Raw genomic sequence first — 230,686 nt, 5'->3', positions numbered from 1 at the left:
CGGCACTGTTACCGCTTTCATTACTCATTCAAATCCCGGCGATTTATATGCAGTGGAAGACCGGCTGGGACTATCGCTGGAGCGGTTTTCTGTTACAGGTGCCGCGTGAAATCGGTTCGCTGATGCAGTCCGTCAGCTATCTGGCGCTGTGTTACGGCTTCTGGTCGGTGATTTCTGGCTGGCGCCTTGTGCGCTGGATCTCGCAGGTTGGCCGCATGGCATTGACCAACTATCTGCTCCAGACGCTCATCTGCACCACGTTCTTCAACGTAATCGGCTTCTTTATGCACTTTGACCGCTTACAATTGCTGGCGCTGGTGCCGCTGGTCTGGGCAGGTAATCTGCTGTTCACGCTGGTCTGGTTACGGTATTTCCGGCAGGGGCCGGTCGAATGGATCTGGCGCAAACTCACACTCAAAGCCTCGGGCGTCGAACTCAAATCTGCCTGAGTTTTGCACCGTCACATCATTCTAAATGATAGATTTGGGATGAACGTTGCATAATTGTATGTAAACGTTTTCTTTCCTGTGACGAGATTCACGCAGGCGTTTCCACAAAATGATTAGGATAGCGGTCGTGCCAGTCTGACGACCACTACTCTAATAAGGAAACGCCATGAGCACTTCACCTCGCTTCTCTTTCTCTGCGTTATTTACCTCCTGGGTGATTAATTTCCGTATTCCTCCTTATCAAAGCCTGGCAGATCACGGAGCGACAAATGGTCACCATTCGTGATGTCGCACGTCTCGCAGGGGTTTCAGTCGCCACGGTTTCCCGGGTTCTGAACAATCCTTCTATTGCCAGTAAAGAGGCGCGCGAGCAGGTGTTACGCGCCGTCGAAACCTTAGGTTACCGGCCTAATGCCAATGCGCAGGCGCTGGCAACGCAAAGCAGCGACACCATCGGCGTGGTGGTGATGGACGTCTCGGATCCTTTTTTTGGTGCACTGGTGAAAGCGGTGGATACCGTCGCCCAGTTGCATCAAAAATATGTGTTGATAGGTAACAGCTATCATATTGCTGAAAAAGAAAGGCATGCCATTGAAGTACTGATTCGTCAGCGCTGTAACGCACTCATCGTGCATTCCAAAGCGCTGGGCGATGACGAGCTTGCGCGCTTTATGGATCAGGTTTCGGGCATGGTGCTGATTAACCGCGTCATTCCGGGCTACGAGCACCGCTGTGTCTGGCTAAACAACGTCAGCGGCGCGGAAATGGCGACCCGATTACTGCTGTCGCAGGGGCATCAGCGCATTGGTTACATCGGTTCGAGCCATGCGATAGAGGATGATGTGCAGCGCTATCAGGGCTATGTGCAGGCGATGACGCAGCCAATGACGCAGTCACATCAGACGCATGACGCGCCGCCAGCCATCTGGCGCGCACAGGGTTCGCCGGATTTACAGGGCGGTGAGGCGGCGATGGTAGAGCTGCTGGGGCGCAATCTGCACCTCAGCGCAGTGTTTACATACAATGATTCGATGGCCGCCGGTGCGATGGCAGTGTTGAAAGAGAACGGAATTAACGTCCCGAACGATTTTTCGTTGGTAGGTTTTGATGACATTCCGATCGCCCGTTACACCAGCCCGAAAATGACGACGGTGCGCTATCCGATCGTTTCCATGGCGACGCTGGCAACCGAACTGGCGCTAAAAGGCGCAGCAGAACAGTTATCTGAAGGTATTTCACACTGTTTTATGCCCACGCTGGTCAGACGACATTCAGTTGCTCCGTGGCAAAATGTGGCACCCGTCACTTATTGATCAAATAACGCGATGTAACCGTTTTCAATCTGTGAGAACTTTCACAGTTTATTAACATCGCGACCATTATGATTCATTCGTTTTCGACATGATTCACTTTGTGTCCGGCTTACCGGACTGGTTTCACAGCGAGACAGGACGTTATAGGTCAAGGATGGCAGGCACCCACACACATGACGTGGAGCTGTACTGCTCCCACATGGATTTCCGGTGCCAAATTCTGTAACACCCTACATAACCGGAGATACAAATGAATAAGAAGGTCTTCACCCTGGCGACTCTGGCTGCAAGCATGATGTTTGGTTTTGCTGCGCACGCTGCTGATACTAAAATCGGCGTTACCATCTACAAATATGACGATAACTTCATGTCCGAAGTGCGCAAAGCCATCGAGAAAGATGCGAAAGCGACGCCGGACGTGCAGCTGCTGATGAATGACTCGCAAAACAGCCAGTCCACCCAGAACGATCAGGTAGACGTCATGCTGGCGAAAGGTGTAAAAGCCCTGGCCATCAACCTGGTTGACCCGGCTGCTGCTCCGGTCATCATTGAGAAAGCCCGCGGTGCTGGCATTCCTGTTGTTTTCTATAACAAAGAACCTTCCCGTAAAGATCTGGACAGCTACGATAAAGCCTATTACGTCGGTACTGACTCTAAAGAGTCCGGCATTATCCAGGGTGAGCTGATTGCTAAACATTGGAAAGCGACTCCGGCCTGGGACCTGAACAAAGACGGCGTGATCCAATATGTGCTTATCAAAGGCGAACCGGGCCACCCGGATGCTGAAGCACGTACCAAATACGTCATCAGCACTCTGAACGGCAAAGAAGGCCTGAAAACTGACCAGCTGCAACTTGATACCGCCATGTGGGATACCGCACAGGCGAAAGACAAGATGGATGCCTGGTTGTCTGGCCCGAACGCCAATAAAATCGAAGTGGTTATTGCCAACAACGACGCAATGGCAATGGGCGCAGTCGAAGCACTGAAATCTCACAACAAATCCAGCATTCCTGTATTCGGTGTGGATGCCCTGTCAGAAGCGCTGGCGCTGGTGAAATCTGGCGCAATGGCCGGTACCGTGCTTAACGATGCCAACAACCAGGCGAAAGCGACATTTGATCTGGCAAGAAATCTGGCCGCCGGCAAACCTGCTGCTGAAGGCACCAACTGGAAACTGGAAAATAAAGTCGTTCGTATTCCTTACGTCGCGGTTGATAAAGACAATCTGTCTTCATTCGTGAAATAAGCGTACGACAAAAGAAGCAAAGACAGACAGCAATACAAAAACAAAGCTAAGCAGTGGCATAAATAATTGCGGTTAAGCCGTAAATAAAGACTAAGTATGACCTAACGTTAATGCTTATCTGACAGGACGTCATGTCGCCCTGCCCGTGGTGAGAGTACTGACCGCTGGCGGGGCTGACATCAGGTATTAATACACCCGTTTATTTTTATCTTTAGCCAGGTACAACTATGGCCGATAATTCGTTATCTGACACAACACAAAAGCCGGACGAATTCCTGCTGGAAATGAGTGGTATCAATAAATCATTTCCTGGAGTCAGGGCGTTGGATAATGTGAATTTAAAAGTACGCCCTGGATCTATTCATGCCCTTATGGGGGAGAATGGCGCCGGTAAATCCACATTATTAAAATGCCTTTTCGGGATATACAGTAAAGACTCCGGTACGATTCTTTTTCAGGGACAGGAAGTTAATTTTAAAAGTTCGAAAGAAGCGCTCGAAAAGGGCGTGTCGATGGTGCATCAGGAATTAAACCTGGTGTTGCAACGTACCGTCATGGACAACATGTGGCTGGGACGTTACCCGACGAAAGGTATTTTTGTCGATCAGGACAAAATGTACAAAGACACCAAAGCGATTTTTGACGAACTGGACATTGATATCGACCCGCGCGATAAGGTCGGTAAGTTGTCGGTTTCGCAGATGCAGATGATCGAAATCGCCAAGGCGTTTTCCTACAATGCAAAAATCGTCATCATGGACGAACCCACTTCCTCGCTGACGGAGAAAGAGGTGAACCACCTGTTCACTATCATCCGTAAGCTGAAAGACCGTGGCTGCGGCATCGTGTATATCTCTCATAAGATGGAAGAAATTTTCCAGCTTTGCGATGAAATCACTATTCTTCGCGACGGCCAGTGGATCATCACGCAGCCGCTGGAAGGCCTCGACATGGATAAAATTATCTCCATGATGGTTGGCCGTTCCCTGAGCCAGCGATTCCCGGATCGTCTGAATGTACCGGGTGAAGTGATCCTCGAAGTGCGTAATCTGACCTCGCTCCGTCAGCCTTCGATCCGTGATATTTCCTTTGATTTACACAAAGGTGAAATCCTTGGGATCGCCGGTCTGGTGGGCGCGAAACGCACCGATATTGTCGAAACGCTGTTTGGTATTCGCGAGAAAGTCGCCGGTACCATTAAACTGCACGGCAAAAAAATTAATAACCACAGCGCGAACGAAGCGATTAATCACGGCTTTGCGCTGGTGACGGAAGAACGACGTTCAACCGGTATTTATGCGTATCTGGATATCGGTTTCAACTCGCTGATTTCAAATATTCGTCAATATAAAAATAAAGTTGGCCTGCTCGATACGGCCAGAATGAAAAGCGACACCCAATGGGTGATCGATTCCATGCGGGTAAAAACGCCGGGGCATAAAACCAGTATTGGTTCATTGTCGGGCGGTAATCAGCAGAAAGTCATTATCGGGCGCTGGTTATTAACCAAGCCGGAAATATTGATGCTGGACGAACCGACGCGCGGGATTGACGTTGGGGCGAAATTTGAAATTTACCAGTTAATCACCGAGTTGGCGAAAAGAGAAAAGGGGATCATTATTATCTCCTCTGAAATGCCAGAGTTGCTGGGTATTACTGACAGAATATTGGTTATGAGTAACGGGCAGGTTGCGGGTATTGTTGACACAAAAAATACATCGCAAAACGAAATTTTACGCCTGGCTTCCTTGCATCTCTAATTTTTAAGGGTTCTTATTATGAAAGCATTAAATAAGAAAAGTTTGCTCACTTATTTAAAAGAGGGCGGGATTTATGTGGTGCTGTTGGTATTACTGGCGATTATTATTATCCAGGATCCCAGCTTCCTCAGTCTGGTCAACTTAAGTAACATTCTGACCCAATCCTCAGTGCGCGTCATTATTGCACTGGGCGTCGCGGGTCTGATTGTGACGCAGGGTACTGACCTGTCAGCCGGGCGTCAGGTTGGTCTGGCAGCAGTTGTGGCGGCTACCATGCTTCAGGCGATGGATAACGTGAACAAGGTATTCCCGAATCTTGAAGTAGTGCCGATCCCGCTGGTCATTCTGACCGTGTGTATCGTTGGCGCACTGATTGGTTTGCTTAACGGTATTATTATTGCCTATCTGAACGTCACCCCGTTTATTACCACGCTGGGTACGATGATTATCGTTTACGGGATTAACTCCCTGTATTACGACTATGTGGGTTCATCGCCGGTCGCCGGTTTTGATCCGGGCTTCTCGCAGTTTGCACAGGGCTTTATTCACCTGGGCGGTCTGAAGCTTTCCTACATCACTTTCTACGCCGTGATTGCTATCGCCTTCGTCTGGGTGTTGTGGAATAAAACCCGCTTCGGTAAAAACATCTTCGCCATCGGCGGTAACCCGGAAGCCGCGAAAGTTTCAGGTGTTAACGTACCGTTAAACCTGATCATGATTTATGCGTTGTCCGGTGTGTTCTACGCGTTTGGTGGATTACTGGAAGCAGGGCGTATCGGCAGTGCGACCAACAACCTCGGCTTTATGTATGAGTTAGATGCTATCGCGGCCTGTGTGGTTGGCGGCGTGTCCTTCGCCGGTGGTGTGGGCTCTGTGGCAGGTGTGGTGACTGGTGTGCTTATCTTTACCGTCATCAACTACGGTCTGACCTACATCGGCGTTAACCCGTACTGGCAGTACATCATCAAGGGCAGCATCATCATCTTCGCGGTGGCGCTGGACTCTTTGAAATACGCTAAGAAGAAGTAATCTTAGCAGCAGTAAAAATAAAAGGGTGCTTCGGCGCCCTTTTTGTTTTCTGAGGATATGCCTGGCGAAAGTGTTTAGCTTTTGCTTCTCCCCTTCGCAGAGAAAAGAGCTTTTCCTGCGATTACTGCCTGAAAGGATTCCTGCCGACCGGCTTCGCCGACTCAGGTTTTGCCGTCGGTTCCACATCTTGCGTTTCATCCTGCGCCGCATCGTTGGCTTCCTGTTCTGCCTTCATTCTGGCCGCTTGGTCAGCTGCAGCTTTATCGGCAGCGGCTTTGTCTGCGGCAGCTTTCTCAGCCGCCGCTTTGGCTTCTGCGACTTTCTTCTCGGCTTCCAGTTGCTGTTGCAACGCCAGAACCTGCTCCGGGGTGACCGCAGGGTAGCCCTGCGCATCATCGGGAACGTTGTGGATGGCCGGGATCGGGATCAGCGGCCCGAGGAAGCGCGGTTCGCGTTTGAGCAAATAGAGATCCGTCAGCGCACCGAGGCGGGCGAAGATTTCACGGCTGCGGACGCTGAGCATATTCTTTGGCGATGGCACGGCGAAACATTGCGCCTGAATACCCATGTGCAGCGCAATAAACAGCGCGCGCTCACAGTGGAAACGCTGGGTAATGATGATGAAATCGTTGGTGTCGAAAACCTTGCGGGTGCGCACGATGGAATCAAGGGTGCGGAAACCGGCGTAATCGAGCACGATGTCGCTGGAAGGAATACCGGCCGCGATAAGGTCGCGTCGCATGGTGCTTGGTTCATTGTAACTTTGCTGCGCGTTGTCGCCACTCAACAGCAAATATTTCACCTTACCGCTGTTGTAGGCGTTGATCGCGCCCTGGATCCGGTAGAGGTAATACTGATTGATGACGCCGGTGCGGTAATATTTTGAGGTGCCCAGCACCACGCCGACCTGACGATGTGGCAACGATTGTACTTCGTCGTAGATATATGGCTGCGTGCGTAAACTGATCCACTGATCAAGCCCAATAGCGACTGCCAGCATCAGAATAATGATGCCGGTAACGCCAGCTATAATTCGCTTAATCATAGGTATCCCTGTTTATGATCGGATGGAAATCGGATCCAAGGCTACTTTACCTGTCAGGGTGACGCAATACGTTGAACTCTGCATCACCGGCCTTCGCGGGTTTTTTCAGCACTTTTCAGGGAATTACTTACCTAAATGCGTAGCGGACCGCAATTTGCGCCAAAAAAAGACCAATGCGCAAGGCATTGGTCCCGATTGCAGCAGTCTTTGTCTACATCAGAATGACGTGCGTTTATACGTCCGGTACTGCGGTGCCCAGAAGTTGCGTTCGATAGCTTTCGACAACGTATCTTCTGATGTCACCATCGCCACACCCTGCAACTGCGCCGCTTTGGCGACTTCCATCGCGATGCATTTTGATACGCCCTGAATATCATCGACGTCCGGCAGCAGTGAGCCAGTGCCTTCGGTTGCCAGCGGCGAACATTCTGCCAGCGTGCGGCTGGCGGCCATCAGCATGCCGTCGGTGACGCGCGTGGCACCGGAGGCAATCACGCCCAGCCCGATCCCTGGGAAGATGAAGGAGTTGTTGCATTGCGCGATAGGGTACAGCTTGCCTTTGAGGCTGACCGGCGCGAACGGGCTGCCGGTGGCGACCAGCGCGGCGCCGTCGGTCCAGTGCAGAATATCCGCAGGCGTGGCTTCAACGCGGGAGGTCGGGTTGCTCAGCGGCATCACCACCGGACGCGCGCAGTGCTTGTGCATCTCGCGGATGATCTCTTCGGTGAACAGACCCGGCTGGCCGGATACGCCGATAAGCACGGTAGGTTTGGCGTGACGGACAACGTCCAGCAGAGAAATGCTGTCGTTTGCCAAATCCCAGTGAGCCAGCGCGCTGCTTTTTTGCGTCAGCTTGCTCTGGAAATCCAGCAAGTTAGGCAGTTTGTCGGTCAGCAGGCCGAAGCGGTCGACCATAAAGACGCGTGCGCGAGCTTCCTCTTCGCTCAGACCTTCAGATTTCATCTGCGCGACGATTTGCTCGGCGATACCGCAACCAGCGGAACCGGCACCGAGGAAGGCAACGGTCTGATCGCTCAGTTTGCCCCCTGCGGCTTTGCTGGCGGCAATCAGGCTGCCCAGCGCCACGGACGCGGTGCCCTGAATGTCGTCGTTGAAGCAGCACAGCTCATCGCGGTAACGGGTGAGGAGCGGCATCGCATTTTTCTGCGCAAAATCTTCGAACTGCAACAGCACGTTCGGCCAGCGAATTTTCACCGCCTGGATGAACTCATCGACGAAGGCGTCGTACTCTTCGCCGGTAATACGCGGATGACGCCAGCCCATGTACAGCGGGTCATTCAGCAGTTGCGGGTTATTGGTACCCGCGTCGAGTACGACCGGCAGGGTATACGCCGGGCTAATGCCGCCACAGGCGGTATACAGCGAAAGCTTACCGATAGGAATACCCATGCCGCCAATGCCCTGATCGCCGAGGCCTAAAATGCGCTCACCGTCGGTCACCACCACCACTTTCACGTGCTGTTTAGTGGCATTTTGCAACATGTCATCAATGTGCGCGCGGTTCGGGTAGGAGATAAACAGGCCACGGGCGCGGCGGTAGATATCAGAGAAATGCTCGCAGGCCTCGCCGACGGTCGGGGTATAAATCACCGGCATCATTTCGCTCAGATGACTGTCCAGCAGACGGTAAAACAGCGTCTCGTTGGTGTCCTGAATGTTGCGCAGATAGATGTGCTTATCGATGTCGGTTTTGAAATTCTGGAACTGGCGATAGGCACGGTCGGCCTGTTCTTCAATGGTTTCAACCGCTTCTGGCAGCAGGCCGTGAAGGTTGAAATTGTTGCGCTCTTCTTCGGTGAACGCGCTGCCTTTATTCAGTAAGGGGAATTCTAACAGGATAGGGCCGGCATGCGGGATATACAGCGGGCGTTTGCTTTCGTATTCAAGTTCCATGATTTTACTCTTCCGGGGGCTCAGAATGGTGTTTTTTATTTTTTAGAGACATGAGGGTAACAGAGAGGAAAAGACGAATTCAAATTACAAATGTAATGACAATGTTATGTAACTAAAAACTCCGCGAACGGAGTCTTTAGTGTTATCTGGATCACGTCACTGCGGTGATTTAGCAGGTCACCGTTTTTACTTCTTCACAGCCAATCGCTTTTAGCGTGGCGCGGGTGGCGTCATCTTGTGTGAGCAGCGCGCCGGTATTCTCGACCAGCACCGCGCGGCGCACTTTCAGGCAGTCTTCCCCGGACATGTTCAGCAGGATCAGTGCCGCCTGAAGCGGTGGCAGGCTCGGGTTGAACGCGGCGTTTTCGGCATAGCGACCGGCGAACTGCTTGCCGCTGTGCGTTTCCAGCGCGACACCACTGTAAGACTTGCTGTATGGCGCGTGGCTTTGATTGCAGGCATCCAGCGCCAGCAACGTCAGGGCATCGGCATTATCGAGCTGATAGCCGTGATCGACCTTGTCCATCAACAGGGTCGTGATGTCCAGATCTTTTGGGCCGAAGGAGTGCGGCAGGTAATCACCCAGCGTGGCGACGTCGCGATCCGGCAGATGGATATCCAGCTCGGTGCCGCTGGTCAGCTCGTTCATGAACTGACGGCAGTGGCCACACGGCGTGTAGTTAACGGTGATAGAAGCCAGGCGGGTTTCGCCACGCAGCCAGGCGTGCGTGACGGCAGACTGTTCAGCGTGGACGGTCTGCTGCATCGGCGCACCGGCGAATTCCATATTGGCACCGAAATACAGGTTGCCGGAGGTGCCGCGCGCAATCGCGCCGACGTGAAAATGAGAAATCGGAGTAACGGAGCAGGCGGCTGCAAGAGGTAACAGCGCAAAGGCCAGCGCATCGTCATCGAGTCCGGTCGCCTGTTTTACTTGCGCAACGTCTGCCGCAGTGAGCATTGCCGGGAAGTCATCATGTCGCAGAAAAGGCTCAAGGGCGGAGGACAGATTTTCAGGGAGTGCCGCAAAGGCGGTGTGAAAACGTGCGTGCATAAACATTCGATCTCGAAGTAGTTACGGTTTAACAGTGTAGAAGTCATTCCATGAACTAAGTGTGACGAATGTCACTTTTTTAATGAAATACGTGTGACGGCGTTACAAATTTGAGAGATGTCACGCATAAAAGCGACTTTTTAAAGCATCAGCAAAATCATTCGAGCTAGCTGCATCAGGACGGCAACTGAGTGACCCCCGGTCACACACTAATGTATGTGACCGGGGTCGGGAGGGCGGCCAGCGCAGAGGCAGCGTGAAGGGTGAAGGGGATCAGTTAACCGGGAACCACTTATCATTAATCTTCTTAAATTCACCGTTGGCTTTGATCCCTTCCAGCGCGGCGTTCAGTTTCGCCAGCAGCTCTTTATTCTCAGGACGCACGGCCATACCAACGCCGGTACCGAAGTATTGCGGATCTTTGATAAGCTCACCGACTTCGCCCAGATTCGGGTTGGATTTCAGCCAGCCATTCAGGACTGCCGTATCGCCCAGCAGGCCATCCAGACGACCGCTTTTCAGATCCAGAATCGCATTCTGATAGCTGTCGTAACCAACGGTGGTGATCTCAGGATGTTTTTCCATCAGGTATTTCTGGTGTGTAGTGCCGTTTTCCAGACCCACACGTTTGCCTTTCAGATCAGCCATTGATGAGAACTTGCCTTTCGGTCCGATGATCATGGCGGTATTGGCATAGTAAGGCTGGGTGAAAGTGACCTGTTTGCTGCGCTCTTCAGTGATGTCCATGCCGGAGATGATCACGTCAAAACGACGAAATTTCAGTGCCGGGATAAGGCCGTCGAAAGGTTGATTGGTGAAGGTACAGTTTTCCTGCATCTGCTTACACACCGCGTTGGCCAGATCGATATCGAACCCGACGATCTGGTTGTTGGCATCCATCGATTCAAACGGAGGATAGGTCGCAGAGGTACCAAAGCGGATGGTGTCCGCAGCGGTTGCGGTAAAAGCAGTGGCAGATAAAACGGCAGCGAGGATCAGCTTTTTCATGCAATACATTCCTGTTCAAAAAATGACATTCCCTTCACGGTTCAGTTTACTGATTTTATTAATGTAATCGGGTCACTGGCAGGAAGCGAAACCTGTCAAACAAAGTGCCATTAAATGAATTTGTATGCAATAAATTTGATTAAAAAATTATAAAATAGAATAAGCCCACAGGCAGCAGACATAAAAAAGGGACGATTTCTCGTCCCTTTATATGCGGAGTCTGCCAATGTGCAATCAGTTGCGGCGTTCGAACGCCAGCGCGCGGCGCTCTATCAAACGCATCATCAAAGTCAGCAATCCGTTGACGCACAGATACACCAGACCGGCGGCACCAAACACCATCACGTCATAGGTCCGGCCATACATCAGCTGGCTATGACCCATCACGTCCATCAGTGTAATGGTGTAGGCCAGCGAGGTACTTTTGAAGACCAGCACCACTTCGTTGGAATAGGAGGACAGCGCACGTTTAAACGCATACGGCAGCAGAATACGCAGCGTCTGCGCTTTTGACATGCCCAGCGCTTCGCACGATTGCCACTGGCCGGACGGGATCGCCCGCACCGCGCCGGTAAACAGCTGCGTGGTGTACGCCGCACTGTTCAGCGCCAGCGCAAACATCGCGCACAGCCACGGTTGCGACAGGACTTCCCATAACCACGGGATTTCCCGGATCGACGGAAACTGCCCCGGACCGTAGTAAATCAGAAAGATTTGCACCAGCAGCGGTGTACCGGTGAACAGCGTGATATAGCCTTTCACGATCTGGCTGATGACCGGCAGTTTGAGCGTCAGGATCACGGTAAAAAGCATCGCCAGCACCAGTGCAACCACCAGTGCGACCACGGTCAGCGTCAGGCTGGTGTGCAATCCTTTCAGGACTTCAGGTAAATATTCCCACATCAGGAAGCACTCCGTTCAAAGCGGGTGGTACGCAGTTCGATTCGTTTGATCACGAACTGGCTGAACAGGGTGACAAGCAGATAAATGCAGGCGGCAATCACGTACCAGGTAAACGGCTCCTGAGTACGGGTCGCGATACTTTTGGTTTGCAGCATCAGGTCGTTCACGCTGATAAGCGAGACCAGTGCGGTGTCTTTAAGCAACACCAGCCACTGATTACTCAGGCCCGGCAGCGCGTGACGCCACATTTGCGGCATGATCAGGCGAAAGAAAATGGCCGCCTTCTTCATCCCTAACACCTGACCGGATTCCCACTGGCCCTGTGGCACGGCTTTCAGGGCGCCGCGCAGCGTCTGCGAGGCATATGCTGAATAGAGCAGGGACAGGGCAATCACGCCACAGACGAACGGGCTGACTTCGAAGTTTTCGATAGGCAACTTGATCGGAATGGCAAACAGCCCGAGGTTGATGCTAAAGCCATCGGCCAGCACCATCAGCAGTTGTGAGGAACCGAAATAGATGAACAGGACCACCAGAATTTCCGGCAGACCGCGCAGCACGGTAACCCACGCGGTGCCCGGCCAACTAAGCGGCTTCCACGGCGCGGATTCCCAGACAGCGAAAATCATCGCCAGAACGAGGCCGAGGATCAGCGCACAAACGGCAAGGCCGACGGTCATCCCGGCGGCGCTTGCTAAAGGTTGGAATTCATTCATTGATAGGCAAACTTATTGCTGGAACCATTTTGAATACAGCGTCTTGTAAGTGCCGTCAGCTTTTACTTTCGCCAGTGCATCATTCAGTTTCGTCAGCAATTCAGTATTGTTCTGACGAACGGCGACGCCCAGACCGGTACCGAAGTAGGTCGGATCGGTGATTTTGTCACCCACGGCGGCAAGGTTTTTATTCTGCTTCAGCCATTCGTTGACCACGGCGGTGTCACCAAATACGGCATCCAGACGACCATTTTTCAGATCCAGGACGGCATTCTGATAGCTGTCATAAGGCACAGCGGTGATTTCCGGATGCTTATCCATCAGGTATTTCTGATGGGTGGTGCCGTTTTGCATCCCAACACGTTTACCTTTCAGCGACGCGACGTCGGTGAATGTGCCGGAGTGCGCGATGAACAGCGCGGAGTTGTCATAATACGCATTGGTGAACGCGACTTGTTTTTCGCGCTCAGGGGTGATGTCCATACCGGAAATCACGGCGTCAAAACGACGGAATTTCAGGCTTGGGATCAGACTGTCGAATGCCTGGTTAGTGAAGGTACAGGTGGCCTGCATCTCTTTACACATGGCGTTGGCCAGGTCGACGTCAAAACCCTGGATCTGATTCTTGGAATCTACAAACTCAAACGGAGGATAAGACGCTTCCATCGCGAAACGGATGGTGTCAGCAGCGCTGGCTGACAAACTGACGGTAGCCAGAACCGCGGCAATTACTAATTTTTTCATCGCTAACTCCGTAGAAAACATCAATTGATGATTTTATAGACAAACAGATTAATGGGACAGGTAGCTGGCAAACTCTTTAGTTTGCGGCTGCTTGAACACAGAGGCGTCGCCTTGCTCCACGATGCGTCCATTTTCCATGTACACCACCCGGCTGGCGGTTTTACGCGCCACTTCCACTTCGTGGGTCACGATAACTTGTGTGATCCCGGTACCGGCCAGTTCTTTGATGATGCTGACGATCTGGGCAGTAATTTCCGGATCCAGTGCGGCAGTCGGTTCATCAAACAGCAAGACCTGAGGTTCCATCATCAGGGCACGGGCAATCGCCACACGCTGTTGCTGGCCACCGGAAAGGTGCAAAGGGAAACGATCGGCGTAGTCGGTCAGTCGCAGACGGGTCAGCAATTTTTTGGCACGCTCCATCGCGACATCTTTTGTCAGACCCAATACACGCATCGGGGCTTCCAGTAAGTTGTCGAGCACGGTGCGGTGTGGCCACAGATTGTATTGCTGGAAGACCATTCCGACGTTCTGACGCAGTTCGCGAACCGCTTTCTCATCCGGCTTGCGGGTGAAATCGAAGGTGTTACCGGCGATTTGCAATGTGCCTGAACGCGGCATTTCCAGCAGGTTCAGAACACGTAACAGGGAGCTTTTGCCTGCACCACTTGGCCCGAGTAAAACCAGAGTTTCACCGGCGGGGCAGTTGAGCTGGATGTCAAAAAGCGCCTGATGCACGCCGTAGAAGCAGTTGATGCTATTAAGTTGAATACTCATGCGCAAATAGTGAATAGCCATTGATGCCGCAGATGGTAACTTCCACAGCATAGTTATGCAACGATCGCGGCTTAAAAATTATCTGTCGCCGCAGGAATGCCAAAGTGTAGCACAAGATATTGTTGCATCACTGTGACGCAGATGTTGGTCAATGACGCTATTCATCATCAACCAACATTATGCATACGCTTTTTTAAGGTTTTTTCAGGAAACTAACCGGTTACTGATTTTCCAAAACCTGGCGCAACGTGCCGCTGGAGGCGAAATCCAGATCTGCCATATAACGGACGTCATCGACGGTCCAGCATTTGCCTTCACGCACCATCAGCACCTCATCTTTCCACGTTGTGGATGCGCCTTTCTCTTTGTCATGGGTAAAGGTTACGCGCAGCGGGATGTTGCGGGCATCGGTGTTGGGAATGGTCGAGGCGCTGTCGACAGACGCAGACGTTGGGCCGTCAAACAGGCTGGAGAATACGTCGCCATCGCCGGAGCCGACGCCAGCTTTCTCGTTAGGAGACGCGGCGATATCGACTTTCGGCTGGGATTGCGCTTTCAACAACGCGTCATACAAACCGGTGCTCAGATAAGGGCGATACGCGGCGAGCTGGCTTGAGTTCGGTAAACCGCTGCCGCCTTGCTTGATGCGGAAGTCAAAAAACTGCTGGGCAACGCTGTCCGGGCCGCCATCGATGCACGGTGCCGTGCGGCTGCCGATATCCTTATACGCAGGTTCGACCGTGGTACAGGCACTGAGCATCAATGCCAAAGGGAGGGCGGCGGCAAGAATTTTCTTTTTCATTGTATTCCTTACTGAAAGATTGAACGTTTTCACCATGACTTTCTTTACCATACAGTATAAAAGCGATTTGGCTTAATGCATGGCGAAGAGAAAATGATACGTTTTTTGCCTGCGCATACTTTATGCTGTTCAGGCGCTTTTCTATGAACCCGGACGAGAACTGATAAGGAATACTCATGCAAATTACAACAACCCCAACGCTCGAAGGTTTTGTTATCGCTGAATACTGCGGCGTAGTGACCGGCGAGGCCATTTTAGGTGCCAATATTTTCCGCGATTTCTTCGCCGGTGTGCGCGATATCGTGGGTGGACGCTCGGGCGCTTATGAGAAAGAGTTACGAAAAGCCCGTGAAATTGCGTTCAGCGAGCTGGAAGAACAGGCCAAAGAGCGCGGTGCCAATGCGGTTGTGGGCGTGGATATCGATTACGAAACCGTTGGCAAAAACGCCAGTATGCTGATGGTCAGCATCTCCGGTACCGCAGTGATTGTGCATCGCAAATGAGATGCTCTGGTCTGAAAGCCGGTTTCTGTGCGGCGTTGTTGCTGATGCTGGCGGGATGTCAGAGCGTCAGCCAGCCCGCGGAAAACGCGCCATTCCAGCTGGAAACCACCCGGCAGGCACAGGGTGCGGATCAGCGGATCCGCTTTCTGGTGATCCACTACACTGCCGAAGATTTCCACAATGCATTAAATACCCTGACTGATGAGCACGTCAGTGCGCATTACCTGATCCCGGCCAAACCGCCGCTCGAACAGGGCAAACCGGTGGCCTGGCAACTGGTGCCTGAGGAAATGCGCGCATGGCACGCGGGGGCCAGCGGCTGGCGCGGACGGACCAATCTGAACGACACGTCCGTCGGTATCGAGCTGGAAAATCAGGGCTACAGCGTGCATCTGCTGGGCAAGAAATTCTATCCGTTCCCGCCGGCCCAGATTGATTTGCTGGCCGATCTCAGCAAAGAGATTGTGGCGCGATATCAGATAGAGCCGCGTAACGTGATTGGCCACAGCGATGTTGCGCCGCAGCGCAAAGACGATCCGGGGCCGTTGTTCCCGTGGCAGCAACTGGCAGAACGCGGCGTCGGCGCATGGCCGGACGCGGCACGAGTTCAGGCGAATCTGGCAGGGCGCAGCCCGCAACAGCCGGTGAGTCAGGCGTCGCTTCTGACTCTGCTGAATCAGTACGGTTATACGGTAACGGAAGGGATGACGTCGGAGCAGCAACGCCGGGTGATCGCGGCGTTCCAGATGCATTTCAGGCAGAGTGATTACCGCGGGAATGCCGATGCACAAACCGAAGCGATTGTGCAGGCGTTGTTGCAGCAGTTTCCGGACAGAGAGAGTTAAACCGGCTGGCCGTCGCGGTCAGTCGCGTTTCGGGCCGATGCCGTGTAAACCCTGAAGTTTACCGTGATCGCGCAGCCAGTCGGCGGTGCGGATAATCCCCTGATCGAGCGAAATCACCGGCAGATAGCCCAGTTCTTTCTGCGCGCGCTGTGTATCGAGCGTGAGGTCGAAATTCAGCTTCGCCACGCTGTAGTGGGTCAGCACCGGCTCTTTGTGCGAGCTTTTACTCATCCGCTCCATCCCGCGCGCCATCACATCCAGCACCGGATAAGGCACCGAGCGGATGCGGTATTTGATATCCAGTTGTTCCATCAACTGCTGCACCATGGTACGCAGCGGTCGTGGTTGCTGATTGGTGATATTGAAGGCGCGGCCTGACTCGGTGGTGTCAGTCTGCGTCGCCAGCCACATGGCGTGGACGGCGTTCTCGACGTAGGTCATGTCCACCAGCGCTTCACCGTCGCGCGGCAGCATCAGCGTGCCGCCGTATTTCAGCATTTGCAGCAGGCGCGGCAGCAGCACATTGTCGTGCGGGCCGAAAATTCCCTGCGGGCGCAAAATGGTGAAGTGGGTTTGCGGATTGGACATCGCCAGCGTGTGGATCACCTGTTCACCGGCAGCCTTACTGCGGGCAAAGGAGTTCGCAAAGCGGTGAGGGCGGAAGTCTTCCTGAATATCGCGGTGATGATGGAAATCGAAGTAGATCGCCGGTGACGAAATATGGACGAAGTTTTCGACGCCGTAGGCCGCCGACCATTCCCCCAGACGCCGCGTAGCGCGCACGTTAGCCAGTTCAAATTCCTTTTCACTGCCCCACGGCGACATCAGCCCCGAACAATGCCAGACGGTGTCGATATCCGCGAGCAGGGCTTTGGCCTGCGATGAGACCAGCGTGGTGAGATCGGCGTGAATAAACTCCGCACCGATTTTCTGCAAAAGTGAGCCCATCGCGGCATTGCGACCTGTCGCCCTGACGCTGATGCCTTTATTTCGCAGAAACTCAACCGCGTTACGCCCAAGACCGCTGCTGGCGCCGGTAACCAAAACTCTCATAAACAGGCCAATGCCTTCATAAACAGAGAAAAATTGTTGTTCGCTTCGGGGAGAATGCACCCGTGAGCAATAAGGGTGCCATTCTTTCGTGAATTTGTGCGGCTTGCAATGGGAAAGGGCGTGAGCAATGTCTGAAAGCGCGTTAAATAACCCTTTAACGCCCGCAGCGATCTTTCTGTCGCGCGAGGCTGGCGATGCGCTTGGCCATGCCACGAAAAATAAACTGATGAGCGGGCATCATACTAAACCAGTAGAGCAGGCCGCGGAAACCTGCCGGATGCCACCAGGCGCGGACATCAAGACTGCGACTTTCGCCATTGTCAGTGATGGTGAAGGTTAACCGCCCGAGCCCCGGCGCTTTCATCCCGAAGAGCAGCACCAGTTCACGCTGGGGTTTCAGGCCGATGACTTTCCAGCCATCAATTTTATCCCCTAATTTGAGGAATTCACGGTCAGGGCGGCCATACTTTACGCCGCCGCCGAGTAAATCATCCATACGCGCCCGCGTTTTCCATAATCCGTTGGCATAGAAATAGCCTTCGCGCCCGCCCAGCTGTTGCACCACCTGCCACAATGCCGCTTTGGAGGCCGAGGTTTCCAGCGTAAATCCGGCCTGCTTGGGGTAAAAGCCGTAGCCCGGACGCCAGCGTTCCCGTGCGTCGGCATCGTATCCCCAGTCCGGCGAGTCCATCACCTGATGCTCTTCTTTTTCCAGCGTGCTGCGGATGGCTTCATCAACGGAGATAAGTTCCTGCGGGATCAACGTTTGTAACTCTGCGCTGTCTGCGGGGAGATCGTGGTTGAGCCCCTGAATCAGCGCTTTGGCGAGCGGCGTCGGTACAGAGGTGATCAGGCTGAGAAAATAGACGGACACAAATGACGTCGGCATCGGAATGGGGATCAGCCAGCGACGTTTTCCACTCATGGCGATAAAGCGTTCAAACAGCGTCTGATAGCTGATGTACTCCGGTCCGGCCGCTTCCAGAATGCGGTTCTCCGTCGCGGGCAAGGTCACCAGACCGCGCAGATAGACCAGCAGATTCTCCAGCGCCAGCGGTGAGGATTTGGATCGCACCCAGCGCGGCGGCGTAAGCACCGGCAGGTTATAGACCATGTCGCGCATCACTTCGAACGCAGCCGACCCTGCGCCGATGACAATACCCGCGCGCAACTCGGTAACCGGGATATTGCTCATGCGCAGTAAATCGCCGGTCAGTTTGCGCGCCTGCAAATGCGGCGAATCGCTGTCTTGCGGCTGCATCGAGCCAAGATAGACAATGTGTTTGATCGAAGAATCTTTCAGTGCCAGCAAGGTATGCTGCGCAGCCTGCCGCTCTTTTTCCAGCAGATCGTCGTCTTCGGTCATGGCGTGAACCAGATACACCAGCACTTCTGCGTCTTCGAACGCGGCGGCGAGCGTTTTACTCTGGTAGACATCGGCAAAACAGCAGCGGACGTTTTGCCATTTCTGTTGTTGCAGCCATTCAAGGCGGCGCGCGGCGGCAGTGACCTTAAAACCGTGCTGGCTCAGGTGTGCAGTCAGGTGTTGGCCGATATATCCGCTGGCACCGAGTATGACGATCCGTGGCATGTGCATAATCCGTTTTGCTAAAGGTCAAATGAATCATAAAATTGCGGCGATAACTTTCTTATTAGCGCCGCAGGCAGGGCGATGTCAGGCGTGTTCGTGCAGGAACTCCTGCCACAGGGCGACGACTTTTTGCAAATCTTCACGGCTGATGTTGATGTGTGTCAGCACACGGGTCAGCGGGCCGGCACTGATAATCACACCGCGCTCACGCATCCACGGGCCCATTTTTTCGGCCAGCTCTGCGCTCTGTCTGATGTACAGCACGTTAGTCTGCGCACCGGGCCCGGCGATTTCCACGCCCAGTTTGGTCAGCTCTTCAGCCAGCCATTGTGCGTTGTCGTGATCGTCTTTCAAACGCTCAACGTTATTTTCCAGCGCATAAATGGCCGCAGCGGCCAGAATGCCGGACTGACGCATACCGCCGCCGGTCATTTTGCGCCAGCGGTTAGCGCGGTGAATAAACGCTTTACTGCCGATCAGCAGTGAGCCTATCGGTGCGCCCAGACCTTTGGAAAGACAGATGGTCAGGGTATCGCAATATTGAGTGATTTCGCGCAGCTCAACGCCCTGGGCTACGGCGGCATTCATGATACGCGCACCGTCGATATGCAGCGCCAGCCCTTTTTCGCGGGTGAACGCGTAGGCTTTTTGCAGATAGTCGAGCGGAAGCACTTTGCCGCTGTGCGTATTTTCGAGGCTCAGCAGGCGGGTGCGGGCGAAATGAATGTCATCGGGTTTGATGGCGGCAGCGACTTTATCCAGCGGAATGGAACCGTCGTCGGCCATATCCAGCGGCTGCGGTTGAATGCTGCCGAGCACCGCAGCACCACCGGCTTCATACATGTAGTTGTGGGCTTTCTGGCCGACGATATATTCTTCGCCGCGCTGACAGTGGGTCAGCAATGCCACAAGATTGGCCTGGGTGCCGGTGGGTAGAAACAGTGCGGCTTCTTTACCACACAGTGTGGCCGCCATGTCCTGTAAAGCATTTACCGTCGGGTCATCGCCGTAGACATCATCGCCGACTTCAGCGCGGGCCATCGCCTGACGCATAGCTTCACTGGGGCGGGTTACGGTATCACTGCGTAAATCGATCAACGTCGGCTTCCTTCTGCTGGATGAATGTTAAGTGCAGGAAAAGGCGAGCGACAAACGCCCGCCTGATTCTCCACTATAGCCCCGTCAGGGTTATCGCAGCCAGTTGGTTTTTGCCAGTTCGACGACTTCGTCGCCGCGACCGCTTATCACCGCGCGCAGCATGTAAAGGCTGAAGCCTTTAGCCTGTTCGAATTTGATTTGCGGCGGCATCGCCAGTTCTTCGGTGGCAGTGACGACATCCACCAGTACCGGTCCTTCGTAGGCGAAGGCGTCCTGCAAGGCAGCATCAACGTCAGAGGCTTTCTCTACGCGTATGCCTTTGATGCCAGCAGCTTCGGCCATGGCGGCGAAATTAGGATTTTTCAGCTCGGTACCGTCGGTCAGGTAGCCACCGGCTTTCATTTCCATCGCCACAAAACCCAGTACGCTGTTGTTGAAAATGACAATTTTCACCGGCAGCTTTTGCTGCGCCAGCGTCAGGAAATCCCCCATCAGCATGGAGAAACCGCCGTCACCGCACAGCGCCACCACCTGACGCGCGCGGTCGATCGCCTGCGCCCCAATGGCCTGCGGCATGGCGTTGGCCATCGAACCGTGGTTGAACGATCCGAGCAGACGGCGCTGACCGTTCATTTGCAGATAACGGCATGCCCAGACGGTAGGGGTGCCGACGTCGCAGGTAAATATTGCATCGGATGCGGCAAACCGGCTGATTTGCTGTGCCAGATATTGCGGGTGGATCGCCTGCTTATCGTTCGGCGTCGCCAGCGAATCAAGATCCTTTCGCGCTTCCTCGTAATGCTTCAGCGCTTTGTCGAGGAACTTGCGTTCGGTTTTCGGTTGCAGCTGCGGCAGGAGCGCGGTCAGAGTGGATTTAATATCGCCCACCAGCGCCATATCAACGTGACAATGCGAGCCGATGCTGCCCGGATTAATGTCGATCTGGATGATTTTGGCGTCGGTCGGATAAAACGCGCGATACGGGAACTGCGTGCCGAGCAGGATCAACGTGTCGGCATTCATCATCGCATGGAAACCGGAGGAGAAACCAATAAGCCCGGTCATGCCGACGCTGTACGGGTTATCCCATTCGATATGTTCTTTGCCGCGCAGGGCGTGCACCACCGGCGCTTTCAATGTTTCCGCCAGACGGATCACTTCATCGTGTGCGCCCGCGCAGCCACTGCCGCACATCATGGTGATATTGGTGGCGCCGTTCAGCAGTTCCGCCAGTTTTTCAAGCTCGGTGGGCTGCGGGATAACACGCGGCAGTACCGGCGGATACCAGCCGATTTTGGCATCTTCTGGCGCCGGTTTCAGCGCCACGTCGCCCGGTAATACAATCACCGACACCCCACGGTTAAGAATCGCTTTACGCATGGCGATGGCCAGTACCTGCGGCAGTTGTTCGGGGTTGGTCACCATTTCACAATAGTGGCTGCATTCGCGGAAAAGTTCGGTCGGATGGGTTTCCTGAAAATACCCGCTGCCAATTTCGCTGGAAGGAATGTGCGCGGCAATGGCCACCACCGGCACATGATTGCGATGGCAGTCAAACAGGCCGTTGATCAGATGCAGGTTGCCTGGCCCACAGGATCCGGCGCACACCGCCAGCTCACCGGTGATTTGTGCTTCGGCACCGGCGGCAAACGCGGCGACTTCTTCATGGCGCGTGCCGAGCCATTCGATAGTGCCCATGCGGTTCAGGCTATCGCTCAGCCCGTTGAGTGAATCGCCGGTGACACCCCAGATACGTTTTACGCCTGCGGCTTCCAGAGTTTTAGCTAAATAAGACGCTACGCTCTCTTTCATTCTGTGTTCCCTCAGTTAATCATCAAAAATGAATGCGTTAATCATAGTCCATGAATTCGCAGTGACATTTTCGTGGTGAATGACAGAGGTTAAACCATACAAAAATAGGCAAAGGAGAGGGGTGAAGATTTGTAAATATGCCCGCGCGGACTGTAAGAAGTCATGAGCGGGCAGGGGATTGCGGGGATCAGGCGAGGGTGACGTCACCCTTAAGCTGACAGCTACACGCCAGCACGTAACCCTGCGCGACGTCATCATCAGTCAGTGTCATGCGGCTGGTCGTCTGGTAATCGCCGCTGAGCACGCGAGTTTTGCAGCTGCCGCAGACACCGGCACGGCATGCTGCGGTGACCGGCAGCTGGTGTTGCTCCATGGCTGCCAGCAACGTAGTGCCGACGGCAACACGATAGTTGGCCAGCGGCGTCAGGCGGGTCAGCGTCAGAGTCCTTTCATCTGATACTTCCATTTCTGTTGCCTGAAACTGCTCTTTGACGATATGTTCCGCCGGAACGCCCAGCTCTGCTGTCCAGTTTCCGGCCAGCGTCATATACGGCGCGGGGCCGCAAATCATCACACGGCGTGAACGGATGTCCGGCACCTGACTTTGCAGGAGGTCCTGGCTCAGACGTCCGGCGATCTGCCCCGGCAGCGCATCCTGCTCGGCCAGAATGATCAGTGTCAGCTGCGGGTACTGCGCGGCCAGCCGTCGCCATTCGGCGGCGAAAATGACATCTTGCGGGCTGCGGACACTGTAAAAGACGTGGACGTTTTGCGCCGGGCAGTTCGCCAGCACGTCGCGCGCAATGGACATCACCGGCGTCACGCCGCAGCCTGCGGCGAGCAGCAAAAGCGGCTGGGCAGTGTCGCAGGTGAATTCTCCCTGCGCGTCTGATAGCCAGACATAGTCGCCCGTTTTCAATTGCTGCGTCAGCCAGCCGGAACCGCTGCCACCGCTGATGCGTCGCACTGTCAGCTGAATAAACGGGCTGAGGCCGGACGTGGAGGAAAGGGTATACGCCCGCTGCACGTCGCCGCGCGGGCCGATATTCACCAGCGCAAACTGGCCGGGGCGATAGTCATAAACGTCATGAGTGAGGAGCGAAATCGTCCACACGTCAGGCGTTTCCTGTGTGACGGAATGCACCTGCATACGGTTCTGACACAGCGCAGTCGGCTGATCGGGAAATAACGGAAAGTTCATCGTGGTTTACTCCGCCAGCATGGTGTGCAGATCCTGCTCCACCGAGGTGATCGCCCGCAGACCGAATTTCTCATTCAGCACTGCCAGCAGATTATCGGTGAGAAAAGCAGGCGCGGTCGGGCCGGTGGCGATATTTTTCACGCCGAGCGACAGCAGGGTCAGCAGGATCACAATGGCTTTTTGCTCGAACCACGACAGCACCAGACTCAGCGGCAGTTCATTGACGCCACAACCCAGCTTCTCAGCCAGATTCACCGCCAGAATAATGGCGGAATAGGCATCGTTACACTGACCGACGTCCAGCAGGCGCGGCAGCCCTTCAATGGTGCCGAAGTCCAGTTTGTTGAAACGATATTTGCCGCAGGCCAGCGTCATGATCAGGCAGTCTTTCGGCACGCTGACTGCCAGATCGGTGAAATAACTGCGCTCGCTGCGGCTGCCGTCGCATCCGCCAATCAGGAAGATGTGACGCAGTTTTTTGGCGGCGACGAGATCAATGACCGTATCCGCCGCGCCAAGCAAGGTCTGGCGGCCAAAGCCGACGGTGATTTCCTGCTCAATTTCGCTGTAACGAAAGCCCGGCAGCTGCAACGCCTGGGCGATCACCGACGCGAAATCCTCTCCTTCCAGATGCTGTACGCCCGGCCAGCCGACGATACTGCGTGTCCAGATGCGGTCGCCATAATTGCCGACGTTGGGGTCGATAATGCAGTTGGACGTCATCACCACCGGACCGGGGAATTTCGCAAATTCCACCTGCTGATTTTGCCAGCCGCTGCCGTAATTTCCGGCCAGATGCGGGTACTTTTTCAGCTCAGGATAGCCGTGTGCAGGCAGCATTTCGCCGTGGGTGTAGATGTTAATACCGGTGCCGGCGGTTTGTTCCAGCAGCATCTGCAGATCTTTCAGGTCGTGGCCGGAAATCAGAATGGCCTTGCCCGCCAAGGGACGGACATTGACGGAGGTCGGCTGCGGATGTCCGTAGGCGTCAGTTTCGCCTTTATCCAGGATCGCCATCACGCTGAAATTCATCTTGCCGATAGCCATGGCGTTGTCCAGCAGCTCGCCCATGTCCGCCGGTTGGGTGCCTGACCACGCCATCAGGCGGTGATACTCAGCGTAAATCGCCACATCTGCCTGACCGAGCACGTGCGCGTGTTCCATATAGGCCGCCGCGCCCTTCAGGCCGTAAAGACACAGCATCCGCAGGCCGTGAATGTCGTCACCGACGCGCGCTTTGTCGTCGTTCAGCGCAAATTGCTGCGCCTGCTGTTGCAGCTCGCTCAGATTGTCGCTGACCAGTTCCAGCGCGGCCAGCGGATGATCCACCGTGATTTGCGGATCCATCAGGCGGCAACGCACCCGCAGAGATTCGCGGTGGATAACCGCGTCACGGGCGTAACCGACGATGCGGTCGGAGTCGAAATTAACGTTGGTCAGAGTGGAGAAAAAGGCGCGCGGGGCGAAGCTGTCGATCTCTTCATCGACGATGCCGTAACCGCGGGCGACCAGCGCCCAGGCCGATAAGCCCTGAAGTACAGCCACCAGTAAGTCTTGTAAATCAGAGGTTTCTGCGGTTTTTCCGCACATTCCCTGCGCATACGCGCAGCCATTGCCCGCCGGGGTACGGACTGTTTGTTCACATTGCACACAAAACATTATGAGGTCCTTTTTTAAAGTTGCATTTGAAATGCTTGTTTTAAAATAAGACTAAGACGGGCAGGCTCAGAAATGAAGCGTTTTTAAGACAAAGTGAGGCGGAGTTGATTTACCGCAAGTTTTGGCAGGGGCTGAAAAGGGAAGTTCCCGCCGCAAAGTGCCGCGGGAAAACAGGGCGTCAGGCGGAGAAAAAGGCCATCAGCACTGGCGACAGCAGGCTGAGCACGAAGCCGTGAACGACCGCAGGCGGTACCATGTCCAGCCCGCCGCTGCGCTGTAATACCGGCAGCGTGAAGTCCATGGACGTCGCGCCGCACAGGCCGAGCGCGGTGGAGCGGCTGCTGCGTACTAAGGTCGGGATCAGCATGATGGCGCAAAGTTCGCGCGCCAGATCGTTAAAGAACGCGGCGCTGCCGATGACCGGCCCGAACGAGTCGGTCAGCACGATACCGGAAAGCGAATACCAGCCGTAACCTGAGGCCAGCGCCAGACCGGTTTTCAGCGGCAGGCCGAGAAGCAGTGCGGCAACCGCCCCGCCGATCAGTGCGCTTATCGCCACGACCACAGCGACGATGATGCCGCGACGATTCAGGATGATCTGGCGCAGCGTCATACTGCTGTTGCGTAGCTGAATGCCCACCAGCGCCAGCAGGAACAGCAGCGCGATTTCGCTGGCCTGTGAGGCGAAGGTCAGCCAGTGCCATTCGGTCAGGCCGAGTGCGAAGCCGCCAATCACTACGCCGCACAATTTCAGTGACTCAAGCGCCATGTGTAAACGCGACGGTAATTTTTCCTGCTTAAACTGGGTTTTCCAGGGACGGCGGCGTTCGAGCAGCCACAGCGCGGCGTAGTTCATCACGAAGATACACAGGAAACAGACGGCGGCGTATTTGAAAATCAGCAGTAAATTGGTACTGAGATTATCGAGAAAGGCCAGGCTGATGCCCATAATGAACAGGATGACGTACACCATCCAGCTCAGCATCTGGTTAACGATGTGCAGCAGCGAGCGGTTTTTGACCGGAATAAGGTAACCGACGATCAGCGGCAAAAGAATAATCAACAGGCCGGAATACATGAGGCAAAAATCCCTGAAAAGTGAGGTTCCATGAGAGGAGCGCGGCACAGAAAATACCGCCCGACACGCTAACCAAAAGTTATCTGACTGTAAAGCAGCTTCGGTACACAGAGATCCGCGGGCAGCCTTGACGGCAACCGATTTTTCACGCCATGCTCAGGAATGTAATGAGCGCACAGGAGGCGTCTGATGTATCTGGAACACATTGATATTGTCGGTTTTCGTGGCATTAACCGACTTTCTCTGACACTGACTCAGCCCGCGCAGCGCGGCGCATCGATTACCGGCTCAGCGCATCAGGGGCAAACCGAATCCTTTCTGACCAATACCGTGTTAATCGGAGAAAACGCCTGGGGTAAATCCAGTCTGCTGGATGCCCTGACGCTGCTGCTCGCCCCTGACCCGAAACTGTACTGCTTCAAAGAAGAGGATTTCTATTTTCCGGCAGGGGAGAAGGAATCTAAATCACAGTATCTGCACATCGTGTTTACCTTTTGTGAAAATCAGGCCGGACACCACATGTCGCCACGCTTTAATGCGCTGTCGCCGCTGTGGGTAAAATGCCCCGATCGCCTGAACCGCATTTATTATCGTCTGGAAGGTGAACTGGACGATGACGGCAGCGTGATGACGCTGCGCAGTTTCCTCTCCTCCAACGGGCAGCCGCTCAATCTGACCACCATCGATCCGCTGGCGCAGGCGCTTGTGCGCCTCAATCCGGTTTTACGCCTGCGCGATGCCCGCTTTATCCGCCGTCTGCGCAGCGAAACGCTGGCACCACGGCTTTCTGCCAATAACGAACAACTGGCGCACCAGCTGGATGAGCTGACGCGCGGACTGGTGCATAACCCGCAATCGCTGACCAACAGCGAATTGCGCAGCGGGCTTTCGGCGATGCAGCAGTTGCTGGAGCACTATTTCGCTGAGCAGGGGACATCCAACAGTGCGCCGTGGCAGCAGAAGCGTCATGGCCGCGCTGAAAGCCGACGGGCATGGCGCTCGCTGGATAATATCAACCGGATGATTGCCGAGCCGAACAGCCGCAGCATGCGCGTAATGCTGCTCGGGATGTTTTCCACGCTGTTGCAGGCAAAAGGTTCGGTGGTGCTGCATCCGGATGCGCGACCGCTGCTGCTGATCGAAGACCCCGAAACCCGTCTGCATCCGATTATGCTATCGGTCGCGTGGGGATTGCTCGATCAACTGCCTTTACAGCGTATTACCACCACCAACTCCGGCGACTTGCTGTCGCTGGTACCGGTTGAGCAAATTTGCCGTCTGGTGCGCGAATCGTCGCGTGTCGCAGCGTATGCCATCGGCCCGGAAGGGTTGAGTATGGAAGACAGCCGTCGGATCGCGTTTCATATCCGCTTTAATCGCCCGTCATCGCTTTTCGCCCGCTGCTGGCTGCTTGTGGAAGGCGAAACCGAAGTCTGGCTGCTCAATCAGCTGGCGCGCCAGTGTGGATATCATTTTGAGTCGGAAGGGATCAAGGTCATCGAATTTGCCCAGTGCGGGCTGAAGCCTTTACTGCGCTTTGCCCGGCAGATGGGCATTGAATGGCACGTGCTGGTGGACGGTGACGAAGCGGGGCGCAAATACGCGGCGACGGTGACGGCCAACGTGGAGAATCACGATGACAATCTGCGCTACCGGCTGACCTCGCTGCCTACTCAGGACATTGAATATTTTCTGTATCGGGAAGGGTTCGAAGATGTGTATCGCAAACACTCGGCGATACCGGAAAACGTGCAGATGTCGCCGAGAAGGATTATCGATAAGGCCATTCACCGCAGTTCGAAGCCGGATCTGGCGATTGACGTCGCGCAGTCAGCGTCGCTGCGAGGGACCTCCTCCATCCCTCCGCTACTGAGGCAAATGTTTTCCCGCGTTGCCTGGCTGGCGCGGGGCAGGGCGGATTAGGCTGCGCGGTTCTCTTCAACGATGATCTGGTGACCATGTCCGCTGGAAAACGTCTGGCGGATCTGGCTTTCCAAATCATCTAACAGCTGGTAACGGCGGCGGTATTCTGCGCGACGTTTACTGGCGATCTCTTCCAGCGGCCGGTGGGCTATCTGACGCGGCAGATGGAAATAACCGTCTTCGCCCTGTTTCGCCTCCATGGTTTCCCAGAAGCTGTCGTAATCGGCATATACCATACCTTTACGCTTTTTGTAGCGCGGGTTTTCGTAGATGTGCGTGTGATTTCCCACCGCGACAATCTGCGTCATGCCCGCCAGCTCTGCCAGCGTGGTCAGCGCTTCAATCACCAGACGTTTCGGAAATAAACCGTGGCAGGCTTTGGTCGCTTTCTGGATTTCCTGATGATCAACCTGTGCTTTCGGGCCCTGAAGTGCGCCGATGAACAACGTTGGCTGGCCCTGATAATAGATGAAAGAGAAGGTCACGATAGCGATCGGTTCGCCCTGCGGATTGTTGAAGGTCAGTGTGGCTTCACCTTCTTTATCCAGACGGCTGACAGAGTTAAAGGTGATCGCGTAACGCTGCTCTTCCTTGCCGGTCAGGGTGGCGATCGCCATCGGTTTTTTATTCAGATAGCCGTGGTTAATCGCCTCCGGCAGGCAGTGGCCGATCATGTCGTAGTGATCGGTGATGCGCTTCATCGCCTCTTCTGGCGTGATATTGGACGCCTGATAAACACGATGCAATTTGCACGGCAGGCTCGGCTGCGCAGTCAGGATCTCATCGCGTTGCGGGTGATGAGCCAGATAATCTAGCAGGCCAAACGTGCGACGTGGCTGGGTCAGCGCGCGGAATAAAAATTTAAAACGGTAGCGCGGCAATTTCCACGACGGTCCAGGCACCAGACGCTGGGAAAGCAACGCTGTCATCAACTGAAGGCCGGAAAGAGGAGCCTTTTCTTCGCAAGGGTAACTGAATGTCGTCATGGTATTTACCTGTTATATCGGGCCGGATTTCAATAACGGCTATTTCAACAGGGCAACAATAAACCGGTGTGCAACGGGGAAAATTATGAAGGGAATGAACGCGATTTGTTGAGATTGTGTTTAGATTTAATTTGTTTTGTGTCGTGTCTTAGCAATCGGTGTCTAAAAAATGTACTTTAATTTGCACCGAGGACTTGAAGCCTGAGGCATTCTCCCCCATAAATAAAAAATGCCAGTCAGTGAGTGACCGGCATTGGCTTTTAATCGTTCGGACAAAAGAGAACCGGTCAGGCGACCACTTCACTTTCCACTGGAATAATGAGGCTGGCATGATTCCCCTTTGGGCCTTCATGAACATCAAAGTTGACCTGCTGGCCTGCCTTTAACGTCCGGTAGCCCTCCATCTGAATCGTGGAGTAGTGGGCAAAAATGTCTTCACCGCCATTTTGCGGGCAGATGAAGCCAAAGCCTTTAGCATTATTGAACCATTTAACAGTACCCGTCAGCATGCTTCTTCATCCCTCTTATGACTCGGCTGGTAGTGTAGTAAAGAGTTTTAAAGCCAGTTGAATGAGCGGGAGGGCGAGAACGCGGCGGATAAAAACCTGCTCAAAAGACGTCCAACTCACGAATTTACACTCTAGTGGAATCGGGTTAGAGATCAAGGGAACGGCATTTGTCATCAGGGATCAGATAACCAAACTTTGAAGCAGGTAACGCTATTGGCATATTTTGTTAAATTTATGCCCGCGGGGCTGATGGCAAAGAGGACATTTTGTGCAGCGGCGGTGTGATGCAAGAGATGGTAAAATGGGGAAATAACCTGGTGAAGCCCCGCAGAACGCTTTCACGTCAGGTATTTAGCATCCAATACGATCTTTACAGGTGATGAGCAGGCAATGGGCGACAAACAAGACTGGCTAAATTTTGAACATTTGACGGCGAATAAGCAAAAGGATGAGGTAAAACCGCCATCTATGTATAAAGTTATATTAAACAACGACGATTACACTCCAATGGAATTTGTGATTGACGTTCTGCAAAAGTTCTTTTCTTATGATATTGAACGTGCAACGCAACTGATGCTCCAGGTGCACTATAGAGGCAAAGCGATATGCGGCGTTTATACCGCCGAAGTCGCCGAAACCAAGGTCGCACACGTAAATGAGTACGCCAAGGAGAATGAGCATCCGTTGCTGTGTACGCTGGAAAAAGCCTGATTAAGGCAATCTATTTGGGAGGTGCCTATGCTCAATCAAGAACTTGAACTCAGTCTCAACATGGCTTTCGCAAGAGCCCGTGAGCACCGGCATGAGTTTATGACCGTGGAGCACCTGTTGCTGGCGTTGCTCAGCAACCCTGCTGCCCGTGAAGCGCTTGAAGCTTGTACAGTTGATCTGGTGGCATTACGCCAGGAACTGGAAGCCTTCATCGAGCAAACCACACCCACCTTACCTGCCAGTGAAGAGGAACGTGACACCCAGCCTACGCTGAGTTTCCAGCGCGTTCTGCAACGTGCGGTATTCCATGTGCAATCTTCTGGCCGCAGCGAAGTGTCCGGCGCTAACGTACTGGTCGCGATTTTCAGCGAACAGGAATCTCAGGCCGCCTATCTCCTGCGCAAACATGATGTCAGCCGCCTTGATGTGGTGAACTTTATTTCGCACGGCACCCGTAAAGATGAATCGGGCAGCCAGGCGCCAAACAATGCGGAAAACCCAGTTAACGAAGAGCAGTCGGCGGGGGAAGATCGTATGGAGAACTTCACCACTAATCTTAACCAGTTAGCGCGTGTTGGTGGCATTGATCCGCTGATTGGCCGTGACAAAGAACTGGAGCGCGCCATTCAGGTGCTCTGCCGTCGCCGCAAAAACAACCCGCTTCTGGTGGGCGAATCCGGCGTCGGGAAAACCGCGATTGCTGAAGGTCTTGCATGGCGAATCGAGCAGGGCGACGTGCCGGAAGTGATGGCCGATTGCACTCTGTATTCTCTGGATATCGGCTCTTTGCTGGCGGGCACCAAGTACCGCGGTGATTTCGAAAAACGTTTCAAATCACTGCTGAAACAACTGGAGCAGGATAAGAACAGCATCCTGTTTATTGATGAAATCCATACGATTATCGGTGCCGGTGCGGCGTCCGGCGGTCAGGTGGATGCGGCAAACCTCATCAAACCGTTGCTGTCGAGCGGCAAGATCCGGGTGATTGGTTCCACGACGTATCAGGAATTTAGCAATATCTTCGAGAAAGACCGTGCTCTGGCGCGTCGCTTCCAGAAAATCGATATTGTTGAGCCAACCGTCGAAGAAACCGTGCAGATCATCAATGGCCTGAAAACCAAATATGAAGCGCACCATGATGTCCGCTATACCGCGAAAGCGGTGCGTGCGGCGGTGGAGTTGTCGGTCAAGTACATCAATGACCGTCATCTGCCGGACAAAGCTATCGACGTCATTGATGAAGCGGGCGCGCGCAGCCGGTTAATGCCGGTCAGCAAACGCAAGAAAACCGTTAACGTCAGCGATATCGAAAGTGTGGTGGCGCGTATCGCCCGCATTCCGGAAAAAACCGTGTCTGCGACCGATCGCGATGTGCTGAAAAATCTGGGCGACCGCCTGAAAATGCTGGTCTTCGGGCAGGATCCTGCCATCGAAGCTCTGACAGAAGCGATCAAAATGAGCCGCGCAGGTCTGGGTCAGGATCGCAAGCCGGTCGGTTCGTTCCTGTTCGCCGGTCCTACCGGTGTGGGTAAAACCGAAGTCACGGTACAGCTCGCCAAAGCGCTGGATATCGAACTGTTGCGTTTTGATATGTCCGAATACATGGAGCGTCACACGGTCAGCCGTTTGATCGGTGCGCCTCCTGGCTATGTCGGTTTTGATCAGGGCGGCTTGCTGACGGATGCGGTATTGAAACATCCTCACTCCGTTGTGCTGCTCGATGAAATCGAGAAAGCGCACCCGGATGTCTTCAACCTGCTGTTGCAGGTCATGGACAACGGTACGCTGACCGATAACAACGGGCGCAAAGCCGATTTCCGTAACGTGATTCTGGTCATGACCACCAACGCCGGTGTGCGTGAAACCGAACGTAAATCTATTGGCCTCATTCATCAGGACAACAGTCCTGACGCTATGGAAGAGATCAAGAAAGTGTTTACGCCAGAATTCCGTAATCGTCTGGACAACGTGATCTGGTTCAACCATCTGTCTACGGAAGTTATCCAGCTGGTAGTCGACAAATTCATTGTCGAACTGCAGGCGCAACTGGATGCCAAAGGCGTTTCGCTGGAAGTCAGCGATGAAGCCCGCGACTGGCTGACAGTGAAAGGTTACGATCGTGCGATGGGTGCACGTCCGATGACACGTATCGTGCAGGAAAACCTGAAAAAACCTCTCGCCAACGAGCTGCTGTTTGGTTCACTGGTGGATGGCGGTTCGGTCTCGGTAGCGCTGGATAAGGAGGCCGATAAGCTGACTTACCACTTCATGAGTGCGCAGAAGAAAAAGCCGGAAGGCGCGGTGCATTGATCCGCTGCTGAGATAAGCTGAAAAGCTTCAGGCAAACAAAAGGCGATGTGAAAACATCGCCTTTTTTCTTTCTGAAAATTCTTTATGAAACGTGAGTTAGTGAGGAATAAGCAGAAAGAATAATGAAACAAAATGCCGAATTGCGGATACCACAAAACGCCCTTGCAACTGCAGGAAGGGCGAAGAGGGTATCCTCAGGTATCGCCGGAAAATCAGCGATGAGTGAGCCGTTTATTAGCGGCTACGGAAGACAATGCGGCCTTTGCTCAGGTCGTACGGGGTCAGCTCTACAGTGACTTTGTCGCCCGTCAGGATGCGGATATAGTTCTTACGCATTTTACCGGAGATGTGTGCGGTAACTACGTGTCCGTTTTCTAATTCTACGCGGAACATAGTGTTTGGCAGCGTATCAAGTACGGTGCCCTGCATTTCAATGTTGTCTTCTTTGGCCATCGAATCCTCTAGGTCTAACTACCATAGTTTTTAACCGGCAAGATAATGCCGAAAAACCCACATTATGTAAAGAAGTATGGTTCATGACCGCACCTATTCCCTATCCTTCGGGAACACCGGCAGGTCTTCATCATGTGGGGATAAGTCTTGTGGCAACCAGCAATCCGGTGCTAACGCGCGTTGCGAAAGTTCGGATAACTGCTGCAAAAATTGGCGGCGGGGGATCTCTCTCGCACCCAGCGACGCAGTGTGAGGGTTGAGCACCTGACAGTCAATCAGTTCTCCACCATTGCGGGAAAAATGTTGGCAAAACATCATCAGCGCGCACTTTGAGGCATTTTCACGGCGGCTAAACATGGACTCGCCGCAAAATAGCCTGCCGACGGAAACGCCGTACAAACCGCCAACCAACTCATCGCCTTCCCAGACTTCAAGTGAATGGGCGTGTCCGGCTTCGTGCAATTCCTGATAACCACGCTGAACCAGGGGTCCGATCCAGGTGCCATCTTCCCGTTCAATTGCACACGCGTGTATCACCTTTTCAAAGCAGCGATTGAGCGTAAAACGGAAAGGCATTTTACGCATAAATTTCTGTAAGCTGCGGCTGATATGGCGTTCTTCGGGCACTAAAATAGCCCGCGGGTCGGGTGACCACCAGAGGATCATTTCACCGGGTTCAAACCAGGGGAAAATCCCGTGCTGATAAGCGGAAAGCAGACGCGGCGACGTGAGGTCGCCGCCGATAGCCAGCAGGCCGTTGGGATCCTGTAATGCAGAATCAGGATCCGGAAAATGAACAGAACTGGCCTCGAGCTTAACTAACCGCATAGATCTCCTTATCCGGCGACTCACGGGTCGCCACATAATTCAGGGACAGACTCTCAGGTGCGCGCAAGAAAACGCGCGTACCGGCCTTGTGCGGCGGCTAACGTCTGATGATCGCCTTGTTCGACAATCTCGCCTTCCTCCATCACGCAAATCCTGTCGAGGTTATCAAGACCGTGTAAACGGTGCGTCACTAAGAGTAGCGTTTTATTATCACAATGCTTGTGCAACAGCGCCAAAATATGGTGTTCCGTTTCTGCATCCAGCCCTTCGGTCGGTTCATCGAGCAACCACAGCGGAGCATCATGCAGCAACGCACGGGCCAGACCCAGGCGACGCTGTTCGCCGCCGGACAGCTGACGTCCGCCTTCGCCCAGCCAGGCGTTCAGGCCTTCGCCTTCGAGTAGCACGTGCAGATCCACCTGTTTCAGCGCGTCGGCAATCTGCTCATCAGAGCTTTGCGGCGAGGCCATGCGCAGGTTTTCACGCAGTGTGGTGTTGAAGATGTGAACGCGCTGGCTGACCACGGTGATCATCTGGCGCAGCGTAGCCTCATCATAATCTGCGATTGCATGGCCGTTAATGCTCATTGCGCCACTGTTGATATCCCAGCCGCGCGTCAGCAATTGCAGCAAAGTAGATTTCCCACAGCCAGTCTGGCCGAGCAGGGCAACGTGCTCACCCGCAGCAATCTCCAGCGTAATGTTTTTCAGTACCGGCAGCGGCTGCCCCGGATAAGTGAAATTCACGTGAGTGAGCGACAGGCTCACCTGTTGAGCGGCAGCCGGGCCTTGTGACGGGAAAGTCACATCGGCAGGCTGACTGATGATTTGGCTGACGCGCTGCGCAGAGGCGATAACTTGCCCGAGATGCTGGAATGCTGCCGCAACCGGCCCCAGTGCTTCGAAAGCGGCCAGCGGCGTAAACACGAACAGCGCAATCAGCGCGCCGGGTTGGGCGATTGTTCCGATCCCGCCTGCGGCCAGCCACAACATCAGCGTCACGGTCAGACCGGCTGCGGCAATCACCATCGCCTGCGACAGACCGGTCAGCTTCGCCTGCTGCTGCTGACGCAACATCCAGCGGCGTTCAATATCATTAAGTTGCTGACGAAAACGCGGCTGCGCGCCAAATACCACCAGCTCGGATTGCCCCTGTAACCATGAGGTCAGCTGCGTGCGATAATCGCTGCGCAAGGCCGTCAGCTCCCGTCCGGCAGGTTTCCCCGCACGGTAGAAAATCACCGGCAGAAGCAACATCAGAACCAGCATAATCGCCCCGAGTGTCAGTGCGAGTTTGACGTCCAGAAAGCTCAGGCCAAAGGTCACCAGAACAATCACCACCAGCGCGCTGACCAGCGGCGAGATGACGCGCAGATACAGGTGATCCAGCGTATCCACGTCGGCGACCAGCCGGTTCAGGAGATCGGCCTGACGGAATCGCGCAATACCGCCCGGCGACAGCGGCATAATTTTGGTGAAAGTGAACACCCGCAAATGCGCCAGCACGCGGAAGGTCGCGTCGTGGCTGACCAGACGTTCAGCGTAACGACCTGCGGTGCGGAAAATCGCCGCACCGCGCACACCCGCGGCGGGCAGCATGTAGTTGAACGTGTACAAACCGGCGATACCGGCGACCGCAGAGGCCGCGAGGAACCAGCCAGAGAGTGTCAGCAGGCCAATGCTGGCCAGCAGCGTAACGATGGCCAGAATCACACCCAAAGACAGCCGGAACCAGTGACGGCGATACAAAGCGAGATAGGGCAGAAGAATTTTCATGATTACAGCTCCTTACTGCGCTGGGATAACAGGCTGGCGAAGAGTCCGCCCTGAGCAACCAGCTGCGCATAGGTGCCGCGTTCAGCAATCTGGCCGTGGTCCATCACCCAGATTTCGTCGTAGTCTCGCGTGTCCTCCAGCTGATGCGTGACCAGTATCGACGTCTGCGCTTTTGATGCTTCATTCAGTGCGCTCATCACGCGCTTTTCGCTGTGGGCATCGAGGCTGGCGGTCGGTTCATCCAGCAACAGTAATTCGCATGGCGAGAGCAGGGCGCGGGCCACGGCCACCCGCTGGGCCTGACCGACTGACAAACGCGCGGCACTGTCGCCGAGCTCCGTTTCCAACCCCAGCGGCAGCAGAGGTAAAAATTCGCTCACGTAGGCGCGGTCAATGGCTGACTGAAGTTGCTGCCCGGTGACGTCCGGCTGATTGAGCAGAATATTGGCCCGCAGCGTTTGTTCCGGCAGATGCGGATTCTGGCCCACCCAGCTCAGCTGTTGGCGCCACGCGTCATTGCGTAAGGTTTTCAGTTCAATGCCGCCTGCGGTCATTGATCCCTGATACGGCAGGAAGCCGAGCAGGACATTTAACAGGGAACTTTTCCCTGCACCGCTCAGCCCGACAATCGCAATACGCTGCCCCGCCTGAAGGTTAAAGGTCAGCGGCCCGGCCAGTGTTTTACCCTGCGGTGACTGAATGATGAGGTTGCGGGCTTCCAGCGATACTTTTTGTCCCTGTGGCCAGCTCTGGTCGCCATCGCCCATTTCAGCACTTTCAGCGGTCAGGAAGGTCACCAGACTTTCCGCAGCACCCACCGCCTGCGCTTTGGCGTGATAAAACGCGCCCAAATCACGCAGCGGCTGGAAAAACTCTGGCGCGAGGATCAGCACCAGAAAACCGGCAAACAGGGTAACCGGCGTGCCGTAGCTGCCGAAATTCAGTTCGCCGAGATAAGAGAAACCGAAGTACACCGCTACCACGGCGATAGAAATAGAAGCGAAAAATTCCAGTACGGCTGAAGAGAGAAAGGCCAGACGCAGGACATCCATCGTACGTGCGCGAAAACTTTCAGTGGAGCGTTGGATCTGATCGATTTCCGCCGTGCCGCGATGGAACAAACGCAGGGTATCGAGACCGCGCAGGCTGTCGAGAAAGTTGCCGCTCAGACGTGCAAGCGCGACAAAATTACGGCGGTTGGCATCCGCAGCGCCCATTCCGACCAGCGCCATAAACACCGGAATAAGTGGCGCAGTGACCAGCAGGATCATGCCCGCCGCCCAGTTAATCGGGAAAATACTGACCAGAATCAGCAGCGGGATAATCCCCGCAAGGGCAATTTGCGGCAGATAGCGGGCATAGTAATCCTGCATATCTTCGATTTGTTCCAGAATGATGCTCGCCCAGCTGCCCGCTGGTTTGCCCTGGATCCATGCAGGCCCCAGTTTTTCCAGACGGTCGAGGACTAACTTTCGCATCTCCTGACGAATCACGCGTCCGCAGATAAAGCCCACCTGCTCACGCAGCCAGGTCACCACGGCGCGCAGCACAAAGGTCAGCGCCATCAGCAGGAAACTTTGCAGCAACGCCTCACGGGGGGTGTGCTGGATGATCAGGCTGTGCAGCAGACCGGCCATCAGCCACGCCTGCGCCAGAATCAGTAAACCCGAGAGTAAACCCAGCATCATAGACAGACGGATCCAGCCTTTGGCGCGTGAGCTTTGTTGTTTTAACCAGCGGATAAGTTCTTGTTGTCGTGTTTTATTCATCAGGCATCAGTCTGCGCAGCTATCCGGTTCGGAGGCTGAACATGTTACATGCTGAGTTCAAAAACTGAAAATATAAAGGCGGCACTGTGGCCGCCTTCCTGCAACTCGAATTATTCAGGATAATCGGAGAGGAGAGTTAGAAAAGGAGATTACAAATCCGGGGCTTGCGATAAGCCATCCAGATAACGCTCTGCGTCGAGCGCAGCCATACAGCCGGTGCCCGCAGAGGTGATTGCCTGGCGGTAAATATGGTCCATTACGTCGCCCGCAGCAAAGACGCCGGGAATGCTGGTTTGCGTGGCATTACCGTGCGAACCGGACTGCACTTTGATATAGCCGTCTTTTAGCTCCAGCTGGCCTTCAAAAATGCCGGTGTTCGGACTGTGGCCGATGGCGATGAACACGCCTGCAACGTCTACCTGAGATTTCTCGTCGGTACGCACGTCCATCAGGCTCGCGCCGGTGACACCCATCTGATCGCCAACCACTTCGTTCAGCGTTTTGTGGGTATGCAGCACAATGTTGCCACTGGCGACTTTATCATTGAGGCGGTCAACCAGAATTTTTTCAGCACGGAAGCTGTCGCGACGGTGGATCAGATGCACTTCTGACGCGATGTTTGCCAGATACAGCGCTTCTTCGACGGCGGTATTGCCGCCGCCGACCACGGCCACTTTCTGATTGCGGTAGAAGAAGCCGTCGCAGGTCGCACAGGCAGAGACGCCACGGCCTTTGAACGCTTCTTCAGACGGAAGACCGATGTAACGGGCAGAAGCGCCAGTGGCGATAATCAGGGCGTCACAGGTGTACTCGCCGCTGTCGCCTGTGAGGCGGAACGGACGGTTTTGCAAATCCACTTTGTTGATATGGTCGAAAATGATTTCAGTGTTGAACTTAGTCGCGTGCTCATGCATGCGATCCATCAGCGCCGGGCCGGTCAGGCCTTCCGGATCACCCGGCCAGTTTTCCACTTCTGTGGTGGTGGTCAGCTGACCGCCTTTTTCCACGCCGGTAATCAATACAGGATTCAGGTTGGCGCGCGCCGCGTAAACCGCGGCGGTGTAACCTGCCGGACCGGAACCTAAAATTAATAATTTACTGTGTTTAACCGTACTCATGGGCAATCTATCTCCGCGATGGGGACTAGCGATAAAGGGATTGTAGGGAAAAGTGCGTGTTAAAAAAAGTAAACTCAGATGTTGTTAGCGATTTGTCTGATAGTTTTTACTGCATAACCCGCGTAAAAAGGTTTTCGCGCATGACCATGCCTCAGGTAACTGATTGATGGTAAGCATAAAAAACCAGCATGTCTTCGCTATACGACATGTTGAATGTTGTCTACAACGCGTCAAGTTAGCCACATATCAAGGTAAGTTGTAAGGATTTGGCAGAAATAACGCGTGAACTGAATTGTTATTGTTCAAAGAGAAAACATAGCTAAAAAGGGGGCGCTGGCTTTTCAATCTGGCACGTTCTTCTGATTTTGCTTCTTTTACTTTGACAATCCGCTGTGCATTTGCGAAAACATCAGGGTAAGAAGAAATTAACTGCCTGTCAGTGACTTGAATTTATCCAAATGGCTGCTACCCGACCCGTTCTGGTGACGCTGTTTGATTTTTTTGTTGCAGCAGGGTTTGGTGAATCAGATTGGCAATTCGCAATCTATTAATTCCACAGGGTTATTTCTTTTGAGTGTCCGGTTTTGGTCGTGTTCCTTATGACAGGGGATCAACGCGGCTTTTGGATGCGTAAACCTTAATAATCGGGTCTTCGCTTGGGACAACCCTTAGACATTGAAGTTGGCTGGGGTAGGCAGGTGCAGGGAAGGACAGCAGAGAGACAATAATAATGGTAGACAACAAAAAACGTCCGGGAAAAGATCTCGACCGTATTGACCGTAACATCCTCAACGAACTTCAAAAGGATGGCCGGATTTCAAACGTCGAGCTTTCCAAACGTGTGGGATTATCGCCAACACCATGTCTGGAGCGCGTTCGTCGTCTGGAACGACAGGGCTTCATTAATGGTTATACCGCACTGCTTAACCCGCATTATCTTGATGCATCGCTTCTGGTATTTGTTGAGATAACCCTCAACCGCGGTGCGCCAGATGTGTTTGAGCAGTTCAATGCGGCAGTACAAAAACTCGAAGATATTCAGGAGTGTCATTTGGTTTCAGGGGATTTCGACTACCTGTTGAAAACCCGCGTACCGGATATGTCTGCTTACCGTAAGCTGTTAGGTGAGACATTACTTCGTCTTCCAGGTGTGAACGACACCCGTACCTATGTGGTAATGGAAGAAGTGAAACAGACAAATCGCCTGGTCATTAAGACCCGGTAATTGTCAGGTGCAAAACCTTGTTTTTTTAGCTACACTCCTGTGTATCTATACAGCTATGGCGCCGGGGTCAACTCTCGGCGCTGTTGCTTTTTCTCAGTTCACAGGAACCTGGAGAGCCTTTCTTGAGCCAGGAATATACAGAAGATAAAGACGTTACCCTGAAAAGACTGAGCAACGGCCGCCGTATTCTGGAGGCTTTGCTGGTTGTGGTAGCGATTTTTGCTGCGTACTTGATGGCAGCATTGGTGAGTTTTAACCCCTCGGATCCCAGCTGGTCTCAAACCGCCTGGCATGGTCCTATTCATAACTGGGGTGGTGGCGTTGGGGCCTGGATGGCCGATACGTTGTTCTTCATATTTGGCGTATTTGGTTACGCAATTCCTCCAATTATCCTGTGTCTGTGCTGGGCGGCTTTCCGTCAGCGCGATAATCAGGATTTTATCGACTATTTCGCTTGGTCGCTGCGTCTTATCGGGACGCTGGCGCTCATTGTCACGTCTTGTGGGCTGGCGTCGGTCAACATCGATGACCTCTATTACTTCGCCTCCGGCGGGGTGATCGGCAGCTTGCTAAGCACGGCGATGACACCTTACTTTAATAACGTCGGCGCCACGCTGGTCCTGCTCTGTGTCTGGGCTGCGGGTCTGACGCTGTTTACCGGCTGGTCGTGGCTGACCATCGCAGAAAAGATTGGTGGGGCAGTGCTTGGCGTGACCAACATTGTGACCAACCGTTCCCGACGTGATGATGATTACGACGACTACGATGAGCATGATGATCCGTTGCTGGAAGATGATGCTGAGAAACCGGTTGCGAAAGTTGCACCGGTTGCCGCCGCTGCAACGACAGCCGCATTGGCGTCAACGGCCGACGCTGCGCCATCTGACGTTGATGAAGATGATGTGCTGCTCTCTGCGCCGTCAGTTCATCAGCCCGCGGCTCAACCTGCGGCAGCGGTTGTTGCTGAATCTGCACCGGTAGCGCATGCGGGCGTCGTCGATCCTTACGCGGCAGAGCCGCCGGTAGCGAACATTGCGCCACCGCCTTCGGCACCTGAACCGGCAGCACCACCGTTATACAGTTTCGAAATTCCTGAAGAAACGCCGGTACCGCGCCATCCTCAGCCTGTTCAGCAGTCGCCTTCACCGGTGCGGGCTGAGCATAATGATGAAGACGGCCCGCGTATGGGTAACTGGCAGACAGCGGCAGAACACACTTCGCGTTCACCGTTTGATTTCAGTTCTCCGACGCCTGACAGCGCGCACGCGGCAAGTGTGGCAGCGACCGCTGCGCTGGCAACGGGTCTGGCGCAGGCGGGGCAGTCCGCCGCGTCTTCTGCGGGTAACACTTTCATGCCTGCGTTCAGCGCAGTCAGTGATGAAAATCCGCAGATCAAAAAAGGTTTTGGCCCGGAATTACCAAGGCCGAATCCGGTGCGTATTCCGACCCGTCGTGAGCTGGCCTCATACGGGATTAAATTACCTTCTCAGCGACTGGCTGAACAGCATGAACAGGAACAAAGCGCGTCCCAGCAGAACGACTCTGTGCAACCTGTTTATCTGGATGAACAGGCTCAGGCGGATGAAGAAGCGATGCAGGAAGCCGCATTGCGTCAGGCGTTCTCCGATCAGCAGCACCAGCGTTATGGTGAGTCTGTCACCCAGAAAGAGCCTGACGACGAAGCCGCCTTGCAGGAAGCTGAATTGCGTAATGCCTTTGCGGCGCGCGAGCAGTCACGCTATCAGCAGGACGTTGAGCCGCACAGTGGTGTGGTTCAGCATCATCATTCGCAAAGTCCGCAGGTGGACGCGCAGACTTCAGCGGCCGATGATTTCGCTGCTGCGGCCATGAAACTCACTCAGCACGATGCGTTTAGCTTCTCACCGATGGCCGATCTGGTGGACGACACGCCAAGCGAACCGCTGTTTACGTTACCTGCTCAGGCAGAGGAAGAACCGCAGCCTGCAGAATTTGCGCAACAAACGTATCAGCGTCCGAAGTCTCCTCAGCCTGTGCAACACGCGCAGGAATATGAAGCGCCACGTCAGGCGCCTTCACCGGCTAAACCGGATATGGACAGTCTGATCCATCCGTTCCTGATGCGTCATGAACAACCGTTGGTGAAACCAACCACGCCATTACCTTCGCTGGACTTACTGACTTCACCACCGGCTGAAGCTGAGCCTGTGGATGAGTTCGCGCTTGAGCAAATGGGCAATCTGATTGAAGCGCGTCTGAACGATTACCGCATCAAAGCCGACGTGGTCGGTAAACTGCCGGGGCCGGTCATCACGCGTTTCGAGTTGGATCTGGCGCCGGGTGTCAAAGCGGCGCGTATTTCAAACCTGTCGCGCGACCTTGCCCGTTCGTTGTCCGCCGTTGCGGTTCGCGTTGTGGAAGTTATTCCGGGCAAACCTTATGTGGGCCTCGAGTTACCGAACAAGAAGCGTCAGACCGTGTATCTGCGAGAAGTGCTGGACTGCGCGAAGTTTAAAGACAGTCCTTCACCGCTGACTATCGTGCTGGGTAAAGATATTTCCGGCGAGCCTGTGGTGGCCGATCTGGCGAAAATGCCGCACCTGCTGGTGGCCGGTACAACCGGTTCCGGTAAGTCGGTGGGTGTGAACGCCATGATCCTCAGCATGCTCTATAAAGCGACGCCTGAAGAAGTGCGCTTCATCATGATCGACCCGAAAATGCTCGAGTTGTCGGTATACGAAGGCATTCCACATCTGCTGACCGAAGTGGTTACCGACATGAAAGATGCCGCCAATGCGCTGCGCTGGTGTGTGGGTGAAATGGAACGTCGCTATAAGCTGATGTCGGCGCTGGGAGTACGTAATCTGGCTGGGTACAACGAACGTATTCAGGAAGCGGAAGCCATGGGCCGTCCGATTCCCGATCCGTTCTGGAAGCCGGGCGATGGCATGGCGGCAGAACCGCCATTCCTCGGTAAAGAACCGTTTATCGTCGTGCTGGTGGATGAGTTTGCTGACCTGATGATGACCGTTGGTAAAAAGGTGGAAGAGCTGATTGCACGACTGGCGCAGAAAGCCCGTGCAGCAGGGATCCACCTGGTACTGGCGACGCAGCGTCCGTCTGTTGACGTTATCACCGGCCTGATTAAAGCCAACATTCCGACGCGAATTGCATTTACCGTGTCGAGCAAAATTGACTCCCGTACGATCCTCGATCAGGGCGGTGCCGAATCTCTGCTGGGTATGGGTGATATGCTGTATATGGCGCCTAACTCCTCGATTCCTGTGCGTGTTCACGGGGCGTTTGTGCGCGATCAGGAAGTGCATGCTGTTGTGCAAGACTGGAAAGCGCGTGGTCGTCCGAAGTACATCGAAAGTATCCTTTCTGGTGGCGAAGATGGTGAAGGCGGCGGGATGGGACTGGGGGATGATGAAGAGCTGGATGCGTTGTTCGATCAGGCGGTGGCGTTCGTCGTTGATAAACGTCGTGCGTCAATCTCCGGCGTACAGCGACAGTTCCGCATCGGTTACAACCGCGCAGCGCGTATCGTTGAACAGATGGAAGCGCAGGGGATTGTCAGCACGCCGGGCCATAATGGCAACCGGGAAGTACTGGCACCTCCTTCTCACGAGTAAGTGACGACTGATTTGCACATTTGTTATTAAGAAGGGTCGCGAATGCGGCCCTTGTGCAAAGATGCGTAAAACAGTGTTTTTTCAGATGATTGAGCTACCGCTGGCGTCCAGCCTCGGATAGAGTTCGCACCATACGTCTTTTGCCTGTGTGAAAGGCATCGTCTGAAGTTTATGGATTTCTGAGGTAATTATAAAAATGAAAAAACTGTTAATGGTAGGGTGTTTACTGACTGCATTTACCTCCGCTTCCGTTTTAGCGGACGCCAGCAGCGATCTCAAATCCCGCCTGGGTAAACTGAATACTTTCCATGCGAGCTTTACTCAGACCGTCACCAGTGATGACGGTGCTGCTGTTCAGCAGGGCGAAGGCCAGCTGTGGGTGAAACGTCCAAATCTGTTCAACTGGCACATGACCACGCCGGATGAAAGCATTCTGGTTTCCGACGGCAAAACTCTGTGGTTCTACAACCCGTTTGTTGAGCAAGTCACGGCGACCTGGCTGAAAAATGCCACCGGTAACACGCCGTTCATGCTGATCACGCGTAACGACAGCAGTGACTGGGCAAAATATAACGTGAAGCAGAAAGGCGATGACTTCGAATTAACGCCGAAAGCCGCTACCGGTAATCTGAAACAGTTCACCATCAACGTTACGCCAGCCGGCACTATCAAGAGCTTCTCTGCGATTGAGCAGGATGGCCAAAAAAGTGCTTATGCACTTAAAGGCGAGCAAAACGCGTCCGTTGACGATGCTAAATTTAAATTTACGCCACCACAGGGTGTGACGGTGGACGACCAGCGTCAGTGAGGTCCCTTTGAGTAATATGTCACTCGATTTTTCCCATAATGAATTTCAGCCACTGGCCGCCAGAATGCGGCCAGTCACTCTTGCAGAATATATCGGTCAGCAGCATCTTTTAGCGCCGGGCAAGCCTTTGCCACGTGCGATTGAAGCAGGGCAGCTGCATTCGATGATTTTGTGGGGGCCGCCGGGCACCGGGAAAACGACGCTGGCAGAACTGATTGGCCGCTATGCCAATGCCGATGTTGAGCGTATTTCGGCGGTCACCTCAGGTATCAAAGAGATCCGTGAAGCAATTGAACGCGCCCGGCAAAACCGCGATGCCGGGCGTCGTACCATTCTTTTTGTGGACGAAGTCCATCGCTTCAACAAAAGTCAGCAGGACGCATTTCTGCCGCACATCGAAGATGGCACGATTACGTTTATTGGTGCGACCACCGAAAATCCTTCATTCGAACTCAACTCCGCATTGTTGTCCCGCGCCCGCGTTTATCTGCTCAAATCGCTGACGGCTGAAGATATCGAAAAAGTCATCGATCAGGCGCTGACCAATGCAGAGCGTGGCTACGCCAATGAAAAAATCCGTGTCCCGCCAGAAACGCGTCGCATGCTGTCCGAGCTGGTCAATGGCGATGCCCGCCGTGCGCTGAACAGTATTGAAATGATGGCGGATATGGCTGAAATCGACGCCAAGGGATTTCGCACATTAACGCCGGAACTGCTGACTGAAATTGCCGGTGAACGCAGCGCGCGTTTCGATAATAAAGGCGACCGCTTCTACGATTTAATCTCTGCGCTGCACAAGTCGGTACGTGGTTCATCCCCTGACGCAGCGCTGTACTGGTACGCTCGTATTATTACCGCCGGTGGCGATCCGCTGTATGTCGCACGCCGATTACTGGCGATTGCTTCAGAAGATGTCGGCAATGCCGATCCGCGCGGTATGCAGGTGGCGATTGCTGCGTGGGACTGTTTCACCCGCGTCGGACCGGCGGAAGGTGAGCGGGCGATTGCTCAGGCTATCGTGTATCTGGCCTGCGCGCCGAAAAGTAATGCGGTCTACAGCGCATTTAAAGCGGCGATGCGCGATGCTCGCGAGAAATCCGATTTCGACGTGCCGGAGCATTTACGCAATGCGCCGACCAAACTCATGAAAGAAATGGGGTTGGGTGCCGAGTATCGCTATGCACACGATGAACCGAATGCTTACGCTGCCGGAGAAGATTATTTTCCGCCGGAAATGGCCCGTACCCAGTATTATTATCCCACCGCGCGTGGCCTTGAAGGGAAGATCGGCGAAAAGCTGGCATGGCTTGCTGAACAAGATCAAAATAGCCCGACAAAACGCTACCGCTAACTTTATCGTTGCGGTAAGGTTACCTTGATAACTCTTTGACACGCTGCCTTTTAAAGCCGCGTGCATCATCAAATTAACATTCAATAACGACACGTACAGGATTAGCATGCTCGATCCCAATCTGCTGCGTAATGAGCTAGACGCAGTTGCAGAAAAACTCGCTCGCAGAGGTTTTAAACTCGATGTGGAAAAGCTGCGTTCTCAGGAAGAGCGCCGCAAAGTCTTGCAGGTAGAAACGGAAACTCTCCAGGCTGAACGTAACGCACGATCGAAAACTATCGGTCAGGCTAAAGCCCGTGGCGAAGACATCGAACCCCTGCGTCAGGAAGTGACTACGCTGGGTGAGAAATTGGATGCAGCGAAAGCTGAACTGGACGCATTGCAAAATGAAATCCGGGATATTGCTTCCGCCATTCCTAACCTGCCAGATGATTCCGTACCTGCCGGTAAAGACGAAAACGACAACCTTGAAGTGAGCCGTTGGGGAACCCCACGTCAGTACGATTTTGACGTACGCGATCATGTTTCGTTGGGCGAAATGGCTGGCGGTCTGGATTTCGCGGCTGCGGTAAAACTGACGGGTTCACGCTTTGTGGTGATGAAAGGGCAAATCGCCCGCATGCACCGCGCGCTTTCCCAGTTCATGTTGGATCTGCATACCGAACAGCACGGTTATCTGGAAGCGTACGTTCCTTACCTGGTCAACCATGAGACGCTGTACGGCACTGGCCAGTTACCGAAGTTTGGTGAAGATTTGTTCCACACCAAGCCTCTGGACGAAGAAGCGGGCAGCAGTAACTATGCGCTGATCCCAACGGCTGAAGTACCGCTGACCAATCTGGTGCGTGACGAAATTCTTGAAGAAGAATCGCTGCCACTGAAGATGACTGCACATACGCCATGCTTCCGTTCCGAAGCCGGTTCTTATGGTCGTGATACCCGTGGCCTGATCCGTATGCACCAGTTCGATAAAGTCGAGATGGTACAGATTGTTCGCCCGGAAGATTCCATGCAGGCGCTGGAAGAACTGACCGGCCATGCAGAGAAAGTGCTTCAGTTGCTGAATCTTCCGTATCGCAAAATGCTGCTTTGTACGGGCGATATGGGCTTTGGTTCAAGTAAAACCTACGATCTGGAAGTATGGTTGCCAGCGCAGGATACGTACCGTGAAATCTCTTCATGCTCAAACATGTGGGATTTCCAGGCACGTCGTATGCAGGCGCGTTGTCGCAGCAAAACCGAGAAAAAACCGCGTCTGGTTCATACCCTGAACGGTTCCGGTCTGGCTGTTGGCCGTACTCTGGTTGCTGTGCTGGAAAACTACCAGCTCGCAGACGGTCGTATCGAAGTGCCTGAAGTACTGCGTCCTTACATGGGCGGTTTAGAATATATCGGCTAATCCCGTTATGTATTCTATAACATAGCGAAAAAGCGCCTCAGGGCGCTTTTTTTATGGCTTAAACCGTGCGCTGCACGATGATTCCACTGTTACCTCCCAGCCAATCCCTCCTTTTTTGATAGCAAACAAAGTTTCCTACCCCATCGTGAGTAATATCCATGCATTCTGAGTGGGTAAGTGAATACTCCCAGTCCTGCGCAAATCTGCCCGCTCAACTCTTCGTCAATGTCTGATGACGCCGGTGAACGCTGGTACGGATGACGGAGTCACTTACCGGAGCGGAAATATGTCGGAAATCAAACCAGAAATCGCTGCTAAACAACGCGGACTTAGCCGCCGGACGTTGATGAAAACCTCGACGCTGGCCGGTCTGGCAATCGCAGCGGGCGGCGTCTCGCTGCCCTTTGGCCGTACGGCACTGGCCGCTGCCCTTTGGCCGTACGGCACTGGCCGCTGCCGTAGGTGACGCAAAGCAATCAGTGCCTGAAGATAAAGTGGTCTGGGGCGCATGTTCGGTAAACTGTGGCAGCCGCTGCGCATTACGTATGCACGTGCGTGATGATGAAGTGTATTGGGTCGAAACCGACAACACTGGCGACGATGTTTATGGTAATCACCAGGTCCGCGCCTGTCTGCGTGGGCGTTCAATGCGACGCCGCATGAATCACCCGGAACGGCTGAACTATCCGATGAAACGCGTAGGCAAGCGCGGTGAAGGAAAATTCAAAACCATCAGCTGGGATGAGGCCTTCGATGCTATCGCGGATAATCTGAAGCGGATCGTGGCCAAATATGGCAACGAAGCGGTGTACATCAATTACACCTCCGGCGTGGTCGGTGGCAATATCACCCGCTCTTCGCCTTACGCCTCGCTGGTCGCCCGTCTGATGAACTGCTACGGCGGTTTCCTCAGCCATTACGGCACCTACAGCACCGCGCAAATTGCCTGCGCCATGCCATATACCTATGGAAGCAACGACGGCAACAGCACGTCTGATATCGAAAACAGCAAGCTGGTGGTGCTCTTTGGTAACAATCCGGCCGAAACGCGGATGAGCGGCGGCGGCATTACTTACTATCTCGAACAGGCCCGCGAGCGCTCGAATGCAAGAATGATCGTCATCGATCCCCGCTATACCGATACCGCAGCGGGTCGCGAAGATGAGTGGATCCCGATTCGTCCCGGTACTGATGCCGCGCTGGTCGCAGGCCTCGCGCACGTGTTGATTTGCGAAAACATGGTCGATCAGGCTTTTCTGGATACGTACTGTGTGGGCTACGACGAAAAAACGTTGCCAGCGGGTGCGCCAGCCAACGGTCATTACAAAGCCTATATCCTCGGGCAGGGCGCGGATGCAACAGCGAAGACACCGGAGTGGGCTTCACGCATCACCGGTATTCCGGCAGATCGCATCGTCAAACTGGCACGGGAAATCGGGCAGGCCAAACCAGCGTACATTTCTCAAGGCTGGGGGCCGCAGCGTCAGGCCAACGGCGAGCTGACCTCGCGCGCCATCGCCATGTTGCCGATTTTAACCGGTAACGTAGGAATTAACGGCGGTAACAGCGGCGCACGTGAATCAACGTACACAATTACCATCGAACGTATGCCGGTGCTGGAAAATCCGGTGGAAACGCAGATCTCCTGTTTCAGCTGGACTGATGCTATCGCACGCGGCGCGGAAATGACGGCCAAAGCCGACGGCGTGCGTGGTAAAGACAAGCTGGACGTACCTATTAAGTTCATCTGGAATTACGCCGGTAACACCATTACCAACCAGCATTCTGACATCAATAAAACCCACGATATTTTGCAGGACGATACACAGTGCGAAATGATCGTCGTGCTCGAAAACTTCATGACCTCGTCTGCTAAATATGCCGACATTCTGTTGCCTGACCTGATGACGGTTGAACAGGAAGACATCATCCCGAATGATTACGCTGGGAACATGGGCTACCTCATTTTCATCCAGCCTGCGACATCCGCGAAGTTTGCGCGCAAAGGCATCTACGAGGTGATGAGCGAAGTGGCGCGACGTCTCGGGCCTGAGGTTTACGACAAGTTCACCGAATGTCGAACTCAGCGCGAGTGGCTGCAATACCTCTACGCCAAAATGCGGGTCAAAGATCCGGCTCTGCCTGCCTACGAAGAACTGCGCGAGATGGGGATTTATAAGCGTAAAGATCCTGCCGGGCATTTCGTGGCATACAAAAAGTTCAGACAGGATCCGCTGGCCAATCCGCTGAAAACGCCGTCAGGAAAAATCGAAATTTACTCTTCCGCACTGGCTCAGATTGCCGGCGAATGGGAACTGCAAAAAGACGAAACTATCAGTCCGTTGCCGGTCTATGCCTCCACCTTTGAAGGCTGGGATGACCCCAAACGCAGTCAGTTTCCTTTACAGATGTTTGGCTTTCACTATAAAGCGCGTACCCACTCCACCTACGGCAATATCGACGTGTTGCAGGCGGCCTGTCGTCAGGAAGTCTGGATTAACCCGCTGGACGCCAAAACCCGTGGCATTCAAAACGGCGACAAAGTGAAAGTCTTTAACGATCGCGGAGAAGTCCGCGTAGCGGCGAAAGTCACACCGCGCATTATCCCCGGCGTGGTGGCCATGGGGCAGGGTGCATGGCATCAGGCCAATATGAGCGGCGATCGTGTTGACCACGGCGCCTGTATGAACACGCTGACGACCCAACGTCCGTCGCCGCTGGCGAAAGGGAATCCTCAGCACACGAATCTGATTCAGATAGAAAAAGTCTAAAGAAGCCACGGACTAAGAGCCTGGCTCGATGAAACGATTGTTAATTTTCGCCTCCCTAACCGGAGGCGTAGCGGAGTAAGTCATGTCGGATTCAAAAAGCAGTCAACCAGATCAGAGCGGGATCTCCCGCCGCAGTCTGGTAAAAGGAACCACGCTCGCCGGAATGGCAGCGGCGATCGGCGGAATATCACTGCCGTTCAAATCATTGCGTGCAGAAAATATCCCTGCGTCAGCCAAAGTGGCAGACGAGAAAATCGTCTGGAGCGCTTGTACGGTTAACTGTGGCAGCCGTTGCCCGCTGCGCATGCACGTGGTGGATGGCGAAATTCGTTACGTCGAAACGGACAATACCGGTGACGATAATTATGACGCGCTGCATCAGGTTCGTGCCTGTCTGCGCGGGCGGTCCATGCGCCGCCGCGTGTACAACCCGGATCGTCTGAAATACCCGATGAAGCGCGTCGGTAAGCGCGGAGAGGGAAAATTCAAACAAATCAGCTGGGATGAAGCCTTTGATACGCTGGCGGGCAGCCTGAAAGATATCATTCATCGCTACGGTAACGAGGCGATTTACCTCAATTACGGCACCGGCACATTGGGCGGCACCATGACCCGTTCGTGGCCGCCGGGCAAAACGCTGATCGCTCGTCTGATGAACTGTTGTGGCGGTTATCTGAATCATTACGGTGATTACAGCTCAGCTCAGATTGCGGCCGGTCTGAATTACACCTACGGTGGCTGGGCCGACGGCAACAGTCCGTCTGATATTGAAAACAGCAAACTGGTGGTGTTGTTCGGTAATAATCCAGGCGAAACACGCATGAGTGGCGGTGGCGTTACCTACTATCTGGAGCAGGCGCGTCAGCGTTCAAACGCGCGCATGATCATTGTCGATCCGCGTTATACCGATACCGGTGCAGGCCGTGAAGACGAGTGGGTACCGATTCGTCCGGGTACTGATGGCGCACTGGCTGCGGCACTTGCCCACGTCATGATCACCGAAAATCTGGTCGATCAGCCGTTCCTCGATAAATATTGCGTCGGTTACGACCAGAAAACCTTACCCGCTGGTGTGCCGGAGAATGCCCATTATAAAGCTTACATTCTGGGGGATGGCCCGGATGGCATAGCCAAAACGCCGGCGTGGGCGGCAAAAATCACCGGTATTTCGGCGGATAAAATCGTCAGGCTGGGGCGTGAAATTGGTCAGGCAAAACCGGCGTTCATCACTCAGGGCTGGGGACCGCAGCGTCACTCAAACGGCGAAGTAGCGACCCGCGCTATCGCGATGCTGGCGATCCTGACCGGTAATGTCGGTGTGAACGGCGGTAACTCCGGCGCACGTGAAGGTTCGTACGAAATCCCGTTTGTCCGTATGCCGGCCTTTGATAATCCGGTGCAGACCAGTATTTCCATGTTCATGTGGACCGATGCTATCGCGCGTGGGCCTGAAATGACCGCGACCAAAGACGGTGTGCGCGGGAAGGAGAAACTGGATGTGCCGATCAAGTTTATCTGGAACTACGCCGGTAACTGCCTGATTAATCAGCATTCTGATATCAACCGTACAAATGACATTTTGCAGGATGATAAACAGTGCGAAATGATTGTGGTGATTGATAACCACATGACGTCCTCGGCGAAATATGCGGACATTATTCTGCCGGATTGTACGGCGTCTGAGCAGATGGATTTCTGTCTCGATGCGTCCTGCGGCAACATGGATTACATCATTTTTGCCGATCAGGTCATCAAGCCGCGCTTCGAATGTAAAAATATTTACGAGATGACCTCCGAGTTATCACGCCGAATGGGCGTTGAAGAGAAATTTACCGAAGGCCGTACGCAGGAAGAATGGCTGCGTCACCTGTATCAGCAATCCCGCGAAGCCCTGCCAGAATTGCCCGATTTCGACACCTTCCGCCAACAGGGCATGTTCAAGAAACGTGACCCCGAGCAGCATCATGTGGCTTACAAAGCCTTCCGTGAAGATCCGATAGCCAACCCGCTGACCACGCCGTCCGGCAAAATCGAAATCTATTCCGCTGAACTGGCAAAGATTGCCTCGGAGTGGGAACTCGCGAAAGAGGACGTAATCCATCCACTGCCGGTGTACGCCGCGGGCTTTGAGAACTACGACGATCCGCTTGCCAGCAAATATCCGCTGCAACTGACCGGTTTCCACTATAAAGCACGCGTTCACTCAACTTACGGCAACGTAGATGTACTTAAGGCGTCCTGCCGGCAGGAAATGTGGATCAACCCGCTAGATGCCGGTCAGCGTGGTATCAAAAACGGCGACATGATCCGTATTTTTAACGATCGCGGGGAAGTGCATATTGCGGCGAAAGTCACGCCGCGCATGATGCCTGGCGTTGTCGCGCTGGGCGAGGGTGCCTGGTATTCACCGGACAGCAAGAAAATCGACCGTGCGGGTAGCATCAACGTACTGACGTCTCAAAGACCTTCACCGCTGGCGAAAGGTAACCCCTCTCACACCAACCTTGTGCAAGTGGCTAAGGTTTAAAGGAGTAAAACATGACTACTCAATATGGTTTTTATATTGATTCAAGCCGCTGCACTGGATGCAAAACGTGTGAGCTGGCCTGTAAAGATTTCAAGAATTTAACCCCGGACGTCAGTTTCCGCCGCATTTATGAATATGCCGGTGGCGACTGGCAAAAAGACGGTGACGGCTGGAATCAGAACGTGTTTGCCTATTATCTGTCGATTTCATGCAACCACTGCGCCGATCCGGCCTGTACAAAAGTCTGCCCGAGCGGTGCTATGCATAAACGCGAAGACGGATTTGTAGTCGTGAACGAAGACGTATGTATCGGCTGTCGTTACTGCCATATGGCCTGTCCTTACGGCGCACCACAGTACAACGAAGCTAAAGGCCACATGACCAAGTGCGACGGCTGCTATGAACGCGTTGCCGACGGTAAAAAACCTATTTGTGTCGATTCCTGCCCGCTGCGCGCGCTGGATATGGCTCCTATTGAAGAGTTGCGTGCGAAATACGGTGAACTGGCGGAGGTAGCACCGCTGCCAGCTGCTCATTTCACTCACCCAAATATCGTCATCAAACCCAATGCGAATTGCCGTCCTGTAGGTGATACCACGGGTTATCTGGCTAACCCTAAGGAGGTTTGAGATGGGAAACGGATGGCATGAATGGCCTTTAATGGTCTTTACTGTATTGGGGCAGTGCGTTGTAGGGGCCTTTATCGTGCTGGCCATTGCGCTGCTGACTCACCGCTCCGTGGAAGAACATCGTCGTATTCATCTCTCGATGTTCTTTCTGTGGGTGCTGATGGCGGTGGCGTTTATCGCCTCTGTTCTGCACCTCGGCTCGCCGCTGCGTGCTTTCAATTCGCTTAATCGTCTCGGTGCTTCACCGCTGAGTAATGAAATCGGCAGCGGTTCACTGTTCTTCGCGCTGGGTGGCATTTACTGGCTGCTGGCAATGATCAACAAAATGCCGCGTGCGCTGGGCAAAATCTGGCTGGTGATCACCATGCTGGCGGGTGTCGGTTTTGTTTACGCGATGTGCCGTGTTTATGAAATCAGTACGGTGCCTACATGGGATAACGTCTATACCGCGTTCCACTTCGGCCTGACGGTGCTTATTGGCGGACCGGTGCTCGGCTATTTGCTACTGCGCGGTGCCAACATTAGTGGCTGCGGTTTGCGTTTGCTACCGGCGATCAGCCTTATTGCACTGGTGGTGAGCATGGCGGTGGTCGTGATGCAAAGCGCCGGTCTGGCGGACATCAACAGCTCCGTTCAGGCGGCTTCCACACTCATCCCGCAATACGGCACATTATCTGCGTGGCGGCTGGTGCTGATTGTTCTGGGCCTGGGTTGTTGGTACTGCCCGCTTATCCTGCGCAAGCGCCCGGCATTAGCCTCAATGATACTGGCCTTTGTGCTGGTCTTCGTCGGTGAGCTGATCGGGCGTGCGATTTTCTACGGGCTTCATATGACTGTGGGTATGGCCGTCAGCGGTTAATGACCGGCCAGTAATGAGTGTCAGGGAACGCGTTGCCGCAGGTGGCGCGTTCTCACAACAATGAGTGAATTATGTCAGCAGAATCTATCAGTTTAACCGGAAAGATTTTAGGCGCGACGCTGTTCTATCCGCCAGGATCGCAAGAAGTTCAGCCCCTCGTCGCCTTACTGAAAAGCAGTGACTGGGCACCGCTGTGGCCCTGTGCTACAGAAGATGCGAAAGCACAGGCCACGGAAATGTTAAGTCAGACTGAAAGTGCAGAAGAAAGTATCGACGATGCCTATCAGCGCCTGTTTATAGGGCCGTATGCCTTACCGGCCCCACCGTGGGGTTCAGTGTATCTGGATAAAGAATCGGTGGTGTTTGGTGATTCCACGCTGGCATTACGTCAGTGGATGCGCGAAAACCATATCGGGCCGCAGCTTACGCAGGCAGAACCTGAAGACCATATCGGACTGATGCTGATGATGTGTGCATGGCTGGCGGAGAATTCACCGTCATTGCTGAACGCGTTTCTGACGGTGCATTTACTGCCGTGGGCAGGTCGCTATCTCGAATTATTGCGTCAGAAAGCAGATCATCCGTTTTATGTCGGTGTGGCAATTCTCGCTGAATCGACGTTGGCTGGCTGGCAACAGGCGCTGGCGATTGAAACACCTGTAGCTAAGCTCTATTTCTGATGAGCGATTCACAAGGCCGGATGGGCAACCGTAACGTCAGTCGTCGCGGATTGTTTCGCGGCCTGCTGGCGTCAGGAAAGCAGACAATTGAACAGGCTGCGGTGCCTGCGACGCCACCGTTGCAGCGCCCGTTACCCCGTCCGCCGCAGGCGCTGGCAGAGCCTCAGTTCCTGCTGCTTTGTAATGGCTGCGGAAAATGCACTGAAGCCTGCCCTGTGGGGATGCTACGAATTGAGCAAGATAAAGTCGCCCTGAGTATCGAACACGCGGAGTGCGATTTTTGTGGTGCCTGTACGCAAGCTTGCGAGAGTGGGGCGCTAGATATTTCCTTACCAGGGGATACAGGATTGAGACCTGTTATCCTGCCGCAATGTCTGGGACGCATAGATGACCTGTGCCGGATGTGCGAAATTGGGTGTCCGCGCACGGCAATATTTTTTAATCAACAGAATCAGCCCTCTGTCGATACGGAAAAATGCGATGGTTGCGGAAAATGTAAACTCGTTTGTTATCATGGCGATATCCGCGTGTCATTAAAGCTTCATGATTCCTAATCGCAGCGCTTGATTAACGATTTCAATCATCGTCATCCAGATTGTGCTCAGGCCTCCTTTCGCCAGATTGACTTTTATTGCGCCGGTGGCATGATGCGCGCAATTTCTTCGTCTTTGTGGTCGTCAACGCCCTATGTCCGCCTATTCCCGTCCCGTTTTTCTGCTGCTGTGCGGACTCCTTCTGCTGACGATTTCTATCGCCGTCTTAAACACGCTGGTCCCATTATGGCTCAGCCATGAGCAGCTGCCGACATGGCAGGTGGGCCTTGTCAGTTCATCGTATTTCACCGGTAATTTACTGGGGACGCTGATTGCTGGCGGCCTGATAAAACGGTTCGGTTTTAATCGCAGCTACTATTTCTCGTGCTTCCTGTTTGCGGTTGCGACAGCGGGTCTGGCGCTTTCCATGAGTTTCTGGAGCTGGATCGGGGCGCGTTTTGTAGCCGGTGTAGGCTGTGCGCTCATTTGGGTGGTCGTGGAAAGTGCGCTGATGCGCAGCGGAACGGTGAAGAACCGTGGGCAACTGCTGGCGGCATATATGATCATGTATTACATCGGTACCGTCGTCGGGCAGTTATTGGTCGGAACAGTACCAACGTCGTTATTCAGTGTATTGCCGTGGGTTACCTCGCTTATCGTGATCGCCATGCTGCCATTGCTGTTTGCACATCTCGAAAATCAGGACAGCGAAGAGCCGCGTCATTCGGTTCTGCCGATGTTCCGCCGCCGTAATGCGCGCCTTGGGATCAATGGCTGCATTATTTCCGGCATCGTGCTCGGCTCGTTGTATGGCCTGATGCCGTTGTTTTTGGCGCATCAGGGTATGAGCGATGCGGATGTGGGTTACTGGATGGCGTTGCTGGTCAGCGCCGGGATCATCGGGCAATGGCCGGTCGGCCGTCTGGCAGACCGCTATGGTCGCCTGATGGTGTTGCGCATTCAGATTTTTTGCGTGATCCTCGGCAGCATTGCTATGCTCAGTGGTTATGCGATGGCACCGACGTTATTCATTCTTGGGTGCGCTGGTTTCACGCTGTATCCGGTCGCGATGTCATGGGCCTGTGAAAAGGTCAGTTCAGAAGAGCTGGTTGCCATGAATCAGGCGCTGCTGATGAGCTACACACTCGGCAGCCTTGCCGGGCCAACCATGACGGCAATGCTCATGCAGAGCTATTCTGACCGCCTGCTGTTTGTGATGATTGCCGTCGTTTCACTGGTGTATCTGGTGATGCTGATGCGTAAAGCCGACAAGAGTCACAATCCGGTGGCAGCCGCGTAATCTTAAGGTTCTCCGCCGCTCCCAATAAAAAAGACGCCGTAAATGGCGTCTTTTTTTGCATTGCATTGGGCATCAGTAAATAACTTTATGCCCGTAACTGGCAAGGATGTTTTTCACTCTGTCCATGATTTCTGTGGTGGGCGGGTTTACACCGTCCAGACCATACTTCTCACCCATCGCGGTCCATTTGTGCTTACCCAGTTCGTGATAAGGCAGCAGTTCAATTTTCTCGATGTTGGTCATGTCTTTGGTGAATTCACCGAGTTTATGTGCCGACTCATCATCATCAGACCATCCCGGCACCACGACGTAACGGATCCACGTGCGCTGATTACGTTTCGCCAGATAACGGGCAAAATCCAGCGTGCGGTGGTTCGAGACGCCGACCAGATTCTGGTGAATGTCATCGTTCATCTGTTTCAGGTCGAGCATGACCAGATCGGACGCATCAAGCAATTCATCGATTACCGGGTCGTAACGGCGGACAAAACCGTTGGTATCCAAGCAAGTATTGATTCCTTCTTTCTGGCAGGCACGGAACCAGTCACGCACGAACTCAGCCTGAAGGATGGCTTCCCCGCCAGAGGCAGTAACACCGCCGCCGGATGCATTCATAAAGTGGCGATAGGTCACCACTTCTTTCATTAAATCTTCGACATTGATTTCTTTGCCGCCGTGGGTGTCCCAGGTATCGCGGTTATGGCAATACATGCAACGCATCAGGCAACCCTGGAAGAAAACAATGAATCGGATACCTGGGCCGTCTACGGTGCCACAGGACTCATATGAGTGGATTCGACCTTGAACTGACATTGCGGGTTATTCTCCATATTGACCAATGAATAGCAGTCTAAAAGTGCGGATGCTGGCCTGGCAGAGATAAACTGGGTTCTATCTGTTTATGATACCAGACAATCAATAAGGTTGATTGCCAGCGATGGCCGGAACTGCTTTGCCAGAGGTCCACAATTATAGCGCTCTGGCAAAACAGACTGTCGGGCAGACAGTAAAGGATAGGGCGGATGAAACAAAGGCTCCACAGTGTGGAGCCTTTTTTATCAACTAAACCAGAGTTTTAGCTATTACAGGGACTTGGTGAAAGTACGGGTAATAACGTCTTGCTGCTGTTCTTTAGTCAGTGAGTTGAAACGTACAGCGTAACCAGAAACGCGGATGGTCAGCTGAGGATAGTTCTCAGGGTGTTCCATCGCATCTAACAGCATTTCACGGTTCATTACGTTCACGTTCAGATGTTGGCCACCTTCGATGGACGCTTCGTGGTGGAAGTAACCATCCATCAAACCCGCGAGGTTCGCTTTACGAACATCATCATCTTTACCCAGCGCATTTGGAACGATGGAGAAGGTATAAGAAATACCATCTTTAGCGTAAGCAAACGGCAGTTTAGCAACGGAGGTCAGGGAGGCAACGGCACCTTTCTGATCACGACCGTGCATTGGGTTAGCACCTGGACCGAATGGAGCACCAGCACGACGACCGTCTGGAGTGTTACCGGTTTTCTTACCATAAACCACGTTAGAGGTGATGGTCAGAACAGACTGAGTTGCTACAGCGCCACGGTAGGTACGCAGTTTCTGAATTTTCTTCATGAAACGTTCTACCAGGTCACAAGCGATATCATCTACGCGAGAATCGTTGTTACCGAACTGTGGATATTCGCCTTCAATTTTGAAGTCGATAGCCAGGCCGTCTTCGTCACGGATGGTGCTAACTTTGGCGTATTTGATTGCAGACAGGGAGTCAGCAGCAACGGACAGACCTGCGATACCACACGCCATAGTGCGATAAACATCACGGTCATGCAGTGCCATCAATGCAGCTTCGTAGCTGTATTTGTCATGCATAAAGTGAATGATGTTCAGGGCAGTCACGTACTGTTTAGCCAACCAGTCCATGAAGTGATCCATGCGATCCATGACTTTGTCATAGTCCAGCACGGTATCCATCATTGGCTCTTCTTTCGGGCCAACCTGGATTTTCATTTTTTCATCAACGCCGCCGTTGATTGCGTACAACATGGTTTTCGCCAGGTTTGCACGTGCGCCGAAGAACTGCATTTGTTTACCCACAACCATCGGGCTCACGCAACAAGCGATAGCATAGTCATCGTTGTTGAAGTCAGGACGCATCAGGTCATCGTTCTCATACTGTACAGATGAGGTATCGATAGACACTTTCGCTGCGTACTTTTTGAAGTTCATTGGCAGCTTTTCAGACCACAGGATGGTCATGTTCGGCTCTGGTGAAGGCCCCATGGTGTACAGAGTATTCAGGAAGCGGTAGCTGTTTTTAGTGACCAGAGTACGACCATCAACACCCATACCTGCCAGGGATTCAGTCGCCCAGATTGGGTCACCAGAGAACAATTCATCATACTCAGGCGTACGCAGGAAACGTACCATACGCAGTTTCATGACCAGGTGGTCAATCAGTTCCTGAGCTTGTTCTTCGTTCAGTTTACCTGCTTTGATATCACGATCGATGAACACGTCAAGGAAGGTAGATACACGACCGAAGGACATTGCAGCGCCGTTCTGAGATTTCACCGCAGCCAGATAGCCAAAGTAAGTCCACTGAACTGCTTCCTGTGCGTTAGTCGCAGGACCAGAGATGTCGTAGCCGTATTTCGCAGCCATTTCTTTAATCTGACCCAGAGCACGGTGTTGTTCTGAGATTTCTTCACGCAGCTGGATGGTCATTTCCAGATTCACGCCGTTTTCCAGATCGTTTTGCAGAGACTGGAACTGTGCGAATTTGTCAGCCATCAGGAAGTCGATACCGTACAGCGCAACGCGACGGTAGTCACCGATGATACGGCCACGGCCATACGCATCTGGCAGACCAGTCAGAACACCGGATTTACGGCAGTTCAGAATGTCTTTGGTGTAAACGTCGAACACACCCTGGTTGTGCGTTTTGCGGTAATCGGTGAAGATTTTTTTCAGTGCTGGATCCAGTTCACGGCCATAAACTTTACATGAACCTTCTACCATTTTGATGCCGCCGAATGGGATCAGGGCACGTTTCAATGGCGCGTCAGTTTGCAGACCAACGATGGTTTCCAGAGATTTGTTGATGTAGCCAGCGTCATGAGAAGTGATGGTAGCCGCAACGTCAGTATCGAAGTCAACAGGAGCTTTGGTGCTGTTCTCCAGTTTGATACCTTCCATTACTTTATCCCACAGGGTGGTTGTCGCTTGTGTCGCGCCAGCCAGGAAGGACTCATCACCTTCATACGGGGTGTAGTTCTTCTGAATGAAGTCACGGACGTTTACGCCATCCTGCCATTCACCAGCACTAAAGCCTTGCCATGCGTTGGTCAATTTTTCATTGAGCTTGGACATCTTGCACCTACCTTCTAATTTGGATTTCTTTAAAAATCGCGTGTAAAACTGTCGTAACGAGAATTCACGTTGAATCAGTGATTTTTCTCATCGCGAAGATATATGACCCAGTACGTTAACCCTACCAGCAAACCGCCACCAATGATGTTACCTATGGTCACAGGGATGAGGTTATCGATGATAAAGTTAGTGACGTTCAGTTCTGCAAATTGTGCCGGCGTAGTACCGACTGCTTGCCAAAATTCGGGTGTTGCAAAGTTCTTAATGACGATACCTAACGGGATCATGAACATGTTGGCAATACTGTGTTCGAAGCCGCTGGCGACAAACATGGCCACCGGCAGAATCATCGCAAACATTTTATCCATCAGGCTGCGGCCGGAGTAACTCATCCAGACAGCCAGGCAAACCATCAGGTTAGCCAAAATCCCAAGACATACCGCTTCCACAAAGGTGTGATGCATCTTATGGTCGGCTGTTTGCAGAACGTTGAGCCCCCACAAACCGTTATCGACCATGTACTCACCGGAGAACCAAATCAGGGCGACAAAGAACAGTGCGCCGATCAGGTTGCCAATATAGACATTGGCCCAGTTGCGTGCCAGTTGTCCCCAGGTGATACGCCCGCTGGCTTTAGCAATAACAATCAGCACAGTGGAAGTGAACAGGTCTGCACCACACACGACGACCAGCATCAAACCCAGTGAGAAGCAGATGCCCCCGACCAATTTTGCCAGACCAAAAGGAACGGTCCCGGTGCCGGTGGTTGAAGTGATATAAAAAGCAAAGGCAATAGAAATAAAGACGCCAGCAGTAATGGCTAAAAAGAACGTTTTTAACGGCTGTTTGGTGGCTTTATAAACGCCGGCATCTTCAGCAACTTTAGCTGTAGCGGCGGGTAATATAAGATCGAAGGGGTTGTCAGCTTTCACATTAACTCTCTTATTCAGGGCTATGCACTGCGCAACGAGATACTAGCAAAGCAGTATAACGTAAAAATTGACGTGGATCATAAGGGGAGGATTTTGGTGGTTTGAAGTCTACTACTGAATGGGTGCTTTTTATGCTAACTGACTGAAAGTAAAGGTGTAAAAACATTTTAATTTTTACAAATAAAGTTGATGGATGCAAAAAATATTCTTATCCATTAGTGAAACTTAATGATTAGCTGTTAATTATTGTCACTAAATGGGCTTTTGTTCTTTCACAAATACTTAACTTTAATTCCTTCGGAATTTATTTATTCTTCAAAAAACGAATCAGCCGTTATTTCGCGCGAAATTACACGCCATTTCCCCCGCGGAGTCAAACCTTAGATGGCAAATAAGAGCGCCGGGCGTGAAACGGAGACAAAAAAACGGCAGATCTCTCTGCCGTTTCAGGTTCAGTCAGCGCGCTGAGACAATCAGGCTTTAGACCAGTGGCGACGCTTAGCCACCTGCAGCTTTTCGTACGCACCCAGAAGCGCCTGATGAGCAGGCAGCGCTTTAAGATCCGGGTCAATGGCAAACAGGCTGTGGAAACGCACTTCGCCGCTTATCGCCGCAGAAGCATCTTCCACTGCTTTCTGACCGTACATTTTCACGAAGGCATTGTAGTACTGAGCCGGTTCGCGATCTTCTTCCAACGAAAGCTGAAGCAGGGTTTGCAGACAACGATAGTAGTTGTTGCGTTCGTCGCTGTAGACCGATGAGTTGAACTCATGCGCCCATTCCGCCCAGGTCAGTGCCTGATCGAAATCGCCGCCCGCCAGTGCCAGCATTGATTTCAGCTCGCCCACGCGCAAGGTGTACCAGCCGTTATCCTTGCCGCTGGCGATACCCAACAGCTCGCGAACGCGGGTGAAGTCATCCAAACCTTCATCGTCTAGCTGAGTTATCATCTCGAGATAGGCTTCTTTCGGCAAATCGCTGTCAGGCAGTGCCAGCAACTGTTCGCGCAGATGTGCGCCCATGCTGTTATTGGCCAGCAATAAATCTTCCGCCGGATAAATATCAGACATGCCAGGAACGATGATGCGGCAAGCGTAAACGTCCAGATGCTCGTAATCGGCGATGTATACTTCAGCATCTTCTTTATCAAAGATGGCCATCAGCGTAGCGAACTCTTCTTCGGTCGATCCGCTGAAACTCCAGTCAGCAAACGGATAGTCTGCGTCTTGTTTAAACATATCCCACGAAATCAAACCGCTTGAATCGATGAAGTGCGTTTCGAGGTTAGCGTGTTCAGCAACTTCTTCGTCATCGAAAGTCGGCGGGGTGAACACATCCAGATCTTTCAGGCTACGGCCCTGCAGTAATTCGGTCACGGTACGTTCAAGTGCCACGCCGAAATCAGGGTGCGCGCCAAATGAGGCGAAACAGGTGCCGTTAGCCGGGTTGAACAAAACCACGCAAATGACCGGATAGTTGCCGCCCAGTGAGGCGTCATAAGAGAGGATCGGGAAACCTTCTTCTTCCAGTTTCGCAATAGCTTCCACCACACCCGGATAACGCGCCAGCACGTCGGCAGGAATTTCAGGCAGGCTGATGGATTCAGCAATGATGCGGTTTTTAACGTAACGCTCGAAGACTTCTGAAAGACCCTGCACACGTGCCTCGTTGGCAGTGTTACCGGCCGACATCCCGTTGGACACATACAGGTTGCCGATGATGTTCATCGGAATGTACACAGTTTGCAGATCAGACTGGCGGGTGAACGGCAGGGCGCAGATCCCGCGATCGGGATTGCCCGATTGCAGATCGATAAGATCGCTCGCCACCAGCTCTTTGTCCGCATCGTAAAACTCATGCAGGCGCTCATCCAGAATGCCTTCCGGCAGCGTGTTATCTTCGGCAATCGGGAACCATTTTTCGTTCGGATAATGAACGAAATCACCATTGGCAATTTCTTTACCCAGATAGAAATCAGCGAAGAAATAGTTTGTCGACAGACGCTCAAAATATTCACCCAGCGCAGACGCCAGAGCGGCTTTCTTGCTCGCACCTTTACCGTTGGTGAAACACAGCGGACAGTCGCGATCGCGGATATGCACGGACCAGACGTGCGGAACCGGGTTCAGCCAGGAAGCTTCTTCGATGTTAAAACCGAGATCGGTGAGTTTTTGTTGGAAGCGGGAAATGGAGTCTTCCAGCGCCGCGTCTTTACCAGGAATAAAAGTTTGCGTCATTGAGTTCACTTTTGAGCGTGCTAAAAACGCGCAATGATACGGGGTTTTGCGACGCACCTCCATGTATTCGTGTTAAGAATGTAATCGCGTTGTAACGCGCTAAGCTTGTCTGTAAGAAGGCATTCGATAAGCGGCTGTTTTTCCACTCATGAGGTCTCTATGCAGGCGTTTGATGTTAAGCGTATGGCGCTGGATAAGTTCCCGCTCGAATATCTTGGCGAAGTCACCTTTCGGTGTTTCTTCATCTTTGTTGTGGTTTTCCTATTTCTGAAACTGACCGGGAGACGCGGGGTTAATCAGCTTTCTTTGTTTGAAGTCGTGATTATCCTGACGCTCGGATCGGCGGCGGGTGATGTGACTTTTTATGATGACGTCCCGCTTTTGCCGGTTTTTGCCGTATTCTTCTCGATTCTGCTGTTCTACCGTTTCTCCACCTGGCTGATGGGGCGCAGTCACCATTTCCAGAACTGGATGGAGGGAAAGCCGCTGATCATCATTCGCGACGGCATGTTCGAATGGGAAACGATGGATCGGGAAAACATCACTAAAGGTGAATTTTACATGGAGTTGCGACAAAAAGGCGTGGAGCATCTGGGACAGGTGCGTCTGGCGATACTGGAAACCAACGGCGGCCTGAGCGTGTACTTCCGTCTGGATGAGGATATCCAGCCCGGTCTGCCGGTGTTGCCTGAGGATTATATTGATATTGAAACACTGATGATGACCAGCGGGTGGTACGCCTGCCATCAGTGCAGCCTGGTGAAAGAGCTCAAGGTGGGTGAAAAGGCGGTCTGTCCGCGTTGTCAGAATCTTACGTGGGTCAGGGCGCTGAACACGGTGCGCGCGTGAACAGATAATCCTGTTAAATCAGCTTTCCAGGGAGGAAAGAACCTTGTGACCCAGATCTCATCGTTGATTATCAGGTCGTCATCAATAACCGTTGCAGACTGCTTGTCTCGGATGATAAAACCGGTAAATTAATGGTTACTATGTGGCTGTCTCAGAGAAGTGGTGAGGGGAAATGACTCAGGTTTATAATTTTAGTGCAGGCCCGGCAATGATCCCGGCAGAAGTATTGCGTCGTGCGGAACAGGAACTTTGTAACTGGCACGGACTGGGTACCTCGGTGATGGAAATCAGTCACCGCAGTAAGGAATTTATCCAGGTGGCCGAGGAATCCGAAAAGGATATTCGTGACCTGCTGAACATTCCCTCCAACTATAAAGTTCTCTTCTGCCATGGCGGCGCGCGTGCGCAGTTCGCCGCAGTGCCGATGAATCTGCTGGGTGAGAAATCGACCGCGGACTACATCGATGGCGGTTACTGGGCGCACAGCGCAGTGAAAGAAGCCCTAAAATACTGTACGCCAAACGTGATTGACGTCACCACCACGATTGACGGCAAGCGCGGCATTCTACCCATGAGCGAATGGAAGCTGAGCGCAGATTCTGCCTATGTCCATTACTGCCCGAATGAGACTATCGATGGCGTGGCTATCGATGAAATGCCTGATTTCGGTGACAAAATTGTGGTTGCTGATTACTCCTCCTGCATCCTGTCCCGCCCGATCGATGTCAGCCGCTTTGGTGTGATTTACGCCGGCGCGCAGAAAAATATTGGTCCTGCCGGCCTGACGCTGGTGATCGTCCGTGAAGATCTGCTGGGTAAAGCACGCACTGAATTGCCTTCCATCCTTGATTACACCGTGCTGGCCGAGAACGATTCCATGTTCAACACCCCGCCGACGTTTGCATGGTATCTGTCAGGTATGGTCTTCAAATGGCTGAAAGAGCAGGGCGGCCTGCGTGAAATGGAAAAACGTAATCAGGCGAAGGCGGAATTACTGTACGGCGCCATCGACCGCACCGGTTTCTACCGTAACCCGGTCGCTGCGACTAACCGTTCCTGGATGAACGTGCCATTCCAGATGGCGGATGCTTCTCTGGATAATTTATTCCTGGAGCAGGCGCAGGCAGCCGGCCTGCATGCACTGAAAGGCCACCGTGTGGCTGGCGGTATGCGCGCATCTATTTATAATGCTATGCCTCTCGAAGGCGTGAAGGCTCTGACCGACTTTATGGCGGAGTTCGAAAAACGCCACGGCTAAGCGGTCTGGCTTTCGGGCTGGCACAATGCTTTTGTAGGAAGCCTTAAAAATGACCCCGGTTTACACTCCGGGGTCATTTTATGAAATGAAGAATTGGAGAAAGAGTGGAATCCCTGACATTACAACCCGTTGCATTGGTTAACGGCAGCATCAACTTACCCGGCTCAAAGAGTGTTTCTAACCGTGCGCTTTTACTGGCTGCTTTTGCACAGGGCACTACCCGCCTGACTAACCTGCTCGACAGCGACGATGTGCGCCATATGCTGAATGCGCTGACGCAACTCGGTGTTACGCACCGCCTGTCTGCCTCCCGCACTGAGTGTGAAATCGACGGTCTGGGCACGGCTTTTTCCAATGCTAAAGGGCTGGAATTGTTCCTCGGAAATGCGGGCACTGCGATGCGCCCTCTGGCTGCAGCATTATGTCTGGGGGAGCAGAACGTCGTACTTACCGGCGAACCGCGTATGAAAGAGCGTCCGATTGGCCATCTGGTTGATGCCCTCCGTCAGGGCGGCGCGCAAATCGATTATCTCGAGCAGGAAGATTATCCGCCGCTGCGCCTGCGCGGTGGTTTTACCGGCGGCGATGTCAGCGTGGATGGCAGCGTGTCCAGCCAGTTCCTGACCGCTTTGCTGATGACAGCTCCTCTGGCTGAAAATGACACCACAATTCAGATTAAGGGCGATCTGGTTTCCAAACCTTACATCGACATTACGCTGAATCTGATGAAGACCTTTGGTATTGACGTTGAAAATCACCAGTACCAGCAGTTCCGCATCACCGGTAAACAGCAGTACGTTTCGCCGGGCGCTTATCTGGTGGAAGGCGATGCTTCCTCCGCGTCCTACTTCCTGGCCGCTGCCGCTATCAAGGGCGGAACGGTTCGTGTAACCGGTATTGGTAAAAACAGCATGCAGGGTGATATCCGTTTTGCGGACGTGCTGGAAAAAATGGGCGCAAAAATTCACTGGGCGGATGATTACATCGAATGCACCCGTGGTGAGCTTAAAGGCATTGATATGGACATGAACCATATCCCGGATGCTGCCATGACCATCGCCACGGCGGCGCTGTTCGCACAAGGTCCGACTACGCTTCGCAATATTTATAACTGGCGTGTGAAAGAAACTGATCGTCTGGCGGCGATGGCGACGGAACTGCGTAAAGTTGGGGCGACGGTGGAAGAGGGCGAAGATTACATTCGCGTAGAACCGCCGCAATCCCTTAAATTTGCAGAGATTGGCACGTATAACGATCATCGCATGGCGATGTGTTTCTCGCTGGTTGCGCTATCCGATACGCCGGTTACCATCCTTGATCCGAAATGTACGGCGAAGACGTTCCCTGATTATTTCGAACGTCTCGCAGCAATAAGTACGCTGGCATAGTCTATAACTATGTGGGTCATGCAGCGGACATCCTTGATGTCCGTTTTTTTTGCTTATTTTCTTTGAGAACCGTCCGCTTTTTAGACAACTGGTCAATGTGGGGTAACAGTTGCCGCAAAGGCAGCGTATAATGCTGCTCCTGAATTAGTCCTCTGAGACTAATGAAGCGGGTATCACCCACCGAAAGGAGACAAAAATGACGGCTTTAGCCCCGGTAATCACCGTTGATGGGCCAAGTGGTGCAGGTAAAGGTACGTTATGTAAAGCGTTGGCCGAAGCCTTTAACTGGCATTTGCTGGATTCCGGTGCCATTTACCGCGTTTTAGCGCTGGCGGCACTGCATCATCAGGTTGATATTGTCTCAGAAGAGGCGTTAGTTCCGCTAGCCGCACATCTCGACGTGCGTTTTGTCGCTCAGGATGGGCAGTTACAAGTAATTTTAGAAGGTGAGGATGTCAGCAATGAAATCCGCACCGAAACGGTAGGTAATACCGCGTCGCAGGCGGCCGCTTTCCCCCGTGTTCGCGAAGCGTTACTGCGTCGTCAGCGCGCATTTCGTGAAGCGCCGGGCCTGATTGCAGACGGACGAGATATGGGCACGGTGGTATTCCCCGATGCGCCGGTGAAAATATTTCTCGACGCCAGCTCAGAAGAGCGTGCAAACAGAAGAATGCTACAGTTGCAGGAAAAGGGCTTTAGTGTTAACTTTGAACGGCTTTTAGCCGAGATCAAAGAACGTGATGATCGGGATCGTAATCGATCCATTGCGCCTTTAGTGGCTGCTTCCGATGCGTTATTACTGGATTCAACCAGTATGTCCATCGATGAAGTCATCGAAAAAGCGTTGGCTTATGCCACAGAAATTCTAGGGTTACCGCAAAAACAAACCCGGTAATCGAGCCTTAATCTGGTGCTGGAGTCCATTCAGTGCCAGTTTTGGCTATAGTTTTTTTTAACCTCGCCGCAAGGACCTGTAGCGGGGCATTTGAAACAACCCCATCCAGCAGGACGCCAGATGGACGTTAAACTTAAGAACCTAAAGATTAACAACATGACTGAATCTTTTGCTCAACTCTTTGAAGAATCCTTAAAAACAATCGAAACCCGTCCTGGTTCCATCGTTCGTGGTGTTGTTGTGTCAATCGACAAAGATATCGTACTGGTTGACGCCGGTCTGAAATCTGAGTCTGCAATCCCGGCAGAACAATTCAAAAACGCACAGGGCGAACTGGAAATCCAGGTTGGCGACGAAGTTGATGTTGCGCTGGACGCTGTCGAAGACGGCTTCGGTGAAACTCTGCTGTCCCGTGAAAAAGCTAAACGTCATGAAGCTTGGATCACGCTGGAAAAAGCTTACGAAGAATCTGCAACTGTTACCGGTGTTATCAACGGTAAAGTTAAAGGCGGTTTCACTGTTGAGCTGAACGGTATCCGTGCGTTCCTGCCAGGTTCACTGGTAGACGTTCGTCCTGTTCGCGACACGCTGCATCTCGAAGGCAAAGATCTTGAGTTCAAAGTCATCAAACTGGACCAGAAACGCAACAACGTTGTTGTTTCCCGTCGTGCAGTAATTGAGTCTGAGAACAGCGCAGAGCGCGATCAACTGCTGGAAAACCTGCAGGAAGGCATGGAAGTTAAAGGTATCGTTAAGAACCTCACTGACTACGGTGCATTCGTTGATCTGGGCGGCGTTGATGGCCTGTTGCACATCACTGACATGGCTTGGAAACGTGTTAAACACCCAAGCGAAATCGTCAACGTGGGCGACGAAATCACTGTTAAAGTTCTGAAGTTTGACCGTGAACGTACTCGTGTATCCCTTGGCTTGAAACAGCTAGGCGAAGATCCATGGGTTGCTATCGCTAAGCGTTACCCAGAAGGTACTAAACTGACTGGTCGCGTTACTAACCTGACTGATTACGGCTGCTTCGTAGAAATCGAAGAAGGCGTTGAAGGTCTGGTTCACGTTTCTGAAATGGATTGGACTAACAAAAACATCCACCCATCTAAAGTTGTTAACGTGGGCGATGTTGTTGAAGTTATGGTTCTGGACATCGACGAAGAACGTCGTCGTATCTCCCTGGGCCTGAAACAATGCAAATCTAACCCATGGCAGCTGTTTGCAGAAACCCACAACAAGAACGACCGTGTTGAAGGTAAAATCAAGTCAATCACTGACTTCGGTATCTTCATCGGTCTGGACGGCGGCATCGACGGCCTGGTTCACCTGTCTGACATCTCCTGGAACGTTGCAGGCGAAGAAGCAGTACGTGAATACAAAAAAGGCGACGAAATCGCAGCTGTGGTCCTGCAGGTTGACGCAGAACGTGAACGTATCTCCCTGGGCGTGAAGCAACTGGCTGAAGATCCATTCAATAACTACCTGTCTGTTAACAAGAAAGGTACTATTGTTACTGGTAAAGTCACTGCAGTTGACGCCAAAGGTGCTACAGTTGAATTAGCTGGCGGCGTAGAAGGTTACCTGCGCGCTTCAGAAGCTTCTCGCGACCGTATTGAAGACGCAACTCTGGTTCTGAGCGTTGGTGATGAAGTTGAAGCTAAATTCACCGGTGTTGATCGTAAGAACCGCGTAGTAAGCCTGTCCGTCCGTGCTAAGGACGAAGCAGACGAGAAAGATGCAATCGCTGTGGTTAACAACAAACCAGCAGAAGAAAGCAACTTCTCTAACGCTATGGCTGAAGCGTTCAAAGCGGCAAAAGGCGAGTAATGACGGGGGGCGGTTCTGCCGCCCCAATACGGTAGTTTAGCTGCAAAGCTTGGAGGTAATATGACCAAGTCTGAACTTATTGAAAGACTTGCTGGCCAGCACTCTCATATCCCGGCGAAAGCCGTTGAGGATGCAGTGAAAGAGATGCTTGAACATATGGCTGCAACCTTGGCTGATGGTGAACGCATCGAGATCCGTGGGTTTGGCAGTTTTTCTCTTCACTACCGTGCTCCGCGTGTTGGGCGCAACCCTAAAACTGGTGACAAAGTTGAGCTGGACGGTAAGTATGTCCCTCACTTCAAGCCGGGCAAAGAGCTGCGTGATCGCGCGAACATTTATGGTTAAGGTTTCGGCCTGAATCGTGAATGACTGCCTATAGCGAATGCTAAAACGGTGCCTTTTAAGGCGCCGTTTTTTTTGGTTTAAATTCTCCAAATTTCTTCCTCAATCTCTCTCCCTATTTGCGTAACGTCTCGCATTCCGTCGTTCTTCTGCTTGTCCCCTATTAATCTCAATACCATACTCCAGCCAGAATCTGACCAGGGTGGTCGTATGATGAACGTAGAGGGAACGCCATCAAAATCTCATTGGAAGAGGTCGCTGTCGCGGTCATTGCAGGTATGGCGCCGCTGGTATTTATTGCTCAATTGCCTTCAATGCAGTGGCTTGCGGCGATGTGCTTTTTCGCATGGATTCTGTGGGGCTCACGCCGAAAGATAATCAGACTGATGATGATCGCATTGCTGAGTTTCGTTTGGGCGAGCATGCAGGGCAGCAGCCTGATTGAGCAGACGCTTACGCTTATGGGTGCCAATCGTGAGGTTGTCGCCAGCGTGCAAACTATTAATCTGGGGCAGGGCGGTGTGACATCTCAGTTTTTCAAAATTGAAAAGGTAGGCGGGAAGCAGATTTTCCCGGCGATACTATTTCGTGCTAAATGGGAAGGAGCAGAAACAGTCCTATCAGCAGGACAAAAGTGGAAATTGATCGCCAGTTTTCGTCCTGTCCACAGCCTGTTAAATGAAGGGGGATTTGATGCCCAACGATGGGCGCTGGCGCAGCATGCACCGCTGACTGCGACAATCCGGCAAGGCGAAATGCTGGAGGGCGGGAGCTCGTTCCGCCAGCAATTCATCCACCGCGTACAAGCTGCAATGCCAGAACTGGCGAATACGCCAGTGCTAATCGCCTTAGCTTTTGGTGAAAAGGGATTAATTAATGGCGATGAGAAGATTTTGCTGCAAAGAACCGGCATCGCTCATCTCGTGGCGATTTCCGGCCTGCACATTGGTATTGCTGCCTTATTTGGCTGGTGGCTGGCGCGGGGAATGCAGTTTTTCCTCCCGATAAGGTTGATTGATTACCGCTTCACTCTACTGGTCAGCGAGATATTTCTGCTGACGTATACATGGCTTTCAGGTTGTAATGCCCCCGCATTACGCGCGGCATTGGCAGTCTCGCTATGGATTGTGCTGAGGTTTTTTCGTATAAGTTGCCATCCCTGGCAGGTCTGGTTGTGGGGCGTCGCGTTATTGTTACTGGCTGACCCGATGAATATTCTGTCGGACAGTTTCTGGCTGTCTTGTTTTGCCGTAGCATCGCTGGTTTTTTGGTTTCAATGGATGCCGTTATCTGCGCGTTTTCAGCATGCCTGGTATTGGTCTTTCTTGCGCTGGGGACATCTCCAAGCGTGTATGACGTTGCTTTTGCTACCGTTGCAGGTCGCAATTTTTCATGGCCTGAATCCATCGTCTTTTCTGGCAAACATGTGGGCGGTACCGATTGTTTCGATGGTGACTGTGCCGTTAGTCCTGATAGTGCTAATCCTTAATTTATTTCCTTCTGGCTGGGTGTCAGAGGCGCAAATCATCATCTGGAAAATGGCGGATCAAACCCTTAGCCTGGCGATGTGGGGCGTTGAACCTTTTTCCGGGAGCTGGTTTACCCTGGGGGAAACCTTCTTGCTCATCAGTTTCTCAGGCTGGCTGTTCGTTCTCTTTTGGCGACTAAGCGATATCAGGCATCGATTGTCGTTGCTGATTTCATTATGCGTAGTCTCTCTGTGTTGGCTCACTCGCATGGCACCTGAGCGCTGGCGGGTGGATATGCTGGATGTCGGACACGGGTTATCGGTGCTTATCAGCAAAAATGGCAGAGGAATTCTTTACGATACCGGCAATCGCTGGGAAGGGGGCTCGGCGGCAGAGCAAAATATCGCGCCACTGCTGCGCTGGAGAAATATCCAGTTAGAGCAAATAATTATCAGTCACGATGATAAGGATCACCGTGGAGGGCTCGAAATTTTACAGGCGATGTATCCGAAGGCGAGCCTGCGTGACAGTTCTCCCTCTGTGGGGCATTTCTCTTGTATTGCCGGGGAACACTGGCGATGGCAAGGGCTGAACTTCGACATTTTGTGGCCGTTGACGTCGACGACGGATGCACGTAACGATGACAGTTGTGTCATTCGCGTTGATGACGGCACATTCAGTCTGCTGTTGACGGGCGATATTGAGGCCGGTAGCGAAAAAGCGTTAATCAAAAAGGAGCGAAAGGGGTTACAGTCCACATGGCTTCAGGTGCCACATCACGGCAGCAATACATCCTCTTCACCCCCTTTCCTGCGGGCCGTAAAGCCGGTAGTGGCGATGGCATCGGCAGCGAGATTTAATAAATGGCATCTTCCGGCGCATAAAGTTGTTAGCAGATACAACAAAGCCCGCTATGACTGGCACTCGACCTCTGTATCAGGCCAGCTGAGTATCTTCATTTATGATGAATATTGGGCAATTAAGGGCTTACGTGAGCAATTAATCCCCCGTTGGTACCACCACCGGTTTGGAGTATCAGAAGATAATGAGTAGAATAGACCGCTATTTCTTTCGATGCTGGTTGATATTGCATGATGAACGATAAAGATCTCTCGACGTGGCAGACATTCCGTCGCCTATGGCCGATGATCACACCTTTTAAGGCCGGGCTGATTGCTGCGGCTATTGCACTGGTCGCCAACGCCGCCAGTGATACATTCATGCTGTCTTTGCTGAAGCCGCTGCTTGATGATGGGTTTGGTAAAGCCGACCGCTCAATTTTACTTTGGATGCCGCTGGTCGTTATCGGCCTGATGATTGTGCGTGGGGTCAGCGGATATATTTCAAGTTACTGTATCTCGTGGGTTTCAGGGAAAGTGGTCATGCATATGCGCCGCCGTCTGTTCGGCCATATGATGAGAATGCCTGTCGCTTTCTTTGATCAACAGTCTACCGGTACCTTGCTCTCGCGTATTACTTACGACTCCGAGCAGGTTGCTTCGTCTTCCTCCAGCGCACTGGTGACTGTGGTGCGTGAAGGGGCGTCGATTATCGGCCTGTTCATCATGATGTTCTACTACAGCTGGCAGCTGTCAGTTATCCTGCTGGTGATTGCGCCGATCGTCTCTGTTGTTATCCGCGTGGTGTCAAAACGTTTCCGTAACATCAGTAAATCCATGCAGAACACCATGGGGCAAGTTACGACCAGCGCCGAGCAGATGCTGAAAGGCCACAAAGAAGTGCTTATCTTCGGTGGTCAGAAAGTCGAAACTCAGCGCTTTGATAAAGTCAGTAACCGTATGCGTCAGCAAGGCATGCGTATGGTCTCTGCTTCTTCGATTTCAGATCCTATCATTCAGCTGATTGCTTCTCTGGCTCTGGCGTTCGTGCTCTATGCCGCAAGCTTCCCGTCCGTGATGGAAACGCTGAGTGCCGGTACAATCACCGTGGTGTTCTCATCGATGATCGCCCTGATGCGCCCGCTGAAATCCCTGACTAACGTGAATTCCCAGTTCCAGCGCGGTATGGCTGCCTGTCAGACACTTTTCTCTATTCTGGATATGGAGCAGGAGAAAGACGAAGGTAAACTTGAAGTCAAACGAGCTAAAGGTGACGTTGAATTCAAAAATGTGACCTTTACATACCCTGGACGTGACATTCCTGCACTGCGTGAGATTTCTTTCAGCCTGCCGGAAGGAAAAACCGTGGCACTGGTGGGGCGCTCTGGTTCAGGTAAATCGACCATCGCAAACCTGCTGACACGTTTCTACGATATCCAGGAAGGGCAGATCCTGATGGATGGCCATGATTTACGTGAATACACGTTGTCTTCACTGCGTGATCAGGTGGCGCTGGTCTCCCAGAATGTCCACCTGTTCAACGATACCATCGCCAATAACATCGCCTATGCCCGTACTGACATCTATTCCCGTGAAGAAATCGAAAAAGCGGCGACTATGGCGTATGCCATGGACTTCATCAGCAAGATGGATCAGGGGCTGGATACGGTGATCGGCGAAAATGGTGTGCTGCTTTCCGGCGGTCAACGTCAGCGTATTGCTATTGCCCGCGCCTTGCTGCGTGATTCGCCAATCCTCATCCTCGATGAGGCTACCTCGGCACTGGATACAGAGTCCGAGCGTGCAATTCAGGCCGCTCTTGATGAGTTACAGAAAAACCGTACCTCACTGGTGATTGCGCATCGCTTATCGACCATTGAAAAAGCTGATGAAATTCTGGTGATCGAAGACGGGCGCATTGTTGAACGCGGTTCTCATGCGGTTCTGCTGGAAGAGCGTGGCGTTTACTCACAGCTTTACCGGATGCAGTTTGGCCAATGATTGAGCGCATCTGGTCAGGTCAGTCACCGCTTTACTGGTTACTTCTGCCACTGTCATGGTTGTATGGACTGATAGCCACGATCCTCCGTTACAGCTATAAATCAGGGCTAAAAAAAAGCTGGCGGGCACCTGTGCCCGTTGTGGTGGTCGGTAATTTGACCGCCGGAGGTAACGGTAAAACGCCGGTGGTGATCTGGCTGGTGGAAACGCTGCAACTGCATGGATTTCGCGTTGGTGTTGTGTCACGCGGCTACGGTGGGAAATCACCTCACTATCCGCTGGTGCTGTCTGAAAGCACGACGACAGCGCAGGCGGGTGATGAACCCGTGTTGATTTATCAGCGGACGGGGGCGCCGGTTGCGGTGTCACCGCTGCGTTCTGACGCGGTTAAAGCGTTACTTGCTGAACATGAACTGGATGTGATCATTACCGACGATGGTTTACAGCATTACGCACTTAAGCGGGATGTCGAAATTGTCGTCGTGGATGGTGTGAGACGTTTTGGCAATGGTCACTGGTTGCCGGCAGGCCCAATGCGGGAACGTACATCCCGTCTGCGCTCCGTTGACGCCATCATTACTAACGGTGGCACTGCGGAAACAGGTGAGCTGGCGATGATTTTACAGCCTGGCAAAGCGGTCAATCTGGTGACGGGTGAACAGCGAGATGCATCAGCACTGCGAAATGTGGTGGCAATGGCCGGAATAGGCCATCCGCCACGTTTTTTTGCCACGTTGAAACAATTGGGGCTGACGTTGCAAAAAGAGGTCGCTTTTGCGGACCATAAAGCCTATCAGATTGAGCAACTTTCTGGATTGGCTCAATCGGGTCAAATACTTTTGATGACCGAAAAAGATGCCGTGAAATGTCGTGGTTTTGCGCAGGCTAACTGGTGGTATTTACCCGTTGAAGCAAAAATTCAGGGCAGACTTGCTGAGAAATTACTGCAAAGAATCACCGATCTCATTCTTAAAAAATCGCACTGATTTGCCTTAAACTCGTCTGGAACACCGTTCTTCGGTAAATTTTACATATTTTGTTTAAATTTAAAGAGCATGATTTATAAAGACTATTTATCCATATCTTGAAAAACATAACATTTGTTTCAGCACATCACTTGCTATTGTTTCAGAGGTGTGAGTTAATGCGTGCAGCCTGTGTTGCAGCGCTATTTATGTATGAGTGTAGAGTAAAGCAGTTCCTCCCAGACGTTATCTCTTTCCCGATGATTCCGCTTCCAAGACGAACCTTCTAAGTCCTCCCCATAAGTAATTGTCTGAACTATTGGCCAACATTGCCGAATGGCAGGATTTTATATTTCGTAAAAGGTTTTAAGCATGTCTAAGAAAATGGGTCAGGTTAAGTGGTTCAATGAAAGCAAAGGTTTTGGTTTTATTGAGCAGGCTGATGGCGGTAAAGATGTCTTCGTACATTTCTCTGCAATTGCCACCGATGGTTTCAAAACTCTGGCCGAAGGTCAGCGTGTAGAATATACCATTCAGGATAGCCCGCGCGGTCCTGCTGCTGCTAATGTTATTGCTCTCTGATAAGAGGCTAACATGATGATATGAAACAACGTTATCCGTTATTCATATCAGCAGAGTAAAGCCCGCCGGACGGCGGGTTTTTAATGTCTGCAAAGATACATACGGCGTGATGATAAGTCGTAAAAGTAGTAAAAATAATCGTTAAAACAAATTCGCTCATTAGAGGTTTTTTATAAAAAAATTAACTTAGAAATGGGCAAACGCATCCGAACAATAATAAAAAAGTGTGTTCATGGATGCCCAAAAGAAAGGATAGAAATTATGATGTTAAAAATGGGTTTAGTTAAATGGTACAACCAGGCTAAAGGCTATGGTTTTATTTGCCCGCTCGACGGTTCTTCTGAGATTTATGTTCAGCGTACTTCCATCGCGAATACCAAAAATAAATCCCTGAATGCTGGTCAGCGTGTCGAATTCACTACGTACCGCAGCGTAGCGCACGGCCCTTCAGCGGCTGATGTTATCGCGTTCTGATTCTGAATTTTGTTATTCCCCGTTGAGCTGAATTTTACGCTCCGGTAAAAATATGCTATCGGTATCCACAGTTTATTTGCTGCCATGGATACCGATATGTCTCACCCGGTTATATCTCTCGTTTCAGCCCGCACCCTGCATTTGTCTGCTCAAAACCTTTATAAACCCCGGATCAAAAAACCGTCTGCCGACGATGTTGTGCAGGCAATCCGCACTATGGGATTGTTGCAGATCGACACAATAAGCGTGGTTGCCCGCAGTCCGTATCTGGTGCTGTTCAGCAGGCTTGGCAATTATTCACCGCATTGGCTGGAGGACGCGCTGTCAGCGGGTAAGGTTTTTGAATACTGGGCGCATGAGGCCTGCTTTATCCCCAGCGAAGATTACGGTCTGCTGCGCCATCGCATGTTAAATCCGCAGAAAATGGGATGGAAATTTTCGCAGGCATGGTTCGATGAACACCAGAACGATATTCAGGCGTTACTTGCCCATATTGCTGAGAAGGGTCCTGTTCGATCAGCCGATTTCAGCGCCGAGAAGAAACCGAACAGTGGCTGGTGGGACTGGAAACCGCATAAAAAGCATCTGGAAACCCTGTTCACGTCGGGCCAGCTGATGGTCGCTGAACGGCGTAATTTTCACCGGGTCTATGATCTGGCTGAACGTGTTATGCCCGGCTGGGATGATGCGACCCAGGCGCTGACGCAAGAAGCGGCAGAGTTTCAAATGCTCAGGCGGTCCGCGCAATGTCTCGGTTTATTCAAGGCGGAGTGGCTGGCGGATTATTACCGGCTTAAACGTGTTGATACCCAAAAAGTGATTGCGAATTTGCTGGCAGATGAGGAAATTACGCCCGTTGAAGTTGACGGACTGGAGGGCGTTTTTTATGTGCATCAGCAACAATGGCCTCTGTTACAGCAGGCGCTTGATTCAGGTATTACGTCTACAGTAACGACGCTTTTATCGCCCTTTGACCCTGTGGTATGGGACCGCAAGCGTGCATCGACGTTGTTCAATTTTGAATATCGGATCGAGTGTTACACGCCAGAAGCGAAACGCCAGTATGGCTATTTCAGCTTACCCATTCTGCAACGTGGCGAACTCATTGGCCGCGTAGATGCCAAAATGCATCGCAAGGAAAAAATCCTTGAGGTCAAAAGTTTGCATCTGGAGCCAGGTACAAGAATCACATCCCGACGGGTGCAGGATATCACCGGTGCTGTTAATCGGTTTGCGTTATGGCAGGGGGCTGAACAGGTGAGTGTCCTAAAAATTCCTGATGTGTTAGAGGGTTACTGGAATTCCGGCTGGCAGCTAAGCTAAAAAAAGTAAAACGGCTGCCTCAGGCAGCCGTTGATTCACGATGATAGCAGGTGCCACGCAATGTTAGTTGCTGAAGTTTGCGAACATAGCGATGATTTTGTTAATGGTTTTCATTTTAAAACTCGTATTGAAGGTTATTTATGTGATGTAGCTCACAAAAAATTCTACTCCGGCTCCGCGAGTAACGCAATCATCACAAAGTGAAAATTTTCTCGTTACATTTCGTTCTCTCTCTACCTCTTCCTGGGGATGTGGGTATTAACGCTGATCGGGCGGTTATGCTATTCTCTGGCACCGTCGTATTGTGTTTTCCAATGCATTTTCGCGCTGCGCCACATAGATTATGGGCGTACTCGCCTCCGGGAGAATTTTATGGATCACCGTTTGCTTGAAATCGTTGCCTGCCCTGTGTGCAACGGAAAGTTGTACTTCAATAAAGAGTCACAGGAACTGGTCTGCAAAGCGGACAGCCTTGCGTACCCCGTCCGGGATGGCATTCCTGTATTATTAGAAAATGAGGCCCGCCCACTTTCTGTTGATGAGACGCATCCATGAGTTTTATTGCCATCATTCCTGCCCGATATGGTTCGAGCCGTTTGCCGGGTAAACCTCTGGCAGATATCAACGGTAAACCAATGGTTGTCCATGTCATGGAGCGTGCGTTAGAGTCGGGCGCGAAGAGAGTCATTGTTGCGACCGATCACCCGGAAGTCGTGAAGGCTGTTGAAGATGCCGGGGGTGAAGTGTGTCTGACGCGTGCGGATCATCAGTCCGGGACTGAGCGTCTGGCAGAAGTAATCGAATTGTGTCAGTTCGCCGATGACGAAATTATCGTTAATGTGCAAGGCGATGAACCGTTAATCCCGCCAGTTATTATCCGTCAGGTGGCTGAAAATCTGGCCAACAGCGAAGCGGGAATGTCCACGCTGGCTGTGCCGATTGAAACCGCCGAAGAAGCGTTCAACCCGAATGCGGTGAAGGTTGTGCGCAATGTTCAGGGTTACGCGATGTATTTTTCCAGGGCGGCAATCCCCTGGGAACGTGAGCGCTTTGCGATATCAAAAGAAACTATTGGCGATGTATTCCTTCGCCATATTGGTATCTATGCCTATCGCGCCGGGTTTATCCGCCAGTACGTTAAGTGGGAGCCGAGCGAGTTAGAACACATTGAACTCCTCGAACAACTGCGTGTGCTGTGGTACGGTGAAAAAATCCACGTTGGCGTGGCGAAGGCCATTCCTTCGGTCGGGGTTGATACGCCGGAAGATTTAGAACGCGTGCGCGAAATCTTGAGTCGCTGATGATTCCCAAACGGGATGCCATCGCATTCCGTTTACTCTTTCCTGATTTACATGAAATTCATTTCCTTTTGCGTGATGTCTTCCTCTTTCTCTCCCGACTATCCGGTTTTTGTTTGATCTGAAACGGGGTATTCCTGCATTGAAGCTTCCATCATAACAACCACTCATTTCGTCACTGCGAAAACGTTATGGAACAGCTAAAAGCCGAATTAAGTATTGTGCTGGGCGAGCGTTTATCCCGCCTGGAATGCGTAAGTGAACAGCCTTATGCCCATCTTTTTTCACTTTACGATGAGCAGGGCTACGCCATGCCGCTGATGGCGAAAAGCTTTACCTGTCTGGGCATTGCCGGACAGGAGGCTTACAAGCTCTCGATGCTGGCGCGTGAAGGCGTGGTGCGCGTGCCGACGGTTTACGGCATGGTGACCACACACCAGAAACCTTATCAAGAAATTCTGCTGCTCGAACGCCTCCGGGGCGTTTCGGCAGAAGCGCCTACGCGAACCCCCGAGCGCTGGCAGGTATTGCAGGATCAAATCGTGGAAGCGATGCTGGCCTGGCACCGCATCGACAGCCATGGTTGCGTGGGCTCGGTCGACAGTACGCAGGAGAATCGCTGGGAAAACTGGTATCCGCAACGTGTAGAAGTGTTATGGGCCACGTTGTCGAACTTACAGGCGCCCGAACTCACGCCTGAGGATCGCACGCTGCTGTTCCGCTCGCGCCAGTGTCTGGATGCCATGTTTGAGGATTTTGACGATACGCCGGTGCTGGTTCACGGTAATCTTTCGCTACGCAGCATGCTTAAAGATCCGCGCAGCGACCAGCTATTAGCGATGATCAATCCAGGCACCGTGCTGTGGGCACCGCGTGAGTTTGATATGTTCCGTTTGTGGGAAAAGGGCATGAGTGAACAATTGCTGTTCAGCTATTTGAAGAAAGCGCCCGTTTCGGACACCTTCCTTTCCCGGCGCTGGCTGTATCTGGTCTGGGAATCGGTAGCACACCTGATCCATACCGGTAAGCTCGACCGACGCCAGTTTGATTATGCACGGCAACAACTGCTGCCGTGGCTAAATTAAGTCAGTCTGCCGCAGCCTTGTCTCTGGATAACCATTGCCATGCGCGACCTAACGTTTCATACCAAGCGCGCTCGCTGTGGGAAAAATATAAGGCCTGCGGCAGGGTTCTTTCCCATGGATTAAGCGGAGAGTCGATCGCCAGCTGGTTCGCCGGCGCAGGTATCGGCGACAAACCCTGCTGATGGAAGAAAATCATAGCGCGCGGCAAGTGATTGGCCGAGGTAACCAGCACGAATGGCTGTTGCCCGATCAGCATTTTGACTTGCTGCGATTCCTCATGGGTATCCTTCGGCTTATCCAGTAATAAGATATCGCTTTCAGGCACGCCTAAACTTTCTGCCACTTTTCCGGCAACCGCCGCGCTGCTGACTGGATTTGTCATCGCGGCGCCGCCGGTAAAGATCAATTTTGCCCCCGGATTGGCGCGGTAAATTCGGATCCCTTCTGCTACGCGTGGCAGGCTGTTGCTGATTAAATTCGAACTTGGTGCCCAGTCAGGATTGAAGGTATAGCCGCCGCCCAGCACCACGACATATTTCACCGGCGGATGCGCCTGTGGCTGATACGTCGGATATTCTGATTCTATCGGGCGCAGAAGACTGTCAGCGACAGGTTGCAGGCTCAGCAGCAGTAACAGCAGCCAACTCAGCGAAAAACATACTTTTCCTGTTTTCTGCCAGCGAGTCATCCACAGCAACACCAGCGCAAAGGCCATGATCAGCAAAATAAACGGCAAGGGAAGCAGCAGGCCGCCCACGGTCTTTTTAAGGATAAACAACATCAGAAACCGGTCCTTTTGAGTGAAAAAACGACATCCGGGCGTGATTCCGCTTCAGGATGATTTATTCTACGTCCGCCTGTGCCAAAATAGCAGCCACATAGCTGTACTATGAATTATTCAGCAGGTATGTTTCCAGCAAAATGCTCAACCGTGAACAGGTAACACTTCATGCAGGATCGTAATTTTGACGATATGGCCGAAAAATTTTCGCGCAATATCTACGGCACAACGAAAGGACGTATCCGTCAGGCTGTGCTGGGTCAGGATCTGCAGGAGTTGATGAAAAGTTTGCCTCAGCGGCCGCTGCGCATTTTAGATGCGGGTGGCGGTGAAGGACAAATGGCCTGTGAACTGGCCGCTTTAGGACATCAGGTCTTGTTGTGCGATCTTTCAGGTGAGATGATCCGTCGCGCTCAGGCAGCAGCGATTGAAAAAGGTGTGAGCGGTAACATGCAATTTGTACAATGCCCCGCTCAGCACATCGCAGAGCATTTGGAACAGCCGGTTGATCTGATATTGTTCCATGCGGTCATCGAGTGGTTAGCCGAACCGCAGGAGGCGCTGGCTGCGCTGGTCGATTGTCTTGCACCGGGTGGCGCATTATCCCTGATGTTTTACAATATCCACGGTCTGGTCATGCGGCATATGATCCTCGGCAACTTCGGTCATGTTGAAGCCGGCGTGCCAAAAATCAAAAAGAGCTCATTGTTACCCGATCATCCGCTTGAGCCTGCGCAGGTCTATCTGTGGCTTGAACAGCTTGAGATGCAGATAAGCGGTAAGACCGGTGTTAGAGTGTTCCACGATTATTTGCGAAACAGACAACAACATAAACAGGATTTTGACGAGCTTCTGGCGCTGGAACAGCGTTATTGCCGCCAGGAACCTTTTGTTAGTTTGGGACGTTACATCCACGTGATGGCGCACAAACCCATTCTGAAGGACGAATTATGAGTGAATTTTCCCAGACTGTACCCGAACTGGTCGCCTGGGCACGGAAAAATGATTTCTCAATTTCGCTGCCAACGGAGCGGCTGGCTTTTCTTCTGGCGATTGCCACATTAAACAGCGAGCGCCTTGATGGGGAAATGAGTGAGGGTGAACTGGTCGATGCATTTCGTCACGTCAGCAAAGGTTTTGAGCAGACCAACGAGACCGTCACCGTACGTGCCAATAACGCCATCAATGACATGGTGCGTCAGCGTTTGCTCAACCGTTTTGTCAGTGAGCTGGCAGACGGCAACGCCATTTATCGCCTGACTCCTTTGGCGATCGGCATTTCAGATTATTATATCCGTCAGCGCGAATTCTCCACGCTGCGTCTCTCTATGCAGCTTTCGATTGTTGCGCAGGAACTCAAGCGTGCGGCGGACGCTGCTGACGAAGGCGGCGATGATTTCCACTGGCATCGCAATGTTTACGCACCGCTCAAATACTCTGTCGCGGAAATCTTCGACAGCATCGATATGACCCAGCGCATCATGGATGAACAGCAGCAGGGCGTGAAAGACGATATCGCCGGTCTGCTCAACAAAGACTGGCGCGCGGCGATCTCCAGCTGTGAACTTCTTCTGTCAGAAACATCCGGTACGCTGCGTGAGTTGCAGGATACGCTGGAAGCGGCGGGTGATCTGTTGCAGGCGCATCTGATGCGCATTCAGGATGCCACGATGATCGACATGGATCTGAGTTTTGTCGACAAGCTGGTCTTCGATTTGCAGAACAAACTTGACCGTATCACCAGCTGGGGCCAGCAGGCGATTGACCTTTGGATCGGTTATGACCGTCACGTGCATAAATTTATCCGTACTGCGATCGACATGGATAAAAATCGCGTGTTCGCTCAGCGCCTGCGCCAGTCGGTGCAGAATTATTTCGATCAGCCATGGACGCTGACCTTTGCCAATGCGGATCGTCTGCTGGATATGCGTGACGAAGAACTGGCGCTGCGCAGCGAAGAAGTGACCGGCGAACTTCCGCCTGATCTCGAATTTGAAGAATTTAATGAAATCCGCGAACAACTTGCGGCATTGATTGAACAGGCATTACAAGTTTACCAACAACAGAAAACGCCGCTCAATCTGGGCATGGTGATGCGCGAATACCTCATACAGTATCCGCGTGCCCGACACTTTGATGTCGCGCGAATTGTGGTCGACCAGGCTGTGCGCCTTGGTGTGGCTGAAGCAGATTTTTCAGGGTTGCACGCCGAATGGCAGGCAATCAATGATTACGGAGCCAAGGTGCAGGCCCATGTCATCGACAAATATTGAACACATAATGCCAGCTAAGCTGGCGCAGGCACTGGCGAACTCAGTGTTTCCTGCTCTCGACAGCCAGTTACGTTCTGGCCGCCACATCGGCATTGATGAACTGGATAACCATGCCTTCCTGATGGACTATCAGGAAGAAATGGAACTCTTTTACAGCCGCTATCACGTGGAATTGATCCGGGCACCGGAAGGTTTCTTCTATTTGCGTCCGCGCTCCACGACGCTTATTTCACGTTCGGTCTTATCTGAGCTGGACATGATGGTCGGGAAAATTCTCTGCTATCTGTATCTCAGTCCCGAGCGTCTGGCGCACGAAGGTATTTTCACCCAGCAGGAGCTCTATGACGAATTGCTGAGCCTGGCCGATGAAAACAAGCTGCTGAAATACGTTAACCAGCGCTCAACCGGCTCGGATTTAGACCGTCAGAAGTTGCAGGATAAAGTCAGGACTTCCCTAAACCGTCTGCGCCGCCTGGGCATGGTGTTTTTCATGGGGGCCGACAGTACCAAATTCCGCATTACCGAAGCGGTATTCCGATTCGGTGCCGATGTCCGCAGCGGAGATGACGCCCGCGAAGCCCAGTTGCGGATGATCCGTGACGGTGAAGCAATGCCCGTCGACAGTGCGTTGTCATTAAATGACGAACCCGAAGAAGGTGAAGCGCTGACCGGACAGCAAGCACGCGAGAGCGCAGAGGATGAACAGGAATGATTGAACGCGGTAAATTTCGCTCACTGACGCTGGTTAACTGGAACGGCTTTTTTGCCCGCACCTTTGACCTCGATTCACTGGTCACCACGCTTTCAGGGGGCAATGGTGCGGGTAAGTCCACCACCATGGCCGCCTTCGTCACGGCGCTGATCCCGGATTTAACGTTGCTGCATTTCCGTAACACCACGGAAGCGGGGGCGACCTCGGGTTCGCGCGATAAAGGTCTGCACGGTAAATTGCGTGCGGGCGTCTGTTACTCGGTGCTGGACGTCGTGAACTCACGCCATCAGCGCGTCGTGGTCGGCGTTCGTCTGCAACAAATCGCCGGGCGCGATCGCAAAGTGGACATTAAACCTTTTACGATTCAGGGCCTGCCGGTCGCGGTGAATCCGACCGAAATGCTGACCGAAACCGTCGGTGAACGTCAGGCGCGCGTACTGTCTTTGCAGGAATTGAAAGACCGCGTCGAAGCGATGGAAGGTGTGCAGTTTAAGCAGTTCAACTCCATCACGGATTACCACGCGCTGATGTTCGATCTGGGCGTCATTCCGCGTCGCTTACGTTCGGCGTCTGACCGCAGCAAGTTCTATCGTCTGATCGAAGCCTCGCTGTACGGCGGGATTTCCAGCGCCATCACCCGTTCCCTGCGCGACTATCTGTTGCCGGAAAACAGTGGTGTGCGTAAAGCTTTCCAGGATATGGAAGCTGCGCTGCGTGAAAACCGCATGACGCTCGAAGCGATCCGCGTTACGCAATCCGACCGTGATTTGTTTAAGCATCTGATTTCTGAAGCTACCTCCTACGTGGCTGCCGACTACATGCGTCATGCCAACGAGCGCCGTAAACATTTAGATGGCGCATTGGTGTTGCGTAACGAGTTGCTGTCGAGCCGTAAACAGCTGTCCAGTGAACAATATCGCCACGTTGAAATGGCGCGTGAACTGGCTGAGCAAAGCGGTTCACAAAGCGATCTGGAAACCGATTATCAGGCCGCCAGCGACCATCTGAGTCTGGTTCAGACCGCCATGCGTCAGCAGGAAAAAATCGAGCGTTACGAAAGTGACCTCGAAGAGCTGACTTATCGTCTGGAAGAGCAGAACGAAGTGGTTGCAGAGGCCAGTGAGCTGCACGCCGAGCACGAGGCTCGTGCCGAAGCGGCTGAGCTGGAAGTGGATGAACTGAAAAGCCAGCTGGCGGATTACCAGCAGGCGCTGGATGTTCAACAAACCCGTGCGATTCAGTATCAGCAGGCGTTACAGGCAATTGAACGCGCCCGTGAGCTGTGCCAGATCCCCGATCTGACCACGCAGAACAGCGAAGAGTGGCTGGAAACCTTCCAGAGCAAGGAACAGGAAGCGACAGATATCCTGCTGATGCTCGAGCAAAAAATGAGTGTGGCATCAGCCGCGCACAGTCAGTTCGAAACGGCTTATCAGCTGGTGGTGAAAATCGCCGGTGAAGTCAGTCGCAGCGATGCCTGGAAAACCGCGCGTGAGTTACTGCGTGAGTGGCCTTCGCAAGTGCATCAGGCAGAACGCGTTGAACCGCTGCGGATGCGACTGGCCGAACTGGAAGGGCGTCTGCGTGAGCAACAGGACGCTGAGCGTCAGTTGCAGGAATTTTGTAAACGAACCGGACAGGACGTCCAGCCGGAAGATCTGGACGAAATGCAGCGCGAGCTGGAAGTACAGATCGAAGAATTGCAGATCGTGGTATCGCAGGCCAGCGAGCGTCGCATGGAAATGCGTCAGGAATTAGAGCAGGCTCAGGCGCGTATCCGCGAACTGACTGCCCGCGCGCCGGTCTGGCTGGCAGCTCAGGAAGCCCTGAGCCAGTTAAGCGAGCAGAGTAAAGAGCCGCTGGAAAACAGCCAGCAGGTGACCGAGTACATGCAGCAGTTGCTGGAAAGCGAACGCGATACCACCGTTGAACGTGACGAAGTGGCTGCGCGTAAACGTCGCATTGAAGGGCAGATTACCCGCCTCAGCCAGCCGAGTGGTGCAGAAGATTCCCGCATGATCGCGCTGGCAGAGCGTTTTGGTGGCGTGCTGCTGTCAGAGATTTATGATGACGTGACCATTGACGATGCGCCTTACTTCTCCGCGCTCTACGGTCCGTCGCGCCACGCGATTGTGGTACCCGATTTATCGCTGATCCGCGACCAGTTAGACGGTCTGGACGATTGTCCGGAAGATTTGTATCTGATTGAAGGGGATCCACAATCCTTCGATGATAATGTTTTCGAAGTCGATGAAATGCAGGGCGCGGTACTGGTAAAAACCGGCGATCGTCAGTGGCGTTATTCCCATTTTCCGCAGGTGCCGCTGTTTGGCCGTGCGGCACGTGAGAACCGTCTGGAAACGTTGCATAAAGAGCGCGAAAGCCTGTCCGAGCGTTATGCCACGTTGTCGTTTGACGTGCAGAAAATTCAGCGTGCGCATCAGGCTTTCAGCCGCTTTATCGGCAGCCATCTGGCCGTTGCTTTTGATGCCGATCCGGAAGCGGACATTCGTACTTTGAGCGGCCGTCGCGGTGAGCTTGAACGTGCACTGAACGCGCATGAAGGCCAGAATCAGCAGCAGCGTCAGCAGTTTGAGCAGGCGAAAGAGGCCGTCGGCATGCTCAACAAATTGCAGCCGCGGGTTGGCCTGCTGTGTGATGAAACGCTGATTGACCGTGTGGAAGAAATCCGCGATGAAATGGAAGAGGCGCAGGACGCCGCCCGTTTCATTCAGCAACACGGCATTTCTCTGAACAAGCTGGAACCGCTGGTATCGGTGCTGCAAAGCGATCCGGAACAGCACGAACAGCTGAAGGAAGATTACGCGCAGGCACAGCATGCGCAGCGTCTGGCGAAACAACAGGCCTTTGCATTGACCGAAGTGGTTCAGCGCCGCACGCATTTCAGCTACACCGACTCTGCCGGCATGTTAAATGAAAACGCTGACCTCAACGACAAACTGCGTCAGCGTCTTGAACATGCGGAAGCGGAACGTACCCGCGCGCGTGAGCAAATGCGTCAGCATCAGGCACAGTTCACGCAATACAGTCAGGTTCTGGCCTCGCTGAAGAGCTCGTTCGATGCCAAGCGCGACATGCTTAAAGAGCTGGGTCAGGAATTGCAGGATATCGGCGTTCAGGCCGATCCGAATGCCGAAGCGCGCGCCAAAACCCGTCGCGATGAACTGCATGTTGCACTGAGCACCAACCGTGCGCGCTGCAATCAACTCGAAAAACAGATCACCTTCTGCGAAGCCGAAATGGATAACCTGCAGAAGAAACTCCGTAAGCTGGAACGTGATTATCATCAGAGCCGCGAGCAGGTCGTGACATCGAAAGCAGGCTGGTGTGCGGTGATGCGTCTGGTGAAGGACAACGGCGTTGAGCGCCGCCTGCACCGTCGTGAGCTGGCGTACATGGATGGCGACGAACTGCGCTCTATGTCGGATAAATCACTGGGTGCGCTGCGTCTGGCGGTATCGGATAACGAGCACCTGCGCGACGTGCTGCGCCTGTCCGAAGATCCGAAACGTCCGGAACGCAAAATTCAGTTTTATATTGCCGTGTATCAGCATCTGCGTGAGCGCATCCGTCAGGACATTATCCGTACCGATGATCCGGTGGAAGCCATCGAACAGATGGAAATTGAACTGGGGCGCCTGACGGAAGAACTTACCGCCCGTGAGCAACAACTGGCGATAAGCTCTAAGAGCGTGGCGAACATCATCCGTAAAACGATTCAGCGCGAGCAAAATCGTATTCGCCAGCTGAACCAGGGCCTGCAGGCCGTGGCATTCGGCCAGGTGAAAAGCGTTCGTCTGAACGTTAACGTGCGCGAAGCTCATGCTGGTTTGCTGGATGTGCTTTCCGAACAGCAGGAACAGCATCAGGATCTGTTCAGCAGCAACCGTCTGACCTTCTCCGAAGCGCTGGCGAAGTTGTATCAGCGCCTCAATCCGCAAATCGACATGGGTCAGCGTACGCCGCAAACCATTGGTGAAGAGCTGCTGGACTATCGCAACTATCTTGAGATGGAAGTGGAAGTTAACAGAGGATCCGACGGCTGGCTGCGTGCAGAGAGTGGCGCACTGTCGACGGGCGAGGCTATCGGTACCGGTATGTCGATTCTGGTTATGGTTGTTCAAAGCTGGGAAGACGAATCGAGCCGCATGCGCGGCAAAGACATTTCACCGTGTCGCCTGTTGTTCCTGGATGAAGCGGCGCGTCTGGATGCCAAATCCATCGCCACGCTGTTCGAACTATGCGACCGTCTGGAAATGCAGCTGATCATCGCCGCACCTGAAAACATTAGCCCGGAAAAAGGCACGACCTACAAACTGGTACGTAAGATGTTTGGTAACAATGAACATGTACACGTCGTAGGCCTGCGTGGTTTTGCGCCACCTGAATTACCGGTGCTGGCCAATACGGAAGCTGATATTTCCTGATCCCTTTTACAGACAACATTTTCTGTGGAACTTCAAAAGCCCTGGCAAAAATGCCGGGGCTTTTTTACACGTATTTATTCACTTAACTTATGTTTTATTGCGATTATCCGTTAGTTACTTATATCTGCTGAGACATTTCCAACGCACCGGTTGAAATGTAATCGACTGGCTGAAAACAGTGCGGAAACTGTTTAATGAAAGCTTTATTTCCCCTGGTCGCTGGCTTAGAGTCTTTAGGTCAGACGAGGGCTCTATTTCATTGAGTTTCTACGCAAAAAATGAATTTTCTTTATATACTTAATCACAGAGTCGCTGGAATATTTCGGGGATGAAATTGAGCAATTTACCGGGAGGCAAGGGAAGATGTTGATGAATCAAAGGTCTCTCAAGTTTTTAGTGGCCAGCTGCCTGCTGGCAAGCGGCCTGTCGCCGTGGTTTGCTGCCTGGGCGACTGTACCGACTATGCCGGTGCGCACCGCCACGCTCTCCAGCGTTCAGAGCATGAGCCAGCTACAAGCTGAACTCTTACCGCGAGGCATTCGTCCGCTGTATTTGTCTTCCCTCTCATCACTGTATGCATCGAACCACATGCAGCCCATGTGGAAGGACAGGGAAACCGTCCAGATATTTCAGCAGCAGCTCGCAGAACTGGCTATTTCCGGTATTCAGCCGCAGTTTACACAATGGGTTAGATGGCTGACAGATCCCGAAGTCACTGGCATGGCACGCGACGTCGTGCTGTCTGATGCGATGCTGGGCTATTTGCAGTTCACCAGCAGCGTAGAGGCCAAAGGCGATACCTGGCTTTACAGCAATGTTCCGTACAAAATGACCACACCACCGCTGACCGTCATTAACCAGTGGCAGCTCGCTGTGCGTCAGGGCACGACGGCACAGTATTTGTCGACGCTGACACCGCAACATCCTTATTATGCAAAAATGCACGATGCGCTGAAAACCATGCTGGAGGATAACCGCCCGTGGCCGGTGATAACGGGCGCAACCAGCCTGCGTCCGGATCAGATTAGTGACGACATTCCTGCACTGCGTGAAATTCTCAGCCGCACCGGCATGATGGTCGCACCGCCAGACGAGGCCAAAGCGCCGAAGCCGACGGATGAAACCATCGCACCCAACGTGCCTGGCAGCGCGGCAAATGACGATCTTTCCGTTGATGAAAGCGCTGACAAAGCGCAAGCATCCACGCCAGCGGTGAGCCCGTCGGCAACTTCCGTGCAAGATGTTCTGCCAACGGTGCAGTCAGTTGAAAGCCCGGCTCCCGCAGCACCTGTTGTGGTATCTAACAATCAGTACACGCCGGATCTGGTCGAGGCGGTTAAGCGTTTTCAGAAATGGCAGGGACTTGAAGCGGATGGCATTATCGGTGCCCGTACGCGTCAGTGGCTAAATTCATCTCCGCAGCTGCGTGCCACTTTGCTGGCGCTGAACATTCAACGGTTGCGTATTCTGCCGGGCAATGTAAACACGGGTATCATGGTAAACATTCCGAATTACCAGCTGACATATTATCTCAACGGTAATGAAGTGTTGTCATCGCGGGTGATTGTTGGCCGTCCAAGCCGTAAAACGCCGCTGATGAGCAGTGCATTAAACAACGTGGTGGTGAACCCGCCGTGGAACGTGCCGACGACCTTAGTGCGTGAAGATATCGTGCCGAAAGCCCGCAACAACCCGACGTACTTCCAGCAGCACGGTTATCAGGTGTTATCCGGCTGGAGTAATGATGCAGAAGTGATCGATCCGACGATGATTGACTGGGCGATGGTGTCACCGAGCCATTTCCCATATCGCATCCGACAGGCACCGGGCGCGAGCAATTCCCTTGGTCGATACAAATTCAACATGCCAAGTTCTGATGCTATCTACCTGCACGACACGCCGAATCACAATCTTTTCAGTAAAGATATTCGTGCGTTAAGTTCAGGATGTGTGCGAGTCAATAAAGCCTCTGAACTGGCCAATATGTTGTTGCAGGACGCGGGCTGGAATGACACGCGTATTTCCTCTGCATTGCAGGGCGGTAATACAACTTACGTCTCAATTCGTCATCGCATACCGGTAAAACTGTTTTATCTGACAGCGTGGGTAGCGGAAGATGGTAAGCCGCAATTCCGTACAGATATTTACAATTATGATTCTACTGTGAGATCCGGCGCACAAATCTTGCCTCAGGCAGAAAAATTACTGCAATAAATGCAGTAAAACTAGTCTGATAAAGGTCAGAGTATTTGGCCATTGAACGAGCGTGAGCCACTGGCACGCTCGTTTTGCATATTTGGGTCCCTTGACTCGCCCAATTTAGGAAGTTAAGGTTCGAGGCGGTGCTGGCATTGCACCTTTTTGACACTCTTACCGGATAGTAAACTGTTCATGAATGAAATCGACAAACATCGCCGTAAATGGCTGGCATTAGGCAGTGCCGCTATGGGGATTGCATTGCTTCCGAGTCGTGCGTTCGCCACTCTTTCCACTCCTCGTCCACGTATTCTGGTCGTTAATAATCTAAATACTGGCGAAACCCTCAAAACTGAGTTTTTTGATGGAAAGCGTTACAACAAGGATGAATTGGCCCGGTTGAATCATTTGTTCAGGGACTATCGGGCAGAAAAGGTGAAGTCCATCGACCCGGCTTTGTTCGATCATCTCTATCGCTTACAGGTCATGCTCGGAGGAACGAATAAACCCGTGCAGTTGATTTCTGGCTACCGCTCGCTGGCGACGAATAACAGCATGCGTGAACCAGGAAGTGGTGTGGCGAAGCACAGCTACCACACGCTGGGTCAGGCGATGGATTTCCACATTCAGGGCATCGAACTGAGCAATATCCGCAAAGCAGCATTAAAAATGCGGATGGGTGGTGTAGGATATTATCCACGAAGTAACTTTGTGCACATCGATACCGGCCCTGCACGGACCTGGTGATGTGTGTCATTAGTGGCCTGCCCAAATGGACAGGCCATTTTGTGGAGCCTTATGAAAACCCATCTCATTACCGTCACGGCGTTCAGCCAAAATTGCTCACTGATTTGGTGTACTAAAACCAATCAGGCCGCGCTTGTCGATCCGGGCGGCGAAGCAGCCAAAATCATCCGCGAAGTCTCTGCTCAGGGCGTACTGGTCACGCAAATTCTGCTGACACATGGTCATCTTGATCACGTTGGTGCTGCCGCGGAACTGGCTGCACATTATCAGGTGCCGGTGATTGGGCCTCATCCAGAAGATCAATTCCTGCTGGATGCACTGCCAACGCAAAGCCAGATGTTCGGATTAGACCACTGTGACCCGCTGACGCCTGATACCTGGCTGGAAGAGGGCGATCATGTCAGCGTGGGCGAAGAGAAACTTTCCGTGCTGCATTGTCCCGGACACACGCCGGGCCATATCGTTTTCATCAATGATAAAGCGCGTTTAGCCGTTTCCGGTGACGTGATATTTAAAGGTGGCGTTGGCCGTAGTGATTTCCCGCGCGGTGATCATCAGGCGCTGATCCATTCGATCAAAACCAAATTGTTGCCGCTTGGCGATGACATCGTGTTTATCCCAGGTCACGGGCCGATGTCAGATTTTGGTTATGAACGTAAAACCAACCCTTTCCTGCAGGATGAATTACCGGTCTGGTGATTTATTTTGCGCCTCAGGAACAGCAAAAAGCCCGTCAGTTTCCTGACGGGCTTTTTTAATGGAGCAGCGTTGCTTATGTTTTACAGCACAGCGACGATGGCTTCACACAGCGGTGCCATGTTATCTAGCGTAATACCGGCCACGTTAATGCGTCCTGAGTTCACCGCGTAAACCCCGAATTCATCACGCAGACGCAGAACTTGATCTTTGGTCAGGCCGCTAAATGAGAACATACCATTCTGATTGATGATAAAGCTGAAATCCTGTTTAGCGCCTTTTTCCTGCAAGGTTGTGACGAACAACTGGCGCATGCGGTGAATTCGTTGACGCATGTCGCTCAGTTCCTGCTCCCACAGCGCGCGCAGTGACGGGTTACCCAGTATGGTCGCGACGACGGCTGCGCCGTGTGCCGGTGGGTTAGAGTAGTTTGCACGGATAACGGATTTCACCTGGCTAAACGCGCGGTCAGCGGTTTCGGCATCAGACGCCACAATCGTACAGGCACCCACTCGCTCGTTATACAGACCGAAGTTTTTCGAGTAGGAGCTCGCGACCAGCAATTCTTTGTGTTTTGCCACGAAAAGACGCAGGCCACCGGCATCTTCTTCCAGACCTTTCGCAAAGCCCTGATAGGCGAAGTCAAACAGCGGCAACCAGCCTTTCGAGACGGACAGCTCCGCCAGCTGTGACCACTGTTCCTGTGTAGGATCGATACCGGTTGGGTTATGGCAGCAACCGTGGAACAGCACTACATCGCCCGCTTGTGCTTCACTCAGGCTCTTAAGCATACCGTCGAAATCAAGGGAGTGATTCTGCGCGTCATAATAGTTGTATTCAGCCACTTCCAAACCTGCAGCATTAAATACGCTTTTATGGTTCGGCCAGCTTGGGTTGCTGACCCACACCCGTTTGGCGCTGGTTTGGGTGGCGATAAAATCTGCTGCGATACGCAGTGCGCCGGTGCCGCCGGGAGTTTGAGCAGTGCGGGCTCGTTTTTCAGCGATCACTGCGCTGTCTTTGCCAAACAGCAATTCCTGTGTGCAGTGTGCAAAATCAGGCAATCCGTCGATGCTCAGATAGGTTTTGGTCGTTTCATTTTCCAACAGGAATTGTTCGGCTTTCTTCACGCTGGCCAGAACCGGCGTTTTACCTGTCTCATCTTTATAAACACCAATCCCAAGATTGATTTTATCAGAGCGGTCGTCAGCGCGGAAAAGATCGGAAAGGCCCAGAATCGGGTCGGCAGGTGCTGCAGTGATTTTTTCAAACATGTTGGAAACTTCCATTAGCCTGATAGTACGAAAGAGGCCTTAAGGGTAACGCCAGAGCGCGCGTTTTGCCAACCGTTTGCGGGAAAAAGTAAGCAGAGTTGTGAGGGCGGATCCGAGATTAAAATATTTTATGAAAAGGGCATGGAAAAGGGTGTTTTTAAGAAATCAGAAATGCAAAAGGCAGAGCCGAAGCTCTGCCTTGATATCCACTTTGATGCGCCCGTAAGCGCATCGTTAAGCGATATTAGAACTGGTATTGCAAGCCAACACCCACAGTGTCGTCGGTGCTGCGACCGGCGGCTTTGGTGTAGCTGTTGTCGTCCAGCAGGTTGATTTTGTAATCAACGTAGGTAGACATGTTTTTGTTGAAGTAGTAGTAAGTACCAACTTCTACGTATTTAACCAGGTCAGCATCGCCGCCAGCGTAGGTTGCGCCGTTGTCGCTGAAGCCGTTCAGCTGCTTGCCTTTAGACTGCAGGTAAGCGATGGATGGACGCAGACCGAAGTCGAACTGGTACTGTGCAACCACTTCGAAGTTCTGAGTTTTGTTAGCAATCGCATCTGGGTTGCCGTAATCGGTGGTGTTACGTGATTCACCGTAGAAGGTTGCCAGGTACAGGTTGTTAGCGTCGTATTTCGCGCCGAATGCGTATGCGTCAGCTTTGTCGCCGTTACCGTCAGCTTTCTGAGTAGAGGTACGGTTAGAAGAGAAGTAAGCACCAGTCAGGCTAACACCAGAGTTGCCCAGTGCGTATGCAGCAGAAGTACCCCAGCCGTCGCCGTTGGAGTCAACTGCGCCACGACCGTCACGACCTTCGTCGTTTTTGCCCTGGTACTGTACAGCGAAGCTCAGGCCGTCAACCAGACCGAAGAAGTTGCTGTTACGGTAAGTTGCCATGCCATTACCACGACCAACCATGAAGTTGTCGTTGTTCTGGTACATGGTGTCATCGCCAAAGATTGGCAATTGGTCGGTGTAGGACATTACGTCGTAGATTACGCCGTAGTTACGACCGTAGTCGAATGAACCTGCATCACCGAATTTCAGACCTGCGAAGCCCAGACGAGTTTTGTTGCCTTCGTCGCCAGCGCTTTCTGCATGGTTAGCCTGAACGTTGTATTCCCACTGGCCGTAACCGGTCAGTTGGTCAGTAATTTGAGTTTCGCCTTTGAAGCCGAAACGAACATAGGTCTGGTCGCCATCATCACCAGCGTTGTCAGAGAAGTTATGGCGTGCGTCAACTTTACCGTACAAATCCAGTTTGTTGCCGTCTTTGTTATAGATCTCTGCTGCATTAGCTGCACCAGCGACTAACAGAGCTGGGATTACTACTGCAAGAATGTTGCGCTTCATCATTATTATTACCCTCATTGGTTTTATTCGGACACCTGCCACTGCCGTCAATAATTCTTTGGGGAACTATTCATGAAAGTTTGGTGTCTCCTGTGTCTGAACGCACTATTCCATCCGAGGTTCGCTTAATCTACAGCGAAAATGCTACTAAATTACTAAATATGTTTCAGCGAGAAAGAATGTATTACAAAATGTGTATTTTAGGGAGCTTTGTGACGGGGATCTATTTTTAAAAATGACTAAGGCCAGCAATGCTGGCCTTAGTTTTGTAAAGTTTTTGTTAATTAAAAATAGTTTAATTAATTAGAAGGTTGCATTACGTGGTGTGCGCGGGAACGGAATTACGTCGCGGACGTTCTGTACGCCGGTGACATAGGCGACTAAACGTTCAAAGCCCAAACCGAAGCCGGAGTGTGGCACAGTGCCGTAACGACGAAGATCGCGATACCACCAATAATCTTCAGTTTTAAGTCCCATTTCAACCATTCGCGCGTCCAATACATCCAGACGTTCTTCACGCTGAGAACCCCCGATAATCTCACCGATGCCAGGCGCTAATACGTCCATCGCCGCGACGGTTTTACCATCATCGTTCAAACGCATGTAGAAGGATTTGATATCCTTCGGATAGTTTTTCACTACCACCGGCGCTTTGAAGTGTTGCTCAGCAAGATAACGTTCGTGTTCTGAAGAAAGATCCACACCCCACGAAACAGCGTTCTCAAACTTCTGACCGCAATTCATTAGGATTTCTACTGCTTCAGTGTAATCCACCTGCGCGAAATCAGAGGTTACAAAACGCTCAAGGCGGGCAACCGCATCTTTGTCTACGCGTTCAGCAAAGAAAGCCATATCGTCTGAACGTTCGTTCAACACGGCCTGGAAAACATATTTCAGCATGTTTTCAGCCAATGATGCGATATCGTCCAGTGTGGCAAAGGCCACTTCCGGTTCTACCATCCAAAATTCAGCGAGGTGACGGCTGGTGTTGGAGTTTTCTGCACGGAAGGTCGGGCCGAAGGTGTACACCTTGGACAATGCACAGGCGTACGCTTCACCGTTCAGCTGACCAGAAACGGTCAGGAAGGATTCTTTACCGAAGAAGTCTTCGCTGAAATCGATCTCGCCTTTGTCAGTACGCGGCAGGTTTTGCAGATCCAGCGTGGACACGCGGAACATCTCACCAGCACCTTCGGTATCGGAAGCTGTAATCAGCGGCGTCGACACCCAGAAGTAGCCGTTTTCATGATAGAAACGGTGAATTGCCTGAGACAGGGTGTTACGCACGCGTGCCACCGCGCCAATCAGGTTGGTACGCGGACGCAGGTGTGCCACTTCACGCAGATATTCAATACTGTGACGTTTAGCCGCCATCGGATATGTATCAGGATCATCCACCCAGCCGACGACTTTAATCGCAGTCGCCTGCAGCTCAAAGCTCTGGCCTTCGCCAGGGGAGGCGACAACAGTACCTGTCACTTCAACAGAACAGCCGGTCGTCAGATGCAGAACCTCATCCTGATAATTGGGCAGAGAATTATTGACGACGGCCTGTAATGGATTAAAGCAGGAGCCGTCATAAACGGCGAGGAATGAGATACCAGCTTTAGAATCTCTCCGGGTACGTACCCAACCGCGTACGGTGACTTCACTGTCAACCGCAGCACGGCCTTGCAGTACGTCGACTACAGGCACAACGCTCATAGATTTCTCTCTTTCTTTATATACAGATGTTGACTAAGAAATAATGGACACCCTGTAAAAAGGGATTTTGCTATGTTACTTAGCCTTTCTCAGGACACAAGCAGAAATCAACGTCGTGGTGTAAGAATTGTCAGGCAGGGGCGGGTATACGCGAAAATTATTGAGTGAATGAATGAAAGCCGAGCAAATTGAATATCATCTATATAAGGAAGGAAATACGCGGGATAAAAAATCAGCAAAGCGCCGGAGGTCATTTCCCGGCACTTTGCGGCAGATCAGGAGGCTTTTTTGACCAGTGGCAGATCAAATGCTTTGCGCAGCGCTTTCACAAACGCTTTATCCTGACAGATGGTTTTTCCCGGACTGTCGGAAAGTTTCGCCACTGGCTTACCATTACACTGAACCAGTTTGATGACGATATTCAGCGGTTTCACACCGGGAATATTACAGGTCAGGCGCGTACCGATGCCGAATACTAAATTCACCCGCTTGTGGAAATGGCGATATAAATGCAGTGCCTTATCCAGGTCGAGATTATCGGAGAACACCAGCGTCTTAGTCATCGGATCAATATCCAGTGCGTGATAATGCGCGATGGCTTTTTCACCCCACTCAAACGGATCCCCTGAATCATGGCGCAGACCCTGATACGCGTTCGCGAATTTCGGTCCGAAATCACGCAGGAAAGCATCCATGGTTATGCAGTCAGTCAGGGCGATACCGAGCTGATCAGGGTACTCATCCAGCCAGGCCTGTAGCGCCGCGCGCTGACTGTTGGCCAGCACCGGGCTGATTTGCTGATGCGCCTGAAACCATTCATGTGCCTGCGTTCCGACCGGTGCCAGTTGCAACTTATGGGCGACATCGTAGTTGCTGGTACCGACCAGATAAGGGAATTCACTTTTCAGTGTGCTGACAATCGCTTCCTGCACCTCGCCCGAGAAACGGCGGCGTGTGCCAAAATCCATCAGCCGGAAAGCGGAAAGATCGATATCAGAGGCCTGCTCATTAAAGCTGACCAGATTTTTACGCAGCTGTTCGACCGCCATTTGCGCCGTGATTAGCGGTGAACGATGGCGATGTACCACTTCACTGATAACCGCCAGCAGCGGCACTTCCCACATGATGACTTCACGCCACGGCCCTTCGATGCGCACATGCAAATGGCCGTCGCGGTTGGAAACGGTGACGTGTTCCGGGTTATAGCGGAACGTTTTCAGCCAGCTGAGATAGTCCTGTGTAAAGAAAGGCAGCCCGGAGAGGTAGGTGAACTCATCGTCGGTCAGCGCCAGTTCGCTCATCAACTGGATTTGCTGACGGATTTCACCGGCGTATTCGCCCAGCAGTTCATCACCGCGGCAACGGAACTCGGCCACCACGCTGATACTGTGATAACGATGGAAAACCGCTTGCTGCATATGAAGCTTGTAGGCATCGGTATCTAACAGCGAAGTCAAAATCGGGGAGGCGTATGGAGTCATAGCGCTTTACAGCATCCTCGTCAGAAACTGAGTGTTTGAACACAAACAACCGTTCCGTAATAAAAACGTTCTGAATAAAACAGCAAAAGTCTGTGAAGTATACCGTAATATCCCGCCAAAGAACCCTCATCACATCATAATTGTCCGTGACGGGTCGAGGCCAAAATGTGCTCACAGGCGGGGTGTACGGTGATTTGCGCTAATTTACGCAATAAATAAGGCACAAATTGATTACATTTGGTGAGGCGGATCAGTCCTCCTGGTGGACAGCGCGAACAAAATTCTGTGTTTTGGTTGAAAGGTGCGCATACGAACTCACAACCTTGCAACAATCTGGGATTTCCTGATGCCTGTGTTAGAGTTTAGAGAGAAAGTATGAAGGTCGCGTCAGGTTCTGTGCAGCCCTGTGCTGATGACAGGAACACCCTTCAACGCCATAAATCGTCATCACCATAAACTATGAAAACGCCAAAAGGTTTTTTATGACTCAACTGCCGCAAGCCAAGTTCCGCCACGATTACCGTGCGCCGGACTACACCATCACGGATATCGACCTTAATTTCGAGCTTGATGCACAAAAGACGGTCGTGACGGCCATCAGCCAGATCAAACGTCTGGGCGCAGAAGGGGCTTCCCTGACGCTCAACGGTGAAGACCTCCAGCTGGTCAGTCTGAAAATCAACGGTCAGGACTGGCCGAAGTATCAGTTACAGGAAGGCACTTTGGTGATCGACGGCCTCCCGGAAGCATTTGAGCTGGCGATTGTTAACGAAATTCATCCGGCGAAAAACACCGCGCTGGAAGGCCTATACCTGTCCGGCGACGCGCTGTGTACCCAGTGTGAAGCCGAAGGTTTCCGCCACATTACCTATTATCTCGACCGCCCTGATGTGCTGGCGCGTTTCTCCACCCGCATCGTGGCCGATAAAGCCCGCTATCCTTACCTGCTGTCTAACGGTAACCGTATCGACCAGGGCGAACTGGAAGACGGCAAGCACTGGATCAAATGGCAGGATCCGTTCCCGAAACCTTGCTACCTGTTTGCGCTGGTGGCGGGTGATTTCGACGTGCTGCGCGATACCTTTAAAACCCGTTCAGGCCGCGATGTGGCGCTGGAGTTGTTTGTTGACCGCGGCAATCTTGATCGCGCCGGCTGGGCGATGGAATCCCTGAAACAATCCATGAAATGGGACGAAACCCGTTTCAATCTGGAATACGATCTCGACATCTTCATGATTGTCGCGGTTGATTTCTTCAATATGGGCGCGATGGAAAACAAAGGCCTTAACGTCTTTAACTCCAAATACGTGCTGGCAAAAGCCGAAACCGCCACCGACAAAGATTACCTCGGTATTGAAGCGGTGATCGGCCATGAATACTTCCACAACTGGACCGGTAACCGCGTGACCTGCCGCGACTGGTTCCAGCTGAGCCTGAAAGAAGGTTTGACCGTTTTCCGCGATCAGGAATTCAGCTCCGATCTCGGATCGCGCTCGGTTAACCGTATCGATAACGTCCGCGTCATGCGTGGCGCACAGTTTTCTGAAGATGCCAGTCCGATGGCGCACCCGATCCGTCCGGATAAAGTCATTGAAATGAACAACTTCTACACCCTGACGGTGTATGAGAAAGGTTCTGAAGTTATCCGCATGCTGCACACCCTGCTGGGCGAAGAGAAATTCCAGGCCGGTATTCAGCTGTATTTCGAACGTCATGACGGCAGCGCAGCGACCTGTGATGATTTCGTGCAGGCAATGGAAGATGCGTCCAATGTCGATTTGTCGCTGTTCCGCCGCTGGTACAGCCAGTCCGGTACGCCAGTCCTGACCGTGCGCGACGACTATGATGTTGAAAAACAGCAGTACACGCTGACCGTCAGCCAGAAAACGCCGCCGACGCCAGATCAGACCGAAAAGCTGCCGCTGCACATCCCGCTGGATATCGAGCTGTATGACCCACAGGGCAACGTCATTGCATTGAAGCAGGATGGTCAGATTGTCAGCAACGTGCTCAACGTGACCGAAGCTGAGCAGACTTTCATCTTCGAAGACGTGGAAGCGCCGCCGGTGCCTTCTTTATTACGTGAATTCTCCGCGCCGGTGAAACTCGATTACAAGTGGGGCGATCATCAGCTGACCTTCCTGATGAAGTACGCGCGTAACGATTTCGCCCGCTGGGATGCGGCTCAAAGCCTGCTGGCAATTTACATCAAGCTGAACGTCGCGCGTCACCAGCAAAAACAGCCATTGTCCCTGCCGCTGCACGTGGCAGATGCGTTCCGCGCGGTATTGCTGGATGAGAACATCGATCCGGGCCTGGCGGCGCAGATCCTCACGTTGCCGTCGGATAACGAGATTGCCGAGCTGTTCGACATTATCGATCCCGAAGCGATAAGCGCCGTGCATGAAGCGATTACCCGCTGTCTGGCCACCGAAATGGCCGATGAGTTCCTTGCCGTTTACAACGCTAACCGTCTGCCGGGCTACCGCGTGGTCCATGAAGATATCGGTAAACGTACCCTGCGTAACACCTGCCTGCGCTATCTGGCCTTTGCCGATGTGACGCTGGCCGATCAGCTGGTGAAAACTCAGTTTGAGCAGGCAGACAACATGACCGATTCTCTGGCCGCGATGTCTGCGGCGGTTTCTGCGCAACTGCCTTGCCGCGAGGCGCTGATGGCGGCTTACGATGAGCGCTGGCATCACGACGGTCTGGTGATGGATAAATGGTTTATCCTGCAAGCCACCAGCCCGGCTGCCGACGTCCTGCAGAAAGTACGTTCATTACTGAATCACCGCTCGTTTAGCATGGGCAACCCGAACCGCGTACGTTCTTTGATTGGCGCATTCGCTTCTGCCAATCCTTCTGCGTTCCACGCAGCGGACGGCAGCGGTTATCAGTTCCTGACCGAAATGCTGACGGATCTGAACACCCGTAACCCGCAGGTGGCGGCACGTATGATCGAGCCGTTGATTCGTCTTAAACGTTACGATGCAGGCCGTCAGGCGCAGATGCGCAAAGCGCTGGAACAGCTGAAAGGGCTGGAAAATCTGTCCGGTGATTTGTTCGAGAAAATCACCAAAGCGTTAGACGCATAATCAAAAAACAGAAATGACAAAGGGCGATGGAAACATCGCCCTTTTTACATCCAAAGATCTCAAAAATACGTTATCGCTGCGCCCGTTTCGCCTCCAGTGAAACCGTCGGCGCAGGCTGTGGCGTCAGAACGCGCTCCAGCACTTCGGCTTCCAGCTCTGCCAGTCTTACCGACCCCTTACGGCGTGGGCGCGGCAAATCTACCGTCAAATCCATCCCAATCTGCCCCTGATCAATAAGGATCACCCGGTCGGCGACCGTTACGGCTTCACTGACATCATGCGTCACCAGCAGCACGGTAAAATCATGCTGCTGCCACAGGCGTTCGATCAAACTTTGCATTTCGATACGCGTCAGGGCATCCAGTGCGCCGAGCGGTTCATCCAGTAACAACAGGCGTGGACGATGGATTAACGCACGCGCCAGCGCCACACGCTGTTTTTGTCCACCTGACAGTGCCGAAGGCCATTCATCGGCGCGATCCGCCAGTCCGACCTCTTCCAAAGCCGCCAGCGCGGCTTCACGCCATTTGCCTTTTAAGCCCAGCCCGACGTTATCGATCACTTTCTTCCACGGCAGGAGACGGTCATCCTGAAACATCAGCCGCGTATCGTCACGCACCTGACTGAGCGGGGCGCTGGCGCTGAGCAGTTCACCCTGCGTGGTTTTTTCCAGACCGGCGAGCAGGCGTAATAACGTACTTTTTCCGCAGCCGCTGCGGCCAACCACCGCCACGAACTGGCCGGGCGGAATGCGCAGATTGATGTCATTGAGCACGGCGCGGTTGCCGTACTTTTTAGTGATGCCGGAAAGCGTAACCGGCGTGCCTTGCGGGATACGTGCAGGGGCGCTCATGCGGCGTCTCCTTGTTTTTTCTGATAAGCGGGGTGCCAGCGCAGCCAGACACTTTCCAGCTGGCGGGCTAAAATATCGGCCAGTTTGCCAAGGATTGCGTACAGCACGATGGCGACCACGACGACGTCAGTTTGTAAAAATTCGCGCGCATTCATGGCCAGATAACCGATCCCTGAATTGGCAGAAATGGTTTCAGCGACGATAAGCGTCAGCCACATGAACCCGAGCGCAAAGCGGACGCCGACCATAATCGACGGCAGCGCGCCCGGTAACACCACCTGAATGAACAACGGGAAACCGGATAAACCATAGCTGCGCGACATCTCCAGCAGGCCGCGGTCAATATTGCGGATGCCGTGATAGGTATTGAGGTAAATCGGAAACAGCGTTCCCAGGGCGACCAGGAAAATTTTGGCGGTTTCATCAATGCCGAACCACAAAATCACCAGCGGGATCAGCGCCAGATGGGGAATATTGCGCAACATTTGCAGGGAACTGTCGAGCAGGCGCTCGCCCCAGCGGGAAAGCCCGGTGATAAAGCCGAGCAGCAAACCCAGGCTGCCGCCGATAGCAAAACCGGTCAGTGCGCGGAAGGTGCTGATTTTCAGGTTTTGCCACAGATCGCCACTCTTCGCCAGTGTCCAGAACGCCTCGACCACCGCGCTGGGCGCGGGAAGAATGCGGTTGGATAACCAGCCCGCTTCGACGGCAAGCTGCCAGCCGCCGATCAGCGCCACCGGTACAATCCATGGCAAAATACGGTCTAACCAGCGTTGTGATGAGGTCATGTCTGTTCTCCTTAATGCTGGCTGGCGACTTTTTTGTTGGCAAAGTCGTGAGCAACCAGTTCACCGCGCGGCAAAATAGCTTTCTTCACCACCTGCTCATCTTCTGGTTTCGCCAGGTCCAGATGCGGGAACAGCAACTCGCTGACGCGGTAGGCTTCTTCCAGATGCGGATAACCGGAGAAAATAAAGGTGTCGATGCCCAGATCGGCGTATTCCTGCATACGTGCCGCCACGGTTGGACCGTCGCCTACCAACGCAGTGCCTGCGCCGGTGCGTACCAGGCCGATGCCAGCCCAAAGATTCGGGTAGATTTCCAGTTTGTTGCGATCGCCGCCGTGCAAAGCCGCCATACGGTGCTGTCCAACGGAATCAGTTTTGGCAAATGCCGCCTGTGCGCGTTGAATGGTTTCATCATCAATGTTGGCGATAAGGCGGTCGGCGGCCTGCCAGGCTTCTTCATTCGTTTCGCGCACAATCACGTGCAGACGGATCCCGAAGCGCACCGTACGACCATGGGCAGCGGCTTTCGCACGAACCTGATCAATTTTTTCTTTCACCGAAGCCGGTGGCTCGCCCCATGTCAGATACAACTCGACCTGTTCTGCCGCCAGATCCTGCGCTTCCTCAGACGAACCGCCGAAATACAGCGGCGGGCGAGGGTACTGAACCGGCGGATGCATCAGGCTCGCGCCTTTAACCTGAATGTGTTTGCCTTCGTAATCCACCGTTTCGCCTTCCAGCACGCGACGCCAGATGCGGGTGAATTCGGCAGAGGCTTCGTAACGCTCTTTGTGATTAAGATGAAGACCTTCAGCGGCCAGCTCAGCCGGATCGCCGCCGGTCACCAGATTAAACAGCGCGCGGCCACCCGACAGCCGGTCGAGCGTTGCCGCCTGACGCGCCGCCAGCGTCGGGGAGATAATCCCCGGACGCAGCGCCACCAGGAATTTCAGCCTCTGGGTAACGGAAATCAGTGAGGCGGCTACCAACCATGAGTCTTCGCATGAACGGCCAGTAGGCAACAGCACGCCGCCGAATCCTAAGCGGTCGGCCGCTTGTGCGATCTGTTGCAGATAACCGTGGTCAACGACGCGCGCACCTTCTTCAGTGCCTAAATAGCGACCGTCGCCGTGGGTAGGTAAAAACCAGAATACGTTAAGACTCATAGGGTTACTCCTCTCTCGTTCGTTTCCGCTCGTGGGTGGCGGTTAAATAGTCGGATATTCAGTTCGCTTGTACTGTCGGTTTCCAGATGCGGTCTTTGATTTCGACCTGCTTTGGCAAAATATGGTTTTCGTAGAACAGATCGGCGGTTTGCTGCTGGCGCTTTTCCGTTTCAGCACTGACGGGCGTGATGGGCAAATCCGGCAGATGATCCAGATACGACGCCACCACTTTTTCCGGCAGGCCCATCGACTGGGAAAGCAGCTTGATGCTCTGGTCGCGATCGGTTTTGGTCAGCGCATTCGCCTGCGTTAACACCGTCAGAACCTGCTGGATAAACTGCGGATTGGCTTCGGTATATTTTTTCGGCGCAAGATAGAAGGAACCGGTCTGATGCAACGATGAACCGTCCGCCAGCACCCGGACATTTCCCTGAACCTGTGCGGCGGAGTAGTACGGATCCCAGATGGCCCAGGCATCGACGTCATGCTGCTGGAAGGCCGCGCGCGCATCGGCGGGCGTCAGATACACCGGCTGGATATCGCTGAGCTTAAGCCCCGCCTGTTGCAGGGCGCGGATCAGTAAATTGTGCGAGCTGGAACCTTTCTGGAAGGCAACTTTATGACCTTTCAGATCGGCGACGCTTTTGATCGGGCTGTCGTTATCGACCAGAATGACTTCTGCTTTTGGCTTTGGCGGTTCCGAGCCGATATACAGCAAATCTGCGCCCGCTGCCTGCGCGAACAGCGGTGGCAAATCACCGGTGCCGCCTAAATCAATACTCCCGACGTTGAGTGCTTCGAGAATCTGCGGTCCCGCAGGGAATTCGATCCAGGTGATTTTGGTATCGGGAAAACGCGTTTCCAGCAGTTTGTGCGATTTCGCCAGCACCAGTCCGACAGATCCTTTTTGGTAAGCGATGCGCAGCTGCTCCGGCGCTTTTTCTTCTGCTCCGGCGTACGCGCTGAGCAGAAGGCTGGTCAGCAAACCGGCAACTACCGGCAGGCGGCGTAGTGATGACAAGGAGAATGACGCAGTCATGGTGAATTCCTTTTTAGTCAGACGCGCAAAACTTGCGCTGAAAGAGAGGCTGCGGAGTTCGCAATAGGCCGGCGGCGGCTGAGTGCCAGATAAAAGTTTTCCAGGGATTCGTTCAGGCGCCCGGCAAGGGCCGGGTCCAGCGTCGCAGGGAAGGTGTGATAATCGGTAATCAGGCTGTCATCGGCGAACACACCCTGCAAAACCTCCTGCGCTTTCAGCGAGGCGAGGACCGGCTTGAGGGCATAATCCACTGCCAGCATGTGGCCGATAGAACCGGCAGTCGCCAGCGGCAGTACAACTTTGTGGTCGAGTGCGCGTTCAGGCAGTAAATCCAGCAGCGTTTTCAGTGCGCCGGAAAACGACGCTTTGTACACCGGCGTGGCGACGATCAATCCGTCTGCGCTCGCCAGTTCGGCAATCAGTTGCTTGAGCTGCGGGCTGGAGAAATTTGCGAATAGCAGATCATCAGCGGAGAAATCCTGAAGATTGTAGGTAAAAACTTCCACACCACGGCTTGCCAGCCACTGGTGGCTGAGCGCCAGCAGGGAAGAAGAGCGGGACGGCTGTCGGGGGCTGCCTGCCAGGGAAATAACGCGCATGTTTATTCTTCCTTATAACAATATGTTATAGAACCATCATTTTTCTTAACAAAGTGAATTAAAACTAGCAGGCAACGCAGTGGGAGCGGAAATCTCAATTTTGGCTATTCATAGTCACAAAACGGATAAAGAAGGCAGCCAGGCAGGCGCAGGGGGAAACACAGAAGGACGTAAAACGTGAATCGAAAGTAAATAGAAAGTAATCGTTTGCGCATAAACGCATTTATTGCCACAAATGGCCGGTTATCGTTTCCAATTGGCCGACGGTTAGTCGATAATACCGCCCCGTCTAGCCACCGGGAATCCAGGAGTCTCCATGTATTATCCTCTTGTCAGGAAAGCACTGTTTCAGCTCGATCCAGAGCGCGCCCACGAGTTAACCTTTCGTCAGCTGAGCCGCATTTCCGGCACTCCCCTTGAATTTTTGATCCGCCAGTCTGTCCCAACCAAGCCTGTCAGCTGCATGGGATTATCTTTTAAAAACCCATTAGGTCTGGCCGCGGGTCTGGATAAAGACGGCACCTGTATTGATGCGTTTGGCGCAATGGGCTTTGGATTTGTGGAAGTGGGCACCGTTACGCCGCGTGCGCAGGACGGAAATGATAAGCCCCGTATATTCCGTATTGTTGAAGCAGAAGGCCTGATTAACCGCATGGGCTTTAATAACCACGGCGTCGATAATCTGGTCAATAACGTCAAGAGATCCCGTTTTGGCGGTATCATCGGCATTAATATTGGTAAGAATAAAGATACCCCGGTTGAGCAAGGTAAAGATGATTATCTGACCTGTATGGAGAAGGTATATCCGCATGCGGGCTATATTGCGGTGAATATTTCATCGCCAAACACGCCGGGATTACGTTCGCTGCAATACGGTGAAGCGCTGGATGATTTACTGGCGTCGATCAAGAATAAGCAGCTTGAACTTCAGCAGCGTCACCAGAAATATGTCCCGGTTGCCGTGAAGATCGCACCGGATCTTTCACAAGAAGAACTGATCCAAATAGCCGACAGTCTGGTGCGTCATAATATGGATGGCGTTATTGCGACCAACACAACGCTCGATCGCAAACTTGTTCAGGGACTTAATTATTGCGAACAAGTGGGTGGCCTCAGCGGACGTCCGGTGCAGCTGCGCAGTACAGAAATCATCCGCATGTTGTCGAATGAATTACAAGGTCGTCTCCCTATTATTGGCGTCGGCGGGATTGATTCTTTAACCGCAGCGCGCGAAAAAATGGCGGCGGGTGCGTCTTTAATTCAAATATATTCCGGATTTATCTTCAAAGGCCCGCGTCTTATCAAAGATATTGTTACCCATATCTAATCTTTTTCATCCTCAGGACGAGTCAGGGGTTTATTTATCAACCCGGCTCGTCTATATTTTGTCCACTGACCTTAATTAAGACTCAGGATTTGTCTGATTTCTTTTCATTATAAAAAATTCTATTCTTAACGGAGTAGCAGGTAATGAAGTCAGATTGGCGGGCATTGAGGGTGAACAGGATGACGAAATGAAAATCAAACCAGATGATAATTGGCGTTGGTATTTTGATGCTGAACATGACCGGCTGATGCTGGATCTGGCCAATGGCATGATTTTTCGTTCCCGTTTCCCGGCTAAAATGTTAACGCCTGACGCGTTCGGCGATATGACATTTTGCGTTGATGACGCCGCGTTATATTTTGATTTCGAAGAGCAATGTAAACAGATTAAACTCGGGGCCGAGCAACGCGCCGAATTAGTATTAAACGCCTTGGTCGCTTATCGCTTCTTAAAACCCCTGATGCCTAAGAGCTGGCATTTCAGTCAGCAGGTTCATCCTTTCCAGCCAGGTAACGGACAGCTTGCCCAGGTGCAGGTGATGGAAAGCGGTGAGCAGGCCACATTACTGATTGTGGAATCCGGTGACAATGCCAGCCTGTGCCTGCTGGCGCAGGAAAGGCTGACTGTGGCCGGGCGCGGAATGGTTCTGGGTGATGCGATTAAGATTATGCACGATCGTCTGATGCCAGCCGTTGTCCGCACCAGCCATCGCGACCTGTACGATCAGGCGGTTTAATCCTTTATCTTTTGGGTTGAATCAAATATTGATAAAGCCGCCTGACCTTCCTGCCAGTTTCAAATATTCTAGCCGAGCACGATGTCTGATGCCGGAATACAGCTGCATGCCAAAATCGTCCCGTCTTTTCCCACTGCGCTTTCTTTGAGCGGCGAAACCTGCCCGTTTTGTAGCGTCATTTTACAGGCTCCACAAATTCCCGCCCGGCAGGAATAAGGGATGCGTAACCCCTGTAACTCAAGCTGTTCAAGTAAAATCTGCTGATTGTTGCCGGTAAATTCGGTGCCCTGATAATTAATTGTCAGAGCCTGTGCGCTGCCTTTAGGTGCTTCAATGCTTTCTACCACGTCACCGGCGCCATAAGGGCGGGGTGGTCTGGTGGCCAGCACCTCAACGTTATCGCCTGCGCGTATCACGCTGGTATTACGGGCAATCATGTTCTGACCGAAATCAACATCGCCATCGCTGGCCGTACGGTAACTTTGCAGCGTTTTCAGCGGTTCACCGCCGGGATGCTTGCGCCCCTTCTCAATGCTGACCGTCGTGAAAATACAGCGACTACAGGGTTTGACCAGATCGAAAATAACCTCGCCGATCCGGATCGTCTGCCAGGTATCTTCGGCATAAGCCTCAGCGCCGCTGACCACAATGTTCGGGCGAAATTGCTCCGTTCTGACGCCGACCGGACAGCGACCTTGTAAATCCAGCATGGAGGCTTCATTAATCAACAGATACGGGAATCCGTCGGCAAACGACAGTGGCACGTCAGGGTGTTTTTTTACCCGACGGGTCGGTTCTTCGCCAACCCAGCGCAGTTGCACCTCACGCTTTAAATAACCACTTAACCAGCGATTTACCGGTTCTGGCGCGATGAGTGAGGTAAACTGATTGCCCCAGACTTCTGTCGGCGCGTTCTGACCATTGAATTCAGCGAATTTGACACTGATGCTGTCGCCTTCTGGTGCGGCAATCATCAGGCCATCGGGTAACAGAACCGGGGTGAACAACACCAGATTCGGATACTGCCGGGCAGTAATAAACATGCCCTGAGGATCCGTCAGCATAAACTGGCGGTCAAACGCCAGACCCGTCGCCGTGACCAGCGCATGTGAAACTTGCAGGCCGCGCATGGATTTTATCGGGTGAACAAATAAACGTGAAAGAATGGGCACTTAATATCGCCTCTCTGATTTTTGATCCTAAAAGAGAACCAGAGACTTTATGACAAGCGCTCGGGATTAGCTATAATGCGCAACTATTTTATTTTTGGTGATATGTCGATATGAACTCTTTGTTTGCCAGCACGGCGCGTGGACTGGAAGAACTGTTAAAAAGCGAACTGGAAACGCTGGGTGCGCAAGCCTGCAAAGTTGTGCAGGGAGGGGTGCATTTTGAAGGTGACGATCGCCTGATGTATAAAAGCTTGCTGTGGAGCCGTCTGGCTTCGCGCATCCTTCTGCCTCTGAACGAATTCAAAGTCCACAGTGACTTAGACCTGTATATGGGCGTGATGGCGATCGACTGGCCGGAAATTTTCAGCGTCGATAAAACCTTCGCGGTCCATTTCAGCGGCCTGAACGACGAAATTCGCAACAGTCAGTACGGTGCACTGAAAGTCAAAGATGCCATCGTTGACAGCTTTACCCGCAAAATGGACGAACGTCCTAACGTCGCGAAGCAGTTGCCTGACATCCGCGTTAACGTCTTCCTGCAACGTGACACCGCCAGCGTGGCGCTGGATCTGAGCGGCGAAGGCCTGCATCAGCGCGGCTACCGTGATCTGGCCGGACAGGCACCGCTGAAAGAAAACCTCGCAGCCGCGATCGTGATGCGTTCCGGATGGCAGTCGGGCACACCGATGCTGGATCCGATGTGTGGTTCCGGTACTTTGCTTATCGAAGCGGCCATGATCGCCGCCGATCGCGCGCCGGGCTTGCATCGCCCGCACTGGGGTTTCACGGGCTGGAATAAATTTGATACCGAACTGTGGCGTGAACTGACAACGGAAGCGCAGGTACGCACCCGCCGCGCCGTGCAGGAAACCACCTCGCGTTTCTTTGGCTCTGATATCGACCGTCGTGTGATCGAGATGGCGCGCTCCAACGCCCGTCGTGCGGGTGTTTCAGAGTTGATCAGTTTCGAAGCCGCTGAAGTCGGTAAACTGGTGAATCCGTTACCTGAAGGCCCGACCGGCACCGTCATCAGCAACCCGCCATACGGCGAGCGTCTGGAAAGTGAACCGGCGCTGATTGCGCTGCATAACCAGCTGGGCCGCATCATGAAGATGCAGTTCGGCGGCTGGCAGCTGTCTCTATTCAGCGCATCGCCTGAATTGCTGAGCTGCGTGCAATTGCGCGCCGACCGCCAGTTCAAAGCGAAAAATGGCCCGCTGGAATGCGTGCAGAAAAACTATCAGCTGTCGGAAAATCCGACCGGCGCTGCGGGCGTGCAAATGGCTGAAGATTACGCCAACCGTCTGCGCAAGAACGTCAAAAAGCTGGAAAAATGGGCCAAACAGCAGGGGATCGAATGTTATCGCCTGTATGACGCCGATTTGCCGGATTACAACGTGGCCGTCGATCGCTATGGCAGCAAAGTCGTGGTTCAGGAATACGCACCGCCAAAAACGGTTGATGCGCAAAAAGCCCGTCAGCGTCTGTTCGACGTGATAAATGCTACGCTCTCCGTGCTGGATGTTTCATCCAGCCAGCTGGTGTTGAAAACTCGCGAACGTCAGAAGGGCACCAACCAGTACGAAAAATTGGCGCAGAAAGGTGAATTCCAGCTGGTTGAAGAGTTTAATGCCAAGCTTTGGGTGAACCTGACCGATTATCTCGATACCGGTTTATTCCTCGATCACCGCATCGCGCGTAAAATGCTGGGCGAGATGAGTAACGGTAAAGACTTCCTTAACCTGTTTGCTTACACCGGCACCGCCAGTGTCCATGCGGGTCTGGGCGGCGCACGCAGCACTACCACCGTAGATATGTCCCGTACTTATCTGGAGTGGGCGGAGAAAAACTTGCGCGTTAACGGCCTGACCGGTCGTCAGCATCGCCTGATTCAGGCGGATTGCCTGTCTTACCTCGGCATGTGCGACGAACAGTTTGACGTGATCTTTATCGATCCACCGACGTTCTCTAACTCCAAACGCATGGCCGAAAGTTTCGACGTTCAGCGCGATCATCTTTCATTAATGAAAGATCTGAAGCGTATCCTGCGTCGCAACGGTACCATCATGTTCTCCAACAATAAGCGCGGTTTCCAGATGGATCTCGACGGACTGAGCAAGCTGGGTCTGAGCGCGAAAGAAATCACCAGCCAAACCCTGTCACAGGATTTCGCCCGTAATCGTCAAATTCATAACTGCTGGCTGCTGTCCCATGCTGGCGAGGAAAAATAAAGTTTATGTCGTTAATTAGTATGTCAGGTGCCTGGCTGTCATTCAGTGACTCGCCGCTGTTGGATAACACCGAATTGCACATTGAGCCAAACGAGCGCGTTTGCCTTGTTGGCCGTAACGGCGCCGGTAAATCGACGCTGATGAAAATTCTGAACCGCGAAGTGCCGCTTGATGACGGGCGCATCGTGTACGAACAGGATCTGATTGTGGCGCGTCTGCAACAGGATCCGCCACGTAACGTTGCCGGTACCGTGTTTGATTTCGTCTCTGAAGGCGTATTTGAGCAGGCTGAGCATCTGAAGGCCTATCACGCCATTTCGCATCTGGTCGAAACTGACCCGAGCGAAAAGAACATGAACAAACTGGCGCAGGTGATGGAGATCCTCGATCATCAGGGCCTTTGGCAGCTCGACAGCCGGATCAACGAAGTGCTGTTGAAACTGGGGCTGGATGCGGATACCGAATTGAAATCTCTGTCCGGCGGCTGGCTGCGTAAAGCTGCGCTGGGCCGTGCACTGGTCAGCGCGCCGCAAATCTTGTTGCTCGACGAACCGACCAACCACCTGGACATCGAGAGTATCGCGTGGCTGGAAGACTTCCTGAAAGAGTTTCAGGGCAGCATCATCTTCATTTCCCATGACCGTTCTTTCATCCGCAATATGGCGACCCGGATTGTCGATCTCGATCGCGGCAAACTGGTGTCCTATCCCGGCAACTACGAAGCTTACCTGCTGGCAAAAGAAGAAGCGTTGCGTGTTGAAGAACTGCAAAATGCTGAATTCGACAAGAAACTGGCGCAGGAAGAAGTCTGGATCCGTCAGGGCATTAAAGCGCGTCGTACCCGTAATGAAGGCCGCGTTCGTGCTCTGAAAGCGTTGCGTAAAGAGCGTTCAGACCGTCGTGAAGTGATGGGCACCGCCAAAATGCAGGTTGTTGAAGCCTCAACGTCCGGCAAGATTGTCTTCGAAATGGAAGATGTCAGCTACGCGATTGCCGGTAAGCAGCTGGTAAGCCACTTCTCTGCACAAGTCATGCGCGGTGATAAAATTGCGCTGGTAGGTCCGAACGGCTGTGGTAAAACCACGTTGCTCAAACTGATGTTAAGTCAGATTCAGGCCGACAGCGGCCGCGTTCACTGCGGTACCAAGCTGGAAGTGGCTTACTTCGATCAGCATCGTGCCGAACTTGATCCTGAACGTACCGTGATGGATAACCTTGCCGAAGGTAAACAGGAAGTCATGGTCAATGGTCGTTCCCGCCATGTGCTGGGTTACCTGCAGGACTTCCTGTTCCACCCGAAACGCGCAATGACGCCGGTGAAAGCGCTGTCAGGCGGCGAACGTAACCGCCTGCTGCTGGCTAAATTGTTCCTGCGTCCAAGCAACCTGTTGATTCTCGATGAACCGACCAATGACCTGGATGTGGAAACGCTGGAGCTGCTGGAAGAGATGATCGACAGCTATCAGGGCACCGTGATGCTGGTGAGCCATGACCGTGAGTTCGTCGATAACTCGGCGACAGAATGCTGGATTTACGAAGGCAACGGTGTGATCAATAGCTATGTGGGCGGCTATTTTGATGCGCAGCAGCAGCGCCGTAACCAGAAGCCAATCCGTCAGGTTGCGCCGACCGAAAGTAAGCCGTCTGCACAACCTAAAGCAGAACCGGCCAAACGCACGGCGAACAAGCTCAGCTATAATCAACAACGTGAGCTGGAACAATTGCCTCTGCAAATCAGCACACTGGAAGAGAAAATTGAAGCACTGCAACAGCAGATGAGCGATGCGAACTTCTTCACACTTCCTCATGAAGAAACTCAGCAAGTGCTTGCCGCTTTCGCTGCGGCAGAGCAGGAATTAGAGCAGGCGTTCGAACGTTGGGAAGCGCTGGAAGCGCAGAAAAACGGCTAACACTGTACGCTTATCGGTAACCGGTCTAATGGATAACCGGTTGCCGATATCTTTGGCCTTTCCGCTATTGAGGAGTCGATTGTGTGTTCTGATGCCCATGGCCCGCACATTTTATGCCCCCAATGCGACATGCTGGTGGCAATACCTGGTCTGCATATCGGGCAAAAAGCCGTGTGTCCCCGTTGTCATACAACGCTGACAACCCGCTGGAATGAACCACGCAGACGTCCTGTCGGTTACGCAATCAGCGCCTTATTTATGCTGGTGCTGGCCAACCTTTTCCCCTTTGTTAACATGAATGTTGCCGGACTGAGCAGCGAAGTCACGCTGGTGCAGATCCCGCAGGTATTGGTGTCAGAAGATTACGCCAGTATGGCATCACTGTTTATGATCGTGGTGCAGCTGCTTCCGGCAATCTGCATGATGTCGATCATCATCCTTTATCAGGGGATGAATATTCCCGTCCACTGGAAAGTCAGTATCGCCCGCACCCTGTTCAGGCTGAAAAGCTGGTGCATGGTGGAGATTTTTCTCGCCGGCGTTCTGGTCAGCTTCGTGAAACTGATGGCCTACGGTGACGTGGGAGTCGGTACCAGTTTCATCCCTTATGTCCTGTTTTGTTTACTGCAACTGCGCGCCTTCCAGTGCACCGATCGTTTCTGGCTATGGCAGCACATCGAGCCAGCGCCGGCGGTGGAGCAAGCGGTTCGCGTGGGTGAAAGCGGTCTGCGTCAGGGACTTCGCTCCTGTCACTGCTGCATGGCGATTTTGCCGGTCGATCAGAGCGAGTGCGGGCGTTGTAAAAGTAAAGGACACGCACGGCGTAAGAACAGCCTGCAATGGACGATGGCGCTGCTGGTCACTTCAATTTTGTTATATCTCCCGGCGAATTTGCTGCCAATTATGATCACGCAGGTATTGGGAACCCCGATGCCTTCGACGATCATGGCAGGTGTCGTACTGCTGTGGAGTGACGGTTCGTACCCGGTTGCCATGGTGATTTTTATCGCCAGTATCATGGTGCCGACTTTAAAAATGATTGCTATTGCGTGGCTATGCTGGGACGCAAACAGCAATAAAGAAATCGACCGTGAAAGGTTGCATGTGATTTATGAACTGGTTGAATTTGTTGGCCGCTGGTCGATGATCGACGTGTTTGTAATTGCGGTACTTTCTGCGCTGGTAAGAATGGGGCAGCTCATGAGTATTTATCCGGACATCGGCGCGCTGCTGTTTGCTGGCGTCGTCATCCTCACTATGTTCGCTGCAATGACGTTTGACCCAAGGCTCATTTGGGATCGTGCCGGAATGAAGTCTACAAAGGAGCCACAAGATGGCAGGAAATAATATGGCAGAGCATGACGGAACTGCCAAAGTAGAAAAGATTAAACGCTGGTCACCAGTGTGGATTGTCCCGATTGTCACTGCGCTGATCGGGGCATGGATCCTGTTTTACCACTACAGCCATCAGGGACCGGAAGTCACTCTGATCACCACGACGGCGGAAGGGATTGAGGGCGGGAAAACCACCATCAAAAGCCGAAACGTCGATGTTGGTAAAGTAGAGTCCGTGACGCTGAGCGAGAACCTGCAGCAGGTGATCATCAAGGCGCGTCTGAACACCGGTATGGAAAAAATGCTGCGTGATGATTCGGTGTTCTGGGTGGTGAAACCGCAAATCGGCCGCGAAGGTATTTCCGGTCTGGGCACATTGTTGTCCGGGGCGTATATCCAGCTACAACCGGGCAATAAAGGCGGCGAAAAATCAGAATATAAACTTGATGACTCTCCGCCGCTGGCCTCGCCGGATGCTAAAGGTATCCGCGTGGTTCTCGAGAGTGAACGCTCTGGTCAGCTTAGCCCCGGTGACCCTGTGCTGTTCCGTGGTTTCCAGGTAGGTACGGTTGAAACCAGCCACTTTGATCCGAAAGCCCGTAATATCAAATATCAGCTGTTCATCCGCGCGCCGTACGACACGCTGGTATCTGACAATGTTCGCTTCTGGAAAGACAGCGGCGTGAACTTTGACATGTCAGCCGCCGGTATGCGTGTAGAAATGGGTTCGCTGACCACGTTGTTTAGCGGTGGCGTCAGCTTTGATATTCCTAATGGCTGGACGCAGGGCCAGGAAGCGAAAAACGGCGATAACTACCAGCTGTTTGACGATCAGAAAAGTATTCAGGAATCGCTGTATACCCGCCACATGGATTACGTGATGTTCTTCTCTGATTCTATTCGCGGCCTGCAACCGGGTGCACCGGTCGAATTCCGTGGCATCAGGCTCGGTACGGTTTCAGAAGTACCTTTCCCGATCAATGCGCTGAAACAGCAAATCGCGAACGACTATCGTATTCCTGTTCTGATCCGCATTGAACCGGATCGTTTTGCACAGTTGCTCGGCAGCGATTTCAACATTGCCGATCATATTCGTGATGGTATCTCGCAGGGACTGCGTGCCTCGATGAAATCAGCCAACTTGCTGACAGGTTCGATGTATGTCGATCTGGATTTCTATCCGAATGAAAAACCGTGGAAAGGGCCGCTGGAAGTTGCCGGACATAAACTGCTGCCGACCGTGAGTGGTGGATTCGCGCAGATCCAGCAAAAACTGATGACCACGCTGGATAAAATCAACAATCTGCCGATCGAACCTATGCTGCGTGAAGCCACCAGTACGCTGGCCGAAAGTCAGAGAACGATGAAATCCACGCAGAAAACCATCGAGTCTCTGAATGCGATTGTCAGCAGCAAAGAGATTAAGGCGCTACCTCAGGATATGCAGCAGACGCTGATCCAGCTTAACCGCAGCCTGAAAGGCTTCCAGCCGGGTTCACCTGCGTACGGCAATCTGGTGGGCGATATGCAAAGTCTTGATAAGACCTTGCGCGAGCTTCAGCCGGTGCTTAAAACGCTGAACCAGAAAAGTAACGCTCTGATTTTCGCCGCCCCAGGGCAAGATGATCCTCAGCCGAAGAAGGCCAAATAATGAAAAAATGGATACCCGTCGTCTTAGCATTATTCCTGACTGCCTGTAGCAGCAGTGACCAGAAAACCTACTATCAGTTGCCTGTGCTGAGCAGCGCACCGGCAGCGGGCAGCGTGTTGTCATCCGGCATGGTGGAGCAGCGTAAGCTGTGGGTTGAGCACGTGAGCGTGGCTGATTATCTGGCAGGGTCGGGGCTGGTGTATCAGACCAATGATGTGCAATACACGCTAACGCAAAATAACCTGTGGGCCAGCCCGCTGGATCAGCAGCTTCAGCAATCACTGGTGACTTATCTGCGCCGGGATTTGCCCGGCTATCTGGTTTCAGGTCAGCCAGCCAGTTCTGACGATCAGGATGTGCTGAATGTGAACGTCACCGGTTTCCACGGCCGATATGATGGCATCGTCGTGGTAAGTGGTAGCTGGACGCTGACTCGACAGGGGCAGACCGTTCAGCGTGATTTTGCACTGAATCTGAAACAGGGTGAAGACGGGTATGACGCTCTGGTCAGAACCCTGGCGACCGGATGGCAGCAAGAAGCAAGCCAGATAGCCGCACAGGTCAGATAAAAAACTTTTAAGCTTAATTTTATTTAAGCTAAATAATAAAAATCCCGGTTTCTGAATTTCAGACGCCGGGATTTTTTATTTGTGATCAGCCAGATGTGAATCCTGAGACGCGATTTATTTGCGCGCAATCCGATAAAATATCTCAAATTTATGACATTGGCGTGAATTTTGAGCATTGACCTCGTTTGCGATAACGGCTATTTGTTAGAGGTGGACGCAGAAGCGTACCACTGTTTTCTTTCCACCTAGACCTGAATAAATGAGGGATATAAGGCATGAAGAGACAAAAACGCGATCGCCTGGAACGGGCACAATCACGTGGTTACCAAGCAGGTATCGGCGGGCGCTCAAAAGAGATTTGCCCCTACCAATCATTAGATGCCCGATCACATTGGCTCGGGGGTTGGCGACAAGCCATGGAGGTCAGGGCTGTAAACGCTTAAGCGACAGCTCTGTCAGAATAAGGAACGACCTCCGCTGCGCGCGGAGGTTTTCGTTTGCAGGGCCCGGTTGACGCAGTCACGATTCCCGTCAAAGTGTTCTCAATAAAAATAATAAAAACAAAATCATCAGGCATAAAAAAACGGCGAACCTTACAGGCTCGCCGTTCTGTCAAACGCGGTATTAAACGTTTAGAACGCAGCAGCGTCCTTGAACAGACCGACTTTCAGATCGGTTGCGGTGTAGATCACCACACCGTCAACCAGTACTTCACCATCGGCGACGCCCATGATCAGTTTACGGTTGATGACGCGTTTGAAATTCAGGCGATAAGTCACCACTTTAGCCGTTGGCAGAACCTGACCGGTGAATTTCACCTCGCCGACACCGAGTGCGCGGCCTTTGCCTTCGCCACCGAGCCAGCCCAGGTAGAAGCCCACTAACTGCCACATGGCGTCCAGACCCAAACAACCAGGCATCACCGGGTCACCGATGAAGTGGCAGCCGAAGAACCACAGGTCCGGATTGATATCCAGCTCAGCTTCTACATAGCCTTTGCCATGGGTGCCACCATCTTCTTGCATCTTGACGATGCGATCCATCATCAGCATGTTGCCTGACGGTAACGGAGGACCGCCAGCGCCGAAGAGTTCACTGCGGCCGGAAGCTATGAGGTCTTCTTTCGTATAGGAATCGCGTTTATCTACCATGTTCTATGTAAGCCTTATTTTAATGAAGGGCGAAGATTAGCTTACAGCTGTAAGCTGAACAACTCCGATCAGCTGTGATTAAACCAGTTCAACCAACGAAGAGGCCAGGGATAACGCGGGCCACCTTGCGATGTTGCCAGCGCAATGCGCTGCTGAATCAACCCCAACAAACTCGGGCGCTCTTCTTCACCTTCCCCTTCGTTTGAGTAAATCAGTCCGGTCAGGATTGGCAGCGCTTCGGCTGCGTTGTCTACTGCCCATAAATGAAACTGGCCTTCGCGAACGGCGTCAAGAACCTGCGGATGCAGACACAAGTTACGCACGTTGCTGGTTGGCAGAATGACCCCTTGCTTACCGGTCAAACCGCGACGTTGACAAACTTCGAAGAAACCTTCGATTTTCTCATTAACGCCACCAATAGGTTGCACGTTCCCAAACTGATCGACAGAGCCAGTCACCGCAATTTGCTGGTTAATAGGCTGCATCGAGAGCGCACTGATCAATGCGCAAAGTTCAGCAAGGGAGGCGCTGTCGCCATCCACTTCTCCGTAAGACTGCTCAAACACAATCGAGGCGGAGAAGGGCAGTGGCTGGTCGAGCTCTAACTCGGATATCAAAAAGGCCTGCATGATCATCATACCCTTGGCATGAAGATTACCGCCCAGTTCCGCTTTACGTTCGACATCAGTAAATTCGCCGTCGCCGGTGTGTACGACACAACTAATGCGTGAAGGTTCACCTAACGCCCTCGGGTGCCCTGGATATTCCAGAACGGAGAGGCCGTTGATCTGACCGACGACTTCACCTTCGGTTTCAATGCGGATCTGCCCCAGCTCAATTTCATCCTGCATGCGTTCCTGCAAATAGCTCTCACGCCATGCGCGGGCATTGGACGCCGCTTCTAACGCCTTAGCGCTCAGAAGCTCGTCTTCATTGTAGAGAGCCGCTTCGCTAAGTTGCATATTCAGCCATACCGGGTCTAATGTCAGGCTGCCCTGATCGGTACTCTGTCGGATTGCTATTTTCAGAAACTCTGGCCACGCATCCGCAGCAAGTCGTGGGACTTCCAGCTCATCCGCCAGCGTATTGACATATCCACACCAGGTTTCCATGTCGCTCAGTTCGGTCAGTGGCAGGTCAGCTTCGAATTCACCGTAGATGGAAGAATCCATCAGCTCCGGTTCCATATCGCTGAGATCTCCCAGAGACAGGCGATCACCGACCAGAATCACGCGGATATCCAACGGCATCGGCGGAATGGTCGCGGGCAAAGGGCGTGTTTCATCAGGTGATACCCAATGATATTGCCCTTCAGTAATCATCTGCTTCAGACGTAACCACATCAGTGGCTGAGCGAGCAGGCTGCGAATCGACAATACCAGCACGCCACCGTTGATGTTATGCACCAGACCTGGTTCAAGCTGGATCTGGTCTTTATACACACGGACGCAACCAAACAGCTGTTCAGGTTCAATCCATTCGCGGTACTGGCAGGTAAACTTGGCTGCAAAGGCATCTTCTGCCGATTTAGCCGCCAGCAATGTCACCTTGTTACCTTCAATATGATAGCGGTTCCCGACGATGTCATCTGGCTCAGGCACCAGATCGCTGACCACATTGGAGATACGGGAAAGATACTCGCGATTTTCTTGCGCTTTAAGGATCATAAAGCGGGGGCGCGAGCGGGGATGACAAAACAGCGTTAAACCATTTTCCAGCCGAGGCTGAGTTCCAGCGAAATCGACAGGGGCTAACTGGGCAGCCGTTGCAAAGATTGCCTCGTAAGGCGCGGAGTCGGGCAGTAAAAGCTGCCAGTCAAGTCGGTTATTGGTCAATGTGTTAGCTGTTTTCTATAAAAAGGGAAAGTGCGATTATACAAGAATAAACACTGCTGCATACAATGAGAGTCACGACCGAATTCGAGTTACTGCACATTGCTGAACGGGTGCGCAAAAAACAAACAAAATATGCGGGTTTATTTGCAGTGAAAAATGAAATAAAGCTGTTATGCTTAGTAAAGTTACGTGGTCACATAAGAGTTCACGATGAAATATCAGCAACTGGAAAATCTGGAAAGTGGTTGGAAATGGAAGTACCTGGTCAAAAAACACCGGGAAGGTGAGCGGATCACCCGCCATTTAGAGAACAGCGCTGCCCAGGAATCGGTGAATCAACTTCTCAGTCTGGAAAGTGAGCCGGTGAAGGTCATGGACTGGATTGCTAACAATATGAATCCGGCACTGGAAAATCGTCTCAAACAAACTATTCGTGCGCGCCGCAAACGTCATTTCAACGCCGAACATCAGCACACCCGTAAGAAGTCCATCGATCTTGAGTTTCTGGTCTGGCAGCGTTTGGCTGGGCTTGCGCAACGACGTGGTGCGACGTTATCCGATACAATTATTCAACTGCTCGAAGACGCTGAACGTAAAGAGAAATACGCTAATCAGATGTCTTCACTGAAAGAAGATTTGCAGCAGATTCTGGGCAAACAAGACAGCTAATCTGCTCATCATTAGTGTGTCATGAATAATACTGACGTTGCTGAACCAAAATCCACCTTCAGTCATAAAAATAAGACATAAAAAAACCCCGCCTTGGCGGGGTTTTTGATATCTGTAGTAAAAGCTAAAGAGTGTTATTAAGCCTGTGGCTGAGTAACAGTATCTTTGTAGCCTTTAACTTCGATTTCTACACGACGGTCTGGTGCCAGGCAGTCGATCAGAGCAGCACGGCCTTTAACGGAGTCACAGGTAGAACCAGTAACTGGGTTAGATTTACCCTGGCCTTGTGCAGAGATCTTGTTAGCAGGGATACCTTTAGATACCAGGTAATCTACTACGCTCTGAGCACGTTGCTCAGACAGTTTCTGGTTGTATTGTTCTGAACCGATACGGTCGGTGTAACCCAGAACGATAACAGAACCGTCTTTAGGATCGATTGAGCTCAACTGGCTGTACAGCTGATCCAGAGCCTGTTGGCCTTCTGGTTTCAGAGTCGCTTTGTTGAAGTTGAAGAGAACGTCAGATTTCAGAGTGAATTTCTTAGTCTCTACAACTGGAGCTGGAGCTGGTGCTGGAGCAACAACTGGAGCAGCGGCTTCATCTTGACCGAAACGGTAAGAAACACCCACAGCCAGCATGCCGTTATCAGGACGTGCGCCAACAGTAGCTGCGTCACCAATGTTGTTAACCCACTGGTAATCCAGACGGGTAGCCCAGTTTTTGGTAACTGCGTATTCAAGACCAACGGCTGCCAGTGGAGAAACACCGGTGTCGTGGTCGCTGATGCGGCCAGCTGCGCCATTGTTGAAGTTACCTTTAGAGTCTGCACGCCAAACCATACCACCCAGACGGGTGTAGATGTCCAGATCGTCAGTCAGTGGGTAGCTCAGTTTAGCAGCCAGCTGAACGCCTTGTGCTTTGAACGCGCCGTTGTTTACGCTGCCTTTAGAAGGCATGCGACCAAGCCAGTCATATCCCATTTCAAAGCCCAGGTATTGGTTCGCTTGGTAACCCAAGAACGCACCTGCACCCAGTTGGCTTTCGTGGGTAGGGCCGTTGCCGATACCTTCGTAAGCATTTGCGAAACCAGTGTCATGGTATTGGGACCAGCCCAATTTACCACCGGTATACCAGGTGTTATCTTTAGGGGCGGCTTGCGCTACGGTAGCGAAACCTGCCAGTGCCACTGCTAATGCGATAGCTGTCTTTTTCATTTTTGCGCCTCGTTATCATCCAAATAGGCAATTGAGCTTTAAGCTGTAAGCCCTTGGTTAAAATCCTTACGCCAAGGTTATTGCGTCAATTAGGAACTTGCCACTTTACGTTGGCATTATAGAGCAACCTTGGCGTTGTAAAGTCTACAACGTGGCGCGAAACTTACAAGCTTGAAGTGTTAACACCGTGGAAAAAAAGGGAAAAATGTACACATTTCTTAACGTGTTTGACCTTTTGTTGACAAAACTTGGAGGATATCTGCGTCAGGAATGCCCGTTTTTACTGGCTTTGGCGCTTGTTCCAGCACAAATCACTAAGTTCCGTATTATTTTCATCAGAACATTCCTAATTTGAACTAATGATATACAGAAGAGTGAATTTTTACTGTTGAGTGATGTCCATTGGCTGAACTTTGCTCATTTGTTGGCTTCATAATGAACCCGTAAGCCCCTCCCTGACGTGCTGCAATTTGCAGTCTTTCTCTCTCCACATCGTTCAATTCGGGTAGCCATCCCAACACCACGCTGTAATTTCCTGTTTGCAGCGCTTTTTCCATCGCATCTACTGTCGACATTGCCGTAATTTGATTCACCTGAACCATTTTATCGACAGGTAAGCCCGATTGAGACAACCAAACACGACTCAGTTTTTGTTGTGGCGTAAGCCATAACAACCAGCGGGACTGTGTGCCGAGATGTTGAAGCAGGGGCAGCAATAACTGGGCAAAAGCAGGTTGGCTCGCACTATAGACGAACTCAGTGATCAGACCATTATTCAGGGATGCAGACGTATTTACCTGTGGATGACTTACCGGCAAAGCAAGCTGACTAAAATGATGATTTGCATGTTGTTGAGTTCGCATAGTGATGTACCCCAGTGAGTTACTGTATGAATGTACAGTACTCTGGCAATGAACAAAGATCAACCCAATTTTTTCCAAGATATCTCGCAAATTTCGAAGGTAACAGGCTGCAAATGCATTTTGTATTTGGCGGGATGCGTCGCATTGCGTATTTTGATTTTAGCTGTTTAGCTAACCCATAAATGGGGTGTATGGAATTAATATGAAAAGGATAACGCAATGATAACTCAGTCAAAAAAACGTATTCTTCAGTGTATGGAACTCTTCGCTTCATTAGGTAATATTCGCGCCCGCTCCCAGTTTGGAGGGTACAGTTTATCGGCCAATCGCGTGATGTTTGCCCTGGTCTCAGACGGTGAACTGTATCTGCGTGCGAGCCATGAAACCGAAGAGTATTTTTGTGAGCAGGGCATGGAAAGGCTGATTTATCGTAAACGCGGGATGGCCGTCCTGCTCCGTTATTTTAAGGTGAGTAAAGCCCAGTGGGAGAAGCCCAGAGCATTGCGTCGGATGGCAATGCTTTCTCTGCGAGGAATGCAGCGTGATATCGACAGACGAAAAAACAACGAGGCCGGGCGGCTCAAAGACTTACCCAATCTGACGCTGGCATTAGAAAGAATGCTGTGGGAAGTGGGTATCGAAAACTCAGATGATCTTCGCCTGCAAGGGGCGTGCGTGACGTATGAAAAGCTCTGCGCAGTCAAAAAGGATCTGAGTATCAACATATTGATGGCCCTTGAAGGCGCAATTCTGGGCTTTCATGAAGCGGCTCTGCCAATGGCATCCCGTGAGTTGTTAACTCAGTGGTACAACCATCAGCAAGAGCAGCTGGAGCAGCAACGACAAAATACACATAACGTCGCAGCTAGTTGACTCGCACGGGGCATGCTTATCAGAGATGACTTTGTCCGGGCAGAATTTTGTTGTTCAGGCTGGTGAGCTCAGGTAAATGAGCCACCAGCAAACCAATCTGCTGCAGTACGAGCTGTTCTTTACTGTCGGATTCTGTCGTTCGTAATTGGATCCGCGCAGTCAGATGATTAAGCGCACGCTGAATCCGGTCTGTTTCTGTCGGCATATGATTGAGAGCACCATCCACACAACATGCCGCATCATCGAGCAGGCGAAGTGTTTCCGTATCTTCAAGTTTTTCCCGGTGCGCACCGAGTGCTGAAATGTAGCTAAGCATGGTGTGATTGAGGCATAACAGTCTGAACGCGGCTTCGAGCGTAGCAGGATCGTTATTTTTCTCCGAACTCATGTTGGAGACCACGGAAGCCAACTCGGCATCGCAGTTGTGCGCATCGCGACGTGCCAGACGGTAATCCAGGCTGTTATCTTTGCCCTGATGATATTGCACCAAAATAGCATCCAGATAGCGGCAGTTAGCTTCAAAGGTTTTGCTGACCACCTTGTCAATCTGACGGAATTTCCAGTCAGGCCAGATATAGGTCACTGCCGCCCACGCAATCCCACAGCCAATCACCGTATCGATAATACGCGGTATGGCCACTTCGAAACCCTCGCCCAGCAAATTGAAACACAACAACACCAATAGGGTGATAAACATGGTGGCCTGCGCATATTGCACGGTACGAAATGCGAAGAATAACAGTCCACTGATGACAATCAGGATCATCTGACCGTCAACGGAAGGGACGAAATACAGGATCGGAATACCGATCGCGATACCGGCCAGTGTGCCGATAATCCTCAGCGCTAAACGACGACGCGTCGCGCTATAGTTGGGCTGACAAACAAACAGGCTGGTCAGCAAAATCCAGTATCCGTGATTCATTCCGCTTACCTGAATAAACACATATCCGACAAAGAGTACAACGGACATGCGAATGGCGTGGCGAAACAGCACCGACTGCGGCGTAAAATGCCGCGAAATGCGCAGCCAGATATCATCCAGTCCGGTTAACCGATCTTCGGCAAAAGGACTCTTGCCGGAATGATTCTCAGGTTCTGACTGCTCTGACTCAATGTTTGCCAGCTGCGCATCGATCGCATGCAGGTTGCGTAAAAGATGACGCAGTGCCTGTAACATTTCTCGATGATCCCCCTGCGCTTCCAGGCGTTTTAGCGCTTCTTCGAGCCGCGCAAAGGCACGCTCGAACTGGCTGTTGTGCGAGTAGGGCTGACGATAAAGAATGCACTGTGAAAGTTGAGAACAGGCGCGCGCTTGCATACTCATCAGGCGTTGGAAGCGAAACAGGATGTCGCTGTGGTGGAACTGTTCACTGAGTTTCAGGTATTTCACATGGGAAGAACTGGCGCGCTCGTGAATATCCTGCACCACAAAATAGTAATGCAGCGTGCGGCGCGTGCCTTTCTGCCCACGGTCACCTTTCAGGCGGGTTTGCAGCGTATTTTTGGTCTGGTTTAGCGTGGCAACCAGCTGCCCGTTGGCCATCGCGAGTTCCACCAGCTGCTGATTATTATCTTCCTGATCGGGGTCGAACAAGGTCGCCTTGGCTTCCAGATAGGCGGCCAGCTGAGTGAAACAGCGTGAAATCTGATCCTGAAGGGGGCGGATAGGGTAGATCAAATGCCCGGCAAGAGTCAGCAAGTTATACCAGATGGCACCTGCCAGCAGGAGCAGCGGTTGCTGATACCAGATATGGTACATACTGGTGCCAAGCATGGTGTAAATCGCAATCAGTAACGCGCCAAACGCGATAGTGGCGTAGCGCTGCCCGAGTGCGCCCAGCAAGATGAATCCGCAGGTTGAGAGCATCAGGCCGGGCGCAAACAGCCACGGATGGGGGAAGAGCAGCTCTATTGAAGCCGATGCAATAAAAAAACACACCAGCGTAATCAGCAAATTGCGCAGACGGCCAGCCAGCCGGTCGTCGAGGTCGGCAAGCGCTGCGGCAACCACGCCCAGCGTCAGGGGTATGGTCAGCGTAGTCTGACCTAACCACCATGGCACCGCTGCGGCACCCGCCAGAGCAATGAAAATCCTGATGTGATAAAGAACATTGCTGTTATAGGCGTAACGCCTTAAACCTGGTGCAATAGAGAGCACGAAAACCCCACGTTAAACAAAAAAAGTCACGGTCATTAAAAAGCAGTTTTATTCAGCGAATACGGCCATTTTCACGAAGGCGGGCGGCATTGGCCTCACGCATCTGTTTGGCCAGCTCGACAGAGACCACGCGGCGGCCGACAGGCCAGAGAGCGATCGCGGCGATTTTAAAATTCGCGATGCCAACAGGAATCCCGATAATGCTGATACATTGGGTGATACCCGCAACGATGTGAGAAATACATAACCACCAGCCAAAGAAAATCAACCAGAAGATATTCAGCAGGGTGCCACCGCCGGAGAGCACGGCATTACGTCTCTCAGGATATAAATCATCGACATGGACGGCTTCATTACCAAACGGCAGCAGTGACAGGCGGGTGATTTCCCAGCAGGAGCGGGTCAGCGGCAGGGTAAAAATCAGCACAATACTGACCAGCGTGGCGAACAGCCAGGCGAGCGTGGTGAAAAAACCACCTAAAACAAAGTTAAGAATATTGAGTACAGTGCGCATGTTGGGATCTTCCCGAAGTTATTAAAAATGTTAAAAGATTTCATGTTCACTAAATGGAAACACCTGCTTTATTCTACCTTGTTTTGTGGAGCGGATCGCCTCTGCTGTTCAAAGGGGAACTCCTAAATACGCTTTACCACTCTGAAGATGTAAAATAACGCATACTATTTTTCCGTCAGGAATAAAAAGAAAACACGGTGTGATGATATGGAATTGAAATCGACTTCTTTCGGGAAACATCTGGCACAGCACCCTTACAACCGGGTACGCATGCTGAACGCGGGCGTTGAAGTCAGCGGCGACAAACATCACTACCTGATCCCTTTCAATCAGTTGATCCAGATCCGCTGCAAACGCGGCATTGTCTGGGGTGAGCTGGAATTCGAACTGCCGGATGAAAAAGTCGTGCGCCTGCACGGCACGGAATGGCAGGAAACGCAGCGTTTTTATCAGCATTTGCTCAAGGTCTGGCAGAGCTGGAGCGTTGAAATGAGCGACGTCAGTGCCGGGGTATTGCACGGGCAGGTTCAAAAAATAGAACACATTGAGCAGCAGGATAAATGGTTCAAACGTGTCGATCTTGCTGATGTGCAAAAAGACATCGCTGGGGCTTTTAACGCCATACCGGTACCGGTTGAGCGTTTGAATGATTTTGATAACTGCCGCGATGATTATCAGACCTGCCTGCGCTGGCTCGAACAGGGTAAGCGCAGCGTAGAACGGCGCAATCTGGCCTGGACTGAACGGGTGATTGCTGAGAATCGTGACTTCTTCGACACCGTTGAAGCTTCCGGGCTCAACGACAGTCAGTGCCGCGCAGTCGTCAATGGCGAAGATGCGGTTCTGGTACTGGCTGGCGCGGGCAGCGGCAAAACATCGGTGCTGGTGGCGCGCGCTGGCTGGTTGCTGCGCCGTCAGGAAGCACACCCGGAGCAAATTCTGCTGCTGGCGTTTGGCCGTCAGGCCGCTGATGAAATGAACACCCGCATTAAAGATCGTCTGCACACCGACGGCATCAAAGCCAAGACGTTCCATGCGCTGGCCTTACAGATTATTCAGGAAGGTAGCAAGAAAGCGCCGAAGGTAAGCAAACTGGAAACCGATGCCAAAGCGCGCCGCAGCCTGCTCATCAAAACCTGGCAACAACAGTGTGCCGAGAAAAAAGTGCAGGCCAGCGGCTGGCGTCAGTGGATGACTGAAGAGCTGGAATGGACGGTGCCGGAAGGCGATTACTGGAAGAATAAAGCGCTGGCCGAACGTCTGGGCAGCCGTCTTGAACGCTGGCTAAGCCTGATGCGCATGCACGGCGGCAGTCAGGCGGAGATGATTGAGGCCGCGCCGGAAGAAGTGAAAGAGCTTTTCCAGAAACGTATCCGCCTGATGGCCCCGTTCCTGAAAGCGTGGAAAACTGCTCTCAAAGAAGAGGGCGCCGTCGATTTTTCCGGGCTTATCCATCAGGCCGTTAATATTCTGGAGAAAGGCCGTTTCGTCAGTCCGTGGAAACACATTTTGGTGGATGAATTTCAGGATATTTCGCCACAGCGCGCGCAGCTACTTTCTGCGCTGCGAAAACTCAACAAACACACCAGTCTGTTTGCCGTCGGCGATGACTGGCAGGCGATTTACCGTTTTAGTGGCGCTGAGCTTTCACTGACAACGGCGTTTGCAGAAAACTTTGGTGAAGGCGCGCAATGCGCGCTCGATACCACATATCGCTTTAACGATCGCATTGGTGACATCGCCAATAAATTCGTCCAGCAGAATCCGTATCAGCTGAAAAAACCACTTAACAGCCTGACGAAGGGCAACAAGAAAAACGTTGTGATCCTTCCTGAGGATCAGATGGAAAAACTGCTCGATAAGCTCAGCGGTTATGTCACGGCAGAAGAGCGAATTATGGTGCTGGCGCGCTATCATCATCTGCGCCCGCAAATTCTGGAGAAAGCGGCCACGCGCTGGCCGAAACTGAACCTGGAATTTATGACCATTCACGCCAGTAAAGGTCAGGAGGCGGAATACGTGATTATTGTCGGGCTGCATGAAGGCAATGACGGATTCCCCGCACCGGCGCGTGAATCGGTGCTGGAACAGGCGTTACTGCCGGAGCCGGAGAATTTCATGGATGCGGAAGAGCGGCGCTTGCTGTACGTGGCGATGACCCGTGCAAAGCATCAGGTCTGGCTGATGCAGGATAAAGCGCGCCCGTCGGTGTTTATCGGGCAACTGGAAGATATCGGCGTACCGGTGCAGCGAAAACCATAACGTAAAGGCCCGGATTGCCGGGCCCTTCGAGAAATTATTCTTTTAAGCGTGCCCACAAATAGCGCTGATAATCAGGGATGGTAATTTCAACCTCTGACTGGAATAGCGGTGACTGGATCAGAAAGTCAGCGGTAGACAGGTTAGTGGCGACGGGGATATTCCACACCGTTGCCAGACGCAGCAGCGCCTTGACATCCGGATCGTGCGGAACAGCATTGAGCGGGTCCCACAGAAAAATCAGCATATCAATTTTCCCTTCCGCAATCAGCGCACCGACCTGTTGATCGCCGCCCATCGGGCCACTTAGCATACTTTTGACATTAATCCCGGTGTTGCGCTGAACCAGATTCCCCGTCGTGCCGGTGGCATAAAGGACATGCTTAGAAAGTTCAGCGACGTTTTTATCCACCCATTTCATCAGAGTATTTTTGCAATGATCGTGCGCGACAAGAGCAATATGTTTTTTTTTGGCGATCGTGCGGGTTGTGAAGTCCATCTAATTCCCTTCAACGCGAAAGTAAGAGTGGATCACAGAATACTGAAACTGGGTTTTACTGCATAGGGCGGGGGCAATAATTTGGCGTTAAGAAAGAGAATGCGTGATGCAGATTAAGTTACGACGCTTGTTCTTGTTTCACCGGCAGTTTAAACCAGAGCAAAAACTGTTCGATGCCGGCATTGGCGGCGAGACGCGTCCACAGCGGATGCAGATAAGTTATCTCAATCTGTGAAGGCATTTTGCGAGCCATTACCGTTTTTCTTTCAGCGTTATTTTTGGCAAACGACGGCACGGCTGCGCGTGCACCGGACAGGTTGTAAGTCATCATGAGTTTTTCAGCGTCAGCGACCTGTTCGGGATTAAACATATTCAGCACATCTCGCTGAGTTTTAATCTGACGTCCCTGTTCATTGACCAGCTGATAATTCATCACGTGGGTGAACTGAACGGTTTCTTTTTCGCTGTCTAATGAAGGCAGAACGAAGGAAACAGAGCGGTGGCCTTGCGCGTTAAAGGTGACGATAAACGCCGGAGAATGGTAAAGCAGGGGCGTTTGCGGTGCGGCAGAATGGACACTTTTGCTGACCTGGAACAGGATCTGATGCTGACCGCCATCGAGTTCGAGGCTTTCAGCACCTTTGAGAATAGCACCAGACATCAGTTTGCCGTCGATCACCAGGACATCCACGTCTGGCGAAAGTTTGAGGGAGGTCGCCGAAGCTGACGCCATCAGGCTGAGACTCGCTAATGCGACCAGCGCATGACAGACTTTCATTCTTCTCTCCTCAAACACAACGTTCTTCATCGTCTATTATTCAGCAACGCTGATAGTGTGTCAAAGTTTTACAAAATGTTTTAAATTCACACGTTTCAGATTGAGGTCTGGCTATCCTTTTATGAGCGCCGCACTGTCGGAATCCGGATGCTGAGTTACACTTAGCTCAGACAGGTCAAAGGAGATAATCCCGTGCAAGACAATGAGATCCGCGACATTCTGCAGAATGTGAAAACCATCGCACTGGTCGGTGCCAGTGACAATCCGGGGCGTCCGAGTTACGGCGTCATGGCTTACTTACTTTCTCAGGGCTATGAGGTCACCCCGGTCAGCCCTAAACTTGCCGGGCAGGAGCTGTTTGGGCAAAAAGTCGTCGCTTCGCTGGCGGAAATCCCGCATCCGGTGGATATGGTCGATGTGTTCCGCAATGCCGACGCCGCTTACGGCGTAGCGCAGGAAGCGATTGCAATTAAAGCTAAAGTCCTGTGGCTGCAAATTGGCGTGATCAACGAACAGGCCGCAGTGCTGGCGAAAGAGGCCGGGCTGAGAGTGGTGATGGATCGCTGCCCGAAAATCGAAATCCCACGCCTGGGTATCGAACAATAGTTTCTATCGAACAATCTTTTTACCGGCGTTTACGGCAAAAATCGAAATAAAAAAACCGGCTGCAATGGCCGGTTTTTAATGTGCTTTGCTGATGATCAGTTACGCAGGCGTGGCGCCTGAAGCTGGCTGCGAACCGATGCGGCCAGATCATCCAGAGACGTTTGCTCCGGGTGCGCCCGTGCTGCCTCGTGATCAATCTGAATTTCAGCCAGATAGGTATGCACCGGCTGGCCCTCATCATCTTCCATCACCACGTGATACCAGGGTGCGGCTCGCAGAGAGTCGTCGGTCGCGAGTTCAGCGACATCAGGCTTTTCCAGCGAATACTCCGCGTCGACATCGATTACCACGCCTAAATAGCCCAACATTCTGTGGCGGACCTGCTGGCCGATACCAAATTTACTGGCAATCATAGTCATCTCCTGAAATTAGTGTCTTATCTTCTATATGGAGATAAAACGCGCTGTTTCAAGTTTCGACCACTTAATCCGCTAAACATTCGCCGGTGTGCTGCCAAAACAGCACACCGTGATCAATCAGTTTGTCACCAGACAGGCGAAACCTTTCAGATACAAGCCTTCCGGATAAGCGCCGGTGACCGGATGGTCGGCGGCCTGACGGAACTGTTCGACGAACTGAATTTCGCGGTGGGCGTCCAGTGCGGCGTCGGCCAAAATCTTCTGGAAAAGATCTGTAGGCAGCAGACCGGAACAGGAGAAGCTCAGCAGGATGCCGCCGGGGCGCATCAGTTGCAGCGCCAGCATATTGATATCTTTGTAACCACGACAGGCACTCGCCAGCTGGTTCTTGTTCTCCACGAACTTCGGCGGATCCATGACAATCATGTCGAACTGTCTGCCTTCGGTGCGATATTTACGCAGCAACTGGAAAACGTCTTCGCGCACAAATTCTGCTTTGGACAGATCCAGCTTATTCAACTCGACGTTCTGACGCGCCACATCCAGCGCCGCCTGAGAGGTATCGACGTTGGTGACTTTAGTACAACCGCCCATCAGCGCCGAAACGGCAAATGCGCCGGTATATGAGAAGCAGTTCAACACGTCACGGCCCGCGGCATAGTTGCGTGCGGCTAGACGGCTGTCGCGCTGGTCGAGGTAAAAACCGGTTTTATGGCCTTCTTTAATATCCACCAGCAGGCTCATGCCGTGTTCCTGAATCGGCAGCAGGGCAGGAGGCTCATCGCCCAGCACATGTCCCTGCACCATTTCCAGACCTTCTTTCTTACGCACGGCCACGTCGGAGCGATCCCAAATCGCGCATTCCGGGTAGCAGTGTTGCAGGGCGGCAATCAGCGGCGCGCGCTGATATTCCGCACCGGCAGACAGCAACTGAAGGACCAGAAAATTCTGGAAGCGGTCGATGGTGATACCCGGCAGACCGTCAGATTCACCGGCAATCAGGCGGTAACCATCCAGACCGTCGCGTTTGGCGATATAATTACGCCAGTTCTGCGCCTGCTGTAAACGGCGGATAAAGAAGTCGATGTCGATCTCTTCGTCCTGGCTGAAGGTCCAGACGCGGGCACGAATTTGAGATGATGGCGAATAGGCACCGCGCGCGAGCCATTTGCCCTGACTGTCTACAATATCAATAGTGTCGCCGGAATTGGCTTTGCCATCGACGCGCTGAACAGCGCCGGAAAACACCCACGGATGGCGGCGCAGAAGGGATTTTTCGCGGCCTTTGGCCAGAATTAAACGTGCAGTCATAGAATTAGGTTCTGTCGGTTCGGAGACAAAAAAGAGCGACATTGTCCGGTCATGCAGGTGAAATTGCAACGAACCATACCGCTAACGGAGAGATTATTATGGCAACAGTCAGTATAGCCGCCTGGGTGCACGGCATGGTGCAGGGCGTTGGTTTTCGTTTTTCCACGCAACATCAGGCCACCGCATTAGGGCTCACCGGTTACGCCAAAAACCTGGAAGACGGCAGCGTAGAAGTGGTGATGTGCGGCGAGCAGGAAAAAGTGGATCAGTTGTTAGCCTGGCTGAAACAGGGCGGACCGAAACATGCGCGGGTGGATCGCGTGCTCAGTGAGCCAACCGCACCCGGCAATTACAGTGATTTCAAAATCAAATACTGATTCAACGTGTTAAAGGCATTTTACCGGTTTTGGCAGGCCTGCAATTTTCGTGGCCTGTTTGGCCGGGCCTTTCGGGAACAGCCGGAACAAATAGCGGCTGTTGCCTTTCTCTTCGCCATATTTTTGTGCCATGGCTTTCACCAGCATGCGCACGGCGGGTGACGTGTTAAATTCAAGGTAAAACTCACGCACGAACCGCACAACTTCCCAGTGCGCTTCGGTCAGCTCGATACCTTCTTCTTCTGCCAGCAGCGGCGCCATGCCTTCCTGCCAGTCTTTACTGTTTTTCAGGTAACCCTGTGCGTCGGTTTCAATAACCTGACCGTCAAACTCCAGCATACAACCTCAAACCTGTAAAAATGCAGCGGCCAGTTTAGCAAAAAGCCGTGCCTGACAAAATAAAAAGCCCCGCGGGAAGCGGGGCTGCAATTTACTTCGGACAAATCAGCGGTGGACTACACCTGATAAAGCGTCATCAGTTACGCGATGACAGACCGAGAATGCTCAGCAGACTGACGAACACGTTGTACAGCGAAACATACAGGCTGACGGTTGCGCGAATGTAATTGGTTTCGCCGCCGTGAATGATATTACTGGTTTCCCACAAAATCGCGCCCGCCGAGAACAGAATGAACAGACAGCTGATGGCCAGAGACAGCGCCGGAATTTGCAGGAACAGGTTCGCTATCACCGCAACCAGCAGGACAACAAAGCCAGCCATCATCATGCCTGACAGGAACGACATGTCTTTACGGGTGGTCAACACGTAGGCTGAACAGCAGAAGAACACCAGCGCAGTACCGCCGAGCGCCAGCATAATAATGTCACCCGCACCGGCGGCCAGCAGAGAGCTCAGCAACGGCCCCAGCGTGTAACCCATAAAACCGGTCAGCGCGAAGGCGGAAAGAATACCGGCCGGGCTGTTTGCCGTGCGATAGGTCAGGAACATCAGGCCATAGAAACCGGCAATCGTCAGCAGAAAGCCAGGCGAGGGCAGACGCAGAACGGTACTCGCCGTAGCAGTAATGGCCGAAACGCCTAAGGTCAGGGCCAGCAGGAAATACGTATTACGCAATACCCGGTGTGTGCTTAACAACGAGCCTGCGCGCGATGACGAAGAGGCAACGTAACGATCCATAATAAAATTCTCACTCTTATAAGATGATGGAAGTCGGTGAAAATACAATCAGACTGGAGTGTAAGTAGTTGCGCAGCGTCATTAAAGTCGTTTTACCCTTCTTTACCTCGCCGAACGGGGCAGGGCGCGGATTCCTGACGGCAAAATCGCCGTAACGATGCTTAAATCGTCATTTGCGATTTGAATGCCTGTTTTTCAGGCAATTGAACGGGATCAGGCTTTACAAGAGGATCGGCACTGTTTATAGTTCGCTTCGTTGCGGAGGGGTGGCCGAGCGGCTGAAGGCACCGGTCTTGAAAACCGGCGATGGGAAACCATTCGAGAGTTCGAATCTCTCCTCCTCCGCCATAAACAACACAAGAAAGCTGCTAAGTCATTAGCGGCTTTTTTTGTGCCTGTGATTTGGGGGGATTTAAACGAGCGTGGTTTAAATGCTCATAAAATCAACAAACTAGACTGAAAATAATGTTTGCATCTTTTTATCGGTCTTGTATACTACGCCCCGTACTGAACGACTGACGTCGTGAAGTGCTTGTTGTTTACGGAGGGGTGGCCGAGCGGCTGAAGGCACCGGTCTTGAAAACCGGCGATGGGAAACCATTCGAGAGTTCGAATCTCTCCTCCTCCGCCATAAACAACACATCAAAGCTGCTAAGCAATTAGCGGCTTTTTTTGTGCCTGAAATTCCCGCATTCTCTGGATCTGAAATCCATCCCTGACTAAAAAGTCCCTTCTTTCTGTCCGTACTGCCGCGGAGAACAGCCTAACGTGCGCTTAAATGCCGTGCTGAACGCGCTTTCTGATTCATAGCCGAGCGCCAGCGCCACGGCAGAAACCGGCTCTTTACCCTGAGTCAGCCGGTCTGCGGCCAGCAACATGCGCCAGCGGGTGAGATATTCCAGCGGGGCGCTGCCGACGGTCTGTTTAAATCTCAGTGAGAATACCGAGCGCGACATCCCCGCGCATTCTGCCAGCGCCTGAACGGTCCAGCGGTGGGCCGGTTTTTCATGCATCGCATTCAGCGCCCTGGATAACTGTTTATCCGCCAGCGCCGTAAACCATCCGCTTTCCACTCCCGGCAGCTGGCTGCCAACGTACATCCGCAACGCCTGCACCAGTATCACGTGTGCCATATGCTGAGCGATAAGCAACCCGCCCGGCTGCGGGTCGTGCTGTTCCTGAATCATCCGGTCAACTGCCCAGCGCAAAATGTCTTTATCGGATTCCTTCGAGATGTGCACCACCGGCGGCAACATCGCCAGAAGTGCCGGGGCATTGCTGCCGCTGACGTAAAAACGGCTGCCGGTGAGATAGAAATCCTCGCCGCCGTTGTAAGTCACGGTGCCGTTTTCGCGCGTCTGGGTAAGAATTGGCGTGGCATCCGCAGAGGGAAGCCTGAGATCGCTGGCGAGGCGAAAAGGTCTGCCGCTGGGTAAAACAAAACAGTCGCCTGCCTGTAAATGTACCGCGCCCGGAACTGAATCCACCGACAGCCAGCACTCGCCGCGGATAACCGCATTACATTTTATCGACTGATAATGATCGGGAAATTTTATCGACCAGTCGCCGCCCGCTTTAAAACCCGCTGACATCGTACTGCGGGGTTTGAGCAGCGATAACACATCGGAAAGAGGATCCATCATTAACTCCGGACGATTGCAAAGATAATACGGACTTTAGCGCATAGATCGTCTTTCCACCAGCGCATATAGTCGTTCCCAAAGGGTAGCCTTTCCGGTAAATAACAGAGGATTTCACAATGCGTGTATTCGTGACAGGTGCGACAGGTTTTATCGGCTCTGCGGTGGTGGAGGATTTACTCAAGGCAGGGCATCAGGTGCTTGGCCTGGCGCGTTCAGACGCGGGGGCAGATGCGCTGGTGGCTGCGGGTGCAGAAGTGCAACGTGGCAGCATTGAAGATCTCGAGAGTCTTAAACGTGGTGCAGCGCAGGCCGACGGCGTGATTCATACCGCGTTTATTCATGATTTTTCGAAGTTTCTGGAGAACTGCGAAAAAGACCGGCTGGCAATCGGCGCCCTGGGCTCGGCGCTGGCGGGCACGGAAAAACCGCTGATTATCACCTCCGCGACCGCGCTGGTGAGTAACCAGCGTCCGGCGACGGAACAGGATCTGCCAGACCCGCAGGGAATGAACCCGCGTATCGCCTCCGAACTGGCGGCTGCGGCGCTGGCAAAACAGGGCGTTCACGTGTCATTGGTGCGTTTACCCCCTTCGGTACATGGTGCAGGCGATTACGGATTTGTGCCGATGCTCATCGCGATGGCGCGTGATAAGGGTGTTTCTGCCTACACCGGCAAGGGTGAAAATGTCTGGCCCGCGGTGCATCGTCTGGATGCGGCGCGAGTGTTCCGGTTGGCGCTGGAAAAGGGTGCACGCAATGCTGTTTATCATGCCACTGCCGAGCAGGGGGTGGCATTTAAAGAGATTGCCGGGCTGATTGGCAAACATCTGAATCTGCCAGTGGAAAGTAAAACGGCGGAAAGTGCCGCTGCGCATTTCGGTTGGTTCACGCACTTTGCCGCGCTGGATAACCCGACGTCCAGCGCGTTTACCCGTGAGACGCTGGGCTGGAAGCCGGAACATCAGGGATTGCTGACGGATATCGACACCGCCGGATATTTTAATTAACCGGCCCTGCGTTCTCTCCCTTCATCAGGCCATTCCGGCGGCCTGATGAACACTTTTCTCCGTGGTTTTAATGGTGTTAATTGCCTAAAAAACGCCCCGAATCACACTTCGGGAAGATAAAAAATTTACCCCATTGCCTGTCAGATGTTATGCGCTATGTTGATTTTTAGTTTCTCAAATGTAACTAGAGGTTAACAATAATGTCGAATAAATTACGTATCTCTCTGATTGCTTCCGCTGTACTGATGTCTTCCTCTGCAATGTCAGCATTACCTCAAGGGTATCCGGCCGATTATCAAAAAATCGTCGATGCCGCGACCAAAGAAGGCAAAGTGGTGGTGTACTCCACGACGGACACGAAAGCTGCAGGCCCGCTGATTCAGGGGTTTGAAGCAACGTATCCGGGTATCAAAGTCGAATATAACGACATGAACAGTACCGAACTGTACAACCGTTATATCAGTGAGCAGGCCGCGGGCGGCACCAGCGGCGATGTGGTCTGGAGTTCCTCGATGGACACCGCGCTGAAGCTGGCGACCGATTACGCTCAGGAATACAAATCGCCGGAGCAGAGCCAGTTGCCGAAATGGGCTGTGTGGAAAGACAAAGCCTACGGCACCACCTACGAGCCAGTGGTCTTCATCTATAACAAAAGGCTGATCCCCGCGGGCGACGTCCCTGATTCCCATGCGGCGCTGGCAAAACTGATCGCCAGCCAGACCGACAAATTCAGCAAAAAAGTCACCACCTATGACATCGAGAAATCGGGTCTCGGTTTCATGCTGTCGGTACAGGATTTCAAAGCCGATCCCAATTATTTCAAAACGCTGGCTGACGTCGCCAAAGGTGGCTTAGCGGTACAGTCCTCCACCGGTACCATGATGGAGAGGGTCTCGTCTGGCGAAAACCTGATCGGCTTTAACATCCTCGGCTCCTATGCCGAAGCCCGCGCCAAAACCGATCCGTCGCTCGGCATTTCCTATCCTAAGGATTATACCCTGGTGCTTTCCCGCGTCTCCTTCATCAGTCAGGAATCGAAAAACAGCAATGCCGCCAGACTGTGGCTGGATTACGTGCTGTCTGAAAAAGGCCAAAGCATTTTGGCGAATCAGGCCGATATCCCGTCAATCCGTAACGATATCGAAGGTAAAAATGACATCGACGGCCTGACCAAAATGTTAGGAAACGCCCTCAAGCCGATTCCGGTCGACGAAACCCTGCTGGAATATCTGCAACAGAAAAAACGTCTGGATTACATTAAACAGTGGCGTACCGCCGCATCAAAATAATTTACCCGTCATTCTTCACGCTGCAGATGCGTTGGCTGCACTCGCTCACCCGAATCACTTACCTGAGTAAGTTCATCGGGATCCGTTCGATTGCCGCCATCCTGCAACTCGAATGATTTTGGGTAAACGGAGGCGTAAGCCTCCCTTGTTTACCTGATTCCGTCGTTCAGGGTTCCTGACCTAAGGGAAGTAACATGAATGCATTGCGCAGAAAGTGGCAAAGTTTGCCGCGTGGCATGGTGGTGCTGATAACCGCACTGGTTATCTACATTCCGTTGTCGTTCATCGTGATACAAAGTTTTCTCTCCGCACCTTTCTTCTCCCCCTCGAAGGAGTGGAGCCTGGAGTCGTTTGAATTTATTTTCACCGATCCGGATTTCTACAAGGCGCTGAAAAGTGGCTTTATTCTGGCGTTCGGGTTGGTAGTGATCGCCATCCCGCTGGGCGGAATTCTGGCGTTCCTGATGGTACGCACCGATTTGCCCGGCAGGCGTCTCATCGAGCCGCTGATTCTGGTGCCGATTTTCGTCTCGCCGATGGTGCTGGGGTTTGGTTATGTGGTCGCTGCCGGGCCGGTGGGCTTCTTCTCGCTGTGGGCGCAGGCCATCTTCGGGTTTGTACCCTGGAATATCTACGACATGTCGAGCATCGTGGTAATCGCCGGTCTGACCCACGTTCCCCACGCCTATCTCTATATTTCTTCGGCGCTGCGCAGCGTAGGTTCTGACGTCGAAGAGGCCGCGCGTACCGCCGGTGCTTCGCCGTTACAGGTGATGACCGCCGTCAGTCTGCCAATGGTTCGCCCGTCCATTTTGTACGCGACGGTGTTGCTGTTCTTCCTCGGGCTGGAAGTGTTCGGCCTGATGCTGGTGCTCGGCGACCCCGAAGGCAACATGGTACTGGCGACCTATCTCTATCAGCTGACCAACAAACTGGGTACACCGTCTTATCACCTGATGGCCGCCGTCGCCGTGGTGCTGATTTGTATCACCATCCCGCTGGTGATGTTGCAGCGCCGCCTGATGCGCACCGCTAACCGCTTTGTCACCGTAAAGGGCAAAGCATCGCAGGCGCGGGCGTTACCGCTGGGTAAATGGCGCTGGGTGGCGGGCGCGGTGGTGGCTTTCTGGCTGACCGTGACCATCGGCGTACCACTGCTGGGCGTGGTGCTGCGAGCGTTCATTTCCAACTGGGGCGTCGGTGTATCTTTGTGGGATGAACTGTCACTTAATACCTTCCGCACCATCTGGGAGCAGCCTAATCTGCTTCGCGCCATCGTCAACTCTATGGCGATTGGCGTGATCGGCGGTGCGCTGGCCGTCGCCTGTTATCTGTTTATCGGCATTGCCATGCACCGTAAACCAGACGGCGTGACGCGTTTTCTCGATTACAGTGTGCTGGTGCCACGTGCCGTTCCCGGGTTGCTGGCCGGTCTGGCTTTCCTGTGGGTATTCCTCTTTCTGCCGATGTGGCTGGACAATGCGCTCAAATCCGGCTGGCTTTCGGGGATGCCCTGGTCGCAGTGGCTGCGCGATAACCTGGTGGTCTGGCTGCGATCGCTGCGCAGTACGATTTTCAGCGTCTGGCTGGCGTATACCGTGGTGTGGATGGCGTACGGTCTGCGGCTGATCTCCTCGACGTTGTTGCAGGTCGGGCCGGAGCTGGAAGAGGCGGCGCGCAGTGCCGGTGCGACACGCGGGCAAATCACCCGTCACGTCACCATTCCGCTGTCACGCTACGGCCTGATTGGCTCCTGGCTGCTGATGTTCCTGATTTTCGAACGCGAATATTCCACCGGTGTGTATCTGCTTTCACCCGGCACGGAAACCATTGGTTCGATGCTGGTTTCCCTGTGGGCGGCAGGAGCGATAGATATCGTCGCCGCGCTCTCTTTTATTAACATCCTGCTGGTGGTGTTAGGTCTGGGTATTGCCCTTCGTTTTGGAGTCAAATTACATGATTGAATTATCGGTCGAGAATCTGCACTTAACCTACGGCGACAATCCGGTGCTGAAAGGCGTGTCAATGGATCTGAAGCGTGGCGAAGTGGTGTCCTTACTCGGGCCTTCCGGCAGTGGCAAAACCACCTTGCTGCGCGCCGTCGCCGGGCTGGAAAAGCCGACGCAGGGCACGATCATTATCGGCAAAAACAAAGTCTACGACGGCACACCGCGCAGCGAAATCCCCGCCGAGGAACGTAATCTCGGGCTGGTGTTTCAGTCCTATGCGCTGTGGCCACATAAAACCGTTTTCGAAAACGTCGCGTACCCGCTAAAACTGCGCAAGGTGGCGTCGGGTGAAATCACGCAAAGAGTGCAGGCGGTGCTGGATCAGCTCGGGCTGGGGCATCTGGGCAAACGCCATCCGCATCAGCTTTCCGGTGGTCAGCAACAGCGCGTGGCGATTGGCCGTGCGCTGGTGTATAACCCGCCGGTGATATTACTTGATGAGCCGCTGTCTAACCTCGATGCCAAGCTGCGTGAAGAAGCGCGTGTGTTCCTGCGCGAACTGATCATTAAACTCGGCCTGTCGGCGCTGATGGTGACGCACGATCAGAACGAAGCGATGGCGATTTCTGACCGTATCCTGTTACTCAATAACGGCAAAATCGAACAGCAGGGTACGCCGCAGGAAATGTACGGTTCGCCGAAAACGCTGTTTACCGCCGAATTTATGGGCAGTAACAACCGGCTGCACGGGAAAGTCACCGACGTGCGCGACGGCAAAGCGCGCATTGAAGGCAAAGACTGGGCGCTGTGGGGACAGGCGGGTGAGGGCGTACAGAGCGGGCAGGAGGGCACGGCGGTGATCCGCGTCGAGCGCGTGGTGCTGGCCGACGGACCGGGCGACAATCAGCTGGAATTACCGCTGCTGACCAGCATGTACCTCGGTGACCGCTGGGAATACCTGTTCCGCACCGCCGGTGATGATTTTGTCATCCGCGCCTATGGTACGGATGTACGGGATCCTCAGCACTGCCATCTGGCATTGCCGGAACAGCACGTGTGGATTTTCCCGAAAGGATAAATGCGGTTAAATAACCCATATGAATACAATGTTTATATGGGTTATATTTTATTATTCACTGTGTTTATTTAATCTATTTTAGTATGCTTTTTTTTGATTTTTTTTATTGTCCTTTCGGATTTTAAAATTTATTCTTCTCAGCCGTTTATGGGTGGGTTTCAAAGGATAATAAAACATGGAGTTAGTGGTTAATTTTAAAGAGCAATATGCGGCGTTTATACGCAGATATAAAAGTAATGGTATATGCATGGGTTTGTGTCTGGTCTGGTTGGGCGATATATTGAAAAACAGGCCGGACCCGGCACAAGCTGGATTTGCGGCAAGGTGGGCACCTTCCTGGCTTTCTGCACCCAGTTCAATTGCACATATCCCTTTCGACCAGGTGGCGTTAGAAGCGCTGTTTCAGCGCGCTTTGAAACGACAGAAAAGCTATCTGCTTAAAAGTGAAAACCACGATCCCTATCATTATCAGGCACGCACAGCGATACTGGTCAATAAAAAGAATCAGCGTCAACTTTTTTTGGAAGAGAAAAGTGGAAATCCGGGGCTGAAATATACTTATCGGGAGTTTGATAATTTATTCGCGACGCAGGGGTTGGATTTTACAGGGCGTGCGCAAGGCACGATTATTACAATGTGGTTTCCTAAAAGAAATACTGCCCATGCTATTGCTGTAATTAGTCTGTCACCCAGAGAGACCTATTTTCTTGATCCCAATCTTGGGCTGTTTAAAGTCGATAGTGCAAATATTGCGCTGGAGATAGCCGAGAATGTACTGGCGACCTATGAAAATCCGCGTATAGCAGATCAGATCATTATCAGCCGCAAGTAGCCCACCATTTTGACTATCGATGCCTGATAGCGAGTGAATGTGAGTCTGCGGCTTGACACTCGCAGGGGGAATCCGCAAATTGGTTCCCCCTGATTGTTTAAAACGGTTTTTCCATGACTCAAAACACCTCTCCCACTGATACCGTAAAAATCGCCAGTCTGGCTGATGTCCCGCAATACCTTGAGACGGTCACCGAATATCTGCACGGTGAATGGTCTGATTTCGCCCACTGGGCACAAAAAGATTTTATTCGTCAACGGCTTGAACAACGCCTCCTCAGCCGTGGCCGCCAGTGTGTGTTAATCGCGCTGGATGAAAACGAGCAGGTGGTGGGAACCGCTGGCGTGATGCGCTATGAGCTTAGTGATGTCGCCGAGCGCAAATACTGGCTGGGTGAAGTGTTCACCTGCCATCATCTGCGCGGAAAGGGGATCGGTTCGGCGCTGGTCAAAGCCTGTATCGAGCGTTCACGTGCGGCCGGTATTGATACGCTGTGGCTGTATACGCCCGATCAGCAAGGATTATATGGCCGTCTTGGCTGGCTGGAAGCCGAGCGCCGCGAAGTCAACGGCGAGTGGGTCAGTATTATGCAGCGTCCATTGATTTAACGTAACAAGCCTTCTAAAAAAATCCATGTATTAACGGACGGCTGTCAGGCCGTCCCGTCATATTTCTTTCATTTACTGGTAGCGGGGAACCGCTCAGGAGAGATGAGGAGATAATTTCGTGATCTACGAGTGCTGGATTTTCATCTGGTGTTGCCGGTTCTGAGTAGCACGTGTGGATTTTGAGAAGGCATGAGTGATGATTAATAAATCATATAAATGAAGTATTATGTATATATTAAGGTCTGTTCATTTAACTAATGTATTAAATGAGTTTTATTATTACTACTTTCAGTTTATTCATTGTTTTTTTGATAAGAAAAATTATTCTGCAACCCCGTTCATCTGTGAGCTTACAAGGATAGGCAATATGCAGTGGGTGGTTGATTAAAAAAAATTGAATTTCACCAGGTAAAGGAACGATAAAATGGAGTTAATCATTTCATTTGAAACGCAATATCAGAAGTTTATTGAGACGCATAATTCCAGAGGTTTCTGTATGGGTTTTTGTCTGACCTGGCTTGGCGATGTTTTAAAAGACCGTCCGGTAACAATACAAAAAAATTTCCTACAGACCTGGCTCCCAGCATGGTTCACTTCAACGCCTCCACAAATGCATGCGCGAATTCCTGTTGAAAAACAGGAGTTTCAAAATTTCCTGGAAAGAGTCAGGCGGCGGCATGTAAATAATGAGATGCGCGCTATTGGGTATAGGAAGAGCCATTGTGATAGTAAAACTTCATTCGATGAGATTACTGTTAATTTTAAAAATAACAGACAGAGAGAGTTAGAAATCAAAACTGGCGTTCCAGGGCTGATTTATTCTTGTCATGAATTGAATAGTTTACTGGCTGCTAAAGGTGTGAAATATTCAGGAAAACCCCATGGCACTATTTTGACTGTCGATATAGCTGGCCACAATGGCGACTTGCATGCTGTAGCCACAATAAGCCTGGCACCCGAAGAGATATATTATCTTGATCCAAATATTGGTCTTTTCAAAGTCAATAAACAATTTTCACTGATGGATATTAATTCTAAAATACAAAACACTTATCGCGGGGCTCAAGTCTTAGCACAGATAATCATTACTCGAAAATAGTCATTTCATGCGATGCCCCCCTCACTGATATGGTTCAGTCAGGACGTATCAAGGGGAGGAGGTAATGCAATTGCCGTGGTAATACCCTCGTTTTTTACTTCTTATGCCACGCCAGCATGCTGCCTTCACTGTGTCCGGTTACCGGATCAGTGTCAGGCAGCGGCACGGCGGCGACCGCTTTGGTTCGCACCGCCAGTTGCGCGGGTTCGTCATGACAAAGATCGGCTTTCATTTCGGGCGGATATGCACCCACCAGCATAAATTCCTCGTCGGCGGAAATTTGTTTATGCCCGATGCCCGCCGGTAAGAGCAGAACATCTCCCACCTTTACTTCAATGATTTTCCCGTTCTCGCCACCGAGCTGTAATCTCGCCGTTCCGGCAAACACGCCCAGGGCTTCATGAGTATTCGAATGGAAATGGGTAAAGGTGTACACCGGATAGCGCCACTGCGGTGGCCAGCCATTAGAACGGAAAAGATGCTCGAGATAGTCGGCATTATCGACGACGTTAGGTGGGATAACGCGGTGATAAATCATGACCGGGAGTTTGTTATTAGGCACGCCACCCGAAGGTTTATCAATCAGCAGGGTTTCCATCGCGACCTCTCTGGGGGTAGCAAAACCAGCGCGGGGCAGTGGCATCAGCGCGATGACCCCCAGTAACGTAACAAACTGACGTCGATCCACAGGCATCAGGCCGTGCTCCTTATTTCAATGACTTACCTCATTCATGTATAGAACAAAAATGCCTGAAAATCATCTTTCTACAGACTGTTTTAAACGGGTTAAACAATCGACAGGCTTCTCAGATAAAACTTAAAAAATGTAGCATTCAACAAATAGAAGGCCTGTTCACTGGATAAATGCCTTATGTCTTCTATGCTTAAGTGGCTTATACAAAAATAGAAAATGGCCTCAGGAGGAGATGTTATGAATAAGAAAATGTTACTTGTGGTTGCTACAGCAGTTTCTGTACTGGCAGGTTGTCAGACTTATGACCGCGCAGCGAGCTACGTAAAAGAGCCAGTGGTCAGCGATGTTAAAGTCGGTATGACAAAATCTCAGGTTCGCGCTATTGCAGGCCCACCGTCTACAGAAGCGACGCTTATCCATGCGAAAGGCACTTGCCAGACGTATGCTGTGGCTCCGCGTGATGGTAAAGCACAGACTTACTTTGTCAGCTATAACGACACCGGTCATGTCATGAACAAAGGCTATCAGTCCTGTTCAGACTACGACAAAGACCCGCAAGCTGCTCAGTAACAGCAACCGCGTCTGAAGGTTAAGTCAGCATAAAAAAAATGCCTGTCGTGTTAAACGAACAGGCATTTTTTATTGCGATTTACGCCGGGCAGAATCAGGCCTTCTCCGTCACAATCCTCACACCGACTTTACTGACCCGGTTGCCATCCATCTCAGCAATCGTCCACGTCAGGCCGTCCCATTCGATATGGTCACCGATAACCGGTTCACCGCCCAGCAACCGGATAACGAAATGCCCCAGTGACTGCGACTGATCGACGGTATCTTCCAGATTCAGGCCGTAAAGCTGTGAAATAGCATCCAGCGGCGCATCGGCCTGCAAGATGAAATCACCGAAGAAGCGGTCGTCGAGCACCACTTTATTGCTGTCGCTGAACAGCTTGCCCAGCTCCGGCAGGTGTTTTTCCTGACCGATTACACACAGAATGTCGCCTTCCTTCAGCCGCGTACTGCCGGTCGGGTGCAGCATCTCTTTGCCACGGAACAGGGCGGCAATGCGCGTTTCCTGCGGCATCTGTAAGTCACGCAGCGCTGCGCCGACGCACCATTTCTCCGAACCCAGCTGGTAGATAAACTGCTCCCAGTCGTTATACACATCGATATCCAATCCGACGCGGGAGATGGGGGTCGGCTGCGGTGGTACCAGCACCCTGGCTTTTTTGGCCGCGAAACCCAGCGACGTGCCCTGAACCAGCAGCGACACCAGCACGATAAAGAACGCAACGTTGAAGAACAGGGTGGCGTTAGGCAGCCCGGCCATCATTGGGAAGACTGCCAGAATGATCGGTACCGCGCCGCGCAGGCCCACCCACGAGATAAAGAACCGCTCGCGCAGGGTGAAGTTTTTGAACGGGATAAGGCTCACGAACACCGACAGCGGGCGCGCCAGCAGGATCATCCACAGGGACAGCGCCAGCGCTGCAACGGCAATCGGCAGCAGATCGCTGGGCGTCAGCAGCAGGCCGAGCACCAGGAACATGCCAATCTGGCTCAGCCACGCCAGCCCGTCGAAGGTTTGCATAATCCCGTGGCGGTTGCGGATCGGCATGTTGCCGAGCATCAGCCCGCACAAGTAAACGGCCAGAATGCCACTGCCTTCGAGCGACATGGTGGCGGCGTACACCAGCAGGCCGCCGCTAAAGGCCAGCAGCGGATATAAACCGGCCGCCAGCGTAATTTTGTTGATGAGTTTGTGCAGCAGCCAGCCACCACCGACGCCAAACACAATACCGAGGCCAAACTGGCGCACCACGTCGACCACAAACATCAGGCTCAGCCCGTGTTCGCCTTTGGAGATCATGTCGATGAGCGTAATGGTCAGAAACACTGCCATCGGGTCGTTGCTACCAGATTCAATTTCCAGCGTCGCGCTCACGCGTTCGTTCAGCCCTTTGCCGCCAATCAGCGAGAACACCGCCGCCGCATCGGTCGAGCCGATAATTGCGCCAATCAGCAGGCCCTGCATCAGGTCGATATGGAACAGCCACGCCGCCGCCATGCCGGTCAGTCCGGCAGTTATAAGCACGCCAACCGTCGCCAGCGACAGTGCAGGCCACAGCGCCACGCGGAAAGAGGACGCCCGGGTGCGCATCCCGCCGTCGAGCAGAATTACGGCCAGTGCGAGGTTGCTGACCAGATAGGCCGCTGGGTAATTATCGAACGCAATACCGCCGATGCCGTCGACGCCCGCCAGCATGCCGATGGCGAGGAAAATGACCAAAATAGGGATGCCGAGCTTAGAAGAGAACGAACTGAGCAAAATGCTCGCTGCGACTAACAGGGCGCCAATAAAGAAAAGTGTGTTGATCGTGCTGGCGTCCAAGAGCGTTCTCCTTGTAGAGCGTGAGTATGGCGGGGGAAAAGCGGTTTCATCATCAATGACGAGGTGTCTAATTTATCAGGAAAATGAGCCCCTTGCTGAGGTCATTTCGGATTTTTATTAGTTGCACTTAAGAATATAAAACTATGCTTAACGATGAGTAATGTCTCTTGGCAATGATAAAAAAGGATCAGCAAATGAGTGAATTTACCGGCGTACACCGTGAAGTGCTTGAAGATGGCAGCATCAAACATGTGGTTATCCGCGATGCAGCGGGCAAGGAGCAGGCAATCGCTGCGAAAGATTACATTTCGCAAGGGATCCAGCCGGAACTCGATGAGTTGCCCGAAGTGGGCACTGATCATGAATTTCCGGTGTCGGGCAAAGGCTAAACCCCGCAGAGAACCTGCGGGGATCGGGTTACACGCCCAGACGGTCACGCAGGGAATAATAGGCCGCGCCGAGCATGGTGAAAGGCACCTGGAAGTTGCGGCCACCGAAGAATGGCATGTGCGGCAGGCGGGCGAATGCGTCAAAACGCTCGGCGTCGCCACGCAGCACTTCGGTGATCAGTTTCCCCGCCAAATGCGTCAGCGTCACGCCATGTCCGCTGTCGCCCTGCATATAGTAGATGTTGTTCTCCAGCCGCCCGAACTGCGGCAGGCGTGAAAGTGTCAGCAGGAAATTGCCGCCCCAGCGATAATCGATTTTCACGCCTTTTAGCTGCGGGAAGGTGCGGTTAAGCTTAGGCAGGATCACCGAATCGATATTCGGCGGATTTTTCCCGCCATAGGTGACGCCGCCGCCGTACAACATCCGGTTATCCGCGGTAAGACGGAAGTAGTCGAGCAGATAGTTGCAGTCTTCCACGCAGTAATTATTCGGCAATAACGACAGCGCCATGTCTTCCGACAGTGGTTCAGTGGCGATGATTTGCGAACCGCACGGCATACTCAGACGCGTGAGGCGCGGCGCGAGTTGCTGGCTGAGATAAGCGTTGCCTGCCAGAATCACATACTTCGCTTTCACTTGACCCTTCGCGGTATGTACACGAGCCGGATCGCCATGTTCAATGCGCGTGACCGCCGAGCCTTCAAAAATGCGTCCGCCGTGACGGCGTATAGCTTCGGCCTCGCCCAGCACCAGATTCAGCGGGTGAATATGCCCGCCATGCTTATCAAGGAGCCCGCCGACGTAGCGGTCAGTGGCTATCTCGCGGCGAATAGCACTTTCGTCCAGCAGGGTGAGATCGGTATGCCCGTAACGGTTCCACAGCTTTTGCTGGTCACGCAGCTTCGTAAGCTGGCGCGCACTCAGCGCGGCAAACACGCAGCCAGGCCGATAGTCACAGTCGATGGCATATTGGTCGATACGCTGGCGGATAATGTTCGCGCCTTCAAACATCATACTGCCGAGCATATCGGCGGTCTGACGACCGTAGCGGTCTTCAATGACATCAATATCACGGCTGTAGGAATTGACCACCTGACCGCCGTTGCGCCCGCTGGCGCCCCAGCCGACGCGGGCGGATTCCAGCACCACGACGTCGTAACCGGCTTCACAGAGATATAAAGCAGAAGAGATGCCGGTGTAACCGGCGCCGACAATACAGACATCGCACTCAATATTATCCGTCAGCTCCGGCCATGGCGCGTGCGCATTGACGGAGCTGGCATAGTAGCTGTCGGTGTGGGGCACGCCGGCAGCGTCGGGACTTCGCGTGTGAGTACTCATAGTGACATCCTTCTTTTGGTTCCCGTTGTCAGGCCCAGATCCTGCGACAACTAGAAGGTATTAGGGGTATGTGCGCTAACTATCCTGCAAATTCGCGTGGAAATATTACTGAAGCTGTGTGGGTTGGCGGTATTAATGGCATAACTCTGCCCGGCACGCAGCGGATAACTCTGACCGTTGACGGTTAAAATAATCTCCCCTTCTAACAGGGTGCCGACTTCCTCTCCCTGATGTTTGATTTTGTCGCCGGTGGTGCTGCCCGGCTGATACGTTTCCAGCAGCATGGCGACCGCGTGGTTTGGCGTGCCGTTGTGCACCATTTTCATGGATACGCCGCGGCTGCCGATTTCAATCAAGTCTGCCGAATTGATAACAATTTTCGGTTTATCACTTTCGTGCGCTTCGGCAAAAAATTCGGATAACGACAGCCCGTACACTCGCAACAGTTTTTGCAACGTACTGACGGCGGGGCTGACTTTATCCTGTTCGATGGTGCTGATGGCGCTGTGGGTCAGGCCAGACAATTCGGCGGCTTTGCGTTGTGACATGCCGAGTTGCTGACGAATTTCAGAAAGCCGGCGACCAGGCGCCAGACTGACTTCGCTCATCCGTCTATTCCTCGCGAGCGCTCCGGGCCTGATGGCCTTTGCGGCAGGCATTGATAAATGCGTTGAACAACTGACGAGACACCGGGTCCGTCAGGCTGTGCCATTCAGGGTGCCATTGCACCCCCAGAGCAAACGGATGGTCGCGAACGCTCACGGCCTCCACCAGATTATCCGGCGCGCGAGCTTCCACATTCAGTTCCGCGCCGAGCGTTTTTGCCCCCTGACCGTGCAGGGAGTTCACCTGAAACTGCTGATAATCGGGTAACAATTCTGAAAGTAATCCGCCCGGTTCGATATGTACCGGATGCACGACGTTATATTGATCGTCATGGGGCAGACTGGTGTCTTCGCGGTGATCCATATAGCCCGGCACCTCCTGCACCTTGCGGTACAAACTGCCACCAGTCGCCACCACCAGCTCCTGCAAACCGCGGCAGGCGGCAAATAAAGGGATTTTTTTATCCAGCGTCGCACGGATAAGTTGCAGACTCAGGCGGTCGCGCCCCGGATCGGCGAGTTCTTCAATACCCTCTTCACCGTACTGATGTGGCTCAATATTGCTGGGGCTGCCGGTGAGGAAGATGCCGTCAAGACCGCGCAGGATCTGATCTATTGCACCTTCGCGCGCCGCCAGTTCATGCGGCAGACAGACGGGCAGGGCGTCTGCATTAAAGATGGCGTCCAGATATTTTTCGTGGACGGTGAGAGCAGGGTTTTCATCAACGGTGTTTTCACACATTACTACCCCAATGATCGGTCTGTAGCTGGTCTGTTTTCCAGCGGATGCCGTGGAAAATATATTGCCCATAATACCGCCTCGTTGAGTGGATGAATGTATTGACAGCGGGCGTCTCTCCCCACGCGGCTGTTGGGAATTATTTCAATGATACTGGCCTGCTTCTGACCAATTTAGCAGCGCATTGATGGCATTTCAAACTGAGTTGTTATCAAATTGTAGGTGTTGCAAAAAATTAATGTTAAGGCTAGGGTTAATCATATGGCCTATATTTTGAGCATGGTCGGGCGGATAAACGAATCACCCTGATAACCGAGAATGAAGACACATGAGAAGACTGCGTTGAACAGAGCAATCAAACGGTAAGGCTTAACCGGCAGGCATCATGGTGGTGCCGTTGACGCCGGAAACCAGCAAATGGCGGAAAACCTATGCAAGCGACTCAACTGATGAATGAAATTAAGAAAGAGATTAGCGAGAACGAACCTCTTGCTAAGCACATTGAAGAGCGAAGTAGCGCGTTCCAGGATGAAGTAACTCAATACCTGGAGCGTCACCCACTTACCCTTCACGTCGACGTCCTGCTCACCGATCTCAATGGTTCCTTCCGCGGCAAACGCGTTCCCGTCTCTTCATTACGTAAACTCGAAAAAGGCTGTTACTTCCCGGCGTCGGTTTTCGCCATGGACATTCTCGGTAATGTCGTGGAAGAAGCGGGTCTTGGCCAGGAACTTGGCGAACCCGATCGCAACTGTATTCCCGTTCCCGGCACCTTAACGCCTTCAGCCTCTGACCCTGAGCACACCGGGCAACTGCTGCTGACCATGCTTGACGAAGATGGCACTCCCTTTAACGTTGAACCCCGCAATGTGCTCAATCATATCTGGCAAACATTGCGCCAGCGGGGCCTGTTCCCGGTGGTAGCGGTAGAGCTGGAGTTCTATCTGCTCGACAGGCAGCGCGACGCCGAAGGCTATATCCAGCCGCCGTGTACCCCCGGCACGCAAGAGCGCAGTATGCATACGCAGGTCTATTCTGTAGATAATCTCGATCATTTTGCTGATGTGCTGAGTGACATCGACCGTCTGGCGCATATTCAGGGCTTACCGGCTTCTGGCGCGGTTGCGGAGTCCTCTCCGGGTCAGTTTGAAATCAATTTGCAGCACAGCGAAAATATTCTGCGCGCCTGCGACTACGCTCTGATGCTCAAACGTCTGGTGCGACTGGTGGCGGAAAATCACGAAATGGACGCCACTTTTATGGCGAAACCTTATGACGAGTATGCGGGCAGCGGGATGCACATCCACCTGAGCGTGCTCGACGACAATGGCAAAAACCTGTTTGCCAACGCCAATGGCGATGACTCCGAATTAATGAAACGGTCACTGGCCGGCATGATTGCCCTGATGCCCGCGTCGATGGCCGTGTTAGCGCCGAACGTGAATGCGTTCCGTCGCTTCCAGCCAGGCATGTATGTGCCGACGCAGGCATCGTGGGGGCATAACAATCGCACCGTTGCGCTGCGCGTGCCCTGCGGCGGCGTGGCCGACCATCGCGTGGAGTATCGCGTGGCCGGTGCTGATGCCAACCCGTATCTGGTGGTCGCCACCGTGCTGGCGGGGATGCTGTACGGACTTGATAACGATTTACCGCTGCCGGAACCGGTGACGGGGAACGGTCTGGAACAGGAGGGCATTCCGCTGCCTATTCGTCAGAGCGATGCTTTGTACGACTTTGATGAACAACCGGCGCTGAAAAAATACCTCGGCGAGCGTTTTTCACAGGTTTATCACGCCTGTAAGTCAGATGAGTTATTGCAGTTTGAACGTCGTGTGACGGAAACAGAAATCGACTGGATGCTGCGTAACGCTTAGTTAATGGTTAACAGACATGCACATGATGTTCAAAACTGGAAAAGAAATTGTAACCGGACGCCACTGATTGTTGTCATTCATGCGTGATTTGTGCAAAATACGCCGCACTGCAGATAACCGACGCTTAAAGGCGCCGGTTATTTTTTTTGCATGTGCAGTACCCAAACTAATTTAACAGAGGCCGGACCCAGATCCGGATAGATAACAAGGTTCGTGTGCGATCCCAAATTCAAAACGGTCGCCACTATGAGGAAATGTAAAATGGGGCAATACTTCAAACCTGTACCGGTGCCCGCCGGTGCTTCTTTCAGCTGCGGCCACCTTCGCTCAGCCTTCACTTCCATGTTCAGCGATGTGAAGATCAATCCCCCGTTTACTGGTAATAACTCACGAAGTTTTCCCTGTACGTTGCGTTCAGAGGCGTTTAAGCGCCCGGTGTCTGCAATCCAGGGAGGGCTGAGCCATGTCTGCTAATGTTTCCGCCTCTCCGGCACCTCAGCGCGCACAGCTGCGTAAAACCCTGACGCTGGTTCAGGTTGTCATGATGGGTCTGGCCTATCTGCAACCGATGACCATTTTCGATACGTTCGGTATCGTTTCTGGCCTGACCGATGGTCACGTCGCGACTGCGTACATCTTTGCGCTGATTGCCGTTCTGTTTACCGCCGTGAGTTACGGCAAACTGGTGCGTCGTTTCCCGTCCGCCGGTTCTGCCTACACTTACGCACAGAAGGCGATCAGCCCTCACGTCGGCTTTATGGTGGGCTGGTCATCCCTGCTGGACTATCTGTTCATGCCGATGATCAACATCCTGCTGGCAAAAATTTACCTGGAAGCCATCTTCCCCGGTGTGCCGTCGTGGATCTTTGTCACCGCGCTGGTCGCGCTGATGACCGCGTTCAACCTGCGCGGCATTAAAGTTGTCGCGAACCTCAACAGCATTATCGTGGTCGTTCAGGTTGCGATCATGGTGGTGTTCCTCGGGCTGCTGGTGCATGGCGTGTATATGGGCGAAGGTATGGGAACGCTGGCGACCACTAAGCCGTTCTTCAGCGAAAATGCGCATGTGGTGCCAATGATTACCGGTGCGACTATCCTGTGCTTCTCATTCCTCGGCTTCGACGGTATCAGTTCGTTGTCTGAAGAAACGCCTAACGCGGGTAAAGTCATTCCGAAAGCGATTTTCCTGACGGCGCTGATTGGCGGCATCATCTTTGTGGTGGTGTCTTACTTCCTGCAGCTGTACTTCCCGGATATTTCGCGCTTCAAAGATCCGGACGCTTCTCAGCCTGAAATCATGTTGTACGTGGCCGGTAAGTTCTTCCAGTCCGTCATTCTGTGCTTTAGCTGTGTGACCGTTCTGGCCTCCGGTATGGCCGCTCATGCGGGCGTGTCACGTTTGTTGTACGTGATGGGCCGCGACGGCGTCTTCCCGGAAAAAGTCTTCGGTTATGTGCATCCTAAATGGCGCACCCCGACGTTCAACGTCGTGCTGGTGGGGGTTGTGGCGATGTCTGCAATAACGTTTGATCTGGTGACCGCGACGGCGCTAATCAACTTCGGTGCGCTGGTGGCTTTCACCTTCGTGAACCTGTCGGTGATTTCGCAGTTCTACATCCGTGAGAAGCGCAACCGCACCTTCAAGGATCACTTCCATTATCTGATCCTGCCGGTAATTGGCGCGCTGACCGTCGGTGCCCTGTGGCTGAATCTGGAATCGAGCTCAATGACGCTGGGTCTGGTCTGGGGCGCAATCGGATTAGGATATCTGGCGTTTATTACCAATGCTTTCAGGAAGCAGCCACCGCAGATGAGCGGGGAAATCGCCCCCGAGGCGTGATGGATGGCCCTTTGGAAAGGGTCGAAAACCCGTTTTGCTCCCCCCCTGCGAAGGGGGAGGAGCTTTCCGAGGCTGCCTCGGCTTGCAAAATGAGCCTGGCAGATTTAAAAAGCCGCCATTGCAGCGGCTTCTGCACTCTACGACGCTAACCGTTTCCCATATTCAAACAGCGCTTTGAGAAGCGCTATCTTCTCAGCATCCCCCTCATGCAAGTTATAGAGCGCCTCCAGCTCTAAGGCATAATTCTGGAAACGCTCATCGGTCAGCTTGGTCTGTCGGTGCGCCATCCATCGTTTCTGTTCGGCATCCGTCAGGGTCTCAGGATAATTTCTCGCTCTGAAGCGAAACAGCAGGGGTTCGATGCGCGAATCGTTAAACGTCAGATCCAGTGCCGGAAGGTTCTCGGGGCGAGTTTCCAGGAGAATGCGCATCGCGGCGCGATCGGCGTCACTGAAGAAACCGTCGTACAGGCGGGCATCAACGTCCTCGGAAGCGACAAAGGGCTCGGCTTCGGCGAACATGGTTACCACCTTATCGCGCACCTGCGGATTCTGACGCAGCAGTTGCAGGTTCTCCAGACAACGCTGACGATCAATGCCTAAGCGCTCGGCGTTTTCCGGCAACAGCGTTTTGGCCGGGGCAAGCACCGGACATTTATTGATGTGCACCAGTTTGACAGGCAGAGGAGACTGACCGGGTTCCAGCGAATCACGGCGGCTGTACAGGCGTTCACGCATCTGATCCGGATCGAGATCCAGCAGCGTCGACATATCACCGGCCAGGTCGCACATGATCACGGCATTTTTATTCTCAGGATGCCACGCCAGCGGCGCGACCCACGCGGTATTGCCGCGCGCGGCACCGAACATACCGGAGACGTGCACCAGCGGTGCCATAGAAGGGATGTCGATAAGCTGGTTGAGTTTGTGCTTACTGCGATGCTCCAGCAGAAAGCTGAACAGACGCGGCTGCGCCTGTTTGACCAGTTTCGCCATGGCAATGGTGGCGTAAACATCGGCCATCGCGTCATGAGCATTTTCGTGTTCGATGCCGTTGGCTTTGGTCAGGTGCTCAAGGCGGAAACTCGGGAAACCCTCGTCATTTTCCGGCCAGTTGATGCCTTCCGGGCGCAGCGCGTAGCAGGCGCGCATCACGTCGAGTAAATCCCAACGGGAATTGCCGTTCTGCCAGCTGTAGGCGTACGGGTCGTAAAAGTTGCGATACAGAATGTTGCGGCTGACTTCATCGTCGAAACGGATGTTGTTATACCCGACGATACAGGTGCCAGGCACGCTGAAAGCCTGATGGATTTGCGCGGTAAACTCCGCTTCGTTCAGGCCGCGTTCGAGCGCGATTTGTGGCGTAATGCCGGTGATCATCACGGCTTCCGGCTCGGGCAGATAATCGTCAGACGGGCGGCAATAGATCACTAACGGTTCTTCGATGATATTGAAATCTTCGTCAGTTCTTACCCCGGCAAACTGTGCCGGACGATCCAGCGCCGGATTTTTACCGAATGTCTCGTAATCGTGGAAATAAAAGGTTTTTTGCGGCTTGTCTGACATTACGAAGATAACCTTATCACTGCGGGAATGGGGACGAAACTCCGGATAGGATACCATCCGTCGCCGTGATGTCATGACAAAATCCTCTGCTCTGGAAGACAGCGCTAAAAACGTCGGGTTTTTCCGTAACCATCCCTCAAAACCCTGACCAAACCGGGGTGATCCGCTTTATTAACTCAGCTAAACTAGCGCCATCATTTAACTTTCGCCTACGGCTGGCTAAACGTGCGTCTCGATAAGAAAATTTCTCCGCTGGATAACGTTATCTACCGCAACTATCGGATTACCCATGCGCTGCGTATCGCGCTGGCGTTTATCCTGACGTTCCTTATCGTGCGCCTGACCCATATTCCTGAAGGCACCTGGCCGCTGATCACGCTGGTAGTGGTGATGGGGCCGATTTCATTCTGGGGAAACGTGGTTCAGCGGGTGATGGAGCGCGTGACCGGCACGGTGCTGGGGGCGGCGTCCGGGTTGATTGCCCTGTGGCTCGAGCTTTATTCGCTGCCGGTGATGCTGGTCTGGTGCGCAGTCGTGATGTTTGTCAGCGGGTATCTGACCCTTGGCAAACGGCCTTATATGGCGCTACTGATCGGCATTACGCTGGCGGTGGTATGCGGTGCGGGGCCGGGAGATATGGAAATGGCGCTGTGGCGTTCCGGTGATGTCATTTTCGGATCCCTGCTGGCGCTGTTGTTTGCCAGTATTTATCCGCAACGCGCCTTTATTCACTGGCGCATGCAGATGGCAGATTATCTGATGTCGCTGAATAAAATCTACAGCGCGTGGCTGTCGCCGAACCTGCTGGATCGCCCGCATCTGGATCGTAAGCTGAAAGGTGCCATGAGCCAGATGGTCAAGATGCGCTCACTGTTTGCGCCATCGAGTAAAGAAACCCGTGTTCCTCGCGAGGCGTTTGACGCCATCCAGACACTGAGCCGTAATCTGTTATGCACGCTGGAGCTGCTGGCCGATGCCTACTGGAGTTCACGCGAAAGCCATTTTCTGATGCTCAATGCCCGCACGTTGCGCAGCGCACAGCTGCTGATGCTCGATACGCTGGAAAAGCTGAGCCTGATGCTGCTTAACGGTACGCGCGGCGATGAACTGAACATTTCCAATGAGCTCAATGAATCGGCGGAGGAGCTGAAAGCGCTGATGACCGAAATGAATGCGGCCAACCACCTGGAAGCGCAGGTGTATGGCTATGTCTGGCTGAGCGCCCAGGTGGCGGAGCAACTGAAATCCATGGGCGACCTGATCACCATGGTGATGCAGAAAGAAGAAGCTCAAATAAGCAGCGTTAAAACGTCGAAAGCGTGAAGGGATTTTTGTCTGCGGCCTAAAACGGGTAAGATGGCGTTATTGGACGATTATCTGAGCGCGCAGCACGAATTTTGCTACGCTTTTTGCTAAGTTGTTATTCTTTGTAGGCAAAGCGGTTGCGACAAATCAGTCACTGAATCTGTGTAACTTAATCGAAGGTGTTAAAATGGACAATATCAATAAGCCTAGCTTCCAGAACGTTCTGGAGTTCGTGCGTATTTTCCGTCGTAAAAACAAATTACAACGTGAAATTGCTGACAACGAAAAGAAAATCCGCGACAACCAGAAGCGTGTTCTGCTGCTCGACAACCTGAGCGATTACATCAAGCCAGGCATGAGCATCGACGAAATTCAGGCGATCATTGCCAGCATGCGCGGCGACTATGAAGATCGTGTTGATGACTACATCATCCGCAATGCAGACCTGTCGAAAGAGCGTCGTGAGATGTCCAAAAAGCTGAAAGCGATGGGCGAAATTAAAGCCAACGAAACCAAATAATTTCGTTGCCGCCAAAAAGTAAAAACCGGGTTTATGCCCGGTTTTTTTATGCCCAAATTTTGCAGGAGCGGATGTGGCGGTCAGTGCAGATGAGACAAACTCGCTGCGCTGATCCGCAGACCGGCGTCGTCGAACACCATGCAGCGCTCGGCGTCAAACCACGTGGTCAGGCTCTGGTACGGATTGAACGCCATGTCGCCCGGCAGCAGCATTTTGAAACCGTCGGTGCCGTAGCATTGGCCAAACAGGTACGTGCTGTTGCCCAGTCGCTCGACCACTTCGCAGTTAAACTCCAGCTGATTTTCCGTCTCTTTCGACAATAAGTGCTCCGGGCGGATGCCGAGCGTAATGGCATCACCGGTGGCCAGTTCGCGAGTGCTCAGAGCCAGCGTCAGGGTTTTCTCCGGCGTCAGACGCACTTCCAGCCGATCAGGCTGCCAGCTTATCACCTCGGCGGGCAGGAAATTCATCTTCGGCGACCCAATGAAACCGGCGACGAATTTATTCACCGGATTGTAGTAGAGATCCATCGGCGCGCCCATCTGTTCCACTTTTCCGTAATTCATCACCACAATTTTATTCGCCAGCGTCATTGCCTCGGTCTGATCGTGGGTGACATACACCATGGTGGTTTTCAATTCCTGATGCAGTTTCGAAATGTGCAGACGCATGTCCACGCGCAGTTCGGCATCCAGGTTGGAAAGGGGTTCATCAAACATAAAAACCTGCGGATTGCGCACAATCGCGCGGCCAATGGCGGTGCGCTGGCGCTGTCCGCCGGAAAGTTGTTTCGGTTTTCGGTCCAGCAGATGGGAAAGCTGTAAGGTTTTGGCGACCATCTCCACCTGATGACGAATTTCCTCTTTCGGCACGCCGTTCACTTTCAGCCCGTAACCCATGTTCTCGGCAATCGTCATGTGCGGATAAAGTGCATACGACTGAAACACCATCGCCACGCCGCGGCGGGAAGGATCGACGTCGTTCACCCGCTGCTCACCGATATACACATCACCTTCCGTAATCTCTTCCAGCCCGGCAATCATGCGCAGCAATGTGGATTTCCCGCAGCCGGACGGTCCGACGAACACCGTGAATTCACCGTCTTCAATATCAATATTGATGTTATGCAGCGTCACGGTTTTATCGAAACGCTTCACCACATTTTTGAGTCTGATGCTGGACATTTTTGACCTCTTAAAGATTCATACCGCTGATATTTCGGACTATAACCACCTTGTGTAAACGTTTGCACAGGGCGGTTCGAATTTTGGAGAGGAGATCACACAATACACATCTTTTGGTAGTGATTTTGTTATTCAAAGTTTAACGTATAACACGAATTGAGAAACGACATTAATCACCGTGCATTCAGGTTGTAAAGGGTTTAATAGCATGGGTTGTTGATTGGATGTCGTCAGGTTCCACACAAAAATGTTATACCTTCACATCCAGGAGCAACAATGAAAATTACACACCTTACTGCCTTGGTACTGATGTCATTAAGCCTCAGCAGCCAGGCCGTCCGGGCAGCCGAGGGTCAGTTACTTGTCTGGGAAGATATTAAGAAATCTTCAGGTATTGCCGACGCTGTTAAAGACTTTGAAAAAGAGAACAACGTCAAAGTTGTGGTGCAGGAAACGCCTTACGCGCAGCAAACCGAAAAATTGCGTCTGGATGGCCCGGCGGGAATTGGTCCTGATGTGGTGGTAATCCCCAATGACCAGCTGGGCACCGCCGTGGTTCAGGGATTACTGGCTCCGCTTACGCTCGACAAAGCGTTCACTGACAGCTTTACGCCGTCGGCCATCAACGCGTTCCAGCAGAAAGGGCAAACCTACGGTGTGCCTAAAGCGGTCGAAACGCTGGTACTCATCTACAACAAAGACCTGCTGCCAAAAGCGCCGGATACCCTCGATGAGTATTACGCCTTCTCCAAAGAGGAAAGGGCGAAAGGCAAATACGGTCTGCTCGCCAAGTTCGATGAGGTGTATTACGCCTACGGCGCGATCTCGTCTATGGGTGGCTATATCTTTGGCAAAGACGCCAAAGGTGAGCTAAACGTCGAAGACATCGGCCTGAATAAACCGGGTAGCGTCGAAGCCGTGACTTACCTGAAAAAATTCTATGCCGACGGTTTATTCCCGGCGGGAATTACCGGCGATAACGGCCTGAACGCCATCGATTCCCTGTTTACCGAGAAGAAAGCGGCGGCGGTGATCACCGGCCCGTGGGCGTTCCAGCCGTATGAAGCGGCGGGCATCAATTACGGCGTGAAACCGTTACCGCTGTTGCCCAATGGCAAACCGATGAGTTCTTTCCTCGGCGTGAAAGGGTATGCGGTATCGACCTACAGTAAACAGAAACCGCTGGCGGAGAAATTCATCACTTTCATCAACCAGCCTAAGTACGCCAAGGTGCGTTACGAAGTGACCAAGGAAATCCCGGCACTGACTGTGCTGGTCAATGATCCGATGATCAAGAACGATGAAAAAGCCAACGCGGTGGCGTTGCAGTCCACCCACGCGACCGCCATGCCGGGCGTACCGGAAATGCAGGAAGTCTGGGGACCGGCTAACAACGGTATCCAGCTCGGCGTGACCGGCAAGCAGCCGGTGCAGGCCGCGCTTAATGACGCCGTGAAAAACATCCAGATGCAAATCGAAGCGGCAAAAGCCAGCAACGAGTAATTCGCTGAATTATTCACCAACACCTGTACGTCTGAAAGGAGGGAGTGATTTCACTCCCTCACCAGTGAAAGGAATATCTTTGTGTCTATGCGTCTTGACGAGGAAAACCACGTGCCACACTCCGCCAGCCACCACGCGCCGGTGGCACTGGCTGCGGCGCTGATCCCCGGTTTTGGTCAGTTCTATAACCGACAATGGGCCAAGGGAATCATCTTTTTTATCATTCTGTTTTGCTTCGCCGGTGTATTTTATGATTTCCTGCAACAGGGCTTGTGGGGGTTATATACGCTGGGCGAAGAAGTTCCGCGCGATAATTCCATCTTCCTGCTGGCTAAAGGGATTATCAGCGTCCTGATCGCCGCCTTTGGCGTTGGCTTTTATTACTGGAGCCTGCGCGATGCGTGGCTGAACGGCAAAAGACGTGATTTGGGGATGGAATTACCCGGCGTCAGAAAGCAGTATCATTTACTGCTGCGCGAAGGCTTTCCTTATTTGATGATAACGCCGGGCTTTATTTTGCTGGTATTTGTGGTGGTATTTCCGATTATTTTTGGCTTCTCCATCGCTTTTACGAATTACAATCTGTACCACACGCCACCGGCGAAATTAGTCGACTGGGTCGGGTTCAAAAACTTTATTAATATCTTCACGCTGAACATCTGGCGTTCAACGCTGCTGGACGTTTTACAGTGGACGGTAGTCTGGACCGTGCTGGCGACCACGCTGCAATGTACCGTCGGCGTGATGCTGGCGATTCTGGTGAATCAGAAAGATTTACGTTTCAAGGCGCTGATCCGCACCGTCCTGATTTTGCCGTGGGCGGTGCCTGGCTTCGTGACTATTCTGGTGTTCGCCGGGATGTTTAATGATTCCTTTGGCGTCATCAACAACGGCATTCTGGCGGCGTTAGGAATTGAGCCGAAAGCGTGGATGACCGATCCGTTCTGGACCAAAACGGCGCTGATCATGATGCAGACCTGGCTGGGCTTCCCGTTTGTCTTCGCGATGACGACCGGCGTATTGCAGGCGATCCCGAATGATTTATATGAAGCGGCGACGATGGACGGTGCGAGCACCTGGAAGAAATTAAAAACCATTACGCTGCCGCTGGTGCTGTATTCCATTGCGCCGATCATTATTACGCAATACACCTTCAACTTTAATAACTTCAATATTATCTACCTGTTTAATAACGGTGGCCCGGCAGTGGCCGGATCGAATGCAGGCGGAACGGATATTCTGGTGTCATGGATATATAAACTCACCATGTCGTCATCGCAATATGCCATTGCCGCGACCATTACGATTTTGCTGTCAATATTTGTTGTCGGTATTGCACTGTGGCAATTCCGTTCAACCAATTCATTTAAACAAGATGATATGGCGTAAGCGGGAGCCGGGTAATGAGTAAAAACAGCAGTATTAAAAGAAGTAAGTTTATCCGCCTGTCGCTGAGTTATTTTCTGTTGCTGATCGTGGCGGTTATTATTATTTATCCGCTGATCTGGACCGTCGGCGCCTCGCTGAACGCCGGTAACAGCCTGCTCAGTACGTCGATTATTCCGGAGAACGTCTCTTTCCAACATTACAAAGACCTGTTTAACGGTGACGTGAATTACGTCGGCTGGTACTGGAATTCGATGAAAATTAGTTTCCTGACCATGGTGCTGACGCTGATTTGCGTCAGTTTCACCGCCTATTCCTTCTCGCGCTTTCGCTTTAAGGGCCGCAAAGACGGGCTGATGCTGTTTCTTTTATTGCAGATGATCCCGCAGTTTTCGGCGCTGATCGCCATCTTCGTGCTGGCGCAGCTTCTGGGGCTGATTAACAGCCATCTGGCACTGGTGCTGATTTACGTCGGCGGCATGATTCCGATGAATACCTATCTGATGAAAGGTTATCTGGACGCTATTCCGAAAGATCTGGATGAATCAGCGCGGATGGACGGTGCGGGTAATTTCCGCATCTTTATTGAAATCATCATGCCGTTGTCGAAGCCTATTCTGGCGGTAATTGCGCTGTTTTCCTTCACCGGGCCGCTGGGGGATTTCATTCTCTCCAGCACCATTTTGCGCACGCCGGATAAATACACGCTGCCGATCGGCCTCTATAACCTGGTCGCCCAGAAAATGGGGGCGAACTACACCATGTACGCCGCCGGGGCGGTGCTGATCGCGGTACCGGTCGCCATTTTCTATCTCGCCTTACAAAAATACTTCGTCTCCGGCCTGACCGCCGGCAGCACTAAAGGATGATCATCATGACTTTCCTGAATACAAAGAGTTTCACTAAAAGTACGGTTGCCTGCCTGTTTCTGGCGATGTCATTTTCCTGTGCAGCAGAAAACGTCAGTATCAAAAAGGTCGCCAACGTTCCGGCAGATTTCATTAAAGGCGCGGACATTTCCACGCTGATTGATGTTGAAAAGCACGGTGGCAAGTTTTTTGATCAGAACCACAAGCAGCAGGACGCGATGGTGATCCTTAAACAAAACGGTTTTAACTACGTGCGCCTGCGTTTGTGGGTTGATCCGAAAGACGCGGCGGGCAAACCTTACGGCGGCGGCAATAACGACCTGGCGACCACGCTGGAACTGGCGAAGCGCGCCAAAGCGCAGGGCTTCAAAATTCTGCTCGACTTCCATTACAGCGATTTCTGGACCGACCCGGGAAAACAGTTCAAGCCGAAGAGCTGGGCGAAGATGGATTATCCGCAGCTGAAAACTGCCATTCATGATTACAGCCGTGAGGTGATCGCGCAGTTCCGCCAGCAGGGCGTGGTGCCGGACATGGTGCAGGTCGGCAATGAAATGAACGGCGGGATTTTGTGGCCGGAAGGCAAAAGCTGGGGCGAGGGCGGCGGTGAGTTTGACCGTCTGGCCGGACTGCTGAATGCGGCGATTTCCGGCGTGCGGGCGGATGAGAAAGACCCGTCGAAAATCAAAATCATGCTGCATCTGGCCGAAGGCACGAAGAATGACACCTTCCGCTGGTGGTTCGATGAAATCAATCAGCGCAACGTCCCTTACGACGTGATTGGCCTGTCGTTTTATACCTACTGGAACGGGCCGATCTCCGCGCTGCAAACGAACATGGACGACATCAGTAAACGCTACAACAAAGACGTGATCGTCGTTGAAGTGGCGTATGGCTACAGCACCCAAAACTGCGATGCCGCCGAGAACAGCTTCAACGAGAAAGAAGCCAAAGATGGCGGCTATCCGGGCACCGTGCAGGGTCAGGCCGATTTCCTCAGCGATATGATCAAAAGTCTGGTGGCTGTGCCCGAAAACCGCGGCAAAGGCTTGTTCTACTGGGAGCCGACCTGGATCCCGGTTAATGGCGCGGGCTGGGCGACACCGGCTGGAATGACCTACATCAATGACCACTGGAAAGAGGGCAACGCCCGCGAAAATCAGGCGCTGTTCAGCTGTGACGGTCAGGTTTTACCTTCCATCAAAGTCTTCAACTGATTCCCTTTTCCCCGGCCGCCTTGGCCGGGGAGCACTGTCTATTTCTTACGGATTTAAAGGATTAAGCATGACGAAATTCCCTCTTCTGAGCAGTAAGATTTCCGGTCTGTTACACGGCGCGGATTACAACCCCGAGCAATGGCTGGATCACCCCGACGTGCTGGTGCGCGATGTCGAAATGATGAAAGAAGCACGCTGCAACGTGATGTCAGTGGGGATTTTCAGCTGGTCAGCGCTGGAACCTGAAGAAGGCCGCTACACCTTTGACTGGATGGATCAGGTGCTAAACCGCCTGCATGAAAACGGTATTTCGGTGTTTCTCGCGACACCCAGCGGCGCGCGTCCGGCATGGATGTCGCAAAAATATCCGCAGGTACTGCGCGTCGGGCGCGACCGCGTTCCCGCGCTGCACGGCGGGCGTCATAATCATTGCATGAGCTCGCCGGTTTACCGCGAAAAAGTGCAGCTGATGAACGGCCAGCTGGCGAAGCGTTACGCGAACCATCCGGCGGTGATTGGCTGGCACATCTCCAATGAATACGGCGGCGAATGCCATTGCGACGCCTGTCAGGGGCAGTTTCGCGACTGGCTGAAAGCCCGTTATGTCACGCTTGATGCGCTGAACAAAGCCTGGTGGAGCACCTTCTGGAGCCACACTTACACCGACTGGTCGCAGCTCGAATCGCCATCACCGCAGGGCGAAAATGGGGTTCACGGCCTGAATCTTGACTGGCGGCGTTTTAATACCGATCAGGTTACGCGTTTTTGCAGCGAAGAAATCCGGCCGCTGAAAGCCGAAAATCCGGCGTTACCGGCGACCACTAACTTCATGGAATATTTCTACGATTACGATTACTGGAAACTTGCCGGCGTGCTGGATTTCATTTCCTGGGACAGCTACCCGATGTGGCACACCCGTAAGGATGACATCGGTCTCGCGGCGTATACCGCGATGTATCATGACCTTATGCGTACCCTCAAGCAGGGCAAGCCTTTTGTGCTGATGGAATCGACGCCGAGTTTCACCAACTGGCAGCCGACCAGCAAACTGAAAAAGCCGGGAATGCACATTCTCTCTTCCTTGCAGGCGGTCGCCCACGGAGCGGATTCCGTGCAGTATTTCCAGTGGCGTAAAAGCCGTGGTTCTTGCGAGAAATTCCACGGTGCAGTGGTCGATCACGTCGGGCACATCGACACCCGCGTCGGGCGCGAAGTCGCAGAGCTTGGCTCGATTTTATCGGCATTATCGCCGGTGGCGGGCAGCCGTGTAGAAGCCAAAGTTGCCATCATCTTCGACTGGGAAAGCCGCTGGGCGATGGATGATGCGATGGGGCCGCGTAACGCCGGGCTGCATTACGAAAATACCGTCGCCGATCATTACCGCGCGCTCTGGGCGCAGGGAATTGCGGTGGACGTGATTAACGCAGACTGCGATTTGCAGGGCTACGATCTGGTGATTGCCCCGATGCTGTACATGGTGCGCGAGGGCGTCGGAGAGCGCATCAGCGCCTTTGTTCAGGCTGGCGGACGCTTTGTCGCGACCTACTGGAGCGGGATCGTCAACGAAACCGATTTGTGCTTCCTCAACGGATTCCCCGGACCGCTGCGACCGGTGTTGGGCATCTGGGCGGAAGAGATAGACAGCCTGACCGATGAACAGCACAACAGCGTCGCCGGTGTGGAGGGCAACGCGCTGGGGCTCAGCGGCCCGTATCGCGCCTCGCAGCTGTGCGAAGTGATCCATCTGGAAGGGGCGGCAGCGCTGGCCACCTACGGCGACGATTTCTATGCCGGTAATCCGGCCGTGACCGTGAATCTGTACGGCAAAGGGCAGGCGTACTACGTGGCGTCGCGTAACGATCAGCAGTTCCATGCCGATTTCTTTACCGCGCTGGCGAAGGAGATGAAGTTGCCGCGCGCCATCAATACGCCGCTGCCGGAAGGTGTGACTGCCGCGCGCCGTACCGATGGTGAAAGCGAGTTTATCTTCCTGCAAAACTACAATGCTGACAGCCAGACCGTTGCCTTGCCGCAGGATTATCAGGATATCGTTCACGGCGGGAACCTGCCGCGCAAACTGACGTTACCGGCATTTGGCTGCCAGATCCTGACGCGTAAAATCACACAATAAGTTTTACTCCTGACGTGCCGTGGGGAATATTCCCTGCTGCACGTTTTTTCATTTCTGCAAGAGAGGATTAATCATGGTCAATATTAAAGACTTTATGCATGTGTTCTCGGCGAAGAATAAAAATCTGAAAGATGAAGTACCGCCGTCCACCGACGTCGCGTTATTAATTGAGGCGCTTGGCGGGCACGATAACATTATCAATGTCGATGCTTGTATTACCCGTCTGCGCGTGAAGGTCAAAGAGTTAAAGCGCGTTAACTCAGGCGCTATCCAGCAGACCGGCGCGATTGGTGTGGTCATTATCGGCCAGGAAGTGCATGCGATATTCGGCAAGCAGTCCGACAGCCTGAAGAAACTGATGACTGAAAAGTTTGGCTTACAGAGTAATTAAGCTTATTTAAATTTTAAGTTAAATTAAAAGCACACTGAAATAATAAAAAGGCAGCCAGATAATTTGGCTGCCTTTTTTATTTACTTTGACACTTTAGTAATAATAACGATGCTGCTGTGCGGGTACAAAAAACGTCACGATCCCCTACAAGAGAAAATGCGTTAAACCCTGAGCATTTATAACAATGAGGTTATTTCGTAATATCATCAGACACAGATTTATTTTAATACGGTATTTCAGGCATAACGTTTACTTCATGAACAAACAACTTACCACCAGGCTTCAACCTGAACCCCAAAGTTCCAGGTGTCGGATTTGGTGTGATCTTCAAACGTATCGCCATGCTCTGAGTCATTCAGATACGACGCAAATACGCGCAGTTCAGGACGGGACATAAACTCAGGACCTGCTGCCAGACCCATCGCCAGGGTGTATTTCTGGCCGCCCTGTTTGTAGTTAGAGCCGTTCTTGTAATCATCTTTCTGATAGAAAGTACCGACTTCACCGATGGTACGCACGTAATCTGTCCACTGATACTGCGCGCGGCCAACCAGCGAGACCAGTTCGGTAGTGTCGGTGTAAGCCGTGATGTTATCCGCGTGGCCGTAGGTCAGCACGTGGTTGAGGCTGAATTTGCTGGTGATCGGAATCAGACCGGTGATGATGCCGCGATAACCGGTGGCGTCATTGGTGTAGTTCCACATGTCATACCAGCCGCCGCCCTGGGAGATCATGTTCTGGGCCAGACCTTTGTCCGCGTACTGTAAAACCAGTTTGTTATAGCCGCCCCACATGTCCTGACTGATTTCGCCGGTCAGCATCACGCCATTATCCGCGTCATACAGGCCGCCGTACTCTTTCTGATCGTGCGTCAGGTTCGGCATGGCGTAGTCCGCACCGATTTCCATCCACGCGCCGTTCCACGGTTTGATTCCGGCATAACGTACGTCGATGTAGTTGATGTTAACGTCATTATCGCCGTCGACGCGGTAATCCACGTCATTGGCATCGCCACGGATCCACGCCACGGACAGCGCACCTTCGCCAAGCTTCAGGTTTTCCACCCCGGCCCCGGCACCGGAGATGTTCCAGTATTTGGTGTCGATGATGTGCAAGTCGTGGCGCTGGTAGTAGCGTTTCCCGCCCCAGATCACCGCATCTTTATCCCACGGCACCAGCCCTTTGATTTGCAGATTCAGCTGACGCAGGCCGAACTGCGCGTCGTCGTTAACGGTGCTTTCATCATCATTTGAGCCGTCGGAAACCATGCTGACCATGGAGTCGACATAAAAACTCACATCGTCCTTTTTGTAGACTTCACTGCCCAGTTCGACTTCACCGTAGGTGTCGTCTTCGTTGCCCAGACGACCGACTTTATTTTTTTGGAACTGTTCTAAGCTGCCACTGCCGGAAACACCCAGCCCTGAACGCAGATAGCCATGAAAATCAATATCATTTGCCACTGCAGGGCCTGCCGTGATGGCGAGGGAAACCGCCACAGCCAGAGTGCGTAAGTTGTGTTTCATTCTTTTTCCTTATGATTGTATGACGTTCACATTTACGGAATCTATAAGATACCCAGAAACAATAATGATCAATTTTACACATCCTGAATTGTGATTTAGATCCATAACTTGTGGTGTATAAATAAACGGGTAGTGATTTAAATCACAAGATTATGCAATGTTAACGTATAACTTATGCAGTGCCTGGCTCGCCAGATTGAACTTTTAGATGAGATCCCGTAGTTTGAGTCGATTGATGTGGGGGTAAGCTACGTTCACAGGTTCCAGGCAGGGAAAGAGAATGAAATCGAAAAGTTCGACATTAGAAGATGTTGCCCGCTACGCCGGCGTGTCTTATCAGACCGTTTCGCGGGTTTTGAACAAGTCCGCCAACGTCTCTGACGCCACCCGTCTGAAAGTCGAGCAGGCAATTGAAGTCCTGCGTTATGTACCTAACCGTCTGGCACAGCAACTGGTCGGCAAACAGAGTTTCACGTTGGGGCTGGTGACCACGTCGCTGGCACTGCACGCGCCTTCGCAGATAGCCGCCTCCGTCAAAAAATACGCGCATCAGGCCGGTTATCAGGTGCTGATTTCGATGATTGACGAAGACGTCAATCAAAGCATTCAGGACTCCATCAACGAGCTGAAATCCCAGCGGGTAGATCGCGTGATTATCAACATCCCGCTGGAAAGCGCCGAAGCGGAGCTTATCTACGAGAACAATCGCGATATTTTGTGCCTGTTCCTTGATGTCGACCCGACAAGCACGGTGTTTAACGTCTGCTTTAACCCGGCGGACGGTTCGCGCGCCAGCGTCGAATATCTGCTGGAGTTAGGTCACCGGGAGTTCGCACTGCTGGCCGGGCCGGAGGATTCGGTATCATCGCGCCTGCGCCTCAGGAGCTGGCAGGAGACGCTGACGGAGAAGGGGTTACAGCCGGTGACGGTTATCCATGGCGACTGGAGCGCGAAAAGTGGCTATTACAATGCGCTGCACATGCTGCGTGAGACGCCACAGTTTACCGCGATGCTGGTGGGGAATGACCAGATGGCGCTGGGCGTTATCAGTGCGCTGCATCAGCACAACGTCGCTATCCCGCAGCAGGTGTCGATCGTTGGCTACGATGACACCTATGACAGCGCGTTCTTCCATCCGGCGCTCACCACGGTGTCGCTGGATCTGGATTTGCAAAGCAAAGAGGCGGTTGAACGGCTGCTGGCCACGAAGAATGACGTTACGGTCTCCAAAGTCTTACCGGCAAAGCTGGTTGTGCGTAATTCCACCCGCGCGCCGGGTGGGCAGGACAAAGATCTGAACCAGATCGCCGATCAGCTGGATAAACTCGCTTCGCAGTTGCGCGGCCAGTAGGAAACGGTTTAAATCCCTCAGACTTTTAAAAAGACAAAAGGAAATGAAGGAATGACCTTATGGCAGTGTTATTTGCAGGGCTGGAAAGGCTATGTGAAATTTGCGGGCAGGGCGACCAGAAAGGAATTTTGGGTCTTCACGCTGGGTAATATCGTGTTGATGATTTTGCTGGTGATGGGCACCATCTCTTTCTTCTCCATGGCGGGCGATCCTTACATTGGCGTGCTCTACGCCGGAATGGCGTACAGCCTTTTCGCGCTGGTACTGGCGCTGCCTCTTCTCGCCGTCGGTATCCGCCGTATGCATGATATTGGCCGGTCCGGGTGGTGGTTTGGCGGCGTCTATCTGGCGGGCGTCATCTCGCGGATGCTGAATATGATCCTTGTCCAGTATGCCTCGCCCGAAACTTACGCCGTGATGAACGTGGTGCTGGGCATTATCCTTGGCTGGATCCCGCTGCTGGGGATTATTTACCTCTGCTGCCAGAAATCTAAAACGTCGGTGGATTTGCAAAAGCCGGTTATTGCTGAATAAGCCTTCCTGAAACGGGAGTTTGCGGCGGTGTTCGCGGCAAACTTCTCATCTTTACTATTGCGTCCTCTTCGACTTTGGATACTTCCACAGCCAGCGGCCGCTGGCCATGCGCCAGTAGAAGAACACTCCGCGCACGATCCAGTCGAGGAACATCCCAAGCCAGATACCTACGACGCCAAAGCCAAGTACGATCCCGAGGAAATAGCCGACCACAATACGACATCCCCACATGCCCACCATCGACACGTACATGGTGAAACGGGCGTCGCGCGCGCCTTTCAAACCGGCGGGCAGAACCCAGGATGCTGCCCAGAACGGCATAAATGCGGCATTCAGCCAGATAAGGATTTTGACCACGTCAATCACGTCTTCTTCATTGGTGTAAAAGCGCGCCAGCAGGCCAGCGAAGGGCACAGACAGAAACGCCAGTACGCACAGTCCAAAGGTCGACAGCCAGAAGATGTGGCGCAGCTGGCGTTCGGACTGGGCGATTTGTCCTTTGCCCAGCCGCGTACCGACGATAATGGTCGACGCCGAGCCCAGGGCGTTTCCCGGCAGGTTGATTAAGGCCGCGATGGAGAAGGCGATAAAGTTACCAGCAATGACGTTGGTGCCCATTCCGGCGACGAAAACTTGCGTCAGTAATTTTCCGCCGTTGAACAGCACGGATTCAATACTGGCGGGAATGCCGATACCGAGTACTTCGCGCAGAATATTGGTATTGAGCGGCAGGAAGTAACTTTTCAGCGAGATTTTGAGTGAGGGATTAAAGCCGACCATCAGCACCGCGATAACCGCTATCGCACCGATGTATCGGGCAATGGTCAGGCCGAGACCTGCGCCGATAAAGCCCAGACCGTTCCAGCCGAAACAACCGTAAATCAGCACGCTGCTGATAACCAGATTGAGGATGTTCATGCCGCCGTTCAGCAGCATCGGAATTTTGGTATTACCGGCACCGCGCAGCGCACCTGAGCCAATCAGCGCAATGGCCGCCGCCGGATAACTCCAGCTACTCATTTGCAGATAAGATAGCGCCATCTCTTTGACTTGCGGTTCGGCGTTACCGGCGATCATGTCGATAATCACATGGCCGGAAAACTGGAGTACGATCGCCAGCAGCACCGCAAAGACGGTCATGATCGCCAGCGACTGACGCGCCGCAGCGCGGGCACGTTCGTGATCGAGTTTACCCAGGCTGAAGGCGACCACCACTGTCGTGCCGAGATCGACAGCGGCGAAGAACGAAATGATCACCATGTTAAAACTGTCTGCCAGCCCAACGCCCGCCATCGCTTCTTTGCCCAGCCAGCTGACCAGAAACGTACTCAGGACGCCCATCAGCAGAACGCAGGCATTCTCGAAGAAAATAGGCACAGCGAGGGGCGTGATTTCACGCCAGAACAGGGTGCGGTAAGAACGCCGTTTCGGATACCAGGGCGTGCGCTCGATGGCTTTGCGCAAAGAGACGATGACGTTTTGCAAGAGAATTCCAGATGGCAGAAAGTAGAACAGCGTTTTAATTTATGATGGTAAAAGACTCTGCATTATGCAAAGTCTTTTTTAAGAAGCGGGGTAATTAAAGTGTTAAAAAACAATTATCGGAAAGGGGGTTCGTTAAAGGTACGTAATTTGCGTGAATGCAGATGATCGCCCTCGGCGCGCAGCAGATCGATGGCACAGATACCGATTTGCAAATGCTCCGAGATTGCCCCTTCATAGAACTTGTTGGCCTGACCCGGCAGTTTGATTTCGCCGTGCAGAGGTTTATCAGAGACGCAGAGTAAAGTGCCGTACGGCACGCGAAAGCGATAACCCTGTGCGGCGATGGTCGCACTCTCCATATCCACGGCCACGGCGCGGCTGAGATTAAAACGCAGCGCAGAGGCGGCGTAGCGCAGCTCCCAGTTACGGTCATCGGTCGTCACCACCGTCCCGGTGCGCAGGCGTTGTTTCACTTCTTCACCCGGCATGCCGCTCATCTTTTTGGTGGCGTCATAGAGCGCGCGCTGCACTTCGGCAATGCTTGGGATAGGGATATCCGGCGGCAGGACGGCATCAAGAACGTGATCGTCACGCAGATAAGCGTGGGCCAGAACGTAATCGCCGATGGATTGAGTTTCGCGTAATCCGCCGCAGTGACCAATCATCAGCCAGACGTGCGGACGTAATACGGCCAGATGATCGCAAATAGTTTTGGCATTCGCCGGGCCGACACCGATGTTCACGAGTGTTATCCCGGCCCCGTCGCGTGCAATCAGATGATAGGCTGGCATCTGATGTTTTTTCCACGCCAGGTCTGAAACGGCCTGTTCCGGATAGAGCGTGTCGGCGGTAATAAATACGCTGCCCGCACAGGCCAGCGCTTCGTACGGGCTGTCGGGATCGGCAATCTGTGCGCACGCCCAGCTGACAAACTCATCCACATAGCGGGTGTAGTTGGTGAACAGCACGTATGGCTGGAAATGCTCGATTAGCGTGCCGGTGTAGTGGCGCAGACGTGCGAGGGAGAAATCAGCGCGCAGCGCGTTAAAATGTGAAAGCGGAAAGGTATCGCCGGGATAATACAACCCGTCGGCGGTTTCATCGCCAATTTGCGAAAGCTCTGTGGTGGGGAAATGTTTTGCCAGCCCAGCACTCATTGAGCGGTCGAGCATCAAATCCGAACCGTCGATGACGTAGGAATAAGGGATCTCCTGCTGCGACGGCACGACCTCAATCACCGCATTGTATTCTTCCTCGAGCAAAGAAAGCTGCTCGATGAGATAACGGTGGAACAGCTCGGGGTGGGTGATGGTGGTGGCATAACGTCCGGGGTGAGAAAAGCGGCCATAGGCGCGGGTCGGATTTTTAGCGGGCGTCACGCCGTCCCAGCTCACACGCAGTTCCGGGTAAACGAACAATCCCGCTGCGCGCGCAGCCATGTCCGGCAGTGTGCCCTGAACGATGAAATCCTTAATCGCATCCCGCAGTGCCGCGACCGAGTTATTGTACATCTCTTCGAGTTTATCAATCGCCTCTACAGCGGTAAGTGACTTGTTATCCATACGCTTTTCCTTTTTTCTTCGTTCATCATCAGGTCACTCTAAATATGGCGGGTCTGGCCGGTGACGCCAATGTTTAATTGATGCTGAAGCGGTGAAAATTACGCTGCGCGGTATTCAGCCCCTGCAATCTGGCATAGCATCAAAAATTACAGGTATAATCCTGCACATTATTCAACGGATTTAGAAACGAACATGACAAAACTGACTTTACAAGAGCAACTGCTAAAAGCGGGATTAGTGTCCAGCAAGAAAATGGACAAAGTTCAGCGAACGGCGAAGAAATCACGCGTTCAGGCCCGTGAGGCCAGAGAGGCGGTGGAAGAAAATAAGAAGGCGCAGCTTGAGCGTGATAAGCAGCTGAGCGAACAACAAAAACAAGCGGCCTTATCGAAAGAATATAAAGCGCAGGTGAAGCAGCTGATTGAAATGAACAGAGTCGATATTTCAAAAGGCGATATTGGCTTTAACTTCACAGACGGCAATTTAATCAAAAAAATCTTTGTGGATAAGACAACTCAGGCGCAGCTGATCAGTGGCCGTCTGGCTATCGCCCGTCTGGTGGTTGAAAGCAGCGGCGAGAGTCAGTACGCGATTATCCCCGCCAGCGTCGCGGATAAAATTGCCCAGCGCGATGCAAACAGCATTGTATTAAACAGTGCGCTGAGTCAGGAAGAGCAGGATGAAGAAGATCCGTATGCTGACTTTAAAGTGCCTGATGATTTGATGTGGTAATCAACGTTTTCAGAACGGGCTATCATTACGGGCAACGACCGGCTCATCGCTGACCGGATGCACAAAATGCAGCTCACTGGCATGCAGCATCAGCCGCGGTGTCCGCTCCGTCCCCGGCAGCAGGAGACCGCCGTAAAGGTCACAGCCTAAAATAGGGTGGCCGAGTTGCTGGCAATGGATGCGCAGCTGGTGCGTGCGTCCGGTTTCCGGGGTGAGTTCTACCCGCGTCAATGGCAGTAACGTCCCCTCTTCCCGCTCATGATAAATCCGCTCAGCGACCCGATACCGGGAGCGGGCGGGTTTGCCGTGGATTGCGCAAATCGACATCAGCGGAAACAGCGCCGGGTCTTTGGCAATCGGCGCGTCTATTATTCCTTCGTCGTCATCCAGATGTCCGCACAGCAGGGCGCTGTACATTTTGGTCACCGTGCGGTTGCTGAACTGCTGGCAGAGTGCGGCATTTATCGCTTTGTTGCGGGCAATCACCATTAATCCGGACGTGCCGAAATCAAGACGGTGGACAAGCGTACAGCCGGGGAACAGCTTTACCAGCCGGTGATGCACCGAATCGAGGTTTTGCGGATTCTTCCCTGAAAGGCTGAGCAGCCCGGAGGGCTTGTTGATAAGCAACAGGTGTTCGTCCTGATAAAGAATGTCTATCTGGTCATGGCACGGCGGGGCAATAAAAGTATCGATAATTGCTGACATCAGACTGGCCGGAAGGAAAGTGGGTGGCGGATGATAACGAATTTTACGCCGGGTGACGAATCCGGCCTGGCACAGCCCGCCATCAGACAATCCACAAAAGCAAAAAGCCCGCTTAGTTTCCTAAGCGGGCTTTTCTAATATGGCTCCTCTGACTGGACTCGAACCAGTGACATACGGATTAACAGTCCGCCGTTCTACCGACTGAACTACAGAGGAATCGTTGGAACGGGGCGAATAATAGCGACTGCCCCTGAGCATGTCAAAGGGGAAACTGCATAAATGTGTGCGTTTGCTGATACTTTGGTCAAGTTGTTGAGAATAGAGTCAAAAAGGCGGTTTTTTCCCATTGGCGGCGCAAGCCAGGCCACTCTTCAGCGGGTGTTATTAACCCTGCTAATTGATAAGGCTGACCCATAAGAATGCATTATGTTGGTGCAGCAGGCGCGAAAATACGGGGGCATGTCTGTTTGATTTCTGCCGAAGCGGGCTTTTCTCTCGTCATCCTGCGATAGTTTTCTCTTATGTTCTGCGGCATTGGCGCGGTCAGGCAGGGTTTTTCCTCTGCGCACCCGAGATTGGCGCAGATCTTGCTTTTATCAGACCTGCTAATAAATACGCTGTACGTACATAAATTTAGTTCAGGGTACCCCTTACCGCGCAAGATGGAGGCAGAGATGAATCTCAGACGTTTAAAGTACTTTGTGAAAATCGTCGATATTGGCAGCCTGACGCAGGCCGCTGAGGTTCTGCATATCGCCCAACCGGCACTGAGCCAGCAACTGGCGACGCTGGAAGGTGAGTTGCAGCAACAATTGCTGATTCGCACCAAGCGCGGCGTGACGCCTACCGAAGCCGGTAATATTCTTTATTCGCACGCCCAGGCGATTTTGCGCCAGTGCGAGCAGGCCCATTGTGCGGTAAGCAGTGCAGGGCAGTCGCTGAGCGGGCAGGTATCCGTCGGCCTTGCGCCGGGAACGGCCGCCTCGCAGCTGGCATTGCCATTGTTGCAAGCCGTGCGCGAGCAGCATCCGGGGATTTTGTTGTACCTCAATGAAAACTTCGGCACGGCGCTCGGCGAACTGGTACTGGATGGCCGCATGGACATGGCGGTGCTGTACGGTGCACGTCCTGAAATCGGGCTGTGCAGTCAGCCGCTGATGAAAGAAGATCTTTATCTGGTCGGCACGCACGCCGTACCGAATCCGGGAAAATACGTTGATTTGAGCGATGTGGCTAAGCTGAATCTGTTCATGCCGCGATCTTATAATGTGATGCGCCGTCTGGTGGATGATGCGATGGCGATACGCCGGCTGAGCGCCAACGTCATTGGTGAAATCGAATCCTCTGCGACACTCACCGCCGCAGTGGCCAGTGGTCTGGGTGCGACTATCTTGCCGGAATCCGCCGCGCGGGCGATGACAGGCCCGGCGAAAGCCTGGATGTCGTGTATCAGCAGCCCGGCGATTCAGGTGCCGTTATCCTTATGCGTATCAGAAACGCTGGCGCTGTCTCAGGAGGCGATGGCGGTGAAGAAAATCCTGCTGGGGCTGGTCGAGGAGCAAACGGTACCGGTACTGGAACCGATGCTGGCGGCGAGCTGACACGGAAAAAATGGGCGATCATTGATCGCCCATTTGATTTTCCCCGGTCAGGAGTGACCATAATAACAAAGACTACTTACAGGCTTTAATTTCCTTCCATTGTGACCACTCACCAGTGAACTCCGGGTTACCAGGTTCATTGTTTTGTGTCCAATAGTTAGCCAGATACTCCTTGCCTTTCCACACAACGCTTTCACCACCGTAATAGATTTTCTGTGCATCCCAGTTATTCGCACACGTTTTGCCCGAGCCAGTATCCGGCAGCGGCTGAACCTGCGGTGTGACGGTCAGCGTATACGAAGCCACGTTGCTTTTTTTGCCGTCAGATACCGTCAGGTTGAAGGTGTAACTTTTCTTCACGGTCACTGTCGGGGCAACAAAACTGATGCTGTCGCGATCGGTGCCTTCCAGCGCGGTGCCGTTGGGCAGGAGCCAGGTGTAAGACAGTTTGTCACCGTTCGCATCACTCGACGCCGAGGCGTTAAGGGTTACGTTCGCCTGACTTTCGACTTCACCAATCGGCCCGGTCAGTACCGCGACGGGCGCGGCATTGGTGTCGGTCGGGGCTGGTGTCGGTGTTGGCGTTGGTGTCGGATCCGGCGTTGGTGTCACCGGCTCGGCCTTACCTGAATCATCGACAATCGTCACGTTGAAGAAGTGCTGGACGCAGCGTTTATAGTCGCCCTCTTTGAATGAGGAGAACGGCGTCTGATAACCGACTAACTGACAGGAATACGTCGAGCCTGTCGGCGTGGTCGGATCCCATCCCCAGTCCTGTTCCCAGTACTGCGGCAGGGCGCCGGAGCCGCCTTCGTCGAACTGTTTCATGTTCTTACAGCCCAGCACTTCATCAGCAGCGACCGGCACCTTCAGATAATCCGCTTCACTTTTGTAGTAGGAGATACGGTTTTCGCCCTGAGCAATCTCAGTCGGGCCGCCGCATTCCACACCGCCGTTGATGATCTGAATGGTGACGCCGAAGCCCGGCACCAGACCGTTGGCTTTATCGTGATCGTTCGGCACCCAGGTACCATCGATCACGTGCAGCATGCTTGGCTTAGGTGCCTGCGGGGTGACGAAGAAGAACACCGCGCTGGCGAGGTTTAGCCAGGTGTCCGCTACCAGCTCCGGTTTATCGAGCAGAGTTCTGACGGTGCCAAACATCGCATCTGAGAACGGGCCGTAATTGTAGTTGTAGGAAAGTTGTTTCGCGCCACGGCCAAAGTAGCTGACAAAATCACCCTGCGCATCTTTGCCACAAGGCCATGTTTGCCCCTGCCAGACGTCCGGATTACATTCGCCGTTATACCCGCCTTTCTGGCCTTCAACCCAGCCCATTTCCCGCAGCCACACCAGCCCCTGCCGCCATTCTGCTTCAGGACGCCAGCTTTCATGCCCGCCGGTTTCCTGCGCGAAGTGCGCAAACATGGTCGCCAGCGCTTTGCGGCAAATAGCGTCGGAATCACGCCCGTCGGTGTAAGTGCCGCACACTGCCGGGAATTTACCTATCGCCTTCAGGAATTTTTCGTAGCTGTATTCCGGCGCGCGCAGTGGGAAGATATATTCCCATTGATCTTTGCTGAGGTTTTTTTCAACGCGTTTCACGTTGTCGGGGTTAGCAGCGCGCCCCGGCGCAATTTTTTCAACCGAGTCGTTATCGAGCGTGCGGATGGATGCCTTCACTGCCTGCATAAGCGGATTTTGCGTCAGTGAGGCTTCTTTTTTTTACCAGGTCACTCTCTTTAATGACATAGGGTTCAGTGGTGGCGGCAGTATCGTCTGCAATAGCCATTGAAGAGCCTGCCAGAAGGCAAGACAGCGTAATGAAATTGAGGCAAAGCTGGGCCTTTAATCTGTGCATAGTTAATACCCTTTATGCGTTGCAAAAAACTGAAACACGACTCTTTAAGAGTGGGTGAGTTATATGTCAGTCGGAAGCTGACTTATAAAGACTAGTGTTCACCTGATTGTATCACTATTAAAATCAGAACTTATTTCATCACAAATATTGTGTGATGTTGCCTATGCAGCTAATTACATATTTCATTATTATTGGCAGTTTTCTACGGCTTTAAATGAAGAAATAATATGATTAATACCGCGAATCTTGGTGGTGCGGGTGACAAAATTTGCGTATGTTTTCAATGTCTCGTGATGGATGTCATCAGGTAAGGAGAAGGTCGCTAATTTGCTGTGACGTTTATCAATAAAATACTCGGCGACTTTGGTGGGAAATATTGCGATCATATCACTTCGTTCAATGGCGGCAATGATGCCATTGAGGGAGGAGGAGTTATAAACCACTTTCCTCATATTCGATTTATTATTTGGCATATGCTGGTTATTGACTGAAATCAGTTTCTTTACCTGACCTTCGCTGTGGCAATAGACGGCATGAGGTAAGGTATAATAATGTGAAAGTGTAAAGGCTTTTTGTGACGCGAGTAAACTGGTATCGCTGCACACCACGACGAAATTATCGACGGAGTCAATTTCGACCGAAGTAATACTGCTGTGATTCAGTGGGAAATTGCTCAGAACAATATCATTACCTGACTGCAAAAGGTTTCTTACGCACTCATCATGATTAAACAGGGTCGCGTTGGTGAAAACGAACAGTGTTTCCTGTAAATCATCACGCTGATGCAAACGTTGAAAATAAAAACTTTCGACCAAATCGGAACACATTACTCTGACGGTAGAGACTGATTTTTCGTGATTTTTAGCCTTGTGCACTACATCATCAATAATGCACATGGCATGTGAAAAAGAGTCATGAATATCCAATGCAGTTTGTGTGGGTTTCATCCCCTGAGCCGTCCGGATAAACAGTTCCACGCCTATGTAACGCTGCAGCTTATTAATGGAAAGACTCACCGCAGAAACCGACAGTTCCAGTTTGTCCGCAGCGCGGGAAAGGCTGCCTGAAACAATCACCTCATTCATTATTTTGATAAGATTATAATCAAATTCATTTATCTTTCGTTCATTCATTACTTTTCTCCAGAACACAGACAGGGAGCCAGCATCATTCACATTGTGACGCTACAAATAAAGTAAAAAATATCTTAATTTTAGGTGTTTCTGTAAATCGACGGCTATTTTGAATGATTAATTAGCAGATGAAAATATTTCAACATCACAAGTGAATGTCTGCGATTGCGTTTATTAATATAAGAAATTCTTATGTTTATGTGTTGCTCAGACGAACCCGACCCTTCATCCAGCCATAGATAAAAGATTCATTACTGGCTTTACTCTCGGCTAAATCCAGATAGCGTTGTCCCTGGCTGCAATTAAGTGAGGTAACAAGCACGGCATCACCTTCCTGGCCTCGTTCTTTCAGGAAGGCAGATAAGGCATCCAGTGTCATCGGCCCTATTTTGCCGTCAACGTTAACGTCAGGATAATATCGACCTTGTTGATTGTAGGCGTTGAGCCAGCGCTGTAACCACTTAACACCAACGGATGGCCCCATATTGGTGCCTGTGTCACATAGCTCGAGTGCCAGTGCCGGAGATATGGCATAGACTTTGTCAAATCCGGGTTGATACCAGTAATTTTTCTCAAGAATGGCGTAAGCCTGATCGCGGGTAAATTCTTTCATATCGCCGGTGTAGCCATATTCCCTCGCGGTTTTTTCAGTTATCCCCCAGTGGGTTGGGCCGCCGGGATCGTCGGGATGATTAACATAAGCACCTTCATTTTCAAGTACAGCAACGATCACGGGATTAAGAGACATGGTGAGGCCCTCTGTGGCGTCAGATTGTCAGAGCCAGATACGTACCCACGCCAATTAAAAGCAGTGACACGATCAGGCTTAACAACAGGGGTTTATAAGATAGTTTACGTTTGGGGATCTTTTCCTGAATAACATCGATACTTACTGAAGTATTTACCCGAATTCCCGATTTAGGCACGGTAATAAATAATTCATCCAATCCTAAGGTTTTAAGGTCACGACGAATTAAATAGAGCGTTTGGGTCAGGCTGGCATCGCTGGTAAACGTACTTCTCGCTCCCCATAACGCATAAGATATCGCCGACTTCTCAATGACTTCATCTTTAGCATGTTCAATGATAAAACTGAGGCAGCGGGATCTCATGGTTGTCAGTTTAATATTCATGTCGTTATTTAGAGTCTTGAGTTCTTTTGTTCCTTCATTGAATACGTACTGACCATTAATAAGATAAACACTCATCTTTCGACTCTCTCCGGAACGGTGATTGGAATATCAGAAATTCACTTTTCGATAGGAATTATCGTATCTGGTTTTTTAAAATTCACCATACTCAATCAAATTATTATGAGTAATTTTAGATAAGTTGTGATCTGTTATAAAAACTGATGCCCATTTTGAAGGAGAGTAAAAAAACTTTTGAGTTTTTCTCAACATGGAAATAATAAAAAATGGAATAATTCACGTTAAGTTGTGTGTTTTATCGGCATCATTTGTGTCATCAAAGCGTAATTATAGTCTTAGTCTGTATGATTCTCTATATTGATGATTTAACAGGCAGCTTCGGTGTTCGTTCCACTCGTTCTCTCTTTTCAGGGATCTCAGAATCAGAATTGATGCTCATATACCGCGCATCATTACCGTCATAAATATTTTTGCTGAATGATGATTTGAGAGAAATAACAACCTCTTCAATTATAGACCCAACAGCACGACGCTGTTAGGCCCTTAACTTTTTATTCAGGAAACTAATATGACTACCAATAAATTGATCCAAACTGATTCTCTGACTGATAAATCTTATGCAGCAGACGGTTTTGACGCGTCTAAAGATACAGTGAAATACAGTTATACCTCTGCACGCGTCGCTAAACCGGTATACAACAAGTATGACACCACCAACAAACCGAAAGTCTTCGGTTACTACACCGACTGGTCCCAGTATGACAGCCGCCAGAGCGACGGTGATGATACGCCAGAGAACCGTGGCCGTGGATATGATTTAGCCAACGTCAGCCCGACGGCGTACGACAAAATCATTCTCGGTTTCCTGGGCATCGTCGGTGACACTACCGGTGAAAAAGCCGAGGTAATTGCCCGCGCTGCAAGGAACCTGAATAAAGTCACTAACGAACCGACCTTCCTTGATCCGTGGGGCGACTTCCAGACCAGCAACAACGTTGGTCTGAAAAATGCCGACTGGGTGGAAATGGATGTGAATTCTGCCACCCAGGCGACGGTAAAAGGTATCGTTGGCGGCTTGCGTGATTTGCAGGCAAAAGCCAAAACGTTGGGCCATACGCTGGCGCTCTCAATGAGTATCGGTGGCTGGACCATGAGCAGTGGTTTCCACAACATGTCTCAAACCCCCGCTGGTCGCAGCACCTTTGCGAAGGGCGTAGCGAAACTGTTCACCCGCTTCCCGATGTTCTCTGAAGTAGATATCGACTGGGAATATCCGGGCAACGCCGGTAACAACAACGCCTACAGCGATACGGATGGCGCAAACTACGCGCTGTTGCTGGCTGAAATCACCAAAGAGCTGAAAGCAATTAAGCGTACCGATGTCAAAATCAGTATCGCCAGCTCCGCCGTGGTGGCCATTCTGGAAAAATCCGATGTCTCAGCCCTGCTCAATAACGGTCTGTACAGCATCAATGTCATGACTTATGACTTCTACGGTACGCCATGGGCAGAGAAACTCGATCACCACACTAACCTGCATGCGCTGGTAGAAGGCGGCTGGGGTGTGGACACTATCGTCGATTATCTGCTGTCGAAAGGTTTCCCGGCCGATCGCATCAACGTGGGTTATGCCGGTTATTCACGCAACGGTCAGAATGCGGTACTGGAAAGTTTCTCTCCACTGAAAGGCACCTACACCCCGACCGCGAATGCAAATACGACCGGGACATTCGAAAGTGGTTGCAGCGAATGGTATGACCTGATCAATAACTACCTTGATCTGGAAAATCAGAAAGGCCGTAACGGCTTCAGCGTTTACACCGACCAGGTGGCAGATGCCGATTACCTTTACAACAAAGACACCAAGCTGTTCATGTCTCTTGATACGCCACGCAGTGTGCGTGCGAAAGGGCAATATGTGGCGAAAAAAGGCCTCGGCGCACTGTTTACCTGGACTATCGATCAGGACAACGGCGTGCTGGTCAATGCCGCGCGTGAAGGTCTGGGCTGCACCGTCACCAATCAGGTTATCGATATGGCACCGTTCTATTTCGACGGCGTGAACATCGGTGGCGAAGTACCGGATGACGATAAGCCTGCGACGAATACCACGCCGGTTGCCGATATCCAGTTGCAGGTTATCAGTGGTTCGAAAGTGCGTCTGAGCGGTGCCGCCTCCAGCGATGCTGACAACGATGCGCTGACGTACAAATGGAGCGTTCCGGCAGGAATTTCTCCGAGCAGCACTACCACATCAACCATTACTTTCATCGCGCCGACCGTGGTCAGCCGTGCAGAGTTCCTGTTCTCTCTGACGGTCACGGATTCCAAGGCTGCGTCTTCTGTTGCCAAGCAGTACACGCTGGTGGTGTTTGGTGAAGAAGTGGTGGAACCGGTTGTCGATCCTGTCGTCGACCCGGTTGTGGACCCTGTAGTTGATCCGGTCGTGGATCCGGTTGTCGATCCTGTTGTTGACCCGGTCGTTGATCCTGTCGGCAAATACGCCCAGTGGGATACCAATAAGGTGTACAACACCGGCGACAAAGTAAGTAATAAAGGGAAGGACTATGTCGCGAACTACTGGACTCAGGGTAACGAGCCAGGCGATCCACAGTTCACCGGCGAATGGTCGCAGTGGAAATTACTCTGACAGTTCGGGGCAATATCCCTGAGGCTCCGGCTTCATGATATTGAAACGGCAAAGCGGGACACTCTCTGGTGTCCCGTTTTTTTTTGCGTTGATGAAAGGATAAGAGTGCGCAGATTGTGGCAGTCTGGCCTTCACAGACTGGCTCAGCGCGGGGGATGTACTCGGGTTAAGGGGAATATTTCGGGTGTGACATCAGGCAAAAAAATCCCCCGTTGAGATGTCTCTCGCAGGGGGTATGGTTATTCAGATGTCTTTAAAGTTTGAGCGGTTTCAGCTTCCTTCCCGCCGGGAGAGAAATTCTCAATAATCGCTGCGAATTTCCTGCCGAGCAACGTGATGATCGGTCCGGCAAATACGCCTCCCAGACCGGCGATGACCAGTAACCTGTCATCGTTGGCATCATGTGCAAGAACAAAAATGCTTAACAACATACCGCTGAAACAGGAAACGATGACCTGTAAGACACAGGCCCGGATCTCTTCCATAATAGGTTTTTTCTGCCTGAGCATAATGTAGCGGACGATACCTCCCCACGCTGACATACCGATAATAGCCATGACGATATCTCTGTCCATTAACACGATATCTCTGGCATGTGTTGCACCAATCATAGTGTTGTCCTCATAAGTAAGAATGAAACGGTAATAAAGGGTGCGGTTAAAATATCAGCATAAAAAGTGGGGCGAAAATCACAACACAACACATTTTGACGTGACCATTTTTAGCCGGTCAGCAGGCTGAAAGTGAGAAATTGACGAGTGAGTGGCAGGGCGGCAGGGAGTTTGTCCTTTAACTGAGGGGCTTAGGGCGCGCCGGACATCGTTAAAAAAACACAGCCGAAAGAATTTAAAAAAATAATAGGTAATGGATTTCAGTCAGATAGCGATGGTGACATTTTTGTTCGCAGGAGAAGACGCTCTGCCCGTCGCAGGAGACGGGCAGAGCGGGGGGACCGATCACTCAGGCGTTAACACGGGCATTTCCCCATCTTGCCGCCTTCGCTCGGGAATCTCGCCTCCAGACACCGGCGGTGAAATTCCCGCTCGGTCATGGGCTCGGCACCCGGATGTCGCACTTTCATATGTTGCACGTAATTCTGGTAATCCTGAACCCCCACCATCAGCCGGAAGCTTTGGGCAGTGCGCCTGATCGCCAGTTTCAGCCAGTCGGCCACGTTATGCGGCTTAGGTTCGACGATAAACAGCGGCTGGCAACGGATGATGTGCAGTGCTGCGAACCGGGGCGTTTTGAACAGAGCGCGCGAATCAGACATGGCGCACCTCACGTGCCGGACGGCCTTCGCGGCGATTTACCACGGCGGTTTCATGCACCGTCGGTGTGGCGGATTTCAACGCGCGGCGGATGACGAAGAACGACGACACCAGCATCGTCACTGCCACCAGCATGAAGAATCCGCACAGCACGGCGTTGATCTGATTGTTCAGTACGATGGTGTGCATATCCGCCAGCGTTTTCGCCGGTTTGATGATTTCTCCGCTGTCGATCCCCGCAGAGAATTTCTTCGCCTGCGCCAGGAAACCAATCGACGGTTTCTCGTGGAAAATCTTCTGCCAGCCGGCGGTCATAGAGGTGATGAACAGCCAGACGGTCGGCAAAATCGTCACCCACGCATAACGCTGTTTCTTCATTTTGAACAGCACCACGGTGCCCAGAATCAGCGCCATCGAGGCCAGCATCTGGTTACCGATGCCGAACAGTGGCCACAGAGTGTTGATACCGCCCAGCGGGTCGACGACCCCCTGATAAACGAAGAAGCCCCAGCCCGCGACCGCCACGGTTGTGCCGGCAAAAGTGCCGAGCCACGAGCGGTTGTTCGCCAGAGAGGGCACCGCAACGCCCACCAAATCCTGCACCATAAAGCGGCAGGCGCGGGTCCCGGCATCGACGGCGGTCAGGATGAACAGCGCTTCGAACAAGATGGCGAAGTGGTACCAGAACGCCATCATCGCGCGGCTGTTAAACACCTCGGTGATGATGTGCGCCATGCCGACGGCGAAGGTCGGGGCACCACCGGCGCGGGAGAGAATCGACTGCTCGCCGACGTCTTTGGCGATTTGCGTCAAGATGTCCGGCGTGATGACAAAGCCCCAGCCATTAATTACCTGCGACGCACTTTCCACCGTGGTGCCAATCAGCGCCGCCGGTGAGTTCATCGCAAAGTACACGCCGGGATCGATAACCGATGCGCAAATCAGCGCCATGATGGCGACGAAAGATTCCATCAGCATTGCGCCGTAACCGATAAAGCGGATGTGACTTTCACGTTCAATCAGCTTCGGCGTGGTGCCGCTGGAAACCAGCGCATGGAAACCCGAGATGGATCCGCAGGCGATAGTGATAAATAGGAACGGGAACAGACTGCCGGAGAAGACCGGACCGCTGCCGTCAATAAAGCGCGACACCGCTGGCATTTTCATTTCCGGCATGGCAAAGACGATCCCCACCGCCAGCCCGGCGATGACGCCAATTTTCAGGAAGGTTGAGAGATAATCGCGCGGTGCCAGCAACAGCCAGACGGGCAGAACCGATGCGATAAAGCCGTAAATCACTAGCACCCAGGTCAGCGTCGTACCGTGCAAGGTAAAGAACGGTCCCCAGTAAGGATCCGCCGCGACGTTGCCGCCGTAGATAATCGCCAGCATCATCAGCACGAAGCCAATCACCGAGACTTCGGCGATTTTCCCCGGACGCAGAAAACGCATGTAAACACCCATAAACAGGGCGATCGGAATGGTCGCGGCAATGGTGAACAGACCCCACGGGCTGTCGGCCAGCGCTTTCACCACCACCAGCGCCAGTGCCGACAGAATGATGATCATCACGCCCAGCGCGCCGAGCATGGTGACCACGCCGGCAAAGTTGCCCAGTTCCTGTTTGGCCATTTCACCCAGCGAGCGCCCGTCGCGGCGGGTGGAAATGAACAGAATCAGGAAATCCTGCACCGCACCGGCCAGCATCACGCCGACCAAAATCCAGATGGTGCCCGGCAGGAACCCCATCTGCGCGGCGAGGATCGGACCGACCAGCGGCCCGGCACCGGCAATCGCCGCAAAGTGGTGGCCGAACAACACCCATTTATTGGTCGGCACGTAATCGAGCCCGTCGTTGTGTCGTTCGGCGGGGGTCATGCGTTTATCATCGAGTTCAAAGACTTTTTCAGCGATAAACAGGCTGTAAAAACGGTAAGCAATGCTGTAACAGGCGATGGCGGCAACCACCAGCCAGAGGGCGTTGACGTGTTCACCACGGCTTAAAGCCAGCATGCAAAAAGCAAAGGCTCCGATTAACGCCACCACCAGCCAGGTTATCCCGGACTTGACGCTTTTCATGATAACAACTCCTTGTGAGTGGTCCGGCGCAGGGCTGGCCACTTTTTTTTGCGAGAGTGTAATGTAGGTAGGTAAGGGTCGTCGGCAGATTTGCACGTTACGACTTTGTTAAATTACTGGATGAAAATAATGTTTTTGAACAGAAAAGTTTGAAGTTAAAGATGAAAATGTGATGCGGTTGACGGTTTGCACCGAGACGGCTGGTCGGATGACATCAAAGTTGTGGCGGAGCGGGGATAAAAGCACAAAAAAAACCGGCCTGGAGAAGGCCGGTCTGTGGGTAAAACCTGTGAGTTACGGTATCAGAACTTATTCAGCAGTCGCTGGTTTTGGCTGACCTGGTTTGTGGTCACGCATCTGTTCCATTTTCTCAGCACGCTTCTGATAGTTCTCGTTGAACTGTTTTTTCTGCTCTGGCGTCAGCAGGTTGTACATCTTGTTTTCAGCACGGGCGCGGTCGAGCATACGGTCGGACTGCGCTTTGGTGATGGTATCAATCTGTGATTTCACTTTCGCTTCGTCAAAACTGTCGGAAGCCACCAGGTTGTGCATCTGATCCATCTGCGCTTTCATTGCTGCGCGATCCGGACGTGCGCCGCTGTCTTTCATAATGTCTTTCATCTGAGTTTTTTGCTGCTCAGTCAGATTCAGGCCTGCGAACGGATTCATATGTTGCGGACCTTTATGGTGCAGCATTTTGCCGTGTGTCGCGGCCGGTGCGTCAGACGCTGGTGTTGCAGTCGTCTCAGCAGCAAACGCGAAAGAAGCAGAGCTCAGAGCCAGAGTTGAAGCCACAATCATTGCGGTAAGTTTACGCATAATTAAATTCCTCATTGGAGATTCAGGCACGTCGCCCGTTTTGTTTCGACGAAAGCAAGTCTACTGAATCCAATGAATAGTAATGCGATGATGATGTAAAAGAGTGAAAGGCGAAGTGTCATTTTTCCGGCAATCATGGAGAAAATGTTTAGAAAGCGTAAGGTTAGGCGAACAGACGTGAATGGATGTTCAGATAAATCCGAGTAATGCAGTGAGTTCACACATTAACATGCTGAATGTTTCGCCGCTATAGCCCGCGTGTAAAGAATGCCAGAAGTTTACTCAGGGTTTACTTAGCGGTGATCGCCCTAAAACAGGCATAATAGTTTTCATTCCATTAACACTCCCTGTAACAGTGACCCGGACGATGACTGAATCCCGCTACGCTACACTGGCGCGCACGCTGCGCAAACAAATCGAGATGCAGGTCTGGCTGCCCGGCGATCGCCTGCCTTCGCTGCGCGATACCTGTAAACAGTCCGGTCTGAGCCTGATGACGGTTTTGCAGGCTTATCAGCTACTGGAAAGTCAGGGCGTGATCGTCGCCAGACCGCAATCCGGCTATTACGTCGCGGCAGGATTGCAGCGTCCGGTGCGTCATCAGCCGGATGAGCGGTTGCACGCCGCCGAACAGATAGACGTCAACGACGCGATTTTCGATATCCTCAAAGCCGGACAGGATCCGGCTGTCGTGCCACTCGGCTCGGCGTTTCCCGACCCGACCTTATTCCCGCAGCCACGTCTGGCACGCTCCCTTGCCAGCGCCGTTCGCCGGATGTCACCGCACAGCGCCACCGCCAATTTACCGCCGGGCAACGAAGAACTTCGCCGCAGTATCGCGCAGCGCTACGCGCAAAACGGCATTCAAGTCGCGCCGGATGAAATCGTCATTACCTCTGGCGCAATGGAGTCGCTGGGGCTGAGTTTGCAGATGGTGACCGAACCGGGTGACTGGGTGGCGATTGAGTCTCCGGCCTTTTACGGGGTTTTGCAGGCTATTGAACGGCGCAAACTAAAAGCCGTGGCGATACCGACGGATGTGCGTTTTGGCATGGATCCGGATGCGCTGGAAAAAGCGCTGGACACTTACCCGATCAAAGCCTGCTGGCTGATGTCCAGTTTTCAGAACCCACTGGGCTGCACGTTGCCGCCTGAGAACAAAGTGCGGCTGGTGGAAATTTTACAGGCGCATCAGGTCGCTATTATAGAAGACGACGTTTACAGCGAACTTTATTTTGGCAGTGAACGCGCCGTGCCGCTGAAAGCCACCTCCTACCGCAGCGAAATTCTGCACTGTTCGTCATTTTCAAAATGTCTGGCACCGGGTTTTCGCGTCGGCTGGGTGGCGGCGGGGGCTTATGCCGAGCGTATTCAGCGGTTACAGCTGATGAGCACATTATCGGCCAGCGTTCCGGTACAACTGGCGCTGGCGGATTATTTACAGCAGGGCGGTTACGATACCCATCTGCGTCGGCTGCGCCGCGTCCTCGAACAGCGACAGATGGCGATGCACCACGCCATCATCAAAGAATTTCCTGCACAGGTCTCGGTCAGCCAGCCCAAAGGTGGTTATTTCTTGTGGCTGGATCTTGGCGAAAACGTTGATGCGGCGCGTATCTACCAGCTCGCGCTGGCGAAAGGCGTCAGCATTGCGCCGGGCACCATGTTTTCCGCCGACGAACGTTTCCGCCACTGCATCCGCATCAACACCTCGTTCGAATGGGGGCCGCACACTGCCCGCGCTATTTCAGTGCTGGCGGCGCTGGTCGGGGAGGAAATCAGGGGGTGATCACACGTCCTGTTCCCGCAATGTTTTCCCGACGTTTCCCCCCGGATGGACTTTCAGCAGCCGCTGCTGATCGAACCCGTTGCGGCGCATGATGTTGCCGCACAGCGCGTCGAACACTGCCAGCACCAGCACGATGGAGGTCGTGGCCAGCATATTTAAGGGATCGATTTCCCGCTGAATATGCGTCTTCACCACCAGCGTCGCCGCACGGGCGATGGCGGAATCCAGATTCTCGGTGACGCTTATAACAGCCACGCCTTTGGCTTTCAGCGTCGGTAACAGGCGTGTCAGCTCTTCGGAATTGCCGCCGCGCGAAATCAGTATCATCAGGTCATCGCTGCGCAGAAAACCCAGATCGCCGTGAGCGGCATCGGTGGCGCTGAGATACACCGCAGGCTGCTCAACACACGCCAGCATATGCGCGATCTTCCGCGCCGCAATGCCCGAGGTGCCGACGCCAGTGACGGCGATTTTGCCCGTGCAGCCGGTCACGAGTATCAGCAGCTGTTGCCACGTATCGGCGTTGAGATTGTTTTGCAACGCCAGCAGCTCCTGGCTGTAGGTCTGCCAGCCCTGACACGCTTGCAAAAACTCCTGTTCGGCCGTCAATTTTTGTTCTGTATTCACTCGGTTTCCCCCTGCATCAGGCGGCGGTACTTCATGCTGTCGTGGTACATCTCATGGAATACGCGGTATTTACGGTCGTAATATTCTTTGATTTTGTTGGTCTGCGGAGTGACGGTTTTGCCGATACGGCTCATGGCGGCCATCGCCTCCGGCAGAGAATCGTACGCGCCCGCCGCGACCGTGCCCATCATGGCGCTGCCGAGCAGCATCGCTTCGCTCTCTTCCGGCAGTAACATTGCACAACCGGTGGCGTTGGAGTGCTCCTGCACAAATACCGGATTTTTGGTGCCGCCGCCGCTGGCCATCATGGTATCAATGCGGTAACCGCTCTGATTCATGGTTTCAATAATATGACGGGTGCCGAGCGCCAGCGCCTGAATGGTGGCCAGATAATGCAGCGCCATATCTTCCGGGGTGCGCGAGAGCTTCAGTCCGGTCAGCGTTCCGGTCAGGGTCGGATTTGCGCGCGGCGAACGGTTACCGTGGAAATAGGGCAGCATATGAATGTCTTTGGTCAGGAAGGCAATATCCTCCGGCTCACCGGCCATTTTGCGCAAAATGCCGTTCAGCACTTCGTAGATGGTTTTGCCGCTGTCTTTGCCCTGTTTAAGCAAGTCCTGATAACACGGATGTGACTGAATGACGTGGTCGATCAGCGCGCCGGTAGTGGACTGGCCGCCTTCGTTCAGCCAGTAGTCCGGCAGGATGGCGGAAAAGTACGGCCCCCAGATCCCGCCGATATAGCGGGCGCTGCGCGACATCGCCATGTGCGCCGTCGAGGTGCCGCCGATCAGCGCGATACGGTTGTCGAAATCTGCCGATTCGCCGGAGGCTCCGCTGGCGCCGAGAATGCCAAGGCTGCCCGCGTGGGCATCGATAATCGACACGCTGACCGCCGTGCCCGCCATCAGACCCATTTCGGCGGCGGCGCGCTGCGTCAGGCCATGCCCCAGCGGTTCGCCCATGGTTTTGACCTCGCTGCCGATTTTCGCCGCGTTGTTTTCCAGCAAATCTTCCAGCCCGATCTGGCGGAAATAGCTCGGATCCCAGCGGTCTTCGTGGCCGATGTAGGTCCATTTACACACCGTAGAACACAGCGAACGGGTGGTGCTCTGCGTGGCGCGCCAGGTCAGGAAATCCGGCAGATCAAACAGATGCCCGACGTTGTTCCATGTCGTTGGCATATGCTGTTTCAGCCACAAAAGTTTCGGTGTTTGCATCTCCGGTGAAATAATTCCGCCGACAAATTCCAGCACGCGATGGCCGGTGGCGTTGATGCGTTCGGCCTGCGTGATGGCACGGTGATCCATCCACACAATGATGTTTTGCTCGCTGCGCCCTGACGGGCTGACGGTCAGCGGTTTGCCTTCTTTATCCAGCACCACCAGCGAACAGGTGGCATCGAAGCCGATGCCTTTGACCTGAATCGGGTTGATATCGGCCTGATTCACCGCATCTTTGACGGCGTTGCAGACGGATTGCCAGATCTCGTCGGAAGACTGCTCGACGAAATCGGCTTTCGGGCGGTATAGCGTGATCTCACGGCTGGCCTGGCCGACCATGCGGCCGGTCATGTCGAAGACGCCCGCGCGGGCGCTGCCGGTTCCTACGTCTACTCCAATAAAATAACTCGCCATGTTCGTTCCCTTCGGTAAAAAGCGTGAGCTTAAGATTGTCGATTTTGTAAGGCGATAAACAGGATCAGGACGCCGCCCCAGAGTGCCATCGTCAGGTAACTGCTGACGCCCATCAGGTTCAGGCCGCTTTCCAGCATTTGCAGAACGATCAGCGCCAGCACCAGCCCGATGACCCGTCCGAACCCGCCGTCGGGATTGATCCCGCCGAGCACGGACGCAAGAATGGTGACCAACAGATAAGAGTCGCCATAGCCCGCTTTCGCCGAGTTAAATTTGGACATCATCAGCAACGCCGCGCCCCAGCCGAGCAGGGCGGAAAGGACGTACACCGCGATGGTGACTTTGTGGGTGTTGACGCCGCTAAAGCGCGTGGCCTGTTCGTTGGAGCCCATCAGATACAGGCTGCGGCCCAGCGTGGTGTGTTCGAGTAACACCCACAACAGCAGCGCGACCAGCAGAAACAGCAGCAGGGCGACCGGGATACCGAGCACGCTGCCGTTGCTGAGATACTGAATCGCCGGTGGGAAACCGGAAATCACCGCGCCGTTGGTGAGCAGAATATTCAGCCCGGCGATCAGCGTCATGGTGCCGAGCGTCGCCAGAATCGGCGATACACCGATGTAAGCGATCAGCGCACCGTTTAGCACGCCAATCACCACGGCAACCGCCAGTCCGGCCAGCAAGGCCAGCGCGAAATATTCCGGCTGGCCGGGGTGCGCGACCATAATTGCCGCCATTGCCAGAGAACAGGCGTTGGCCCCGGCAATCACCGACAGGTTAATCCCGCCGGTAAGCATGGTGATACCCATCCCCAGCGCCAGCATGCCCAGAATCGGCAGCTGCGAGGAGATCGACTGGAAATTACCGACGCTGTAAAAACTGCCACCCAGCGTGAACGAGAACAACACGGCCACGGCGACGATGATCAGCAACTGCAAACGGATGATGCGGTCGCCGGGGAAAAATCGGTTTAAGGTGCTCATGTCACATCCCCTTCGCCAGTTTGCGTTTTTCGTTCCACGCGGTGCTGCTGATGCTGATCAAAATGATCACGCCGCTGAAAACCTGATGCCAGTAAGAGGAAATACTCAGCAGCGTCAGTCCGTTTTGCAAAAATGCCAGCAGCATGACGCCGAGAATGGTGCCGGTCAGCGAACCGCGTCCGCCGGTCATGCTGGTGCCGCCAAGAACCACCGCGGCCAGCACCGTCAGCTCGTAGCCGAGCAGGGAATTCGGTGCGACCGACTGGGTGATTTGCGCCTGAACCACGGCGGCGATCCCCGCCAGTAATCCCATAAAGCCGTAGACGTAAAAATGCAGGCGCAGAATGTTCAGGCCGAGGCGCGAGGCGGCGTCGCGGTTGCTGCCCATCGCGTAAATCTGGCGGCCAACGCGGGTACGGTTCATCAGCACGCCGGTGGCGATAATCACGCCCAGCAGGCTGAGCAGCGGCAGCGTAAGTCCATAGTCGTAGCCATCGGCGGCGGTAAATTTGAACCAGCTGATGCCGTTCATAAACCAGTCGGGGAATCCGTACAGCCAGGTGCCATTGGTGAGATATACCAGCAAACCGTAGAACAGGTTCAGCGTGGCGATAGTAATGATGATGGCCGGAACGCGCAGCCAGTAGACCAGAAAACCGTTGACCAGCCCGAGCAATAAACCGGTGCCCATCGACATCGCAAACGCCAGCGGGAAACTGCCGCCGTGGTGAATGATGTAACTCGCCATCACGTACTGCCCGATGGAGGTGACGGCAGGGAAGGAGATATCAATCCCGCCTGCAATCAGCACCACAAACAGGCCACAGGCCAGAATGCCGAGAATGGCGTAACTGGTGGCGACGTCGGTCAGGTTGCCGAGCGTCATGAATTCCTGAGTGCTTATGCTCAGGCCAATCACCAACGCCAGCACCAGTAGTCCCAGCCAGAATTCGTGTTGTGAAATCAACTTCGAGAGGTTTTTGTTATCCATTGATCGCCTCCGCAATCTGCGCTTCGCTGCTCTGATGCGGGGCGAACTCGGCCACCAGTTCACCTTTGCGCATCACCAGCACGCGGTGACTGTTGTAATAGGCTTCAGGAATTTCATCGCAAATCATCAGTACCGCCATGCCGGATTCCGCCAGATCCCGCGCAATGCGGTAGATGCCTTCTTTATTGGCGATATCCACGCCGACGGTCGGCGAATCAAGGATCAGAATATGTGGCTGCGTCGCCACCCATTTGGCGATGGCGATACGTTGTGCGTTACCGCCGGAGAGCGTTTTCACCGGCAGACCACTGTCGGAGACTTTAATGTTGAGGTCGCGGATCAGGTCTTTGACCACCGATGCCGCTTTGCGATGATCCATCAGGCCGGTGCGGGTTTGCAGCTTGCCGAAAATCGACACCAGCGTGTTGTCATAAATGGATTGTTCCATGATCAGCCCCTGCGTCAGACGGTCTTCGGACACATAAGCGATCCCCTGACGGATAGCGTCACGGTTGCTGTGAAATTTCACCACTTTGCCATTGACGCGGATTTCCCCACTGTCCGGCTTACTCATGCCGAACAGGCTCAGGCACAGTTCGGTACGCCCGGAACCGAGCAGGCCGATAATCGAGGTGATTTCCCCCTGACGAAGTGACAGAGAGATATCCTGATACTGGCCCTGGCGGCTGAGATGGCTGACTTCCAGCAGCGGGGTGGCTTCTGCGGGTGCGCGGTGCGGCAGATGGCTGTAGCTGAAACGCTGTCCGGTCATCAGGAACGCCAGTTCGTTGCTGTCGAGACTGCTGGCCGGATAGGTGCCGACCAGTTTGCCATCGCGCATCACGCTGATGCGGTCGGCGACTTCCATCACCTCATCCAATCGGTGGCTGACGAAAACGACGCAAATGCCCGCGGCCTTCAGCTCATTCACCACCCGCAGCAGGCCGTTGACTTCGGTACGGGTCAGCGACGCGGTCGGTTCATCCATAATAACCAGACTGGCGTCGGCGGCGATGGCGCGGCAAATGGCCACCAGCTGGCGGTCGGCGATGGATAATTTTTCGACTTTACGATCCGGGTCGAGAGAGACGCCGACCCGTTGCATGGCGGCAATCGCTTTTTTGCGCATCGCCTCGCGGTGTACCCAAAAATCGCCGCCCGGCAAATAGCGGTGAATGGCAATATTTTCGGCGACCGATAAATTAGGGAATAAAGACAAATCCTGATAAATAACCTGAATGCCGTAATAAGAAGAAAGTTGCGGCGTTAATGTGTGAAATAATTTTCCGTCGAGCGTAATATTTGCGCCTTTTTCCGGCTGGTAGACGCCGGAAATAACTTTAATAATGGTGCTTTTACCGCAGCCATTCTGACCGGCCAGACAGTGCACTTCGCCTTTATTCAACGTCAGGCTGACATTATCCAGCGCTAAAACGCCGGGGAATTTTTTACTGATTTTCTCGAGGCTGATAAACGCCTCAGCAGGAACGGCGGGCGTGAGAACATTCATCACATTATCCTTTCTGCGTTCATTGTTTTATATTTTTGATATGTCTTATAGAAAAGCAGATACGGCACCACAAACTACGCCGTACCTGTTCCTATTTGCCTGGTGATGGCGTTGGGAATAAAAATATTCCCGGTAAAAATTAAACGTGTATCGTTATTTTAGAAACCAAGTGATTTTGCATTTTCAGACGTCACTTCGAGAATTTTATTAAAGCGGATAACGTGCTTATCCATATCGACATCGGCTTTACCCAGCCCTTCAATGCTCAGATCTTTAGTCACTTCTTTACCCTGTAACAGCTGATCGGCGACGCTCACCAGCGCAAAGCCAGCATCTTTCGGATCCCACAACAGGACTTTCTTGATATCACCACGCATCAGGTATGGCGCAGCCTGTGCAGGCATGGCGATACCGACGACGGCGAGTTTATTTTTCGCACGTTTCTGCTGAACTGCCTGACCCGCACCGATCGGGCCGAGTGAACCGAATCCGATGATCCCTTTCAGGTCAGGATAGGTTTTCATCAAATCGAGCGTAGTGGAGTAAGACTTGTCGATATTTTCTGCCACCGGCAAACGTGACGTGACTTCATGCATATCCGGATATTTTTGTTTCTGATATTTGATAGCCGCATCCGCCCACGCATTGTGCAATGGCACGGTCAGTGAACCGACGTAAATTGCATATCCGCCTTTACTGCCCATGTCTTTGGCCAGCTCATCCATATTGGCTTCAGCATATTTCTGACTATCAATGGTTTCGATATCCCACTGACCGATTTGTTGGTCCGGAGATTCATGGGTCAGCACGACGATGCCTTGTTCACGGGCTTTTTTCAGTACTGGTTCTAATACTTTGGCGTCGTTTGGCACCACGATAATGGCGTCCACTTTTTTAGCGATCAGGTCTTCAATCACTTTTACCTGCTGAGCCGGATCCGGCGTTGAACCACCGACCTGATAGGCATTGACATTGAGTTTCTGCGCGGCTTCTTTTACGCCGACTTCCATGCGGGTGAACCAGGGAATACCGGTCACTTTCGCGACCACGGCGATATCGTAAGGCTTGGCGGCGAACGTTGGAGTGGTGAATAACATGCATGCTGAAACCACACATGCATTGACTAATGCGAGGTTAAATTTCATGTCTGTACCTTTCTTATGATGTTCTGTTCTGGTGTAGGGGACGGGCGGTGGTTATTTATTCCACACTCAGAGATTAACTTAACGGGAAAGCCGTTTTCGCGCAGTCGTGAATGAAATGTGATCAGCACCCGAAAATGTTAATTTTTGTGATTTTATTTGTTAATTTTAGGTTATTTAAAACCATAAAAAGTGCAGGGAAGACCAGGGTCGGCTGAAGTTACCGATAACATTCACACAATAAACAAACAATTTATTAACATTTATGCATCGTGTTTGCTAAGTGAAGGCCGACGGGCGCGGGAAAACCAGAGTGGCTGGTTTTTATTTACGCAGAGTGTGAAGGCGGTCACGGAGCGTGATTGCGCCAAAAAAGTGCGGAGGCGCACCGTTATCGGGCGTTGCACCACGAAGCGGGAGTGCGGACACGCGCCGGATCACAATCCTGCACAATATCTGTCAGCTGAAATGAAAATAATTCGCTGCATACTCATTCTCTACCCCTCGTTGCTACGAAAGGGGATTTTTTTGCTTATTCATTTTTTATGCAATTTAAATGAATAATGGCCGCTTTTAAGTGATTGTTTTTTCTATCCCTCGCCCGTTTTATTCACTTTTATCCTTTGCTGGCACGAAGACTGCACTCTATGATGAGACTGAGTGAGATTATTCATTAACTTTTAGATAACAAAACAATAACCAGAATTCCCGCCAGTTTGGGGGGCGGAAACCTGCACCCTGAATTCAGCCAGTCACTGGCATTCAATAAAGAGGTTTATATGGAACACCAACAGCAACCGCAAAACGTCAGCCGCCAGAACTTTGATGACTGGATGGTGCCGGTATATGCCCCTGCCGCGTTTATTCCGGTGCGCGGCGAAGGCTCCTGGTTATGGGATCAGGCGGGAAAAGACTACGTGGATTTTGCGGGGGGGATTGCGGTGAACGCGCTGGGACATGCGCATCCTGAAATTCGTAAAACGCTGCATGAGCAGGCCGATAAGGTCTGGCATCTGGGCAACGGTTATACCAACGAGCCGGTATTGCGCCTGGCGAAGCAACTGATTGACGCGACGTTCGCCGACAAAGTCTTTTTCTGTAACTCCGGTGCAGAAGCCAACGAAGCGGCGCTGAAGCTGGCGCGACTCTATGGCCATAAAGCTGGCGGCGAAAAGAATGAAATCATCGCCTTCAAAAACGCCTTCCATGGCCGCACGCTGTTTACCGTTACCGCGGGCGGTCAGCCGAAATATTCGGAAGATTTCGCGCCGTTGCCACCGGCCATTACTCATCTGCCGTTTAACGATCTGGCCGCCGTGGCCAGCCAGATTTCCTCCCGCACCTGCGCGGTGATCGTCGAGCCCATTCAGGGCGAGGGCGGCGTGGTGCCTGCAGACGCCGAATTCCTGCAAGGCTTGCGCGAACTGTGCGACAAGCATCAGGCCGTGCTGATTTTTGATGAAGTGCAGACCGGCGTGGGCCGCACTGGCGAGCTGTATGCCTATCAGCACTATGGCGTGGTGCCGGATATTTTGACCAGTGCCAAGGCGCTCGGCGGCGGTTTCCCGATAGGCGCGATGCTGACCACCGACCGTTACGCCGTGCTGTTCCAGCCGGGTACTCACGGCACGACCTATGGCGGCAACCCGCTGGCGACCGCGGTGGCGGGCAAAGTGTTCGAGATGATCAACACGGCAGAGGTGTTATCTGGTGTCAGCAAACGTCATGAGTGGTTTATCGCCGGACTTAAGCGCATCAACGACCGTTATCACGTCTTTAGTCAGGTACGCGGTCAGGGCCTGTTACTCGGCGCAGTGATGAGCGAACGCTATAAAGATCAGGCGAAACAGCTCAATACGCTGGCGGCAGAAGAGGGGCTGATCGCCCTGATTGCCGGGCCAAACGTTCTGCGTTTCGCGCCATCGCTGATTATTCCGGGCGCAGATATCGAAGAAGGGCTGAACCGGCTGGAACGCGCTGTTGCACGCCTGTGCGTGTGATTTCTCTGTATGAATGAGGTAAAGCATTATGATGTTGATTAGACCTGTGCGGCCCGGCGATCTCGCCGATATCCTGCAGTTGTCAGGCAAAACCGGCATCGGTTTAACGTCTTTGCCCAAGGATGAAGTGCATCTGCGTGCGCGCATTGAACGTTCTGTGGCGACCTGGGAAGGCAGTCTGGAGAAAGCCGATCAGGGCTATCTGTTTGTGCTCGAAGACACGGAGCAGCAGAAAGTCGTGGGCGTCAGCGCCATCGAAGTGGCGGTCGGCCTGAGTGAACCCTGGTACAACTTCCGCCTCGGCACGCTGGTGCACGCGTCCAAAAGTCTAAACATTTACAAGCCGGTGCCGACGCTGTTTCTCAGCAACGATCACACCGGTTACACCGAGCTTTGCACGCTCTTTCTCGACAATGATTATCGCAACGGCAAAAACGGTCAGTTGCTGGCGAAAGTCCGTTTTCTGTTTCTGGCGGCGTTCCGCCAATACTTCTCCCGCAAGGTGATCGCCGAAATGCGCGGCGTGTCTGATGACACCGGTCACTCACCGTTCTGGGACAGCGTCGGACGGCATTTCTTTGGGATGGAATTCGCCGAAGCCGACCGGCTGACCGGGATGGGACAGAAATCCTTTATTGCCGAACTGATGCCCAAACATCCGCTGTACACCGAACTGCTTAGTCACGACGCCAGGGCGGTGATTGGCGAAGTGCATCCGCAAACCGCACCAGCGCGCGCGGTGCTGGAGGGCGAAGGTCTGAGTTATCAAGGATATGTAGATATTTTCGACGCGGGTCCGACGCTGGAGGGCGAAATTGATCAGCTGCGCGCCGTCAAAGAGAGCCGCCTGATGCCGGTCCGGCTCGCAGAGCACAGTGAAGGGGCCGACGAGCCGTTGTATCTGGTGGCGAACGAACAGTACCAGAATTTCCGCGCGTTACTGATTACCGGCGGAGAAACGCCAGAATCTCTGACGCTCAGCGCCGCCGAGGCTGAAATTCTTGGCCTGCGCGAAGGCGATAACCTGCGTGCCGTGGCGCTCTTTCCCGGCAAGGATCCCAATCCCGCTCCGCAATCTCTTAAAAAGGAAACACTCGCATGATGCAACCCGCACTCTTTATTCAGGGCCAGTGGCGTAGCGGACAGGGCGCGCAGCTGAACAAAACCAATCCGGCGGATAACACAATGCTGTGGTCCGCGCTCAGCGCCAATGCGGAAGATGTCGATATGGCCTGCCTCGCCGCCCGTACAGCATTTCCTGTCTGGGCGCGCAAAACCGTGGCCGAACGCGCGGAAGTCATTACCCGTTTCGCCGAATTACTCACCGAACATAAGGCCCGGCTGGCAGAGGTCATCAGCCAGGAAACCAGCAAACCACGCTGGGAAACACTGACAGAAATTCAGGCGATGATTGGCAAAGTGGCGATTTCACTGGAAGCCAATCAGCACCGTACCGGTGAAAAACACACCGCAATGCCCGATGGTGAAGCGGTGCTGCGCCATCGTCCGCACGGCGTGCTGGCGGTATTCGGCCCGTATAACTTCCCCGGCCATCTGCCGAACGGCCACATTGTTCCGGCATTACTGGCAGGCAATACGATCGTTTTCAAACCGAGCGAACTGACGCCGAAAACGGCTGAAGAAACCGTGAAACTGTGGGAGCAGGCCGGTTTGCCGGAAGGCGTGCTGAATCTGGTGCAGGGCGGACGCGCGACCGGCGAAGCGCTGGCGGCCTGTGCGGCTATTGATGGCCTGCTGTTTACCGGCAGCGCAGGCACTGGCTACCAGCTGCATCGCCAGCTGGCCGGTCAGCCGGAAAAAATTCTGGCGCTGGAGATGGGCGGGAACAATGCACTGATCGTCGAGCCGGTGGAAGACATTGATGCTGCGGTGAACCTGACCATTCAGTCGGCATTTATTTCTGCGGGACAGCGCTGCACCTGTGCGCGTCGTTTGCTGGTCAGAGAGGGCGCGGCGGGCGATGCATTTATCGCACGTTTGCTGGATGTCACGATGCAGATCCGCACCGGCGGCTGGAATGACGAACCGCAGCCTTTTATCGGCGGCGTGATTTCTGACGCGGCGGCTCGCAACATGTTGAAAGCACAGGACAGCCTGATGGCGCTGGGCGGTAAACCGCTGCTGTTAATGACCCGCCCGGATCCCCTTAACACCGTGCTGACGCCGGGGATTATCGATCTTACCGGCGTGGCAGGCGTTCCTGATGAAGAGTATTTCGGACCGCTGCTGAGTATTTATCGCTACAGCGACTTTGACAGCGCCATCGCTCTGGCCAATCAGACCCGCTTCGGGTTGGCGACCGGCCTGATTTCCGCTGAGCGGGTTCAGTTTGAGCAGCTATTATTGGAAGCACGGGCGGGCATTGTGAACTGGAACAAACCGCTGACCGGCGCCTCGAGCAATGCGCCATTTGGTGGCATCGGTGCGTCGGGCAATCATCGTCCGAGCGCGTATTACGCGGCGGATTACTGTGCGTGGCCGATGGCCTCGCTGGAAACAGACAAGCTGGAACTCCCCGCGACGCTGTCGCCGGGTATTGATTTCCGCACAACCTGAGGAGACAGGCATGTCTGGATGTGAAGCAAATTTCGACGGACTGGTCGGGCCGACGCACCATTATGCGGGGCTGTCGTTTGGCAACGAAGCCTCGACTAAAAACCAGAATGCGGTGGCGAACCCGCGTCTGGCAGCGAAGCAGGGCCTGCTGAAAATGAAAGCGCTGGCGGATTTGGGGTTTGCGCAGGGCATTTTGCCACCGCACGAACGCCCACATCTCAGCACCTTAAGGCAGATGGGTTTTGGCGGCAGCGACCGCGAAGTGCTGACAAAAGCGCAGGCTTATTCCCCGCGTTTGCTGTCGTCGCTGAGTTCAGCGTCATCCATGTGGGTGGCGAATGCTGCCACGGTGTCGCCTTCCGCCGACAGTGCGGACGGGCGCGTGCATTTCACCGTCGCTAACCTGAATAATAAATTTCATCGCGCCATTGAAGCCGATACAACTTCAGCGATTTTGCGCGCGACGTTTCATGCGGATCGCTATTTTGCCCACCACGCGGCGTTGCCGCAGGTGGGAGCGCTGGGTGATGAAGGCGCTGCTAACCATAACCGGCTGTGCGGGGAATACGATAAGCCCGGCGTGCAGGTGTTTGTCTATGGCCGCGACGGGCTGGTGACCGGTGATAATGAACCGGTGCGGTATCCGGCGCGTCAGACCCGTTTAGCCAGCGATGCCGTTGCGCGTCTGCACCAGCTCGACGAAAAGCGTACGGTGTTTATTCAGCAAAACCCGCAGGCCATCGACAGCGGCGTATTCCACAATGACGTCATTTCGGTCAGCAACGGCAATGTGTTGTTCCATCATCAGCAGGCGTTTGTGAATTCCGCCACTGCACTTGATGAAATCCGCCGCAAAATGGCGGCGCTTGAACTGGATTTCCAGCCAATAGAAGTGCCGCAGGCCAGCGTCTCTCTCGATGATGCCGTGGCGACTTATCTGTTTAACAGCCAGTTGCTGACCAAATCCGACGGTAAAATGTTGCTGGTGGTACCGGAAGAATCCCGTCAGCACTTCGGCGTCTGGGCGTATTTGTCGGCGCTGGTGGAAAGCGGTGGCCCAGTCAATCAGATTGAAGTGTTTGATCTGCGCGAAAGTATGCGCAACGGCGGCGGCCCGGCGTGTTTGCGCCTGCGCGTGGCGTTAAACCGTAACGAACTGAATGCGGTCAACGTCGGTTCGCTGATGAGCGATACGCAGTTTATCAGTCTCAACAACTGGGTGGATAAACACTACCGCGACCGCATGCAGGCGAAAGATCTGGCCGATCCGCAATTGCTCACCGAAGTGCGTACCGCGCTCGACGAGCTGACCAATATTCTCGGTCTCGGTCCGATTTATCCGTTCCAGCGCTGAGCTTCAAAGGAGTGAACCATGTTTGATTTACTGGCGATGACACTTTCCGGCGATCCGGTTGCCGAGCCTTGCGGGCAAACGGAAACGCTGGACTGGCAGTGGCGCGGTGAAGGCATTCTTGAGCTGTCGCCGCGTCAGCCCTGTGAAACGGCAGTGGTTATTTCCGCCGGTGTTCACGGCAATGAAACGGCGCCGATAGAGCTGCTAAACCAGCTGGTTGACGATCTGTTGTCTGGCGCGCGTCCGCTGACTGTCCGGCTGCTGGTGCTGCTGGGGAATCCGCCGTCGATGCGCATCAACCAACGGTATGTTGAGGCCGACATGAACCGCATGTTCGGTGGCCGCCATGCCCGTTACAAGCCGAATGATGAAACCCGCCGTGCGCAGGAACTGGAGCAGGTGATGGCGCTGTTTTACCGCAGCGCTTCGGCTGCCGGCGCGACGCAGCGCTTCCACTATGATTTGCACACCGCTATCCGTGGATCTCAACACGTGCGTTTCGGTCTGCTGCCGTTTCAGCCACGCCAGCAGGGCAAAGTGATGCTCGAATGGCTGGACGCCGCCGGGCTGGACGCGCTGGTGCATCACCGTTCGCCCGGCGGAACCTTTACTCATTTCAGCAGTGAGGTATTTCAGGCCGACAGTTGCACGCTCGAACTCGGTAAAGCCTCACCGTTTGGCAGCAACGATCACGCGCAGTTTAGCGGCGTGCGGCGTGCGCTGGAAACACTGGTCAGCGGCGAAACGTTGCCTGAGCGTGAAGCCGATTCTCCCCTGTTACATTACCGCGTAGTGCAGGACGTGATCCGCTCCAAAGAGGATTTTCAGCTGTTCGTTCCCGGCGATGCCCTGAATTTCACCGCTTTCAAGAAAGGGTTTGTGATTGCGCAGGAAAGGGGCAAAACCTATCGGGTGGAGGCGGAGGAAGAAGTGGTGCTGTTCCCGAACCAGAACGTGGCGATGGGACTCAGGGCCGGACTGATGCTGACGAAAATGTAATTTCTGAGCAGTTACATCTGGCTCATCGGGTTTTTGAACGGAAAAAGAAAAAGGGTCCTGATTTTCATCAGGACCCTTTTTCTATAATTTGGCGGTGAGAGAGGGGTTCGAACCCTCGATACGATTTCTCGTATACACACTTTCCAGGCGTGCTCCTTCAGCCACTCAGACACCTCACCGTTTTCGTTACATCGCGAACGTTGCAACGGGGCGCTACTATAGGGAGACTGCCGAAAAGGGTCAAGCAGAATTTCGACGTTTTGCGCCGGTTGCTCACAGACTGCTCAGAGGTGGGCGGCCTCAATTATACTTTGGTTGTATAAATCTCGGTATGTTCATATTTAAAAGCGATGATTTGACGGCGGGCTGAATATTTCACAGAGAGTAGGCGTGATGCCTGAATTTAAATAGCAGCTTAAAGGTGAAACTGGAAATGGCTCACAGAAAAAAACTAAACAATAAACCAAGTCTTTATTCCTCAATATTTAATTTTATGCTGGCGCTGTTCAAAAATGGAATTGATAAAAATAACCGGCAGTCATTGCCATAAAAGGACCGCGCGATGCATCACGATAAAAAATTTCTTAAATTCCCTGAAGGATTCTGGTGGGGAAGTGCCTGGTCAGCAGAGCAGGCAGAGGGCAAAGGAAATACCGGTAAAGGACGTACGCAATGGGATATGTCATGGGATAAAGAACCCAATCGTTTTTACCGGGGAGTGAACACCGAAACCGCTACGGATTTCTTCCACCGCTATCCGCAAGATATTCAGCTCATGAAAGAGACCGGGCATAATTCTTTCCGGCTTTCCATTTCATGGGCACGGCTCTTCCCCGAGGGGGATGGCGACGTCAGCCAGGAGGGGATCGCGTTTTACCGCGATATGCTTAACCAGATGAATGCCAGCGGCATTAAGCCTTTCGCCAATCTCTTCCACTTCGATATGCCTGAACGCATGATGCAAAAGGGCGGATGGGAAAGCCGCGAGGTTGTCGATGCCTACGTGCGTTTCGCTGACACCTGCTTTGCTGCTTTTGGCGATCTGGTCTTCCACTGGTTTACCTTCAATGAACCGCTGGGGCCGGTGCTCGGCGGGTATATGGAAGATTTCCATTATCCGAATGTGGTGGATTTTAAACGCGGCGTGCAGGTGGCTTTTAATACCGTCCTCGCGAGTGCCAGAGCCATTGAAGTGTTTAAACGCCACGGTCTTGGCAGCAAAATCGGCATCATCCTTAATCTGAGCCCGACTTATCCGCGCAGTGAAAATGGCTTTGATAAACAGGCTGCTGAATATGCCGATCTGTTTTATAACCGCAGTTTCCTCGATCCGTCAGTGAAAGGGACATTCCCTCAAAAACTGACAGACATCCTGAAGCAGTACGGACATTTACCGGTTTATACGCCGGAGGATTTGGCGGTTATTCGCGACAACACCGTCCAGATCCTTGGCCTGAATTATTACGAACCCCGGCGGGTGAAAGCACGCACCGCTGCCGAGGATCCACAATCGCCGTTTATGCCTGAATGGTTTTTCGAAAGTTATGTCATGCCGGGACGCCGATTTAATCCCCATCGTGGCTGGGAGATTTACGAGAAAGGGATTTATGACCTGTGTATCGATATTCGTGATAACTACGGCAACATCGACGCTTTTATTTCCGAGAACGGCATGGGCGTGGCGGATGAAGAACGTTTTATGCAAAACGGGCAGGTTCAGGACATATATCGCATCGGCTATATTAAAAATCATCTGGCGTATGTGCATCAGGCCATTGGCGAAGGGTGTAATATCAACGGTTATCATTTGTGGACGTTTATTGATTGCTGGTCGTGGATCAATGCCTATAAAAACCGCTACGGATTAGTGGCATTAGACCTGAATTCCCAAGAGCGTACGGTTAAATTAAGCGGTGAGTTCTACAAAAAACTCAGTGATGAAAATGGATTTGAATTCGACGGATTTTACACCGAATTTTGACAGGGAAATAAACATGAAACTGATGGATAAAGCCGTTATGGTCGCTCAGCATATTGGCGGTCAGGTACATTTGCGTTCGTTGCGCGACGCCTTTGCCTCGCTGATGCCTTTTTTTGTGCTGGCGGGATTAATGGTGTTGCTCAATAACACATTATTAAAACCGGACGGAATATTGTCCGGTCTGATAACTCCGCTGCATCTGAGCGATATACAGGCCATCGGGGATTCTGTCGTTAATGGCTCACTGAATTTTATTTCGATTCTGATTGCGGCCGCCGGGGCGTATCACCTTTGTCAAAATAAAAACTATCAAAATGCGATTGCGCCAGTGCTGTTATCGGTGGCTGTCGTGGTGATTTTTATGCCGCAAACCCTTCATCTCACCGCGCTCGATTCGCAGCTGCCGGTGGAAGTTACCGGCGGCATCAGCTTCGCCTCAACCGGATCTGCCGGAATGTTCGTCGGCATTCTGACCGGGCTGATGGTTACCTCACTGTTTATTCGTCTGGCGGGCAACCAGCGTTTGCAGGTGAATATCAGCGGCGGGGCGATCCCCCCTGCAGTCATTAATTCGTTCAACACGCTGATCCCGGTGATGCTGACGATGATGTGCTTTGCCGTCGGGTCATTTGCCATCAAATCGCTGAGCGGTATGGACGTCAACACGCTGATCGCAACGATGATTCAGCAGCCGCTGAAATCCGTTACGACCAGCCTGCCGGGCTTTCTGTTTATCACTACCGTCGCCAATCTTTTCTTCTCGGTGGGCATCCATCAGGGCGTGATATCAGGGGCAGTACTGGATCCCTTCCTGCTGAACACTATGCAGGAAAACACGCTGGCATTCGCGCAGCATCAGGACATTCCTAACATCATCTGTATGGCGTTTAAAGACACCTTTGGCGTGATGGGCGGTTCGGGGAACACTGTCGGTTTGCTGATCGCCATTTTCATTTTCAGCCGTAAGAAGGATTACCGCGATATCGCCAAAATGGCCACTGCGCCGTGCCTGTTCAATATCAGCGAACCGATTATCTTTGGACTGCCGATTGTGTTCAATCCGGCGCTGATCGTTCCTTTTGTCTTAGCGCCCGTCTTCAGCCTGACCATTGCGTATTACGCCACCGCGTGGGGCTGGATCAATCATGTCACCGTGCAAATCCCGTGGACCACGCCGCCGCTGATTTCCGGCTTTCTTGCCACCGGCGGCGACTGGCGTGCCGCCGTTTTGCAGGCAGTACTGATCGCGCTGACCGTGATGTTTTATCTGCCATTTCTCAAATTTGCCGAACGCGTCGCGCAGACGGCTCACTCTTAAAAGGACGTAACTATGATCAAAATTTTACTGGTGTGTAATGCCGGTATGTCGACCAGCATGCTGATGGGAAAAATGACGGCGGCGGCTAAAGAGCAAAATATTGAAGCGGAAATTTGGGCGATCCCGGATGTCAGGCTAAATGAAGAGTGGCCGAAGGCGGATGTGATTTTGCTTGGGCCGCAGGTGGCGTATCTCAAAGCGCGTGTGGAGACGGTAACGCAGGGCACCAGACCGGTCGCGGCGATTGATATGCTGAGTTACGGGCGAATGAACGGGACGGCGGTATTGGCGCAGGCCATCGCGCTTAAGGGATAGGCGGGTAAAAAACACAAAAGAAAAAGGCCCGGATTTTCATCCGGGCCTTTCACTTATAATGTGGTGGAGAGAGAGGGGTTCGAACCCTCGATACGATTGCTCATATACACACTTTCCAGGCGTGCTCCTTCAGCCACTCAGACACCTCTCCAGCTATCAGCTGCACCGCAGTACTGCTGACCGGCGCTAATGTAGGGAAAAGCGGGCCCATCGTCAACACTCTTTTGCAGGATCCGTGCCGATTAGCCAAACTTAGAGCAATCTGATGATTTACAGAACAAATAATGCTTTAAGCCTGAGCAAACGGAAACTGTTCCACAAGGTCATTAGCTGCGCTAATTAAAGTGAATAAATAATTAGCCAGGCTGCATAAAAGCGCAATTTACCCGCAAACACTTTTTGTTACTCACAAATAGCAACATATGTTGTGAAAAACAGCATTGGCGGAGGTATAACAGTGCCCTTTGAAAAATTGCTTCCTAATAGAACCGTAAAAGTCACCAGACGAAGCAGCGTTAATTTCACATATCACGACAGGGGTCATTCTTGAGTCAGCCAAATAACGCGACCACGTCGCATCACCGTACGGCGATCCCCGCCGGTGCGGGCACGTTATTCTTCGTTCAGACATTCGCGACGCTTGGCTTCGCGGTGCTGTATTCCACGCTGGTGCTGTATGCCACCAAAAAACTCGGTTTTAGCGAAGACAACGCCAACGCTATTATGGGCGTCTTCGGGGCATTCAACTACGGCCTGCACATGTTCGGCGGCTACCTCGGCGGACGTTATCTGAGCAATCGGAATCTGTTCGTGCTGGGAATGGTGTTACAGGTCTTCGGTTGCGCACTGATTGCGCTGGAAGGCGTCACCGGCCTGTACTGGGGGCTGGCGATGTTCCTCACCGGCAGCGGGCTGAACGTCACCTGTCTGAACATGATGCTGACGCAGCGCTTTGCGCCGGACGATGACCGCCGCGAATCGGCCTTCCTGTGGAACTATGCCGGGATGAATCTCGGCTTCTTTATCGGGTTTGCTGTCGCCGGATATTTCCAGCTCAGCGAAAACTATCGCGCGCTGTTCCTGTTTGCCACGCTGGGTAACGTGGCGGCGATTGTCGTGACGCTTTCTCGCTGGTCGATTCTGGCCGATATCAGCACGCCCCTTAAAGAGGCCAGCCGCAGCCAGATGCTGCGCCGCATGGCCATCGGCATCGCTATTCTGGTGGTGCTGGTGCCGGTTATCCGCATTCTGCTGACCCACGCCGAGTTCAGCAGCTACTTCGTCGTGGTGCTGGGCGTGATTATCTTCGCGCTGATGGCGATGGTAACGTTCCGTCATCGCGATGGTGACGAACGCCGCCGCATGAAAGCCTATCTGCTGCTGGCACTGGGTTCACTGGTGTTCTGGACGCTGTATCAGCTGGCACCGATGGGCCTGATGCTCTTTTCCGAACACAATATTAATCTGAACGTTTACGGCATCCGCGTTGCGCCGCAGTGGATTCAAAATATTAATACCGTGGTGATTGTCATCGGCGGCCCGCTGATGGCGTTGTGGTTTAAAAACCTGCGTCAGCGCGGCTGGAACATTGATATTCCGACACAATTCTCCGCCTCCCTGTTTTGCATGGGGCTGGGAATGCTGGTGCTGCCGCTGGGTATCCATCTGGCGGGCGGCGACGGGCTGGTGGCGTTCAAATGGATTGCCATCAGCTATCTGCTGCAAAGTATCGGCGAGCTGCTGATTTCACCGATCGGCTACGCGATGATAGGCAAACTCGCTCCGGCCCGCTATCAGGGCGTGATGATGGGCTGCTGGATGATGGTCACCGGCGTAGCCTCGGTGCTGGCGAGTTACATCTCCGGGCTGATGCCACAGAACGCTGGCAGCACACCGGTACTGACCAATCCGGGCTACAGCCAGGTGTTCAACGCGCTGGGCTGGGGCTCTGTCGCCACCGGCGTCGTTCTGCTGGTGTTGATCCCGCTGTTACGCAAAATGATCAGCCGCGAACCCGCTGCTGCCTGAGTTATTTCTCACCTCAATTTCTCATCTCACAGGCTCCGAATTTCGGGGCCTGTTCTTTTTTCAGCCTCAGGGTTGCATCCTGATGATATTCAGGGAAATCTATCAGGACAACGGAGGTCACAAAGATGAACATAATTTTCTACCACCCTACATTTGATGCAAAACTCTGGATTGATGGAATAACAAAAAGACTGCCGCAGGCCAATGTCCGTGCCTGGAACGCCGCCGACCATCAGCCCGCCGACTACGCACTGGTCTGGCGTCCGCCGCATGCGATGCTGGCGTCGCGTAAAGAACTTAAGGGCATTTTTGCGCTGGGGGCAGGCGTCGATGCCATTCTCACGCAGGAACAGCGTCAGCCCGGCACACTGCCCGCAGGAGTGCCGCTGATCCGCCTTGAAGACACTGGCATGGCGCTGCAAATGCAGGAATATGCGGTGGCCAGCGTGTTGCGCTATTTCCGCCGCATGGATGAATACCAGCTGTTCCAGCAGCAAAAGCAGTGGCGTCCGCTTACGCCGCATTCCCGCAGTGATTTCACCATCGGTATTCTCGGCGCGGGCGTACTCGGCAGCAGGGTGGCCGAGGCGCTGGTGGGAATGCAATTTTCCGTGCGCAGCTGGAGCCGTAGCCCGAAATCCATCGAGGGTGTGCACAGTTTTTACGGTGACGATCAGTTAGCCGCATTCGCAACCGACTGCAAAGTATTGATTAACCTTTTGCCCAATACGCCGCACACCGCCGGGACGCTCAATCATCAACTGTTCACATTCCTGTCGCATAATGCGTACCTGATTAACCTCGGTCGGGGCAGTCATCTGGTGGAAGGCGATTTACTGCGCGCGCTGGACAGCGGGCAAATTGCCGCCGCCCAGCTTGATGTTTTCGTCGAAGAACCGTTACCGGCCATGCATCCGTTCTGGTCGCATCCGCGCGTAAGCATTACGCCGCACGTGGCGGCAGATACACTGCCGGAAGAAGCGATGGACAGCATTGTCAGGAATATTCTGGCGATGGAGGCGGGGCGTGAACCGGCAGGGCGTGTCGATCTTGAACGAGGTTACTGACTCATCTGCTAACATTATTAAAGCTGAGGCCATTGCGCTGCAGCGTAACATTCTCAAGGAGAGCACATGCCGTACCCGGTCGATTTACATATGCACACCGTCGCCAGCACGCATGCTTACAGCACGCTGCATGATTACATTGATGAAGCAGTCGAAAAGGGCATTAAGCTGTTTGCCATTACCGACCACGGCCCGGATATGGCTGATGCGCCGCATTACTGGCACTTTATGAATATGCGCGTCTGGCCACGTCTGGTGAACGGGGTAGGCATCTTGCGCGGTATCGAATCGAACATCAAAAATATCAACGGCGACATTGACTGCACCGGCCCGATGCTTGATGAAATCGACGTGATCATTGCCGGTTTCCATGAGCCGGTGATGCAACCGGTCGACAAAGAAACCCATACCGCCGCAATGATTGCCGCGATGGCGGGCGGCGAGGTGCATATTATTTCCCATCCCGGCAACCCGAAATATCCGATTGATATTCCCGCCGTGGCTGCCGCGGCGGCAAAATATGACGTGGCGCTGGAGTTGAATAATTCCTCGTTTATTCACTCACGTAAAGGCAGTGAGCCTAACTGTCGCGCGATTGCGCTGGCAGTTAAAGAGGCAGGTGGCTGGCTGGCGCTGGGATCAGATTCGCATATCGCCTATTCGCTGGGCGGATTTGAGCACTGCGAACGTATTTTGCAGGAGATTGATTTCCCTGAAGACCGCATTCTGAACGTCAGCCCGCGCCGTTTCCTTGATTTTCTTGAGAAGCGTGGCCGCGCGCCAATTGCAGAACTCAGCGAACTGTGACATTGTCGCCGCCAATTCGCAGGGGTTTGACCCTTTACATCGTCTGATCAGGTTACTGTTATGAATGAATTTTCGATTGTTTGCCGCGTTCTCGGCACGTTGTTTTACCGCCAGCCGCAGGATCCCTTACTGGTTCCGCTTTTTGGCCTGATTCAGGACGGTAAGCTGCGTGAGCACTGGCCGCTGGAGCAAAGCGCGTTGTTGATCCGTTTGCAGGAAAGCGCTAACCCGGAAACGCTGGCCGCTGAATTTAATCATCTGTTTGTCGGTTCCGAATGCGCTGTTTCGCCTTTTCGCAGTGATTATGTCGAAGGCGCGAATGAAATGGACGTGCGGACTTTCCTGCAACAGCGCGGAATGCCGCTGGGCGACGGACCTGCTGACCATTTCGGCGCGATGCTGCTGGCCGCATCATGGCTGGAAGACCAGTCAACGGAAGATGAAGTCACGGCACAAATTACGCTGTTCGATGAATTCCTGTTTCCGTGGTGCGGCAAATTCCTCGGCAAAGTAGAAGCTCATGCGACCAGCGGTTTCTACCGCACGCTGTCTGAAATCAGCCGTGAAGCCTTGCAGGCGATGCGTGACGAACTGGAAGAGCATATCGCGAAGCCGTAACCTATTGATTTTGTTTTTATAAATTCCTTCCCCAAAATCCCTCCAAAATACTCCCCCAAAACTGGAATAATAAATTCTTATTAGGGGAGTATCAAATACAGCCTTATTACTCTTTCAAACCGCCAGGGTGATCCAGTCTGCGCCGCGGTCGTCATGATACTTTTCAGTCATGGAAGCACTCTTATGTCCCAGCAATGTCTGCGTATCTACTCCGTGGGCACTATACAATCTTTCTGCGAGAGACCGCTGCTCATGAAACGAAGGGGGAGTTGAGTCTTTATCAAATTTAATTCCTGCCAGATCCCGCGCCTCCTTGAATGAACGGCTTAAAGATTTATCCTCAATCCTGTCACCCGCTGTTGCAGAGCCTTGCCCGCGGTTATGATGTAGAAGATATTTGCTGAGAACCTGGTCCCGGCATCTTTTTATTACATCACCCAGAGACATATTTATCTCAGGCAAAAATAACGTTAATGGGAGTGCAAGCCGGCTTCCTGTTTTTTGCTGGGTAATATGCAAATGCCCATCCCACACGTCGGAAAATTTCATATTGCAGATGTCGCCACGCCGCTGCCCGGTGATCAAAGCAAGAAGCATTGCATTCTGAAAATATGGCTGAAGGCTGCCAGCGGCTTTATAAACTTCCTTCCATTCCAAAAGGCTAAGACGCGCACGGGTTACTTTCGATCTCGGCATCCGCGTTGCCATAGCAGGATTAAATCCCGGTTCAACCTCCCCAGAATGTTGCGCCTCTTTGAAAAGGTCACTCCAATGAGACCGCAGCATTTGCGCTGTACGTGTTTTCCCCTCAGCTTTATATTCATCCATAATGGCCGCTAAAGACTTTGTATCAACATTTTTGAGCCTGACATTCGGAAGCTTTTTAGATAAAACAAGCACACATATTTTTTTGACTCTAAACGTCGATTTCTTTATTTCACCATGCTCAACGCGTTCACTTTGGAGCGCCAAATATTTTTCCACCCAGTCTGAAACTCTTATTCCGGCATCTTTGTTGGTGGCATTTTTTACGGTCATATCAATCAGGAAATTAATCTGTTTCGATTGCTGCTCGGTGATCATAGCGTTCGCGGCCATCGCCGCCTCTCTGGCAGTATCCCCGTCAGTACCAAAACCAATAAATTTACCGGTTATCGGATGGCGATACTGCCAGTAAACCTTGCTCGTCCTGCGGTCTAATTTGCAGTACAGGTTTGGGATGTTGACTTTATGTGTGCGGGGTCTGGCTGCCATTAATCGTTTTCTCCAGTAAAGCTCTGACAGAAGCGGAAAGGTGACTCGGGATCTCCGCTTTTGCAATGACACCAACATACTTCGCGTCTTCATCGACTATCCACTTACTGCCTTGTTTAATCGGGGCAGGGATGATCTGTCCGGTTTTCGCATACCGGTGAAGTGTTGCTGGTGCTGGTGGATATTTAAACCCTTTCGGACTGGATGCCCATTCCATCAAAGGTACGAGTTGGCCCATACGCTTTATCTCCACACGTTTAGTTATAGCCGGCTGCACACCGGCTTACAGATTTGAAAGTTTTTCGATAGCCTGGTCGATAGAACCGATCGCTGTATTCAGATCAGACAGGTTAACCCGGCTCCTCAGTTCTCTGAGTTCTTCCGGGGTGTTGCAGGCTTTAACCTGTTCCATTAAACCCAGAAGATATGCTGGCGCGGATTCAGCAGTAACCGCGGCCACTTCACACGGTCGCAAAACCAAAAGTTCGCTTGCCATGGCTTCAGCCTCTCCCCAACGCAGAGAAGGGGAGCGATGCGCGATAATTTCCTTCAGACGTTCGTTGGTTAAATTTTTCATTATTCGTTTTCCTTTTTAACGATGCAGTTGCAGTGATGAGCAAAACACTGAGCGAATGCGTCGCGCTGGCTATCATCGATATCAAAATTATCTTCTAACCAGTCACAGAGTTTTTCTTTGCTGATGACCGGCTTTTGCTGGGTGGTTTCCCCGCACTGAACTTTAAAACCAGCAACACGAAGTGCATGTTCAACATCGAAACGGGAAAGCCAGTCGCCGTGTTTATTCGGGATCATGACGTTCCGCTCACCTTCGTGGAATGGATGTCCGTTGCGGGTGGAGTAACCGGCTGGAAGCACCACGGGATTAGCCAGCTGGGCTTTCATCGCTGCGATTTCTTCCTGGGCTTTAACCAGTGCGTTGTAGGCGGGGACCCTATCAACCGGTAAGTCAGTTCGCTGGCGCAGTAATGCGCATCGGCTAACCATGTTGCCGTGGGCAGATTTCAGATCATCACGCTCTTTCTCTGCCGCCTCTGCGCGATCAAGTTGCTCATTGAATGCTTTGTCAGAAGCTTTCCGCAATAGACGCTCTGCCGCCGCCGATCTATCAGCCGTCTCTCGCAGCTGGCGTTCCGCTTCTAATGCGTTCAACACCAGTAAAATATTTTGAGCCTTGAAGGTGGTATCTGATTGGTCATACAGGCGAGTTATTTCTTCACCGTCTGAGTTTTCACCCTGGCATTCGACAATCCGATCAGCAAGGTCCCGCATATCGCGCATCAGTGCTGCAATATCAGTTTTGTCAGTCATACGGATTCCTTACGGCGTTCTTCGCCCAGGGCATAGCGTTCGTGTACTGGATCCTCGTCTTCGTAATCACTGGTTACGCTGGCAACCATCGCGATACAGCAGGCGTTACACACACGATAAGAATGAAGTTCACCAGAGAAGCGATAGGCCGCTGACAAATGGACTTCGCCTTTCTGGATGTCACCGGCGCAGATATGGCAGGAGTAAACGCCGCGGCCAGTGACAATTTTATTTGATAAGCAACTGTCGCCCGGTTCGCCGAAATTACCCTCGAAAAGGTCAAAGTCCAGTGCATCAGACAGGTCTGCTGCTGGCGCTTGAATTGTCTCAGTCATACAACCTCCTTCAGTACCAGGCGGCCATCGAGAATGGCGTCACGGATTTCGTTCAACTCCCATCCGAAGTAAGAAGACTCGACGTATACCTGAAGTTCGCCGTAGTCGTGCTGTTTGCGTTTAATGAAGGCCTCAGCTGCGGCGCGGGTCAGATGTGAGTTCACGTGCTTCCACTGCCATACGTAATAACCCACATCGAGGCACGGCAGGTCTTCGAGAACATCCCATTGTTCGCCTTCTGGAAGCTCGGAGAATGCGATGTCAGGATCATCCATAAAATTGCGAGCGTGGATATCAAGCTCGTCACGCTCCTCATCATCCAGATCATCCCAATATTCCTGTGGGCTAAGCCAATGTATGAAGTCACCCTGATTGTCGTAGACCAGCTTCTCACCGTGTTCAGAGTCCATTCCGGTGACCATTACTTTCTCACGCACTTCAAATACAGCATTGGCGGTGCAATGGTCACGAACACCATCCCCGCGGCAGTCATAATGAAGGCGCTGCTTGAACTCTTCGAAAGTTTCAGGAGTGAGGAGCGCTCCGTTGGCGATGCTTTGTTTGGTTGTATCAGTCATGAGGTAGCTCCTTCACTGTATTTTTCAAACCAGAAAACGATAGGGGAGGCTGTCACCTGCACCTGACCGAACCTCTCTGCGGTGCGAAAATTGACGCTGTACTGTCGTGCTCTGTCCGCTTGTGCGGCGATATTCTCCCTGAAATCTTCCAGGCTAAAAGTCGATTTGAATAAGTTGCACGGCGCGCATGCTGGAAAAAGATTCTCCTGCACATCGTTTTCAGGCTTCCAGTGCTCACCGCTGTAAATAACTTTTCGCGTGCCGTCTGCGCGACGTTCGCCAAACTCCCATTTTCTGAATGCTGCCTGGACGTGGTCTGCGTGCCATCCTTTTTCCGGCAACTCACAGCCGCAATAAGCACACCGACCGCAGAACATGCCCCGCAATTCTTCCCGCTGAACCTTGCTGAGTTTCATCATTCCCCCAGATCAGAACATCAGCTCTTCCCAGCGGCGCATAAACAAAGCTCTGGCCTGTACTGGGTTGAGAGGTGTGATAAGAATGTCGGTCGGCATGATGCCTTCCAGAATCGGCCAAAAATTATCGGCATCGACTTCCAGATCCCGGCGTTCGGTCGCCAGCATGATCAGGTCAGCTGTTTTGACGATGGCGCTCATCTCCCGCGGCAGTTCGTACTTCTCGCGGATCAGGGAATCAATCTGGCGCTCGACGCGGGCATAGTCAGGCAGCATGCGTTTCAGCGGGGCTGGGATGTCCTTCATGTATGCCTCAGTGGCGTCGTGCAATAAGGCCTCGCGCTGGTATTGCGGTTCAACAATCATGCTGCACAGAACAGAGTGCTGAGCCACGCTGTAGAAGTCAGCAATCTGCCCGGCAAAGCGGCATTCATGTGAGAGCCCCTGTGCGATGTCGCCGATATTGAACGCCAGCAGATTAGGATTTGAGAAATCCAGATGCTGGCCGGAAAAGGTGGTTAACCAGGTCATAAAATTACCTCGGTAAATTGATTTGATAATCTGCGCAGAAGTCCAGCACATACAGGCATTCAGCCGGGCTTTCGGTCTCGTTAACCACATCACACCCGCCAGAGTGGAGACAGTTGCAGTTCATGCAGCTGATCCGGTTGTCGAAACAGTTTTTAGCCATGTGATAGCCGTTGCAGTTTCCGCCGCTAAACCGGTGGGGGAAGTCGTAGGCCGGGCAGCGGCATGTAACCTGCTTTCCGTCCCAGTACGCTTTCACGCCGTCCGGTTGATCTTTGTGCAAAATAGAGTGACCGGTCATCGTATCTAGGGTGCCAACTGGCCGTGATTTCTTCATGGCTGCATACCTAAATAAGTGATTGCCATAACCACGCTGAGGATCAGATAAAAAGCGATATCAGTTTTCATGAAATACCCCTTTGCTGATTTCGGCGTGAACGAATCCCTTGCCAGTGATGGCAATTAATTAAAATCAGAAGGTTTTAAATTATCTTTGGGCTTCGCCGCCCAGAGCGGAAATAAGGTTCGATATCAGCGCTGAATATTCACTGGTGACCAGAATGAAATCGGCATCAAAGCGCGCGGCAAAATCTTCGCGGTCGATATCGTCGTTCTGATCGGCCAGCGTGTCGCTCGGTTTCAATTTTTTCAGCGTGAAGGCATCGTTGATCTGGAAGCTGACACGTTCCTGCCAATCCATCGAGACCTGAGTGACCAGCTTACCGTTTTCGATATGACTGCTGATCTCGTCGCTGACCAATGCCTGTTTCTTACAGCGGATAGTGCCGCCTTCTTCCAGAATGGCTTTCAGCTCAGCTTCATCCTGCAGGGCGAATCCCGCTGGGGTCTGGCCGCTGCGCACCCATTCTGTCAGGGTAAGTTCGATCGGTGTTTCCATCGTCAACGGCACCACCGGGAGCGAACCGAGGCTTTTACGCAGGAGTGCCAGCATGTTTTCTGCTTTCTTGGCGCTGACCGCGGCGACCATGATCAGGCGATTATCCAGGTCAATCCACATGAAGGTTTGGGTGAAGCGACTGAACGCGCGTGGCATCAGACTGTGCAACACCTCATCTTTCAGCGAATCTTTCTCGGTCTTCTTCAGCTTGCGGTGCTGCTCGTTTTGAAGCTGCTCAACTTTTTCAGCCAGTTCCTGCTTAATCACCGGCGCCGGAAGGATTTTTTCTTCGCGCTTCGCACAGATCAGCAGTTGGTGACCAGCTGCGTGAACCAGCTTTTCGGTACCGAACTTACCCATCGGGGAAACCCAGCCGGTTTTCGCCATGTCCTGGCTGCCGCACGGCGAGAAAACGAACTGAGCCATCTGACGTTGCATTTCCGCTGCATCGAGCGCGATATCGCGGCTCATGCGGTAAATCTGGAGGCTTTTAAACCAAAGTTCTTTCACGTTTATTACTCCCGTTGACGCCCCTGCACAGGGCAAAATAGGTGTGTGGCGGCTGGAGTTGAACCAGCAATCGGGTAGGGAACCCGACCGTCACCAGGATGCTTAAAGCCACAACGGAAAGAGCACTGCATTTGACCACCTTGCGCAGCTTGGCATGAGTGCGGTTTTTCGACCTGACTACCTTGCCGGTAACTTGCATCAGGGGCTGCTATGCCACATATCCGGTGCAATGCTCTTACCTGTTGTGTGCCAGGCTTCCACTGGCTCCCATCTGTTTTTTAAGTCACTCAGATATCGTCTGGACTTGCGCGTCTTTCCCAGCTGTCACTGCCATGAGAGTGCAGGCAGCTCACTGACCAGATAACGCGCTGGATCAACTCGCGGTTGCGGCGGCCGGCACTGAACTACCTCCGGTATCTCGTCCGGTATCACGGAGCGTTTGGACGAGTTATGCTCCCTAGCGCATCAGCCTGCGCATTCACCACAACGTTAAGAGCACTGATTCTGTGGTTCAGAAGTTGACGGTTAGTGAGACTTTCAACAACCAGTGCTCTTATCGTTGTGCTGTTGATGATTAAAGTATGCTTTAGGGAATAAATATAGTCAATAAGGAATAATTAAAAATATTCTTTGGGTGATTTGTTGGCGGCGCGGGAGTGTGACAATTTTTTGCAGTGAAGGAGGATTCGTGCTTATACTGTGGTTATATACAGTTGTTTTGGCGGCAACTATCATCAAAAGGTTTTGATGCTGCGAGGTATTTGGATATGGGAACGTGGCTTGTAAGAGTTGGTCCAGGAGAGTTTAAGGGCTCTCCTGTGCCTGATTCTCGGGTGGTTCACTTGCTTAATGCAGGAATGAAGATCTGTTCTACGGGTCCGACAATATCTGATTCCGAACGAACTGGAGTTACAGGGATACGTGTGTCATCAACCGATAAGAAACCGCCGCCGTCACCTGATAAGTGATATCTGAAAACCGATAAATTGCCTGAGATTAACGTGACGACGAGATCGTTAGTGGAAGGGCTTCGGTTAGGGTTAACGACTACAACGGTGCCTGCTGGCGCTTGAGCTATGCCAGTGTTTCTCTTCATGATATATGCGCGATAGTGTTCAGGAACTTCAGAAATCCATGTAATTGCTTCGCCGGTATCACCTTTTTCATCGAAGACTTTGACTAACTTAGAAACATCAATGCGTTGTAAAGGGCTATCAATACCGCCTTGCATTGTTCCAGCGCCATTGATCAGCCAATCAGCACTAATGCCCATCGCAGCAGCTAACTTGCTACTGTGTTTTGAAGTTTTGCTGGCCCCCGCAATGATCTTTGAAATAACAGACTGTTCAACCCCTGCAGCTCGAGCGAGCCGGGTCTGACTGTCAAATCCGGTATCGGCCATGGCTTTCGCCAGTCGTTCAGATAGTGTTTTCATACCCAAAAGTTATTCCCACGCGCATATCCTGTCAAAGTCTCTACCGACTTGCTTATTTTTATTCCCTAAAGCATAATTGAGCATAATTATGATGGAGGGAATAACCAAATGAACCATGTCATTGAAAAAGCAATCAGCATCACTGGCTCTCAGTCTGAATTGGCTCGCCGAATTGGCGTAGGTCAATCAACAGTAAGTAAGTGGCTCAACGGTGCAGAGATTAGCTCTCGCTACATTTCAGCTCTCACAGTTGCAACCAACGGCCAGATTTCTCACGCAGAAATACTGGGTTCACTCGAGCGACCAGACGCAGCAAAGCCTAACTCATCCGCAGCCTTAGCATAACTACCGAAGGAAAAACGAAATGGTAGACCTGAAATCAACAGTTAAAGCGATGTGCAAAGCATTCCCCGGTGGTCGTTCTGCCATGGCTGGCGCTTTGGGCATGACTGAAACGCAGTTCAACAACAACCTGTACGAAAAGAACGGCTGTCGCTTCTTCGAGGTTGCAGAGCTGGAAGCCATGGAAGACATCAGTGGCACCAGTTGCCTGGCTGAGCACTTTGCACAGCGTCGCGGCGGTCTGTATGTGGACATCCCGCAATTGGACGAACTCGACCAGGTGGAGCTGTTCAGCAAAAGCATGCGCACTGCGGCACATCGCGGGCAGGTGGATATGTTCATGCAGGAAGCGCTGGAAGATGGATTTATTGATGCGCAGGAAGCGAAGCAAATCATGAGGCTCAACTCACGCCACCTGGCGGCGCGTGATGCAGAGGTTCGGGCTGTTTTGGCGCTGTTCAGCAAAAGAAGTAAAGCCGGAAATGGTGACGCCCCAAGTGTGCAGCTCGGGGCGTCGGTCGCATCAACTAAACAGTGTGGAGTAATTAACGCATGAACAGTTTACTCATAAAAGCCGGAGTTCCGCAAATCCGCTGTGTGGCAACTGGCGGTACCGCTGGCTCTCTTTCGTACGAAGTGATGATAGGCAACCGCTGGATCCCGTGCAACTACCAGTTCGCGGCATGGTGGGTAGGTTACGTCTGTGAGCACAGCCGGAAGGTGAGCGCATGTCTGAAGAAATCCAAAAGTTGGACCGGCGTTACAAGGATTGGCGGGGCGTTGTGGTACACGTCGTGGGCCTCGACCGAGCGGGGGATCGCGTCATCTTCATGCGCGCAGGTTACCCGCATGAGTGCGCACAGCCGGTTGAGCTATTCAAGTCGCGGTTTGAGAGGGTAATTGATGAGCCTGTTATTACCATCGCGCCCGATAGTAGTGATTCCTGAGCTGGTTATGAAGCTCGGACTGAATGAAGCCATGCTGTTGCAGCAAGTTCACTACTGGGCAACTGAAACAACGTCTGGCGTTGATCATGACGGCCGACGCTGGATTTATAACACGATCGGGGAATGGCTTGAGCAATTCCCATGGATGTCTGCTTCAACTATCAAACGTGGTTTCGCCTCACTGAAAAAACAGGGGTGTTTGTTCATAGAGCAACTCTCTGATGATCCTAGAGATATGACAAATTTCTATGCGATTAATTATGACCATCAGGCGCTTTTAGATGAGGTCAAATTGACCCCATGCAAGAGGTCAAAAAGAACTAATGCAAAAGGTCAAAATGAACCGTTGCATAGTTCCAAAAAGGCACCTTGCAAGAGTCCAAAAAGAGCCACTCTTCATACAGAGAGTACTTCAGAGAATACAACAGACATTACAACCCTTAGTCCGGCCGCTTCGCAGCCAGACGACAGCAGTGATGAAAGTTTTCTTGCTCTTCACCCAGAAGCGGTGGTGTTCAATGCCAAAAAACGCAAGTGGGGCGGCGCTGATGATCTGACCGCTGCCGAATGGATGTGGGGAAAAATACTCCGCATGTACGAACAGGCTGCTGAATGCGACGGCGAGATTGCCCGCCCGAAAGAACCTGACATGACGCTTTGGGCAAATGAAATCCGCCTGATGTGTACTGCCGATGGCCGGACCCACAAACAAATCTGCGAACTGTTTGGCCGGGCTAACCGCGACACATTCTGGTGCAAGAACATCCTGAGCCCGTCGAAACTCCGAGAGAAGTGGGACGATCTGACAATCAAACTGTGCGCGACCGTCGTGGCTGATACGTCGGCTGGCGGCCACTGGAATAGCGCTGAAGCATGGGAGAACACCCTGTGAACAAAATGATGATGGCAGTTAAGAACCGTGACGGCGCCGCACTGGCTCAGATGATGCCAGAAGAGCAGCCGCAACGCGTGGTGAACGCCGATGCCGAGAAACTGGTCGACGTGCTGTTCACTAACCTGATGCAGATTTTCCCGGCAGCCCGCCAGACTGCGCTCAGCACACCGGCTGATATAGCAGCGGCGAAACGCCAGTGGATCCTGGCATTTGCAGAAAGCGGCGTGACCACTCTGGATCAGGTTAAGGCCGGTATGCGCATCGCCCGCCAGCAGGAAACAGACTTTTGGCCGAGCTGCGGAAAGTTCATCGGCTGGTGTAAATCTGGCGCGGCTCAGTCTGCTGGTCTGCCGTCAGTCGACGAAGTCATGGCTGAGTTCAACCAGTATTGCGCCCGGCGTGGCGATTACGCCTCGCCAGCTGATTATCCATGGTCAACGCCCGTCATGTATTGGGTCGTAACCGACGTTCGCCGTCTGATGTTTCAGAACAACTTAACCGAAGGCGAAGTCCGCAAATCAGTCCAGCGCCACCTCACTATTTGGGCCAAACGCCTGGCGAAAGGTGAGCAGATCCCGGCACCGGTTGTGATGCTTTCCGCACCTAAAGCGCCAGTTGGCCCGACACCAGCCCAGCTGATGTATGCCGAATACCAAAAGAAAAAACAGGCGGGCTGGTTATGAAAACATTTTTGCAGTTAGTCATCGAAGAGCTTTTACGTGATCCGACACCGCGAATCTGCAGCGACATTGAAGCTGAAATCATCGAGAGAACGGGGTTTATTCCGCCGCGGCACTCAATCTCCTCAGCAGTAAACACGATCGGCAAAAAATCAGGTTTCAAATTAGTTGTGAACCGCAATGGTAACAAATTCACCTACTCGCTAAGCGAATCGCCTGTCTCATATGTACCGGGGAAGCTGGGCAAACCAGCGAAAGAGCCGCGTATCACACCGGCCGAGATCAGCAAGATGTTCGATCAATTGCTTTGGGCAGTACGTCAGGGAAGGGGGCAGGCATGACATCTGAATTTGCGAGCACAACACCGATCGAGCACAAAGACCGCTGGCAGACGCCGGTTGAAGTATTCACCGCGCTTGATCTGGAGTTTGGTTTCTATCTGGACGCCGCCGCCGACCACCAGAACGCGCTCTGCGCCCGGTACCTGACTGAAGCCGATGATGCGCTGGCCGCCGATTGGGAGAGTTACGGCGCCATCTGGTGTAACCCGCCATACAGCACGATCACCCCGTGGGTGGAGAAGGCCGCCGAGCAATGCCGCACCCAGCACCAGCCGGTGGTGATGCTGTTGCCCGCCGATACCTCAACAGGTTGGTTCTCGCTGGCGCTGACTACCGCCGACGAAATCCGCTTTATCACTGATGGTCGCCTGTCCTTCATCAATGCCGGTACTGGCAAGCCAGGGAAGAACGGCAACAGCAAGGGCAGCATGCTCGTTATCTGGCGCCCATTCATCAAACCGCGCGGGCAATTCACCACCGTTTCGCGTGAAGCGCTGATCACTGCTGGCGCTGAGTACCTGCAGGAGGTGGCAGCGTGAACGAATTCCAGAAAATCTGGCTTGATGCCTACCGCGGCTACCTCGTGGCCGCATCTGCGACTGGCGAGCATTGCCCATCTGATTACGACAGCGCGCGTGAACATGCTGATGCTGTGCTGAATAGCCTGGTCAAAGCAGGGGAGGTGAATTGTGATTGATGAACCTAAAGACGACAGCGAAAACGTTCTGGCCTTCACGAAGCGATTCGACAGCAATGCAGACATAAAAGACATGCGTAATTTTGTTGAATCAGATCAGGCAGTCCCGCGCTGCATGCACGGTGGTGTACTGGTATCTGAGTTCGAGCGAAAAGTCACATGTCGCCGCTGTGGCGCCGTGCTCGATGCATTCGATCACGTTCTCTCCATTGCAAAACAGGAAACAAAACTGGATTGGGAATTGCGTCAGCTGCGCGGTGAAATCACCGATCACCGCACCGGCCTCGAAAAGCTGAAGCGTGAAGAGCTGAACACCCGAAACCGTATTAAAAACGCCGAAGGAAAACTGGCAAAAATCAGCATGGAAATCGCCAACAGGAGTATAGCCGCCGGTATTCCAGTCGCCGCCGTCACCCGTGAAACTTACACAGACGCGGAGAATTCATGATGCAACTGATCCTGCCATTCCCGCCAAGTGTTAACGGTTACTGGCGCGCCACCAGCAAAGGCATGCTGATCAGTGCCCGCGGGCGGGTATACCGGTCAAACGCGATTGCCGCCGTGTATGAGCAGTTGAAGCGTAAGCCACAGCCACTAACTGCTGAACTCGACGTGCATGTTGTCCTTTTCCCGCCGACCCGAGCCCGCCGCGATCTGGATAACTTCCAGAAGGCGCTGTTTGACAGCCTGACGCACGCCGGAGTGTGGGCAGACGACAGCCAGGTGAAGAGAATGACCGTTGAATGGGGAGACTTAACGAAGGACGGGAAAGCAGAAGTAAGGATCATCGATTTCAAACCCGCCGGTGTGCAGCCGGCTTAACGTGTGGGGTATTTATGTCGAACAGTTTGCTGTCAGGAAAAGTGGTAACGATGTCGAGTCGTGAAATTGCGGCGCTGGTGCACAGTAAGCACGGTGATGTGAAGCGCTCTGCTGACAGGCTTGTAGCTGGTGGTATTTTAAGCGCGCCGTTGGCGCACACCCCCTACCAGCATGAGCAGAACGGTCAGGAATATCAGGAATACTGGTTCAACAAACGTGATTCTCTGGTGCTGGTCGCCCGGTTGTCGCCGGAGTTTACCGCCGCGGTGGTTGACCGTTGGCAGGAGCTGGAAACAAAAAGCCAGGTACCACAGTCATTACCGGAAGCCCTCCGCCTGGCTGCGGATCTGGCTGAAGAAAACCAAGCCTTAGAATCACGGCTGGCGCTGGCGGCCCCGAAAGTGGAGTTTGTCGATCAGTACGTCATGGCGAAAGGTTCAATGGGCTTCCGCGCAGTCTGCAAATTGCTGCATGCCAAAGAACCGGAGTTCCGACTGTTCCTGTTCGAGAAAGGGATTGTTTACCGGCTTGAAGGCCAGTTGACGCCAAAGGCCATTCACTTAGAAGCCGAGCGCTTTGAAGTGAAGACAGGCACAAGCCAGCAGAATCAGCATGCGTTCCGGCAGGCTCGCTTCACGGCGAAAGGTGTTGAATGGGTTGCCGGGCTGTGGGCCGGATATTTGAAACAGAAACAGGAGAGCGCGGCGTGAGAGCATTATTGAAGCCATACCCACAGAGGGATTTGGGGATCGTGCTGTTGCGGCCTCCGGGCGACATGCTGCAGCACTTTAGCGGTAAACGTCTGCTGATCACCGACGAGCCCGCTGATTTGCGTAATGCGCCTGATGGGATTGTTCTTCCAGAAGTGCAGCCGATCGCCAAACACCCACTGATAAGCAGTTTTCTCGCGTCAGAGCCCGTTCTTTATGCTGCCGGCGGATGGGAGGCGATGACTAACTGGGTTAAACACAATCGCGGTTGCCAATGCTCCGATCATGCTGGATATCATCACCACGAAATGACGCATGCGCGCCGGAAGCGCGGTGTTCTATCCCTATGCTGGTATCACGACACCCAGTTACGGAACAAAGAATCAGTCGATCTGGATGATTTAGCTCTGGCAAACACCATGGAGTTTGTCACTGAAAGGATCCGCCGCTGGCTGGGTGAGCCTGTTGGTCACAAAATATCACTGGGCGAGTTGTGCTGGTGGGCGGTCGGAAAAGGCATAGCTGACAAGTTACCGGAGAAAATTATCAGTGAAGCCATGGGGATTCCTTACGACGTGCCCGGTGGACAGCGCAAAGAGGCAGACGTGAACCCATGGGCGAAACAGCCTGGTGAAGTGCTGTCGGAAAACATCAAACCGGTGCTGGCGCTGGCAATCGATCCGGAGACGCCGGAGTCATTCTTGCTGCGCCCGAAGCGCCGCCGGTATGAGAACACGAAATACACTCAGTGGATAAAGCGCCAGCCATGTTGTGCCTGTGGAAACGGGTCTGATGATCCGCACCACATCACCGGCAACGGATTTGGTGGGATGGCGACAAAAGCGCATGACCTGTTCGTGATACCGCTGTGCAGACGGTGTCATGACTCACTTCATGCCAATACCCAGGATTGGGAAAAAGAACACGGTACACAGGAACATCTGTTACTGACGACATTAGACCGCGCGCTGGCGATGGGTGTTATCGCTACCGGCAAAGCAAAATAAGAGTGTGGAGAGAATAATGCGTGATATTCAACTGGTACTGGCTCGTTACGGCGTTTGGGCGAAAGATAATTCAGGCGTTGACTGGTCACCGATTGCGGCAGGATTTAAAGGCCTGCTGCCCGCGGAATCCAGCAAGATCGAATCCTGCTGTGATAATGATGGTCTGATTGTGGATGCCGCCGTGGGCCGCCTGGCTGCCGTCCGTAAACCGGAAGAGGTAACGCTCATTATGCTGCATTACCGCATGGGTCTGTCCAAACGGAAAATAGCGAAGATGTACAAAGTGAGTGAAGGCCTGATCCGCCAGCAGTTGCAGGTAGCGGAAGGCTTCGTTGATGGTTGTCTCGCGATGACCGGAGCGGTGCTGGAGATGGACGCTTACACTCAGAAAATCAGGGTGGCGAAAGTCGCATAAAATAGTTCTAGTGCGCTACGCAAAAACTCTTGTAACCTGATAAGAGTGGTCACGTAGTCACAAAGCTTAAATAGTCTCAAAAGCCTCGTACCCACGAGGTTTTTTCATTTCGGATATAATGGGCCTTCTGCAAAACAAGAAAGGGCGCATTATGAGCGAAGTAATCAATATTTTTGAAATGATAGCCAAAGGCAATTATTCAAGTTTATTTTGGATTCTGTTAATCGACTGTGCTTTAAAGCTTGTTGTCCTTCCAATAGTCAAACTTTTACGCGGTTTCTTTATTCGGCAGTACGAGTGGCGGTCTTATAAACGCTACCTATCCGCTGGGTCTTCAGAAGAGACAGCACGATTTAAAGCAAAAAATGCATTTCGTAATGGCGAAAAGAACACCTGGAGCTCGAGATTATTCGATAGGCTCTTTCTCTATTACATAAAACGGACTTCTCACTAAATCATAAGCCGCCTTAGCGGCTTTTTTTATGCCCTCAATTCGGTTGTGAGGACACCAACAGCGATAAGGGGTTTATCAATGTCTGATCCATTGTCTGGCGCTGCTGGTGCCACTGTGGCACTTGCTGGCGTCAGTATATTCGGATGGGTTAGCGGTCTGGACTATGGCGTAGTTTTCGGTTCCTTTGCTGGCGCTATGTTCTATGTCACCTCAGCCACTGACCTTACTCTTCTTCGCCGGGCCTCTTATTTCTGTGTGTCCTTCATGGTAGGGCTTTTCGGGGCTGGCGTGATGGGTTCGAAATTATCTTCATGGCTCGGATACAGCGATAAACCATTGGATGCTCTGGGCGCGTTAATCATCGCAGCAATAGCAGTTCAGTTGCTGACCTTCGCGAGCAACAGAGCGAAAAACCCAACATCACTGATTGATCGGTGGAGGGGGAACAGTGGTAATAAATGACCCGCTGGTGATTGGCAACGTAGTGCTTTGCAGCCTGGTTGTCATTCGCCTCAGCTTCTTCCGTAAGAAGGGCGCTACACATCGGACGTGGGCTTCATGGCTGGCATACCTGCTGATCCTGGCATATGCGACGGTTCCGCTCCGATTCATGTTTGATCACTACACCAGCACCCACTGGGCGGCTTTCGCAATCAACGCGATTATCTGCGTTGCTGTGTATCGAACCGGTGGCAACGTCGCCAAACTATTCAGCGCGCTGAGACATCCACAATGACAAAAGACCAATTTACACGGGCGGCTTCCCTGAGCGCCGACTTAGCCGCGCGCTGGTATCCGCATGTGGTGTCCACGATGGCTGAATTCGATATTTCCACTCCGGCGCGTCAGGCGGCATTCATTGCGCAGGTGGGGCATGAGTCCCGTGGATTTAAAACCCTGGTCGAGTCCTTCAACTATTCGATCGCCGGGCTTTCAGTGTTTACGCGCCTCACAGCATCACAACGTGAACAGCTCGGGCGCCGGAATGGTGAAGGTCCGCTGCCTGTTGAGCGCCAGCGCGCCATTGCCAATCTTGCTTATGGTGGCCGGTACGGCAATAAAGCGGCGGGTGACGGTTATAAATTCCGTGGACGTGGTCTGAAACAAATCACGTTCCTCGATAACTATCTGGCCTGCGGCCGCGCACTGGGCATTGACCTAATTACCGATCCTGACCTGCTGCTGAAAGATGAATATGCGGCGCGGTCGGCGGGCTGGTTCTGGAAGGCCAACAACTGCAACAGCTTCGCCGACTCAGGCGACTTTGTGGGGCTGACCAAACGCATCAACGGCGGCGTTAATGGTCTGTCCGATCGTCAGGCTCGCCTGGTAATTGCCCAGAAAGCGCTGGGCATCTGAGAGGCACGACGTGGAAACATCATTGTTCGCTTCTGTGCTTAAGGCTTACTGGAAATCGGCTGTTGCCATATTACTGGCCGCCGCCCTGGTCTGGTGGATTGAGGGGCTGCGCTGGGACGCAGACGTGTCAAAGCTGAAAGCGACCCATACCGCCGAGCTGAAGAAATTCAGTGATCAGGCCGTGATTGACCTGACCAATCAGAAGAAGCGCACCGAAGCGGCACAAACCGCGCTGGCGGCGCTGGATGCAAAACACACGAAGGAATTAGCCGATGAACAGGCCAAGAATGACCGTCTGCGCGCTGATGTCGCTGCTGGTACTCGCCGGGTGCGGATCGCAGCAGCAAACCTTGCCACCTGCGAGCTCGTCGGGAACAGCACTACCGGAACCGGCGGCGTGGGCGATGCAGCACAAGTCGAACTCTCTGGCTCTGGTGGACGGGCTGTTCTCGATCTCCGAGCCAGCGCCATCAAAGACGACCAAGTGATCCAATATCTTCAGGGCTATGCCGCTGAAGCGCAGAAGCGGTGCAAAATCCAATAGGTGCATCTGAATGGAAGTAATTATTGACGGTACCCGTTACTGTCCAGCAGGCCAGCAGCAATCAAAAATCGGTATCGCAATAACGACTCACAACAGGCCAGCTGTTCTGGCAAAGACGATTGAGCAGCATCTGAAGCACTTCCCTGCTGGCGCCAAGTTGATTGTGATAGATGATGGTTCCGCGCCAGCGGCCACCACAGCCGGTATCGAAATAATCAGACATGAGAAATCACTCGGGATCGTTGCTTCAAAGAACAGGAGCCTTGAGGCGCTGATTGATGCGGGGTGTGAGCACCTGTTTCTTTGGGACGATGACGCTTATCCGATCAGCGATAATTGGCACGTCCCATACGTCGAATCACCTGAGCCGCATCTGGCTTACCAGTTTCTCGATGTGAGCACTCCACGCAAAATTAAAGACATGACAGTCTTATATCGCGATGACCGGCACATTGCATACACCGGCCAGCGCGGTGTGATGCTTTATTACCACCGTAGCGCCATTGAGAAGGTCGGCGGCTTTGACCCTGTTTATGGTCGTGGCATGTATGAGCATCCGGATCTGGCGCTGCGTATCCACAATGCAGGGCTGACAACCTGGGCAAATGCCGACGTGGTCGGCTCTGAAACACTCATCTATTCGCTGGACGAGCATGAAGCGGTTGAGCGTTCGGTGGCTCGACCTGACCGAGAGGCGTTGGTACGCAATAACGTATCCGTTTTCAATGCCCGGCGTGACTCAGGATATTCAGGATATGCACCTTTCCGGCGCCAGCGTGATGTTGTGATCACCTCGTTACTTACAAGCCAGCCCGACCCACAGCGCGCCGCGCCAATGAAACCAGATGAATCTGTGCTGTCAGCCTGGGCGGCTTCCATTCGTGGCGCTGTCGCCATTGTGCTGGCGGATCAACTCATTGCTGCACCTGCTGGCGCTTCACTGGTTAACATGCCCGCTGTTCAGATGAGCCCGTACTTTGCTCGCTGGGTTCACATCTACCAACACCTCAGAGCGCATCCTGAATATCGGTTTGTCTGGTGTACGGATGGCACTGACGTCGAGATGCTGCGTGAGCCTTGGGCTGAGATGGTGCCGGGCACGATATACGTTGGCTCAGAGCATAAGACTTACGCCGACGGATGGATGAAGGCCAATCATCACGGGCGCGCATACGGTGAATTCATTGATCAGCACCGCGATGATCCACTGCTTAATGCCGGTCTCCTTGGCGGCTCACGTGCTGACGTGATGGAGTTTGCACACAGGATCATCAGGCTCCATTACCGCATCGAAAGTCAGCGGTTCTGGAAGATGGAGGCTGCGCCAGCAACCGCGGTTGATATGGGCGCGTTTGGCATGGCTGCGAAGTCATTCGGGGACCGTATCGTTACCGGCCCCAAGATCCACACCATTTTTAAATCTGACGGTATAGGTAAGGAGTTGGCCTGGTGGAAGCACAAATAAGGTTTGTGATCGTCGGGCATCATTCGCGTCGTGAAATGGCTTCCCGCCTTGCTGAAGAGGTGGATGCGCATCAGTTGATTGATGATGGTGATCACGGTGCAAATTGGAACCACCGGCGCGCTATAGAATGGGCAAGCCAGCAGGAATGTCGGACTGTAATATTGGAAGACGACGCTTTGCCGGTCCCTGACTTTGCTAACCAGGTTAGAGAATGGCAGCAGCGTTTTCCTGATGACCTTATCTCTTTCTATCTCGGCACCGGCCGCCCGCCTCAGTATCAGTTGCTTATTGCAACCTCTCTGATTGATGCGGATAAACGCCGCCGCGACTTCATCACCATGCCACGTCTAATTCATGGCGTCTGTTATAGCCCGCCGGTAAGTGGCATGGCTCGAATCGTCCAGAACTGGAACTACACCAAGGCTGCTGACTATGCCGTCGGTGATGCGCTAGGACAGCGGGTGATATACCCATGCTATTCGCTGGTTGAGCATGCTGATATCAGTACAGTCGAGAGACACCCAGATAATGAGCCACGTAAAGAACGCCGCCGTGCCTGGCGTCTCGCAATGAGCCCGTCGTTCGAACAATCATAAGTGAGTAAATATGAAACATATCCAGTTAGCAAAGCTTTACCGTTCCGGCGAGTTCTTCGGTTATGGCCTGGCTGTTGATGGCGAGTTGCTTAATCAGCAGGTCGATACGAATATCCTCACAGAGGCGAATAAGTTGCCGCATATCACTGCCCGCTTCTATCTCAAAGAGCAGCAGGCTGAGAACCCAATCATCATTCACCTGGATCAGCATGAGCAAACTGAAGACCTTACAGCCAAGGCTTAAAGCCATTGATACCCGACGCCTTAAGCCAGTGTATGGCGAAGACCGGCGAGTCAGTGGCAGTGCAAGGGTTGGTTTAAAGCGCAGAGTATATGTGCGAGATGGCGGTCATTGTTGCATGTGCGACCGTGTCGTCGACTTATGCGATAGCGAGCTGGATCATCGTGTGGCCCTTCAGTTTGGTGGCAACAATTCAGAAGCAAATCTCTGGACCCTGTGCATCCCCTGTCATGCTGCCAAATCAGCGCGGGAAGCAAGTGAAGGCCTACCCGACGACGAGGCGCTCAAATATCCGGTGCCAGGTGCATCTGGTAAAGGTGGCATCGTCGGGATCTAACCTAATTGATAATGAATATCAAAAGCATTCTAAATAGTTGCATTTGAAATTATTCCAAGAAAATGAGAATTATTATCACGCTAGGGGTGGGGGGGGTATAAACCAAAGTAAACCCGGATCGGACTGGACACCTCGCCCCCTCTCACGCACAGAAAAAATCCCCTTTGGAGGGTATAAACATGTTAACAGCGCAGAAGCGAAAGTTTGCTCTCGCGCTGATGTCCGGGATGTCAAAAAAAGATGCAGCTATTGATGCGGGATATTCTGATAAATCCGCACGCTCCAAGGGTTCGCAGCTTTCAAAAGACTCGGAGGTCATCGCTTTTATTGAGCGCAAAAAAAATGAAAAAGCTGAAGTTGATGACATTCCCGAATGCAGGCGAATTGTTAATAACCCAACGGTAAACACAGCTCAAGAAAGTCATCCCATTTCTGCGCCGGTGGCAGGGTGGGTCGATGACCCTTTAGAGTTTCTGAAAACAATAATGAATGATGACAAGAAAGAAATAGAAGTCAGAAAAGATGCCGCCAAGGCGATGCTTCCCTATATTCACCCGAAAAAGGGTGAGGGCGGTAAAAAGGATGCGAAGCTCGGAGCCGCGAAAGCAGCTCACAGCAAATTCAGCGGCATGGCCCCGCCTAAACTGGTGGTTAATAACAAGGGGTAATTTATGCCGCAGTGGACTACCGCCTGCCTTGACTGGGAAGAACGCCTGGTCAAGCGTCAGCCCATAATTCCGCCGCCGATTTACGCAGAGCAGGCCGAGCAGGCGCTGTCCATTTTCAAAGAACTCCGGATCTCTGATTTACCCGGCAAGCCAACGTTCGGGGAATGCACTGAGCGGTGGGTTTTCGATTTCGTTAAGGCCATTTTCGGCGGTTACGAGGCGGAAACTGGAAAGCAGCTTATCCGCGAATATGGGCTGCTAATTTCAAAAAAGAACACAAAATCAACAATAGCCGCCGGAATAATGCTGACCGCGCTCATCCTCTGCTGGCGTGAGGATGAAGAGCACCTGATTATTGCGCCGACTAAAGAAGTCGCGGACATGAGCTTTAAGCCAGCCGCCGGCATGGTGCGCGCTGATGAAGAACTCTCCGACATGTTCCATATTCAGGACCACATCAGGACTATCACGCACCGAGTTACCCGCAATAGCCTGAAGGTTGTGGCCGCTGATACAGATACCGTTTCCGGTAAAAAAGCCGGGCGTGTATTGGTAGACGAACTTTGGCTTTTCGGAAAGAGGCAGAATGCCGAGGCTATGTTCATGGAAGCATTGGGCGGGCAGGTATCGCGCGATGAAGGTTGGGTGATCTTTCTTACAACCCAGAGCGATGAACCGCCAGCGGGAGTTTTTAAAGAAAGACTGGAATACTGGCGCGATGTTCGCGACGGCAAAATAAATGACTCAAAAACTCTCGGTGTGCTTTATGAATTTCCTGAAAAGATGGTGGAAAGCAAAGCATATCTGGAAGAGAGAAATTTCTACATCACCAATCCAAATGTTGGCCGATCTGTCAGTTCGGAATGGATAGGTGATCAGCTCCTCAAGAATCAGTCGAAAACCGATGGGACTCTTCAGCAGTTTTTAGCCAAACACCTCAATATAGAAATAGGGTTAAACCTTCGCAGCGACCGCTGGGCCGGTGTGGATTTTTGGGAAGTGCAGGCGCGCCGCGTAACGCTTGAAGAAATCCTGCTCCGGTGTGAAGTGGTGACCGTTGGTATCGACGGCGGCGGTCTTGATGACCTTCTTGGACTTTCAGTTATTGGCCGGGATAAAGAAACGCGGGAATGGCTGTGCTGGTGTCATGCTTGGGCGCATAAAATAGTACTGGAACGCCGAAAAAGTGAAGCGTCCCGCCTTCTGGACTTTCAGAAAGATGGTGACCTGACAATCGTAGAATTGGTCGGCCAAGATACGGATCAGTTGGCTGAGATAGTCGGGCGCATACACACCGCCGAGTTGCTGGATAAAATTGGTATTGACCCCTCCGGCGTCGGTTCTATTCTCGACGCACTCACTGAGGTAGAAATACCCGCTGATTCCGTCGTCGGCATCAGCCAGGGGTGGCGGCTTGGCGGTTCTATTAAGACCACTGAACGCAAACTTGCTGAAGGTGTGTTGGTTCATAGCGGCCAGCCGCTGATGGCCTGGTGCGTAGGCAATGCCCGAGTCGAACCTAAGGGCAACGCCATCCTGATCACTAAACAGGCAAGCGGCAAAGGTAAGATTGACCCCTTAATGGCTTTATTTAACGCTGTGTCATTGATGGCGTTGAATCCAGAGGCGAAAAAGCAGGATTACCAAGTATTTTTCATATGACATCTAATTCAGATAACGACCCGCTCCGGCGGGTTTTTTCGTTTCAGGAGGCCAGTAAATGACGCTTAATCGCGCATGCACCCTCATGACGATCAAGGCTGTTAACGAGGATGACCGGATTATTACCGGCATTGCGTCGACACCTTCTCCCGATCGCGATGGTGACATCATGGAGCCGGAAGGCGCCAAATTCAGAAGCGACACTCCCTTTCTCTGGCAACACGACCGAACTCAACCGATCGGTAGTTGCACGCCGAAGATGGTCAAGGAAGGGTTGCAGATCACTGCAAAATTAGTGAAGCCGACACCGGATATGCCCTCACAACTGGCTGCCCGCCTTGATGAAGCATGGGCATCAATTAAGTCGGGGCTTGTTAAAGGATTATCCATCGGCTTTCGCCCGATCGAATACTCCTACCTCGATGAAGGTGGAATCCGTTTTCTTTCCTGGGATTTGCTGGAAGTGTCCGCCGTGACCATCCCGGCGAACGCCGAGTGCAACATCACCACTGTGAAATCCTATGACCGCCAGTTACTCGCCGCGTCAGGCAATGAGAAGCCGGTCGTCAAATCAACACCATCTGCTGGCGCTACAGCAAAAAAACCTAATGAAATTAAAGGAAAAAATATGAATATCGCAGAGCAGATTAAAAGCTTTGAAGCTAAGCGTGCGGCGCTGGCGGCATCCCTCAATGATGTCATGAGCAAAGCAGCTGACGACGGCCGTACACTCGATCTCGAAGAAACCGAGCAATATGACAACGTCTCTTCAGAAGTTAAAGCGGTAGACGATCACTTGAAACGTCTGCGCGACATGGAAAACAACATGGCATCTACTGCTAAACCTGTTGCTAAGGCAGCGGCTGGCGAAGTTACCACCGTTGATAATCGGGCTCCTGGCATCATCCGCGTTGAGCAAAAGTTAGAAAAAGGCGTGGCATTTGCGCGCTTTACGAAGGCTCTTGCTGTTGCCAAAGGTGTGCGTTCTGAAGCGCTTCAGATTGCAAAAAATAAATATCCTGAAGACACCAAGTTACATCACGTTTTGAAAGCAGCTGTAAATGCCGGCACTACCACTGACCCTGAATGGGCCGGTTCTCTGGTCGAATACCAGGACTTTGCGAATGACTTTGTGGATTTCCTTCGTCCGAAAACGATCATCGGGCAGTTTGGCGTCGGCAACATCCCATCATTGCGAGATGTGCCATTCAATATCCGGGTTCCGGTTCAAACATCCGGCGGTTCTGCACAGTGGGTTGGTCAGGGTAAGGCAAAACCCCTGACTAAATTTGATTTTGAAACAATCACTTTCGGCTTCTCAAAAGTTGCGGCAATTTCCGTATTGACCGAAGAATTATTGCGCTTCTCAAACCCTAAAGCCGACGTTCTGGTACGTGACTCACTGGCAGAATCGGTTATCGCTCGCCTTGACCTGGACTTCGTGGACCCACTGAAAGCTGCACAAGCAGGCGTTTCGCCTGCGTCGATTACAAACGGTGCAACAACAATTGCCAGTACCGGCGATCCTGATGCAGACAGCACGGCCGCATTCCAGGTCTTCATCGATGCAAACCTGCAACCGACAGGCGCTGTCTGGTTGATGTCCAGTTCCACGGCGCTTGCATTGTCCAAGCGTAAAACCCCGCTCGGTGCCAAAGAATACCCTGACATGACAATGTTTGGTGGCACTTACGAAGGACTTCCGGCGATTGTTTCTCAGTACGTCGGTAATCAAATCATCCTGATGAATGCCCCAGATATTTATCTGGCCGATGACGGTGGCGTGGCTGTTGATATGTCCAGCGAAGCTTCTCTGGAAATGGAGTCTGCTCCAACAGGTGACAGCGTGACTCCGACAGGGGTTGAACTGGTTTCCATGTGGCAGACAAACAGCGTAGCGATCCGTGCAGAACGCTGGATCAACTGGCAGCGCCGCCGTAC

204 protein-coding genes, 5 tRNA genes and 2 pseudogenes (2 of these 211 cut by a window edge) are annotated in these 230,686 nt (G+C 52.7%); 121 read left to right on the top strand and 90 right to left on the bottom strand.

Annotation, left to right across the window (positions count from 1 at the left end; translation table 11 throughout):
• The 5 genes from yeiB to mglC form a co-directional block, all read left to right on the top strand.
• Positions 1–449: the 3' portion of a DUF418 domain-containing protein YeiB gene (yeiB, locus tag I2123_RS16765; protein WP_213051064.1), read on the top strand. The gene continues 706 nt to the left of window position 1, outside the view; the window shows 449 of its 1,155 coding nt (coding positions 707–1,155); its start codon lies beyond the left edge, outside the window; its stop codon occupies positions 447–449.
• Between the two features lie 269 nt (positions 450–718).
• Positions 719–1,762, top strand: a complete 1,044-nt coding sequence (gene galS, locus I2123_RS16760; protein WP_213051063.1) for an HTH-type transcriptional regulator GalS — start codon at positions 719–721, stop codon at positions 1,760–1,762.
• Between the two features lie 250 nt (positions 1,763–2,012).
• Positions 2,013–3,011 (top strand): galactose/glucose ABC transporter substrate-binding protein MglB, encoded by a 999-nt coding sequence (gene mglB, locus I2123_RS16755; protein WP_112166442.1) that lies wholly within the window; start codon positions 2,013–2,015, stop codon positions 3,009–3,011.
• 227 nt (positions 3,012–3,238) lie between these two features.
• On the top strand, positions 3,239–4,771 hold the full coding sequence (mglA, locus tag I2123_RS16750) for a galactose/methyl galactoside ABC transporter ATP-binding protein MglA (protein ID WP_112166440.1): 1,533 nt from the start codon (positions 3,239–3,241) through the stop codon (positions 4,769–4,771).
• An 18-nt stretch (positions 4,772–4,789) separates the two neighbouring features.
• Positions 4,790–5,800, top strand: coding sequence for a galactose/methyl galactoside ABC transporter permease MglC (gene mglC / locus I2123_RS16745; protein WP_112166438.1), 1,011 nt, complete (start codon positions 4,790–4,792; stop codon positions 5,798–5,800).
• Positions 5,801–5,921: 121 nt separating this feature from the next.
• Here mglC and sanA read toward each other — a convergent pair whose 3' ends face one another.
• From sanA to I2123_RS16700, 9 genes are all read right to left on the bottom strand, one after another.
• Positions 5,922–6,845 carry an outer membrane permeability protein SanA gene (gene sanA / locus I2123_RS16740; protein ID WP_213051062.1) on the bottom strand — a complete coding sequence of 308 codons (924 nt, stop codon included), beginning with the start codon at positions 6,843–6,845 and terminating at the stop codon, positions 5,922–5,924.
• 216 nt (positions 6,846–7,061) lie between these two features.
• A complete protein-coding gene (locus I2123_RS16735) occupies positions 7,062–8,759 on the bottom strand; it encodes an NAD-dependent malic enzyme (protein ID WP_112166434.1) in 1,698 nt (565 codons plus the stop codon).
• Between the two features lie 169 nt (positions 8,760–8,928).
• Positions 8,929–9,813, bottom strand: a complete 885-nt coding sequence (gene cdd, locus I2123_RS16730) for a cytidine deaminase (protein ID WP_112166663.1) — start codon at positions 9,811–9,813, stop codon at positions 8,929–8,931.
• 273 nt (positions 9,814–10,086) lie between these two features.
• Positions 10,087–10,821, bottom strand: coding sequence for an arginine ABC transporter substrate-binding protein (locus I2123_RS16725; RefSeq protein ID WP_213051061.1), 735 nt, complete (start codon positions 10,819–10,821; stop codon positions 10,087–10,089).
• Between the two features lie 234 nt (positions 10,822–11,055).
• Entirely contained in the window at positions 11,056–11,724 is a 669-nt protein-coding gene (artM, locus tag I2123_RS16720; RefSeq protein ID WP_112166430.1) for an arginine ABC transporter permease ArtM, read from the bottom strand.
• Entirely contained in the window at positions 11,724–12,440 is a 717-nt protein-coding gene (artQ, locus tag I2123_RS16715; protein WP_213051060.1) for an arginine ABC transporter permease ArtQ, read from the bottom strand. Before artQ ends, artM begins: the two co-directional genes overlap by 1 nt.
• A 12-nt stretch (positions 12,441–12,452) precedes the next feature.
• The gene (gene artJ / locus I2123_RS16710; protein WP_112166426.1) at positions 12,453–13,184 is read right to left on the bottom strand and encodes an arginine ABC transporter substrate-binding protein; all 732 of its coding nucleotides are present in this window, start codon (positions 13,182–13,184) and stop codon (positions 12,453–12,455) included.
• A 48-nt stretch (positions 13,185–13,232) separates the two neighbouring features.
• Entirely contained in the window at positions 13,233–13,961 is a 729-nt protein-coding gene (artP, locus tag I2123_RS16705) for an arginine ABC transporter ATP-binding protein ArtP (protein WP_112166661.1), read from the bottom strand.
• A 220-nt stretch (positions 13,962–14,181) separates the two neighbouring features.
• Positions 14,182–14,763: a lipoprotein gene (locus I2123_RS16700; RefSeq protein ID WP_213051059.1), complete on the bottom strand. Its 582-nt coding sequence runs from the start codon at positions 14,761–14,763 to the stop codon at positions 14,182–14,184.
• A 176-nt stretch (positions 14,764–14,939) separates the two neighbouring features.
• On the opposite strand from I2123_RS16700, the gene I2123_RS16695 reads away from it, so the two are divergent.
• Both I2123_RS16695 and I2123_RS16690 read left to right on the top strand, forming a co-directional pair.
• Entirely contained in the window at positions 14,940–15,266 is a 327-nt protein-coding gene (locus I2123_RS16695; protein ID WP_112166422.1) for a heavy metal-binding domain-containing protein, read from the top strand.
• On the top strand, positions 15,263–16,111 hold the full coding sequence (locus I2123_RS16690; RefSeq protein WP_420834339.1) for an N-acetylmuramoyl-L-alanine amidase: 849 nt from the start codon (positions 15,263–15,265) through the stop codon (positions 16,109–16,111). Before I2123_RS16695 ends, I2123_RS16690 begins: the two co-directional genes overlap by 4 nt.
• Before the next feature lie 18 nt (positions 16,112–16,129).
• On the opposite strand, the gene I2123_RS16685 is transcribed toward I2123_RS16690, so the two are convergent.
• The 7 genes from I2123_RS16685 to I2123_RS16655 all read right to left on the bottom strand — a co-directional run bounded on the left by I2123_RS16685 (position 16,130) and on the right by I2123_RS16655 (position 25,603).
• The gene (locus I2123_RS16685) at positions 16,130–17,164 is read right to left on the bottom strand and encodes an NAD-dependent epimerase/dehydratase family protein (RefSeq protein ID WP_213051058.1); all 1,035 of its coding nucleotides are present in this window, start codon (positions 17,162–17,164) and stop codon (positions 16,130–16,132) included.
• A 154-nt stretch (positions 17,165–17,318) separates the two neighbouring features.
• A complete protein-coding gene (locus I2123_RS16680; protein WP_112166418.1) occupies positions 17,319–18,761 on the bottom strand; it encodes a DUF2867 domain-containing protein in 1,443 nt (480 codons plus the stop codon).
• A 78-nt stretch (positions 18,762–18,839) separates the two neighbouring features.
• Positions 18,840–19,853: a low-specificity L-threonine aldolase gene (gene ltaE, locus I2123_RS16675; RefSeq protein ID WP_213051057.1), complete on the bottom strand. Its 1,014-nt coding sequence runs from the start codon at positions 19,851–19,853 to the stop codon at positions 18,840–18,842.
• A gap of 90 nt (positions 19,854–19,943) precedes the next feature.
• Positions 19,944–21,665, bottom strand: coding sequence for a ubiquinone-dependent pyruvate dehydrogenase (gene poxB, locus I2123_RS16670; protein WP_213051056.1), 1,722 nt, complete (start codon positions 21,663–21,665; stop codon positions 19,944–19,946).
• A 187-nt stretch (positions 21,666–21,852) separates the two neighbouring features.
• Positions 21,853–22,866, bottom strand: a complete 1,014-nt coding sequence (hcr, locus tag I2123_RS16665; RefSeq protein ID WP_213051055.1) for an NADH oxidoreductase — start codon at positions 22,864–22,866, stop codon at positions 21,853–21,855.
• Between the two features lie 6 nt (positions 22,867–22,872).
• A complete protein-coding gene (hcp, locus tag I2123_RS16660; protein ID WP_213051054.1) occupies positions 22,873–24,525 on the bottom strand; it encodes a hydroxylamine reductase in 1,653 nt (550 codons plus the stop codon).
• A 178-nt stretch (positions 24,526–24,703) separates the two neighbouring features.
• Positions 24,704–25,603 (bottom strand): LysO family transporter, encoded by a 900-nt coding sequence (locus tag I2123_RS16655; protein WP_213051053.1) that lies wholly within the window; start codon positions 25,601–25,603, stop codon positions 24,704–24,706.
• A 189-nt stretch (positions 25,604–25,792) separates the two neighbouring features.
• Here I2123_RS16655 and I2123_RS16650 point away from each other — a divergent pair, with 189 nt between their 5' ends.
• Positions 25,793–27,526 carry an ATP-dependent nuclease gene (locus I2123_RS16650; RefSeq protein WP_213051052.1) on the top strand — a complete coding sequence of 578 codons (1,734 nt, stop codon included), beginning with the start codon at positions 25,793–25,795 and terminating at the stop codon, positions 27,524–27,526.
• Here I2123_RS16650 and I2123_RS16645 read toward each other — a convergent pair.
• Entirely contained in the window at positions 27,523–28,512 is a 990-nt protein-coding gene (locus I2123_RS16645; RefSeq protein ID WP_213051051.1) for a VirK/YbjX family protein, read from the bottom strand. The genes I2123_RS16650 and I2123_RS16645 overlap by 4 nt on opposite strands.
• 287 nt (positions 28,513–28,799) lie before the next feature.
• Positions 28,800–29,021 (bottom strand): cold shock-like protein CspD, encoded by a 222-nt coding sequence (cspD, locus tag I2123_RS16640; protein ID WP_112166402.1) that lies wholly within the window; start codon positions 29,019–29,021, stop codon positions 28,800–28,802.
• A gap of 390 nt (positions 29,022–29,411) precedes the next feature.
• Here cspD and clpS point away from each other — a divergent pair, with 390 nt between their 5' ends.
• Complete coding sequence (gene clpS / locus I2123_RS16635; RefSeq protein ID WP_056769226.1) at positions 29,412–29,732, top strand: ATP-dependent Clp protease adapter ClpS; 321 nt, start codon at positions 29,412–29,414, stop codon at positions 29,730–29,732.
• Positions 29,733–29,759: 27 nt separating this feature from the next.
• Positions 29,760–32,042 carry an ATP-dependent Clp protease ATP-binding subunit ClpA gene (clpA, locus tag I2123_RS16630; protein WP_112166400.1) on the top strand — a complete coding sequence of 761 codons (2,283 nt, stop codon included), beginning with the start codon at positions 29,760–29,762 and terminating at the stop codon, positions 32,040–32,042.
• A gap of 234 nt (positions 32,043–32,276) precedes the next feature.
• Here the strand turns inward: clpA and infA are convergent, their stop codons facing one another.
• The 5 genes from infA to trxB form a co-directional block, all read right to left on the bottom strand.
• Positions 32,277–32,495, bottom strand: coding sequence for a translation initiation factor IF-1 (gene infA, locus I2123_RS16625; protein WP_002211347.1), 219 nt, complete (start codon positions 32,493–32,495; stop codon positions 32,277–32,279).
• Between the two features lie 93 nt (positions 32,496–32,588).
• Positions 32,589–33,323, bottom strand: a complete 735-nt coding sequence (gene aat / locus I2123_RS16620) for a leucyl/phenylalanyl-tRNA--protein transferase (RefSeq protein ID WP_112166398.1) — start codon at positions 33,321–33,323, stop codon at positions 32,589–32,591.
• 53 nt (positions 33,324–33,376) lie between these two features.
• On the bottom strand, positions 33,377–35,098 hold the full coding sequence (gene cydC, locus I2123_RS16615; protein WP_112166396.1) for a heme ABC transporter ATP-binding protein/permease CydC: 1,722 nt from the start codon (positions 35,096–35,098) through the stop codon (positions 33,377–33,379).
• A 2-nt stretch (positions 35,099–35,100) separates the two neighbouring features.
• Positions 35,101–36,867, bottom strand: a complete 1,767-nt coding sequence (gene cydD / locus I2123_RS16610; RefSeq protein WP_213051050.1) for a heme ABC transporter permease/ATP-binding protein CydD — start codon at positions 36,865–36,867, stop codon at positions 35,101–35,103.
• A gap of 149 nt (positions 36,868–37,016) precedes the next feature.
• Complete coding sequence (trxB, locus tag I2123_RS16605; RefSeq protein WP_213051049.1) at positions 37,017–37,985, bottom strand: thioredoxin-disulfide reductase; 969 nt, start codon at positions 37,983–37,985, stop codon at positions 37,017–37,019.
• 730 nt (positions 37,986–38,715) lie between these two features.
• Between trxB and lrp the strand changes: the two genes are divergently transcribed.
• The 12 genes and pseudogenes from lrp (at position 38,716) to I2123_RS16545 (ending at position 55,681) form a co-directional block, all read left to right on the top strand.
• A complete protein-coding gene (lrp, locus tag I2123_RS16600; RefSeq protein WP_013574775.1) occupies positions 38,716–39,210 on the top strand; it encodes a leucine-responsive transcriptional regulator Lrp in 495 nt (164 codons plus the stop codon).
• Between the two features lie 122 nt (positions 39,211–39,332).
• A complete protein-coding gene (locus I2123_RS16595) occupies positions 39,333–42,824 on the top strand; it encodes a DNA translocase FtsK 4TM domain-containing protein (RefSeq protein ID WP_213051048.1) in 3,492 nt (1,163 codons plus the stop codon).
• 196 nt (positions 42,825–43,020) lie between these two features.
• Positions 43,021–43,632: an outer membrane lipoprotein periplasmic chaperone LolA gene (lolA, locus tag I2123_RS16590; protein WP_112166387.1), complete on the top strand. Its 612-nt coding sequence runs from the start codon at positions 43,021–43,023 to the stop codon at positions 43,630–43,632.
• Positions 43,633–43,639: 7 nt separating this feature from the next.
• Entirely contained in the window at positions 43,640–44,983 is a 1,344-nt protein-coding gene (locus I2123_RS16585; protein WP_112166385.1) for a replication-associated recombination protein A, read from the top strand.
• 106 nt (positions 44,984–45,089) lie between these two features.
• On the top strand, positions 45,090–46,382 hold the full coding sequence (serS, locus tag I2123_RS16580) for a serine--tRNA ligase (RefSeq protein WP_112166383.1): 1,293 nt from the start codon (positions 45,090–45,092) through the stop codon (positions 46,380–46,382).
• Positions 46,383–46,668: 286 nt separating this feature from the next.
• Positions 46,669–49,153, top strand: a pseudogene (gene ynfE / locus I2123_RS16575) (selenate/tellurate reductase subunit YnfE).
• A gap of 82 nt (positions 49,154–49,235) precedes the next feature.
• Positions 49,236–51,680, top strand: coding sequence for a dimethylsulfoxide reductase subunit A (gene dmsA / locus I2123_RS16570; RefSeq protein ID WP_213051047.1), 2,445 nt, complete (start codon positions 49,236–49,238; stop codon positions 51,678–51,680).
• A gap of 11 nt (positions 51,681–51,691) precedes the next feature.
• Positions 51,692–52,309 (top strand): DMSO/selenate family reductase complex B subunit, encoded by a 618-nt coding sequence (locus I2123_RS16565; protein ID WP_213051046.1) that lies wholly within the window; start codon positions 51,692–51,694, stop codon positions 52,307–52,309.
• Position 52,310: 1 nt separating this feature from the next.
• Positions 52,311–53,168, top strand: coding sequence for a dimethyl sulfoxide reductase anchor subunit family protein (locus tag I2123_RS16560; RefSeq protein WP_213051045.1), 858 nt, complete (start codon positions 52,311–52,313; stop codon positions 53,166–53,168).
• Positions 53,169–53,239: 71 nt separating this feature from the next.
• The gene (gene dmsD, locus I2123_RS16555; protein ID WP_213051044.1) at positions 53,240–53,848 is read left to right on the top strand and encodes a Tat proofreading chaperone DmsD; all 609 of its coding nucleotides are present in this window, start codon (positions 53,240–53,242) and stop codon (positions 53,846–53,848) included.
• Positions 53,848–54,402, top strand: a complete 555-nt coding sequence (locus tag I2123_RS16550; protein ID WP_213051043.1) for a 4Fe-4S binding protein — start codon at positions 53,848–53,850, stop codon at positions 54,400–54,402. The genes dmsD and I2123_RS16550 overlap by 1 nt, the downstream gene beginning before the upstream one ends.
• Positions 54,403–54,535: 133 nt before the next feature.
• Entirely contained in the window at positions 54,536–55,681 is a 1,146-nt protein-coding gene (locus I2123_RS16545; protein WP_112166369.1) for an MFS transporter, read from the top strand.
• A gap of 72 nt (positions 55,682–55,753) precedes the next feature.
• Here the strand turns inward: I2123_RS16545 and pflA are convergent, their stop codons facing one another.
• The 4 genes from pflA to ycaO all read right to left on the bottom strand — a co-directional run bounded on the left by pflA (position 55,754) and on the right by ycaO (position 62,215).
• On the bottom strand, positions 55,754–56,494 hold the full coding sequence (gene pflA, locus I2123_RS16540; protein WP_112166367.1) for a pyruvate formate lyase 1-activating protein: 741 nt from the start codon (positions 56,492–56,494) through the stop codon (positions 55,754–55,756).
• A gap of 269 nt (positions 56,495–56,763) precedes the next feature.
• Complete coding sequence (gene pflB / locus I2123_RS16535; protein ID WP_213051042.1) at positions 56,764–59,046, bottom strand: formate C-acetyltransferase; 2,283 nt, start codon at positions 59,044–59,046, stop codon at positions 56,764–56,766.
• A 74-nt stretch (positions 59,047–59,120) separates the two neighbouring features.
• Positions 59,121–59,978, bottom strand: coding sequence for a formate transporter FocA (gene focA / locus I2123_RS16530; protein ID WP_112166365.1), 858 nt, complete (start codon positions 59,976–59,978; stop codon positions 59,121–59,123).
• A 473-nt stretch (positions 59,979–60,451) separates the two neighbouring features.
• Positions 60,452–62,215: a 30S ribosomal protein S12 methylthiotransferase accessory factor YcaO gene (gene ycaO, locus I2123_RS16525; protein ID WP_213051041.1), complete on the bottom strand. Its 1,764-nt coding sequence runs from the start codon at positions 62,213–62,215 to the stop codon at positions 60,452–60,454.
• Positions 62,216–62,374: 159 nt separating this feature from the next.
• Here ycaO and I2123_RS16520 point away from each other — a divergent pair, with 159 nt between their 5' ends.
• The 15 genes from I2123_RS16520 (at position 62,375) to I2123_RS16450 (ending at position 78,816) form a co-directional block, all read left to right on the top strand.
• Complete coding sequence (locus tag I2123_RS16520; RefSeq protein ID WP_213051040.1) at positions 62,375–63,064, top strand: DUF421 domain-containing protein; 690 nt, start codon at positions 62,375–62,377, stop codon at positions 63,062–63,064.
• Between the two features lie 172 nt (positions 63,065–63,236).
• Positions 63,237–64,322 carry a 3-phosphoserine/phosphohydroxythreonine transaminase gene (gene serC / locus I2123_RS16515; protein ID WP_112166361.1) on the top strand — a complete coding sequence of 362 codons (1,086 nt, stop codon included), beginning with the start codon at positions 63,237–63,239 and terminating at the stop codon, positions 64,320–64,322.
• Positions 64,323–64,426: 104 nt separating this feature from the next.
• The gene (aroA, locus tag I2123_RS16510) at positions 64,427–65,710 is read left to right on the top strand and encodes a 3-phosphoshikimate 1-carboxyvinyltransferase (protein ID WP_112166360.1); all 1,284 of its coding nucleotides are present in this window, start codon (positions 64,427–64,429) and stop codon (positions 65,708–65,710) included.
• A 196-nt stretch (positions 65,711–65,906) separates the two neighbouring features.
• Complete coding sequence (cmk, locus tag I2123_RS16505) at positions 65,907–66,605, top strand: (d)CMP kinase (RefSeq protein ID WP_112166358.1); 699 nt, start codon at positions 65,907–65,909, stop codon at positions 66,603–66,605.
• Positions 66,606–66,725: 120 nt separating this feature from the next.
• Positions 66,726–68,438: a 30S ribosomal protein S1 gene (gene rpsA, locus I2123_RS16500; RefSeq protein ID WP_056769263.1), complete on the top strand. Its 1,713-nt coding sequence runs from the start codon at positions 66,726–66,728 to the stop codon at positions 68,436–68,438.
• Between the two features lie 60 nt (positions 68,439–68,498).
• A complete protein-coding gene (ihfB, locus tag I2123_RS16495) occupies positions 68,499–68,783 on the top strand; it encodes an integration host factor subunit beta (protein WP_013574835.1) in 285 nt (94 codons plus the stop codon).
• A gap of 275 nt (positions 68,784–69,058) precedes the next feature.
• The gene (locus I2123_RS16490) at positions 69,059–71,302 is read left to right on the top strand and encodes a DNA internalization-related competence protein ComEC/Rec2 (protein WP_213051039.1); all 2,244 of its coding nucleotides are present in this window, start codon (positions 69,059–69,061) and stop codon (positions 71,300–71,302) included.
• A 38-nt stretch (positions 71,303–71,340) separates the two neighbouring features.
• Complete coding sequence (gene msbA, locus I2123_RS16485; protein ID WP_112166356.1) at positions 71,341–73,089, top strand: lipid A ABC transporter ATP-binding protein/permease MsbA; 1,749 nt, start codon at positions 71,341–71,343, stop codon at positions 73,087–73,089.
• Entirely contained in the window at positions 73,086–74,075 is a 990-nt protein-coding gene (gene lpxK / locus I2123_RS16480; RefSeq protein ID WP_213051038.1) for a tetraacyldisaccharide 4'-kinase, read from the top strand. The genes msbA and lpxK overlap by 4 nt, the downstream gene beginning before the upstream one ends.
• Positions 74,076–74,426: 351 nt before the next feature.
• Positions 74,427–74,636 carry a transcription antiterminator/RNA stability regulator CspE gene (cspE, locus tag I2123_RS16475; protein WP_104921457.1) on the top strand — a complete coding sequence of 70 codons (210 nt, stop codon included), beginning with the start codon at positions 74,427–74,429 and terminating at the stop codon, positions 74,634–74,636.
• A gap of 261 nt (positions 74,637–74,897) precedes the next feature.
• Positions 74,898–75,110 (top strand): cold-shock protein, encoded by a 213-nt coding sequence (locus I2123_RS16470; protein ID WP_112166352.1) that lies wholly within the window; start codon positions 74,898–74,900, stop codon positions 75,108–75,110.
• Between the two features lie 96 nt (positions 75,111–75,206).
• Positions 75,207–76,433 (top strand): winged helix-turn-helix domain-containing protein, encoded by a 1,227-nt coding sequence (locus I2123_RS16465; RefSeq protein WP_213051037.1) that lies wholly within the window; start codon positions 75,207–75,209, stop codon positions 76,431–76,433.
• Positions 76,434–76,805: 372 nt separating this feature from the next.
• Positions 76,806–76,988 (top strand): Trm112 family protein, encoded by a 183-nt coding sequence (locus tag I2123_RS16460; RefSeq protein WP_056771818.1) that lies wholly within the window; start codon positions 76,806–76,808, stop codon positions 76,986–76,988.
• Entirely contained in the window at positions 76,985–77,734 is a 750-nt protein-coding gene (gene kdsB, locus I2123_RS16455; RefSeq protein ID WP_213051036.1) for a 3-deoxy-manno-octulosonate cytidylyltransferase, read from the top strand. The genes I2123_RS16460 and kdsB overlap by 4 nt, the downstream gene beginning before the upstream one ends.
• A 188-nt stretch (positions 77,735–77,922) precedes the next feature.
• Positions 77,923–78,816, top strand: a complete 894-nt coding sequence (locus I2123_RS16450; protein WP_112166346.1) for a YcbJ family phosphotransferase — start codon at positions 77,923–77,925, stop codon at positions 78,814–78,816.
• Between the two features lies 1 nt (position 78,817).
• Here the strand turns inward: I2123_RS16450 and elyC are convergent, their stop codons facing one another.
• Positions 78,818–79,597 (bottom strand): envelope biogenesis factor ElyC, encoded by a 780-nt coding sequence (gene elyC, locus I2123_RS16445; protein ID WP_112166344.1) that lies wholly within the window; start codon positions 79,595–79,597, stop codon positions 78,818–78,820.
• Positions 79,598–79,765: 168 nt separating this feature from the next.
• Between elyC and cmoM the strand changes: the two genes are divergently transcribed.
• From cmoM to I2123_RS16410, 7 genes are all read left to right on the top strand, one after another.
• Complete coding sequence (gene cmoM, locus I2123_RS16440) at positions 79,766–80,551, top strand: tRNA uridine 5-oxyacetic acid(34) methyltransferase CmoM (RefSeq protein ID WP_112166342.1); 786 nt, start codon at positions 79,766–79,768, stop codon at positions 80,549–80,551.
• Entirely contained in the window at positions 80,548–81,870 is a 1,323-nt protein-coding gene (gene mukF / locus I2123_RS16435) for a chromosome partition protein MukF (protein WP_213051035.1), read from the top strand. The genes cmoM and mukF overlap by 4 nt, the downstream gene beginning before the upstream one ends.
• Entirely contained in the window at positions 81,851–82,582 is a 732-nt protein-coding gene (gene mukE / locus I2123_RS16430) for a chromosome partition protein MukE (RefSeq protein ID WP_213051034.1), read from the top strand. Before mukF ends, mukE begins: the two co-directional genes overlap by 20 nt.
• Positions 82,579–87,030: a chromosome partition protein MukB gene (gene mukB, locus I2123_RS16425; protein WP_213051033.1), complete on the top strand. Its 4,452-nt coding sequence runs from the start codon at positions 82,579–82,581 to the stop codon at positions 87,028–87,030. The genes mukE and mukB overlap by 4 nt, the downstream gene beginning before the upstream one ends.
• 363 nt (positions 87,031–87,393) lie before the next feature.
• Complete coding sequence (gene ldtD / locus I2123_RS16420) at positions 87,394–89,244, top strand: L,D-transpeptidase (protein WP_213051032.1); 1,851 nt, start codon at positions 87,394–87,396, stop codon at positions 89,242–89,244.
• A gap of 177 nt (positions 89,245–89,421) precedes the next feature.
• Entirely contained in the window at positions 89,422–89,973 is a 552-nt protein-coding gene (gene mepK, locus I2123_RS16415) for a peptidoglycan L,D-endopeptidase MepK (RefSeq protein ID WP_056769288.1), read from the top strand.
• A 51-nt stretch (positions 89,974–90,024) separates the two neighbouring features.
• Positions 90,025–90,672, top strand: a complete 648-nt coding sequence (locus I2123_RS16410; RefSeq protein WP_112166331.1) for an MBL fold metallo-hydrolase — start codon at positions 90,025–90,027, stop codon at positions 90,670–90,672.
• Between the two features lie 80 nt (positions 90,673–90,752).
• On the opposite strand, the gene I2123_RS16405 is transcribed toward I2123_RS16410, so the two are convergent.
• The 4 genes from I2123_RS16405 to pncB all read right to left on the bottom strand — a co-directional run bounded on the left by I2123_RS16405 (position 90,753) and on the right by pncB (position 96,482).
• On the bottom strand, positions 90,753–91,943 hold the full coding sequence (locus I2123_RS16405) for an amino acid aminotransferase (RefSeq protein ID WP_112166329.1): 1,191 nt from the start codon (positions 91,941–91,943) through the stop codon (positions 90,753–90,755).
• A 244-nt stretch (positions 91,944–92,187) separates the two neighbouring features.
• Positions 92,188–93,300 carry a porin OmpC gene (ompC, locus tag I2123_RS16400; protein ID WP_112166327.1) on the bottom strand — a complete coding sequence of 371 codons (1,113 nt, stop codon included), beginning with the start codon at positions 93,298–93,300 and terminating at the stop codon, positions 92,188–92,190.
• 300 nt (positions 93,301–93,600) lie between these two features.
• The gene (gene asnS, locus I2123_RS16395) at positions 93,601–95,001 is read right to left on the bottom strand and encodes an asparagine--tRNA ligase (protein WP_112166325.1); all 1,401 of its coding nucleotides are present in this window, start codon (positions 94,999–95,001) and stop codon (positions 93,601–93,603) included.
• Positions 95,002–95,276: 275 nt separating this feature from the next.
• On the bottom strand, positions 95,277–96,482 hold the full coding sequence (pncB, locus tag I2123_RS16390; RefSeq protein WP_213051031.1) for a nicotinate phosphoribosyltransferase: 1,206 nt from the start codon (positions 96,480–96,482) through the stop codon (positions 95,277–95,279).
• 482 nt (positions 96,483–96,964) lie between these two features.
• On the opposite strand from pncB, the gene pepN reads away from it, so the two are divergent.
• A complete protein-coding gene (pepN, locus tag I2123_RS16385) occupies positions 96,965–99,580 on the top strand; it encodes an aminopeptidase N (RefSeq protein ID WP_112166321.1) in 2,616 nt (871 codons plus the stop codon).
• Positions 99,581–99,650: 70 nt separating this feature from the next.
• On the opposite strand, the gene ssuB is transcribed toward pepN, so the two are convergent.
• Genes ssuB through ssuE form a run of 5 tightly spaced genes read right to left on the bottom strand, consistent with a single transcriptional unit; the run spans position 99,651 to position 104,025 of the window.
• Positions 99,651–100,433, bottom strand: coding sequence for an aliphatic sulfonates ABC transporter ATP-binding protein (gene ssuB / locus I2123_RS16380; RefSeq protein WP_112166319.1), 783 nt, complete (start codon positions 100,431–100,433; stop codon positions 99,651–99,653).
• Complete coding sequence (ssuC, locus tag I2123_RS16375) at positions 100,430–101,221, bottom strand: aliphatic sulfonate ABC transporter permease SsuC (RefSeq protein WP_112166317.1); 792 nt, start codon at positions 101,219–101,221, stop codon at positions 100,430–100,432. Before ssuC ends, ssuB begins: the two co-directional genes overlap by 4 nt.
• 11 nt (positions 101,222–101,232) lie before the next feature.
• Positions 101,233–102,387 carry an FMNH2-dependent alkanesulfonate monooxygenase gene (gene ssuD, locus I2123_RS16370; protein WP_112166315.1) on the bottom strand — a complete coding sequence of 385 codons (1,155 nt, stop codon included), beginning with the start codon at positions 102,385–102,387 and terminating at the stop codon, positions 101,233–101,235.
• Between the two features lie 58 nt (positions 102,388–102,445).
• Positions 102,446–103,426, bottom strand: coding sequence for a sulfonate ABC transporter substrate-binding protein (locus tag I2123_RS16365; protein WP_274611813.1), 981 nt, complete (start codon positions 103,424–103,426; stop codon positions 102,446–102,448).
• A 17-nt stretch (positions 103,427–103,443) separates the two neighbouring features.
• Complete coding sequence (gene ssuE / locus I2123_RS16360) at positions 103,444–104,025, bottom strand: NADPH-dependent FMN reductase (protein ID WP_112166311.1); 582 nt, start codon at positions 104,023–104,025, stop codon at positions 103,444–103,446.
• 316 nt (positions 104,026–104,341) lie between these two features.
• Here ssuE and pyrD point away from each other — a divergent pair, with 316 nt between their 5' ends.
• Entirely contained in the window at positions 104,342–105,352 is a 1,011-nt protein-coding gene (gene pyrD, locus I2123_RS16355; RefSeq protein WP_213051030.1) for a quinone-dependent dihydroorotate dehydrogenase, read from the top strand.
• Between the two features lie 187 nt (positions 105,353–105,539).
• The gene (locus I2123_RS16350) at positions 105,540–106,088 is read left to right on the top strand and encodes a cell division protein ZapC (RefSeq protein ID WP_112166653.1); all 549 of its coding nucleotides are present in this window, start codon (positions 105,540–105,542) and stop codon (positions 106,086–106,088) included.
• A gap of 68 nt (positions 106,089–106,156) precedes the next feature.
• Here the strand turns inward: I2123_RS16350 and I2123_RS16345 are convergent, their stop codons facing one another.
• Positions 106,157–107,260, bottom strand: coding sequence for a YcbX family protein (locus tag I2123_RS16345; protein ID WP_213051029.1), 1,104 nt, complete (start codon positions 107,258–107,260; stop codon positions 106,157–106,159).
• Between the two features lie 110 nt (positions 107,261–107,370).
• On the opposite strand from I2123_RS16345, the gene rlmKL reads away from it, so the two are divergent.
• The 6 genes from rlmKL to rmf all read left to right on the top strand — a co-directional run bounded on the left by rlmKL (position 107,371) and on the right by rmf (position 115,399).
• A complete protein-coding gene (gene rlmKL / locus I2123_RS16340; RefSeq protein ID WP_213051028.1) occupies positions 107,371–109,491 on the top strand; it encodes a bifunctional 23S rRNA (guanine(2069)-N(7))-methyltransferase RlmK/23S rRNA (guanine(2445)-N(2))-methyltransferase RlmL in 2,121 nt (706 codons plus the stop codon).
• Between the two features lie 5 nt (positions 109,492–109,496).
• Entirely contained in the window at positions 109,497–111,401 is a 1,905-nt protein-coding gene (locus I2123_RS16335) for an ABC transporter ATP-binding protein (protein WP_112166304.1), read from the top strand.
• A 78-nt stretch (positions 111,402–111,479) separates the two neighbouring features.
• Positions 111,480–112,748, top strand: a complete 1,269-nt coding sequence (pqiA, locus tag I2123_RS16330) for a membrane integrity-associated transporter subunit PqiA (protein WP_414060266.1) — start codon at positions 111,480–111,482, stop codon at positions 112,746–112,748.
• On the top strand, positions 112,735–114,387 hold the full coding sequence (gene pqiB, locus I2123_RS16325; protein WP_112166299.1) for an intermembrane transport protein PqiB: 1,653 nt from the start codon (positions 112,735–112,737) through the stop codon (positions 114,385–114,387). The genes pqiA and pqiB overlap by 14 nt, the downstream gene beginning before the upstream one ends.
• Positions 114,387–114,956 (top strand): membrane integrity-associated transporter subunit PqiC, encoded by a 570-nt coding sequence (gene pqiC / locus I2123_RS16320; protein WP_213051026.1) that lies wholly within the window; start codon positions 114,387–114,389, stop codon positions 114,954–114,956. Before pqiB ends, pqiC begins: the two co-directional genes overlap by 1 nt.
• A gap of 275 nt (positions 114,957–115,231) precedes the next feature.
• Positions 115,232–115,399 (top strand): ribosome modulation factor, encoded by a 168-nt coding sequence (rmf, locus tag I2123_RS16315; protein ID WP_112166295.1) that lies wholly within the window; start codon positions 115,232–115,234, stop codon positions 115,397–115,399.
• A gap of 189 nt (positions 115,400–115,588) precedes the next feature.
• On the opposite strand, the gene fabA is transcribed toward rmf, so the two are convergent.
• Both fabA and I2123_RS16305 read right to left on the bottom strand, forming a co-directional pair.
• Positions 115,589–116,107, bottom strand: coding sequence for a bifunctional 3-hydroxydecanoyl-ACP dehydratase/trans-2-decenoyl-ACP isomerase (fabA, locus tag I2123_RS16310; RefSeq protein ID WP_056769330.1), 519 nt, complete (start codon positions 116,105–116,107; stop codon positions 115,589–115,591).
• Positions 116,108–116,175: 68 nt separating this feature from the next.
• The gene (locus tag I2123_RS16305) at positions 116,176–117,942 is read right to left on the bottom strand and encodes an AAA family ATPase (RefSeq protein ID WP_213051025.1); all 1,767 of its coding nucleotides are present in this window, start codon (positions 117,940–117,942) and stop codon (positions 116,176–116,178) included.
• A 210-nt stretch (positions 117,943–118,152) separates the two neighbouring features.
• Between I2123_RS16305 and matP the strand changes: the two genes are divergently transcribed.
• On the top strand, positions 118,153–118,611 hold the full coding sequence (gene matP, locus I2123_RS16300) for a macrodomain Ter protein MatP (protein ID WP_112166292.1): 459 nt from the start codon (positions 118,153–118,155) through the stop codon (positions 118,609–118,611).
• A 137-nt stretch (positions 118,612–118,748) separates the two neighbouring features.
• On the opposite strand, the gene ompA is transcribed toward matP, so the two are convergent.
• On the bottom strand, positions 118,749–119,825 hold the full coding sequence (gene ompA, locus I2123_RS16295) for a porin OmpA (RefSeq protein ID WP_213051024.1): 1,077 nt from the start codon (positions 119,823–119,825) through the stop codon (positions 118,749–118,751).
• Positions 119,826–120,181: 356 nt separating this feature from the next.
• A complete protein-coding gene (gene sulA / locus I2123_RS16290) occupies positions 120,182–120,688 on the bottom strand; it encodes an SOS-induced cell division inhibitor SulA (protein ID WP_213051023.1) in 507 nt (168 codons plus the stop codon).
• 219 nt (positions 120,689–120,907) lie between these two features.
• On the opposite strand from sulA, the gene I2123_RS16285 reads away from it, so the two are divergent.
• Complete coding sequence (locus I2123_RS16285) at positions 120,908–121,561, top strand: TfoX/Sxy family DNA transformation protein (protein ID WP_213051022.1); 654 nt, start codon at positions 120,908–120,910, stop codon at positions 121,559–121,561.
• Between the two features lie 19 nt (positions 121,562–121,580).
• On the opposite strand, the gene yccS is transcribed toward I2123_RS16285, so the two are convergent.
• Positions 121,581–123,722 carry a YccS family putative transporter gene (gene yccS, locus I2123_RS16280; protein WP_112166284.1) on the bottom strand — a complete coding sequence of 714 codons (2,142 nt, stop codon included), beginning with the start codon at positions 123,720–123,722 and terminating at the stop codon, positions 121,581–121,583.
• A 52-nt stretch (positions 123,723–123,774) separates the two neighbouring features.
• Positions 123,775–124,236 carry a YccF domain-containing protein gene (locus I2123_RS16275; RefSeq protein WP_112166282.1) on the bottom strand — a complete coding sequence of 154 codons (462 nt, stop codon included), beginning with the start codon at positions 124,234–124,236 and terminating at the stop codon, positions 123,775–123,777.
• A 207-nt stretch (positions 124,237–124,443) separates the two neighbouring features.
• Here I2123_RS16275 and helD point away from each other — a divergent pair, with 207 nt between their 5' ends.
• The gene (helD, locus tag I2123_RS16270; RefSeq protein ID WP_213051021.1) at positions 124,444–126,498 is read left to right on the top strand and encodes a DNA helicase IV; all 2,055 of its coding nucleotides are present in this window, start codon (positions 124,444–124,446) and stop codon (positions 126,496–126,498) included.
• A gap of 34 nt (positions 126,499–126,532) precedes the next feature.
• Here the strand turns inward: helD and mgsA are convergent, their stop codons facing one another.
• Complete coding sequence (mgsA, locus tag I2123_RS16265) at positions 126,533–126,994, bottom strand: methylglyoxal synthase (RefSeq protein ID WP_112166278.1); 462 nt, start codon at positions 126,992–126,994, stop codon at positions 126,533–126,535.
• Positions 126,995–127,112: 118 nt separating this feature from the next.
• Entirely contained in the window at positions 127,113–127,772 is a 660-nt protein-coding gene (locus I2123_RS16260) for a YccT family protein (protein ID WP_112166275.1), read from the bottom strand.
• Positions 127,773–127,964: 192 nt separating this feature from the next.
• Between I2123_RS16260 and I2123_RS16255 the strand changes: the two genes are divergently transcribed.
• On the top strand, positions 127,965–128,378 hold the full coding sequence (locus I2123_RS16255) for a CoA-binding protein (protein WP_112166273.1): 414 nt from the start codon (positions 127,965–127,967) through the stop codon (positions 128,376–128,378).
• A gap of 95 nt (positions 128,379–128,473) precedes the next feature.
• On the opposite strand, the gene hspQ is transcribed toward I2123_RS16255, so the two are convergent.
• A complete protein-coding gene (gene hspQ / locus I2123_RS16250; RefSeq protein WP_112166271.1) occupies positions 128,474–128,791 on the bottom strand; it encodes a heat shock protein HspQ in 318 nt (105 codons plus the stop codon).
• 123 nt (positions 128,792–128,914) lie between these two features.
• The gene (gene rlmI, locus I2123_RS16245) at positions 128,915–130,108 is read right to left on the bottom strand and encodes a 23S rRNA (cytosine(1962)-C(5))-methyltransferase RlmI (RefSeq protein ID WP_213051020.1); all 1,194 of its coding nucleotides are present in this window, start codon (positions 130,106–130,108) and stop codon (positions 128,915–128,917) included.
• Between the two features lie 98 nt (positions 130,109–130,206).
• Here rlmI and yccX point away from each other — a divergent pair, with 98 nt between their 5' ends.
• Positions 130,207–130,485 (top strand): acylphosphatase, encoded by a 279-nt coding sequence (gene yccX, locus I2123_RS16240; RefSeq protein ID WP_213051019.1) that lies wholly within the window; start codon positions 130,207–130,209, stop codon positions 130,483–130,485.
• Positions 130,486–130,494: 9 nt separating this feature from the next.
• On the opposite strand, the gene tusE is transcribed toward yccX, so the two are convergent.
• Positions 130,495–130,824: a sulfurtransferase TusE gene (gene tusE / locus I2123_RS16235; protein WP_112166265.1), complete on the bottom strand. Its 330-nt coding sequence runs from the start codon at positions 130,822–130,824 to the stop codon at positions 130,495–130,497.
• Positions 130,825–130,960: 136 nt separating this feature from the next.
• Entirely contained in the window at positions 130,961–131,623 is a 663-nt protein-coding gene (gene yccA, locus I2123_RS16230; protein ID WP_213051018.1) for an FtsH protease modulator YccA, read from the bottom strand.
• A 260-nt stretch (positions 131,624–131,883) separates the two neighbouring features.
• Between yccA and I2123_RS16225 the strand changes: the two genes are divergently transcribed.
• Both I2123_RS16225 and I2123_RS16220 read left to right on the top strand, forming a co-directional pair.
• A tRNA-Ser gene (locus I2123_RS16225) sits at positions 131,884–131,971 on the top strand.
• 195 nt (positions 131,972–132,166) lie between these two features.
• Positions 132,167–132,254, top strand: a tRNA-Ser gene (locus tag I2123_RS16220).
• An 88-nt stretch (positions 132,255–132,342) separates the two neighbouring features.
• Here the strand turns inward: I2123_RS16220 and I2123_RS16215 are convergent.
• Complete coding sequence (locus tag I2123_RS16215; protein WP_213052545.1) at positions 132,343–133,263, bottom strand: AraC family transcriptional regulator; 921 nt, start codon at positions 133,261–133,263, stop codon at positions 132,343–132,345.
• A gap of 119 nt (positions 133,264–133,382) precedes the next feature.
• Between I2123_RS16215 and I2123_RS16210 the strand changes: the two genes are divergently transcribed.
• The 7 genes from I2123_RS16210 to I2123_RS16180 all read left to right on the top strand — a co-directional run bounded on the left by I2123_RS16210 (position 133,383) and on the right by I2123_RS16180 (position 141,128).
• A complete protein-coding gene (locus tag I2123_RS16210) occupies positions 133,383–134,273 on the top strand; it encodes an SDR family oxidoreductase (protein WP_213051017.1) in 891 nt (296 codons plus the stop codon).
• A gap of 200 nt (positions 134,274–134,473) precedes the next feature.
• The gene (locus I2123_RS16205; protein ID WP_112164498.1) at positions 134,474–135,562 is read left to right on the top strand and encodes an ABC transporter substrate-binding protein; all 1,089 of its coding nucleotides are present in this window, start codon (positions 134,474–134,476) and stop codon (positions 135,560–135,562) included.
• A gap of 194 nt (positions 135,563–135,756) precedes the next feature.
• Positions 135,757–137,526, top strand: a complete 1,770-nt coding sequence (locus tag I2123_RS16200) for an ABC transporter permease (RefSeq protein ID WP_112164497.1) — start codon at positions 135,757–135,759, stop codon at positions 137,524–137,526.
• On the top strand, positions 137,519–138,589 hold the full coding sequence (locus I2123_RS16195) for an ABC transporter ATP-binding protein (protein WP_112164496.1): 1,071 nt from the start codon (positions 137,519–137,521) through the stop codon (positions 138,587–138,589). Before I2123_RS16200 ends, I2123_RS16195 begins: the two co-directional genes overlap by 8 nt.
• Before the next feature lie 175 nt (positions 138,590–138,764).
• On the top strand, positions 138,765–139,421 hold the full coding sequence (locus I2123_RS16190; RefSeq protein ID WP_213051016.1) for a hypothetical protein: 657 nt from the start codon (positions 138,765–138,767) through the stop codon (positions 139,419–139,421).
• Between the two features lie 113 nt (positions 139,422–139,534).
• Positions 139,535–140,029 carry a GNAT family N-acetyltransferase gene (locus I2123_RS16185; RefSeq protein ID WP_112164494.1) on the top strand — a complete coding sequence of 165 codons (495 nt, stop codon included), beginning with the start codon at positions 139,535–139,537 and terminating at the stop codon, positions 140,027–140,029.
• 424 nt (positions 140,030–140,453) lie between these two features.
• The gene (locus tag I2123_RS16180) at positions 140,454–141,128 is read left to right on the top strand and encodes a hypothetical protein (protein WP_213051015.1); all 675 of its coding nucleotides are present in this window, start codon (positions 140,454–140,456) and stop codon (positions 141,126–141,128) included.
• 94 nt (positions 141,129–141,222) lie between these two features.
• Here I2123_RS16180 and I2123_RS16175 read toward each other — a convergent pair whose 3' ends face one another.
• Positions 141,223–141,822 carry a cupin gene (locus I2123_RS16175; protein WP_213051014.1) on the bottom strand — a complete coding sequence of 200 codons (600 nt, stop codon included), beginning with the start codon at positions 141,820–141,822 and terminating at the stop codon, positions 141,223–141,225.
• Between the two features lie 237 nt (positions 141,823–142,059).
• On the opposite strand from I2123_RS16175, the gene osmE reads away from it, so the two are divergent.
• Complete coding sequence (gene osmE, locus I2123_RS16170) at positions 142,060–142,392, top strand: osmotically-inducible lipoprotein OsmE (RefSeq protein ID WP_112164491.1); 333 nt, start codon at positions 142,060–142,062, stop codon at positions 142,390–142,392.
• 94 nt (positions 142,393–142,486) lie between these two features.
• On the opposite strand, the gene I2123_RS16165 is transcribed toward osmE, so the two are convergent.
• A complete protein-coding gene (locus tag I2123_RS16165; RefSeq protein ID WP_120078208.1) occupies positions 142,487–144,214 on the bottom strand; it encodes a potassium/proton antiporter in 1,728 nt (575 codons plus the stop codon).
• Between the two features lie 194 nt (positions 144,215–144,408).
• Here I2123_RS16165 and I2123_RS16160 point away from each other — a divergent pair, with 194 nt between their 5' ends.
• The gene (locus I2123_RS16160) at positions 144,409–144,603 is read left to right on the top strand and encodes a hypothetical protein (RefSeq protein WP_112164490.1); all 195 of its coding nucleotides are present in this window, start codon (positions 144,409–144,411) and stop codon (positions 144,601–144,603) included.
• Between the two features lie 28 nt (positions 144,604–144,631).
• Here the strand turns inward: I2123_RS16160 and I2123_RS16155 are convergent, their stop codons facing one another.
• Genes I2123_RS16155 through puuD form a run of 3 tightly spaced genes read right to left on the bottom strand, consistent with a single transcriptional unit; the run spans position 144,632 to position 147,361 of the window.
• The gene (locus I2123_RS16155) at positions 144,632–145,945 is read right to left on the bottom strand and encodes an NAD(P)/FAD-dependent oxidoreductase (RefSeq protein ID WP_213051013.1); all 1,314 of its coding nucleotides are present in this window, start codon (positions 145,943–145,945) and stop codon (positions 144,632–144,634) included.
• Positions 145,946–145,995: 50 nt separating this feature from the next.
• Positions 145,996–146,553, bottom strand: a complete 558-nt coding sequence (gene puuR / locus I2123_RS16150) for an HTH-type transcriptional regulator PuuR (RefSeq protein WP_112164488.1) — start codon at positions 146,551–146,553, stop codon at positions 145,996–145,998.
• Positions 146,554–146,557: 4 nt separating this feature from the next.
• On the bottom strand, positions 146,558–147,361 hold the full coding sequence (gene puuD / locus I2123_RS16145) for a gamma-glutamyl-gamma-aminobutyrate hydrolase (protein WP_213051012.1): 804 nt from the start codon (positions 147,359–147,361) through the stop codon (positions 146,558–146,560).
• Positions 147,362–147,738: 377 nt separating this feature from the next.
• Between puuD and I2123_RS16140 the strand changes: the two genes are divergently transcribed.
• Positions 147,739–149,163 (top strand): glutamine synthetase family protein, encoded by a 1,425-nt coding sequence (locus tag I2123_RS16140; RefSeq protein WP_213052544.1) that lies wholly within the window; start codon positions 147,739–147,741, stop codon positions 149,161–149,163.
• 463 nt (positions 149,164–149,626) lie between these two features.
• Positions 149,627–151,003: an APC family permease gene (locus tag I2123_RS16135; protein WP_112164485.1), complete on the top strand. Its 1,377-nt coding sequence runs from the start codon at positions 149,627–149,629 to the stop codon at positions 151,001–151,003.
• 137 nt (positions 151,004–151,140) lie between these two features.
• Here I2123_RS16135 and sbcB read toward each other — a convergent pair whose 3' ends face one another.
• Positions 151,141–152,568, bottom strand: coding sequence for an exodeoxyribonuclease I (gene sbcB / locus I2123_RS16130; protein WP_112164484.1), 1,428 nt, complete (start codon positions 152,566–152,568; stop codon positions 151,141–151,143).
• Between the two features lie 225 nt (positions 152,569–152,793).
• Here sbcB and I2123_RS16125 point away from each other — a divergent pair, with 225 nt between their 5' ends.
• Together I2123_RS16125 and I2123_RS16120 are read left to right on the top strand one after the other, a co-directional pair.
• Positions 152,794–153,891: an FUSC family protein gene (locus I2123_RS16125; protein ID WP_112164483.1), complete on the top strand. Its 1,098-nt coding sequence runs from the start codon at positions 152,794–152,796 to the stop codon at positions 153,889–153,891.
• Between the two features lie 169 nt (positions 153,892–154,060).
• Positions 154,061–154,393, top strand: coding sequence for a DUF496 family protein (locus I2123_RS16120; protein WP_112164482.1), 333 nt, complete (start codon positions 154,061–154,063; stop codon positions 154,391–154,393).
• An 80-nt stretch (positions 154,394–154,473) separates the two neighbouring features.
• Here I2123_RS16120 and I2123_RS16115 read toward each other — a convergent pair whose 3' ends face one another.
• The gene (locus tag I2123_RS16115; RefSeq protein WP_213051011.1) at positions 154,474–155,577 is read right to left on the bottom strand and encodes an ABC transporter ATP-binding protein; all 1,104 of its coding nucleotides are present in this window, start codon (positions 155,575–155,577) and stop codon (positions 154,474–154,476) included.
• Positions 155,578–155,853: 276 nt separating this feature from the next.
• On the opposite strand from I2123_RS16115, the gene I2123_RS16110 reads away from it, so the two are divergent.
• The 6 genes from I2123_RS16110 (at position 155,854) to I2123_RS16085 (ending at position 163,074) form a co-directional block, all read left to right on the top strand.
• A complete protein-coding gene (locus I2123_RS16110; RefSeq protein ID WP_213051010.1) occupies positions 155,854–157,080 on the top strand; it encodes an extracellular solute-binding protein in 1,227 nt (408 codons plus the stop codon).
• Positions 157,081–157,167: 87 nt separating this feature from the next.
• Entirely contained in the window at positions 157,168–158,469 is a 1,302-nt protein-coding gene (locus I2123_RS16105) for a carbohydrate ABC transporter permease (RefSeq protein WP_112164479.1), read from the top strand.
• Between the two features lie 14 nt (positions 158,470–158,483).
• Positions 158,484–159,335, top strand: coding sequence for a sugar ABC transporter permease (locus I2123_RS16100; protein WP_112164478.1), 852 nt, complete (start codon positions 158,484–158,486; stop codon positions 159,333–159,335).
• Between the two features lie 5 nt (positions 159,336–159,340).
• Positions 159,341–160,552: a glycoside hydrolase family 53 protein gene (locus I2123_RS16095; RefSeq protein WP_213051009.1), complete on the top strand. Its 1,212-nt coding sequence runs from the start codon at positions 159,341–159,343 to the stop codon at positions 160,550–160,552.
• A gap of 67 nt (positions 160,553–160,619) precedes the next feature.
• Positions 160,620–162,683, top strand: a complete 2,064-nt coding sequence (locus I2123_RS16090) for a beta-galactosidase (RefSeq protein WP_213051008.1) — start codon at positions 160,620–160,622, stop codon at positions 162,681–162,683.
• A gap of 73 nt (positions 162,684–162,756) precedes the next feature.
• Positions 162,757–163,074, top strand: a complete 318-nt coding sequence (locus I2123_RS16085; protein ID WP_213051007.1) for a PTS sugar transporter subunit IIB — start codon at positions 162,757–162,759, stop codon at positions 163,072–163,074.
• Between the two features lie 269 nt (positions 163,075–163,343).
• Here I2123_RS16085 and I2123_RS16080 read toward each other — a convergent pair whose 3' ends face one another.
• Complete coding sequence (locus I2123_RS16080) at positions 163,344–164,600, bottom strand: maltoporin (protein WP_112164475.1); 1,257 nt, start codon at positions 164,598–164,600, stop codon at positions 163,344–163,346.
• A gap of 280 nt (positions 164,601–164,880) precedes the next feature.
• Between I2123_RS16080 and I2123_RS16075 the strand changes: the two genes are divergently transcribed.
• Positions 164,881–165,951 carry a LacI family DNA-binding transcriptional regulator gene (locus tag I2123_RS16075; protein WP_213051006.1) on the top strand — a complete coding sequence of 357 codons (1,071 nt, stop codon included), beginning with the start codon at positions 164,881–164,883 and terminating at the stop codon, positions 165,949–165,951.
• 51 nt (positions 165,952–166,002) lie between these two features.
• A complete protein-coding gene (locus tag I2123_RS16070) occupies positions 166,003–166,485 on the top strand; it encodes a DUF805 domain-containing protein (RefSeq protein ID WP_112164473.1) in 483 nt (160 codons plus the stop codon).
• 54 nt (positions 166,486–166,539) lie between these two features.
• On the opposite strand, the gene I2123_RS16065 is transcribed toward I2123_RS16070, so the two are convergent.
• Together I2123_RS16065 and I2123_RS16060 are read right to left on the bottom strand one after the other, a co-directional pair.
• Positions 166,540–167,970 carry an EmmdR/YeeO family multidrug/toxin efflux MATE transporter gene (locus tag I2123_RS16065; protein WP_244879844.1) on the bottom strand — a complete coding sequence of 477 codons (1,431 nt, stop codon included), beginning with the start codon at positions 167,968–167,970 and terminating at the stop codon, positions 166,540–166,542.
• Between the two features lie 113 nt (positions 167,971–168,083).
• Positions 168,084–169,532: an AMP nucleosidase gene (locus I2123_RS16060; RefSeq protein ID WP_213051005.1), complete on the bottom strand. Its 1,449-nt coding sequence runs from the start codon at positions 169,530–169,532 to the stop codon at positions 168,084–168,086.
• Positions 169,533–169,724: 192 nt separating this feature from the next.
• On the opposite strand from I2123_RS16060, the gene I2123_RS16055 reads away from it, so the two are divergent.
• Positions 169,725–170,264, top strand: coding sequence for a DUF2058 domain-containing protein (locus I2123_RS16055; RefSeq protein ID WP_112164470.1), 540 nt, complete (start codon positions 169,725–169,727; stop codon positions 170,262–170,264).
• A 9-nt stretch (positions 170,265–170,273) separates the two neighbouring features.
• Here the strand turns inward: I2123_RS16055 and I2123_RS16050 are convergent, their stop codons facing one another.
• Together I2123_RS16050 and I2123_RS16045 are read right to left on the bottom strand one after the other, a co-directional pair.
• A complete protein-coding gene (locus tag I2123_RS16050) occupies positions 170,274–170,972 on the bottom strand; it encodes an RluA family pseudouridine synthase (protein ID WP_213051004.1) in 699 nt (232 codons plus the stop codon).
• Positions 170,973–171,112: 140 nt separating this feature from the next.
• Positions 171,113–171,188 (bottom strand) — tRNA-Asn (locus I2123_RS16045).
• 458 nt (positions 171,189–171,646) lie between these two features.
• On the opposite strand from I2123_RS16045, the gene nac reads away from it, so the two are divergent.
• Complete coding sequence (gene nac / locus I2123_RS16040) at positions 171,647–172,573, top strand: nitrogen assimilation transcriptional regulator NAC (protein ID WP_213051003.1); 927 nt, start codon at positions 171,647–171,649, stop codon at positions 172,571–172,573.
• A 72-nt stretch (positions 172,574–172,645) separates the two neighbouring features.
• Here nac and I2123_RS16035 read toward each other — a convergent pair.
• From I2123_RS16035 to I2123_RS16020, 4 genes and pseudogenes are all read right to left on the bottom strand, one after another.
• Positions 172,646–174,434, bottom strand: a pseudogene (locus I2123_RS16035) (glycoside hydrolase family 19 protein).
• A 188-nt stretch (positions 174,435–174,622) separates the two neighbouring features.
• Positions 174,623–175,567 (bottom strand): LysR family transcriptional regulator, encoded by a 945-nt coding sequence (locus tag I2123_RS16030; RefSeq protein ID WP_213051002.1) that lies wholly within the window; start codon positions 175,565–175,567, stop codon positions 174,623–174,625.
• Between the two features lie 196 nt (positions 175,568–175,763).
• Positions 175,764–176,315 carry a glycoside hydrolase family 108 protein gene (locus I2123_RS16025; protein WP_213051001.1) on the bottom strand — a complete coding sequence of 184 codons (552 nt, stop codon included), beginning with the start codon at positions 176,313–176,315 and terminating at the stop codon, positions 175,764–175,766.
• Between the two features lie 19 nt (positions 176,316–176,334).
• Positions 176,335–176,775 carry a winged helix-turn-helix domain-containing protein gene (locus tag I2123_RS16020; protein ID WP_112164465.1) on the bottom strand — a complete coding sequence of 147 codons (441 nt, stop codon included), beginning with the start codon at positions 176,773–176,775 and terminating at the stop codon, positions 176,335–176,337.
• A 511-nt stretch (positions 176,776–177,286) separates the two neighbouring features.
• Between I2123_RS16020 and I2123_RS16015 the strand changes: the two genes are divergently transcribed.
• A complete protein-coding gene (locus tag I2123_RS16015; RefSeq protein WP_213051000.1) occupies positions 177,287–179,368 on the top strand; it encodes a glycosyl hydrolase family 18 protein in 2,082 nt (693 codons plus the stop codon).
• A 239-nt stretch (positions 179,369–179,607) separates the two neighbouring features.
• Here I2123_RS16015 and I2123_RS16010 read toward each other — a convergent pair whose 3' ends face one another.
• The 4 genes from I2123_RS16010 to spy form a co-directional block, all read right to left on the bottom strand.
• Positions 179,608–179,979, bottom strand: coding sequence for a phage holin family protein (locus I2123_RS16010; RefSeq protein WP_213050999.1), 372 nt, complete (start codon positions 179,977–179,979; stop codon positions 179,608–179,610).
• Between the two features lie 356 nt (positions 179,980–180,335).
• Complete coding sequence (locus tag I2123_RS16005; RefSeq protein WP_112164462.1) at positions 180,336–180,641, bottom strand: YbdD/YjiX family protein; 306 nt, start codon at positions 180,639–180,641, stop codon at positions 180,336–180,338.
• Positions 180,634–182,718 (bottom strand): carbon starvation CstA family protein, encoded by a 2,085-nt coding sequence (locus I2123_RS16000; RefSeq protein ID WP_112164461.1) that lies wholly within the window; start codon positions 182,716–182,718, stop codon positions 180,634–180,636. Before I2123_RS16000 ends, I2123_RS16005 begins: the two co-directional genes overlap by 8 nt.
• Before the next feature lie 309 nt (positions 182,719–183,027).
• Positions 183,028–183,537, bottom strand: a complete 510-nt coding sequence (gene spy / locus I2123_RS15995) for an ATP-independent periplasmic protein-refolding chaperone Spy (RefSeq protein WP_213050998.1) — start codon at positions 183,535–183,537, stop codon at positions 183,028–183,030.
• A 367-nt stretch (positions 183,538–183,904) separates the two neighbouring features.
• Between spy and I2123_RS15990 the strand changes: the two genes are divergently transcribed.
• The gene (locus tag I2123_RS15990; RefSeq protein ID WP_112164459.1) at positions 183,905–185,326 is read left to right on the top strand and encodes an aminotransferase-like domain-containing protein; all 1,422 of its coding nucleotides are present in this window, start codon (positions 183,905–183,907) and stop codon (positions 185,324–185,326) included.
• Here I2123_RS15990 and I2123_RS15985 read toward each other — a convergent pair whose 3' ends face one another.
• The 6 genes from I2123_RS15985 to I2123_RS15960 all read right to left on the bottom strand — a co-directional run bounded on the left by I2123_RS15985 (position 185,327) and on the right by I2123_RS15960 (position 192,219).
• Positions 185,327–185,935, bottom strand: coding sequence for a KpsF/GutQ family sugar-phosphate isomerase (locus I2123_RS15985; protein ID WP_112164512.1), 609 nt, complete (start codon positions 185,933–185,935; stop codon positions 185,327–185,329).
• A 14-nt stretch (positions 185,936–185,949) separates the two neighbouring features.
• The gene (locus I2123_RS15980; RefSeq protein ID WP_112164458.1) at positions 185,950–187,590 is read right to left on the bottom strand and encodes an FGGY-family carbohydrate kinase; all 1,641 of its coding nucleotides are present in this window, start codon (positions 187,588–187,590) and stop codon (positions 185,950–185,952) included.
• A gap of 29 nt (positions 187,591–187,619) precedes the next feature.
• Positions 187,620–188,573, bottom strand: a complete 954-nt coding sequence (locus I2123_RS15975; protein WP_112164457.1) for an ABC transporter permease — start codon at positions 188,571–188,573, stop codon at positions 187,620–187,622.
• Position 188,574: 1 nt separating this feature from the next.
• Complete coding sequence (locus tag I2123_RS15970) at positions 188,575–189,564, bottom strand: ABC transporter permease (RefSeq protein WP_112164456.1); 990 nt, start codon at positions 189,562–189,564, stop codon at positions 188,575–188,577.
• On the bottom strand, positions 189,557–191,074 hold the full coding sequence (locus I2123_RS15965) for a sugar ABC transporter ATP-binding protein (RefSeq protein ID WP_213050997.1): 1,518 nt from the start codon (positions 191,072–191,074) through the stop codon (positions 189,557–189,559). Before I2123_RS15965 ends, I2123_RS15970 begins: the two co-directional genes overlap by 8 nt.
• A 158-nt stretch (positions 191,075–191,232) precedes the next feature.
• Entirely contained in the window at positions 191,233–192,219 is a 987-nt protein-coding gene (locus I2123_RS15960) for an autoinducer 2 ABC transporter substrate-binding protein (RefSeq protein WP_112164454.1), read from the bottom strand.
• Between the two features lie 776 nt (positions 192,220–192,995).
• Here I2123_RS15960 and I2123_RS15955 point away from each other — a divergent pair.
• The 5 genes from I2123_RS15955 to astE are packed head-to-tail and all read left to right on the top strand — an operon-like array spanning position 192,996 to position 199,146.
• A complete protein-coding gene (locus I2123_RS15955) occupies positions 192,996–194,216 on the top strand; it encodes an aspartate aminotransferase family protein (protein ID WP_112164511.1) in 1,221 nt (406 codons plus the stop codon).
• Between the two features lie 28 nt (positions 194,217–194,244).
• Positions 194,245–195,318: an arginine N-succinyltransferase gene (gene astA, locus I2123_RS15950; protein ID WP_213050996.1), complete on the top strand. Its 1,074-nt coding sequence runs from the start codon at positions 194,245–194,247 to the stop codon at positions 195,316–195,318.
• Entirely contained in the window at positions 195,315–196,793 is a 1,479-nt protein-coding gene (gene astD, locus I2123_RS15945) for a succinylglutamate-semialdehyde dehydrogenase (RefSeq protein ID WP_112164452.1), read from the top strand. Before astA ends, astD begins: the two co-directional genes overlap by 4 nt.
• A gap of 10 nt (positions 196,794–196,803) precedes the next feature.
• Positions 196,804–198,147: an N-succinylarginine dihydrolase gene (gene astB, locus I2123_RS15940; protein ID WP_213050995.1), complete on the top strand. Its 1,344-nt coding sequence runs from the start codon at positions 196,804–196,806 to the stop codon at positions 198,145–198,147.
• Positions 198,148–198,165: 18 nt separating this feature from the next.
• Complete coding sequence (gene astE / locus I2123_RS15935) at positions 198,166–199,146, top strand: succinylglutamate desuccinylase (protein ID WP_213050994.1); 981 nt, start codon at positions 198,166–198,168, stop codon at positions 199,144–199,146.
• Positions 199,147–199,235: 89 nt separating this feature from the next.
• Here the strand turns inward: astE and I2123_RS15930 are convergent.
• A tRNA-Ser gene (locus I2123_RS15930) sits at positions 199,236–199,325 on the bottom strand.
• A 383-nt stretch (positions 199,326–199,708) separates the two neighbouring features.
• On the opposite strand from I2123_RS15930, the gene I2123_RS15925 reads away from it, so the two are divergent.
• From I2123_RS15925 to I2123_RS15915, 3 genes are read left to right on the top strand one after another with little or no spacing between them, the layout of a single operon-like run.
• Positions 199,709–201,127, top strand: coding sequence for a glycoside hydrolase family 1 protein (locus tag I2123_RS15925; protein ID WP_213050993.1), 1,419 nt, complete (start codon positions 199,709–199,711; stop codon positions 201,125–201,127).
• A 13-nt stretch (positions 201,128–201,140) separates the two neighbouring features.
• Positions 201,141–202,445 (top strand): PTS sugar transporter subunit IIC, encoded by a 1,305-nt coding sequence (locus tag I2123_RS15920; protein ID WP_244879843.1) that lies wholly within the window; start codon positions 201,141–201,143, stop codon positions 202,443–202,445.
• Between the two features lie 12 nt (positions 202,446–202,457).
• On the top strand, positions 202,458–202,760 hold the full coding sequence (locus I2123_RS15915) for a PTS sugar transporter subunit IIB (protein ID WP_112164447.1): 303 nt from the start codon (positions 202,458–202,460) through the stop codon (positions 202,758–202,760).
• Between the two features lie 61 nt (positions 202,761–202,821).
• On the opposite strand, the gene I2123_RS15910 is transcribed toward I2123_RS15915, so the two are convergent.
• Positions 202,822–202,911, bottom strand: a tRNA-Ser gene (locus I2123_RS15910).
• Between the two features lie 395 nt (positions 202,912–203,306).
• Between I2123_RS15910 and I2123_RS15905 the strand changes: the two genes are divergently transcribed.
• The 4 genes from I2123_RS15905 (at position 203,307) to I2123_RS15890 (ending at position 207,280) form a co-directional block, all read left to right on the top strand.
• Positions 203,307–204,788, top strand: coding sequence for a peptide MFS transporter (locus tag I2123_RS15905; RefSeq protein WP_213050992.1), 1,482 nt, complete (start codon positions 203,307–203,309; stop codon positions 204,786–204,788).
• Between the two features lie 125 nt (positions 204,789–204,913).
• A complete protein-coding gene (gene ghrA / locus I2123_RS15900; RefSeq protein ID WP_112164445.1) occupies positions 204,914–205,855 on the top strand; it encodes a glyoxylate/hydroxypyruvate reductase GhrA in 942 nt (313 codons plus the stop codon).
• Positions 205,856–205,921: 66 nt separating this feature from the next.
• Positions 205,922–206,662 carry a phosphatase gene (locus tag I2123_RS15895; protein ID WP_213050991.1) on the top strand — a complete coding sequence of 247 codons (741 nt, stop codon included), beginning with the start codon at positions 205,922–205,924 and terminating at the stop codon, positions 206,660–206,662.
• Between the two features lie 60 nt (positions 206,663–206,722).
• Complete coding sequence (locus I2123_RS15890; RefSeq protein WP_213050990.1) at positions 206,723–207,280, top strand: TorD/DmsD family molecular chaperone; 558 nt, start codon at positions 206,723–206,725, stop codon at positions 207,278–207,280.
• A 114-nt stretch (positions 207,281–207,394) separates the two neighbouring features.
• On the opposite strand, the gene I2123_RS15885 is transcribed toward I2123_RS15890, so the two are convergent.
• From I2123_RS15885 to I2123_RS15835, 11 genes are all read right to left on the bottom strand, one after another.
• Positions 207,395–208,534 carry a phage integrase Arm DNA-binding domain-containing protein gene (locus tag I2123_RS15885; protein WP_213050989.1) on the bottom strand — a complete coding sequence of 380 codons (1,140 nt, stop codon included), beginning with the start codon at positions 208,532–208,534 and terminating at the stop codon, positions 207,395–207,397.
• On the bottom strand, positions 208,509–208,772 hold the full coding sequence (locus tag I2123_RS15880) for an excisionase (protein WP_136374859.1): 264 nt from the start codon (positions 208,770–208,772) through the stop codon (positions 208,509–208,511). Before I2123_RS15880 ends, I2123_RS15885 begins: the two co-directional genes overlap by 26 nt.
• Positions 208,773–208,817: 45 nt before the next feature.
• Complete coding sequence (locus I2123_RS15875; protein ID WP_213052593.1) at positions 208,818–209,111, bottom strand: hypothetical protein; 294 nt, start codon at positions 209,109–209,111, stop codon at positions 208,818–208,820.
• The gene (locus I2123_RS15870) at positions 209,111–209,863 is read right to left on the bottom strand and encodes a hypothetical protein (RefSeq protein WP_213050988.1); all 753 of its coding nucleotides are present in this window, start codon (positions 209,861–209,863) and stop codon (positions 209,111–209,113) included. Before I2123_RS15870 ends, I2123_RS15875 begins: the two co-directional genes overlap by 1 nt.
• Positions 209,860–210,198: a hypothetical protein gene (locus I2123_RS15865; RefSeq protein ID WP_213050987.1), complete on the bottom strand. Its 339-nt coding sequence runs from the start codon at positions 210,196–210,198 to the stop codon at positions 209,860–209,862. Before I2123_RS15865 ends, I2123_RS15870 begins: the two co-directional genes overlap by 4 nt.
• Positions 210,195–210,776 carry a hypothetical protein gene (locus I2123_RS15860; protein WP_213050986.1) on the bottom strand — a complete coding sequence of 194 codons (582 nt, stop codon included), beginning with the start codon at positions 210,774–210,776 and terminating at the stop codon, positions 210,195–210,197. Before I2123_RS15860 ends, I2123_RS15865 begins: the two co-directional genes overlap by 4 nt.
• Entirely contained in the window at positions 210,773–211,192 is a 420-nt protein-coding gene (locus I2123_RS15855; protein ID WP_213050985.1) for an HNH endonuclease, read from the bottom strand. The genes I2123_RS15860 and I2123_RS15855 overlap by 4 nt, the downstream gene beginning before the upstream one ends.
• Before the next feature lie 12 nt (positions 211,193–211,204).
• Positions 211,205–211,723: an HD family hydrolase gene (locus tag I2123_RS15850; protein WP_213050984.1), complete on the bottom strand. Its 519-nt coding sequence runs from the start codon at positions 211,721–211,723 to the stop codon at positions 211,205–211,207.
• Positions 211,724–211,727: 4 nt separating this feature from the next.
• Positions 211,728–212,057: a hypothetical protein gene (locus I2123_RS15845; RefSeq protein WP_244879842.1), complete on the bottom strand. Its 330-nt coding sequence runs from the start codon at positions 212,055–212,057 to the stop codon at positions 211,728–211,730.
• Positions 212,058–212,207: 150 nt separating this feature from the next.
• On the bottom strand, positions 212,208–213,128 hold the full coding sequence (gene rdgC / locus I2123_RS15840) for a recombination-associated protein RdgC (RefSeq protein ID WP_274611812.1): 921 nt from the start codon (positions 213,126–213,128) through the stop codon (positions 212,208–212,210).
• 838 nt (positions 213,129–213,966) lie between these two features.
• Positions 213,967–214,563: a helix-turn-helix domain-containing protein gene (locus I2123_RS15835; RefSeq protein ID WP_213050983.1), complete on the bottom strand. Its 597-nt coding sequence runs from the start codon at positions 214,561–214,563 to the stop codon at positions 213,967–213,969.
• A gap of 108 nt (positions 214,564–214,671) precedes the next feature.
• Here I2123_RS15835 and I2123_RS15830 point away from each other — a divergent pair, with 108 nt between their 5' ends.
• The 24 genes from I2123_RS15830 to I2123_RS15715 form a co-directional block, all read left to right on the top strand.
• Positions 214,672–214,908, top strand: coding sequence for a transcriptional regulator (locus tag I2123_RS15830; RefSeq protein WP_213050982.1), 237 nt, complete (start codon positions 214,672–214,674; stop codon positions 214,906–214,908).
• 19 nt (positions 214,909–214,927) lie between these two features.
• Positions 214,928–215,461 carry a YmfL family putative regulatory protein gene (locus tag I2123_RS15825; protein WP_274611811.1) on the top strand — a complete coding sequence of 178 codons (534 nt, stop codon included), beginning with the start codon at positions 214,928–214,930 and terminating at the stop codon, positions 215,459–215,461.
• A gap of 172 nt (positions 215,462–215,633) precedes the next feature.
• Positions 215,634–215,852 carry a DUF4222 domain-containing protein gene (locus I2123_RS15820; protein WP_213050981.1) on the top strand — a complete coding sequence of 73 codons (219 nt, stop codon included), beginning with the start codon at positions 215,634–215,636 and terminating at the stop codon, positions 215,850–215,852.
• Positions 215,809–216,744 carry a hypothetical protein gene (locus tag I2123_RS25545; protein WP_244879841.1) on the top strand — a complete coding sequence of 312 codons (936 nt, stop codon included), beginning with the start codon at positions 215,809–215,811 and terminating at the stop codon, positions 216,742–216,744. Before I2123_RS15820 ends, I2123_RS25545 begins: the two co-directional genes overlap by 44 nt.
• Positions 216,726–217,430, top strand: coding sequence for a replication protein P (locus tag I2123_RS15810; protein WP_213050980.1), 705 nt, complete (start codon positions 216,726–216,728; stop codon positions 217,428–217,430). The genes I2123_RS25545 and I2123_RS15810 overlap by 19 nt, the downstream gene beginning before the upstream one ends.
• On the top strand, positions 217,427–217,768 hold the full coding sequence (locus I2123_RS15805) for a hypothetical protein (RefSeq protein ID WP_213050979.1): 342 nt from the start codon (positions 217,427–217,429) through the stop codon (positions 217,766–217,768). Before I2123_RS15810 ends, I2123_RS15805 begins: the two co-directional genes overlap by 4 nt.
• Positions 217,765–218,307, top strand: coding sequence for a phage N-6-adenine-methyltransferase (locus tag I2123_RS15800; protein ID WP_213050978.1), 543 nt, complete (start codon positions 217,765–217,767; stop codon positions 218,305–218,307). Before I2123_RS15805 ends, I2123_RS15800 begins: the two co-directional genes overlap by 4 nt.
• Positions 218,304–218,465: a hypothetical protein gene (locus I2123_RS15795; RefSeq protein ID WP_213050977.1), complete on the top strand. Its 162-nt coding sequence runs from the start codon at positions 218,304–218,306 to the stop codon at positions 218,463–218,465. The genes I2123_RS15800 and I2123_RS15795 overlap by 4 nt, the downstream gene beginning before the upstream one ends.
• Positions 218,458–218,913: a hypothetical protein gene (locus I2123_RS15790; protein ID WP_213050976.1), complete on the top strand. Its 456-nt coding sequence runs from the start codon at positions 218,458–218,460 to the stop codon at positions 218,911–218,913. The genes I2123_RS15795 and I2123_RS15790 overlap by 8 nt, the downstream gene beginning before the upstream one ends.
• The gene (locus tag I2123_RS15785; RefSeq protein ID WP_213052539.1) at positions 218,913–219,287 is read left to right on the top strand and encodes a RusA family crossover junction endodeoxyribonuclease; all 375 of its coding nucleotides are present in this window, start codon (positions 218,913–218,915) and stop codon (positions 219,285–219,287) included. The genes I2123_RS15790 and I2123_RS15785 overlap by 1 nt, the downstream gene beginning before the upstream one ends.
• A gap of 14 nt (positions 219,288–219,301) precedes the next feature.
• Positions 219,302–219,997, top strand: coding sequence for a phage antirepressor KilAC domain-containing protein (locus I2123_RS15780; RefSeq protein ID WP_213050975.1), 696 nt, complete (start codon positions 219,302–219,304; stop codon positions 219,995–219,997).
• A complete protein-coding gene (locus I2123_RS15775) occupies positions 219,994–221,004 on the top strand; it encodes a DUF968 domain-containing protein (RefSeq protein ID WP_213050974.1) in 1,011 nt (336 codons plus the stop codon). Before I2123_RS15780 ends, I2123_RS15775 begins: the two co-directional genes overlap by 4 nt.
• A gap of 16 nt (positions 221,005–221,020) precedes the next feature.
• Positions 221,021–221,419 carry an antiterminator Q family protein gene (locus I2123_RS15770; RefSeq protein ID WP_213050973.1) on the top strand — a complete coding sequence of 133 codons (399 nt, stop codon included), beginning with the start codon at positions 221,021–221,023 and terminating at the stop codon, positions 221,417–221,419.
• Positions 221,420–221,951: 532 nt separating this feature from the next.
• Entirely contained in the window at positions 221,952–222,335 is a 384-nt protein-coding gene (locus tag I2123_RS15765; RefSeq protein ID WP_056769637.1) for a phage holin family protein, read from the top strand.
• The gene (locus tag I2123_RS15760) at positions 222,322–222,609 is read left to right on the top strand and encodes a phage holin family protein (RefSeq protein ID WP_056769639.1); all 288 of its coding nucleotides are present in this window, start codon (positions 222,322–222,324) and stop codon (positions 222,607–222,609) included. The genes I2123_RS15765 and I2123_RS15760 overlap by 14 nt, the downstream gene beginning before the upstream one ends.
• Positions 222,606–223,232, top strand: coding sequence for a glycoside hydrolase family 19 protein (locus I2123_RS15755; protein WP_213050972.1), 627 nt, complete (start codon positions 222,606–222,608; stop codon positions 223,230–223,232). The genes I2123_RS15760 and I2123_RS15755 overlap by 4 nt, the downstream gene beginning before the upstream one ends.
• Before the next feature lie 10 nt (positions 223,233–223,242).
• Positions 223,243–223,776, top strand: coding sequence for a lysis protein (locus tag I2123_RS15750; protein WP_213050971.1), 534 nt, complete (start codon positions 223,243–223,245; stop codon positions 223,774–223,776).
• A gap of 10 nt (positions 223,777–223,786) precedes the next feature.
• Positions 223,787–225,241 (top strand): glycosyltransferase family 2 protein, encoded by a 1,455-nt coding sequence (locus I2123_RS15745; RefSeq protein WP_213050970.1) that lies wholly within the window; start codon positions 223,787–223,789, stop codon positions 225,239–225,241.
• Positions 225,223–225,837: a hypothetical protein gene (locus I2123_RS15740; RefSeq protein WP_213052538.1), complete on the top strand. Its 615-nt coding sequence runs from the start codon at positions 225,223–225,225 to the stop codon at positions 225,835–225,837. The genes I2123_RS15745 and I2123_RS15740 overlap by 19 nt, the downstream gene beginning before the upstream one ends.
• A gap of 10 nt (positions 225,838–225,847) precedes the next feature.
• Positions 225,848–226,081, top strand: coding sequence for a hypothetical protein (locus tag I2123_RS15735; RefSeq protein WP_213050969.1), 234 nt, complete (start codon positions 225,848–225,850; stop codon positions 226,079–226,081).
• Positions 226,047–226,415, top strand: a complete 369-nt coding sequence (locus tag I2123_RS15730) for an HNH endonuclease (RefSeq protein ID WP_213050968.1) — start codon at positions 226,047–226,049, stop codon at positions 226,413–226,415. Before I2123_RS15735 ends, I2123_RS15730 begins: the two co-directional genes overlap by 35 nt.
• Before the next feature lie 179 nt (positions 226,416–226,594).
• The gene (locus I2123_RS15725) at positions 226,595–227,083 is read left to right on the top strand and encodes a terminase small subunit (RefSeq protein ID WP_213050967.1); all 489 of its coding nucleotides are present in this window, start codon (positions 226,595–226,597) and stop codon (positions 227,081–227,083) included.
• Positions 227,084–227,086: 3 nt separating this feature from the next.
• Positions 227,087–228,745 carry a terminase large subunit gene (locus tag I2123_RS15720; RefSeq protein WP_213050966.1) on the top strand — a complete coding sequence of 553 codons (1,659 nt, stop codon included), beginning with the start codon at positions 227,087–227,089 and terminating at the stop codon, positions 228,743–228,745.
• A gap of 58 nt (positions 228,746–228,803) precedes the next feature.
• On the top strand, positions 228,804–230,686 hold the 5' portion of the coding sequence (locus I2123_RS15715) for a phage major capsid protein (RefSeq protein ID WP_213050965.1). 55 nt of this gene lie beyond the right edge of the window; 1,883 of the gene's 1,938 nt are visible here — the first part of the coding sequence; it begins with the start codon at positions 228,804–228,806; its stop codon lies beyond the right edge, outside the window.

The sequence above is a fragment of the Rahnella inusitata genome (assembly GCF_018288855.1).
Classification (GTDB): Bacteria; Pseudomonadota; Gammaproteobacteria; order Enterobacterales; family Enterobacteriaceae; genus Rahnella; species Rahnella inusitata.
The sequence above is the reverse complement of the archived record's forward strand: the minus strand, read 5'-3'. Positions and strand labels throughout refer to the sequence as shown.

What these genes read in the sequence shown, in the direction of transcription:
- fabA (WP_056769330.1), bottom strand. Translation starts at nt 116,107, where the DNA reads ATGGTAGATAAACGCGATTCCTATACGAAAGAAGACCTCATAGCTTCC.
- aat (WP_112166398.1), bottom strand. Translation starts at nt 33,323, where the DNA reads ATGCGGTTAGTTAAGCTCGAGGCCAGTTCTGTTCATTTTCCGGATCCT.
- mepK (WP_056769288.1), top strand. Translation starts at nt 89,422, where the DNA reads ATGAATGAAATCGACAAACATCGCCGTAAATGGCTGGCATTAGGCAGT.
- I2123_RS15915 (WP_112164447.1), top strand. Translation starts at nt 202,458, where the DNA reads ATGATCAAAATTTTACTGGTGTGTAATGCCGGTATGTCGACCAGCATG.
- kdsB (WP_213051036.1), top strand. Translation starts at nt 76,985, where the DNA reads ATGAGTTTTATTGCCATCATTCCTGCCCGATATGGTTCGAGCCGTTTG.
- I2123_RS25545 (WP_244879841.1), top strand. Translation starts at nt 215,809, where the DNA reads ATGAGCCTGTTATTACCATCGCGCCCGATAGTAGTGATTCCTGAGCTG.
- I2123_RS16060 (WP_213051005.1), bottom strand. Translation starts at nt 169,532, where the DNA reads ATGGATAACAAGTCACTTACCGCTGTAGAGGCGATTGATAAACTCGAA.
- I2123_RS15970 (WP_112164456.1), bottom strand. Translation starts at nt 189,564, where the DNA reads ATGGATAACAAAAACCTCTCGAAGTTGATTTCACAACACGAATTCTGG.
- mglC (WP_112166438.1), top strand. Translation starts at nt 4,790, where the DNA reads ATGAAAGCATTAAATAAGAAAAGTTTGCTCACTTATTTAAAAGAGGGC.
- I2123_RS15895 (WP_213050991.1), top strand. Translation starts at nt 205,922, where the DNA reads ATGCCGTACCCGGTCGATTTACATATGCACACCGTCGCCAGCACGCAT.
- I2123_RS15885 (WP_213050989.1), bottom strand. Translation starts at nt 208,534, where the DNA reads ATGGCAGCCAGACCCCGCACACATAAAGTCAACATCCCAAACCTGTAC.
- I2123_RS16100 (WP_112164478.1), top strand. Translation starts at nt 158,484, where the DNA reads ATGAGTAAAAACAGCAGTATTAAAAGAAGTAAGTTTATCCGCCTGTCG.
- mglB (WP_112166442.1), top strand. Translation starts at nt 2,013, where the DNA reads ATGAATAAGAAGGTCTTCACCCTGGCGACTCTGGCTGCAAGCATGATG.
- I2123_RS16195 (WP_112164496.1), top strand. Translation starts at nt 137,519, where the DNA reads ATGATTGAATTATCGGTCGAGAATCTGCACTTAACCTACGGCGACAAT.
- hspQ (WP_112166271.1), bottom strand. Translation starts at nt 128,791, where the DNA reads ATGATTGCCAGTAAATTTGGTATCGGCCAGCAGGTCCGCCACAGAATG.
- ghrA (WP_112164445.1), top strand. Translation starts at nt 204,914, where the DNA reads ATGAACATAATTTTCTACCACCCTACATTTGATGCAAAACTCTGGATT.
- I2123_RS16405 (WP_112166329.1), bottom strand. Translation starts at nt 91,943, where the DNA reads ATGTTTGAAAAAATCACTGCAGCACCTGCCGACCCGATTCTGGGCCTT.
- ompA (WP_213051024.1), bottom strand. Translation starts at nt 119,825, where the DNA reads ATGAAAAAGACAGCTATCGCATTAGCAGTGGCACTGGCAGGTTTCGCT.
- I2123_RS16490 (WP_213051039.1), top strand. Translation starts at nt 69,059, where the DNA reads ATGGCGCCGCTGGTATTTATTGCTCAATTGCCTTCAATGCAGTGGCTT.
- artM (WP_112166430.1), bottom strand. Translation starts at nt 11,724, where the DNA reads ATGTGGGAATATTTACCTGAAGTCCTGAAAGGATTGCACACCAGCCTG.
- I2123_RS16185 (WP_112164494.1), top strand. Translation starts at nt 139,535, where the DNA reads ATGACTCAAAACACCTCTCCCACTGATACCGTAAAAATCGCCAGTCTG.
- I2123_RS16105 (WP_112164479.1), top strand. Translation starts at nt 157,168, where the DNA reads ATGCGTCTTGACGAGGAAAACCACGTGCCACACTCCGCCAGCCACCAC.
- pflB (WP_213051042.1), bottom strand. Translation starts at nt 59,046, where the DNA reads ATGTCCAAGCTCAATGAAAAATTGACCAACGCATGGCAAGGCTTTAGT.
- astE (WP_213050994.1), top strand. Translation starts at nt 198,166, where the DNA reads ATGTTTGATTTACTGGCGATGACACTTTCCGGCGATCCGGTTGCCGAG.
- I2123_RS15925 (WP_213050993.1), top strand. Translation starts at nt 199,709, where the DNA reads ATGCATCACGATAAAAAATTTCTTAAATTCCCTGAAGGATTCTGGTGG.
- hcr (WP_213051055.1), bottom strand. Translation starts at nt 22,866, where the DNA reads ATGAACTTTCCGTTATTTCCCGATCAGCCGACTGCGCTGTGTCAGAAC.
- I2123_RS16085 (WP_213051007.1), top strand. Translation starts at nt 162,757, where the DNA reads ATGGTCAATATTAAAGACTTTATGCATGTGTTCTCGGCGAAGAATAAA.
- I2123_RS15990 (WP_112164459.1), top strand. Translation starts at nt 183,905, where the DNA reads ATGACTGAATCCCGCTACGCTACACTGGCGCGCACGCTGCGCAAACAA.
- pepN (WP_112166321.1), top strand. Translation starts at nt 96,965, where the DNA reads ATGACTCAACTGCCGCAAGCCAAGTTCCGCCACGATTACCGTGCGCCG.
- galS (WP_213051063.1), top strand. Translation starts at nt 719, where the DNA reads ATGGTCACCATTCGTGATGTCGCACGTCTCGCAGGGGTTTCAGTCGCC.
- serC (WP_112166361.1), top strand. Translation starts at nt 63,237, where the DNA reads ATGACTCAGGTTTATAATTTTAGTGCAGGCCCGGCAATGATCCCGGCA.
- I2123_RS16560 (WP_213051045.1), top strand. Translation starts at nt 52,311, where the DNA reads ATGGGAAACGGATGGCATGAATGGCCTTTAATGGTCTTTACTGTATTG.
- rpsA (WP_056769263.1), top strand. Translation starts at nt 66,726, where the DNA reads ATGGACGTTAAACTTAAGAACCTAAAGATTAACAACATGACTGAATCT.
- yccX (WP_213051019.1), top strand. Translation starts at nt 130,207, where the DNA reads ATGGCAACAGTCAGTATAGCCGCCTGGGTGCACGGCATGGTGCAGGGC.
- I2123_RS15745 (WP_213050970.1), top strand. Translation starts at nt 223,787, where the DNA reads ATGGAAGTAATTATTGACGGTACCCGTTACTGTCCAGCAGGCCAGCAG.
- I2123_RS16050 (WP_213051004.1), bottom strand. Translation starts at nt 170,972, where the DNA reads ATGTCAGCAATTATCGATACTTTTATTGCCCCGCCGTGCCATGACCAG.
- I2123_RS16645 (WP_213051051.1), bottom strand. Translation starts at nt 28,512, where the DNA reads ATGACGACATTCAGTTACCCTTGCGAAGAAAAGGCTCCTCTTTCCGGC.
- I2123_RS15830 (WP_213050982.1), top strand. Translation starts at nt 214,672, where the DNA reads ATGAACCATGTCATTGAAAAAGCAATCAGCATCACTGGCTCTCAGTCT.
- mglA (WP_112166440.1), top strand. Translation starts at nt 3,239, where the DNA reads ATGGCCGATAATTCGTTATCTGACACAACACAAAAGCCGGACGAATTC.
- helD (WP_213051021.1), top strand. Translation starts at nt 124,444, where the DNA reads ATGGAATTGAAATCGACTTCTTTCGGGAAACATCTGGCACAGCACCCT.
- ldtD (WP_213051032.1), top strand. Translation starts at nt 87,394, where the DNA reads ATGTTGATGAATCAAAGGTCTCTCAAGTTTTTAGTGGCCAGCTGCCTG.
- spy (WP_213050998.1), bottom strand. Translation starts at nt 183,537, where the DNA reads ATGCGTAAACTTACCGCAATGATTGTGGCTTCAACTCTGGCTCTGAGC.
- I2123_RS16120 (WP_112164482.1), top strand. Translation starts at nt 154,061, where the DNA reads ATGGACAATATCAATAAGCCTAGCTTCCAGAACGTTCTGGAGTTCGTG.
- I2123_RS16000 (WP_112164461.1), bottom strand. Translation starts at nt 182,718, where the DNA reads ATGAAAAGCGTCAAGTCCGGGATAACCTGGCTGGTGGTGGCGTTAATC.
- I2123_RS15850 (WP_213050984.1), bottom strand. Translation starts at nt 211,723, where the DNA reads ATGACCTGGTTAACCACCTTTTCCGGCCAGCATCTGGATTTCTCAAAT.
- I2123_RS16080 (WP_112164475.1), bottom strand. Translation starts at nt 164,600, where the DNA reads ATGAAACACAACTTACGCACTCTGGCTGTGGCGGTTTCCCTCGCCATC.
- I2123_RS16055 (WP_112164470.1), top strand. Translation starts at nt 169,725, where the DNA reads ATGACAAAACTGACTTTACAAGAGCAACTGCTAAAAGCGGGATTAGTG.
- I2123_RS16025 (WP_213051001.1), bottom strand. Translation starts at nt 176,315, where the DNA reads ATGTCTCTTAATCCCGTGATCGTTGCTGTACTTGAAAATGAAGGTGCT.
- I2123_RS16200 (WP_112164497.1), top strand. Translation starts at nt 135,757, where the DNA reads ATGAATGCATTGCGCAGAAAGTGGCAAAGTTTGCCGCGTGGCATGGTG.
- I2123_RS16095 (WP_213051009.1), top strand. Translation starts at nt 159,341, where the DNA reads ATGACTTTCCTGAATACAAAGAGTTTCACTAAAAGTACGGTTGCCTGC.
- lpxK (WP_213051038.1), top strand. Translation starts at nt 73,086, where the DNA reads ATGATTGAGCGCATCTGGTCAGGTCAGTCACCGCTTTACTGGTTACTT.
- I2123_RS16450 (WP_112166346.1), top strand. Translation starts at nt 77,923, where the DNA reads ATGGAACAGCTAAAAGCCGAATTAAGTATTGTGCTGGGCGAGCGTTTA.
- I2123_RS16550 (WP_213051043.1), top strand. Translation starts at nt 53,848, where the DNA reads ATGAGCGATTCACAAGGCCGGATGGGCAACCGTAACGTCAGTCGTCGC.
- I2123_RS15825 (WP_274611811.1), top strand. Translation starts at nt 214,928, where the DNA reads ATGGTAGACCTGAAATCAACAGTTAAAGCGATGTGCAAAGCATTCCCC.
- ompC (WP_112166327.1), bottom strand. Translation starts at nt 93,300, where the DNA reads ATGATGAAGCGCAACATTCTTGCAGTAGTAATCCCAGCTCTGTTAGTC.
- rlmKL (WP_213051028.1), top strand. Translation starts at nt 107,371, where the DNA reads ATGAACTCTTTGTTTGCCAGCACGGCGCGTGGACTGGAAGAACTGTTA.
- dmsD (WP_213051044.1), top strand. Translation starts at nt 53,240, where the DNA reads ATGTCAGCAGAATCTATCAGTTTAACCGGAAAGATTTTAGGCGCGACG.
- clpA (WP_112166400.1), top strand. Translation starts at nt 29,760, where the DNA reads ATGCTCAATCAAGAACTTGAACTCAGTCTCAACATGGCTTTCGCAAGA.
- cspD (WP_112166402.1), bottom strand. Translation starts at nt 29,021, where the DNA reads ATGCTGACGGGTACTGTTAAATGGTTCAATAATGCTAAAGGCTTTGGC.
- ssuC (WP_112166317.1), bottom strand. Translation starts at nt 101,221, where the DNA reads ATGACCTCATCACAACGCTGGTTAGACCGTATTTTGCCATGGATTGTA.
- msbA (WP_112166356.1), top strand. Translation starts at nt 71,341, where the DNA reads ATGATGAACGATAAAGATCTCTCGACGTGGCAGACATTCCGTCGCCTA.
- poxB (WP_213051056.1), bottom strand. Translation starts at nt 21,665, where the DNA reads ATGAAAGAGAGCGTAGCGTCTTATTTAGCTAAAACTCTGGAAGCCGCA.
- hcp (WP_213051054.1), bottom strand. Translation starts at nt 24,525, where the DNA reads ATGTTTTGTGTGCAATGTGAACAAACAGTCCGTACCCCGGCGGGCAAT.
- pflA (WP_112166367.1), bottom strand. Translation starts at nt 56,494, where the DNA reads ATGTCAGTTCAAGGTCGAATCCACTCATATGAGTCCTGTGGCACCGTA.
- lrp (WP_013574775.1), top strand. Translation starts at nt 38,716, where the DNA reads ATGGTAGACAACAAAAAACGTCCGGGAAAAGATCTCGACCGTATTGAC.
- mgsA (WP_112166278.1), bottom strand. Translation starts at nt 126,994, where the DNA reads ATGGACTTCACAACCCGCACGATCGCCAAAAAAAAACATATTGCTCTT.
- I2123_RS16695 (WP_112166422.1), top strand. Translation starts at nt 14,940, where the DNA reads ATGCAAATTACAACAACCCCAACGCTCGAAGGTTTTGTTATCGCTGAA.
- I2123_RS15890 (WP_213050990.1), top strand. Translation starts at nt 206,723, where the DNA reads ATGAATGAATTTTCGATTGTTTGCCGCGTTCTCGGCACGTTGTTTTAC.
- I2123_RS16685 (WP_213051058.1), bottom strand. Translation starts at nt 17,164, where the DNA reads ATGAGAGTTTTGGTTACCGGCGCCAGCAGCGGTCTTGGGCGTAACGCG.
- I2123_RS15770 (WP_213050973.1), top strand. Translation starts at nt 221,021, where the DNA reads ATGCGTGATATTCAACTGGTACTGGCTCGTTACGGCGTTTGGGCGAAA.
- I2123_RS15765 (WP_056769637.1), top strand. Translation starts at nt 221,952, where the DNA reads ATGTCTGATCCATTGTCTGGCGCTGCTGGTGCCACTGTGGCACTTGCT.
- I2123_RS15845 (WP_244879842.1), bottom strand. Translation starts at nt 212,057, where the DNA reads ATGAAGAAATCACGGCCAGTTGGCACCCTAGATACGATGACCGGTCAC.
- I2123_RS16030 (WP_213051002.1), bottom strand. Translation starts at nt 175,567, where the DNA reads ATGAATGAACGAAAGATAAATGAATTTGATTATAATCTTATCAAAATA.
- rmf (WP_112166295.1), top strand. Translation starts at nt 115,232, where the DNA reads ATGAAGAGACAAAAACGCGATCGCCTGGAACGGGCACAATCACGTGGT.
- I2123_RS16135 (WP_112164485.1), top strand. Translation starts at nt 149,627, where the DNA reads ATGTCTGCTAATGTTTCCGCCTCTCCGGCACCTCAGCGCGCACAGCTG.
- I2123_RS15860 (WP_213050986.1), bottom strand. Translation starts at nt 210,776, where the DNA reads ATGACTGATACAACCAAACAAAGCATCGCCAACGGAGCGCTCCTCACT.
- mukF (WP_213051035.1), top strand. Translation starts at nt 80,548, where the DNA reads ATGAGTGAATTTTCCCAGACTGTACCCGAACTGGTCGCCTGGGCACGG.
- I2123_RS15735 (WP_213050969.1), top strand. Translation starts at nt 225,848, where the DNA reads ATGAAACATATCCAGTTAGCAAAGCTTTACCGTTCCGGCGAGTTCTTC.
- astB (WP_213050995.1), top strand. Translation starts at nt 196,804, where the DNA reads ATGTCTGGATGTGAAGCAAATTTCGACGGACTGGTCGGGCCGACGCAC.
- I2123_RS16275 (WP_112166282.1), bottom strand. Translation starts at nt 124,236, where the DNA reads ATGCGCACTGTACTCAATATTCTTAACTTTGTTTTAGGTGGTTTTTTC.
- I2123_RS16155 (WP_213051013.1), bottom strand. Translation starts at nt 145,945, where the DNA reads ATGAGTACTCACACGCGAAGTCCCGACGCTGCCGGCGTGCCCCACACC.
- trxB (WP_213051049.1), bottom strand. Translation starts at nt 37,985, where the DNA reads ATGAGTACGGTTAAACACAGTAAATTATTAATTTTAGGTTCCGGTCCG.
- I2123_RS15730 (WP_213050968.1), top strand. Translation starts at nt 226,047, where the DNA reads ATGAGCAAACTGAAGACCTTACAGCCAAGGCTTAAAGCCATTGATACC.
- I2123_RS15975 (WP_112164457.1), bottom strand. Translation starts at nt 188,573, where the DNA reads ATGAGCACCTTAAACCGATTTTTCCCCGGCGACCGCATCATCCGTTTG.
- I2123_RS16735 (WP_112166434.1), bottom strand. Translation starts at nt 8,759, where the DNA reads ATGGAACTTGAATACGAAAGCAAACGCCCGCTGTATATCCCGCATGCC.
- I2123_RS16350 (WP_112166653.1), top strand. Translation starts at nt 105,540, where the DNA reads ATGAAAATCAAACCAGATGATAATTGGCGTTGGTATTTTGATGCTGAA.
- astA (WP_213050996.1), top strand. Translation starts at nt 194,245, where the DNA reads ATGATGTTGATTAGACCTGTGCGGCCCGGCGATCTCGCCGATATCCTG.
- I2123_RS16690 (WP_420834339.1), top strand. Translation starts at nt 15,263, where the DNA reads ATGAGATGCTCTGGTCTGAAAGCCGGTTTCTGTGCGGCGTTGTTGCTG.
- astD (WP_112164452.1), top strand. Translation starts at nt 195,315, where the DNA reads ATGATGCAACCCGCACTCTTTATTCAGGGCCAGTGGCGTAGCGGACAG.
- mukE (WP_213051034.1), top strand. Translation starts at nt 81,851, where the DNA reads ATGTCATCGACAAATATTGAACACATAATGCCAGCTAAGCTGGCGCAG.
- I2123_RS15720 (WP_213050966.1), top strand. Translation starts at nt 227,087, where the DNA reads ATGCCGCAGTGGACTACCGCCTGCCTTGACTGGGAAGAACGCCTGGTC.
- I2123_RS16410 (WP_112166331.1), top strand. Translation starts at nt 90,025, where the DNA reads ATGAAAACCCATCTCATTACCGTCACGGCGTTCAGCCAAAATTGCTCA.
- I2123_RS16700 (WP_213051059.1), bottom strand. Translation starts at nt 14,763, where the DNA reads ATGAAAAAGAAAATTCTTGCCGCCGCCCTCCCTTTGGCATTGATGCTC.
- I2123_RS15835 (WP_213050983.1), bottom strand. Translation starts at nt 214,563, where the DNA reads ATGAAAACACTATCTGAACGACTGGCGAAAGCCATGGCCGATACCGGA.
- I2123_RS16655 (WP_213051053.1), bottom strand. Translation starts at nt 25,603, where the DNA reads ATGTATTCCGGCCTGTTGATTATTCTTTTGCCGCTGATCGTCGGTTAC.
- artQ (WP_213051060.1), bottom strand. Translation starts at nt 12,440, where the DNA reads ATGAATGAATTCCAACCTTTAGCAAGCGCCGCCGGGATGACCGTCGGC.
- dmsA (WP_213051047.1), top strand. Translation starts at nt 49,236, where the DNA reads ATGTCGGATTCAAAAAGCAGTCAACCAGATCAGAGCGGGATCTCCCGC.
- I2123_RS16075 (WP_213051006.1), top strand. Translation starts at nt 164,881, where the DNA reads ATGAAATCGAAAAGTTCGACATTAGAAGATGTTGCCCGCTACGCCGGC.
- I2123_RS16090 (WP_213051008.1), top strand. Translation starts at nt 160,620, where the DNA reads ATGACGAAATTCCCTCTTCTGAGCAGTAAGATTTCCGGTCTGTTACAC.
- I2123_RS16545 (WP_112166369.1), top strand. Translation starts at nt 54,536, where the DNA reads ATGTCCGCCTATTCCCGTCCCGTTTTTCTGCTGCTGTGCGGACTCCTT.
- artJ (WP_112166426.1), bottom strand. Translation starts at nt 13,184, where the DNA reads ATGAAAAAATTAGTAATTGCCGCGGTTCTGGCTACCGTCAGTTTGTCA.
- matP (WP_112166292.1), top strand. Translation starts at nt 118,153, where the DNA reads ATGAAATATCAGCAACTGGAAAATCTGGAAAGTGGTTGGAAATGGAAG.
- I2123_RS15865 (WP_213050987.1), bottom strand. Translation starts at nt 210,198, where the DNA reads ATGACTGAGACAATTCAAGCGCCAGCAGCAGACCTGTCTGATGCACTG.
- I2123_RS16470 (WP_112166352.1), top strand. Translation starts at nt 74,898, where the DNA reads ATGATGTTAAAAATGGGTTTAGTTAAATGGTACAACCAGGCTAAAGGC.
- lolA (WP_112166387.1), top strand. Translation starts at nt 43,021, where the DNA reads ATGAAAAAACTGTTAATGGTAGGGTGTTTACTGACTGCATTTACCTCC.
- ssuB (WP_112166319.1), bottom strand. Translation starts at nt 100,433, where the DNA reads ATGAGCGCCCCTGCACGTATCCCGCAAGGCACGCCGGTTACGCTTTCC.
- I2123_RS16015 (WP_213051000.1), top strand. Translation starts at nt 177,287, where the DNA reads ATGACTACCAATAAATTGATCCAAACTGATTCTCTGACTGATAAATCT.
- asnS (WP_112166325.1), bottom strand. Translation starts at nt 95,001, where the DNA reads ATGAGCGTTGTGCCTGTAGTCGACGTACTGCAAGGCCGTGCTGCGGTT.
- pyrD (WP_213051030.1), top strand. Translation starts at nt 104,342, where the DNA reads ATGTATTATCCTCTTGTCAGGAAAGCACTGTTTCAGCTCGATCCAGAG.
- I2123_RS16210 (WP_213051017.1), top strand. Translation starts at nt 133,383, where the DNA reads ATGCGTGTATTCGTGACAGGTGCGACAGGTTTTATCGGCTCTGCGGTG.
- tusE (WP_112166265.1), bottom strand. Translation starts at nt 130,824, where the DNA reads ATGCTGGAGTTTGACGGTCAGGTTATTGAAACCGACGCACAGGGTTAC.
- cydD (WP_213051050.1), bottom strand. Translation starts at nt 36,867, where the DNA reads ATGAATAAAACACGACAACAAGAACTTATCCGCTGGTTAAAACAACAA.
- I2123_RS16335 (WP_112166304.1), top strand. Translation starts at nt 109,497, where the DNA reads ATGTCGTTAATTAGTATGTCAGGTGCCTGGCTGTCATTCAGTGACTCG.
- puuR (WP_112164488.1), bottom strand. Translation starts at nt 146,553, where the DNA reads ATGAGCGAAGTCAGTCTGGCGCCTGGTCGCCGGCTTTCTGAAATTCGT.
- pqiB (WP_112166299.1), top strand. Translation starts at nt 112,735, where the DNA reads ATGGCAGGAAATAATATGGCAGAGCATGACGGAACTGCCAAAGTAGAA.
- I2123_RS16565 (WP_213051046.1), top strand. Translation starts at nt 51,692, where the DNA reads ATGACTACTCAATATGGTTTTTATATTGATTCAAGCCGCTGCACTGGA.
- infA (WP_002211347.1), bottom strand. Translation starts at nt 32,495, where the DNA reads ATGGCCAAAGAAGACAACATTGAAATGCAGGGCACCGTACTTGATACG.
- cdd (WP_112166663.1), bottom strand. Translation starts at nt 9,813, where the DNA reads ATGCACGCACGTTTTCACACCGCCTTTGCGGCACTCCCTGAAAATCTG.
- I2123_RS15980 (WP_112164458.1), bottom strand. Translation starts at nt 187,590, where the DNA reads ATGGCGAGTTATTTTATTGGAGTAGACGTAGGAACCGGCAGCGCCCGC.
- I2123_RS16005 (WP_112164462.1), bottom strand. Translation starts at nt 180,641, where the DNA reads ATGTCTGATTCGCGCGCTCTGTTCAAAACGCCCCGGTTCGCAGCACTG.
- pqiC (WP_213051026.1), top strand. Translation starts at nt 114,387, where the DNA reads ATGAAAAAATGGATACCCGTCGTCTTAGCATTATTCCTGACTGCCTGT.
- cmk (WP_112166358.1), top strand. Translation starts at nt 65,907, where the DNA reads ATGACGGCTTTAGCCCCGGTAATCACCGTTGATGGGCCAAGTGGTGCA.
- ycaO (WP_213051041.1), bottom strand. Translation starts at nt 62,215, where the DNA reads ATGACGCAAACTTTTATTCCTGGTAAAGACGCGGCGCTGGAAGACTCC.
- ssuE (WP_112166311.1), bottom strand. Translation starts at nt 104,025, where the DNA reads ATGCGCGTTATTTCCCTGGCAGGCAGCCCCCGACAGCCGTCCCGCTCT.
- I2123_RS15820 (WP_213050981.1), top strand. Translation starts at nt 215,634, where the DNA reads ATGTCTGAAGAAATCCAAAAGTTGGACCGGCGTTACAAGGATTGGCGG.
- I2123_RS16140 (WP_213052544.1), top strand. Translation starts at nt 147,739, where the DNA reads ATGAATGAAATTAAGAAAGAGATTAGCGAGAACGAACCTCTTGCTAAG.
- I2123_RS16725 (WP_213051061.1), bottom strand. Translation starts at nt 10,821, where the DNA reads ATGAAAAAGCTGATCCTCGCTGCCGTTTTATCTGCCACTGCTTTTACC.
- yccA (WP_213051018.1), bottom strand. Translation starts at nt 131,623, where the DNA reads ATGGATCGTTACGTTGCCTCTTCGTCATCGCGCGCAGGCTCGTTGTTA.
- I2123_RS16650 (WP_213051052.1), top strand. Translation starts at nt 25,793, where the DNA reads ATGTATCTGGAACACATTGATATTGTCGGTTTTCGTGGCATTAACCGA.
- ssuD (WP_112166315.1), bottom strand. Translation starts at nt 102,387, where the DNA reads ATGAGTCTTAACGTATTCTGGTTTTTACCTACCCACGGCGACGGTCGC.
- puuD (WP_213051012.1), bottom strand. Translation starts at nt 147,361, where the DNA reads ATGGGCAATATATTTTCCACGGCATCCGCTGGAAAACAGACCAGCTAC.
- I2123_RS16365 (WP_274611813.1), bottom strand. Translation starts at nt 103,426, where the DNA reads ATGACTGCGTCATTCTCCTTGTCATCACTACGCCGCCTGCCGGTAGTT.
- cspE (WP_104921457.1), top strand. Translation starts at nt 74,427, where the DNA reads ATGTCTAAGAAAATGGGTCAGGTTAAGTGGTTCAATGAAAGCAAAGGT.
- I2123_RS16520 (WP_213051040.1), top strand. Translation starts at nt 62,375, where the DNA reads ATGCAGGCGTTTGATGTTAAGCGTATGGCGCTGGATAAGTTCCCGCTC.
- osmE (WP_112164491.1), top strand. Translation starts at nt 142,060, where the DNA reads ATGAATAAGAAAATGTTACTTGTGGTTGCTACAGCAGTTTCTGTACTG.
- I2123_RS16160 (WP_112164490.1), top strand. Translation starts at nt 144,409, where the DNA reads ATGAGTGAATTTACCGGCGTACACCGTGAAGTGCTTGAAGATGGCAGC.
- I2123_RS16680 (WP_112166418.1), bottom strand. Translation starts at nt 18,761, where the DNA reads ATGCACATGCCACGGATCGTCATACTCGGTGCCAGCGGATATATCGGC.
- I2123_RS16175 (WP_213051014.1), bottom strand. Translation starts at nt 141,822, where the DNA reads ATGCCTGTGGATCGACGTCAGTTTGTTACGTTACTGGGGGTCATCGCG.
- sulA (WP_213051023.1), bottom strand. Translation starts at nt 120,688, where the DNA reads ATGCGAACTCAACAACATGCAAATCATCATTTTAGTCAGCTTGCTTTG.
- I2123_RS16190 (WP_213051016.1), top strand. Translation starts at nt 138,765, where the DNA reads ATGGAGTTAGTGGTTAATTTTAAAGAGCAATATGCGGCGTTTATACGC.
- I2123_RS15725 (WP_213050967.1), top strand. Translation starts at nt 226,595, where the DNA reads ATGTTAACAGCGCAGAAGCGAAAGTTTGCTCTCGCGCTGATGTCCGGG.
- I2123_RS15810 (WP_213050980.1), top strand. Translation starts at nt 216,726, where the DNA reads ATGGGAGAACACCCTGTGAACAAAATGATGATGGCAGTTAAGAACCGT.
- I2123_RS15965 (WP_213050997.1), bottom strand. Translation starts at nt 191,074, where the DNA reads ATGAATGTTCTCACGCCCGCCGTTCCTGCTGAGGCGTTTATCAGCCTC.
- I2123_RS15855 (WP_213050985.1), bottom strand. Translation starts at nt 211,192, where the DNA reads ATGAAACTCAGCAAGGTTCAGCGGGAAGAATTGCGGGGCATGTTCTGC.
- I2123_RS15870 (WP_213050988.1), bottom strand. Translation starts at nt 209,863, where the DNA reads ATGACTGACAAAACTGATATTGCAGCACTGATGCGCGATATGCGGGAC.
- I2123_RS15805 (WP_213050979.1), top strand. Translation starts at nt 217,427, where the DNA reads ATGAAAACATTTTTGCAGTTAGTCATCGAAGAGCTTTTACGTGATCCG.
- I2123_RS16285 (WP_213051022.1), top strand. Translation starts at nt 120,908, where the DNA reads ATGATAACTCAGTCAAAAAAACGTATTCTTCAGTGTATGGAACTCTTC.
- mukB (WP_213051033.1), top strand. Translation starts at nt 82,579, where the DNA reads ATGATTGAACGCGGTAAATTTCGCTCACTGACGCTGGTTAACTGGAAC.
- I2123_RS15780 (WP_213050975.1), top strand. Translation starts at nt 219,302, where the DNA reads ATGTCGAACAGTTTGCTGTCAGGAAAAGTGGTAACGATGTCGAGTCGT.
- I2123_RS15960 (WP_112164454.1), bottom strand. Translation starts at nt 192,219, where the DNA reads ATGAAATTTAACCTCGCATTAGTCAATGCATGTGTGGTTTCAGCATGC.
- sanA (WP_213051062.1), bottom strand. Translation starts at nt 6,845, where the DNA reads ATGATTAAGCGAATTATAGCTGGCGTTACCGGCATCATTATTCTGATG.
- sbcB (WP_112164484.1), bottom strand. Translation starts at nt 152,568, where the DNA reads ATGTCAGACAAGCCGCAAAAAACCTTTTATTTCCACGATTACGAGACA.
- clpS (WP_056769226.1), top strand. Translation starts at nt 29,412, where the DNA reads ATGGGCGACAAACAAGACTGGCTAAATTTTGAACATTTGACGGCGAAT.
- artP (WP_112166661.1), bottom strand. Translation starts at nt 13,961, where the DNA reads ATGAGTATTCAACTTAATAGCATCAACTGCTTCTACGGCGTGCATCAG.
- I2123_RS16020 (WP_112164465.1), bottom strand. Translation starts at nt 176,775, where the DNA reads ATGAGTGTTTATCTTATTAATGGTCAGTACGTATTCAATGAAGGAACA.
- I2123_RS15785 (WP_213052539.1), top strand. Translation starts at nt 218,913, where the DNA reads ATGCAACTGATCCTGCCATTCCCGCCAAGTGTTAACGGTTACTGGCGC.
- I2123_RS15875 (WP_213052593.1), bottom strand. Translation starts at nt 209,111, where the DNA reads ATGAAAAATTTAACCAACGAACGTCTGAAGGAAATTATCGCGCATCGC.
- I2123_RS16215 (WP_213052545.1), bottom strand. Translation starts at nt 133,263, where the DNA reads ATGGATCCTCTTTCCGATGTGTTATCGCTGCTCAAACCCCGCAGTACG.
- I2123_RS16260 (WP_112166275.1), bottom strand. Translation starts at nt 127,772, where the DNA reads ATGAAAGTCTGTCATGCGCTGGTCGCATTAGCGAGTCTCAGCCTGATG.
- rlmI (WP_213051020.1), bottom strand. Translation starts at nt 130,108, where the DNA reads ATGACTGCACGTTTAATTCTGGCCAAAGGCCGCGAAAAATCCCTTCTG.
- I2123_RS15880 (WP_136374859.1), bottom strand. Translation starts at nt 208,772, where the DNA reads ATGGGCCAACTCGTACCTTTGATGGAATGGGCATCCAGTCCGAAAGGG.
- cydC (WP_112166396.1), bottom strand. Translation starts at nt 35,098, where the DNA reads ATGAAAATTCTTCTGCCCTATCTCGCTTTGTATCGCCGTCACTGGTTC.
- I2123_RS15920 (WP_244879843.1), top strand. Translation starts at nt 201,141, where the DNA reads ATGAAACTGATGGATAAAGCCGTTATGGTCGCTCAGCATATTGGCGGT.
- elyC (WP_112166344.1), bottom strand. Translation starts at nt 79,597, where the DNA reads ATGTTGTTTATCCTTAAAAAGACCGTGGGCGGCCTGCTGCTTCCCTTG.
- ihfB (WP_013574835.1), top strand. Translation starts at nt 68,499, where the DNA reads ATGACCAAGTCTGAACTTATTGAAAGACTTGCTGGCCAGCACTCTCAT.
- cmoM (WP_112166342.1), top strand. Translation starts at nt 79,766, where the DNA reads ATGCAGGATCGTAATTTTGACGATATGGCCGAAAAATTTTCGCGCAAT.
- I2123_RS15755 (WP_213050972.1), top strand. Translation starts at nt 222,606, where the DNA reads ATGACAAAAGACCAATTTACACGGGCGGCTTCCCTGAGCGCCGACTTA.
- I2123_RS16110 (WP_213051010.1), top strand. Translation starts at nt 155,854, where the DNA reads ATGAAAATTACACACCTTACTGCCTTGGTACTGATGTCATTAAGCCTC.
- I2123_RS16070 (WP_112164473.1), top strand. Translation starts at nt 166,003, where the DNA reads ATGACCTTATGGCAGTGTTATTTGCAGGGCTGGAAAGGCTATGTGAAA.
- I2123_RS16010 (WP_213050999.1), bottom strand. Translation starts at nt 179,979, where the DNA reads ATGATTGGTGCAACACATGCCAGAGATATCGTGTTAATGGACAGAGAT.
- I2123_RS16460 (WP_056771818.1), top strand. Translation starts at nt 76,806, where the DNA reads ATGGATCACCGTTTGCTTGAAATCGTTGCCTGCCCTGTGTGCAACGGA.
- pncB (WP_213051031.1), bottom strand. Translation starts at nt 96,482, where the DNA reads ATGACTCCATACGCCTCCCCGATTTTGACTTCGCTGTTAGATACCGAT.
- I2123_RS16180 (WP_213051015.1), top strand. Translation starts at nt 140,454, where the DNA reads ATGGAGTTAATCATTTCATTTGAAACGCAATATCAGAAGTTTATTGAG.
- I2123_RS15800 (WP_213050978.1), top strand. Translation starts at nt 217,765, where the DNA reads ATGACATCTGAATTTGCGAGCACAACACCGATCGAGCACAAAGACCGC.
- I2123_RS15955 (WP_112164511.1), top strand. Translation starts at nt 192,996, where the DNA reads ATGGAACACCAACAGCAACCGCAAAACGTCAGCCGCCAGAACTTTGAT.
- I2123_RS16205 (WP_112164498.1), top strand. Translation starts at nt 134,474, where the DNA reads ATGTCGAATAAATTACGTATCTCTCTGATTGCTTCCGCTGTACTGATG.
- I2123_RS16115 (WP_213051011.1), bottom strand. Translation starts at nt 155,577, where the DNA reads ATGTCCAGCATCAGACTCAAAAATGTGGTGAAGCGTTTCGATAAAACC.
- I2123_RS16465 (WP_213051037.1), top strand. Translation starts at nt 75,207, where the DNA reads ATGTCTCACCCGGTTATATCTCTCGTTTCAGCCCGCACCCTGCATTTG.
- serS (WP_112166383.1), top strand. Translation starts at nt 45,090, where the DNA reads ATGCTCGATCCCAATCTGCTGCGTAATGAGCTAGACGCAGTTGCAGAA.
- nac (WP_213051003.1), top strand. Translation starts at nt 171,647, where the DNA reads ATGAATCTCAGACGTTTAAAGTACTTTGTGAAAATCGTCGATATTGGC.